The organism is Kribbella sp. WER1 (assembly GCF_054189145.1).
On record NZ_CM135186.1, the window covers coordinates 3,996,240 to 4,222,517 of the forward strand.

Consider the following 226,278-nt stretch of genomic DNA (forward strand, 5'->3'; position numbering starts at 1 on the left):
GTACGGCGACCCCCGACGGGTTCTGCGGCGTCGCCAGGTTCACCAGCTTCGTCTCCGGCGTGAGCAACGCCCGGACGTCCTCCGCCCGCACCTGATACCCGTCGTCGAACCCCACCGGGACCACCCGCACGGACGCCCCCACCGTCTCGAACGCGCTGCGCGTCATCGGGAACTCCGCCGCGGTCGTCACCACCTCGCCGCGTTCCGCCAGCAGGTACGCGAGCAGGAAGATCCCGTGCATCCCGCCGACCGTGACGACGACGTCATCGGCCCGGACGCCGTGCCGCTCCGCGATCGCGGTCCGCAGCCGTACGTCGCCGGCCGCCGTACCGTAGCCGAGCTCCAGCTCGGCCAGCTCGGGTGTCAGCAGCTCCGCGAGCCGGAGGCCCGGGCCATAGCTCTCGCCGAGCTCGTGGCGGGCCTGCTCGCCGGTCAGGGACATGATCTGGTGGCGCGGGAACTTCGGCATACCGCCATCGTTCTGCGGATCCGCTCGCCACTGCAGAGCCAATCCGGCAGAATTGGTTCGCAGATGAGACCAATCGAGGTGGCTGACCGGTTGGGCCGCTGGTCGTCCGGCCGCGGCCCGCTCTACCTGCTACTCGCGGCCCGTCTGCGGCAGCTGATCGACGACGGCGAGCTCCCGCCCGGCGTACTGCTGCCACCGGACCGCGGGCTCGCGGCTGCGCTGGCGGTCGGCCGTACGACGGTGGTCGCGGCGTACGACCTGCTCCGGGCCGAAGGACGGATTACCCGGCGCCAGGGCAGCGGTACGCGGGTGGCCGGCGTACCCAACGGTGTTGCGGCTGAGGACGCACCGGTCGACCCGCTGTTATCGTGCCGGAACTGGCTCACGTCGACAACGACATCGGGTATTACCCGTACGGTCACCCGACACTGCGGCAGGCGTTGGCGGATCGGTACACGGCTCGCGGGGTGCCTACGCGGCCGGAGCAGGTCCTGGTCACTAATGGGGGCCAGCAGGCTCTCTCGTTGCTGGCACACGCGTTGGTGTCACCCGGCGACCAGGTGATCGTGGAGGCACCGACGTACCCGGGAGCATTGGAGGTGTTCCGGGAGGAAGGCGCCGTACTGCGTGGGTTGCCGGTCGGGCTGGACGGGTTGGAGGCGGCGGTCCGGGAGCGGCGCCCGACCCTGGCGTACCAGAACCCGACTGGCTCGGTGCTGTCCGCGCTGGGTCGGCAGCGGCTGGCGGGTGTAAGCGTGCCCTTGATCGAGGACGAGGTACCGGCCGACCTCGCGTTCCCCGGTGAGCCCGCGGTCACGCCGATGGCGGCGTACGGCGACGCTGTGATCTCGATCGGCTCACTCAGCAAGAGCGTCTGGGGCGGCCTCCGAATCGGCTGGGGCCGCGCGACACCACCGTTGATCAACCGCCTGGCCCGCCTACGCGCCGTCCACGACCACCTGCACTCGCAACTGACCGAGGCTCTCCCCACCTGGCACGTCCCACCAGTAACCGGCGGCCAATGCCTCTGGGTCCGCCTCCCCTACGGCGACGGCAACTCCTTCGCCCAGACCGCCCTAAGACACGGCCTGGCCGTCCTCCCCGGCGCCGGCCTCGACATCACCGGCGCCAGCAACTCCCACCTCCGCCTACACTTCCGAGCCCGCCCAGCAGACCTCACAGAAGCAGTCCGCCGCCTGACCACCGCCTGGCACACCTACCGCCCACCAGCAGTCCCAACCCACAGACGTCCATCCATCGCCATCTGAGTTGGCAGGTGTAGAACACAACGTTCTACACTCGATTCATGGACAGCATTCCGGTACGTGAGCTCAATCAGCACACGAGCGCCGTTCTGGCACGCGTGGCCAACGGCGAGACGCTCGAGATCACCGTCAGCGGACATCCGGCAGCACGACTGGTGCCGATCGACGACAACACCAACCTCCGCACGGACCTGATTCGTCGTGGCCGGCTGATCCCGGCCAGCAATCCCGGCCCGCTGGTTCTGCCGCCGGGCGAGCCGGACCTGACGACCGACTCCACCGAGGTCATCTCGGACCTGCGGGAGGAGCGGCTGTGATCTTCCTCGACTCGGCCGCGATCGTGAAGATGATCCGACGGGAAGCGGAGAGTGCGGCACTCGAATCCTGGCTCGCACAGCAGCCGGACAAGGAACTCGTCGCGTCGTCGTTGGTACTGACCGAGGTCCCGCGCGCGCTACGTCGATCAGATCCCAGCCGGCTCGCGGCCGTGCCTACGGTCCTCGCCAGGCTCGCCAGGGTCCCGATCGACGACACGGTTCTCTCGACCGCGGCGGCGTACGCGGATCCGATGCTGCGAACGCTCGACGCGATCCACCTGGCATCCGCCCAGTCCATGGTTCTCGAAGGCATGGAGCTCACGGCTTTGGTCACCTACGACAAGCGTCTGCTGACCGCGGCCGCCGACATCGGTCTGCCGACGGCCGCACCTGGCGCCTAGTGAACTGACCTACCCCGCCGCGCCCTGAGGAGGGGTAGGGGGCGCGGCGGGGTGGGGTCAGTGGGTGGTGAAGCGGAGGGTGAGGGTGGCCGGGGCCGTCTTCAGTTTGTCGCGGTCGGGGAGGGCGGGGCCGCAGGCGGCGGTGCCTACTCCGGTTTGGGCGATGTCGAGGGTGACGTGGGTGGTATCACCGGGGACCAGGTCCGCCGCGTGGTGGGCGGATTCCAGGTCGTGGGTGGTCCAGTCGCGGACGGTCAGGCCGAAGAGTTCGCCGATCGCCTCGACGCGGAGGGTGTCGATCGTGGCCCAGCGGGTGTCGATGCGCTGGCCGTTCTCCTGCGGGCGGACGTACGGCGTCTGCAGTTCCGCGACCGTGGCGGAGTACCGGCCGACCGCAGCGGCCTCGCGGGTGTCGACGTACGCCTCGTTCGGGCCGGTGCCGAACCACTCGACCCGCTCGGCCTTCGGCAGGTCGAACGTGATCCCGAGCCGCGGCAGTACCTCCGGGATCAGGCCTTCCGGTACGACGCTCAGTTCGAGCACGGTCGCACCGTCGACAGCGGTCCAGCGCCAGGTACTGCGCAGACCCCACTGGAGCTGCGGCGGCGCCGTCCGGGTGACGACCTCCCAGGCCCCGTCGCGCTCCCCCTGCGACACGATCCGGTGCTGCACCCGATGCAGCCCTTCCTCGCGCCACTTGTCCGCGACCCCCGGGTTGGTGTCGTTGTCGATCGGCGCCCGCCAGACGTCGAGCCGAACGTTCCGCAGCCCCGCCACGGAAATCCCGTCCACACCAGCAACACCTTCGGCCGGCGCACCGGGGGCGATCGGGGCTGCAGGTGCCGGCTCGTCCAGACGGATCTGCCCCCAGGCGATCCGATGCCCCGCGTCGGCCCACGCAGTATCAGCAGCCAACGACGCCGTGATCGTCACCCAGGTCTCGGGCTTCGACGGATCAACCGACGGCAGGTCGACCGTCGCACTCTCACCCGCAGCGATCACCGGCACCGACAAGCTCCCGGCATCCACCTGTACACCCTCGACCTCGACCACATAGCCGAACGTCAGGTGGCTCGTGTCCAGTACCTCGTACAGGTTCGCGATCGACACGCGGTTGCCGTCAGCAACGATACGGAGCGGCTCGATCACCTTCGCGTACTCGTGCATGCCCGGCGACGGCGTCCGGTCCGGGAACAGCAGGCCGTCGCAGACGAAGTTCCCGTCGTGGATGGTCTCGCCGAAGTCGCCGCCGTACGCGTACACCTCGCGGCCGTCGATCGTCGTCCGGATGCCGTGGTCGATGAACTCCCAGATGAACCCGCCCTGGCAGCGCGGGTACTTCTCGAACACCTCGCGGTAGTCCAGCAGCCCACCCGGGCCGTTACCCATCGCGTGCCCGTACTCGCAGAGGATGAACGGCAGGTTCCGGTAGAGGTTGCTGTCGGCACCGATCTCCGCGCACCCCTCCGGCGAGGTGTACATCCGCGAGTAGATGTCGACGAACTCGGCCTCGGTGTCGCGTTCGTAGTGCACCGGCCGCGACGGGTCCAGCTCCTTCGCCGCGTCGTACATTTCCTTCAGGTTCGAGCCCATCCCGCACTCGTTGCCGAGCGACCAGATCACGATCGACGGGTGGTTCTTGTCCCGGTGCACGGTACGCCGCATCCGGTCGACGAGGTCGTCGCGGAACCGCGGGTCCATCACCGGGTTCGGCAGCTTCGGCGGCTGCGGCTCGTACCCGAACCCGTGCGACTCCAGGTCGCACTCGTCGATCACGTACAGCCCGTACTCGTCGCACAGCGACAGGAAGTGCGGGTGCGGCGGGTAGTGGCTGGTGCGGACCGCGTTGATCCCGGCGCGCTTCATGATCAGTACGTCGTCGAGCATGTCCTGCTCGGTCAGCGTGCGGCCGCGGTCCGGGTGGAACTCGTGCCGGTTGACGCCCTTGAACAGCACGCGGTTGCCGTTGACGGTGAAGATCCCGTCGACGATCGCGACCGTCCGGAACCCGATCCGGAGCCGGACGTCGCCGCCGGCGGTCCGCAGGACGGCGTCGTACAGCCGCGGCGACTCGGCGCTCCACGGCTGCGCACCTTCGACCCGCGCGTGCTCACCGGTCGCCAGCTCCAGCCCGAGCTCCGGGACCGAAACGGTGCCCGGTACGTCGGACTCGACGAGCAGCGTGCCGACGCCGTCCACGTGGTCCCAGGCGGCCTTCACGAACACGTCGGTCGGCGCGTCCGGGCGCAGCGCGAGCAGGTTCACCTCGCGGAAGATGCCGGACAGCCACCACATGTCCTGGTCCTCGACGTAGCTGCCGGTCGACCACTGGTGCACCCGGACCGCGATCCGCGCTTCCTTGCCCGGGGCAACCAGCTCGGTGAGGTCGAACTCGCTCACCAGCCGGGAGCCCGACGACCAGCCGACCCACTCGCCGTTCACGTACACCGCGAACCGCGAGTCCACGCCCTCGAACCGGAGCACGATCCGCGCCCCCGCGAAGTCGGCCGGCACCGTGACCGTGCGGACGTAGTCGCCGGTCGGGTTGTCGGTCGGCACGTACGGCGGCTCCAGCGGGAACGGGTACACGACGTTGGTGTACGCCGGCTTGCCGTAGCCGCTCAGCTGCCAGTGGCCCGGGACCGCGATGGTGTCCCAGCCGGAGGTGTCCGGATCCTTCAGGTCGTCCGGCGCGTCCGCGACGCTCGGGGACAGCCGGAAGCTCCAGTCCCCGCTGAGCGGCAGCCGCCCGGAGTCGTCATCCAGCCACGAACGCGGGGGCAGCACGTTCGCCCCGGAGGCAAAGTCCTCGACGTAATGAGTCACGAAAGTCGACCCTAAGGCCTAACTGTTCACAACTCCACACCTATCAACAGATATGGACAGCCATGACTGTCGTCGGCAGTCTCAGTCCTCGATGTCGAGCCCGCGGCCGCGCAGCGCCCGCAGCGTCTCGGCATCGGGAGTGAGGGAGACGAAGTCGATCTGCTCGAGATTCGGCAGCAGGGCGAGGTCGTCCCACGAGCCGATGTCGAAGGTGTCGTCCTCGCCGTCCCACTGCGGCGCGATCTGCCCGTAGATCTCGTTCCCGGCGTCCACCACGAGGTTGCGGACCCGGCCGGCCAGCGTCGCGTCGATCTCCAGCCGCTCGAACCAGGCCAACGCCTCGGGGACGGGGGCCCCGCCCTCGGCCGCCAGGTCGATCTCGCGGCCCTCGTACCAGCGCAAGAACTCGGCCAGTGAGAACTTCGGCTCGACGACCTCCTGCTGGTACATCAACTCGTCGATGACCGCGAGCTTGAGGTTGAGGTCGGTGAAGACCAGCGGTGCGCCCGCAGCCGGCCGGACGGCGTACTTGTCATCCCGCACCGGCTGCGCCGGCTTGCTCACCTCGACGGCCTCCAAGGCGCCGCCGGCGTACGTCACGTAAAGGCGGACGCCGTGCAGGTCCACGGGGCCGTCGGTTCCCGGAAGCTTCTGCTCCGCGGCTGCCCCGTCGATCCGGAACGTCCCGGAGAACAGCCCGGTCGGTAGGTAGCTCGGACCGTCCTCTTCGGCGCGGAACTGCAGACCGAGCGTCTTGACGTGCTCGTCGTCCAGCAGGTGCGCGTAAATCCCGCGGTCGTGCCAAGCCACGACCGCGCCCGCCTTACCGTCCCAGCGGGCCGGTGCGCCCCAATGCCCGGACAGTACGTCGATCGGAAGCGGCAACTGTCCCGCGGCGACGCCGTCCACGGAGAAGCCGGCAGCGGACAGGTCGATCACGGGCGCGGTCACGCGGGGATCCTAACCCGGTGGTGCGATCAGGGCGCGCCGCAGTTCTTGCAGACCCCGACCAGGGCGACCTGCTCGGGGGCGAGATGAAATCCCAGATCGCGGGCGAGCTTCTTCCGGGCGGACTCGAGGATGTCGCCGGGAGCGTCGTACACGGTGCCGCACTCCGAGCACCGCAGATGCAGGTGCTTCGGCGCCAGGTCGCCGGCCAGGTGGTACGTCGTACCGGCCCGCCCGAGGTGCACATGCGTCACCAGGCCGAACTCACCGAGCGCGTCGAGCGCCCGGTACACGGTCGCCCGATGGATCCCCGGCCGCAACTGCTCGGCCCGCTCGCCGATCTGCTCCGCGCTCAGATGCTCCTCGGTCCCCGCCAGCACCTCCACCACCGCCAGCCGCGCAGGCGTGACCCGCTCACCGCGCTCCCGCAACCGCTGCGCGCTGACCTCGACAGCACTCGTCATCCGCGCTCCTCGCAAATCCCTCGGTCCCGACGCAACCCAATGTACGTTCCTACCACGTCCTACACCCGGGAGAACTCCCATGAGTGATCAGCCGAACGCACTGGCCCGAAGCGGCTCGGCGCAGTTGCGCGGTGTCGCGCGGAACGTCCAGTACCGCTCCGAGGCCCGCTCGGACAACGGCGCGATCCAGGTACTGACGTTCCGGCTCGAGCAACCCGGGCAGCAGCCCGTCCAGGTCGAACTGCGGACGCTCGCTCTCACGGGGCAGGTCGTGGACGGCGAGGACGTGACCGTGTCCGGCAAGTGGCGCGGGGGACGGCTGGTCGCGCGGGAGATCCTCAGCACGAGCACCGGGGTCGCGGTCCGCGGCCAGAGGCCACCGTGGTGGCTGGTGGCTCCGATCGGGATCGCGATCCTGGTGGTCTTCGCGCTCGTGCTCTACTTCATCATCCACAGCTTCAGCAGCTTCGGCGGCTGAGCTCAGGACTTCTTCGTGGTCGTCTTCTTGGCGGCGGCCTTCTTGGTGGTCGCCTTCTTGGCGGCCGTCTTCTTCGTCGCGGTCTTCTTCGCGGCGGTCTTCTTGGCAGCTGTCTTCTTCGCGGGCCGTTTCACCGGACCCCGGGCGCGCTTCTCGGCCAGCAGTTCGGCCGCGCGGAGCAGCGAGATGGTGTCGACCGAGTCGTCCTTGCGGAGCGTCGCGTTGGTCTCCCCGTCGGTGACGTACGGACCGAAGCGGCCCTCCTTCACCACCACGGGCTTCTTGGACTCCGGGTCCTCGCCCAGCTCCTTCAACGGCGGCGCCGCCGCGCGACGCCCACGCTGCTTCGGCTCCGAGTAGATCTTCAGAGCCTCCTCCAACGTGATGTCGAACATCTGCTCCTCGGTCGACAGCGACCGCGAGTCCGTGCCCTTCTTCAGGTACGGCCCGTAGCGCCCGTTCTGCGCGGTGATCTCGTCGCCGGACTCCGGGTCCTTGCCGACCACCCGCGGCAGCGACAGCAACTTCATCGCGTCGTCGAGGCCGATCGAGTCGAGCGTCATCGACTTCAGCAGCGACCCGGTCCGCGGCTTGGCGCCCTTCGGCGCGTCCTCCGGCAGCACCTCGGTCACGTACGGCCCGAACCGCCCGGCCTTGGCCACCACGCGCAGCCCGGTGTCCGGCGCGTTGCCGAGCTCGTGCTCGACGCCCGACGGCTGCTCCAGCAGCTCGCGGGCCTTGTCGACGGTGAGCTCGTCCGGCGGCAGGTCCTCGGGTACGTTCGCCCGCCGCTCGTCCTTGTCCTCGACGTACGGCCCGTAGCGCCCGACCCGGACGACGATCCCGCTGTCGTCCCCGCCGACGCCGAACGTGGACATCTCCCGCGCGTCGATGTCGCCGAGGTCGGTGACCATCGACTGCAGGCCCTCGAGCTGGTCGTCGCCGAAGTAGAACCGCGACAGCACGCCCTCGCGCTGCAGGTCCCCGGCCGCGACCTCGTCGAGCACGTCCTCCATGGTCGCGGTGAACGCGTAGTCCACCAGCCGGGTGAAGTGCTCCTCGAGCAGCCGCACCACCGCGAACGCCAGCCAGGCCGGAACCAGGGCCTGGCCCTTCTTGTAGATGTACTTCCGCGCCTGGATCGTGCCGATGATCGAGGCGTACGTCGACGGCCGCCCGATCTCCCGCTCTTCCAGCTCCCGGATCAGCGTGGCTTCGGTGTACCGCGCCGGCGGCTTCGTCTCGTGCCCCGAGGCCAGCACCTCGGTCGCGGGCAGTACGTCGCCCTCGGCCACGTCCGGCAGCCGGGTCTCCTGGTCGTCCGTCCCGGCGGACGGGTCGTCCGCGCCCTCGACGTACGCCTTCAGGAACCCGTGGAACGTGATCACCCGGCCGGACGAGGTGAACTCGCACTGCTCGCCGGTCCCGGCGGTGGCGTCGATCTTGATCGAGACGCTGTTCCCGACCGCGTCCCGCATCTGCGAGGCGATGGTCCGCATCCAGATCAGCTCGTACAGCCGGAACTCGGCGCCGCTCAGCCCGGTCTGCGCCGGCGTCTGGAACGTCTCGCCCGCGGGCCGGATGGCCTCGTGCGCCTCCTGCGCGTTCTTCACCTTGGAGGTGTAGACGCGTGGCTTGTCCGGCAGGTACGACGCGCCGTACAGCTCCCGGACCTGCGCCCGGGCGGCGGTGATCGCGGTCTCCGACAGCGTGACGCTGTCGGTACGCATATAGGTGATGTTGCCGTTCTCGTACAGCCGCTGGGCGACCTGCATGGTCTGCGACGCGGACATGCCGAGCTTGCGGCCGGCCTCCTGCTGCAGCGTGGTCGTCCGGAACGGCGCATACGGCTTGCGGGTGTACGGCTTGGACTCGATCGACCGGACCGTGAACTGCGAGTCCCGCAGCGCGGTGGCCAGCGCGGTCGCGGTCTGCTCGTTCAGGTGGACGGTGTTCGCGCCCTTGAGCTCACCGGTCGAGCTGAAGTCGCGGCCCTGCGCCACCCGCTTGCTGTCCACCGAGACCAGGCGAGTGGGGAAGTACTGCGGGTTGCGGCTCTCGCCGGCGTCCAGCGTGGCGTCCAGGTCCCAGTACGACGCGCTCCGGAACGCGATCCGCTCACGCTCGCGGTCGACCACCATCCGGATCGCGACCGACTGCACCCGGCCCGCCGACAGCCGCGGCATGACCTTCTTCCAGAGCACCGGGGAGACCTCGTAGCCGTACAGCCGGTCCAGGATCCGGCGCGCCTCCTGGGCGTCGACCAGCGCCTCGTCGATCTGCCGGGCGTTGCCGACCGCGTCCTGGATCGCCTTCGGGGTGATCTCGTGGAAGACCATCCGCTTGACCGGGACCTTCGGCTTCAGCTCCTCGAGCAGGTGCCAGGCGATCGCCTCGCCCTCGCGGTCCTCATCGGTGGCGAGGAAGAGTTCGTCGGCGCCCTTGAGCAGGTCCTTGAGCTTGCGGATCTGCGCCTTCTTGTCGGCCGGTACGACGTACAGCGGGTCGAAGTGGTCCTCGACGTTGACGCCGAGCCGGGCCCAGGGCAGGCCTTTGTACTTGGCGGGGATCTCGTCCGCCCCGCTCGGCAGGTCCCGGATGTGGCCGAAGCTGGACTCCACCACGTACCCGGACCCGAGGAAACCGGCGATCATCCGCGCCTTCTTCGGCGACTCGACGATCACCAAACGGGTCCCTGCCGCTGTCTTCGTCCCTGCTGCCCCTGCCACTGCGCTCCCTACTCTCGCTCCTACAACGCCCCTCGTCCGAGGCCTGTTCCCCCGAGCACAGACCGACCCTGCCCGCAGACAGAGTACGGCCGACGGCAATGCAATTTCTCAACGCACGGTAACCGCTGACGGCCGGTGTATGCCTCCGAGGGTGCCAGACTGTGGCGAACACCCCACCGTTACGGCGCGTCGCGACAACACCACAGTGTGCCCCCGCCGACCTTCCCGAGCGTACGCCGTCTCAGCGGACGAACCGGACCTCGGGGAACTTCGGGGAGTCGCCGCGGAGCAGCAGCGCGGGCCGCCGGCGCAGTGTCAGATCGAAGTACGCGGCCAGGTACTCGCGCTGCGCGAGCACGCTCCGGGCCGGCTTCGCGCTGCCGACCAGCGCCTTGATCACCGACGAGACGATCGGGTCCTCGCCGTAGATCGCGTGGAACAACTGCGAGAAGACGAACTGGTAGTCGGTGAACGCCTTCTGCTTCGACCTGTTCAGCGTCAGGTTCAGCCGGCCACCGCGCTGGGCGGTCCAGAACGCGGCCCAGGACTTGTCGTAGTAGTCCTTGCCCGGCTCCGTGCGCTGCGTCTCGGCCGACCCGAAGAGCAGGAACGGGCGGTCCAGCCCGTGCTCGGCGACGTCGCCGAGCGGGCCCTTCAGCCGGTCGTCCTGGAGCGTGCCGTCCAGGTTCGCGCCGGCCAGGATCCGCTCGTCGGCGAGCATCGCGTTCCCCGTCGCGTACCCGCCGAGCGCGTGCCCGAACATGCCGATCTTGCGGACGTCGAGCCCGTCCGCGAACCCGTCCGGCAGCGCTTTCCCGTCCGCGTCGACGTTCTCGCCGTCGGCGATCCGCTGCAGCTGGTCGAGGACGAACCGTACGTCGGCGGTCCGGGTGCCGACGGCCGTCCGGGTGGCGCCGGGCTGCGGCGGGTCCTGCGTCGTACCGGGCAGGAAGCGCCCGCCCGGGAACTCCACCGGCGTCTCGTGCGAGTGGTCGATCGTCACCACGACGTATCCGCGGCTGGCCAGGTCCTCCACCTGCGCGGTGTTCACGAACCGGCTGGTCTGGTACCCGGGCGAGAACAGGATCACCGGGTGCCGCAGCGGCTGCATCGGTACGCCGACCCGCGAGTGCGTCACGGTGTTCCCGAAGTCGAACGACCCGGCCGGCAGGGCCAGGCCGTCCTCGCCGGTCCACAGCGCGTCCACCTCTACCGCGGTCCGGGCCGGCATGTACTTCGCGACCGGCGCCGTCGCACCCATCCCGGCCGGGTACCAGAAGCTGACCATCAACTCCCGCTGCCCACTCGGCATCGCCGGATCGATCCGCCCTCTGTCGACCAGATGAACGGCTGTCGTCCCGAGCGCCTTCCGCCCAGTCGGCGCCGGCAAGCTGAACCGCACCGGATGAAAGTCGGGATCTCCCGCTGCCCCGGAGGGGCGGGGGGTTCCTGGGTTGAAAGGTGAGGCGTGCGCGGTACCCGCTCCCGCCGCCAGCCCGCCGGCCGCCAGGCCGGCCAGCAGCAGGGCGCGCCTGGTGAGGTTGGGGCTGCTGGGGCCGGTGGGACGCGAGTTCGCCATGCGACTCATCGTCATCGCCCCGTTTCACCCCGTGATGGCGACATCATCTCAACTTGATGAAGCTGATCTGATGACAATCCGCGATCGATGAGCTTCACTGTGCACATCTTGTTCATTGATGCGTGAAGTGAGGCAGTCATGAGCATCTTTGTCCGCATGAAACGTTCAGTAGTCGCGCTGGCATTACTCGCCGGTGCACTCGTGTACACCGCCGGTCCCGCCCGGGCCGCCGGCACCACGCTCAGTGACGTCACCGCGTTCTCCACCGATCAGGAGACGTACACCCTCACTGCCGGCCCCGCGAAGGTCCGCGTCGTGTTCCTCAAGGACGACGTGTTCCGGCTCTGGATGGCCCCCGACGGGAACTTCACCGACCCGGCGAGCACCGGCGACGGCTCGACCATCGTCACCAAGACCGACTACGGGACCCCGCGGACGACCTGGCGGGACCGCGGCACGTACTACTCGCTCAGCACCGGGAAGATCGAAGTACGGGCGCAGAAGCAGCCGCTCAAGTTCTCGGTCTACCGGTCGAACGGCCAGCTCGTCTGGTCCGAGGCCGCGCCGCTGTCATGGACCGACACGTCCACCACGCAGACGCTGGCCCGCGGCGCCGACGAGCAGTTCTTCGGCGGCGGCATGCAGAACGGCCGGTTCTCGCACCGCGACACGACGATCAAGATCACCAAGGACTTCAACTGGGAGGACGGCGGCAACCCGAACGCATCGCCGTACTACATGAGCACCGCCGGGTACGGCGTACTCCGGAACACGTTCAGCCCCGGCAGCTACAGCTTCACCGACCCGGTCGCGACCACGCACGACGAGAAGCGCTTCGACGCGTACTACTTCGTCGGCGACCTGAAGACCTCCCTCGACCGCTACACCGAGCTCACCGGCCGGCCGTTCATGCCACCGGTCTACGGGCTCGAGTACGGCGACTCGGACTGCTACAACCGCGGCCACTACGCGACCGACCCGGACCCGAGCAACGACTGGAAGGTCAACCCGGACAAGGTCACCACACTCGACGCGGTCAAGGTCGCACAGAAGTTCCACGACCAGGACATGCCCGGCGGCTGGATGCTCGTCAACGACGACTACGGCTGCGGGTACTCCACCACCACAGACTCCGAGCTCGTCGACGGCACGTGGTGGGGAAAGCGCGACATCCCCGCGCTCAAGCAGACCGGCGACGAACTGCGCGCCCGCAACCTCCAGATGGGCCTGTGGACGCAGTCATCGCTGGACCGCCAGCCGGCCGAGATCGGTGACGCGGGAGTGCGTGTCCGGAAGCTCGACGTCGCGTGGGTCGGCCCGGGGTACCGGTACGCACTGAGCGCCTGCGACACGGCGCACGACGGCATCGAGCAGTACAGCAACGCCCGCGGGTTCGCGTGGATGGTCGAGGGCTGGGCCGGCGCGCAGCGGTGCGCCGTGCAGTGGACCGGCGACCACAGCGGTTCGCTCGACGCGATCAAGTGGCAGATCCCCGCGATCACCGGCTCCGGGAACTCCGGGATCGCCTACAGCGCGGGCGACGTGGACGGCATCTTCGGCGGCAGCGCGACGTCGTACGTGCGCGACCTGCAGTGGAAGGTGTTCAACCCGGCGTTGATGAGCATGTCCGGCTGGTCGACGCCGGCGTACAAGCAGCCCTGGGCGTACGGCGAGCCGTACACCGCGATCAACCGGAAGTACCTGAAGCTCCGCGAGCGGCTGCTGCCGTACTTCTACACATACGCCGCCGAGGCGCATCGGACCGGCGCGCCGCTGGACCGGTCGCTGGTGCTCGAGTACCCGAACGACCCTCGCGCTTGGGACGACACGACGAAGTACGAGTTCCTGGCCGGCAAGGAGTTCCTGGTCGCGCCGATGTACGACGCCGACGAGGTGAAGAACGGGATCTACCTGCCCGCCGGCCGCTGGATCGACTACTGGACCGGGCGCGTGTACCAGGGACCGACGACGGTGAACGGGTACCACGCGGCGCTGGACACGCTCCCGCTGTTCGTGAAGGCCGGCGCGGTCGTACCGATGTGGAAGCCCGGCATCAACAACGCCGTCGAGCAGAAGCCCGGCGACCCGATCAGCGTCGACATCTATCCGTCCGGCAAGTCGTCGTTCGCCCTGTACGAGGACGACCGCGTCACCCGCGCCACGAACTCGGCCACCCAGACGTTCACCGTCAACGCCCCCACCCAGGGCCGCGGCGACATCACGGTCAACATCGGCCCGAGCGTCGGCACCTACACCGGCAAGCCGACCACCAGGCCCTACGAACTGACGGTCCACACAGGCAGCGCACCCCATCGTGTCTCGCTTGATGGCAAGGCCATCAACTGGTCGTACTCGAACGGAGTCGTCCGCATCCCGACCGGATCGATCCCCACCACCCGCAACGCCGCCGTACTGATCACCGGCTCGTCGGCCGTCGGCGGACCCGATGTCACCAACACCTTCGGCACCCCCGACCTCACCACGCCGCCGCTCTGGAACGCGCCGGGCCAGCCGACCGAGGTGACTGCCTCGTTCCGCAACGGCACCGGTACGACGGTCCGCAACGTCCGGCTCGACGTCCAGGTCCCGTCCGGGTGGTCCGTCGCCGGCCCGAACACGTTCGCCACCGTCGCACCGGGGCAGAGCGTGACGACCAAGCTCCAGGTCACCCCTGGCGCGGACGTGAAACCGGCGAGCTTCACGCTCACGCTGCAGGCGTCGTACGTTGCCCAGAGCAAGAGTTATACGAACACCGCGAGCGGGACAGCGCAGTTGCCGTACGCATCGTTGTCCCAGGCAGCGAACGTCATCGGGGTCACCGACGCCTCGACGTACAAGCAGGGCAACTTCGATGGCTCCGGCAACAGCTTCAACGGCGAGGCACTCGCGGCCGCCGGATACACGCCGGGAGCAACGGTCTCCGTGCAGGGCGCGAACTTCACCTGGCCGACGGGCGCCCCCGGTTCGCCGAACCTCGTCAAGAACCAGTCCGCGCCGATCCTCGTGTCCGGCACCGGCTCGCACCTGGCGCTCCTCGGCGCCGGGGCCAGCCTGAACGCCCGCGGCACGGTCACGATCATCTACACCGACGGGTCGACCTCCGAAGGCACCTTCCAGCTCCCGAACTGGTGCTGCCAGGACCCGACCACCGGCGGCGCCAAACTCGCCGTCTCGGTGAAGGGCCGCTACACGGCGGCCGGCCTCAGCAACACGACCACGGACTACCGGGTCTTCTACACCGCCGTACCACTGGATCCCGGAAAGACCGTGAAGGCGATCAAGCTCCCCGGCGGCGGCCTCGGCTTCTTCGCCGCCGCCCTCGCCGACAAACCGTTGCCCCCAGCACCGACCGGTGAGAACTGGGTCAGCGACCTGGAGTTCCTCGACTCCACCAACGGCTGGGGCCCGGTCGAACGCGACCACAGCAACGGCGAGGACGCCGCAGGAGACGGCGGCCCGATCACCCTCGACGGCGTCCAGTACACCAAGGGCCTCGGCACCCACGCCCCGTCCTCGGTCTCGATCCGCCTCGGCGGCAACTGCACGACGTTCACCAGCAAACTCGGCATCGACGACGAAATGGAGGACCGTGGAAAGGTCACCTTCAAGGTCCTCACCGACGGCACCGCCAAGTACACCTCCGACCAACTGACCGGCACATCCCCCACGGCCACGACAACGGTCGACGTCACCAACGCCCAGACCCTCACCCTCCAGGTGACCGACGGCGGCGACGGCAACACCAGCGACCACGCCGACTGGGCCAACCCCAAACTCACCTGCAACCCGTAAGCGCGACAACCCGCCAGCCTGGGGGGCAACCCCTGAACTGGAGGGTTGCCCCCTGGAAATCTGAGGGGGCAACCCTCCAACTGAGTGGGCAACCCCTCCGGTGGGAGGATGGCGACATGTTGACGGGGATTGTGGTGGAGGGCCTGCGTACGGCGTTCGCCGGGGCGGGGTACACCGTGGACGGGGTGGCCGACCGGCTCGGGTCGCAGGCTCATGCGGCGCTCGCGCGGAACGAGACGGCTCCGGCGGTACGGCGTACCGCGTCGGGGGATGCGCTCGACACGATGGTGCGGTTGTTCTTGTTGCAGCGGGCCGTTCCGGAAACGCTGGTGGACAAGGCGTTTCCCGGGGTCGATCTGGTTGCTCTGGGCATCGTTGAGCGGAGTGGTGGGGAAATCCGGGCGCTGCTGGACGTCCGGCCGTTCGTGGAGGACGGGCGGGAGTGGTGGGTGGTTGCCGACCTGACGCCGGGGCTGGACGGGCGGCGGGAGGCGATGCGGTCCGCCTACGTGCTGGGGATCGCGCCGGCCAGTCTGAGTCTGATGCAGCTCACCGTGCCGGTGAAGGTGGAGCGGGCGTTGGACATCGGGACGGGGTGTGGGATCCAGTCGCTGCATCTTGCGGGCCGGGCGGCGAGCGTCACGGCGACGGACGTCAACCCGAGAGCGCTGCAGCTGGCGCGGGCGACGGCGGCGCTCAACCATGTCGAGCTAGACGTGCGGGACGGCAGTCTGTACGAGCCGGTGCGCGACGAGCGGTTCGACCTGATCGTGAGCAACCCGCCGTACGTGATCTCGCCACCCGGCGGCGACCTGACCTACCGGGAGACCGGGTTCACCGGGGACGCCGTCGTCGAGCAGCTCGTCCGGCAAGCGCCGGATCATCTGGCCGACGGCGGCTGGTGCCAGCTGCTGGCGAACTGGACCTGCGTACGCGGCGAGGACTGGCAGGACCGGCTCGCCGGCTGGACCGCGGACCGGGAGGCCTGGGCCGTGCAGCGCGAGCAGCTCGACACCGCGGAGTACGTCGAACTCTGGCTCCGCGACGCCGGCCTGCACGGCAGCCCGCAGTACACGACCAGGTACGACGAATGGATGCGCTACCTCGACCAGCACGACGTCGAGGCGATCGGGATGGGCTGGATCACCCTGCACAACGTCCCGGGCACGCTCGACGCGGAGGCCTGGCCGTACGAGATCGAGCGCCCGATCGGCCCGCACGTCCTGCACCGGTTCGAGCGGCGTGAAGGGCTGCCGAAGGACCTGACCGGACTCCACCTGCGGGTCGCCGACGACGTGATCCAGGAGACCACCGGCCGACCGGGCGCGGAGGATCCGGCGACGATCGTGGTGCGCAGGCAGCGCGGGATGCGCCGGGCGGAGCAGGTCGACACGGTCCTGGCCGGTTTCGTCGGCGCCTGCGACGGCGACCTGAGTACCGGGCAGATCCTCGCGGCGCTCGCCGACCTCACCGAGCGCCCGGTGGTCGACGTGCTGTCGGAGTACCTCCCGCAGGTCAGAAACCTTGTCGTGGAAGGGTTCCTGGACTACTGACGGCGACGGCGGCGCTTCTCGGCGTACATCCGGCGGTCCGCCTCGGTGAGCAGGTCCGCGACCAGCGTGCCGTCCGTACTGCTCGCCTGCCCGACGCTGAGCCGGAGCAGCGCGAACCACGGCGCCTCGGCCCGCTCGGCCTCCCGGTCCGCGGCGCTCCGGATCCGCTCGACCAGCTCCGGCGCGCCGCGCTCGTCCGGGTTGTCCAGGACCACGACGAACTCGTCGCCGCCGGCCCGGGCGACCACGTCCTCGGCGCGGCACTGTTCGGTCAGCAGCGCGCCGACCCGCCGCAGGACCTCGTCGCCGCCGGCGTGCCCGAAGCTGTCGTTGATCACCTTGAGGTTGTCGACATCGATCGCGACCACCGCGACCGAGCGGCCGGAATCCTGCGCGACCGACATCCGCTCGTCGAGCGCGCGCCGGTTCCCGACGCCGGTCAGCGGATCCTCGCGGGCGGCCCGCCATTCGGCGTCGTGCCGGATCGACAGTTCGTGGTTCGCGAGCGCGCTGCGGACGGCGTACAGACCGCGGAGCCGCTCCGCCCACCAGCCGCGGCTGATCGCCCGCGCGTACTGCAGGCCGGTCGTCGCGCCGACGTCACCGGACGCCGCGATCACCTGGACGACGGTGTGCCGGACCAGCGCCTCGACGGGCGGGTCCGACATTAACGGCAGGTCGGTTTCGGCCCGGTCCGCGGCCTCCAGCGCGTCACCGCTCCGGCCGAGCGTCAGGTACGCCTTGGCCAGGTAGGTGCCCGCGATCGCCGCCAGCTCCAGGTCGCCGAGCTTCGCGAGCTGGTCGCGGCAGTCCTTGAGGATCACCGCCGCCTCGGCCGCGTCCGCGTCGTCGTTGCTGGCCGCGAGCCACATCCGCCCGGCCATCGGCCAGTACCCGAGCAGGTCTGCCGCGAGGATCGCCTCGACCGCCTCGCCGGCCCAGCGGTGCGCGGCGCGCCGCCGTTCCAGGATCTCTTCGTCGTACGACGTGTCGCCGAGCCGCTCGAGCTCGTGCGCCCAGCGCAGGTTCGACTCGGCCAGGTTCAGCCGGGTGATGGCCGGCGACTCGGGCAGGCCGAGCGGGTCGTGGTTGCCGTCGGCGGCGACCTCGAAGTGCGGGATGCACAGCTCGTACAGCCGGAGCAGGTCGTAGGCGTACCCGAGGCCGGTGTGCCCCCAGCTCGCCAGCCCGAGGTCGCGGGTCCGGGACAGCGCGTTCTCCGCGGCGACCAGGTCGGCGACCGAGTCACCGCCCTCGCCGGTGCGGATCAGCGTGACGATCCGGAGCGCGATCGCGTTCGCCTCCCAGCCGGGCTCGTCGATCGCCCGGGCGACCCGGATACAGCCGTCGACCGCGTCCAGGGCCTCGACCGAGTCGGTGGCGTGGTGCGCCGCGACGGCCCGCACGTACTCGGCGGCGGCCCGCTCGGGGCTCGGGGCCGGGTCGAGCTCGGCGAGCAGGTCGTTGATCTCGGCCATCGCGTCGACCGCGTTGCCGGACTGTGCCCTGGTCATCGCCGCCGCGATCCGTGCCGTCACCCCCGACGTCTCCCGCACCACACCCCCCGATCTCACGCGTTCCGGTGTTTGTCCTCGTACAGCCGTTGGTCCGCCCGGCGGATCAGCTGTTCGACGCCGAGCCCTTCGGCGGTCGCCGCGTATCCGAGGCTCAGCCCGAGCCGGCGCAACCACGGCTTCTCCGTAGTGGCCGCGATCGCCCGGACCGCGACCCGGATCCGCTCGGCCAGCTGCGCGCCGCCCTTGGCGTCGGGCTGGTCGAGCACCACGAAAAACTCGTCGCCTCCCGATCGAATCACGGCATCGGTCGCGCGCGCCTGTTCTACCAGCAGATTTGCAACAACCTGCAGCAATTCGTCGCCGCTGGCGTGCCCGAAGCTGTCGTTCACGACCTTCAGGTCGTCGACGTCGATGGCCAGCAGCGTGACCGCCCGGCCGGAGTCCCGGGCCGCGGTCAGCCGTTCGTCGAGCGCCCGCCGGTTTCCCACGCCGGTCAGCGGATCCTGCCGCGCCGCGTGCCACTCGGCATCGTGCCGGGCCGGCAGATCGTGCGCGGCCAGGGCATGCCGTACGGCGTTCAGCGCCCGCTGCCGCTCCTTCCACCAGCCGCGCGCGACCGATCGCGCGTAGGCCAGCCCCGCAACGGATCCCGGCGTACCGTCGAGCGCGTCGATCTCCGAACGGGTCTGCAGGACCAGGATGTGAGTCGCTGGGTCGGCCAACGGAATCAGGTCCGCGGCGGCCCGGTCCGCGGCCGCTTTCGCCTCCTCGGCCTGGCCGTTCGCGCGCAACGCCCTGGCCAGATAGGCGCCGGCGATCGCCAGCCGCTCGGTCTCGCCGAGCTTGCTGATCTCGTCGCGGAGCTCGGTCAGCTCGGCGACCGCCTGCGCCGGGTCCTGCGCGGTGGCGGCCGCGGCCAGCCACAACCGGGCGCTGAGCTTCCAGAACTCCTGGCTCTCGTCGTCGACGATCACCCGCTCGGCCTCGCGGGCCCAGTAGGCCGCGGACGCCAGCCGCTCCGCGATCTCCGTTGTGTACAAGGGATCGCCGAGCCGCTCGAGTTCGTGTGCCCAGCGCAGATAGGTTTCCGCGAGGTTCAGCCGGTCGATCGCCAGCGACTCGGCCAGCTCGAACACGTCGTCGTCCAGCTGGGTCGCGAGCTCGTAGTGCGGGATACACAGCTCGAACAGCCGCAGTACGTCGTACGCGTACCCGAGGCCGGTGTGCGCCCAGGCGATCAGCCCGGCGTCCCTGGTCCGGGACAGCGCCGCCTCGGCCGCGACCAGGTCGTTCACGGTGTCGCCGCCGCGGCCGCTGCGGGCCAGGTTGATGATCCGGATCGGGAGCGCGTTCGCCTCCCACCCGGGCTCGTCGATCGCGCGGGCCACCTCGATCAGCGCGTCCACCGCCCGCAGCGCCTCGTCGGCGTCGCTCGCGTGGTGTGCGGTCACGCCGCGGACGTACTCCGCGGCCGCCAGCGGGTAGCTCGGCACCCCGCCCAGCTCGGCCCGGATCGCCTCGATCTCGGCCGCGGCGCTGGCCTGCCCACCGGACTGAGCCGCGGTCATCGCGGCGGCGATCCGGACGGTCAGCGGATCCCCCGCCGCCATCTCGCCATTCCCCATACCCGCCGACGGCCCTTCCCTGATCCGACACCCGCCTCTCGGGCCGGACCGCCCATTGTGACCACGCCATCGACGTCCTGTCACGGCCCGAACCCGCCAACGGCCACTTAGTGCCACACCCACCGTACTGCGTGTCGCGGCACCACCGGGTCGCGGCGAGCCGGATCAGCTGTCCATCGACCGGCCGATGGGGAGCTGGAACGCCGACGGCAGGCTGCTCGACGACGCGATCCCCGGGACCGCCACCGCGCAGCTCAGGGACTCGACCGAGCAGGTCAGGAGGTCTACCGGGTCACTCTCGGCCGAGCGGTAACCGACCGCATAGAAGACGTTGTCGCTGGACCACTGCGTCGGCACGATCAGCGTGTACCCCGGGAACTTCAACGGCAGCTGCTTGCCCGGGCCGACGTCGAACATGCGGACCTCGTCCGCTTTGTCGGTCAGCAGGTACCGGCCAGCCGGCGACAGGTTCGCACTCCAGCCGAGGAAGGTACGGGGCGCCGAGGCGTTCACGTTCGGGTCAACAGCCAGGTCGATGCCGGCCACAGCGGCCGGGTGCTCCCAGACGAGCTGGCCCCCGGCCGCGGCCTGCAGGAAGCTCGTCCGCGCGCCGGGTTTGATCAGCTCGTCGTGCCCGGTGCCGACTTCCAGCCTGCGGAGACCGTCCGAGGCCGCGAGGTACGCCGTACCGCCGTCGATCGCGACCACGTGCAGCGGCTCGGAGTTGATCGCGCCCTTGCCGGGCTTGTCAGCGGTACGGATCAGCTCGCGGCCGGCGGCCACGTCGTACAGCACGAACTCGGCCGTCGGAGCGTGCTGGTCGACCCACCCCACGATCGAACCGCCCGCGGCCAGCCGCTGAGCCTTGTCGCCACGGCCGATCGCCTTCGCCGGCTCGTGCGCACGGATCGCGTACACCACCCCGTCCGCCCCGGTCACCACGAAGCCGGCAGTGGTCTGTACGAAGGACACGATCGCGACCGGTGACTCGTACGTCGTGCCGCCGTAGTGGATGACTTTCCCGACGGCCCAGGTCGCGCGGATCTCCGCGAACGCGCCGGCCGGCTGCACCACTGGTTCCGAACTGGTGAGTTGCCGGACTGCGGTTGCTCCGCCGGCGACAGCCGCCACCGCGAGCACCGCGGCGACCGCGGTCGTGATCCGGCGCCGCCGTACCCGCCGGCGACCGTTGCCGACGATCGCGCCGAGATCCAGGTTCGGCTCGCCCGCCTCCGCGGCTTCCTCGGTGAAAGCGTCCTTGAGCAGGGTGTTCATCACAGCACCACCTCTTCGATGATCAGCGTCTGTTCCGGCCCGAGGGTGGTGCGCAGCCGGGCGAGTGCCCGGGCGCCCTGGCTCTTCACGGTGCCCTCGCTGCACCCGAGGATCCGCGCGGTCTCGGCGAGACTGAGGTCCTCGAAGTACCGCAGCACGAGCACGGCACGCTGCCGCGGCGGCAGCTTCCGGAGCTCGGCGCGCAGCCACAGCCGGGTCGTGGTGTCGTCGGTGTGCGGCAGCGGCGGTACGTCGTCCCGCGGCTTCTCGGCCCAGCCCTTCCGGCGGAACCAGCTGAACGCCGTGTTGGTGATCACCCGGCGCGTGTAGGCCTCGGCGTTCGCGGAGTCCCGCAGCCGGTGCCAGCGCATGAACGTCTTGGTCAGCGCCTCCTGCAGCAGATCCTCGGCGTACCCGCGGTCGCCGACGAGCAGGTACGCGTAGCGGAACAAAGCCCCCTGCCGCGCCACGGCGAACGCCTCGAACTCCGATTCCATGCCGAATCCCTTCGCAGCCCCGTCCCGACGCCCACCGAGACGCAGTGGGACCGCCGAAACGTTGTCAGGAGATTCGTACGCCGTCCTCGCAGAGCACGACCGAACCCTCACGGACGGCCGCGAGCGCCGCCGTCAGGCGCTCCGCGAGCATCGGTTTGCCGAGCCCATGGGCCTGCTCGAGCGTGTACAGCCCGGCGGACAGGATCTCCCCGTCGCGGAACACGAACCCGGCCACGTCGGCGTCCGCCAGCACCCCGCCGTCGAAGACGAAGATCATCCCGTCCGGCCGGCCGTCGTACCCGCGCACGTGGTCGACGACCAGCAGCCGCCCCACCGGCCGGTCCGTCCTGAGCTCCTCGTCCAGCTCCCGGACGGCCCCGGCCCACGGCGCCTCGTCGGCCTCGACGACCCCGCCCGGGATCTCCCAGTTCGGCTTGTACGACGGCTCGACCAGGAGCACCCGTCCGTCCGCGGACCGGAACAGCACCCCGGCCACCGCACGTTTGCGCGGCAGCCCCGCGGCGTATCCCCCGCTCGTCACCGGCTACCCGGCGGCTTGTTCGGTACCGGCCGCGGCGTGCAGCTGGACCGGCAGCGTGTCGACGCCGTACACCAGCGAGAAGTCCCGGAACCGGAGCTGCTCTTCCGGTACGGCGAGCGCGAGGTCGGGGAACCGGTGCGCGAGCGCGGTGAACGCGGCGCGCAGCTCCATCCGGGCCAGCTCGGCGCCGACGCAGCGGTGCATGCCGTGCCCGAACGCGAGATGCGCGGACGACACCGTGCGCTTGGGGTAGAAGTCCTCGGCGTCGTCCCCGAAGATGCCCTTGTCCCGGTCCGCGCCGGACAGCGACACCGCGACCAGGTCGCCCTTCTTCACCTGGTGCCCGAACAGCTCGTGGTCGTGCCGCGCGAACCGCGGGAACGCCACCTGGACCACGGTCAGGTACCGCAGCAGCTCCTCGACGATCACGTCGACCGCGCCCGGCTCGTTCCGGATCCGCTCGAAGTTCCGCGGGTCGCGGAGCAGCACCAGCGTGCCGAGCGCAAGCATGCTGGCCGACGTCTCGTACCCGCCGAGGAACACCCCGTCCGCGAGCCCGCCCAGCTCGACGTCGTCGATGTTGTCGCCCTTGTCGCGGATGATCGACCCGATCAGCCCGTCGCCAGGGTTCGCGCGCTGCTTGCGGACGATCTCGAACAGGAACTCGCGCGACTCCGACGCCGACCCGAACAGCCCGATCCCACCACCGGACATGTCGAACCGGGCCGGACCGAGGGCCCGAAACCGGTCCCGGTCCTGCTCCTCGACCCCGAGCAGGTCCGCGATCAGCAGGAACGGCACGTTGAACGCGAAGTCCGCGACGATGTCGGCGACCGGGCCCTTGGCGTCCATCTGGTCCAGCTGGTCGTTGACGATCTTCTCGATCGCCGGCTCCAGCCGGGCCAGCTTGCGCTTGGTGAACTCGGGAGTCAGCAGCTTGCGCAGCCGGGTGTGGTCCGGCGGGTCGGTGAACCCGAGGCCGCCGATCCCCTCGGACGGCTTGTTCGGATCGGATCCGACCAGCGGGCGGATGTCGTGGCTGTAGTCCTCCTCGTTGGAGAGCACGTACTTCGCCTCGGCATGTCCGCTCACGACCCAGATGTTCAGCCCGAACAGATGGGCCAGCTTGTGCACCGGCTCGGTCTCCCGGACGGCGGCCAGCTCGGGCACCGGATCCAGGCCGTGCCGGCGCAGCGGCATCGAGACCGAGTCGGGGAACATCCGCATCTTCGACAGGTCCAGACCGCCCTTCCGGGTGGCCCTGTTGAGGATCCGGTTGCCGACCCAACGCTTCAGGTATGTCGCAACCATGACTTCTACGCGCCCTCTCTCGACTGCGCCCCCGAACGGCTTTGTGGCTCAAAGTTAACGTCGTCAGGGACCAGATCTGATGGTGTTGGCACTACTCCGGTAGTGGCGTTGGCACCACCACGGGAGGGGGCCGTGGCGTACCAGCAGAGAACCTTGTCATGGACCGAGGTTCCACTGCCACCTGACACCACCTGTACGCCGCCCTGGACGGCGACATGCCGTGTCTCGGGGAGGATTCAGGGAAAAACCAGCCGAAAGTCGGATGCCTCAGAGCCAGTACGGCGTGAGGATCCGCAGGACGTCGGCGAGCCGGGCCTTGAGCTGCTCGCGCTGCGGGATCGGTGTGAGTTTCTTCGCATCGCCGATCCGGAGTCCGTGATCCGCGAACACGTACAGCACCCGCAAGGTCCGGACCACGTTCGTCACCTCGGGGGTGATCCCCTCGACCGGCGGGTTCGACAGCACCCGCGCCGCCGGGTCCAGCCAGTCGGTCACGTCGTTCCCGGTGAGGTCCGCCCGGGTCAGCGTCGCGGCAAGCGCGTACCCGAGCCGGTCGTCCTCCATGTCCCGGAACACGTACGACGTCGGCGTCAACAGCCGCCCGATCCCGAGCCGCAGCATCTGCACCGGCTCCACCGCCGGATGCTGCCCGAGCGCCCCGAGCAGGTCCGCCCCGTGCGCCACCGCATGCAGCCAGCCGAGCTTCTCGTCGTACCCCCGCAGGTCCCGCTCCCCGACGTACCACCGCTCGAACGGCGGCACCCACCCAGGCTCGAAGACGCCGGCCGACACGATCGAGTCCAGAATCAACGGTACGAACGTCCGCGCCTGGATCTCCGGATCCCCGAACCGCGGCACCAGCTCGTCCCCGAGCGCGCGCAACTCCGGCTCGGACAGCACCCCACGGCCGATCCAGGTCGCCAGCGTCGAGTACGCCTGCCGGTCCCGGACGACGGGATCCGGCGACCGCAACATCGCCACCAGCTCGGCCACCAACTCCGGCACCGCCCGCCCTTCGGGTACGGCGAACCCGTCCTCGCGCACCTGCGCCCAATCGGTCATGCGCGGCACGCTATGCGGTCGCCGGGGGCAAGGGAAACGGCCCGTGGTGCACCCGGTTTCCCGGATGTACCACGGGCCGTTCGCGGCCAGGACCCCTCAGCCCGGCCGGGCCCCGCGCCCCGGTCAGGGCCCCTCAACCTCCGACCGGGGTGGACTTGTCACGCGTCGCGCTTGCTGGCCGTGAAGAGGGCGATCGCCATCAGCAGCACCGCCCAGCCGGCGAAGTACAGCAGCGACATCCATGGTCCGAGCGCATAGTTGCTGGCTTCCCCGACACTGCCGGCCAGGCCACCGTCGTTGCCCTGGGCGATGAAGCTGCTGGCGTTCTGGAACGGCGACCACTTGGTCATGTCGTCGCCGACCTTCGGGATCAGGCTGAACAGCTGCTCGACCGCCAGCGGCCACAGGATCAGCAGCGCGATCGCACCGGCGGTGTGCCGGAGCAGGATCGCCACCGCGACCGCGATCACCGCGGACAGGAAGAACTCGAGCCCGCGCCCGGCGAGCATCCGCCACTCGGCGCCGGTGTTGATCGACAGGTCGGCGCCGCTGGCCAGCAGCTTGCCGATCCCCCAGCCGCCGAAGGCCGCGATCTCGCCGATCAGGCCGGCCAGGGTGGCGACCACGAGGGTCTTGCCGAGCAGCAGCTGCGCGCGCTGCGGGACGGCCTGGAAGCTGGTCCGGATGGTGCCGAAGCGGTACTCCGTGGTGACCGCGAGGGCTGCCATCACCATCATCACCATCTGGCTGATCGACGTACCGCCCTGGGTGATGAAGATCGTCGCCCGCGCCTCGTCGGCCCCCTTGAGGAACCCGGTCGCCAGCGCGGAGAGCCCGAGCGTCACCGCGGCCGCGACCACCATGCACCACCACGGCGAGCGGGTGGAGAAGAGCTTGATCCGCTCTACGTTGATGACCGACATGTCAGTTGTCCTCCTTCGGACCCGCGGCCACCTCGGCGCCGGACGGCGCGTCCAGGTGCGTGACGGCGGCGATGTCCTCCGACGCGTGGTACTCGACGGAATCGCCCGTCATCCGCATGAAGGCCTGCTCCAGCGAACCGCGCTGCAGGCTCAGCTCGTGCAGCACGATGCCGTGCACGGCGGCCGTCTCGCCGATCTGGTCGGTCTTCAGGTCGCCCTCGACGAAGAGCACCTTGCCCTCGTTCTCGACGTCCTCGATCCGGGTCTTCAGCTGCTGATCGTTCAGGATGCCGGCCAGCTGATCGAGCTGCGGCGTCCGGACCTTCACCGTCGTACCGCTGGCGCGGTCGACGAACTCCTGGGTGCTGCTCTGCGCGATCAGCTTGCCGCGGCCGATGACGACCAGTTCCTCGGCGGTCAGCGCCATCTCGGACAGCAGGTGGCTGGAGACCAGCACGGTCCGGCCCTCGTCGGCCAGCCGGTGCATGAAGGTCCGGATCCAGACGATGCCCTCCGGGTCGAGGCCGTTCACCGGCTCGTCGAAGAGCAGCACCTCCGGGTCGCCGAGCAGCGCGCCGGCGATCCCGAGCCGCTGCGACATACCCAGCGAGAAGGTACCGGCCCGCTTGTTCGCGACGCCGGCCAGGCCGACCAGGTCGACGGCCTTGTCCACCGAGGACTTCGGCAGCTTGTTCGACGCCGCCATCCAGGCCAGGTGGGCGCGCGCCGAGCGGTTCGGGTGCACCCACTTCGCGTCCAGCAGCGCGCCGACCTTGGTCAGCGGCCGCTTCAGGTCGCGGTACCGCTGGCCGTCGATCGTGACCACGCCGGACGTCGGGGTGTCGAGTCCGAGGATCATCCGCATCGTGGTGGACTTGCCGGCACCGTTCGGACCGAGGAAGCCGGTCACCTTACCGGACTTGATCTCGAAAGACAGGTTGTCAACGGCAACTGTCTCGCCGTATCGCTTGGTGAGGCCTTTTGCCTCGATCATCGCCGTACTCCTCGTTCGGTGGCGTGCGTACCGTTCCCGGGCGGTCGGGACGTGTCGTGATGACATCAGTATCGAGGTCCAGGCGGTGCAAGGCATCGGACCCCGGGCGGATCCGGTGTGTCCACCCGTGGGTTGATTCTGCCGTCACCCCGGCGGCGCCTGCCATCGGTTGAAACCCTGACCACGACCCCGACGATCCCCCATCCCGGGGGTGAACGCATCAGCCGAAAGTCGACGGCCGGGCGTACTTCAGTCCATCGGTACGCCGTACAGCACCAGGTTGTCGCTGTACCGCCGCGCCTTGTGGTCGTACGCGCCGGTACAGGTCACCAGCGCCAGCCGCGGCTTCACGGCGCCGCGGAACAGGTCGGACGGCAGCGCATCCTGCTTGTACGTCCGGCGCGCCACGATCCGGTACCAGTGCACGTCGCCGTCCCCGGCCGTCACCGCCACCTTCGCGCCGACCGGTACCCCGGACAGCGGCGCGAACACCCCGAGCCCCTGCGCCGTGTCGACGTGCCCAGCGAGCAGTACGGTGCCACCGGCAGCACCGGGCGCCGCGCCCGCGGCCCACCAGCCGACGTCGGCCGTCTTCGGCACCTGGAGCTGCCCGTCCCCACCGGTCGCGACCGGCCGGACCGTGGCCTCCAGGTACCCGGGCAGCTTGAGCTTGACCGGCGGTACGGCGGCCTCCCGCTCGGACAGCGTGGCGCTCGCGTCCGGGACCTTGCCGCTGTTCGCGGGCTGCCCGCCGAACATCATCACCAGCCCGGCGCCGAGCGCGGCGATGCCGGCCAACCGCCGGCGGAACGAGATCGACTTACCGATCAGCAGCAGCACCGCACCGAGACCGATCAGGATCAGCGCGCGCCGGGTCCGTACCTGCTGCGCGTCGGCGTGCTGCCCGCCGTCGCCGGTCGGGACCACCGGGCGCCCGGTCGCGGCCTTGCACGGCCCCGCCACCATCCGCAGGTTCATCTCGATCACGGGCTTGGCCGCGTTGGCCACGGACTCCACAGCCGGCGACGCGTTCTTCGGCAGATCGCCGTTCACCAGCGCCAGGTACTTCTGCAGCTGCTGGCGCTGCAACGCCATCCACGCGGCGTCGTACCCCGGCTTGCCGGCCTTCGCGGCGAGCGCGTCGAGCTGCTGGCGCTGGGCCAGCGACGGCACCGTCAGCAGCACGATGCTGAGCCGGGTGGCGACGTCGAGCTCCTGCGCCGCGAGCTTGCGGTGGTCGCTCTCCAGCTGCGCGCCGGCCTTCCGGACACACGACGTCTTCGCGGACGTGGTCGCCGCGTGCGCGGCCTCGATGATGGTCAGGTTGAGCTGATGCGCGGTGTTCAGGTACGTCGGATCCGGCTGCGCCGTCGCCGCGGTCGCCGGCTGCGTGGTGACCAGCAGCCCGACCAGTACGAGCAGCAGCACGGCCGGCAGTCGTCGCACCCCTACCTCCCGCAATCCGTCGTACGACGACAGTAATCGGGGCGGGTGTGCCGGGTCCAGAGAAACGGAACGGCCCGCCGGTACTGGACCGGCGGGCCGTTGCGCGGAGTTGCCTACGTCAGGCGGCTGCCTTCGCCTCCGCGGGCGTGTCGGAGATGACCGACTCGCGACGCTTGGAGACGTACACCGCGGCGGCCAGGATGATCACCGCGACGACCGCGATGACGATCCGCAGCGCGGTGTTCGGGTTGTCGCCGATCTTCGACATCCCGACGATCGCCGGGGCGATCAGCACCGAGACCAGGTTCATCACCTTGATCAGCGGGTTGATGGCCGGGCCGGCGGTGTCCTTGAACGGGTCACCGACGGTGTCACCGATGATTGTGGCCTCGTGCGCGGGCGAACCCTTGCCACCGTGGTTGCCGTCCTCGACCAGCTTCTTGGCGTTGTCCCAGGCACCACCGGAGTTGGCCAGGAAGACCGCCATCAGGGTGCCGGCGCCGATCGCACCGGCCAGGTAGCCGGCCAGCGCCGGGGCGCCGAGACCGAAGCCGACCGCGATCGGTGCGGTGAGCGCGAGCAGACCCGGAGTGGCCAGCTCCCGCAGCGAGTCCCGGGTGCAGATGTCGACGACCTTGCCGTACTCCGGCTTGCCCGTCCCCTCCATGATCCCGGGGATGTCGCGGAACTGCCGGCGGACCTCGTAGACGACCGCACCGGCGGCGCGGCCGACGGCGTTGATCGCCAGACCGGAGAACATGAACACGACCGCGGCACCGAGGATCAGGCCGACCAGCGTGCCCGGGTTGAACACCAGGGCGTCCGCCTCGAACTTCGCGTAGTTGTCGGCCAGCGCGGACCGGATCGCGTCCGTGAACGACCCGAACAGCGCGGTCGCGGCCAGTACGGCGGTCGCGATCGCGATGCCCTTGGTGATCGCCTTCGTGGTGTTGCCGACGGCGTCCAGCTCGGTCAGGATCTGGGCCGCCTCGCCGTCCACGTCACCGGACATCTCGGCGATGCCCTGCGCGTTGTCGGAGACCGGACCGAAGGTGTCCATCGCGACGATCACGCCGACCGTGGTCAGCAGACCGCAACCGGCCAGCGCGATCGCGAACAGCGCCACGATGCCGGAACCGCCGACCAGGAACGCGCCGTACACGGCCGCCGCGATCACCACGGCGGTGTAGACGGCGGACTCGAAGCCGACCGAGATACCGGACAGGATCACGGTCGCGGCACCGGTCAGCGAGGTCTTGCCGACGTCCTTGACCGGCTTGTCCTCGGTGCCGGTGAAGTAACCGGTCAGCGCCAGGATGACCGCCGCCAGCACGATGCCGATGATCACCGAGACGGTCGCGATCAGCCGCGGGTCGCCGCTGTTGTTCGCGATCGACGTACCGGCCGCGCCGGTCAGGTCCTTGAAGCTGGCCGGCAGGTAGACGAACGCCGCCACCGCACAGAGCACGGCGGAGATGACCGCGGAGATGTAGAACGCGCGGTTGATCGTGCGCAGCCCGTTCTCACCGGTCCGCGGACGGGTCAGGAAGACACCGACGACCGCGGTGACGGCGCCGATGGCCGGCACGATCAGCGGGAAGATCAGGCCCTGCTCGCCGAACGCGGCCTTGCCCAGGATCAGCGAGGCCACCAGCATCACGGCGTACGACTCGAACAGGTCGGCCGCCATACCGGCGCAGTCGCCGACGTTGTCACCGACGTTGTCGGCGATCGTCGCGGCGTTCCGCGGGTCGTCCTCGGGAATGTTCTGCTCGACCTTGCCGACCAGGTCGGCGCCGACGTCGGCAGCCTTGGTGAAGATACCGCCGCCGACCCGCATGAACATCGCGAGCATCGCGGCGCCGAAGCCGAAGCCCTCGAGCACCGTCGGGGCGTCACCTTTGAAGATCAGTACGACGAGCGCGGCGCCGAACAGGCCGAGGCCCACGGTCGCCATACCCACGGTGCCACCGGTCCGGAACGCGACCCGCATCGCCGGGTCCCGGCCCTCGTCCCGGGCGGCCGCGGCGACCCGGACGTTGGCGCGCGTCGCGAGCCACATGCCCAGGTAGCCGATCAGGGCCGAGAAGCCCGCACCGACGAGGAAGAAGACCGATCGGAAGATCTTCAGCGTGGTCTGGTTCCCGCCGTCGGTGTGCGCCGGCAGCAGGAACAGCAGCAGGAACGCGACCACGGCGAAGATCGACAGCGTCCGGAACTGCCGGTTCAGGTAGGCGGATGCGCCTTCCTGGACCGCGGCGGCGATCGTCTTCATGTTCTCGGTGCCATCGTTCGCGGCAAGCACCTGGCCCCGGAAGACCATCGCAATGGCGACCGCGAGGATCGCGATCACTCCGACGACGATCACCAGTGTGGTGTTGCTCGACGAAAGATCCACCGCTTGTGCAGCAAGCAGCGCGGACATCCGTCCTCCTTGTAGGCAACCCATCCGGGCTTGACGGCCCCCGTCTGCCGCAACCGAAGGGTTGGGGAAATACGACACAGCGCCAGGGGACTGGCGCGGTGGGTTACTCTAACGGGTTCCGAACCAGACCTGGTGACAGGGTGGTCTACGCCATACCGGGCCGAAACGGCAAGCCCCGTGCCGAAACCCGAGCGTGACCGTCACACAACGTAGTACCGGAGTTACGTTTTCGCTTGATCAGATCGCCGAGGCGACGTCCGGGTGGATGTCGAAGACCTTGGTCAGGCCGGTGATCCGGAAGATCTTCAGCAACCGTTCCTGGGTACAGACCAGGGACAGGGATCCGTCGTGGGTGCGCACCCGTTTCAGTCCGCCGACGAGCACCCCGAGACCCGTGGAGTCCAAGAACTCCACGCGTTCCAGGTCGATGACGAGATCCACGATCCCTTCGTCGACGAGCGCTGCGATCTTCTCGCGGAGCTTCGGTGCGGTGTAGACGTCGATCTCCCCCGCGACCTCGATGACGGTCCGCCCGCCCTCGGCGCGCGCGGTCAGCGACAGATCCACTTCGGCCTCCGATCCCGTGAACTGCTGCATTCAACCATGTACGGACCGTGAGTAGACCCGTTGCCGAAAACTCTTTCATCTCGGCCCGGGGAAGTCGATTCCCCTCCGGAAAAAGCCGCGTGCATCGGAACGTGCATTCTCAGCTCACACTCAGCGAGCAGCTGTCCGTGGCGGCGACTAGTCTCCCTGTATGCGTGCAGGTGGTGAGGCGGCGGTTGTCCTGAAACGGCTGGCCGCCGGGCGCGACGACCGGTTGACCCACGTCGAATCCGTCCCGCCTCGGCTCGGGCAGACCTGCGACTGGCCGCGCTGGGTCCCGGACGAGGTCCTGACCCAGCTACGCGACGCCGGCATCACGGCGCCGTGGACGCACCAGGTCGCGACGGCCGAGGCGGCGTACGCCGGGAAGCACGTGGTGGTGGCGACCGGGACGGCCTCGGGCAAGTCCCTCGGGTACCTGCTGCCCGCCTTTGCCACGTTGAGCATCGCGCAGGCCGCGTCACCGCACCGCCGGACGGCCTCGGTGCTGTACCTGTCGCCGACCAAGGCCCTGGCGCACGACCAGCTCCGGGCGGTCTCGTCGTACACCGTGCCCGGGCTGCGCGCCACGACGCTGGACGGCGACTCCGAGCGGACCGAGCGGGACTGGGCGCGCGACCACGCGACGTACGTGCTCAGTAATCCGGACATGCTGCACCGTTCGGTCCTGCCGAACCACCAACGCTGGGCGCGGTTCCTCGGCTGCCTGCAGTACGTCGTCGTCGACGAGTGCCACCACTACCGCGGGGTCTTCGGCGCTCACGTGGCCGGCGTACTGCGTCGACTGCGACGGGTGTGTGCGCAGTACGGCGCGCACCCGATCTTCATCTGCGCGTCCGCGACCGTGGCCGAGCCCGCGCTCTCCGGAGAACGCCTGACGGGGCTCCCGATGCAGGAGGTCGTTGCGGACGGCTCTCCCCGCGGCGGGGTCGCCTTTGGTCTCTGGGAGCCGCCACTGACGTCTTTACACGGTGAGAACGGTGCGCCGGTACGACGGTCCGCAACAGCCGAGGTGGCCGACCTGTTGACGGACCTGGTCGTCACAGGCGTCCGTACTGTCGCCTTTGTCCGTTCACGTCGCGGAGCCGAGGCGGTGGCGATGACGGCCCGGGAGAACCTGGCCGAGGTCGATCCTGCGCTGACCGAACAGGTGTCGGCGTACCGGGCCGGATACCTGCCGGAGGAACGCCGTCGGCTCGAGGGGATGCTGCAGAGCGGGGAGCTCACCGGTGTCGCCGCGACGAACGCTCTTGAGCTGGGCATCGACATTGCCGGTCTGGACGCAGTACTGCTGTCCGGCTGGCCCGGGACGCGCGCGTCGCTCTGGCAACAGGCAGGACGTGCCGGGCGGGCCGGTGGGGACGCGGTGGCGTTGCTGATCGCGCGGGACGACCCGCTGGACACGTACCTCGTGCGGCACCCGGCCGCGATCTTCGGACGCCCTGTCGAGGCCACGGTGTTCAACCCGGAGAACCCGTACGTCCTGGGTCCGCAGCTGTGCGCGGCAGCCCAGGAGATCCCGCTGACGACGGACGACTACGAGGTCTTCGGCAGTACTACGGAGTCCGTCATCGCCCAACTGGTCCGGCAGGGGGCACTGCGCGAGCGGCCGCACGGGTGGTTCTGGACCCGGCGGGAGCGGGCCGTCGACGCGATCGACATCCGTTCGGCCGGCGGCAAGACCGTGCAGATCGTCGAGGACCGGACCGGCCGGCTGCTCGGGACCGTCGACGGCGGCTCGGCGCACTCCTCGGTCCACGAGGGCGCCGTCTACGTCCACGCCGGCGAGTCGTACCTGGTGCGCTCGCTGGACCTCGAAGGGCACGCCGCGATCGTCGAGCAGGCATCACCGGACTACACGACCTTCGCCCGCGACGTCACCGAGATCGGCATCCTCGCCTCCGAGGAGACCTGCCACTGGGGTACGGCGGAACTGTCCCGCGGCTGGGTCCAGGTGACCAGCCAGGTGATCTCGTACCAGCGCAAGCTGATCGCGACCGGCGACGTACTCGACGAACAGCCGCTGGACCTGCCGGAGCGGACGCTGCGGACCAAGGCGGTCTGGTGGACGGTGCCCGACGGCGTCGTCGAGTCGCTCGGGCTGGCCGACGTACCGGGCGCGGCGCACGCGGCCGAGCACGCGTCGATCGGGCTGCTCCCGCTGTTCGCCACCTGCGACCGCTGGGACATCGGCGGCGTCTCCACCGCCAAGCACGCCGACACCGGCCGGCTGACGGTCTTCGTGTACGACGGCCACCCGGGCGGCGCCGGCTTCGCCGAACACGGGTACGCCGCGGCGCGCGAGTGGTTGACCGCGACACGCGATGCGATTGCACACTGTGAGTGCACGGATGGATGCCCGTCCTGCGTACAGTCGCCCAAGTGTGGGAACCAGAACAACCCACTCGACAAGAGCGGCGCGGTGGCGTTGCTCTCGGCATTACTGAGCAGTGAGCCGGCGTAGACCGGCAGAGAGGCGGGTCGCCATGGCCGTTCTCGGAATCGTCCTGATCGCGCTCGCGGTGCTGTTCGGACTCGGCGTCTCGGTGTCGTCCGGCACCGCGACCAAGCTGGAGGTCTTCGGCGTCCACTTCGGGATGTCGGTGACCACCGTCTTCTTCCTCGGCGCGATCGCCGGCGCCGCGCTGATGGCCGGGCTGTGGTTGCTGAAGAAGGGCCTCGGCCGGGATCTACGCCGTCGCAAGGAGATGCGCGACCTCCGCGCCCAGGTCACCCACGGTGACGACGCTCCGGAGCTGCCCACGGAGCGCGACGACGACGTCCCACCGGAGCTCGAGGAGAAGCCTGCCGCGGACCAGCAGCCGCAGGATCCCAGTTCGTTGCCGAAGGCATGAAGAGTAACGGGAAAGCGCTTGTATTGCTGTAACATCTCAGCAGGCTCTCGATGGCCGCTCGGCGACCCACCGAATCGATTCCGATGCCTTATGCAACGACTTTCCCTTGGCAGTTAGTTGCCATTGGCATCAAGTTTCCGGAAATCGGCATAACCTCCACGCCCGGTCCTGTGCATTACTTGTTGTGGCGTCAACGTCGCGCTGAGTCACTGCCGGCATACCGGCTCGCGCCACGGGGTCCCGACGACCTGACGCCGTGAGATAGCACGACCTCTGGAGGTTGTCTTGATCATCCGAAAGCTGTTCAGCCGCACCGGCGTTGTGGTGCTCGCGGTCAGCGTCGCCATCGCCACGGCCATACCAGCCCAGGCCGCGAACCCGGCACCCCGCGGTTCCACGGCTCCGGGCGTCACGGTGGGCGTGGCCCAGCAGATCGCCACCCGGTCCGACACCCGCTACTGCCTGACGTTCGTCGCGGCCGACAAGGTCCCGATGGCGGTCATGATGGCGTGTGCCCCGGGCAAGGAGGGCAAGACCCAGGAGTGGATCTACACCGAGTCCGGCCAGCTGCAGGTCGCGATGAGCAAGAGCGTCGGTGGCGCCCTTGCTACGACCGGAGCCTGCCTGGACAGCGGAGCGGACCTGGCGAAGGTGCCGGCCGCAGCGCCACTGCTGGTCCTGCCCTGCCGTAGCGGCGACGGGCAGAAGTGGAACTACGACGAGGGCTCCGGCACGTTCGTGAACGCGGCCAGCGGCCTCGCCCTGACCTCGCTGCTTGGCAAGGGGAAGGCCAAGCAGGCACAACCGACCGGCAGCATGAGCGTCGCAGGCACTCCGATCGAGGCCTGGGCGGGTCTCCCGGTCCCGAGCCTGGACATCCTGGGCGCCGTCCTGGCGCTGGTGAACGCGCTGCTCGCGTCACTGGGCCTGGCGCTGCCGCTGCCGATCGCAGGCGCAGCCGCCAGCCTCTTGTCGCTGTTGCGGCCACAGGTACCGATCCCGGCGCAGATGACCACGCTACCGAAGCAGATGATGCAACTGGCCCAGAGCTGATCGCACTGGCCCCCGAGCCAACGAGAAGACGGCCGGCCCCGGCAATCGTCGGGGCCGGCCGTTTCTTTTGTGTGTTCGGGCGATGCTCGGGGATCGAGTCCGGATACCCCGCTGCTTGCGCGTCAGCGGGAGCCCGGTGTCGTCACCGCCCCGGTCGTCACCACCAGCAGTAGCAACCCAGCAGTTCATCGACCAGGCAAGCAACTCCGTGGAGAAGTCTCACGTCTTTCACCTCCGATCCACTGAAGCGAACGGCAAGAATGTAGCTCCCTCGATCACCCTGTGTATCTAGGCAACTACCGGTTGCCACAGAACCTTGAGTCATCTTTAACTCTTCCGCAATCCGTGCCGTGGGATCCCGGCTTGACAGTTCGCTGTTGGTTGCGCTTGGCAAACGTTCGCCACGGGGTTGGGAAAAAGTCTTCACATAGTCGCCCGATGATGCCAATGTTTGACCGGCACGCCCCGCTGGACCACTTTGCAAGGAGCCCTGATGCGATCACTCTCGCGGTTCACGACCGCCGGCGTCCTCGGCGCCGCGGCCCTCGCCCTGCTCACCGGATGCCTGGGGTCCTCCGGCTCCGGCAGCAGCGGCGGCCAGGACGCGAACCGGAACGCCGACGCCAAGAAGGTCGAGCTGACCTTCGGCTCGAACTCGGTCAAGGGCGGCAAGAGCAGCGCCGGCGCCACCTTCATCTCCGACGTACTGATCCCGAAGTTCGTCGCCGAGCAGAAGGGCAAGGGCGTCGACGTCACCGTCAAGTTCCAGGGTGACGGCTCCGACGACGAGGTCTACAAGCAGAAGCTGTCCCTCGACCTGTCGAACAAGTCCGGACCGGACCTGTTCCAGATCGACGGCATCTGGGTCGGCGAGTTCGCCCAGGCCAACTACATCAAGCCCCTCACCGACACCGTCGGCGACGCCGCCAAGGTCAACGACTGGGACGGCTGGCAGCAGATCCCGGAAGCGGTCCAGGCCCTCGGCAGCTACAACGGCCAGCGGTACGGCGTACCCGGCGGCACCGACGGCCGGGTGCTGTACTTCAACAAGAAGCTGTTCCAGCAGGCCGGGCTGCCCGCCGACTGGCAGCCGAAGTCGTGGGACGACATCATCTCCGCGGGCCAGGCGCTGAAGAAGATCGCCGGCGTCACGCCGATCCAGATCAACGGCGGCACCGCGATGGGCGAGGCGACCACCATGCAGGGCGTGCTGCCGCTGCTGGTCGGCACCGGCACCTCGGTGAACGCCGACGGCAAGTGGCTCGGCAACACCTCGCAGCTGCGGCAGGTGCTCGACTTCTACCACCAGGTCTACTCCACGGGTCTCGGCGACCCGGTGCTGCAGAAGGAGGCCAAGGGCCGGGACAAGTCGTTCGCCGAGTTCGCCGCGAACAAGATCGGCATCCTGCTGGAGAGCGACTACTTCTGGCGCAGCGTGGTCGAACCCAAGGAGGGCGTCGCCAAGATGGCCGACCGGGACAGCGCGGTCGGCTGGGCGATGATCCCGGCGATGAAGCCGGGCGCCGGCGTGAAGGGCCAGGACTTCGTCTCGATGTCCGGCGGCGGCGCGACCGTGATCAACCCGAACACGAAATACCCGCAGCAGGCGTGGGAGTTCCTGCAGTTCATGAACTCCGCCGACATGGTGAAGGAGTCGCTGGACGGCGCGGCCAAGATCACGCAGCGGTCCGACGTGAACAGCGAAGTACTGAAGAGCGACCCGATGCTGAGCTACATCGCCGACAAGGTGCTGCCGGTCACGCAGTACCGTCCGGGCCGCGCGGAGTACCCGAAGGTCTCGGCCGCGCTGCAGCAGGCGACCGCGGACGTGATCAGCGGCAAGAGCACCGCCGACGCGGCCGCGGCGTACCAGAAGGCCGTCGAAGCGGCGGCCGGCGGCAAGGACAAGGTCACCAGTAACTGATGACTTCCGTTACCGCACCCGCGCGGGGCCGAGGCCCTGCGCGGGACGTCGCGGGGCTCGGGGTCGGCCGCGCGCTCGGGTTCATCGCACCGGCGTTGCTGCTGATCGGCGCGTTCCTGATCTTCCCCGCGCTCTGGACGATCTACATCGGCGTCACGAACTACCGGCTGACCGGCGTCGAGGCCGTGTCACCGTCGATGGTCGGGCTGTCGAACTACACCCGCGCGCTGGACGACGCGCTGTTCCACAACGCGCTGTGGCTGACGATGCTGTTCGTTCTCGGCTCCGCGATCATCGGGCAGAACGTCCTCGGCTTCACGCTGGCCTGGGTACTGCGGCGCGCCCGGCCGGCGGTCCGGCGTACCGTCGAGGCCCTGACGCTGCTCGCGTGGATCCTGCCGTCGACGGTGGTCGCGTACCTGTGGGTCGCGTTCTACGACCGCGACGGTGGGACGTTGAACAGCCTGCTGGGTACGCCGGGGACCGCCTGGCTGATCGACTACCCGATGGCGTGTCTCGTGGTCTTCAACACTTGGCGCGGTACGGCGTTCTCGATGATGCTCTACTCGTCCGCGTTGCAGGCCGTACCGCCGTCGCAGCTCGAGTCGGCGCGGATGGTCGGCGCATCGGGCTGGCAGACGCTGCGGGACGTGGTATTCCCGCACATCCGCGGGCACGTCCTCACGAACACGCTGCTGATCTCGCTGTGGACGGCGAACGACTTCTCGCCCTTCCTGCTCACCAAGGGCGGGCCGAACCACGCGTCCGAGACGGTGCCGGTCTACATCTACAACGTGGCGCTGCAGGGCGGTGAGCTCGGGTACTCGTCGGCGATCTCGTTCCTGCTGCTGCTCGCGAACCTCCTGGTCTCATTGGTCTACCTGCGGTTGCTGAGGAGGCGGTCATGACGGCTTTCGTCCTGCGCCGGATCGGCTTCTACGTCCTCATCTGCGCGATCACGCTGTTCTTCGCCGTACCGATGCTGTGGATCGCGTCGGCGCCGTTCGACGCGTCGCCCGGTCTCGGGGTGCACTGGCCGGACTGGACGCTGGAGAACTTCCGGAAGACGCTCGCGCATCCGTACGCGATGCACTCGATGGTCAACTCGCTGCTGATCTGCATCACGACCGCGGTGGCCGTCACGGCCTTCGCCGCGCTGGCGTCGTACGCGCTGTCCCGGGTACGGATCCCTGGGCGGGACGCGTTGCTGTACGGGTTGCTGCTGCTGTCGTCGGTCGTCACCGGCACGGCGGCGATGGTGCCGATCTTCGTGATGATGTTCCAGCTCGGGCTGATCGACTCCCGGTTCGGCGTCGCGCTGGTGATGACCGGCGGGTTGCTGCCGGCGGCGATCTTCATCCTGAAGGACTTCGTCGACGCGGTACCGAAGTCGTACGAGGAGTCGGCCCGGGTGTTCGGCGCGTCCACGCTGCAGATCCTGCGGGACGTCGTACTCCCGGTCGCGCGGCCCGGGCTGGCGACCATCATGGTCTGGGCGTTCGTGAACTCCTGGGGCAACTTCCTGGTGCCCTTCCTGCTCATCCGGTCGATCGACAAGCAGCCCGGTGCGGTGCTGATGCAGACCCTCACCGACGAAGGCGGCAGCGTGAACCTGCAGGTGCTGCCGGTGTTCTCGCTGCTCTTCTCGATTCCGGTCGTCGTGCTGTACCTGCTGGTGAACTCGCGTTACGGGTTCCGTTTCCATGGAGGGATCAAGAGCTGATGGCGGGCATCGACATCGAAGGCCTCGCAACCGTCTACCCGAACGGCGTCCGCGCCGTCGACGGGCTCGACCTGCAGGTTGCCGACGGCGAGTTCTTCGCCCTGCTCGGCCCGTCCGGGTGCGGCAAGACGACCTTGCTCCGGACGATCGCCGGCCTGGAGACCGCGAGCGAGGGCACGGTCCGGATCGACGCGGCCGACGTGACCCGGACGGAGCCCGGCAAGCGCGGCGTCGCGATGGTCTTCCAGGACTACGCGCTGTTCCCCCACATGAGCGTCTCCGAAAACATCACGTACCCGTTGAAGGTACGCCGGGTCGCCGCGGCCACCCGCGCGTCCGTCGCTTCTCGTACCGCCGGTGAGCTGTCCCTCGACGGGCTGCTGGAACGCAAACCCGGCCAGCTGTCCGGCGGGCAGCAGCAGCGGGTCGCGCTGGCTCGCGCGATCGCGTCCGAGGGCAAGGTGCTGCTCCTCGACGAACCGCTGTCGAACCTCGACGCGCGGTTACGGTTGGAGGCTCGGACGTTCCTGAAGAAGCTGCAGCGTGATCTGGGCATTACTACTGTGTTCGTCACGCATGACCAGGCCGAGGCTTTGGCGCTGGCCGACCGGATCGCCGTGATGGAGTCGGGGAAGCTCCGGCAACTCGGTTCGCCCCGGGAGGTGTTCGCCCGGCCGGCCAATACCTTCGTGGCCAACTTCATCGGTTCCACTCCGATGAACCTGCTGCCGGGGAAGGTGACGGCAGGCAGTTCTGCTGCTTCTGTTGCGGACGGGGTTGTCGCGGTCGCGGGCGGCTCGTTGCCTGCGACAACCTTCTCGACACCGGCGGACGCCGAGGTGACGGTCGGCATCCGGCCCGAGTACCTCACGCTCACGACCGGTGACGTCAGCGGCCCCGCCCTCCGCGGTACCGTCGTGGTCGCCGAGAACCTCGGCACCCAGTCCCTTGTCACGGTCGACTGCGACGGCACGCTCGTCGGCGTCACGGTCCCCGAAGAGGATGAGCCCGCCGCCGGCGCCGCCGTCACACTCACAGCTCCCGTCTCACGGGTGCTGCTGTACGACCGCGAATCCGGCGAACTCCTCGCCCGTCAACCCGCCACCGTCGCGTGACCTGTATCTGGAGAACTAGCTGATGGCCGTCACGTCGTACCGCCGACGCTGGACCCTCGACGACCGCGCCGAATCCGTCTGGCACTCGCTGCCCGTCGACATCCCGCCGGGCTGCCCGGGTCTGCTCGTCACGCTCACGGTCCCGCCGGTCGACGGCGCCGTCATCGACATCGGCTGCGAAGGCGCCGCCGGGTGGCGCGGTTGGTCCGGCGGCGCGCGCCGTACGTTCGCGATCACCCCCGATGCCGCCACGCCCGGCTACATCCCGGGTGAGCTCGAGCCCGGTACGTGGTCGGTCGTCCTCGGCCTGCACCGGCTGCCCGTCGAAGGCGTCGAGCTCCTCGTCGAGGCCGTCACTGGTCCCGTCGACGAGATCCCCGGCCTGGCCGAGTATGCCGAGGCTTCGGCCGCGATCGCAGTACCGCCGCGTCCACCGCGCCGTACGCTGCCCGCCTCCTCCGGGTTGAAGTGGATCGCCGGCGACTTCCACGCGCATTCGCTGCACTCCGACGGCTCCACCCCGATCGCGAACCTCGCGGCGCTCGGGGTCGCGGCCGGTCTCGACGTACTCGCCGTCACCGACCACAACACGGTCGCCCATCACGCCGAACTCCCCGCCCTCAGCGACCGCTTCGGCATCGGTCTGATCCCCGGCCAGGAAGTCACCACCGACACCGGCCACGCCAACGCGTTCGGCGACATCGGCTTCATCGACTTCCGCCGTCCCGCCGCCACCTGGGTCTCCGAGGTCGCCGCCCGCGGCGGCCTGCTCTCGATCAACCACCCCCTCGGCGGCGACTGCTCCTGGCGCCACCCGCTCCCCGAGCACCCACCGCTCGCCGAAATCTGGCACTCGTCCTGGCTCGACCACACCTGGGGCGGCCCCTTCGCCTGGTGGCAAGCCTGGGGCCTGCAGTCCACGACCCCGATCGGCGGCAGCGACTGGCACAACCCCACGTCCTTCACCCCACCCGGCACCCCTACCACCTGGATCGCCGTGGACGCCTCCGCCGAATCCCCTACCGACCTCCCCACCGCCACCCTGGAAGCCCTCCGAGCAGGCCGAACCGCGCTCTCCTGGTCTTACAACGCCCCCGTCCTCGTCCGAGCCGACGACGAACTGATCGCCCTGGGCGCCCCCAACACGCTCGTCATCTCCCCCGACGGCACCCGCCGCCCCATCGACTCGCCGGAAACCCACCTGAAAGCCACCCCCGGCCCCCACCTCCTGATCACCCACACCGGCGAACTCCTCTCCGCCTGCAGCTAACTGTTGTCAGGAGAGGGCATCCAGTTGAGACAGGAGCCAGTTGGGCCCGACGGCGGTTGCACCGGTTGGGGTCAGCCGAGCGCGAAGACCTCGGTCGGCCGTAACGACAGTGATGGTGGGGCGGGCCTCCTGCGCAGCAACTTCCTCGGTGACCGTGACGATGGTGTCGTCACCGGACCCGGACGCCAGCACCACGCGGAGGTCACCGGTATCGGGCGCGTCATCGCCTGAAGCGGCTCGCCGTGCAGCACCTTCCAGCACAACGATCACGGCAGTCTCGGGAGACTGCGCCTGGAACGCGGACAGACGAGTCAGCAGACGCCGAGCAGCACCAGCACGATCCCGCCACCACCCGTCCGGCCGCGCCCCGATCACGTTCGCGGCGTCAACGACGATGACCTGCCCCGGCTCGCTCTTCATCACCCCAGTCTGCACGCGAGTACCTGCACCCCGCGATCGGGATCAGTCGAGCAACCACCCGTTCTGCTCGGCCACCTGCACAGCATCCGATCGAGTACGAGCACCCGTCTTCCCGATCGCCGACCACAACCGCGTACGCACCACTCGCTCCGACACGTCCAGCTTCCGCGCCATCAACGACACCGATCCACCGTCCCGCGCCGCACGCAACGTGTCCGTCTCGTCCTCGTTCAACGGTGTCTCCGAGTACCGCAGGTTCTCCGCCGCGAGATTCGCGTCAACCACCCGCAATCCCAGGTGCACCCGCCGTACCGCATCAGCCAACTGCGGCGCCGGACTCCCCTTCAACGCGAACCCTTTCGCCCCGGCATCCAGCCCGCGCCGCATATGCACGGGACGCCCGTACGTGGTCAGCATGACGACCCGGCACTCCGGCATCGAGGTCCGCAGATCCGTGGTGACCGAGATGCTGTCGTTCCCCGGCCCGCCGGCATCGACCAGCGCGACGTTCGCCCGATGCCGCTTCGCGGCACCCACGACATCGTCGGAACGGTTGAGCTCGGCAACGATCTCCAGATCGCGCTCACGCTCCAGACCGCTACGAAGCAGGCCTCGGCTGAGGATCTGGTCATCGACCAGCAGCAGCCGAATCGTGTCGGGCAAAACGAGCCTCCGAGATAACCGTCCGGACGCCGGGGAAGTACGTCCGGAAATGAGCAGTACTCGGTTCCCGATGATGGAACGCTGCCGCATACGCCGTCCACATCAACGCGGCATCTCTACCAGATTGCGACCAGATCGCGACCACACCAGAACCCACTGCAACATTTGCCTGACACCACAACCTCACACCGGCCCCGCCCGCGCCCATCCCACCAGCGTCACCCGCCCCACCCGAAGATCCACCTCCACCGAAACCTGAACGCTGACCACCCCACCAACAACCTCACACCCCACCAACCGAGCCCCATTCCCCCCAGCCACCCGCCCCGCCACTCTGCAGGCCTCACTCCCCGGCGCGACTGCACCTGCCCGTCCTGAGCTACTGAGCAGGTAGCTGCCCCGCCGAGCATCTCCAACGGATGGCGTGGTCAGCACCTGAGCAGCACTGAGAGCAGCCAGATCCGCCGCCGCGCTCACCTTGTGACGCGCAGTCGAGATCGCCGACCAGAGAATCACCGCCGCAAACACCGCGAACAGCAGCACGCCGCAGAACAACACCTGAAGCGTCGCGCTCCCCCGCTCCGACCGCTTCGCACCACAACGAAGCCCACCACCTCGAGCCGCCCTACGCCGCCGGTTGTCTGGGCAAGTCATGGTGTGCCTGGCTCGGATTGAAGGATGGCCGTCGCCGCGAGCTCAGTGGGGGTGATGAACGTGAGGAGCGGCGGACTGTGAGCAGGTTTGACGGCGACAGTCACATGAATGTCAGCCCCCTCGCGAGTAATGGTGACCGTCCCGCTAGGGACCGTACGGTGACCAATCGCCTGTGCAGTCTCAACGGACTCCCCACGGGCAACCGCGCGAGCCACGTCCCGAGCAGCGTCGATGCACCGGATGTTCATCACAACCAACCCAATGGACCAAATCCCCAACAACAACAGGCCCACCAGGACCGGAAGCACCAGCGCCATCTCAGCGGTAACAGCTCCACGCTCCCGCCAACTCGTCCGCAGCCCGCCCCGGGCCACTCTCCTACCGACCACTTTCCGCCCCCTCACCCCGCTCCGCCGCCGACTGCGCCCACCGACGGACAGCAGACTCGTCCCCGGACCGCACGACCGAGACAGCTTGCGGTCGACGGCGTTGGCACGGCCAGCTCGGGACGTTCGCCGCCTGGTAACTCTTCGGGCTGAGGTGGGAGACAACGGAGCGAGGTACGTCTGGAATCTCATAGGACTCCTAACGGAGCGCGGTACGTCTGGCATCTCATAGGACTCCTTAGGTGGCGGCCGACCGCGGAGGGGACGCGGCCAGCCGCCGGTTCAAGGGCGAACTGAACAGCTCGAACAAGGCACGACAAACCCGGCCTCCCGCCACATACCCTCGGGCTTGTGAAGGCCTCTCGGGCTTGTGGAGACTTCCCGGGCTCGTGGAGACCCCTCGGGCTCGTGGAGACCCCTCGGGCTCGTGGAGACCCGCGGACTTGCGGAGACCCATCCGACTTGGGAGCCCCCTCGGACTTGTGGTGGCCCTCGGGCTTTGTGAAGACCACTCGGGCTTGTGGTGGCGCCGATGCAGTAGCTGCGTCTGACGCGGTCGCCGGTGGCGTGACGCTCGCCGCCGCGAGTGTCGCGGGTGCGCCTCCCGATCGGTGGCAGGTGGTGCGCTAGAGGTGGACGCCTTCTACACCAGCGATCTTCAGACCGAAGTTCACGATCGACTTGAGGACGGCCTGCATCGCAGGAGACCTGAGAAGGGCAACCATCGCCCCGCCGAATCCGCAGACGCCGACGATCAGTACGGCGTACTCGGCGGTTATCGCGCCTCGGTCCGGGCACGATCTGCGACGCCGAATCGCCTTGCTCTTAAGGCGAACGAGCATACTCGAAACTAGATCAACGACCGGCGGTCGCATCGCGGGGCGGGTCGGCACAGGGCGGCCAGCAGCCGGGTGAACGGCGGCCGTCCGGGTGGCGGTCGGTAGGGCGACCGCCGGTTGGACAGCCGTTCCGTGACCAGTCATCGGTTGCACAGAAGCCCCGTGAACAACCGTCCGCTGCACGGCAGTCCCGCGAACGGTCATCGGTTGCACAGCTGTCGGTTGCACAGCCGTCGCGGGGACGGCTGCCGGCTGGACGGCGGGCGAGTGGGAGCCGGTCAGAGGGTTGGTGAGCTCGGGCGTCGGAGGGTGGGAGTCGGTGGTAGGTAGTTGTGCGGTTGGCATGCGGGGCTCCTCGGGGGAGGGAGTTTGGTGGGTTGATTGGAGGATGCCGTTGATGAGGTGCCTTGTTTGGAAGGGGTTTGGGGGTTGTGGATAAGTCAGGGGCAGGTGGTTAGGGACGAAGGAGGAAGGGGATCAGTGCGTCGGCGATGGTGGGGACTATGGAGAGGAGGACGAAGGCGGGGAGGAAGCAGAGGCCTAGGGGGAGGGTGGCTCGGGATTCGGCGGCGCGGGCTTGTTGGTCGGCGGTGTGGTGGTTGGCTCGGCGGGTTTCGTCGGAGAGGTGTTCGAGGGTCTTGGAGAGAGGGGCTCCGGAGCGGAGGGAGCGGGAGATGGCTCGGGACATGGGGGCGCAGGAAGGTTCGGAGCTGAGGTGGGACCAGGCGGTTGTTGGGTCGGCACCTAGGGCTAGGTGGTGGGAGATCTTGGTGAAGATGTCCGCTAGGGGTCCGGGGAGGGCTTCGGCTACCAGGGAGAGGGCTTGTTGGGGTGGGCGGCCGGCTCTCAAGGATGCGGTTAGGAGGTCGAGGGCCAGGGGGAGGTCTCGGGAGATTTGGAGGTTGCGTTGTCTAGTGGATGCGGGTTCTAGGCGGGAGAGGGCTTTGGGGATGGCGTAGTAGGCGATGGCGGCTGGGACGAGGCCCCAGGGGAAGCCGACGAGGGTGAGGGCACCTAGGGCGGCGGCGATCGCGGACAGGCGGTGGGTGTGGGGAGGGCGTGGGGTGGTGCTCTGTCGGGGTTTGGTCAGTCGGCGGAGGTCGGGGCGGGGTGGGATGAACAGGTAGGTGCTAAGGGCAACGGTTGCTGCTGCGGCTAGGGCTTGGGGCATGTGGGTCTCGTTGGGCAATTCGGACGCGCTGGTTCTGGTATCTGGGAACGACGGGCGTCGAGTGGTGTGCCGGTGTGGGAGTCGCGGGGGCGGCGAGCGGTGTGCCGGGCATTCGCGCGAGGACACGCGTGGCGGCGCTGGGCGCAAACGAGTGGCCGCTCCGCGGTTCGTAGGTGGATGGATCCGTGGGCCGTGGGTGATCTGAGTGCCGTGGGTGATTTGGCGGCCGGTGACAGGCGGTGATGGGCGCGGTGGTACGGGTACGGGTACGGGTGCGGGGCGCGGGTGCGGGTGCGGGTGCGGGTGCGGGGCACGGTGGCGCGGGGCGCGGGTGCGGGAGGGTGGTGCGGTGGCTGGTGGTTCGATGGTGCGGATGGGTGGGGAGGGTGGTCAGCCGGGGGATCGGCTGGGGACATGGGTGGTCGGCCAGGGCTGGGGTACTTAGGGGGCAGGCTCGGGTGGGTTGGGCCTGGGGGTTAGGGGTTAGGGGTTTGGGGGTTAGGGGTTTGGGGGTTAGGGGTTTGGGGTGGATAGGTGGGTGGTCCAGTGGAGGCCTGTGGTGGTTAGGAGGAGGCCTGTGGCTAGGCAGGCGTAGCCAGGTGGGGTGGTGGTTAGGAAGGTGAGGGGGTGGGCGCCTAGGGCGTAGCCGAGGGCTATGCCGGCGGTGGGGAGGGTGGCCAGGATTCGGGCGGTGGAGCGGGCGGTGGCGAGGCTGGCTTCGGTTTGGCGGTGGATTGCTTCGTCGGCTCGGAGGGAGTTGGCGAGGCGTTCGGTGAGGGTGGCGAAGGTGGCGCCGGATTGTTCGGTGACGCGCCAGGCGGCTGCCAGGGCGCGGAGGCTGGTGGCGCCGGGGGTTGTTGCGGCTTTGGTGAGGGCGGTGGGGACGTCGGCGCCTAGTTGAGCGGCGGCGTGGGCTGGGCGGAAGTCGGGGCTGATGGAAGCGGCGCCTCCGAGGGCGGCTAATGGTGGGCGGCCGGCTGTTAGGTCGGCGGACAGGATGTCGAGGGCTTCGATGATCGTGGCTCGGCGGGTGGCGATGGTCTTTTGGCGGTGGTGGTGGGCTCGTTGGTTGGCGGCCAGGAGGAGGACGGCTGTGATGGCGAGGGTGGAGACGAGGGCTTGGGTGCTGATGAGGGCTGCGGCTGCTGGTGGAAGGGCCAGCCAGGCGCGGGTTGGGCGGCGGCCGAGGTGGCGGCTGAGTGGGATGAGGCGTCGGACGGTGGGGTGAGGGCTGTTGGACGGGTGTTGGTTGGTGGGTTGAGGAGGGGCGGGGTGGGGGTCTAGGAGTTGGTGTCGTAGGTGGTGGAGAGGGGTGGGTCTGGGGTGGGTGGGGGTTAGGCGGTGGAGGCCGGGGCTGCGGGGTGGGAGGGCGAGGGTGGTGGTGAGGAGGGTTAGGAGGGCGGGGAGGAGGGGGGTCGTCATGGGGTGGTGAAGAGGTGGGCGGCGGGGTGGAGGGTGTGGGTGTTGTCGGGGTGGAAGGTGATGGCCGGCTGGGTGGTGAGGGGGTGGTTGAGGGGCTTGGTGAGGGTGTGGATCTCGGCTATTCGGCGGTGGCCGGTGGGGGAGCGGGTCAGGTGGATGACGGCGTGGAGGGCTGAGGCGGCTTGGCTGTGGATGGCTGGTTGGGTGAGGCCGGCGAGGGCGCCCAGGGCTTCGAGGCGGGCGGGGACGTCGGCGGCGGAGTTGGCGTGGATGGTGCCGCAGCCGCCTTCGTGGCCGGTGTTGAGGGCGGTCAGGAGGTCTACGACTTCGGGGCCGCGGACCTCGCCGACGACCAGGCGGTCGGGGCGCATGCGGAGGGCTTGGCGGACCAGGTCGCGGAGGGAGATCTCGCCGGCGCCTTCGACGTTCGGTGGGCGGGCTTCGAGGCGCACGACGTGCGGATGGTCCGGGCGGAGCTCGTTGGCGTCCTCGACGAGGACGATGCGTTCGGCGGGATTCGTCAACGACAGCAGGGAATTGAGGAGCGTGGTCTTGCCTGTGCCGGTACCGCCGCTGATCAGGAACGCGACGCGGGAGTCGAGCAGGTCGTGGAGAATCGCGGCGCCGGCTGGGGGTAGGGCACCGGCGGCGATCAGGTCGTCGAGGGTGAAGACCTTGCGGGACGGGATGCGCAGGGACAGGCAGGTGCCGGGGGCGGCGATCGGGGCGAGGACCGCGTGGAAGCGGGTGCCGTCGGCCAGGCGGACGTCGACGTACGGCGTGGAGTCGTCGAGGCGACGGCCGGCCGCGGCGGCCAGGCGGGTGGCCAGGCGGCGGAGGGCCTGTTCGTCGCCGGTGCGGATCGCGACGAACTCGAGGCCGCGGCCGCGGTCGATGTAGACCTCGTCGGGGCCGTTCACCAGGATGTCGGTGACGCCGGGCTCGGCGAGCAGGCTGTCGAGCGGGCCGGCGCCGAGGGCCTCGCGGCGGAGGGCAGTGACGACCGCGAGGACCATCGCGTCGCCGCAGATCGTGCCGTCGGCGCGGAGCGCTGCCGCGACGTGGACGGGTGTCGGTGCGGCCCCGGTGATCGCAAGGGTGCCGCGAACGCGGTCGAGTAGTCCGTCGGGGACGGCGGTGACGGTCATCGGGGCTCCAGGGAGACGAGGTCGAAGAGGTCGAGGATCTCGGTGGCGGCGCGGCTCAGCGGGCTTCGGCGGTGCGGAGCGAAGCGGCCTTCGTCCATCGCCGCGGGGACCTTCGGGTCGATGCCGACTCTGGTTGCCAAGGGCAAGCAGAGGTGGGCGGCGACGTCGGCGGGCGCGAGGCCGGGCCGGGAGTCGCGGGCGACGACGCGGAGGTCTCCGGCGACGGATCGGAGCGGGCCGGACAGGCGTTTGGCGGCTGCCACCGAGCGGACGTCGCACGGGACCACGAGCAGGGTCGCGGTCGAGCGGATGAAGCCTTCTTCGACGGCTGGATCGGCGCGCCGGGGCAGGTCGAGAACGACCAGGTCGGTGCTGCGCTGGGCGGCGCCGATCACCGAACCCATCGTGTCCGGCGGCAGGACCGTGACGTCGGACTGGTCCCAGGACAGCACCGTCAGGCGGTCGACCGACGGCAGGGCGGAACGGAGCGCGGCGGCACTCACCCGGCCGGAGGCGTTCAGCAGCTTGGGCCAGCGGTCGCCGGGATCGCGCTCGATGCCGAGGGCAAGCTCGATACCGCCGCCGAGCGGATCGCCGTCGATCAGCATGGTCCGGAACCCGCGCCGGTTGCCGAGCACCGCGACCGCCGCGGCGAGCGTCGTCGAGCCCGCTCCCCCGCAGCCGCCGACGAAGGCGAGCGTCATTGCGGCGCAGGTGGTGCCGTCGAGGGCGTCAGCGAGTTTGCCGGCCAGCAGTGGCTCGTCGGCAGGTAGTCGGCAGACCAGGTCGGCGCCGATGTCGAAGGCGGAACGGTAGAGGTCGTCGCCGTCCGCGGCCGAGCCGACCACGATCACACCCGCGCGGTGGGCGGGTTGGAGACGCGCGAGCGGCTCGGCGAGGTCGCGGCCGATCACGACCAGCGAACCCGACTGCCAGTCACGGCGGAGGTCAGAGAGATTGTGCTCGAGCTGAGGCGTGACGGAGGCGGCCGCGGCGAGCCGCAGGAAGTCCTCGAGCAGGGCCTCGTCGGTAGTTGCCATTAGCACCGAATGGGGTGGTGGGTTGGTGTCCATGCCTAGAACATGCCGTTGTTCGGGGGTGTGCGGACACGGCATCGGATCCCTGTGGACAAAGGGTTGTCGGGTTTCCGTCAGCAGCGGGAACCCGCCACGACGAGGCGGAGACCAACCCGCCCCGAACGGTTACCGTTCCTTTCGAAGCGTCTTTAACTAAATTTCACCGGACCGCTTCCGTCCCCATCGCTCCGGAGGAACCAGATGAGTCGATTGCGCACGCTCGCAGCCACCGCCGCCGTCGCGGCCACCGCCCTGATCACCGCCGCCGGCGTCTCTCTCGCGACCCCGGACGCCACCGCGGCCAACGCGGCCACCGCAGCGCCCCAGGCGACCAGCGGTGGCATCAAGACGGCGTACTTCACCCAGTGGGGGATCTACGCCAACGCCTTCTACCCGAAGAACCTGGTCACCACCGGTGCCGCAGGCAAGCTGGACATCCTGAACTACGCCTTCGCGAACATCGACCCGACCAGCCACACCTGCTTCATGGCCAACAAGGCCGCGTCCCAGGACGAGAGCAACCCGAACGCCGGCGACGGCGCGGGTGACGCGTTCGCCGACTACGGCAAGTCGTACGGCGCGGACATCAGCGTCGACGGCGTCGGCGACGTCTGGAACCAGCCGATCCAGGGGAACTTCAACCAGCTCAAGAAGCTCAAGGCGAAGTACCCGAACCTGAAGATCCTGATCTCGATCGGCGGCTGGACGTACTCGAAGTACTTCTCCGACGCGGCCGCCACCGACGCCTCGCGCAAGGCCTTCGTCAGCTCGTGCGTGAACATGTTTCTCAAGGGCGACCTGCCGGTCATCGACGGCTTCGGCGGCGCGGGCTCCGCGGCCGGCATCTTCGACGGTGTCGACCTCGACTGGGAGTACCCGGGCTCGCCGAACGGCCATGTCGGCAACCACTACAGCGCCGCCGACAAGCAGAACTTCACGCTGCTTCTGGCCGAGTTCCGCGCGCAGCTCGACGCGTACGGCGGTCAGACCGGGAAGAAGTACTACCTGACCGCCGCCACCCCGGCCGGTCAGGACAAGATCGCGAACATCGAGACGAACAAGGTCGGGCAGTACCTCGACTACAACAACGTGATGACGTACGACATGCACGGCGGCTGGGAGGCCACCGGGCCGACGAACTTCCAGGACCCGTTGTACACGGCGCCGAACGACCCGAGCAGTCCGATCCCGCCGGGGCAGGGCAAGTACTCCGTCGACTCGGCGGTGAAGGCGTGGACGACCGGCGACTCGGCGTACGGCATCCCGGGCGGGTTCCCGGCGAACAAGCTGAGCATCGGATATCCCTTCTACTACAGGGGATGGAAGGGCGTTCCGGCGACCGACAACGGCAAGTACCAGACGGCGACCGGGCCGGCCGACGGGCATGCGCTGAGCGGTAACGTGCCAGGCGTCTCGTTCTACAAGGAGCTGACCGGCTTCGTCGACAACCCGTCCGCGACGCACTTCGACGACGCCACGCAGTCGAGCTGGTTCTTCAGCAACGGCACGTTCTGGTCCGGAGACAACGCCCAGTCGATCAAGGCGAAGGCCGACTACCAGCACTGCAACGGGCTGGCCGGCGCGATGATGTACTCGCTCGAGGCGCTGGACTCGGGCGTCACGCTCTTCAACAACGTGGTCGACTCCGTCAACGCGAGCACCGCAGGATGCAGTGGCCCGCCGACGACGACTCCCCCGACGACACCGCCGACCACCCCGCCCACAACACCGCCCGCTACCCCGCCGACCACGCCGCCCACCACTCCTCCGGGCCAGGCGTCGCCGTGGGCGCCGAACACGGCGTACGCGGCCGGTGCGCTCGTCACCTACAACGGTGTCACCTACAAGTGCATCCAGAGTCACACCTCCCTGACCGGCTGGGAGCCGCCGAACGTCCCCGCTCTCTGGGGCCGGGTCTGATCACGCACCGCCCACTGATCGGAGCATCATGAAACGCATCTCTCTGGCGATAGCAGCCATCACCGCGGTAGTAGTCGCACTGCTGACCGCACAGGCGGCCAGTGCGGCAGGAATCACTGCCAGCTTCACGAAAGTGTCCGACTGGGGCAGTGGCTTCGAGGGGAAGGTAACGGTCACCAACGGCACCACCAGCTCACTCAGCACCTGGTCGGTCGCGTTGGACTTCCCATCCGGCTACAGCGTCACCAGCACCTGGGACGCCAACCACAGCAGCAGCGGCCAGACGCACACGTTCACCCCGCCGAGCTGGGCCGGTCCGCTCGCCCCTGGCGCGACCGTCTCGTTCGGCTTCAACGGCAGCCCCGGCAACTTCGCCGGCATCGCCTCCTGCCGGTTGAACAGCGGCTCCTGCTCAGGAGGCGGTGGCGGTACGGCCCCCGGCGCACCCAGTGGCCTGTCCGGTACGGCGTCCGCGTCGTCGGTCAGCCTGACGTGGTCCGCCGCGTCCGGTGCCACCAGCTACAACGTCTACCGCAACGGTACGAAGGTCGGCAGCCCCGCCGGTACGTCGTACACCGACTCCGGCCTGTCCGCGAGCACCGCGTACAGCTACCAGGTCAGTGCGTCGAACAGCGCCGGTGAAGGACCGAAGAGCAGCAGCATCTCCGTCACGACCGGCACCAGCGGCGGCAACACCGGCACCAAGCAGGCCGCGCCGTACCTGTACGTCGGCTGGGGCGACCCGCCGAACCCGGCGACCGTAATGAACGCGACCGGCATCAAGTGGTTCACCATGGCGTTCGTGAACTCGTCCGGCGGCTGTAACCCGGCCTGGGACGGCAGCCGTCCGCTGCAGGGCGGCGCGGACGCCAGCACGATCGCCGCGATCCGGGCGGCCGGCGGGGACGTCGTACCGTCGTTCGGCGGCTGGAGTGGCAACAAGCTCGGCCCGAACTGCGGTACGCCGGAAGCGCTCGCCGGCGCGTACCAGCAGGTGATCAACGCGTACGGCCTGAAGGCGATCGACATCGACATCGAGAACTCCGACGAGTTCGAGAACGAGGCAGTGCAGGACCGGATCCTGAACGCGCTGAAGATCGTCAAGCAGAACAATCCGGGTATCGAGACGATCGTCACCTTCGGTACGTCGACGACCGGGCCGAACTACTACGGCAACCGGCTGATCGACCGCTCGAAGGAGCTCGGCGCGAACATCGACGTGTTCACGCTGATGCCGTTCGACTTCGGCAGCTCGAACATCTACAACGACACGGTCGGCGCGTCCCAGGGCCTGAACAACAAGCTGAAGGCGACCTTCGGCTGGTCCACCGCGGAGGCGTACGCGCACCAGGGCATCTCCGGGATGAACGGTCTGTCCGACCAGCAGGAGATGACCAGTACGGCGACCTGGCAGAACATCACCAACTGGGCGAAGAGCAACGGGCTCGGGCGGTTGGCGTTCTGGTCGGTGAACCGGGACCGCGGGTGTGCCGGTGGCGGGGTCGTGTCGAACTGCAGTGGCATTGCCCAGGGTGACTGGGACTTCACGCGGATTACTGCGGGCTTCTAAAAGAGCAGATGGGTCTGGTCGTCTCAGCCGGATTTGATGGCTGAGACGATCAGGCCGTTGCGGGCGTTCTGGCCGAGCGGCCTCGACGGGTGCAGGCCGTCGCGGAGCAGCCGGGACAGCCGGTTCGGGCTGGAGGCCAGGTGCTCGGCCCAGTGCACGATCCGCAGGTTGTCGTGCCGCCGGGCGCCCTCGGCGAGCTGCAGGTTGATCCAGGCGCTGTTGCGTTGGTCGGCGACCTTGACGTCGGGGCCGAGCGCCGTACGGGCCGCCTGGATGTTCACCCAGTACACGGTCCGCTCGTCGCCGACGATCTGCATGGTCCGCTCGATCTGGGCGGCGACCGCGGGCGGCACGAAGATGTCGTTGGAGCCGACCGACATCACGATCCGGTGCGGCAGGCCGTACTGCTCCGACCAGGCCTCGAGCGCGTCCACGGCGGGCGTGACCGGGCGCCCGGCCCAACTGTGGACGGCCATGTTGATCCCGAGCTGCGCCAGTTGCCGGGCCAGTGCCGGGCCGTCCTGCACACCGATGCTGTCGCCGAACATGAAGACGCCGTCGGTCTCCCGCGTCCGGCGGATCTGGGCCTCGTTCGAGATCGCCTTGGCGAAGCCCTCCCAGGCGCTGAGCACGCCGGAGCCGTACGCTCCCGGAGAGAAGTTCGCAGTGGCCTCGGCCGTGCTCGCCGCAACCGTCGACGCAGCCGCCGCGGTCCCCGCGGCGAACAGCATCCGGCGACTTGGCCGGAACCCACTCAGGCGCTTCCTCACGCAGGCAAGGGTGCGGCGGAAAGCCCTCTCTCTGCAAGTCGACACCGGGAAAATCGGACGAACGCTACGGAAGTCGCTGTTCCGGCAGTCAACTGGTCGTCACCGGCCGGGACCGCACGAACGCGCGGAACCGCTCCGCCGCCGGCGTCAGCGGCGTACTCAGCCGCCACGACATCCCGATCTCGCGCTGCGCCCGGACCCCGGCCAGCGGAACGGGTACGGCGCCACTGTCGTTCCCGCGGACCGCGCCGGCCGGGAGGATCGCCACGCCGAGGCCGGCGCCGACCAGGCTGTCGATCGTCGCGAGGTCGGTCGCCTCGAACGCGAGCTGCGGGCTGAACCCGGCCTCCCGGCACAACCGGTCCGTCACCCGCCGGAACCCGAACCCGGGCTGCAACCCGACGAACGCCTCGTCACGCGCCGCCTCCAGCTCGACGCGGCGCCGGGAGGCGAGCGTGTGACCGGGTGGTACGTGCAGCAGCAGCCGCTGCCGCTCCAGGAGATGCCAGCCGAACCGCGACGGATCCGGCCGCGGCGCGATGATCGCAATCTCGGCCTCCCCGCTCTCCAGGTCCTGCACGATGTCGTGCGCCGGCTCCTGCCGCAGCTCGAACTCGACATGCGGCGCCGCCGCCCGGAACGCCTTGAGCAGGTCCGGCATCAGGCTGGTCGCCACCGAGTGCAGGAACGCCAGCCGGACCGTCCCCGACTCCGGGTCGAGCAGCGCGTCGATCCGGCGCCGCGCGGTGTCGACGGCCAGCACCCCGGCCCGCGCCGCCTCCAGCACCAGCCGCCCGTACGGATTCAGCCGTACGCCGCGGCGCTCCCGCTCGAACAGCGGCACCCCGAACGCCCGCTCGACGCGCTGCAGCGACCGGCTCAGATTCGGCTGGCTGGTACCGAGTGCGGCCGCCGCCTCGGTGAGGTGCTCGGTCTCCGCGAGCACCACGAACCACCGCAGATCCTCGACATGCATACCGAAAGCGTATCGACTCTCGCCGATATCGACATTTTACGTATCGCTCGAACAGTGCGACCGTCGAAGACATGCACCAGTCCGTCGCACCCCAGACCGGGTATCTGCCTGGCGACCCGGAGTACCGCAAGCTCTCGGTCGCGCTGTTCGCGGCAGGTCTCGCGACGTTCGCACTGCTCTACAGCACCCAGCCGCTGCTGCCCGAGCTCGTGACGGCGTTCCACGTCTCCCCGAGCCAGAGCGCGTTCAGCGTGTCGTTCGCCACGTTCGGTCTCGGGCTGGCGCTGCTGGTCGCCGGCCCGGCGTCGGAGGTCCTGGGCCGCACCAACCTGATGCGCTGGTCGGTCGCCGCCACGTCCGTGTTCGCCCTGCTCAGCGCCTTCGCCCCGAGCTGGCACCTTCTCCTGGCCCTTCGCGCTCTCCAGGGGATCGCAATGGCCGGCCTCCCGGCGGTAGCCATGGCCTACCTGCGCGAGGAGGTGCACAAGGACAGCCACGCCCGTGCCAGCGGCCTCTACATAGCCGGTACGGCGGTTGGCGGTATGGCGGGTCGCCTGATCGCAGGCGGGTTGTCGGACATCGGCGGGTGGCGCTTCGCGACCGGCGGGATCGCCCTGGTCGGCGTACTGTGCGCGGCCGTCGTATGGCTGCTGCTACCTGCATCACGCAACTTCCACCCCAGCCCGGCTCGCTTGTTCTCCGGCAAGGTCTTCCGGGACCCCGCGCTGCTCGCGCTGTACGGGATCGCCGCGACGGCTGTAGGCGCGTTCGTAGCGGTCTACAACGGCGCAGTCTTCCGGCTGTCCGGTTCGCCCTACCTGTTGAGTGCTGGCGCAGCGGGGCTGGTGTTCTGTGTGTATCTGCTCGGGTCGGCCGGATCGGCAACCGCAGGGACATTGGCCGACCGCTATGGTCGGCGCAAAGTGGTTCCGATCGGCTGTCTGATCACGCTGGCCGGTGTCGCGATCACTCTGGCCGCCCCGCTGCCGTTCATCGTGCTGGGGCTGGCCGTGATGACGGCAGGGTTCTTCGCGGTGCACGGGGTCGCCAGCGGCTGGGTACCGGCGCGTGCGCACGCCAGCGGCGTCGGAACGGGTCAGGCATCGAGCATGTACCTGTTCTCGTTCTACCTGGGCTCCTCCGTCTTCGGAGGACTTGCCGGTACGGCGTGGAGCCGGGCGCAGTGGACCGGGGTCGCGGCCGAGGCCGGTGCGCTGTTCGTGGTCACGCTGATCCTCGCGCTGCTGCTGAAGAACGTTCCCAGCCGGGTGCAAAACTAGCCGGGTGACGAAGGCGACGGATGCTGCAGACCAACTGGGACTCAGCTACGAGGTGACCAGGCACGGCCGTGTGAACTCGCTGGAGGAGGCCGCTGCCGCCCGTGGCATCGAGCCGGCCCGGCTGATCAAGACGATCGTCGTACGGCTCTCGGACGACGACTACCGGTTCGTCCTGGTGCCGGGCGACCGCGAGATCGCGTGGCCGAAGCTGCGCGCGCTGCTCGGGGTCAACCGGATCTCGATGCCGGACAAGGACACGGCGTACGACGTCACCGGGTATGTCCGCGGGACGATCACGCCGCTGGGCAGCACGCACGACTGGCCAGTGATCGCGGACGAGCGGATCACCGGCACGATCTCGATCGGCGGCGGCGACCACGGCGTAGGCATCACAGTGGACACCCAGGCGCTCACGAAGGCCCTGGGCGCCACCGTGGCCGACGTTACCGACTAGACGAGCAGACCCTGCTGGCCGGCGCGTAGGCCGGCCTGGAAACGGGTCGTGGCGTCCAAAGCCCTCAGGATGCGCTGCATACGGCGTTCCACTGTTCGCTGAGCCACACCGAGCCGACGGGCGATGGCTTGGTCCGTGAGACCGGCAGCCGCCAACGACAAGAGCTGCTGGTCGTCCGACGTCAGCGGGCCCTCGGACACCGTTGGAGTCAAAGGACTGGCCTGCTGCCACAAGAGGTCGAAGAGACGGAGCAGTGCGTCCAAGAGACTCGACGGGCCGAGCTCCACGACCATGTCCGCACCGGTCGGCAGCAGGGCGAGACGGCGGTCCACAACGACCAGCTTGAGCGGGACGTCCCGCAGCATCCGGCAGCACCCGGACGACCGCGCCGCGGCCAGATCCCCCGGCTGGGACAGCGAGTCCATGTCGTAGATCGTCCGGTACGTCACCCCGTGACGCGGCGACACCAACAGCTGATCCAGCACGAGTACTTCGTCCTGCGCGCACTGGTGTGCCTGGTAGAACCGCTGCGCAATCGCCTCGGTGCCGCGGATCACCGTGAACGCATCCGGCTGCCGGAACTCGGCCGACAGCATCGCAGCGCCCAGCCGGGCCTCTACGATCGCGGCCTGCTTCCGCAGCGCCAACAGCTCGACAGCCGCATCCGGTACGGCGGGAACGTACCTGGCCGGGCGGCCCGGCGTACGGGACGCCAGACCGAGCGACAAGAGCGACCGTAGGTGCCGGCTGACCCGGTTGGCGGGCCAGTCGACGGACGACGCCAGATCGGTGGCAGTGGACTCCGGGCGGGCCAGAAGCACCCGGTAGAGCTGCTCGTCCTCCGAGCAGACACCGAGCGCCTCCAGCACCGGAGCCGGTCGAAAGCTGTGCATGATCAGGGCAGACCGTGCACGTGGCCGCCGACCTGAGAAGCGAACTGGTTGCCGTTCGAGGCGTCCCAGTTCGTCGACCAGGTCATCGCCCCACGCAGCGAGGGCCACGGGGAGCTCGGCTTGTAGGCGCCGCAGCCGGTGCCCTTGGTGAGGCAGTCCAGCGCGTTGTTGACGACCGTCGGGTCGACGTACCCGCTGCCGGCTGCCCGGGACGACGCCGGCAGTCCCAGACCGACCTGGTCCGGACGCAGGCCGCCCTGCAGCATGATGCAGGCCTGTGCGGTGATGAAGTCCACCGTGCCCTGCGAGTACACCTGGCCGTTGCAGCCGTTCATCGAGCCCGAGTTGTAGTACTGCACGTTGACGATGGTCAGGATGTCCTTGATCGCCAGCGCCAGCTTGAAGTACTCGGTCGAGGTGCTCTGCATGTCGATCGTCTGCGGCGCCATGGTGATCACCAGCCCGCTGCCGAACTGGCTCTGCAGGCTCTTCAGCGCCTGACCCATGTACTGCGCGTTGACGCCGTTCTCCAGGTCGATGTCGATCCCGTCGAACCCGTACGTCCGCAGCACCGACAGCGCGCTGGACGCGAAGTTCGCGGCGGCTGTCGAGTCGCCGACGGAGATGCTGCCGTTCTGGCCGCCGACGGACAGGATGACCTTCTTACCGGCGGCCTGCTTCGCCTTGATGTCCGCCTTGAACTGGTCGACCGTGTATCCGCCGAGCCCCGCACTGTCCAGGTTGAACGTGATCCCGCCCGGCTTGGACGCGTCGGCGTCCGCGAACGCCACCGCGATCACGTCGTACGCGGCCGGGACGTCGGAGATCTTCTGCACAGTCGCGCCGTTGTTGAAGTTCTGCCAGTACCCCGTCAGCGCGTGCGCGGGCAAGGTCCCGGTGTTCGACCCACCTTCGGAGGTGGTGCCCGACACGGCAGCGCCGTACGGCGAGCAGTTGCCGCTCGGGTCGCACGCCCGCACCTTGAAGGAGTAGGTGGTCGCCGCAGCCAAGCCCGTAGCGGTCCAGCTGGTCACGTTGCCCACGCTCTGCGCGGCGCCGGTCCCTTGGACGACGTCGTAGTGGTCGATCCCGTTCGCGTCGGACGCGGCCGACCAGGTCAGCTTGAGCGAGCTGGAGGTCGGGCTGCCGACGGCCAGGCCACCCGGCGTCGACGGGGGCGTCGTGTCCGCAGCGCCGCCGGGGCCGTCGAGTACGACGTCGTCGACCTGGTACGCCGGGAGCGCGTACCAACTGTGGACGTAGATCGTCACCGACGTCACATTGCCGGTGGTGAACGGAACGGTCAGCTGAGACCAACCTGAGCTGGTCGTCCACGTCGAGGCACCACCGTCCACTCCGAGGTAGACGTTCGACCCCTTGACCCACGCGGACAAGGTGTACGCCGTATTGGGCTGGACCGCTATCGACTGCGTGCACTGGGCGATGTCACTCGAGCTCGGCGTTGCCGAGAGCGCGTACGAGCCGGCGTGCGGGTCGGACGTCGTGACGCCGCCGGCCGGGCAGTTCCAGCCGGAGAGCGTGCCGGACTCGAACCCGGCGTTCGTGACGAGATTGGTGGCCGCGGACGCGGTACCGGGGACCAGGAAGGCCATGACTACGGCGATCAGGCTGATGACGACCGCTGCCTGGGGGCGGTGTGCAGGCGGTTTCATGCCTTACAACCTGTGACCAGTCAATTACATTGTCAAGACCCTGCATAAAGTGAGAACGCTCCCACGCGCAGAAAAGCGAGAATCTTTACGGGTTCTTGGCTGTCCCGAGAAAGGCGACGGCCCCCGGCGGGGGGGTGACCGGGGGCCGTCTTCGGCCACGGGCTCGGGGGGAGGAGCCGGGGGCCGTTCAGGAGGCGACAGTCTGCCACTGTCAGGGGGTATGTACCCCCCAAGACCGGGCTTCACACATCTCAGTTCGGTTTCGACCGATTGTGTGTCACCCAGGCGCTGAACCCACCCGATCGGGTGGTTCCGGCCAGTGCCACTGTCACACTGCCCACCAGTCTAACGGGATACCGGCCCACGCAAAAGCCCGGGTCCCCCGGGCGTTTCGTCCGACTGCCTATCCTCGTCTGCATGACGGCTCGATCGGCAGCTTTCTTCGATCTGGACAAGACCATTCTGGCCCGCTCCAGCACGCTGGCCTTCTCACGCCCGTTCTACGCCGGCGGGCTGATCAACCGCCGGACCGTGCTGCGCAGCGCCTACGCCCAGTTCGTCTACCTGCTCGGCGGCGCCGACCACGACCAGATGGAGCGGATGCGCGAGTACATCTCGGCGATGTGCGCCGGCTGGGACGTCTCGACCGTGAAGGCGATCGTCGCCGACACCCTCGACCACATCGTCCGGCCGATGATCCACGCCGAGGCGGTCGAGCTGATCGAGCAGCACCACCGCGACGGCCGGGACGTGGTGATCGTGTCCTCGTCCGGCGCCGAGGTGGTGGAGCCGATCGGCGCGATGCTCGGCGCCGACAAGGTGATCGCCACCCGGATGGTCGTTGCTGACGGCAAGTACACCGGCGAGATCGCCGAGTACGCGTACGGTCCGCACAAGGTGACCGCGATCGAGGCGCTGGCCGCCACCGAGGGCTACGACCTCGCGACCTCCTACGGGTACTCCGACTCGATCACCGACGAGCCGTTGCTGGCCGCCGTCGGGCACCCGTTCGCGGTCAACCCGGACAAGGCGTTGCGGCGGGTCGCGACCGAGCGCGGCTGGCCGATCCTGGAATTCGCGGAGCCCTCGGAGCACACTGGCTTCCAGGGCGTACGACGACCAGCGGTAGCGGCCGGCGTGATCGCCGCGGTGGCCGCGGGAGCACTTCTGATGGCTTCCCGGCGGCGTGCCCGAAGCCGCTGAAAGCTGAAGACAGCTTCATGTTCTCAACTCCATGAACACGCCGGATCCCCTTCCCAGAAAGGCGTTTCAGGAGTACAAAGGAATCAACAAAGGGCCTTCGGGTCCGGTAGAGATTGCACGACAACCCAGGAACCCACGCGGCGACCAGCCCATCCCAAAGGGGCAGCGCGACCCAGGCATCGTCCTGAGGCGGCAAACCGGTGCACGCATGGTAACCAGGGTGACGTGTCAGCGACGGCGCTCTCCCCGTGAGAGCGCCGCTCGCATGTCCGGCGCAGCTCAGGAGGACGTGGCCAACGGCGAGAGTTCGGCACCTTTTGTCACGACCTCGCAGGACCGCAGCAACCAGTCACGAACGCCGGTCAGGCCTCGCGCTGCGTAGTCGGTGAGCCCCGACGCATAGGTTGCCTGCAACACATAGTGACCGCCCTCCGGCACCGTGACCGCGACCGGGTCGATGCCACGGGCAACCAACAGGCAGCGCTCGGCGGCCCGGGCAACGAGTCCGTTCGCGGCCGGGAACGGGCGCAGTACGGCGAGTTCGGCGTGCACGATCGCGGCGACCACCAGACCGGGCGCCTTGGTCGGGCGGGTGAGGTTCTGCGCGAGGGCGCTGAGCCGCTCCCACATCTCGTCGGCGCCGGGCGCGGGCGGCAGTCCCGGGATGTCGTCGGGCACGGGTTCCGCACTGGTCCGCAGATGTCCCAACTGGTCCTCTCCGACCAGGTCGGCCGCGGCCAGCTGGTGCAGTCTGGTCCAGACCTGCACCGGTGCCTTGTCCACCTGCGGCGCCAGCGTCATCAGTTCGCCGGTCATCCGGACGGCCCCGGCGGCGAGTCCGTCGGCCGCGCCACGCCGTACGTCGTCGACCGCCGCCGTACTGCCGGCCAGCGCGGCGGAGGCGTGCGCGCCGCGGAGCAGCGCCTCGGCGGTCATGTCCGCTCCGACCCGCCGCAGACCGCGGTCCCGGAGCAGTACGTCGACCGCGTCCCGAGCCGCCTGCGCCGCCGATCCGACCCCTTCCAGGCCCGCCAGCGGCTCGAACACATCAACACTCATGCCCTGACCTTAGAGACCCGATGGGTAGGTGGCACCTGCTGAGCCCCGCCTACCCATCGGATCTCTTAAGATGACGAGGCATGGCCCCCAAGTTCAGCATCGTGGTCCCCTGTCATGCCTCGCGGGCATGGTTGCGGCCATGCCTGGACTCGGTGCTCGGGCAGTCGTTCACCGACTTCGAGGTGATCGCGGTCGACGACGCGGACCCGGGCGGGTCGGGCCGGATCCTGGACGAGTACGCCGCGGTCGACCCGCGGGTGCGGGTGCTGCACCTGGACGAGAACGTCGGGCTCGGGCCGACCCGGAACGCCGGGCTGAAGGAGTGCCGCGGCGAGTACGTGCTGTTCCTGGACGCCGACGACACCTACTCGGCCGGGTCGCTCGCGGCGATCGCGGACCGGATCGACGACACCGACCGGCCGGACATCGTGATGTTCGACTACGAGCGGAACTTCTGGGACGGCCGGGTGCTCGGCAGCCAGCGGCACGAGGCGTTCGCGCGCGAGGGCGCCGGCGTCTTCACGGCGGCCGAGCGGCCGATCTTCCTGACCTTCCTCGAGGTGGTCTGGAACAAGGCGTACCGGCGGACGTTCCTCAGCCGGCACGGCTTCGCGTTCACGTCCGGCTTCTACGAGGACGCGCCCTGGACGTACTCGACGATGCTGACCGCCGAGCGGATCGCGACCCTCGACCGGATCGTCGTGCACTACCGGCAGCACCGCACCGGCGGCAACATCCACGCGACCAGCGGCCACCGGCAGTGGGACATCTTCGACCAGTACGACCGGGTGCACGCGTTCATCCAGTCCGACCCGGAGCTGACCGGCTGGCGGCGGTTCGCGTTCGACCGGTCGCTCGACCACATCCTGGCCGTGCTCGCGAAGCCCGAGCGGATCGACACCGAGGACCGGGCCGACTTCTTCCACGCCGCGCACGCGTTCGCGAAGCGCTGGAAACCCGAGGGCTACACCACCGATCGGACGGCCCGCGGGTTCAAGCGCTGGCTGGTGATCCACGACGACTACGCGACCTACTCGACGCTCAAACTGAGCGCCCGGATGCTGCAGGTCCCGAGCCCGCGGAAGACGGTCGGCAAGCTGCTGCGCCGCGGCAAGCTCGACCGGAACCTGGTCGCCTACGGCTCCTATTCGTTCACTCAGTACGCCGGGAATCCGCGCGCGATCTACGAGGAGGCCGCCGTGCTCGCGCCGCACCTGCGCGGCGTCTGGGTCGTCGACGGTGACCACCTGAGCGCGATCCCGGAGGGCGTCGAGTACGTCGTCGCGGGCTCGCCGGCGTACGAGAAGCTGCTCGGCCGGGCGACGTACTTCGTCAGCAACACCAACTGGCCGAAGGACCTGGACAAGCGCGAGGGGCAGATCCACCTGCAGACCCAGCACGGTACGCCGCTGACGACGGTGCGGCTGCCGGCCGAGGGCCAGGAGGAGCTGATGCGCGAGGTCGACCGCTGGGACTTCAACCTGTCCTCGAACCGGTACTCGTCGGAGATCTGGGAGCGCACGTACCCGTCGTACTTCGAGGAGCTCGAATACGGGTACCCGCGCAACGACCGGCTGCTGACCGCGACCCTCGACCAGGTCCGCGCGATCCGGGCCGGCCTCGGGTACGACGACTCGCACCTGGTGATCCTGTACGCGCCGTCCGGGGACGGTCTCGACCCGGGCCAGCTGGCGCTCGCGGCCGGGCCGCACGCCCGCGTGCTGTTGCCGAAGGCACCGGTCGAGGACCTGATGCTGGCCGCCGACGTGCTGGTCTCGGACCACTCGTCGATCACCTTCGACTACGCGAACCTGGACCGGCCGATCGTGCTGCACGTGGACGACGAGGACCGGCGGAGCACGTACTTCGACGTCACGGAGTTCTCGCCGGGCGTGGTCGCGCGGTCCGCGGAGGAACTGTTCGGCGTCCTCCGCAGCGGGGCGTTCGCGGCGCCCGAGGCGGCCAAGCACCGGCAGCTGTTCCGGGAGAAGTTCTGCGAGTTCGACGACGGGCACGCGGCCGAGCGGGTGGTCCGGCGGGTGCTGCTCGGCGAGCCCGACGTACCGCCGATCGTGCCGCTGCAGGACCGGACCCCGGCACCGTCGGCGTACTTCGTGCATAATGGCTGACATGTCGATCAGCCTGAAGCCCTCCCACGCCCTTCGCGTGCGCTTCAGCCTGCGACGACGACGCACTGTCTGAACACCTCAGCCTGTTCCAGTCGCGTCTCTCCCTTGAAGGACTCTGTCATGTCCGCACTGCTGCCTGTCCTGTCCGCAAGAATCCAAGCCGCCGCGGCCGCGTTCGGTAGGTACGATCCCGAGCTGCGGTCGAGCACCAAACCCGAGTTCGGCCACTACCAGACCAATCTCGCGCTGCGGATCGGCAACGAACTCAAGCAACCACCGCGGGAGATTGCCGCACGCCTCATCTCCGAGATGCAGCTCGACGACCTCTGCGAGCCACCGACGATCGCCGGGCCGGGTTTCGTCAACCTGACGCTGCTGCCCCAAACGCTGGCCGCGGCCGTCAACCACCCGCAGACGTTCGAGAGCAAGAACCAGAAGGTCGTCGTCGACTACTCGCAGCCGAACGTCGCGAAGCAGATGCACGTCGGCCATCTTCGGTCGACGGTGATCGGCGACGCGCTGTGCAACGTACTGGCGTTCGCCGGGTACGACGTGATCCGGCAGAACCACGTCGGCGACTGGGGCACGCAGTACGGGATGATGATCGAGCAGCTGCTCGAGGAGGACACGGCCGCGAAATCCCTTGATCTGGTGGGGTTGCAGCACCTGTACGAGCGGAGCCGGAAACACTTCGATGCCGACAGCAACTTCGCGGACAAGGCCCGGCGGCGGGTGGTCGCGCTGCAGTCGGGCGATCCGGAGACGCGGACGATGTGGCGGCACATGGTCGAGGTGTCGCTGGACGAGTTCGACAAGGTGTACGCGCTGCTGGGGACGGGCCTGCAGCGGACGGACGTGGTGGGCGAGAGTGCGTACAACGACGACCTTCCGCGGGTCGTGGAAGAGCTGGACGAGCAGGGGCTGCTGACGGAGTCCGAGGGGGCGCTGTGCGCTTTCCTGCCGGGGTTCAAGGGTCGCGACGGCAGTCCGCTTCCTGTGATCGTGCGGAAGTCCGATGGTGGTTTCGGCTACAGCGCAACGGATCTGGCCGCCGTCCGGCATCGGGTGAGCACGTTGCACGCCGACCGGATCGTGTACGTGGTCGACCACCGGCAGGCGTTGCACTTCGACATGATCTTCACGCTCGCAAGAACGGCCGGCTGGTTGGACGTGCCGGCAGAACATGTGTCGTTCGGCACCGTGCTAGGACCGAACGGAAAGCCCTTCAAAACAAGAGAGGGTGGCACGGTCAAGCTGGTCGACCTGCTGAACAGTGCCGTGCAACGGGCGCCAGACCGGGAGTCAACCGCGCGGGCGGTGGGGATCGGCGCCGTGAAGTACGCCGACCTGTCCAGCGACCGGGGCAACGACTACGTGTTCGACCTGGACCGCATGGTCGCGATGACCGGCAACACCGGGCCGTACCTGCAGTACGCGCACGCCCGGCTGACCCGGCTGCTCTCCAAGGCCGGCCCGTCCACGGAGGTCACCGCGCTCGCCGACCCCGCGGAGCAACGGCTCGCACTCCTGCTCACCGGCTTCGCGGCGACCGTCGAGCAGGTCGCCGAGACGCTCCAGCCGCACCGGCTCTGTACTTATCTGTACGACGTGGCCTCCGCGCTGTCGGTCTTCTACGAGCAGTGCCCGGTGCTGAGCAGCGAGGGCGAGACCCGCGCCAGCCGGATCGCCCTCTGCACGGCAACCCGGCAGGTGTTGCAGGATGGACTCGGCCTGCTGGGGATCGAGGCCCCCGACGCGATGTAGGAGGTACCGGATGCTGCCGTGGTCGGCGGAGTACAAGGGACGGCTGGACCAGACGACGCACACGAGCGAGTTGCTGCGCGGGAACCCGCTCGGCGATCCGCACGAGCGCCCGGTGCTGGTCTACGTGCCACCGGGGTATGACGACTCCGACGAGCGGTACCCGTCGATCTACGTGACGATGGGCTACACCGGCCACCTCGGCATGTGGTTCAACCGGACCCCGTTCCGGCAGCCGTACCCGGAGCTGCTGGACGCGATGTTCGCCGAGGAGGGCGCGCCGAAGGCGGTCGTGGTGTTCGTCGACTCGTGGACGAAGTACGGCGGCAGCCAATGCCTCGACTCGCCCGGGACCGGGCAGTACCAGTCGTACCTGTGCGACGAGATCGTGCCGTGGGTCGACGCGACGTACCGGACGATCCCGGACCGGGACCACCGCGCGATCACCGGCAAGTCGAGCGGCGGGTACACCGCGATGGTGACGCCGCTGATGCGGCCGGACGTGTTCGGCGCGCTCGCGACGCACGCGGGTGATGCGCTGTTCGACGTCTGCTACCGCCCGGAGTTCCCGGAGCGGGCGCGGACGCTGCGGGACAAGTACGACGGCAGCTTCGAGAAGTACTTCGAGGTCCTCGCGACCCGGACCGGGCGGACCACGATGGAGGACCTGCACCTGCTGGAGATGTACGGGTACGCGTCGGCGTACTCGGCCGAGCCGGACGGGACCGTACTGCTGCCGTTCGACGACCTCGGCGCGATCGTGCCCGCGGTCTGGTCGCGCTGGATGTCCTTCGACCCGGTCGAGATGGCGGGTCAGGAACGGTACGCCGACGCGCTCCGCTCGCTGCGGGCGGTGTGGATCGACGCGGGCCGCCAGGACGAGTACTACCTGGACCTCGGCGCGACCGCGTTCCACCGGGCCGCGCAGCGGGGCGGCGTACCGGACGGGCGGATGCACTTCGAGCTGTTCGAGGGCACCCACGGCGGGATCGAGTACCGGTACCCGATGGCGGTCCGGTGGCTCGCCGAACAGCTGGCCTAAATGGCGTGCCGCGGGCGGTACGACGCCGTACCTTCGACCCATGGACTTGCCTGACGGGATCATGGCCCGCCCGCTGACGCTGAACGACGCCGCGGCGATGGCGGTGCTGGTGGCCGCCAAGGTGGTGGTCGACCAGGACGGGGAGAACTTCGACGCGGAGGATCTCGCCGAGGAGCTGAGCCGGCCGGGCCTGGTCCTGGAGCGGGACACGCTCTCGCTCTGGGCCGGCGACCAGCTGGCCGGCTACGGGCTCGCGATGGCCTCGCAGTCCGTGACCGACATCGACCGGGTGCGGACCGACGCCGTCGTGCACCCCGGCTGGCGCGGGCGCGGCCTCGGGACCGAGCTGACGCTGTGGATCATCGACCGGGCCCGGGAGCTGCACGAGGCGACGTTCCCGGAGGTTCCCGGGTATGTCGCGGCCGGCGCGGTGATCACCAACGCCGGCGCGACCGAGCTGCTGACCGGCCTCGGCTTCGAGCCGGTGCGGTACTACTTCGACATGCGGCGCCCGCTCGACGAGCCGGTCCCCGACGTACCGCTGCCGGACGGGTTGGAGCTCGGCCCGTTCGACCCGGCGCGGGAGGACGCGCTGCGCGAGGCGCACTTCGAGGCGTTCTCCGACCACTGGGGCTGGACCCGGCCCACGCCCGAGGTCTGGCGGTCGCGCACGATCGCCTCACGGGCGTTCCGCGGCGCGCAGTCGTACGTGGTGACCGACGGCGACACGGTGGCGGCGTACGTGAACTGCTACGAGTACCCGGCCGATACCGCGGCGACCGGGATCCGGGAGCTGTACATCGGCCAGGTCGGGACCCGGCGCGCGTACCGGGGCCGCGGCCTGGCTCGCGCCGCGCTGGCCAAGGTGCTGGCCGAGGCCGCACGCGCCGGATACCAGCGCGGCGCCCTCGGCGTCGACGCCGAGAACCCGACCGGCGCACTCGGCCTGTACGAGAAGCTCGGCTTCGGCACCCACCAGAAGTACGTCAACTACCAACTCGCGCTGGCTTGATGTTCGAGTTCAGGTGGAACACGTTGTCCGGGTCGTACGTCGCCTTGATCGCCGCCAGGCGGTCGTACTTCGCGCCGTACGACGCGCGGATCCGGTCGTCGTCGGTGTCGCTCTCCGCGTTGACGTAGCTGCCGATGCCACGGCTCACCGGAACCATCGCGTCCCAGAAGGTCCGCACCCACTCCCGGTCGGGCTCGAACAGGTCCGGCGTCGGCGCCAGCGCGATCAGGAACAGCCCGTACCCGGGAGTCCGGCTGCCGCTGAACGCGGTGGCGTCGTCCGGTACGGCGGAATACGCCCCGTCGAGCCGGTACGACAGCAGCACCGAGCCCGGTGACTTCTTGAGTGGCACGTGCTCGGTGATCACCTGGATCACGTCATCGGTGAAGTCGTCGATGTACACGCCCTTGTCGTACGCGAGGAAGCCCCACGCGTTCGCCTCGTCGAGCAGTTGCTGCAACGCGACGTACGGCATCGGGCTCGAGAACTCGACCAGCGGCGGCACCGTCGAGGTGATCTCGCGCATCACCGCGGCGTGCTCCTCGGCCGCCCCGAAGCCGTTCACGATCAGCGCGTAGCCGGGCCGGAAGTGGTACTCCACCGGCACGAACGGCGCGGGCGGAGCGCTCACCGCGCCGACCACGATGTTCACGTCGTCCGGCAGCTTCGCGATCACCTCGCGGGCCATCCGCAGTACCTCGGCGCCGCGGTCCAGGTCCCAGAACGCCAGCCCGAACTGGATCATCGGCTGCTGTTCGTGCAGCCGGAACTCGAACTCGGTGACCACGCCGAAGTTGCCGCCGCCGCCACGGACCGCCCAGAACAGGTCCGGATGCTCGTCGTCCGAGGCGCGCAGGATCCGGCCGTCCGCGGTGACGATCTCGACCGAGGCCAGGTTGTCGATGCTGAGCCCGTGCTTTCGGGTCAGCCAGCCCATGCCACCGCCGAGCGTCAGTCCGCCGACGCCGGTGTGGCTGACCATCCCGGCCGGCGTCGCCAGGCCGTGTTCCTGCGCCGCGGCGTCGAGCTGCCCGAGCAGCGCGCCCCCGGCTGCCCGGGCCCGCCGGGTCTCCGGATCGACCGTCACCTGGTTCAGCAGGCTGAGGTCGATCATCAGTCCGCCGTCCGTTACGCATTTCCCGCCGGTGCTGTGCGCACCGCCGCGGACCGAGATCTCCAGTCCGTGGGCACGGGCGAACAGCACCGACCGGCCGACGTCGGCCGCGCTCCGGCACCGGGCGATCACGGCCGGCTGCCGGTCGATCCCCCCGTTCCAGACCCGCCGGGCCTCGTCGTACCCCTTGTCACCGGGCGCGAGGACGAATCCCCGAAGGTTCGTCCGCAGGCCGTCGAGTCCTTCCGCTAGTTGAGTCATGAGTGGTCCTCCCCCCTTCTCGTCTCACAGGATTCAGAAACAACGGGTTGTCCACAAGGGATCGGGATCCCGGTTGAGCGGGAAACACTCGCGGTGCCAGACTCTGCGGCGTGAGTGACGAGGAAGTCCTGCGATTGTTACCGATCGCGGCAGCGAGCATCGCCCGGCGTGACGACCGGGCGGACGGGCAGCTGGCGCGGCTCGGGGCGTTCGACGAGCGCGACCGGGCGCAGGTGGATCGTTGCCTGCAAGGGTTTCTCACCGGTCTGGTCCGCGCGGCGTGGGAGCGCGGCTGGTCCCCGGCCGACGTCGTGCAGTACGGGCGTCGTGAGCTGGATCCGGCGATCGAGTCGCTGCTGCTCGCGGCGATCTCCGCCGAACACCAGGCGTACCGCGCCGACACGATCGATCCGCGCTGGCTCGACCAGCTGACCGACATCGGCGTCGGCGGGCCGTTCGCGGAGCTGAGCTTCACGTCGTGGGCGGCCGAGGCGCGGGTCGGGCGGTTCCTCGTTCTCCATCACGCGCTGTCGCTCGCGGGCTTCCTGCAGACGTTGCCGATCATGGCCCGGCTGTTTCCGTTGCCCGGTGCGCCGGCCCGCGCGGGGCGCGCCGCCGTACCGGCGAACGGGAAGATGCTCGCGCGGATCCGGGCGCTGCTCGCGAAGGCGGAGGCGACCGAGTTCCCGGACGAAGCGGAAGCCCTGTCGGGCAAGGCGCAGGAGCTGATGGCGAAGTTCTCGCTGGACAGTGCGCTGGTGGAGGCGGAGCAGGAGCTGCCGGACGACTCGGCGGCCCGCCGGTTGTGGGTGGAGACGCCGTACGTGTCGGCGAAGGCGCAGCTCGTCGGCGCGGTCGCGGCGGCGAACCGGTGCCGGACGGTCGTGATCGACTCGCTGGCCGTCGTCACGGTCGTCGGCGCGGAGCTGGATCTGCAGCACACCGAGATCCTCAGTACCTCCCTGCTGGTGCAGGCGAATCGCGCGATGCTTGCCGCGGGCAAGCAGGCTGGGCGGACGCGGTCGTTCCGGCAGTCGTTCCTGATGGCGTATGCGATGCGGATCGGCGAGCGGCTGCAGGCGACCGCGGCCGCCGCGGAGGCCGCCGTACCGCAGACCGAGGCGGAGCGGCTGCTGCCGGCCCTGAGCCAACGCGAGGAGCGGGTGGAGGCGTTGTTCACCACGCTGTTCCCGAACACGACGACTCGGCGGACCCGGATCACCAACGGCGCCGGCTGGGAGGCCGGGCTGACCGCCGCGGACCAGGCCACCCTCGACGCGCGTCGGCAGGTGCGCCGATGAAGGTGCACGAGACGTCGATCGATGGCGTGCTGCGGATCGAGCTGGAGCTGCAGCCGAACCCGGACGGCTGGTTCAAGGAGAACTTCCACCGCGCGAAGCTCGCCGAGCTCGGGATGGACGTCGTCCAGCACAACGTCGCGTACTTCGAGGACGCCGGGGTCGTGCGCGGGATCCACGCCGAGCCGTGGGACAAGTACCTGTCGCCGACGTCCGGCCGGGTGTTCGCCGCGATCGTCGAACTGCGGCCCGGTGCCGCGTTCGGCCGGGTGCAGACGTTCGAGCTCGGGACGGCCGACGCGCTCTACGTACCGCGCGGCGTGGGGAACTCGTTCTGCACGCTGACGCCGCACACGACATACAACTTCCTGGTGAACGAACACTGGTCGCCGGAGCGGGTCGCGGTCGACCTGTTCGACCCGGAGCTCGCGATCGCCTGGCCGGACCTGCCGCTCAAGTACACCGAGCGGGACGCGGCTAACCCTGCGCTGGCTGCGCTACGGGCCTGAGCCCGCACAATACGATGTCGAGCAGCCGATGCGCCTGCTCGGGCGGCGTCTCCGGTGAATGCGTGATACCGCCGACCAACCGCAGCAGGTCCATCAGCTCCACGTCGGACCGGACCTCGCCGGCCGCTTTCGCCTTGTCCAGCAGGAGATTCCCGGCCGCCTGGACGTTCGTCTTGCAGGCCTGGAAGAACGGCGACTGCGCGCCGATCGCCAGCGTCAGCTCGTGCGACAGGCTCTTCTTCGACAGTCCGTACCCGACGAAGCTGCGCAGCCAGGCCTCCAGCGCCTCGAACGGGCCGAGCTCCTTGTCGAAGTCGTACGCCCGGTCCACGACGGACTGGATCTCGTCGACGTAGACCGCTTCGAGCAGCGCGGTCCGGTTCGGGAAACGGCGGTAGAGCGTGCCGATCCCGACGCCGGCGCGTCGGGCGATCTCCTCCAGCGAGGTGTCGGTGCCGTGCTCGGCGAAGGTCTCCCGGGCGGCCGTCACCAGGCGGTCGTAGTTCCGGGCCGCGTCCGCGCGGGTCGGCCGCGTACAGGGCAGTGGTTCCGGCACCATCCAGCCTCCTCCCGAGGTGTCGCCAACAAACAGTACTTGACTGCTTTGCTCCGCAAATGGCTTGCAAAGCGGAGGATGCCTCCGTATTGTATCCGGAGGAAGTCTCCGCTTTCTCTCACAACTGTAGCCCCACTGGGGTAAGGAGCAATATGTCGGCAACAACCGCGGCGCCGGCGGGCGCCGATCCCGGCACGCCCACGCGGCGCCCCGGGGTAGTTCTCGCAGTCATCCTGGTCACGCAGCTGATGGTGATCCTCGACGGCACCGTGGTGAACATCGCGATGCCGCACATCCAGCAGGCCCTGCACTTCACCCCGTCCAGCCTGTCCTGGGTGCAGAACGCCTACGCGCTCGCATTCGGCGGTCTGCTGCTGCTCGGCGCCCGGGCCGGCGACCTGCTCGGCCGCCGCCGGGTGTTCGTCACCGGCGTCAGCATCTTCACGCTCGCCTCACTGCTCGGCGGTCTTGCGCCGAACGCCGAACTGCTGCTCGCCGCCCGCGTCCTGCAGGGCATCGGCGGCGCGATCGCAGCCCCGGCGGCGCTGACGCTGCTGATGCTCACCTACCGCGAAGGTCCCGAGCGGATGAAGGCGCTCGGCTACTACAGCCTGATCTCGTCCGGCGGCGGTAGCGTCGGCCTGGTGCTCGGCGGCATGCTGACCGACTGGGTGTCGTGGCGCTGGGGGCTGTTCATCAACGTCCCGATCGGGATCGCGCTGGTGATCGCGGCCCGCCGGGTGCTGACCGAGACCGAGCGGGAGACCGGCCGCTTCGACATCGCCGGTGCGCTGACGTCGACGCTCGGCATCACCTCGCTGGTGTTCGGGTTCATCCGGGTCGCCGAGAAGGGCTGGTCGTCGCCGGAGGTGCTGGTCGCGTTCGCTGCCGGCGTCGTACTGCTGGTGACGTTCGTGCTCGTCGAGCGGCGGGTCAGCCACCCGATCGTGCCGCTGCGGCTGTTCCGTTCGCCGGTCCGGTCGGCGTCGTACCTGACGATGCTGCTCGTGGTCGGGACGATGTTCGGGATGTTCTTCTTCCTGACGCAGTACCTGCAGGGGGTGCTCGCGCTGAATCCGCTGGCGGCCGGGCTGGCCTTCCTGCCGATGACGGGTCTGCTGTTCACCGCGTCGCGCGTCGTACCGAAGCTGGTCCAGCGGATCGACGGCGGCAAGCTGCTGCTGGCCGGGTCGACGCTGGTCACCCTCGGCACGGTCTGGCTGACGCAGCTGAACGCGAGCAGCACGTACCTGCACGACGTGGTCGGTCCGCTGCTGCTGTTCGGCGCGGGCGCCGGGATGATCTTCATCCCGCTCGTCGGCCGGGCGATCTCCGGTGTCGCACCGGAGGACTCCGGCGCAGCCTCGGGCATGCTGAACGTCGTCCAGCAGGTCGGCGGCGCCCTCGGGCTCGGCATCCTGGTGACGATCTTCGGTACGGCGAGCCGCAACTCGACGTCCCGGATCCCCCGCGAGGTGCTGGTCGACGGCGTACACGCGGCCTTCATCGGCTCGCTGGTGTACGCCGCCCTCAGCCTGACGATGATCATCCTCACCGTCCGCCCGTGGAAGTGGTTCCGGACCGAGGTCGACGCGGCCTAATCCGCTGGCGGACGGCGGCGCGGCGTGAAACGGTGCCGGACATGGAACCTGCGGACTTCTACTCCGGCATCGTGGTCGACGCGTACGCGAAGTTGAAGTCGGAGGCCTTCGCCCCGGAGCCGTATCTGGAGTTCGTCAAGGCGCACGGTGAACCCGGGCTGGAGATCGGCTGCGGCGACGGCGAACCGCTGCTCGAGCTGTGTGCCGCGGGGCTGGAGGTCGACGGCGTCGACTCGTCCGGCGACATGGTCGAACGATGCCGCGCCAACGCGGCGAAGCGTGGTGTCACGACTCAGGTCTTCCAGCAGCGCATGGAAGACCTGAGTCTGGACCGGCAGTACGCGTCGATCTACCTGGCCGGTCCGACCTTCAACCTGCTGGCCGACGACGAGACCGCACTGCGGGCGCTGGTCGCGATCCGCGCGGCGCTGACCGACGACGGTACGGCGTTGATCCCGCTCTGGGTGCCGGACCCGACGCCCGCCGACGAGCTCGGGGTCAGCCGGTCGACGAACGACGCGGGCGTCGAGCTCAGGTACACGCCGCTGTCCGAGACCTACGACCGCGAACGGCGCACCCGGATCACCACCGCGCGGTACGAACGCATCGATGCCGACGGCACCGAGATCGCGGACCGCGAGTGGATCATCCACTGGCACACGCCGGCCTCGTTCCGCGGCCTCTGTGTCGAAGCCGGCCTGCAGGTGGTCGCACTCCTCGACGAGGACACCGAGGAACCCGCGGCCGACGACGCCACCAGCTTCATCGTCACCGTACGGCGCTAGATCGAGGCTGCGCCGTCGACGACCAGGACCTGGCCGTTGATGTTGGTGTTTTCCAGCAGGAGCATCCTGACCAGGGGGAGGACGTCGGCCGGTTCGGTCAGTTGGCCGGTGGGGGTGCGGCGGACGATCTGGTCGAGTTGGGTCTGGCCGAGGACCGCGGACATCTCGGAGGCGAAGAAGCCGGGGGCGATCGCGTTCGCGAGGATGCGGCCGCCGAGTTCGCGGGCCAGCGAGCGTGTGGCCGCGTCCATCCCGCCCTTGGTGGCGGAGTACGCGACCAGGCCGGGGTAGCCACGCTGGGCGCAGATCGAGGTGATGTTGACGATCCGGCCCTTCAGGCCCTTCGCGAGCATCCGGCGGAGGACGAAGCGGGTCAGCACCAGTGGCGACGTCAGGTTGGTCTGGATGATCTCGGCCAGGTGGTCGGCGGACGTGTGGACGTGCAGCGAGTCCTGGCCGATCGCGGCATTGTTGACCAGGGCATCGATCGGGCCGAGCTTTTCCTCCACGGCCCGGACGAACGTCTGCCCGGCGGCGCCGTCGTTCACGTCGACGGAGCCGTAGTGCAGCTGGTCCGGGTACTGCCCGCCCAGTGCGGTCAGCTCGGGCGTGACCGTGCGGGCGAACGCGGCGACCTTGACACCCGCGGCGAGCAGGTCGCCGACGATTGCCAGGCCGAGGCCCCGGGACCCGCCGGAGACCAGGACGACCGAGGCCGGCGGGACGGTGGTTTCAGACATCACTCTTCAGGGTTTCCTTCTGCGGGATCTCGTCGAGGAACCTGATCCGCCGCGGTACGCCGTAGTCCGGCAGCCGGCTTGAGCACCACTGGACCAGGTCGGCGTCGGTGATCGGGCCGAGCGAACCGTTCGTGACCACCTCGGCCGCGACCATCCGGCCGACCAGCGGCGCCTTGCGCGCGAACACCCGCGCCCAGGAGACGCCCGGGTGGCCCATCAGCACGTTCCGGACCACGCCGGCCGACACCTTGGAACCGCCGACATTGATCTCGTCGGTGTCCAGCCGGCCGGTGATCAGCACCCGGTCGCCGTCGTACTCGACCCGGTCGCCGGTGTGCACCGCGCCGACCAGCCCGGCACCGTGGTGCGGCGAACGGATCACCAGCTCGTCGCCCTCGACGCTCAGCACCGGCCGCTCCGGGTCCGGGTCGCGGTCCAGCCAGGACTTCGGGAAGCCGGCCTTGCCGTCGTGCACCACGATCGACGCACCGACCTCGGAGGAGGCGTAGATCCAGGAGATCCGGGCCTTCGGGAAGATCTCCCGGAGCTGGTCGAGGATCGCCTGGTCGACGGGCTCGCCGCCGAGCGTGATCTGCTCCAGCGGTACGGCGGCCAGCGCGTCGGCGTCGCGGTAGATCGCCTGCCGCCAGAAGGTCGGCGTACCGGAGGCTGCCGTGACGCCGTGTTCGGCGGCGATCGCGGGCCAGTCCTCCAGCTCGTGCGGCTCGATGACGACCAGGCCCTGGTCGGCCTGGGTCAGCGAGAGCGTGACCACCTGCCACCAGGCGTAGGTGCCGGGTGAGTACGGCAGCAGCCAGGTCCGCGGCGGCTGGTCGGCGGTGACCGTGGTCAGCGACTCGAGGGTGTGGCCGATCCGCTTCGGGCGGCCGGTGGAACCGGAGGTCAGCAGCCAGGCGCGGCCGGACTCCTCGACGCGCTTCAGCCGGGCCGGGGTGACTTCCCCATCGGGCAGAACGACGGCGAAACCGGACTCGCCCAGCTCTTCGCGCATCAGCTCGTCGACGCGGGACTCGGTCGCGACCAGCAGCTCGGTGCCGTGCACCGCGTGGTGCCGCAGGGCCGCCAGCGCGTCGCCGCCGTTCGCGACCAGCACGGCCGCCGGTGACGGCAGCTGCGGGAGCTTGTGCAGCGTCCGCCAGGTCAGCCGCTTGCCGGCGACGACGACGGTGTTGTCGTCGCCGATCAGCGCGGTGGTGCGGCGCCGCGTGTTCACGCGGACTGGAGTTGCTCGATGAAGTCCAGTACGTCGCCGACCGTCGCGATCCGGCGCAGCCCGGGGGCATCGAAGTTCAGCTCGTCGCCGAGCTCGTCCTCCACCCGGAGGGCCAGCTCGGAGAAGTCCAGCGACCGGAACCCGATCTCGCGGAGGTCCGCCGTGTCGTCGGCCGGCAACGTACGGCCCTGAGCCGCCAGCACCGCGCCCATCAACTCCCTGACCCGACTCCGATCCACCGAACTCATAGTCCAGAAGCCTAGCGTCGGACCTCCCGGAGTCACCAACGGTTCGCGCGCCGGACCGGTCACATTCCGTCGGACCGGCCAGGGCGTGGACAGGTCGGCCCCCTAGAATCGCCCGATGATCAGAGCGGCCGGACGGGGCAAGCTGACCGCGGCGATGGTGACGCTGCCCGTGCTGCCGATCGCGTGGTTCGTGGCGCTGCAGGAGCACCCGGTGTGGATGCCGGCGGCGTACCTCGGCTATCTGCTGGTCGTGATCGTGATCCCGGGCACGATGTTCTGGCGGCGGCTGACCGGCGGGGTCGGCTGGCGGTCCGCGGACGTCGTGTTCGGTACGGCGTTCGGGATGGCCGCCGAGGCGCTGCTGTATCCGCTCGGGATGCTGTTCAAGATGCCGTTCGCGGCGCTGCTGATGCCGGCGCTGGCGTTCGGGATGTGGCGGGCGCTGCCGCGGAACAAGCTCGCCGAGCGGCCGACGCCGTGGTGGTCCGTGGCCGGCGTGATGGTCGCGGTGGGTGTCGCGGCCGCGTGGTTCGTCCGGGTCGGGTCGCACCTCGTCCCGCTGACCGGCGCCGATGCGCTGCGGTCGAACTCGGACGCGCCGCACAACCTCGCCGTCGCGGCCGAGCTGACCCATCACTTCCCGCCGCGGATCCCGTACGCCGACGGCGGCTGGCTGACCGGTCACTGGGCGGCGTACGAGCACATCGCGTCGGCGCACTGGATCACGACCGTGCCGCTCGACGTCCTGACGCACCGGATGGTGCCGTTCGCGTGGATGTTGCTGACCGTGCTCGGCGCGGCCGCCGTCGGGATGCTGCTGACCGGTCGCGCGGTCGCGGCGCCGATCGGCGCCGGTCTCGTGGTCGCAGGCGGTGACCTGGTCGCGTGGCCGTGGGCGGTGTCGGACCGGGTGTTCGCGGACGGCCCGTTCTCGCTGGGCGGGCTGACGAACCCGCCGCAGGCGTTCTCGACGGTGTTGCTGCTGCCGCTGATCGCGGTGACAGCCGTGCTGTTGCGGCGGAAGCCGGGGACGACCCGCGCGCAGTTGTTCCGGCTGTACGTCGCGGCCGGAGTGCTGGTCGCGGCGCTGGCATTGACCAAGGCGACGACGCTGCCCGTGTACGCCACCGGGCTCGCGGTCGCCTGGATCTACCTGACGGTACGCCGCGGCCGGCTGAACCTGCGCGGGCTGGTCCTCGGCGTCGGCGTCGCGGCGGCGTACGCGCTCACGTTCTTCTTCGTACTGCGCGGCGCGGCGTCGACGGTGCGGTTCGATCCCGGGGCGACGTTCCACAGCCTGGCGGAACGGACGGGCGGCGGCGCCGCGGTGACCGTGATCGCGGCGGTGGTCCTGATCGGCTGGGTGATGCCGCTGGCCGGGGCGCTGCTGATCAAGCGCGGCGACGTGATGGTCGTGTTCCTGCTGGCCGGGTTCGTGGCCGCGATTCTCGGCGCGGTTCTGCTCGCGGATCGTGGGGACACCCAACTGTTCTTCGTCCGGACCGGGTTCCTGTTCGGGGTGCTGCTCGCGACCTGGGGGCTCGGGTCGCTGGAACGGCGGCAGTACTGGATCGCCGCGGTCGCGGTCGCGATCGGCGTCGCGGCGATCTACTGGGGCCGACACCAGTCGCCGCGCTCGTGCACCTCGGCGAACTGTTTCGGGCAGACGCTCGCGGTCGCGCTGGTGATCGCGGCGCTCGGGATCGGCGTGTTCGGGCTGGTACTGCGCGGTTCCCGGCGGACCTGGGCGGTGATCGCGGTCGCGGTGCTGGTCGGTACCACGGCGTCGCCGACGGTCGCGTCCGTACGGCGGTTCGCGAACCCGCCGCTGACGTCGTACGACTCGATCGCGCCGGGCGGGATCGAGGCAGCCCGGTTCATCCGGCGCAACTCCGGGTCCGACGACCGGATCGCGACCAACCTGCACTGCCACCAGGCGCGGGCGTCGCACTGCGCGACCGGGTCGTACTGGATCGCCGGGTACGCCGAGCGGCGCGTGCTCGTGCAGGGATGGTCGTACCAGGCGCGGGTGGACGACAGCTATCCCGCAGGCGTCCAGGGGCCGTACTGGGACCAGGATCTGCTCGACCTGAACGACGAGGTGTTCAGCAACCCGACCCGGCAGACGATCGAGACACTGCGGTCGAAGTACGACGTGCAGTGGTTGCTGCTGGACGAGCGGGTCACGGCGCCGCCGAAGAACCTGGACAAGCTGACCGAACTGCGGTTCCAGCTCGGGACGGTCCGCGTCTACCAGATCTATCCGCCGCCGCCCGCGAACCCGTACCCGTCGAAGTCGCCCACCCAGAGCCCCACGGACCAGCCGTCGACGCCGTTCCCCAGCTCGTCGACCAGCGGTTCGCCCGGCGACCCGAGCACGCCGTCGAGCCCCTTCCCGACGAGCCCCTTCCCGACGCCGAGCGTCCCGACCGGGACTCAGCCGACCGTGCCGTTCCCGTCGGTCAGCCTCCCGACCGGGAGTTTCCCGACGGGAAGCTTTCCGACGACCATTCCGCCGTACCAGCCGAGCAGCCCGACGATCAGCGGATCGACACCGCCGGGATCGCCACACTCTGGTTAGACAGCCGGTCCAGCGCGGTCACGGAGTACAGGTACGCCGTCCCGGGCGTCGCCGTGCTGTCGACGTACGACTCGGCCGCCCCGGTCGACCGCACCGTCGCGATCAGGTTCCGCGCGTCGTTGTCCGGGCAGTGGTCGCCGCCCTTCAGCTCCCGCCGGTAGATCGCGTACGACGTGGTGTCCGCCGACGTCCGCGACCACTTCAGCTGTACGCCGTCGGCGGTCCGCGCGGCGTGCACCGCATGCGCCGGGAGCGGCGGCCGCGAGTCGAGCGCGGGCATCGCCGGGATCAGCGCGGGCCGTGAGTACCAGTTCGCGTTGACCAGCGAGGTCGCGCCGAGCCGGTCCGCGCGGACGTCCTTCGCGGAGAAGTAGACGTTGCCCTTGACCTCGGGGATCGCGCTGTCGAACGCCAGGTGATTGCTCAGCTCGGTCGGCACTGACCAGCCGGGCGACTGCGTCGAGGTAGCGACCTTGTACGTCGCCTCGCCGATGTAGAGGTGCACGTGGGTCCCGCGGACCTGGTCCGCCCACCACGGCACGATCTTGTTGTAGTCGGCCGGCGCGAACCCCTGCGCCCAGTAGACCTGCGGCACGATGTAGTCGATCCACTCCTCGCGGACCCACTTGCGGGTGTCGGCGGCGAGGTCGTCGTACGTCTGCACGCCGGCCGTGGTGTCGGTCCCCTCGGGATCGGTCGCCTTGTTCCGCCAGACCGCGAACGGCGAGATGCCGAACTTGATCCACGGCTTGATCGCGTGCATCTTCTGGCTGAGCTCGCTGATCAGCAGGTCGATGTTGTGCCGCCGCCAGGCCTGCAGGTCGGTGTAGCCGTCGGCGTACTGCGCGAACGTCGCGGCGTCGTCGAACGTCTGGCCGGCCACCGGGTACGGGTAGAAGTAGTCGTCGAAGTGCACGCCGTCGATGTCGTAGTTCGAGACGGCGTCCATGATCGCGTCCTCGACCAGCTTGCGGGCCGCGGGGATGCCGGGGTTGTAGTACAGCTTCCCGCCGTACGAGACGACCCAGTCCGGGTGCAGCCGCGCCGGGTGCGTCGGGACGAGCGCGTTCAGGTCGGTGCCCATCGAGAGGCGGTACGGGTTGAACCAGGCGTGCAACTCCAGGTTCCGCTTGTGCGCCTCGGCGACCGCGAACTTCAGCGGGTCGTAGCCGGGGTCGCCGCCCTGGTGGCCGGTCAGGTACTGCGACCAGGGCTCCACCTTCGACGGCCAGAACGCGTCGGCGGTCGGGCGGACCTGCAGGACGACCGCGTTGTGGTGCTGCCGGACCGCGTCGTCCAGCCAGCCGATCAGCTCGGCCTGCTGCTGCGCGGCGCTCAGCCCGGTCTTCGACGGCCAGTCGATGTTCACCACCGACGAGATCCAGCTCGCCCGGAACTGCCGGAGCGGGGTGGACGTGCTCGGCGTACACGCCTGCTGATCCGTGGCCGAGGCCGTGCCGGTCAGCCCGCCCAGCAACAGACCCGCGGTCGCACCCAGAACACCCATGGTTCGCCAGACTCTCATGTCACTCTCCGACTATGCATTCCGGTGAAATGGAAAGATGTTTACACACCAGCCGTGTTTAGAGAAGACGCTAGGTTAGGACCATGCTGCGGACCGCGACCGAAGACGACGTCGACACGATCCGCCGATTGCGGAACCAGCAGGCGAACCGGGACGTGAGCATCACCGCGCACGAGATCACCGCCGACGAACACACCGCCTGGTGGGCGAAGACGTCCGTCGACCCGTCGCGACGGGTGCTGATCTACACCCGCGACGGCGCGACCGCCGGGGTGGTGAACTTCTTCGACCTCGCCGGTACGACGGGCGCCTGGGGGTTCTTCCTCGACGCGGACGGGCTCGCCGAGCGCGGGGAGACGCTGCCGGCGTGGATCGAGATCATGCGCGAGGCCACGACGTACGCGTTCGACGAGCTCGGGCTCGACGTACTGACCGGGGAGGTGCTGGAGCACAACGCGGTGGTCCGGCAGATGAACCGGCGCTTCCGGTTCACCGAGGGCACCCCGGAGACTCGGTACGCCGACGGACGCGAGCTCACCGTGATACCGATCAGCCTGCGCAAAGAGGATCGTCGACAGGGGAAAGCATGAACACCACCATCGAAATCGGCGATGTCCCGGTCGGGCCGGAGCACCAGCCGTTCGTCATCGCCGAGATGTCCGGGAACCACAACGGCGACCTGGAGCGGGCGAAGGACATCGTCCGGGCGGTCGCGGAGACCGGGGCGCAGGCGCTCAAGCTGCAGACGTACACCGCGGACACGATGACGCTCGACCTCGACCTGCCGGCCTTCCGGCTGCCGTCCGAGCACGAGCTGTGGAGCGACGCGCGGCTCTACGACCTGTACCGCGAGGCGCATACGCCGTGGGCCTGGCACGAGCCGATCTTCGAACTGGCGGCCGAGCTCGGGATGATCGCGTTCTCGTCCGCGTTCGACCGGACCGCGATCGACTTCCTGGAGAAACTCGGCGTCCCGGCGTACAAGGTCGCGTCGAACGAGATCGGCGACCTGCCGCTGGTCCGCGGGATGGCCGAGACCGGCAAGCCGATCATCATCTCCACCGGCTCCGCGACCCTGACCGACATCGACGCCGCCGTCCGCGCCGCCCGCTCGACCGGCAACGAGCAGATCATCGTGCTCTCCTGTACGGCGAGCTACCCCGCCCCGCCGGAACAGTCCAACCTCCGCGGCATCCCGGTCCTCCGCGACGCCCTCGACGTACAGGTCGGCCTCTCCGACCACACGATGGGCATCGGCGCCGCGGTAGCAGCCGTCGCCCTCGGCGCCACCGTCATCGAGAAACACGTCACGCTCAAGCGCGTCGACGGTGGCGTCGACTCGGCCTTCTCCCTGGAGCCCTGGGAACTCGAGCTCCTCGTCGAAAGCACCCGAGTGGCCCAACTCTCCCTCGGCAAACCCGTCATCGGCCCCAAACAAGCCGAACAGAACGTCCTCCGCTTCCGCCGGTCCCTCTACGTCACCCAGGACGTCCACCCCGGCGACCTCATCACCCCCGACAACGTCCGCTCCATCCGCCCCGCCGGCGGCCTGGCCCCCGACCTCTTCCCCCAAGTCCAAGGCCGCCCCTTCCGCACCCAAGCCCAAGCCGGCACCCCCCTCACCTGGGACCTGCTCTAGCCCTTGAGCGCGGCGGTCAACCGGTCCCGGGTCTTGCGGGCGAAGGCCAAGAAGGCCGAGTCGGGAACGGATTCGCCGTCCCAGCGGACCTCCACCACATAGCGGCTCGTGCGGTAGTTCAGGATGTGCTCGGTCCAGGCCTTGCCCAACGCCGGAAAGCTCCGAGCGATGAACCGCGAGCGCTCCCCGAAGCCGGGAACAGCTCGCTCCACAGCCGACGCGCGCTGCGCTCCGTTCACCGTGACGTGCGCGCACTCGGCGGGGGTCGGCTTGAACATGTCCAGATACTTGTCCGCGAGTGCACCGGTCAGCTCGATGACCGAGACCCGGAGGTTGGGCTCGAGATCGTCCGCCATCCGGGGCCCGAGTTCGGCTGTGGCGCTCGCGGACGGCGTCTCGGGCGCGATGAAATCACCCGGACGGCCAGGGTGTCCGCCGTTCCAGATGATCGCCCGGCATTCGGCGGGGACCACGGTCCACCCGTCCAGCGGATCGGCGCGCAATGTCCAGCCGATACTCACCGGATAGGTATAGATGCTCGACTCGAACCGATGCCGGCCGACGGCCACCGGGAGCGCGGTCTGCAACTGGTTGACGTTGTACCGGAAAGTTGCCGGGCTCGGGCTTGCCGTGCTGGTCGGCGGCACGCTCGGCGAAGGCACTGCGGGGCGCTTCGCGGTCCCGCAGGCGGTCAGCAGCAGGACGACAGCAACCGTCGAAGCACGGCGTAGAAGGCGGTGCATCCCGAGGCCCCTCCTCCTGGGATCATGTGGTGTCGATGGATGGTAGCCCGGTGAAGGGACTGGAATGAGCGAGTACCTGCTGTTTCCTGGGCGGCATCATGTGTTGACGCGGTTTCAGGGGGAGTTTTTGCGGGGGTTCGGGGAGCGGACCGTGGTGTGGGCGGTGACTTCGGCGAATCATCAGACGACCAAGCGGAATCCGGTGGCGTTCGATCGGCGGGAGGCGGCGATCGAGCGGTTCAGTGTGGTGGAGGGGGTTCGGTCGTTGGTGGTGGGGGTCGTGGACACGCCGCCGACGGACGAGTTCGCCGAGGTGACGGTGAAGGCGATCGAGGCGGGGACGGACGATCGGGTGCGGTTGACGCCGGAGAACACGGTGGTGGCGTGTTCGACGCCTGAGGTGAGCAAGATGTACGAGCAGCTCGGGTATCAGGTGATCGGGGTCGAGCCGGACGGTGCGGCGCGGCCGTGGGACGTGCTGCTGATGATTGCTGACGGCAACGACGAGTGGAAGCGGCTCGCGCATCCGGCGACCGTGGACGTGTTCGAGCGGTACGCGCTGGACGCACACGTGGCGCGGTGCGTGAACGACCCGGTGGTCGGCGACGACGGCGGGCTGACCACGACCCGGGACTACAAGACGTACGCCGACGCGTTCGAGACCGCCGCCGACCGGAAATGGGAGCAGATCAAGGGATTCGTCCGGCCGGGGCGGATCCTCGACATCGGCTGCGCGACCGGCGCCACGCTGCAGCTCGTCGACCGGGACTCCCGGTTCCACGAGTCGGACCTGATCGGCGTCGAGGTCGCCCGGCACCTGTACGCGGAATGCGTGCACAAGAAGGAGCAGGGCCTCTTCGGCAACCCGAACGTCTACTTCTACCAGCGCAACATGCTCGGCTCCGCGGTCTTCCCGCCGCGGTCGATCGACACCACGCTGACGCTCGCGCTCACCCACGAGATCTGGTCGTACGCCGACGGGTCGCGACCCGCCACGGTGCAACGGTTCGCCGACGCGGTGTTCGCGCACACGGCCCCGCACGGTGTCTGGATCAACTCCGACGTCTGCGGGCCGGACGAGCCGGACCGTCCCGTCGTACTGCGGCTGGACGACAGCGACGGCGCCAACCAGGACATCGCCGAACTCGAGGCCCTCGACGACCCCGCGGCGTACGTCGGCAGGCTGTCGACGCGGGCGCGGTTCTTCCAGTTCGCGCACGACTTCCGGCGGAACGCCAAGGTCCCGTTCGAGTACGCCGTCCGCGGTGAAGGCATCCAGCTCCGGCTGGCGGACGCGATGGACTTCCTGACCCGCAAGGACTACGTCGACAACTGGCTGAGCGAGACCCACGAACAGTTCTGCGGCCTGAACTTCGCCGGCTGGACCGCCGTCGCCGAACAGGCCGGCTTCACCGTCGACCCCGCGTCGCATGCCTGGCGCAACGACTGGGTGATCACCCACCGGATCGCCCCGGTCGCCGCCATCACCACCCCGGACGGCGACCCGGTCGACTGGCCGGTCACGCACCAGCTGCTCATCGCTCGGCGGTGAGCTGCCCGTTGAGGTGAAGGGTTGCCTGCTCGAATTTCGAGGGGGCAACCCTCCAGTCGAGGGGACACCCCCTCAACTGGAGGGTTCGCGCATTTTACGTGACGTCGAGGTGGAGCGTCCCCGCCAGCGGCCGGACGGTGAGGGTGTGCGCGCCGCGGGTGACGGTCAGCGGGAGCTTGCTGGACAGGAACGGCTCGCACTGCACGGCATGCGCCGTACCGTCCGGAGCCGTCGCGAAGAGGATCCACTCGGCGGGCTCCAGCGCCTCCATGTCCACGACCGCGGCCCACCCGTCGTCGGACACGGTACGCCGGCACTCGACGTCCACGTGGTCGTCGGAGTCCGGCAGGTACCGCCGCCAGCTGAACGCCACGTCGCCCCAGTCCGGACCGCGCACCACCAGCTTGTTGCCCGCAGCAACGGCAGCCGTCGCGGTCATCCGGATCGGCGACTCGTGCAGGTTCACGTATCCGCCGGTCGATCGGGTCAGCATCACGACCCGGCCGCGTTCCGCATGCGACACCAGCCGGTCGCCCGCCGTCCACAGCAGCACCTGCTCGCGCCCGCCTGGCTCCCGCATCCGGAACGCCCGCGTCGTCCGCTGGCTGAACGGGTCGTCCGGGTTGATCTCCTCGAGGATCGGCTGGATCGGCAACCAGGCGGTGAAGTCCCGCCCGTGCAACTCCAGCGGCACCTGCTCCTCACCACCCGACAGCGGCCGGCTCACGAACAGCGACGGCTCGTCGTACGCCGATCGCCCGCGCAGGATCAGCGCGTCCGGGGTCTGCTCGATCGTGGTCAGCCGGCTCGGGTCCGGCAGCCGCCGTACGGCGAACGCGCCTTCCTTGCCCGGGCCCGGCTGGATCCAGTTGGTGTCGTCGATCCACGCACCCGGCGGCCAGCCCGGGCTGCCGGCCTTCTGCCCGCGCAGCCGGTCCCGCCGCCGGACCCCGCCGGCACGCAGCCGGACGACGAAGTGCGACGGCCCGGCCGGGCATTTCGCCAGCAGCGACGGGCTGACCCGGACCTCGAACCCGACCAGGTTCTGCTCGCCGCGCAGGTCCTCCGCGAGGAACCGTCGGACCGGCAGCCGGTGGTTGCGGCCACCGACCATCAGGCCGATGCGGAGGCTGGACGGCTTCGCCTGCAGGTGCCGCAGCTCGGCGGTCCCGCGGACCGCGAGCTCGCCGTCGACCCACGCCACCTCCCGCACACTGGTCGCCAGGGCGTAGTCGGTCTTCACCCGCGGCAGCGCGTCCTGGGCGGTGTCGGGGTCGAGCGCCACCGCGTGCAGGAACTCGAGGTCCCCGGCGCGCAGCGCGTCGAACTGCAACTGGGCGAGCCGCGGCGAGTTCGCCAGTACGGCGTTGTCGAGCCGATCCAGCAGCTGCGTGGTGAGCTCGACCAGGTGCTGCTCCTCCTCGGCCGGCACCGTGCCGAACGCGGACAGGATCGAGTGCAGGTCGATCTGCCGGAAGTGCGCGTGCACCCGGTGCCGGATCGCGGGCAGCGCATCCTCGACCAGGTCCAGCACCTGCCCGGCCGAGACGACCCGGTCGCGGATGTTCGCCAGCTGGAACTTCTGCTGGGTGATCGAGTCACCGGACTCCCGCTCGCGCCAGAAGTACACCGGCGCCGCGATCGTGTCGACGGTGACCGCGTCCAGGTGCGCCTTCAGCGTGACCGGGTAGTCCTCGTACCGGATCGCCGGGAAGCGGTAGTCGTACTCGTCCCAGAACGAGCGCCGGTACACCTTGTTCCACACCATCCGGTCGAGCACCAACTGCTGGGTCTCCGAGATGTGCGTGGCGAGGCGGTCCGCCGTGAACACCTGCGCATGCAGCCAGGACGGCCGTACGCCGTAGCTGTTGTTGAACCGTCGTGCGTTGCCGGCCGCGAAGTCCGACCCGGTCTGGTCGAGCGCCTTGATCAGCAGCCCGAACCCGTGCCGCGTGACGAGATCGTCGCTGTCGACGAACGTGACGTACTCGCCCGTCGCGTGCTCGACGCCGGTGTTACGCGCCGGGCCGAGGCCCGCGTTCGGCTGCTCGACGATCCGGAACCGCGAGTCCCGGCCGCAGAACTCCTTCGCCACCACCGCACTGTCGTCCGGTGATCCGTCGTCGACGAGGATCGCCTCGAAATCCGCGAACGTCTGCCGCGCGATCGAGTCGAGACAGTCCCCGAGGTATGCCCCCACGTTGTAGAACGGAACTACCACGCTCAGGCGTGGCCGGCTCATCGATTCCGGATCTTGCGGGAGATCTTGCGGGCGACCACCTTCGGCTTGCGGACCTGGGCCGCGTGGAAGAACACCCGGGACATCGCGTACGTGCGGGAGCCGCGGATCCGTTCATGCGCGGCGGTCAGCTTCTGGAGCTGGCCGCGGAGTTCGCGGATCCGGTTCTCGCGGGTCTTCATCGCCTTGTTCCGGAAGCCGAGCGTGCGCTCGAGGCCGTAGACGTGACCCTTCAGCTCGAACAGCTCGTGTTTGGCCGACTCAGCCTCGGCGAGGACCGTCCGGACGTCGACCGGCGCGGCGGCGGCGCCGAGAACGCCGCCCAGCGCGGCGGCAATCTCCTTGCCGCGGGCAACCTGTTCGGTGGTCGCCGGCGGGCTGTCCGGTGAGGTCGCCGGCAACTGCTCCGGCGCCTCCACTCCCGACATCGCCAGCCACGCGGACACCAGGTCGTCCCCCACCATCCACGGCGGCCACGGATGCCGCCGCTGCTGCCCGATCAGCCGCTCGTGGAACCGTACCCAAGCAGCGGCCAGCAGATCGTCCTTCGCCACGACGTCCTCGGTCACCCACCCCGAGACCCCGTGCGCGAAGGATTCGCCGTCGTACACGACGTCGTCCCACCGCAGCACGACCCGCGACTCGCTCGCCCACTCGCCGAGCTCGGCCGCCAGCTTCCGGAACCCGGGCACGTCCTCCGCCGAGGCCAGCCGGAACAGCACGCTCTCCACGGAAACCCCCGAGGAGGTGGTGCTGGGAACAACCGCGGGATCGAAGGACAGCAGCTCACCCGGCGAAGGCTCGCCGGTCGTGATCGTGTCCCAGCCCGTCAACGTTTGGTCGGCCGTGAGAACTGCGCCGGCGGTCTCCGTGTAGATGTCGTGCGCCGGCTGCGCTCCGACGATCGCCAGCCACCCGGTGGGGACGGAGCCGAGCAGGCCGGCCCGCGCGGCCGCGTCGAGCCCTTCGTGAGCCGGCGACAGCAGCGGTACGTCGATCTGCTCGACGGCCGCGATCGCCAGCCGGGTCGGGAGCTCGCCCGGGCGGGAGGCCGCGGCGACGTCGGTGCGGAGATACGTGCGGGAGGCGAAGTCGGCGTACACCTCGGCCGGCCACGGGAGCGCCGTACGGAGCTGGTCGACGGAGACCGGGCGGGTCAGGTCGTCGTGCAGCGGGCGCCAATCGTCGTCGCCGTGCCGTTCGTCCGCGGGGCGGCTGTCCAGCACATTCAGCAGCGAGAACTCGTTCTCCAGCCCGAGGACCACGACCGCGTCCGGCACGGCCAGCGCGGCGACCGCCGCCAGCCGGTCGCTCCAGGACAGGTCGGCGCTGTCGTACCCGAGCACCCGGTCGAGACCGTCCGACGCGATGATCACGTCGTACGGCGCCGTCTGCAGCCCGTCGAGTGCGCCCGCGATCACCTGCAGGCACGGGCCGAAGTCCTCGCCGAGCTGCTGCGCGTCGGCCACCGACCGGACGAGGATCGTCACGTCCGCGGAGTGCGCGAGCACCGACTCGATCAGCTGCGGCGCGTGCGGCCCGAGGATCAGCGTCCGCCGGTTGGCGGGCACGACGTCGGTCAGCAACGTGGCCAGCGCCGGCCGCGGCGACGTGCGATCGGTCCACGGCTGCATCTCGCCGCGGACCACCTGAACCTCAGACACGCTCTCTCCAATCGAACAGGGACCGCAGTTCCGCGGCGGGCATCATCCAGGGGCGACCGAGCTCGAGGTCGGTGGTCGCGCGGGCAGCTTCCAGGTCGACGGTCTTGCCGAGCATCTCCGGCCACAGCCGCTCGATCCGGCTCTGCCCGCCGAACAGCGGGTTCTCGCCGTCCATCTCCATCGGGTCGCCGTACACCGCGGGCTCGCAACCGGCCGCGACGCCGTAGAAGATCGCGGTCGACAACCGGTTCGCGGCGACCCGCTTGTGCTTGCGGAGCTCGGCCAGCTGCTTGAACAGGAACCGCCGCTCGGTGCCCTCGTACGAGAACCCGCGGCGCCCGAACGACACCACCCGGAACCCGGCGTCCTCGTAGAACCCGCGCACCTCGGGTCGGTCGAACTCCGTGTAGTACAGGCTGAACGTCACCGGACCGGGCTCGGTCTCGCGGATCTCGTCGATCAGCCGCTGGTGGTCGCCGTGGATCTTGCCGCCCTCCCACCCGTGGAAGAGGAACCACAGCGTGCCCTCGCGCTCGACCGGCTCCTCGGGCTCCGGCTCCAGCTCGGTCAGGTACAGGAACGGCGCGCCGATGCTGTGGTAGTTCCGCCGCCCGAGCGAATGCCCGCGGCGCTTCGGCGCATCGCTCCAGGTGAACCGCCAGGCGCCGTCGTAGAACTCGTGCACCGGGTTCCACCCGCAGCCGATGTTCCAGCCGTGCTGCAGGTAGCCCCGCAGCCGTGGCGGGTGGTCGAAGTCGAACCCGGCGTACCGGGACAGGATGTGCGTCTGACCGTAGTAGTGGTTGTGGTGATGCATCAGCGCACCTCGACGTGCAGAGTGCCGGCATGGGGTCGGACAGCTAGCGCGTGCGTTCCGTGAGTGATTGCCAGCGGCAACCGGCTGCACAGGAACGGCTCGCACTGGACGGCGTGCGCCGTACCGTCTGCGGACGTTGCGAACAGGATCCAGTCGGCCAGCGCGGCCAGTGGATCGACGGAAACCTGGACGGCGGTCACCGGGACCAGTGCGCCCACGTCGGCGGTCACCGTCCAGCCGTCTGCGGTCGTCGTACGACGGCACGCGACGTCCAGGTGGTCGTCGGAGTCGGTCAGGTAGCGCCGCCAGCTGAAGGTGGCGTCGCCGCCCGCGCCGCGGACCACCAGCTCGTTGCCCTCGACCGCGGCGGAGACGGCGGTGGTCCGGATCGGCGACTCGTGCAGGTTCACATACCCGCCGGTCGACCGGGTCAGCGTGACCACGCGGCCATCGACGACCCGCGTCACCGCGGTGTCGCCGGCGGTCCACAACAGCACCCGCTGCTGCTCGTCGGGCCCGTGGACCCGGAACACCCGGGTCGTCCGGCGGCCGAACGGGTCGTCGTGGTTCGCCGCGTCGAGGATGTCGCGGATCGGCAGCCGAGCGGTGAAGGCCCGTCCGTCGACCTCCAGCGGCACCTCTTCCTCGCCGCCGACGACCGGGCGGCTCAGGAACAGCGCGGGCTCGTCGAACGAGGCCTGCCCGTGCAGCACCAGCTCGTCGCCGACCTGCTCGGCCGCGGTCAGCCGGCACGGGTCGGTCAGCCGCCGCAGCGAGAACCAGCCGTACTTCCCCGGGCCGGGCTGGATCCAGTTCGTCGCGTCGATCCACGCGCCGGGCGGCCAGCCCGGGCTGCCCGGCCCCTGCCCGCCGAGCATGCCCTTGCGCTGACGTCGCCCGGACCGCATCCGCACCTCGAAGTGCGCCGGCGCGCCCGTGCACTCCGCGAGGACCTCCGGGTCGAGCAGCACCTCGAACCCGACCGGCGTCCTCGTCCCGTGCAGGTCCAGCGCGGCGTACCGGCGGACGGTCAGCGGGTACTTCGTGTCGCCGACCGCCAGCGCGACCTCGAGGGTCGACGTACCGTCGGTCTCCACATGCCGGATCTCCGCGGTGCCCTTGATCGAGAGCTTGCCGTCCACCCAGGCGACCTCGCGGACACTGGTCGCCAGCGACAGGTCCTGGTCGCGGACGCCGTACAGCCGCCGCGGTACGGCGGACTCGCCGAGGCCCGGGTAGTTGTACTCGAGCCGGCGACCCCGCGACACCGCCCGCGCCCCGCCCCGCAGGCCGCCGGAGTTGCGGAAGTCCGCGAGCCGGCGGAGCAGGTCGACGTCGCCGGAGCGGAGCGCGGCGTGCTGGATCCGGTCGTACCGATGGGTCTTCGCGAGCACGTCCTCGTCGAGCCGGTCGACCAGCTCGCGGGACAGGTCCACCAGCGCCTGCTCGTCGTCGGCCGGCACCGACCCGAACGCGGACATCAGCGTCAGTACATCGATCTGCGCCAGGTGCGCGTGCACCCGCCGACGGACCACCGGGACGGCGTCCTCGACCAGGTCGAGGACCATCCCGGCCGAGGTCACCCGGTCCCGGATGTTGCCGAGCTGGAACTTCTGCTGGGTGATCGACTCGCCGGACTCGCGCTCGCGCCAGTAGTAGACGGCCTGCGTGATCGTGTCCACGGTGACCGCGTCCAGGTGCGCCTTGAGCGCGACCGGGTAGTCCTCGTACCGGATCGGCGGGAACGTGTAGCCGTACTCGGTCCAGAACGAGCGGCGGTACACCTTGTTCCAGAGCATCCGGTCCAGGACCAGGTCGGGGAACTCCGAGACGTGCGTGGCGTGCCGGACCCGGGCGAACGGCGCCTTGTGCAACCAGGACGGCCGGACACCGAAGCTGTTGTTGAACCGGCGCGCGTTGCCGCCGGCGAAGTCCGAACCGGTGCGGTCCAGCGTCCGGACCAGCGCCGCGAACCCGTACCGCGAGACCAGGTCGTCGCCGTCGACGAACGCCAGGTACTCACCCGTCGCCTCCCGGATACCCGCGTCCCGGGCCGGACCGGGACCGGCGTTCTCCTGCTGGATCAGCCGGAACCGCTCGTCCCGGGCACAGAACTCCTTCGCGACGACGGCACTGTCGTCCGGTGATCCGTCGTCGACCAGGATCGCCTCGAAGTCGCTCCACGCCTGCCGGGCGATCGACTCCAGACAGTCCCCGAGATACTCGCCGACCCCGTAGAAGGGCACCACCACGCTCAACCGCGGCGTCACTCCGGTGTGCCCTCCCTCGCCGTAGTCGTTCGTCGAGGGTGTGTCTGCCGATCCAGCGCCGCGCAGTAGGCGTGGGATCGGCAGACACACCCTTTACGTAGCGGCAACGAGATGCACCGTCAGGAGGTTATGCACAGGTTCGAAGCCGTACCGGGACCAGATCCGCTGGATACCGGTCTGGTGGGCCTGGGCGGTGACGACCAGGCGGCGGGTCGCACAGACGTCCTCGACCGCGGCCAGCAGGTGGCCGTACCGCCCGCGGCCCTGCTCGGCCGGGACCACCCCGGCGAGCTGGATCTCGGTCCACGAGTTCTGCTGGTCGAGCGCCGCCAGCGCGAGCACCCGCCGGTCCGGACCCCGCAGTACGACGGCACCGGCCGCGGCGATCCGCCGCCGCGCCCACTCCTGGCGGCCGGCCAGCGCCTTCGCGCGGTCGAACACCGGGTCGGAGCAGTAGTGGTTGCCGGCGTCCCCGAAGACGTCCGCGACCAGGTCGTCCACCTGGTCGTCGTCGACGTCGGCCTCCACCTGGGTACTGAACCCGGCCAACGGCGCCGGCCGCCGCCCCTTCCCGACCGGAAGCGCCCAGCAGACGACCGTATCGGCGAGCAACGCCTGCCGCGGACCACTCGCCAGCGCCGCGAACCACGTCACCTCACGGGCCGGGTACCGCAACACGATCACGTCGGCAGTCGACTTCTCGACCGCTGCCAGCACCTCCGCAAGCGGCGTACCGGCCGATGCGGACACCGACATCCGGTCAATAGAGACCCCGAACCGCTTAGCCGCATCCACCGACGGCCGCACCGTCAACTCACCGGCCTCAAGCGCCTCGTACCAACTCATAGAGAGACGAGCTTAAGGCATCAGCGTTACTAGGCGTGCAGCGGTGCACACTCAGCGGCGTCCAGCCAGTGGTTCCATCAGCACGTACGGTAGTTGGGCGCGATCTGCGCGAACGGAGGGACAAGAATGGCGCCGCAGTGGAACCACGAGCTTCCTGATGGCAATCACGTGATCGTGATCGACACCGAGTCGGCCGCCGGTCATCTGGGCACGATGCTGCAGCGGTTCCGCGATGGCATGACGGAGCCGATGGTCTTCAGCGGCACCGCCGAACCCGAGGCCGTCGTGATCTCCTTCGCCCAGTGGCTCGAATGCCGGGAACTGGTCGAGACCGCCGCCGCTGCCGCGCGAGCGACCCGGCAGCGCCTCGAAAGCACCCCGCCGGAGGCCTACGTCCCTCGCGAACGCTCTCACCTGCGGGTGAGCGGCGAGCAGCGCGACTCCGCCGGCTGACCCAACACCGAGCGCGCGAGCCGGAGTCCGCACTCCGAGTCTCACGCGCAGTGACCCTTCCCGTTCGTGGCGCGACGGATTTCACATTAGTGTTACGACATGCGCGCGAAAGCGAGGCGGCGGGGGCCGCGGACCGCGGGGCCTTCGCTGGCCGGGGTGGGTGCTGGGTTGGCCGTGGGGCTGCTGGCGATCGTGCTGCTCGCGTTGCACTCGACGGTGTTCGAGTTGGTCCGGTTCGTGTTGTTCACGCTGGTGGCGGTGGCCTTGCCGGGGTTCGCGCTGTGGCGGCTGATCGGTGGCTACCGGCGGAACCTGGCCGAGGACCTGTCCGCCGGGTTCGCGGTCGGTACGGCGGGGCAGGTGCTGGTGTACCTCGCCAGCGCGTCGATCGGTCTGCAGGCGTGGTCGTGGGTGTGGGCGCCGGGCGTCCTGGTGGTCGCGCTCGTCGACCGCGACGCGCGGGCGCGGGTCTGGCGGCGGGTCGAGCAGCCGTTGCGGCCGCTGCAGGCGTGGTTGCTCGCGGCGTCGACCGCGGTCGTGCTGCTGATCGTGTACCGGCGCGGCCCGGGGCAGTTCCTGCCGGCGTACACCGATCCGCTGCGAGCGTACCCGGACCTCGCGTTCCAGCAGGCGCTGGCCGCGAGCGCGAAGTACGACGTACCGATCTCGACGCTGTGGCTCGGTGGCGAGCCGATGAAGTACCACACGTTCTTCCACCAGGCGACGGCCGCGACGCAGTGGGGGACGCGGATCGACCTGACCGACCTGATCCACTCGCTGAGCTGGCTGCCGCTGTTCCTGGCCGGGTGCGGGCTGGTGTTCGCGCTCGCCACCCGGCTGACGCCGTCCGCCGAGTCGGGTGCCACCTGGGCCGGGCCGCTGGCGGTGTTCGTCGCCGCGCTCGGCGGGGCGGTGCAGCCGCTGGCCGCGGCCGGGCTGGGCGGGATCTCGACGGCGGTCGCGGCGTACCTGAGCCCGACGCAGAATCTCGGCGTACTGATCGCGCTGGCGATCTGCGTGGTCGCGGTGGACCTGTTGCGGGCCGACGGGAGACCGACGGCGCGGTGGGTGCTGCTGATCCTGCTCGCGCTGCTCGCGGCGGGCGCCAAGTCGACGATTCTGCCGGTGGTCGGGGTGGGGTTCGCGTTCGCGTTCCTGCAGCTGGGGATGATGCGGCGGCGGACGCGGCCCGCGTTCGTCGGCGGGCTGGTGTCGCTGGCGGTGTTCGTGGCGGCGTTGCTCACGATCTTCGGCGGCAGCACGTGGGGGACGCAGATCAAGCCGTTCGAGACGTTCGTGCAGCTGGCGCCGTTCTCGCTGCTGGCGTCGAACCCGCACGCCCAGTTGTTGTCGGGGGCAACGACCTTGCTGAGTTGGGGGCTGGCGGCGTCCGGATTGTTCTTCCTGGGCAAGAAGTGGCGGGACGCCGGGGCGGTGTTCCTGGTCGGGGTCGCGGTCGCGGGGGTGCTCGGGACGGTGCTGACCACCCAGTCGGGGGTCAGCCAGCTGTACTTCCTGCGGACGGCGTTCCCGATGATCGCGGTGCTCGCGGCAGCCGGGCTGGCGAATCTGGTCGGACGGCTCGGCGATCGGAAGGCCGTCGTACTCGTGGGATCGGCGGGGGTGCTCGGGCTGGTCGGGTTCGCGGTCGCGCGGTCGGCGTCCGCGGATCTTCGCGGGATCAAGGGGCCGTGGTTGTGGACGGCCGCCGCGGTCGTCGTCGCGGCCGTGCTGGCGGCGGTGGGGTGGAAGGTCGCGCGGCGGCCGGGGAACTTCTTCGTGGCGCTGCTCGGCGGGGCCGTGGCGGCCTGCATGATCGGAGCGGCGCTGGTGCCGCTGCAGGCGTTCGTGTCGGACTCGGCGTCGAACCTGGTGTTCGCGCATCCGTTCCGTGGCGGGGCGACGGCGGCCGAGGCGGGCGCGGCGCAGTGGCTACGGCGGAACAGCAAGCCCGGCGAGCTGATCGCGACCAACGCGCACTGCATCATCGAGCGCGACGGACTCTGCGACAGCCGGCACTTCTGGCTGGCCGCGCTGTCCGAGCGGCCGGTGCTCGTCGAGGGCTGGTCGTACTCCAACCAGGCGAACCGGATCGCCCTCGCCGAGGACGGCAACCCGAGCCTGATCCCCTACTGGAACCGCGAACAGCTCGCCGCCAACGACATCGTGTTCAAGTCCCCGTCCACCACGACGATCGAACGCCTCCGCTCGGCCGGGGTCCGCTGGCTGTACGCCGACAACCGGGCCGGCACGGTATCGCCCGCACTCCGCAACTTCGTCCGCCTCCGCCACGCCACCCTGGACGCCACGATCTACGAACTCAGATGAGATCCAGCAGCGCGTCTGCTACTCGTTCACGGCCTCGGCCGTCGACCAACTCCCAGCCGGCGCGGGACAACCGACCGCGTTCCGCGGGGTCGGTCAGCAGGCGTTTGAGAATCTGGTCGGCCGACCCCGGGTCGTCCTGCAGCGCTCTCAGCAACCCGAGCCCGGCGGCCGCGCGGGTGTCGACGGCGCGCTCGTACCCCATCACCTGGTTGTCGACCACACACACCAGACCGGCCGTCGCCCCGAGGCACAGCAGCTCCCACGTCGACGTACCGGAAGCGCTGATCGTCAGATCGGCCTCCCGCACCCGCGCCGCCAGCTGATCGGTCGGCCCGATCACCTGCAGCTGCTGATGCGGCTGCACCTCGACGTCCGCGATCCGCGCGGCAAGATCCGGCCCCGGCGCGACCACGGTCGCCTCGAACGGCAGGCCCGTCGCCGCCAGCGCCCGCGCGACGTACGGCCCGGCACCGAAGGCATCCGTCCCGCCGAAGAACGCGAACACCTTCGGTACGACGTTCCGCCGATCGGCCGGCGCGGTCGCCGGGCGGTGCGCGAGGATCTCGTCGCGGATCATCACGTACCGCAGACCGGCCAGCCGTACGGCGTTCCGCGGCAGCACCGGGTGGTCGAGCTCCGCCGCGAGATTCTGGTCGACGAGTACGTCGGCCTCGGCGTCGCGGAAGTCGCCGTCGACGATCGCCAGCGTCGGCAGCCCGCTCGCCCGGACCGCCGGGTAGACGGCGGCGTCCAGGTCGTACGAGTCGAACACCACCGCGTCCAGCCCGAGCCGCTCGAACACCTCGACATGCTCCCCCGGCCCGTGCACCGCCGGGTGGACCTCGATCCCGCGGGCGGCGATCTGCGCGGCGGCCCACGGCACGGTGTGCGCGTCACACACGAACACCACCCCGACCCCGCGCCGCCGCACCTCCTCCGCCAGCGCCAGGCACCGCATCACATGCCCGATCCCCCGGACCGGCCCCACATCACACCGCACCCCGACGCATTTCACGCCCGAACCGTATCGGCTGTATATCCGGTTTTCGTGCTGAGGCGAGCGTGAGAAGAGCCATTGTGGATAGGATGGTGACACGTACGACATGTAATACGTGGGAGGTTACGATGCGACTGAACAGCAAGGGCCAGGTGACGATCCCGGCCGAGCTCCGACGCAAGCACCATCTCCACGAGGGGGACGAAGTGACAGTCATCGACGCAGCCGACGGGCTGCGGATCGTCCGGGCCACGGACGCCGAGAGCCGCGGCCAACGGCTGGTCCGCGAGATGCGCGGCCGGGCGACCAGCGGGATGAGCACCGAGGAGCTGATGGAGCTGCTCCGTGGCGACTGACCTCCCCAGCCGACTCACCGGCCCACGCCGCCGCCCCGGGGAACCCGACACCGGGCCGTCCGGTGGCGGGGCGGGGCCGCAGGTTGCGTTGGTTGACACCTGCGTGTTGCTCGACATCCTCACCGACGACCGCGACTGGGGCGACTGGTCGGCGAACGCGGTCGCGGAGGCCCGCGACCTCGGCGAGCTGGTCATCAACCCGATCGTGTACGCCGAGGTCTCGGCCGGCTTCGACCGGATCGAGGACGTCGACGCCGCGCTGCCGACGACCGACTTCCGCCGCGAGCCACTCCCGTTCCCGGCCGGCTTCCTGGCCGCCCGCGCCTTCGTCACCTACCGCCGCAGCGGCGGCGCGAAGACCTCACCACTCCCCGACTTCTACATCGGCGCCCACGCCGCCGTCCACCGCTACAACGTCATCACCCGAGACCCCCGACCGTTCCGTTTCTACTTCCCCAGCGTGCGTTTGATTACACCGAGTCGAGACGGGGATTGAACAGGTCGTTCACGGGGCAGCTATTGTTTCGAGGTCCGCACCGCGTGTGCGCAGTTCGGAACTGTCCGTCAGAAGGGGTCCCGCTCGCGTGTCAATCCTTACCGGCTCCGACATCCTGGTCACCGGTGGTACCGGGTCGTTCGGCCGGACGTTCGTACGGCATGCGCTCGAGCATCTGGATCCGCGGCGGATCATCGTCTTCAGCCGCGACGAGCTGAAGCAGTGGGAGGTCCGGCAGTCGTTCGGCAACGACCCGCGGCTGCGGTTCTTCCTCGGCGACATCCGCGACCGTTCTCGGCTGCTGCGGGCGATGCACCGCGTCGACTACGTCGTCCACGCGGCCGCGCTGAAGCAGGTCGACAGCGGTGAGTACAACCCGTGGGAGTTCGTGCAGACCAACGTGATCGGGTCGCAGAACGTTATCGAGGCGGCCATCGACTGCGGTGTGAAGCGGGTCGTGGCGCTGTCCACCGACAAGGCGTCCAGCCCGATCAACCTGTACGGCGCGACCAAGCTGACCGCCGACAAGCTGTTCATCAACGGCAACCACTACGCGGCGGCGTACGACACCCGCTTCAGCGTCGTGCGGTACGGCAACGTGATGGGCAGCCGGGGCTCGATCATCCCGAAGTTCCGCGCGCTGCACGCGGCCGGGCAGTCGCTGCCGATCACCGATCTGCGCTGCACCCGGTTCCTGATCACGCTGCCGCAGGCGGTCGAGTTCGTGGTCGACACGTTCAACCTGATGACCGGCGGCGAGTTGTACGTCCCGAGGATCCCGTCGATGAAGGTCACCGACCTGGCCGCGGCGATCGCCCCCGGCGCGGCGATGCACGACGTCGGCCTGCGCCCGGGCGAGAAGCTGCACGAGGAGATGATCAGCCCCGAGGAAGGCCGCCGCGCGGTGTCCCTCGGCAACCGCTTCGTCCTGCAGCCGGACCTCGCCACCTGGGGCTACCAGCCGCCCGCCGACGGCAGCCCGCTCCCGCACGGCTTCCACTACGCGTCCGACACCAACGACCAGTGGTACTCGATCGAGGAGATCCGCAAGATCCTCGAAAGCGACGCGTGACGTGCCTCAGCAAGGGACGTTGGTGCGGCCAGCGGTGGTCCAGTCGTTCGCTGGCAAGGCGGAGGAGGAGAGCGATGCGGAGCATCTCGCGACGACGACAACGCCGCCAGCGGGCGTCTGGGGCGCCGCTGGACGTGCCGAACGTTCCTTGGTGAGGCACTAATGCTGCCGTACGGGCGCCAGTCGATCTCCGAGGAGGACATCGCGGCGGTCACCGCGGTACTGCGCGGCGACTGGCTGACCACCGGACCGGCGGTCACCGCCTTCGAGACCGCGATCTCCGAGCTGTCCGGCGGCCACCGCGCCGTGAGCTGTACGTCGGGCACGGCCGCGCTGCACATCGCGTACGCCGCGCTCGGCCTCGGCCCCGGCGACGAGGTCGTCACCACGCCGCTGACGTTCGTAGCCACCGCGTCCTGCGCCGCGCTCCTGGGCGCGACGGTGGTCTTCGCGGACGTGGACTACGAAACCGGGCTCCTGGACCCGTCCGCCGTCGAGGCAGCGCTCACCGAACGGTCCAGGGTCGTCAGCGCCGTCGACTATGCCGGCCAGCCCGCCGACTACCCGGCTCTGCAGTCCCTGGCCGACCGGGTAGGCGCGAAAACCCTCGCCGACGCGGCTCATTCCGTCGGCGGATCGGCGTACGGCCGCCCCGTCGGCGACCTCGCGGACGTCACCACGATGTCCTTCTTCCCCACCAAGAACCTGACCACCGGCGAAGGCGGCGCCGTCGTCTGCAGGGACCCCGAAGTCGCCCAGCGCGCCCACGAGTTCCACTTCATCGGCCTCGTCCGCGACCCGTCCCGCTTCGAGATCACCGACGAAGGGCCGTGGCACCAGGAGGTCCACGAGTACGGCGTGAACTACCGCTTGACGGATCTCGGCGCGGCGCTCGGGCTGTCCCAGTTGCGGCGGCTCGCGGAGTTCAAGCGCCGCCGGGCGGAGATCACCGCGCGGTACAACGCCGCCTTTGCGGGGGTCGACGGAGTACGTACGCCGGTGCGGCGCGCCGGGGTCGACCCGATGTGGCACTTGTACCCGCTCCGCGTCCTCGGCGGGCGCCGGCGCGAGGTGTTCGAGGCGATGCGGGCGGCCGGGATCGGCGTACAGGTCAATTACATCCCGGTGTACTGGCATCCGGTGTTCGCCCGGCAGGGGTACCGCCGCGGCCTCTGCCCGAACGCCGAACGGTATTACGCCGAAGAACTGTCCCTCCCCCTCTACCCGGACCTCACCGACGGCGACGTGGACCGGGTGATCGAGACCCTTCTGAATTTGGTTGGATAACGTGACGGATGTGACCCGATCGAACCTGGTCGGCGGAGAGATGCTCAACTGGTCGGACCTGCACCCGGGCGACGCCCGCCCCGCGGCCGCCGGACCCGCAGCCACCGCACTCCTGGCCGCCACCCTCACCCCCGACGACTCCGTCCTCGTCGCCGGCCCGCACGCCGCCGACCTGGTCGAGGCGGTCGCGGCCCAGGTCACCTCCGTAGACCTCCTGCTCCGCTCGGCCTCCGACGCCGAAGAACTGGCCGAACTCCTCGACACCACCAAGGGCCAAGTCTTCTGCGGCTCCCTCGACCGCTTCGCCCTCGACGAGAAGTCGGGCGGAGACGGTGGGTATGACGTGGTGGTGGTTTTGGATGGGGTTGAGCGGTTGGTGGGGCCTGATACGGCTGGGTTCGGGTGGGGGGACTGTCTCGCGCGGCTGGTGGGGGTGCTTCGGCCGGGGGGTCGGGTGTTGTTGGGGGCGGCCAACGGGTTCGGGTTCGAGCGGTTGGTGCAGCCGGATATCGCCGCGGGGTTGCCGCGGGACGAGGACTGGGGGCGGCAGGTTGGGGATCGAGCGCCCGCGGGGCTGAAGCGGGTGACCGCGGCTGTTGAGAGCTCCGGGCTGCAGGTCTCGCAGACGTACGCGGTGTTTCCCTCGCTGGTGCAGGCCGATGTCGCGTTGACCGCGGTGGACGGGTTCGCGGCGGTCGTCGCCGCGCGGGCTGTTGCCTCGCGCAACGACGGACCCGTGCTGATGGACCCGTACCGGGTGGTGCTGGACGCGGCCGAGGCCGGTCTGGCGTTCCAGCTGGCGCCGGCCTGGTACTTCGTGGTCGGCGCGGAAGGCCCGGCTGTTCTCCCGGCAGGCGTCGTACCAGAGGGCGACGGGGTGTTGCTGGAAGAGCACCTGATGACGGCCCTGCGGTGTGACGACCAAGCGGCGTTGCGGAGGGTGATTCCGCGGTATGTGGCGTGGTTGGGCGCGGGCGGCGCGGGGTCGGCGGACAACGTGATCCTCGACGGGGACTCCTTCCGGCTCTTCGGGGAGCGCCAGGACCTGGATGTTGTCGAGCATCTCCGGCGGTTCGCGACGCGGGTGCTGGAGAGCGGCTCCAGGCAGCCTTGGCCCGCGGCGGCGGACCCGCACCTGCTGACCGGACGACTGGCGTCGATGGCCGGCATCACCGTCCCGGAGCCGGAGTTCACCCCGGACGAGGTGGTACGCCCCCGGGGCAGCGCCGAGCAGCTCCGAACCGTCGCCCGCTTGGCGGACGAGCTGGCGCACGCGAGCGCCCGCGCGATCCTCTTCGAAGGAACGGTCAGCGGCATCCGCAGGTCCCGCCCATACCGCATCGGTCACGCGGTGATGAACCCGGCGCGGGTGATCCGCCGCCGCCTCAAGCGCGTCCTGAAGAAGGTCCGTCGCTGATGCACCACGCCAACCACTTCTACGGGCACGCCAACATCATGGCGACGTACGCCGGCCTCAGGACACCCCCGCGGATCTGGGGATACCTGCAGCACGGCTGGAACATCCTCGACGGGTTCGCCTACGGCACGAACTTCGCGCCGGGGATGCCGAAGTTCGTCTGGTCGGACAGCGTACGACGCCGTGGGCACGCGCTCGGGCTGCGCAACTACTCGGTGATCGGCTCGGTCTGGCTCTACCTGCTGAAGACCCACCCCGAGCTCGCGACGCCCGACAAACGGGCCAAAGGCACCATCTTCTACCCGTTCCACGGCTGGGAAGGCCAGCACGTACTCGGCGACCACGGCCGGATCGTTGCCTCGATCAACGAGCACGAGACCGGCCCGGTGACCGTCTGCCTGTACTGGAACGAGTACGACAAACCCGCGATCCGCAACGTCTACAAGGACGCCGGATTCCGGGTCATCACGCACGGCTACCGCGGCCTGCACTGGCGGCGGACGAACGCGAAGTTCCTGCTCAACCAGCTCCGCGAACTGCGCCGCCACCAACGGGTCGCGTCGAACCGGCTCAGCTCGGCCGTTCTGTACGGCGGTTCGCTCGGCCTGGCCGCCGGGGTCTACGGTGATCCCATGGTGCTGGAGAACGAGCACCCGTCGTTCGGCGGTCAGGCGCGGATCAAGCGGCTGTGGCCGGAGATGGACCAGCCGTACGTCCCGGCGCAGGTCACCGCCGAGTTCACCGACACCGAACTGGGCGTCGACCACGTCGCCGGACCCGCAGAGATCCGGGAGATGTTCCGATGGAACAGCTGAAGATTGGCATCGTCACGCAGGTCCGGGTGACCAGCACCCGGCTGCCCGCCAAGGTACTGCTGACCGTCGCGGGCCGCTCGTACCTCGAACACCACCTGGACCGGCTGAGCCGCACCGGCCTGCCGGTGGTCGTCGCCACCACCACGAACTTCAACGACAACCTCGTCGTCCAGCTGTGCAACGAGGACGGCTTCCCGGTGTTCCGCGGCAGCGAGGACGACGTCCTCAGCCGGTTCGCGGGGGCTGCCCGCGCGCACGGCCTGGACGCGATCGTCCGGGTCACCTCGGACTGCCCGCTGATCGACCCGGAGATCGTTGCCGCGGGCGTCGATCGGTGGCGCGCCGAGAACGACCCCGACCTGTACATCTCGAACTGCCTGGAGCGGACCTACCCGCGCGGCATGGACTTCGAGATCTTCTCCGCGGCCCGGCTGTACGACGCGGACGCGAAGGCCACGCTCAAGGCGGACCGCGAGCACGTCACGTCGTACCTGCACCAGAACCGGTCCGGCGAGATGCGGCTGCTGAACCTGCCGTGGTCCGGCGGCCCGTCGTCGAACCGCGCGGCGCAGTACCGGCTGACGCTGGACACCGCGGACGACTGGAAGTTGCTCGACGCCCTCATCGAGGACTTCGACGGCACCGGGCTGGGCTGCGCCGAACTGGTCAAGATCCTGGACGAGCACCCGGAGCTGGCCGCGCTGAACGCACACATCGAACAGAAGAAACTCGGCGAGTAGCAGGCCTCAGCCCCGCGGCTACGGCAGAATTGCCGTGATGACCACCAACGATCCGGCCGGCGACCCGCAGAACGGCGTGAACGCCGCGCGCGCCAGGTCCTTCGGCGCCGTCGCGGCCGCGTACGACGCGGGCCGGCCGACGTTCCCGTTCGAGGCGCTGACCTGGATCCTCGGCCCCGGCCGCGGGCTGCAGGTGCTCGACCTGGGCGCGGGCACCGGCAAGCTGGCCGCGGTCGCCGCCGCGCTCGGGCACCACGTGATCGCGGTCGACCCGTCGGCGGAGATGCTCGAGGTCTGCCGCCGGCGTACCTGGATCGACACGATGGTCGGCGCGGCCGAGTCGATCCCGCTGGCGCACGCCTCGGTGGACGCGGTGATCGTCGGACAGGCGTTCCACTGGTTCGACCACGCCCGCGCGCTGCCGGAGATCGCCCGGGTCCTGCGCCCGAACGGCGTCCTCGGCCTGCTCTGGAACAACGCCGACACGGTGGTGCCGTGGGTCCGCCGGATCCATCAGGTCATCCAGGGTGACTGCCACATAGAGTTGCACAGCGGGGGGAGCGACCGGTTCGAGCCGATGCCGATTCTCGAGGGGTCGAACCTGTTCTCGATGATCGAACAGGCCCGGTTCCGGCACTGGCAGGACCTGGACCGCAAGGGTCTGCGGCAGCTGGCGTTGTCGCATTCGGCGGTCGCGATCCTCAAGGAGACCCGGCGCGAGCAGGTGCTGGACCAGATCGACCTGATCTACGACCACACCGCCCGGCCGCCGGAGCCGCTGCGGATGCCGTACTTCACCGACTGCTTCCGGGCGCACCCGAGCGAGTTCGCGAACTACCGGCGGACTCTCGACAGTCCCGTGGCGCCGCACCTCTGAAGCCGCTAACGTGCACCTGTTCAGTCCAGTGAAGGGGAACTCATGGACGAAGAGATGGTGCGCGAGCGGGACGCCCGCGCGTACGAAGCGGTGCACGACGCGGCCGACTTCACCGAGCTGAAACGGCGCTACAAGAACTTCGTCGTGCCGTGGACGATCGCCTTCATGGCGTGGTATCTGGCGTACGTCGCGTGCAACAACTGGGCCCGTGGCTTTATGAGCCACAAGGTGGTCGGCCATGTGAACGTGGCGCTGATCTTCGGGCTGCTGCAGTTCGTGTCGACGTTCGTGATCGCCGCGCTGTACGGCCGGTTCGCGAACCGCAAGCTCGATCCGCTGGCCCACGGGCTGAACGCCAAGTACAAGAGGGAGCGTCGCCGGTGAACCCGCTGCTCGTCCCGCTGGCCATTCCGTTGGCAGCTGAACCGGGCAACCGGGCGCTGACCATCTCGCTGTTCACCGCGGTCGTTGCCGTGACGCTGTACATCACCTGGTGGGCGTCCCGGCAGAACAAGACCGCCGCCGACTACTACGCCGGCGGCCGCTCGTTCAGCGGCGCGCAGAACGGCCTCGCGGTGGCCGGCGACTACATGTCCGCGGCATCGTTCCTCGGCATCTCCGGCCAGATCGCCCTCTACGGGTACGACGGCTTCCTGTACTCGATCGGCTTCCTGGTGGCCTGGCTGGTCGCGCTGCTGCTGGTCGCCGAGCTGCTGCGGAACTCCGGCCGCTTCACAATGGCCGACCAGCTCGCGTTCCGGATGAAGCAGAAGCCGGTCCGGACGGCGGCCGCGACCTCGACGATCGTGGTGTCGATCTTCTACCTGCTGGCCCAGATGGTCGGCGCCGGCTCGCTCGTCGGGCTGCTGCTCGGGGTGAAGAGCGAGGGCGTGAAGGCCGCGGTCATCGTCCTGGTCGGCGCGCTGATGATCATCTACGTGACCATCGGCGGTATGAAGGGCACCACCTGGGTGCAGATCGTGAAGGCCGTGCTGCTGATGGCCGGCACCGTCGTGATCACGTTCCTGGTGCTGCTGAAGTTCCACTTCAACATCTCGTCGCTGCTCGGCTCGGCGGCGGCGAAGTCCGGACACGGCGAGTCGTTCCTGCAGCCCGGTCTGCTGTACGGCAAGGACTTCACCGGCCAGATCGACTTCCTCTCGCTCGGCCTCGCGCTCGTCCTCGGTACGGCGGGTCTCCCGCACATCCTGATCCGGTTCTACACGGTCCCGGACTCCCGCTCGGCGCGGCGCTCGGTGCAGTGGGCGATCGGCCTGATCGGCGTGTTCTACCTGATGACGCTCGCGCTCGGGTTCGGCGCCGCGGCGCTGCTGGACACCGGCAAGGGTTCGGCCGTGGCGACGTCGAAGGGCAATGTCGCGTCGCCGCTGCTGGCCGAGTCGGTCGGCGGTGGCGCCGGGTCGCTCGGCGGGTCGATCCTGCTGGCGCTGATCGCGGCGGTCGCGTTCGCGACGATCCTCGCGGTGGTCGCGGGCCTGACGCTGACGTCGGCGTCGTCGTTCGCCCACGACCTGTACGCGAATGTCATCTCGAAGGAGAAGCCGAGCGAGAAGCAGGAGCTGCGGGTCGCGCGGTTCGCGGCGATCGGGATCGGCGCGGTCGCGATCGCGCTGGCGATCCCGGCGCAGAAGCTGAACATCGCGTTCCTGGTCGCGCTGGCGTTCGCGGTCGCGGCCTCGGCGAACCTGCCGGCGCTGCTGTTCAACCTGTTCTGGAAGCGGTTCAACACCTCGGGCGCGGTGTGGAGCATCTACGGCGGTCTGATCTCCGCCGTGGTCCTGGTGATCTTCTCGCCGGTGGTGTCGGGCGCCGGTGAGAAGTCGATGATCACCGGCGCGGACTTCCACTGGTTCCCGCTGTCGAACCCGGGCATCGTGTCGATCCCGCTGGGCTTCCTGTTCGGCGTCCTCGGGACGTACCTCGGCAAGGACAAGACCAGCGAGAAGCGGTACGCCGAGCTCACCGTCCGGGCGTTCACCGGCGCGGGCGCGGAGGGCGCCGCGAAGCACTGACGCGGTACCTCTCGAAGGGCCGGCTCGCAGTCTGCGAGCCGGCCCTTTTCGTTGGTCACGAGCCGTTGACGCCTGAGTAGCGGTGCCGTAACAATAAGCCACACGCCGCGCAAGAAGTTGGCACGTCGGCGCAAGTTTTGAACTCTTCCCTGTCCGCCCCTTCAGGAGAGGTCTCATGCGCATACCCCGTTGGCGGTTGCTGACCGCCCTGCTGGCCGCGAGTCTCGCGGCCGCACCGCTCGTGTCCCCCGCCCAGGCCGCCGAAGCCGCGGCGAACCTCGCGGCCGGCAAGCCGGCCACAGCCAGCAGCAGTACGCAGAACTACGTCGCGTCCAACGTGACCGACGGCAACCAGAACACGTACTGGGAAAGCGCGAACAACGCTTTCCCGCAGTGGGTGCAGGTCGATCTCGGGTCGTCGGTTCCCACCGACCAGGTCGTCCTCAAGCTTCCGGCCACCGACTGGGGCGCCCGGGACGAGACCCTCACGGTCCAGGGCAGCACCGACGGCCAGAACTTCACCGATCTGTCGGCGTCCGCGGTGCGCTCCTTCGCCCCGCCGGCCAACACCGTGACCGTCGACTACGGTACGGCGACCACCCGGTACGTCCGGGTCCGGATCACCGCGAACACCGGCTGGCCGGCCGGGCAGCTGTCCGAGCTCGAGGTGTACGGGCCGACGACCGGTGACACGCAGGCTCCCACCGCCCCGGGCGGCCTGGCCCTCACCGAACCCGGCGCCGGGCAGATCAAGCTCACCTGGAACGCCTCGACGGACAACGTCGGAGTCACCGGGTACGACGTCTACGCGAACGGTCAGCTGCGTACGAGCGTGACCGGGCTGACGTACACGGACAACCAGCCGGCCAACGTGTCGGTGACGTACTCCGTCCGCGCGAAGGATGCCGCGGGCAACCAGTCGCCGAACAGCAACACCGTGACGCGGAACGGCAGCGGCGGGCCGAGCAGCAACCTCGCGCTGCACAAGCCGATCACGGCCTCTGGTCACACGTTTTCCTACGCTCCGGAAAACGCGAACGACGACGACGTCACGACGTACTGGGAGGGCAACGCCAACCCGGCGACGCTCACGACCCAGCTCGGCGCGAACGCGGACCTCAGCTCGATCGTGGTCCGGCTGAACCCGGATCCGGCGTGGGGAGCGCGGACGCAGACGTTCTCGGTCCTCGGGCGTGAGCAGAGCTCGTCCGACTTCGTCCAGCTTGTTGGATCGGCCAACTACTCGTTCGATCCGGCGAGCGGGAACACGGTGACGATTCCGGTCAGCGCGCGGGTCGCCGACGTACGGCTGAACTTCACCGGGAACACCGGCGCGCCGGCCGGACAGGTCGCCGAGCTGCAGGTCCTCGGCGTACCGGCGCCGAACCCGGATCTCACGCTTTCCGGAGTTTCCTGGACGCCGACGGCACCGGTCGAGACCGACGCGATCACAGTGCGCGCGACGGTGAACAACGGCGGTACTGCCGGCTCAGGCGCGACCGACGTGAACTTCTACCTCGGCACCACCAAGGTCGGTACCGCCCCGGTCGGCGCGCTGGCCGCGGGTGCCTCGACGACCGTCAGCGCGTCGATCGGGACCCGCGACGCGGGCTCGTACGCGCTCAGCGCGAAGGTCGACGAGGCCAACACGGTGATCGAGCAGAACGACGGGAACAACACCGCCAACGCTTCGGGTCCGCTCGTCGTGACGCCAGTGGCCAGCTCGGACCTGGTCGCCGGCGCGGTGAACTGGACGCCGGGCAATCCGACCGCAGGAAACTCGGTTTCCTTCTCGGTTTCCTTGAAGAACCAGGGCAGTGTCGCGTCGGCGTCCGGTGCGCACGGGATCACGCTGACGGTACTGAACGGATCGTCGGTGGTGACGACACTGACCGGTTCGTACAGCGGTTCGATCGCGGCCGGCGCCACCACGCCTGCCGTTGCTTTGGGCAACTGGACGGCCGCGAACGGCCGCTACACGGTGCGCGTCGTACTCGCGGACGACGCCAACGAGCTGCCGGTGAAGCGGTCCAACAACACCAGCGAGCGGCCGTTCTTCGTCGGGCGCGGCGCGAACATGCCGTACGACCACCTCGAGGCCGAGGACGCCACGGTCGGCGGCGGCGCGGCCGTGATCGGCCCGAACCGGACGATCGGCGATCTGGCCGGCGAGGCGTCCGGGCGGCGGGCGGTGACGCTGAACACCAACGGCGCGTACGTCGAGTTCACCACCCGGGCAGCCACGAACACGTTGGTCACCCGGTTCTCGATCCCCGACTCCGCGGGCGGCGGCGGGCAGTCGTCGACGCTCAGCGTCTACGTCGACGGCACGTTCGCGAAGACGTTGCCGCTCACCTCGAAGTACGCCTGGCTGTACGGCGCGGAGGCGTCGCCGAACAACTCGCCCGGCTCCGGACCGGCGCGGCACATCTACGACGAGGCGAACCTGATGCTCGACCGGACGTACCCGGCCGGGACGAAGATCCGGCTGCAGAAGGACCCGGCGAACGGTACGACGTACTCGATCGACTTCGTCGACACCGAAGCGGCCTCGGCTATCGGGAACCCGGGGGCCGGGTTCGTGACGCCGGCCGGGTTCACGCAGCAGGACGTGCAGAACGCGCTCGACCAGGTACGGCAGGACAGCTCGCTGCAGGGCGTGTACCTGCCGCCGGGCGACTACCAGACGTCGTCGAAGTTCCAGGTGTACGGGAAGGCGGTGAAGGTGGTCGGGGCCGGGCCGTGGTTCACCCGGTTCCATGCGCCGGACACGCAGGACAACACCGACATCGGTTTCCGCTCCGAGGCCTCGGCGAACGGGTCGACGTTCAGCGGGTTCGCGTACTTCGGCAACTACACGTCCCGGATCGACGGACCTGGGAAGGTGTTCGACTTCTCGAACACCGCAAACATGACCATCGACAACGTCTGGGTCGAACACATGGTCTGCCTGTACTGGGGTTCGAACACCGACACGTCGACGATCAAGAACTCCCGCATCCGGGACACGTTTGCCGACGGCATCAACATGACGAACGGGTCGGCCGGCAACACGGTCAGCAACAACGAGGCCCGCTCCACCGGCGACGACAGCTTCGCGTTGTTCAACGCCACCGACAACGGCGGCGGCGAGGTCCGGGACAACGTTTTCGAGAACCTTTCCGCGATGCTCACCTGGCGGGCCGCCGGCTTCGCCGTGTACGGCGGCACGAACAACGTTTTCCGAAACCTGTACGCGGCGGACATGCTGACCTACCCCGGCATCACGATCAGCTCACTGGACTTCGGCATCCCGATGAACGGCTTCGGCGCGACCCCGCCGACCCAGTTCCAGAACGCCTCGATCGTCCGCTCCGGCGGCCACTTCTGGGGCAACCAGGCATTCCCCGCGGTCTGGGTGTTCTCGGCCTCGAAGATCTTCCAGGGCATCCGCGTCACCGACCTGGACATCGTCGACCCGACGTACTCCGGAATCATGTTCCAAACCAACTACTCCGGCGGCAGCCCCCAGTTCCCGGTCGCCGACACCATCTTCACCAACACCACCATCACCGGCGCCCACAAATCCGGCGACACCTTCGACCCCAAGTCCGGCTACGCCATCTGGGCCAACGAACTCCCCGAACCCGGCCAAGGCCCCGCCGTAGGCGAAGTCACCTTCACCAACCTGACCCTCACCAACAACACCACCGACATCCAAAACACCACCACCACCTTCACCATCCACCGCAACTAACCGCAAAGGGGCCGCGAGCAACCACCTCGCGGCCCCATCCCAATCTGCCCCACCCTGCCCCGACCTGCCCGGTGTCCCACCGGGGCAGCCGTCGTCCCACGTGTGAAGCTCGAACCTTGCCACTCACCAGGCGGGGAAATGCCAATCCACGTGTTCGTCGACGAGACCAAGTCCCGAGGCCTCCTGATGGCGGCCGCACGCTGCCCAGCAGGAGACGTCGCCGTCAACCGCAAGGCCCTCAGAGCCCTCCTACTACCCGGCCAAGAACGCCTGCACTTCAACCACGAGAAGCCGGCGAGGCGGAAGCAGATCCTCGACGTCATCTCGGGTTTTCACCTGTTCGTGGACCTCTACCGAACAGCGCGCGACTCACACGCGGATCGTCGGCGGTGTTTGGAGGCGATCGTTCGAGACTGTGCACCGGCAGGTGAACGACTCGTCGTGGAGATGGAGGAATCGACCTACGAGCACGATCGTCGGTGCCTGCGTGAGGCGACCCGGCGCTACGGGTGTCACGAGACGCTCCGGTGGGACGTGATGCCGGCCAAGTCGGACCCGTTGCTCTGGATCCCGGATGCCGTCGCGTGGAGCTGGATGCGTGGCGGCGACTGGAGGTGTGCCGTGGCGCCGTTCTGCGACGTACATGACCTCTGAACAGCGCGAAACCCGGCTCGTCCACCGTCCGGTGAGCTGCCGGGTCCACTTCCGGGGGACTCGTGTCCCTCAGCAAGCTCAACTGTAGCCCGAAACGTCAGGTATTCGGAGCGGTTCTTACTAGTGCCCCCGGCTGCCCCAGGATTCCCCGCCCGGAGCGGTTAGAGGTCGTCGGTTACCCGGGAGAGGACGGCGCCGGCTTGGAGTACCAGGGTTCGGTCGGCGTCGTCCAGGCGGCTGAGGAGTTTGGCCAGTTCTTCGGCTGCCTGGCGGCCGGAGGCTTCGACGGTTTCGGCGCCGGTGTCGGTGAGGACGACGGCGGTTGCGCGGCCGTCGACCGGGTCCGGTTCGCGGCGGACCAGGCCGGCCTCCTCGAGGCCGGCGACCGTGGTGGTCGCGGTCGGCTGCGAACACGGGACCCGGGCGGCGATCTCGCCGATCCGGATCGGCTGCTCGTCCGCGATCAGCATCAGTGCCAGGAACTGGGTCGGATGCATCAGCGTGGTGGTCCGGCTCCGGCGCAGATGCCGGACGATCCGGTGCATGCTGACCAGCAGTTGCAAGGCTTCCTGCGCCATCGCGATCACCTCCGTCGGGAAGCGCCATCCTGGCACAGTCATCCAAATTTCTCCTACCGCGGCAACTTGATCTCCGGTCGGTAGAGGTCCATCCAGGTCGCCAGCGACAACGTCTGCTCGAGCTGCCGGCGCGCCGCGCCGTCGGCCGAGGCGGCCAGTTGGAGCGCGACGTCGCGGTCCACCAGGTCGAACACGGCGTGCCGTTCGGCGAGGAGTTCGCGGACCTGGCCGGCCAGCGTCTCGACGTACGCCGGGTCCTGGGTCTGCGGGTACGGCGACTTGCGCCGGTCCACCACCGACTGCGGCAGCACGTCCTGGGTGGCCGCCCGGAGCAGGCTCTTCTCGTGCCCGTCGAACGTCTTCAGCGACCACGGCGTGTTGTATACGTATTCAACGAGCCGGTGGTCGCAGAACGGGACCCGGACCTCGAGCCCGACGGCCATGCTCATCCGGTCCTTGCGGTCCAGCAGGATCCGCACCATCCGGGTCAGGTGCAGGTAGCAGACCTTGCGCATCGCCCACTCGTCGTCGGACTCGCCGTCGAGCCGCTCGACCTCACGGACCGCCTCGGCGTACCGATCGCGCAGGTGCCCGCCCAGATCGAGCTGCTTCAGGATCTCCTTCCGCAGCACGTGTATCTGGTTCCCGCTGCGCCGCGACGCCATGTAGGCGATCCACGGGAACATCGGCTTCGTCCGTACGTCGGGGTCGTGGAACCACAGGTACCCGCCGAACACCTCGTCGGCCGACTCGCCCGACAGCGCGACCGTCGACTGCTCGCGGATCGCCGAGAAGAGCAGGTACAGCGACCCGAAGATGTCGCCGCCGAGCGGGGCGTCGTTGGCGCGGACCACCTTCCGCCGGATCTCCGGATCGGTCAGCGCGGCGTTGTCCAGCACGATGTCGGAGTGCTGCGAGTGCACGAGATCCGCGACGTCGTGCACGTACGGCGTGTCCGGCGTACCGCGGAGCTCGTCCGGCTGGAAGTTCTCCTCCTGCCCGACGAAGTCGACCGCGAAGCTGCGGACCTTCCGCCCCTCCTCGGCCAGCTGGCCGGCCGCGAGCGCCGTGATCGCGCTGGAGTCGAGCCCACCGGACAGCAGCACACATTCCGGTACGTCGGCGACGAGCTGGCGGCGGGTGATGTCGTCGAGGAGTTCGCGGACGTGGGCGACCGAGGTGTCCTGGTCGTCGACGTGCTGCCTGGTCTCGAGCCGCCAGTACACGCTGGCGTGGACGCCGTTGCGGTCCACCGTGACGACCGTCCCCGGCTCGACCTCGCGCATCCCGGACCACAGCGCGGCGCCGGGCGTCTTCGACATTGTCAGCATCTCGCGCAGCCCGCCGGCCTCGACCACGGCCGGTACAGCAGGGTTCGCGAGGATCGCCTTCGGCTCGGAGCCGAACAGTACGCCGTCGGCGGTCGGGTAGTAGAAGAACGGCTTGATGCCCATCCGGTCGCGGACCATCACCAGGGTCTCGGTCCGCGGGTCCCAGATCGCGAGCGCGTACATGCCGTTCAGCCGTTCCGCGAACGCGGTGCCCCATTCGGCGTACGCCCGCAGTACCACCTCGGTGTCCGAGTCGGTCGTGAACGGATGCCCACGGCGGCGCAGCTCGTCGCGGAGCTCGGTGTAGTTGTAGACCTCACCGCTGTAGACCATCCCGAGCGTGACGCCGCCGACGTCGCTGCTCATCGGCTGCTCGCCGCCCGGCAGGTCGATCACCGCGAGCCTGCGATGCCCGAGCGCCACGTGCCGCGCATACCAGGTGCCCCGCGCGTCCGGCCCGCGACAGGACATCGTCTCGGTCATCGCGTCGACGACCGCCCGCTCCGCCTCGAGGTCCTGCCGGTACGCCACCCATCCGGTGATGCCACACATCCGGTTCGCTCCTCTCCGCCAGAAATACATTCCACTCCAATGTATTTCTGGCGGAGAGTGACAACAACGCTCGGCTGAGTGATCAAACTCTCAGAGCTGCGTCGCGACAACCCCGAGCGCGAACGCCAGTCCCGCGAGCCCGAGCATCGCGGTCGCCAGTCGAACCAGCCTCCGCTGCAGCACCGGCAGCTCGGCCGCGGTCGCGAACACCCGCTGCGGCCAGTGCCGCCAGGAGACGTACCAGAAGATCCCGCTCGCGATCAGCAACAGCAGGCCCTTGACCGCATGCAGCTGCCAGTTGTCGTGCCGGATCAGCAGCATCCCCACCCCGGTGACGGCGATCGCCGCAACCAGGCCTATGACCTTCCAACGGTTGCCCGAGGCAATAACCGCGGTGAGCATCTCCCGCCCCTCGCGATCCTCCCCGAAGTACCTCTTCAGCTTCGGCTGCACCACGAACAACGAGTAGGCCATCCCACCCACCCAGGCCGCCGCCAGCCCCGCATGCACCACCGCCAGGATCGCGAGCGTCATTGCGCGAACGCCTGGAACGGCAGCAGCCCGACCAGCTGCCCGAGCTTGCCCAGGGTCTCCACGATCTCGTCGGGTTTCGTCCGGCCGAAGATCGGGTGCTCCATGAACAACAGGTCGTCACCGACGACCGCCCAGGTGTGCAGCTTCGCGCTGCGCATCAACTGCATCAGTTGTGGGTGGAGGTAGTAGGCGGCGACGTTCGGGTCGGTACCGACCAGCTTGTACCAGCGGTTGAACTTGGAGTCCGGCGTCAGCGGCTCCGGAAACGGGTCGACGTCGAACGCCGGATCGATGCTGGAGGCAATCTGGAAGAACGGCAACGGCCGCGGCAGCTTCACCACCCAGACCGAGTCGATCGTGACGGTGTCCCGCGAGCTCAGCTCCCGATCGGTCCAGGCGTCGTGGTAGTGCGTCACCTTCGGCCGTCGGTGGAAGTCGAAGGTGAGGAACGGCATGCCGTTGAACTGCCCGTTGACCACCCCGAACACGATCCGCTGGTCCCCGCGCTCGGTGAACGGCAACACCTGCCAGGCATCCGCGAACTCCGGTGCCTCAGGCCGGAACTGCCATCCCCACTGCTGAGCCAGCTCGCTCCGCTCCCGGTTGGTCTTCTCGATCCGCTTGGCCTCGATCGTCACCCCACGACAGTAGGCCCGACCAGGTGCACCCCGGGGTAGCCTCGCGGCCATGGACCCGTGGCAGACCCTGACCACCGACTACGAACACCGCCGGTCCCGGGAGGACTCGCTCGACCGGTTGATGGAGTGGGACGCGCAGCGCTCGATGATCGGATCGGTCGAGGGCAAGACGATCCTCGACGTCGGCTGCGGCAACGGCGGCAAGGCGATCGAGCTTGCGACACGGTACGGCGCTGCGTCGGTCGTCGGCGTGGATATCGGCGCCGAGTTCCGCACCCCGCCCAGCCAGGTCTCGTTCCACTCCGGGGATCTCTCCACGCTGGACGAACTCGACGTGCTGCACGGTTCGCGGTTCGACGTGGTGCTGTTCCTCCAGACCCTCGCCTACGCCCGCGACCGCGCCCGTACGCTCCGCGCGGTCCGCTCGCTGATGACCGACGACGGCGTACTGGTGGTTTCGATGGCGCACCCGATCCGGTACGCCGTCGAGCGGTCCGAGCGCGACGGGGTCGGGATCGGGGACGCGTACCACGCGGTCGGCCCGTACTCGTATCCGTCCCGGTGGAATCCGGAAATCACCCTCACCCACACCACCGACACGTTCTCGACCATCCACAACTCGCTGACCGGCAACGGCTTCCGGGTCGAGGAAGTGCTCGAACCGCAGCTGTCCGACGAGAACAAGCGGCGTTACCCGCACAAGCAGGAGTGGCTCTCGCGGTACGTCGGGATCATCATCCTCCGGGCGCGGCCGGCGTGAGTGGGGTTCGGGTGTTGCATCGGACCGGGCAGTGGTGCCGGGGGTGGCGGATCGGGGAGGTGGTCGGGTACGACGTGCCGATTCTGCCGGAGTACCGGGTGGAGGGGCGCGGGACTGTTGATCGGTGGGCTGGTCGTGCATGACCTGTACGTCGACTTCCTGATTCCGCCGGGCGTGGAGCGGTATCAGGTGCTGGATCTCGACGAGCTGGCTGGAGCGTTGGAGGGCGGCGAGATCACGCCGGCTCAGTGCGCGCGTGTTCTCGCCGACACCCAACGGTTCGTCGACAAGTATCTGCGGCGTGCGGAGGAAGGACCGAACGGCCCTTCCTCCGCGTTCCCGCCGGCGGAAGTTGTCGAACTCGAAGGACTTCCGTCGTTCTTGTGAAGGATCCGGTCAGTCCTCGTCGGACTTGCCGGACTCCAGGTTGGTCTTGATCAGGTCCATCACGGTCGAGTCGGCCAGCGTGGTGACGTCGCCGACCTCGCGGTTCTCGGCGACGTCGCGGAGCAGCCGGCGCATGATCTTGCCGGAGCGCGTCTTCGGCAGCTCCGAGACGACCATGATCTGCCGCGGCTTCGCGATCGGGCCGATCTCCTTCGCGACGTGGTTGCGCAGCTCCTGGACGACGTCCGGTCCGCCGTCGCCGGCCTCCGAGCGGAGGATCACGAACGCCGCGATCGCCTGGCCGGTGGTCGGGTCGGACGCGCCGACGACGGCCGCCTCGGCGACCTTCGGGTGCGAGACCAGCGCGGACTCGATCTCGGTCGTCGACAGCCGGTGGCCGGAGACGTTCATCACGTCGTCGACCCGGCCGAGCAGCCAGAGGTCGCCGTCCTCGTCCTTCTTCGCGCCGTCGCCCGCGAAGTACACGCCCGGCCAGCGCGACCAGTACGTGTCGACGAACCGTTGGTCGTCACCCCACAGCGTGCGCAGCATCGCCGGCCACGGCTTGGTGATCACGAGGTACCCGCCGGAGCCGTCCGGCACCGACTTGCCGGCGTCGTCGACCACGTCGACGGACACACCCGGGATCGCCTTCATCGCGGCGCCCGGCTTGCCGGCGGTGACGCCCGGCAGCGGGGAGATCATGTGCATCCCGGTCTCGGTCTGCCACCAGGTGTCGACGACCGGCGCCTTGTCCCCGCCGATGTGCTCGCGGTACCAGACGTACGCCTCCGGGTTGATCGGCTCACCGACCGACCCGATCACGCGCAGCGAGGACAGGTCGAACTTCGCCGGGATGTCGGCGCCCCACTTCATGAACGTCCGGATCGCGGTCGGCGCGCAGTACAGGATCGACACCTTGTACTTCTGCACGATCTCCCACCAGCGACCCTGGTGCGGGGTGTCCGGCGTGCCTTCGTACATCACGGAGGTGGTCGCGTTCGCGAGCGCGCCGTACACGATGTAGCTGTGCCCGGTGACCCAGCCGATGTCGGCCGCGGTCCAGTACACGTCGGTGTCCGGCTTGAGGTCGAACACACCCCACTGCGTGTACGACGTACCGACCAGATAGCCACCCGTGGTGTGCAGGATGCCCTTCGGCTTGCCCGTGCTGCCCGACGTGTACATCACGTACAGCGGGTGCTCGGCGTCGAAGGCCTCCGGCGTGTGCTCGGTCGACTGCTTGCCGACGACGTCGTCCCACCACAGGTCGCGCCCCTCGACCATGGCGGTCTCCTGCCCGGTGCGCTTCACCACGACCACGTTGCGCACCTTGGGGTAGTCCACCAGCGCGGCGTCCACGGCGGGCTTCAACGCCGACGGGGCGCCCCGCCGGTACCCGCCGTCGGAGGTGATCACCACGCGCGCGTCGCAGTCCTCGATCCGGCCCTTCAACGCGTCCGACGAGAACCCGCCGAAGATCACCGTGTGCGGGGCACCGATCCGGGCGCAGGCGAGCATCGCCACGACCGTCTCGGGGATCATCGGCATGTAGATCGCGACGATCTCGCCGGCCTTGACGCCGAGCTCGAGCAGCGCGTTCGCGGCCTTGCAGACCTCGTCCTTGAGCTGCGCGTAGGTGATCTCGCGGGTGTCACCGGGCTCACCCTCGAAGTAGTACGCGACCTTGTCGCCGAGACCGTTCTCGACGTGCCGGTCGACACAGTTGTACGCCGCGTTCAGCTTGCCGTCGGCGTACCACTTGGCGAACGGCGGGTTGCTCCAGTCCAGCGTCTGGGTCGGCTCGGTCGCCCAGGTCAGCCGCTTGGCCTGCTCCGCCCAGAACCCCTCGAAGTCCGCGTCCGCCTTCTCGTAGGCGTCCGCTTTCAGGTTCGCGTTGGCGGCGAGCTCGGCCGGCGGCTCGAACCGACGCTCCTCGTGCATCAGGTTCGACAGTGCCTCGGACTGCGGTGGTTCTTGATTCGTCACGTCGACGACTCCTCCTCGCTGGCTTCGGCGCGGCCGCGCGCCCGGTTACCTTTCTACCAATGCAAACCCTTGCAAGGAACCGGGGTATCGCTCAGCCGCGCCGAATCTGCGCCGAACAGGACCGTTCCGGGGCCGGACGGGGCCGGCCGCGGGCTCAGCGGCCGAGCAATGTCCGGTCCGCGGCGGTCGCGGCCGCGAGCAGCAGCTTCCGCCGGTTCGCGGCCTGCATCTGGGTCTCCTGGGTCTTGTCGGCGCAGCAGTCGGTGCCCCAGAGTTCGACCTCGACCAGCGCGTTCGACCGCCGGAACCACAGCCGCGACGTGGCCATACCGTGGAAGACCTCCGTCGCCAGGAACGCCGACTCTCCGATCCCCGGCACGTCCCCGACCGTTGCGTGGTTTGCAACCTGACTGCTCCGCTGGTCGTCGTACTCCCCGGCCGCCCCGTCCGCGCCGTGCCGTTTCGCGGGGTACACGCTGACGTGGATCGTCAGCCGCCGCTCGATCGGGCCCTTCGCGTACGCCGAGTACCAGTGCGCGCGGGGCTGCTTGAACGACCAGAGGCAGTACTTGTACGGCAGCAGGACGTGCGACTCCTTCTCCTGCGCCGTACCGAGCCTGGCACCGACGTCCGTCACCCGGACCGCCTGCTCCCGCGGCAGCAGCTCGCAGGCGCTCAGGCTCTCCGGGTACTTCGCGTCCACCTTCGACTGGCAGCCGCTCAGGACGGCCAGCACCAGCACGATCGCGACCAGCCTCGGCGTCGGCATGGGCGGAGAGTAGAGCGGCGGCCGGGTCAATTCGGCGTACGACGGAACCAACCGGCCGGATCCTGCATCAGACTTGATGTGAACCCGACCCAGCCGACCCCGCCGATACCCGCCGCCACCGACGAACACCGGAAGATCTCCCGCGCCGCGCGGCGTCGGGTGCACGCCCGTGAGCTGCGCGTCCGCCGGACCCAGGCGGCGCTCCGCGCCCAGCTGCCGGCGGCCTGACCGCCGCTACTCCTGGTGGTACTTGAGGAGCTTGCCGAGGATCGTGCTCAGCTTGTTCCGGTCGGTGGCCGACAGCGGGGCGAAGATCTCCTCCTGCGCCTTGCCGACCAGGTTGTTCAGCCGCCGCTGGTGCCGCTTGCCGGCGGTGGTGATCGTGATGACGTTCCGGCGGCCGTCGGCCGGGTCCGGGCTGCGCTCGACGTACCCCTCCGCCTCCAGCTCGTTGAGCGCGGCAACCACATCGCTACGGTCGATCGAACTGCGTCGCCCGAGCTCCGCCTGACTGGCGGGGCCGAACTCCACCAGCGTCGCGAGCAGGCGGAAGTGGTACGCCCGCGCACCTCCGGCGGCGAACGACTCGGTGACGATCCGGTGTGCCTGGGCCGCACTCTGCGTCAGCAACCAGCTCGGCAATTGGGTCAGGGCGCTCGGCGTCTGCTCATCCACCCGCGCAGTCTAGGTCGTCAACGGTTCGCCATCGGCGATTTATTGGCCGGGCCTACGATTTGACGCGACGGCCGGAGTCGGCTCCGGTGCTGGATCCTGTGCGTCGAGGAGCTCGTCCCAGTGGTCCTCGGCCCACTCGCACAGCGCCCGCAACGGTTCCAGCAGGCTGCGGCCGAGGGCGGTCAGCTCGTACGTGACCCGGCGCGCGTCCTGCACCCGGTCGACGAACCCGTCGCGCTCGAGGGCACGGAGCGACTGCGTGAGCATCTTCGGGCTGATCCGGGCGAGCGGGATCCGGAGCTCGGAGTACCGGCGCGGCCCGTCCTCCAGACAGCGGAGCACCATCCCTGACCATTTGTCCGTCCCGACCCGGAACGGCAGCACGGTCGACGGGCAGATCTCCTCGAACATGTCCGCACGCAGCGCCTGCATGCCGTCCAAGGTATCCAATCGGTAACCACCTCCTCTTCTACGGTCGCCGTACCCATTCGTCGAGGAGGTTGCGGTGAGCAAGATTCTGGTGATCGGAGCCCAAGGCCGGGCCGGCTCCGCGGCAGTCACGGAGGCCCGAGCACGAGGCCACGAGGTCCTCAGCGTCGCCCGCAACCTCCCCACCACAACCGCCCCCACCCCGGCAACCCCCGGCACAGCGGACTCCGGTACGGCGGACTCCGGCACAGCGGACTCCCGCACGGCAGACTCCGGTACGGCGAACTCCGGCGCGGCCGGCCCCGGCACCGCGGATTCGCGCACTGTCGACTCCCGCACAGCCAGCCCCAGCACAGCGGACTCCCGCACGGTGGACTCCCGCACAGCGGACTCCCGCACGGCGGGCTCCGGCACGGCGGGCTCCGGCACAGCCGGCTCTGGCATGGCGGACCGCAGGGTGGAACGCTCGGCCGATCATTCGGCGCGCGGGGTGGGGGCTGGCGGCGCCGCGGACGGCGGGGTGGTGGTTGGGAATGTGTTGGACGTGGGGCGCATTGCGGAGTTGGCGCGTGGGCGGGATGCGGTGATCGCGGGGGTGTACGACGGCTCGGCCAACCCCGGCGACTTCTTCCCGCGGGCGGCGCGGGCGCTGGTGGAGGGGCTGGCGCAGGCCGGCGTACGGCGGCTCGTGTGGGTCGGGCTGGCGTCGATCCTGCCGACCGCGGACGGGACGTTGCTGATGGACACCGACGGATATCCCCGCGAGTACCGCCCATTCTTCCTCGCACACCAGGCGGCGCTGGACGTGTTCGCCGCGTCCGACCTCGACTGGGTCTCCCTCGCCCCCGCCGGCGACTTCAGCCACCCGGACCCGTCCCCCAAACGCGGGCACCACACCGACCCGGCGGCCGACCTCAACCACGCCGACCAGCCCACGGACGACGGACACCACATCGACCCAACAGCCGACCCCGACTACGCCGACCGGTCCACGAACGGCCGGCACCACGTCGACCCAACGGCCGACCTCAACCACGCGGACCCGTCCATGGACGACGGGCAGCGCGTTGGCCCAGCGGGTGGCCTCGACCACGCGGAGCAGCGCAGGGAGGGCAGGTATCGGGTCGGGGCGGCGGATGGGCGGGCGCGGATCTCGTACGCCGAATTCGCGGTCGCGCTTGTCGACGAAGCAGACCACCCGACGCGGCACCGGGCGGCGTACGGCGTACTGGTCTAGACGGGGGTCTCGCGGGGTCCGGCGTACGGACGATAGGTTCGGGGCATGGCTGGGGCCGAGGAGTACTTGGACAAGGCGTTGGCGATCGCGCACCGCGCGGCCGAGACCCAACTGGGCGCGATCCGGGTCGCCGCCGGGCTGATCGCCGACGCGCTCGCCGCCGGTCGCACGTTCTGGGTCTTCGGTACCGGCCACAGCCACACCCTCGCCGAAGAGCTGTACGGCCGCGCCGGCGGCCTGGCCGACGTCCGCGCCATCCTCGAACCCGGCCTGATGCTCCACGAGGGCCTCCAGAAAAGCTCCCTCCTGGAACGCCTCCCCGGGCTGGCCGAGGTACTCCTCGAGATCAACCCGCTCGAGCAGGGCGACGTCCTGCTGATCGCCTCGAACTCCGGCCGCAACGCCGTACCCGTCGAATTCGCCCTCGGCGCGCGCGAACGGGGCGTCAGGGTGATCGCCCTGACGTCCCTCGCCCACTCCAACGCCGTTGCTTCTCGCGCGCCCACCGGCGAACGCCTCTTCGAAACCGCGGACGTCGTACTCGACAACTGCGGCATCCCCGGCGACGCGCTCATAACCGTCCCCGGCACCCCCGAACCCACCGGCGCCACCTCCACCGTCGTCGGCGCGCTCCTCCTCCAGGCCCTCACCGTCGAGGTCGTAACCCACCTCACCGACCGCGGCCAACCACCCAATGTCCTGCGCAGCCTGAACGTCTAGCTCACCCAGGCGCACCACGCCGCCGGCGCCGCGAGCCGCGCCTGCACAGACGATCGAGCATTGACCGGCGCGGTGACCGGCGCGCCGGTCAGAAGGGTGGAGGGTCGTCCGATGTGGGTTTGCCTGTTGGGGGTGGTTGTTGGGTGATGGGTCCGCGGGCGGGTGGGACGGTGGTGTAGCGGTGGCCGGTGGGTGTGGTGAGGGTGATTGAGCCGTTGGGGTGGTTGGTGGTGGTCCAGCCCCAGGCTTTGGTGTCTTTGATGACGTGGTGGTATTCGCAGAACGGTGCGAGGCCGGTCAGGCTGGTGGTCCCGGTTTGTGCGAAGGGTCTGCCGTGGTCGCGGTCGCATTCGCGGGAGGTGCGGTTGCAGCCGGGCCAGGCGCAGGTGGGGTGTCTGGCGAGGAGGGTTTCGGTGACGAGTGTGCCGGGGTCGTGGCGGGTGGTGGAGGCTTCGAGGACGGTGCCGTTGGCGGGGTCGGTGAGGAGGCGGCGCCAGGTGCCGTCGGTGGCGATGCGGCGGGCCAGTTCGGCGGGGATGGGGCCGTAGCCGGTGAGTTCGCACACCTCATCGGGCACCTCGTCGCACACCTCATCGGGAATCTCGGCGGGCATCTCGTCGGACAGCTCGTGGTCGGGCTGGTTGGTGCCGAGCAGGGTGGTGATCGGGATGGTGATTTCGATGTGGGGTCGTCGGCGGTGCTGGTCGGGGAGTCGGCGCCCGAGCCAGTCCAGTCCGTTGTGGAGCATGTGTTCGAACAGGTCTGCGACGACGTCGGCGCGCCGTTGCGGCGCGATCCGTTCGTCTCGTGCCGGACGTGCGACCTCAGCGGGATCGGCCGGGTCGGCCACGGTGTCCGGCTCGGCCAGGTCGGGAAGGTCAGCCAGGTCGGCCGGGGAGTCCGGGTCGGCCGGGGTGTTCGGGTCGGCCGCGGTGTTCGGGGCCGGGGTGGTCGAGGTGGCCGGGGCGGAAGGTTGTGGTCGGGGTGCCTCGGCGGTGGGTGGGGTTGGGGTCTGGGCGGCGGCGGGCGGGGTGGCGGCTTCGGTGGGTGTCATGCGGTCGGGGGTGCTGGTGTTTGTCCGGGGGCGCTGAGCGGGTGCGGCGCCCCAGAGTCCGGATGCGCTGCCAGGCGCACGGTCGGGCGTGGTGTCTGCGGCACTGACCGCGGTGGTGTCCGGGGTGTTGGGTTCGCTGGAGGCGCTGGAGGCGCTGGAGGCGCTGGACGTGCTGGACGTGCTGGACGTGCTGGTGGGGGTGGCGCGTTTGGCGAGGTCGGCCATGGCTTGGATGACGATCCACATTTGCTGGATTTTGTCGGCGGTGTGGACGACCCAGAGGCCGGCCATGCCGTCGGCCAGGGGGACGATTTTGCAGGTGCGGTCACGGATCGCGTCGCGGTGGCGGTCGGTGTCTTCGCGGGTGGTGTGTTTGGCGACCTGGCGGCGCAGGGACTGGTTGAGGTTTCGGTGGGTTTGGCCGGGGGCGCGTTTCAGGATGTGGGCTTCGACGGATTGGGCGGCGGTGGCGGGTAGGGCGCGGGTGGCTTCGGAGATGGCGAGGGCTTTGGAGAGCGAGATCGCGCCGCAGCGTAGTGCGGTGTGGGTGGCGGTCAGGGTGCCGGTGAGGTGCAGGGCGGTGTCGATGTGCCGGGCCGCGGTCTCTTTGGACAGGTGGAGGGCGGCGCCGATTTCGGCGGTCCAGGACCGTTCGGGGTCGATCGGGCGGCCCGAGGTGTCGATGTGGGTGGGGTGGGGGATCCCGGACGGACCGGTGGTTTGGGCTTTGCGTTGCCGCCAGAACGAGGCGATCGAGGCGGTCTTGACGGAGGCGGCCCAGGCCTCCAGCCGGGCGGCCGCTTTCATGGCCTCGATCAGCGCGATCGGTGACTCGCACTGGGGGCGCAGTGTCTCCAGGGCGGCGGCCAGCTCGGCGCCGGGTGGCAGGAACACCCAGGCCGGTGCCTTCAGCCGCAGCATGGCCCGTTCGGCCTCGTCCTGGTCGACGCCGGCCCACTCTTGCCAGTCGAACTGCTCGACACGGGACATCGGCGGCAGGTCGTCGTACAGGTCTTCCTCGCCCACGTACCGCGGTGGACACGAGCCGTCGACGTCGTACAGACCATCCAGGAAGTCGGTGTCGTACGCATCGTCAGGCGGCTGCTCGGGTGGCCACCGATCCGGCGGCAACGGGTCAGCCAGCAGATCTGTGGGCGGCGGAACTACAGACACCACAGCGGCTTGGCCGCGACCAGGACAGGACCGCGGTGCGACGGTCTCCGGTCGGGCGGCGCGGGGGCCGAGCAGCGCTATAGTCATGTGACTATATTAGAACAAATGTTCGATCACGCAACTCGAGAATCTGGGCGCCTCGGGCCGGTGCCGACGTAGGTCACTCCGGTGCGGGGCAGGCGATTCTCGGATGAGCAATCGCGCCAGCTCTGCTACCAACAGACGATGATCGTCAATGACATGCCAACCCTCTGGCGCGTTCAACTGGCGCTGGAGTGCAAGGCATTCGACAGCGACCGCCGGTTAGTACCAGTGCCGTGCCCAGCCCCGGATCCCCTGCCTACCGGCTACGTGGTGCGGTACCACGACGGCTCGAGTGAGCTCGCGTTCGCCGCGGCCGCGCCCGCATGGTTCGTGGACCAGATCGGCCGATACAGCACCGACGAACTGATCGACCGACCCGAGGTGCTGGCGAGGCGACTCCAGACCGACGGCCAGACCATCGGCCTGGGTCATTTCCACACCTATCGCTTCGACGACAACGCGGCAGTTCAGCAGCAAGCAGTCACTAGCAAGCAGTCACTCGTGACGGCCCTGAGGCCTATTCGATCGTCAGGGACGGGCAACCCGTTGCCTCCGCATCGTCGAGCCGCAGCAATGACTCTGCTGCCGAACTGTGGATCGAGACAGACCCCGCGCATCGACGCCACGGTTACGCGGCCACCCTTGCCCGTGCCTGGGCAGCCGGCGTTCAGCAAAACGCGAAGATCGCCTTCTACAGCCACCTGCACGAGAATGCGGCTTCGGCAGCCTTGGCAAGACACCTCGGGGTATCGCCGCTGTTCGAGATCATCGCCATCGACCTCAAGTAACCAGGCGACCGCTCCGCACCGCCGGTGCGAGGTTCCGCCCACCGCGGACCGTCGCCGGCACATCATCGGGCAACGCCTTCGGGAACGCAGGCCCTTCTGCCCAGCCGTCGACACATCGCCCCTCGATCGAACCCGTGCAGTAAGCGGCGACCTCAGCTCAGGTGGCGCGGTAGGCGACGGTTATGTCGTAGCGGTCGGAGCGGTAGATGGAGATGCCGAATTCGATCACCTGGTCGGTGGCGGTGCGGGGGGCCGAGGTGATGATCAGGCAGGGGGTGGTGCTGTCGATTTCGAGGAGTTCGGCGTCGGAGGGTTCGGGTGGGGCGGCGACGATGGATGCGCTGACCATGCCGAGGGTGACGCCGTACCGGGTGGAGAGCTCGGTGTAGAGGGACTTCTCGGTGAAGTCGATCTCGTCCAGGCCGGGGTAGCGGTGCAGGGACAGGGTGGTGCGTTCGATCGCCATCGGGTCGCCGTCGGCGGTGCGGAGGCGGACGAGGTGCAGGACGGGGGTGCCGACGGGTTCTTCGAGCTCGCGGGCGAGGTGTTCGTCGGCGGCGCCGACGCGGTGTTCGAGGACCTTGGCGCCGGGGCGGATGCCGCGGTTGACCATGTCCTGGCTGAACGAGGAGGCGAGCATCCGGGACGGGCGCGGCTCGGCGACGAAGGTGCCGCCGCCGGGGCGGCGGTTGGCGAGGCCTTCGGCCACGACCCGGTCGACCTCCTGGCGGACGGTCATCCGGGCGACACCGAACCGCTCGGCGAGGACGCGCTCGGACGGCAGCACGGTGCCGACGGCCAGCGAGCGGGTGAGGTTCTCCAGAATCTCGCGAATCTGGTCACCCTTCGGGCGATCCGTCCGCAGCTCGGTAGGGAGCTCGGCGAGGTCGCCTGGGTTGTTCCGTGGGCGGGCCATGAGGTCAAGTATCCCTGAGACTCTGCCCGGCAAACCGGTTGCCGGGGTACGCGGGCCGCGGTGTGTCGTACCGCGCAGGCCGTCCGGTACGAAGGTGCCCCGGCAGACCATGTCAGTCCGACTGTAACGTCCGCTGCCACTTCACGGCCAGTGACCTTCCACAGCCTCAGCCAATTGCCAGCGAGGGTAGTTTTAGCGTTATGACCCCGGCACAGTTCGCACAGGAGACGTCGTCGACCGGCGAGTGGAAGCGGCAGGGCAACAGGTTCACCGGCCGGATCAGCCGGGAATCGACGTCCGCGCCCGGCGCGGGACCGGACGACCAGGGTCGCTGGCCGGTCGAGCCGGGGCGGTACCGGCTGGTCGTCAGCCTGGCCTGCCCGTGGGCGCACCGTTCGGTGATCGTCCGCCGGCTGCTCGGGCTGGAGGACGCGATCAGCCTGGCGATCGTCGACCCGATCCGCGACGAGCGTGGCTGGCGGTTCGCCCTGGACGCGGACGGTCGGGACCCGGTGCTCGGGATCGCGTTCCTGTCCGAGGCGTACCTGCGGACCGATCCGGCGTACGACGGCCGCGTGACGGTGCCCGCGATCGTCGACACGGTGACCGGCGAGGTGGTGACGAACGACTACCCGCAGATCACGCTCGACCTCTCCACGGAGTGGGTCGACCATCACCGGGCCGGCGCCCCGCAGCTGATCCCGGACGACCGGGCCGAGATGGATCAGCTGATCGACGAGATCTACCGGGACGTGAACAACGGCGTCTACCGGTGCGGCTTCGCAACCGGGCAGGAGGCGTACGAGACGGCGTACGACGCCCTGTTCGCGCGGCTCGACGTACTCGAGGAGCGGCTCCGGGACCGTCCGTACCTGCTCGGCGACTCGTTGCGCGAGGTGGACGTCCGGCTGTTCACGACGCTGGTGCGCTTCGACGCGGTGTACCACGGGCACTTCAAGTGCAACCGGCAGAAGCTCACCGAGTTCCCGAACCTGTGGGCGTACGCGCGCCGCCTGTACCAGCTGCCGGGCTTCGGCGAGACCGTCGACTTCGACCAGATCAAGCGGCACTACTACGTCACCCACGACACCATCAACCCGACCGGGATCGTCCCGAAGGGCCCGGACCCGCGGGTCTGGACGGCCTAGGCAGCGCCGGGAGCCCTTCAGGAGAAGGCGAAGTAGCGCAGCCACAGGTACGGCGCCGCGACCAGGATCGTGATCGCGGTCATCACGATGCCCTTCCGGGTGAACGCCCAGAAGCTGATCGGGTGCCCGGCCCGGAGCGCGAGTCCGATCACCACCACGTTCGCGCTGGCGCCGATCGCTGTCGCGTTGCCGCCGAGGTCGGCGCCGATCGCCAGCGCCCACCAGAGCGCGTGCGCCTGCGCCGGGTCCGCGATGCCGTGGGTCAGATCGAGGACCACGGGACTCATCGTGGCGACGTACGGGATGTTGTCGATGACTCCGGACAGCAGGGCCGACACGAACAGCACCAGCATCGTCGCGAAGAGCGTGTGCCCACCGGTCAGCGAGCCGACCCAACCAGCGAGGTGCTCGATCACGCCGGTCTTCACCAGCGACCCGACCATCACGAACAGCCCGGCGAAGAACAGCAGCGTCTGCCACTCCACGCCGGCCATGTAGTCCCGGGTCGGAACCTTCGAGATCAGGACCAGTACGCCGGCACCGAGCAGTGCGACCACCGACGGCGCGATGTGGAACGCGGCATGTCCGACGAAGCCCGTGAACACCAGCAACAGCACAACGCCGCACTTGACCAGCAGCCGCCGGTCCTGGATCGCCTCCTTCTCGTTCAGACGGAGTACGTCGTCGACACGGTCCGGATCGGCCGTGAACGAGCCCTTGAACAACCTCGGCAGCACAAGCGTGAACACCAGGAGTTCGAGCGCGACGAGCGGCGTCAGGTGGATCAGGAAGTCGTTGAAGGTGAGGCCCGAGCGGCTGGCGATAATGATGTTCGGCGGGTCACCGATCAGGGTCGCGGCGCCGCCGATGTTCGACGCCATCACCTCCGCGATCAGGAACGGCACCGGGTCGATCCCGAGCCGGTCGCAGACCAGCAGCGTGACCGGGGCGATGAGCAGCACCGTGGTGACGTTGTCGAGGAACGCCGAGGCGGTCGCGGTGATCAGCGTCAGCAGGATCATCACCCGCAACGGTGATCCCTTGGCCCGCTTCGCCGCCCAGATCGCGACGTACTCGAAGACGCCGGTCCGCCGGAGCACGCCGACGATCACCATCATCCCGAACAGCAGGAACACGACGTCCCAGTCGATCCCGGTGTCCGGCGAGTAGAACGCGTGCTCGGCGTCGGTCACGCCGAGGGCGAGCAGGACGCCGGCTCCGCCGAGCGCGGCGAGCAGCTTGTGGGTCCACTCGGTCGCGATCAGCACATACGCGATGACGAACACCACGACGGCGACGACCGTCATGCAGGCTGCCCTAGTGCGCGGCGACCGCCACTTCCAGCAGCCGGGACGCGGTGATCGCACCGAGCACGCGCCCGTCCCGGACGACGACCACCAGCGGGCTGCGCAGCCGGGCCATGATGGCGGCGATCTCCAGGATCGTGTCGTCGTGGTTGACGACCGGGATCTCGCGAGGCTCGGCCGGCAGCAGCTTGCGGACCGTGAGGCCGGCCAGCTTGTCCGCGACCCGATCGGCGAGCGACTCGTCGATCACCCGGGCCAGCGACGGATCGTCCTGGACATAGCTCGGCACCAGGAACCGCACCACCTGCGAGGCCGGCAGCACACAGCACGGACTGCCGTCCGCCTGCGTGACGATCAGCCCCGGCAACCGGCGGGACGCCAGCAGGTGCACCGCCTGCCGGGCGTCGTCGTCCAGCCCGACCACCGGGAATTCCTCGGCCATCTGCTCTCCGTGCACGCCTGCAGAGTACGACGGAACGAGCCGGCTCGGTGACGTCTCTCACAGGGCTCTGACAGTGCACGGCACCTCCTGGGAACGGCTGACCACCCCGCAACCCCAACCGGGGCACGGGTCCTGCCGACCAGACTTCCCGGCGCACCGCGCCCAACCCTGCCGCAAACCCGACCCCCAGGCAAACACAAGCCGTTACAATGGAGGCGGTGCGCCGGGAAGTCTGGTCGGCATTCGCCCGACCGACCCCGAAACGAAGGGCCGACCCATGAGCCAGCACCCACGGATCCGCCAGAAGAAGCGCGCCTTCCCCCGTGTCCTCGGCCGCGAACGCGCGTTCCTCGCCGACGTACTGCGGGCCGAGACGACCGGTGGCCTGCTGCTGATCGCGGCCGCCGCCATCGCGCTGGCCTGGGCGAACTCCCCGTGGCAGGACTCGTATCACCACCTCCGCGCCCTGCAGCTCGGTCCGTTGACCGTCGAAGGGTGGGCGTCCGACGGTGCGTTGACGCTGTTCTTCTATCTGGCCGGTGTCGAGCTGAAGCGGGAGCTCGTGGTCGGGTCGTTGTCCAAGCTCAGCGAGGCGGTCGTCCCGGTGGTCGCGGCCGCCTGCGGAATGGTGCTTCCGGCAATCATCTACGTGGTGGTCAACGTCAGTGCCGGCGGCAACCCGCACGGCTGGGCGGTGCCGACCGCGACCGACATCGCGTTCGCGCTGGCCGTCCTCGCGATCGTCGGCTCGTCGCTGCCGAGTGCGCTGCGGGCGTTCCTGCTGACGCTTGCGGTGGTGGACGACTTCGGCGCGATCCTGATCATCGCGGTGTTCTTCTCGCACGGCTTCCACCTGCTGTCGCTGCTCGCCGCCGTCGCATTGATCGCGCTCTGGTACGTCCTGCAGCGGTTCCGCGTCCGTACGCCGTTTCTCTACATCCCGATCGCCATCGGCGCCTGGTGGTTCATGCACGAGTCCGGGATCCACGCCACGATCGCGGGCGTCGCGCTCGGGCTGGTCACCCGGGTGGTCGCGGACCCGGACGAGAAGGACGCGCCGGCCGAGCGGATCGAGCACCGGCTGCGGCCGTGGTCCGCGGGCGTCGCGGTACCGCTGTTCGCGCTTTTCGCGGCAGGCGTGACGTTGAGCGGCAGCGCCGTACGCCAGATGCTGACCGACCCGGTCGCGATCGGGGTGGCTGCCGGGCTGTTGTTCGGGAAGGCGATCGGGGTGTTCGGCGGGTCCTGGCTGACCGCGCGGTTCACCCGGGCCGAGCTGAACTCGGACCTGGCCTGGCGGGACGTCGCCGCGGTGTCGGTGCTGGCCGGGATCGGGTTCACGGTCGCGCTGCTGATCGCCCAGCTGGCGTTCGGGTCGGACACCGCTCAGATCGAGCGCGCGAAGGCTGCCGTACTGATCGCGTCGGTGCTTGCGGCGCTGATCGCGAGTCTGCTGCTGGCTCGCCGTAACCGCGCGTACGCCGATTGAGGGCGGGCACTGACGGTAGTGTCAGGCCTGTCCGGAAGGAGTTGCGATGTCGATGAACGGGGACGACGAGCCCACGGTCGGCCAACTGGTCGCGAACGTCAGCAAGGAACTGTCCAGCCTGATCCGCAGCGAGGTCGAGCTCGCGAAGACCGAGCTGAAGAAGACCGCGGTCGCGGCCGGTACCGGGGCGGGAATGTTCGCGGCGGCTGCCTTCCTGGCACTGCTCGCGGTGATCCTGCTGTGCATCTCCGCGGCGTACGGTCTGGTCGCGGCAGGGCTGCATCCGGCGATCGCGTTCCTGATCGTGGCCGGCGCGTTCCTGCTGATCGGCGCGATCCTGGTGCTGATCGGGCTCCGGGCGCTGAAGAGCGCGAAGGGCCCGACGCGGACGATCGAGACCTCGAAGGAGTCGGTCGAGGCGCTGAAGGCGATCGGCAAGGGCCACGACGAGGAGACCGCCGTCGCGCTGCCAGAGCCGGGCGTAGGGCGCTGAGCCCGGCAGGAGTCGTCGACCTGCTGGTCGACGGCCCCTGGTCGCACTCGCTGGTCGCGGCCAACGGGGCCCGGTTCCACGTCGCGGAGTGTGGCTCGCCGGACGATCCACTCGTCCTGTTCCTGCACGGCTTCCCGGAGTTCTGGTGGGCCTGGCGACACCAGCTGCCGGTGGTCGCCGCGGCCGGGTACCGCGCGGTCGCGATGGACCTGCGCGGGTACGGCGCCAGCGACAAGACGCCGCGCGGATACGACCCGTACACCGCGGCCGCGGACGTGTCCGGCGTGGTCCGCTCCCTCGGGGCCGCGGACGCCGTCGTCGTCGGGCACGGATGGGGCGGCTTCATCGGGTGGTCGGCCGCCGTACTGGCGCCCCGTCAGGTCCGCGCGCTGGCCGCCGTCTCCGCGCCGCACCCGTTGCTGCTCACGCGCTCCGGGCAGACGCGGGCGGTCACCCGGACCGCCTGGTTCCAGCTGCCGATCCTGCCCGAACGCCGGCTGCTCGCCCAGGACGGCGTCCACATCGAGCGCCTGCTCCGCGCCTGGGCCGCGCCGGGCGGCGCCTTCCCGGACGCCGAGGCCTCCCGCCGGTACCGCGCCGCGCTCCAGGTCTGGCCGGCGCCACACTGCGCGCTGGAGTACCACCGCTGGTTCGCCCGCTCGCGTCTACGCCCGGACGGCCGGAAGTACTCGAACCTGATGCGTACGCCGGTCGCCGTACCCGTCCTGCAACTCCAGGGCGCCCTCGACCCGGCGGTCTCCCCCACCGCGACCACACCCCCGGACCTGGTCGCGGCACCGCTGCGGCACGAGATCATCGCCACGGCCGGCCATTTCCCGCACGAGGAAACGCCGGCCGCGTTCAACACCCTCCTCCTGGACTGGCTGGCCGCTATCCGGTGATCAGCGGTTCCAGACGCCCAGGGTCTGCGTGATGACCCAGTGCGCGCCCCTGGGCTCCACCCGATACCTGAGCGAGGTCGCCGTCCCACGGCACCCGAGCGACGTCGACAGCGCCACGCCGACTTCGAGATGGTCGCCCTTGTCGAGCACCTCGCTGACCACGATCATCGCCGTCTTGGGGTACTTCGCGCAGTTCGCGTCGGCCGGCAGCGGCGGGTCGAGAAACGTCACGGGCAGGATCCGCAGCGTGTGCGAGACGATGACCGCACGCTGGGCCACGGAGAACCGCTGCGCGAGCTGCATCCGACTTGCCGCGGCGGCCGGGCGGTCCAGCACGATGGCCCGGGTGAAAGGGCCGGAGCTTGTCGGCTTCGCCGGGAGCTGGAAGCGTCGGAGCATCACTCCGATCGCCAGGCCCCAGATCTCGGCGTCCCTGGTCGTGTAGTCGGCAGGTGCCGCGGTCACCGTGGCCGCCGGTTGGACCGTGTCGGCCGGGCGCACGCGCTGGACGCCGTACAGGACGCCCCCGAGCACCACCAGGACCATCGCCGCTGCCAGCAGAACAGGCGTCAGACCGCGGCGCTTTGTTGCCGTCGGCACGTAGTGGTCGTCCAGGACGGCGTGTCCGACCCTGGCCTCGCGGTCCGCGAAAGTCTCCCGGAGCAGCGTGCCGAGCTCGTCGTCGGTCAGATCGGGCATGTCAGCTCGCCTCCTCGGCGGTCAGGTGTTCGCGCAGGGTCGCCAGCCCGCGGGCGGCGTTCGACCGAACCGTCGCAGCGGCGACGCCGAGCAACTCGGCGATCTCTGCGTCCGAAAGATCCTCGTAGTACCGGAGCACCAGGACCGCGCGCTGTTTGCGCGGCAGCTTGGCGAGCAGCCGCCACGCCGCGTCCCGCTGCGCCTGCCGCAGACCGAGGTCGTCGTGGACCGGCAGCTCGATCGGCTCGGCCAGCAATACCTCGTTGTTCTTCAGCAACCGTCGCCAGCTGAGGAACTCGTTGACGACCATCGTCCGCAGATAGGCCTCCGGATGGTCGACGCCGCGGATCCGTTCCCACTTGCGATGGGCCCGAGCCAGCACCGTCTGGACCAGGTCCTCCGCGGTGTGGTTGTTCCCGGTCAGCATCACGCCCAGCCGCAGTAGCCGACGCTCGTTCGCACGCACAACTTCGACGTACGAGAGCGCCGGCCCCGTATCACTCATCATCAGCACCGTCACACCACCTCAACGCGGCGGCTACGGGACTCTGCTGCATCAGGTGCAGGATTGCGTTGAGACGTCCTGGGTGGCGGTGGTGCCGGTGCGGGCGTCGGCGGCGACCTGTTGGGCGGTCAGGACGTAACCGGTGCGGTTGTCCTCGACCGAGGCGGCGAAGACGACGCCGTACACCGTGCCCTTGTTCGACAGCAGCGGGCCGCCGGAGTTGCCGGGGCGGACCGAGGCCCAGATCGAGAACGCGTCGCGGGTGACGGTCTTGTCGCCGTAGATGTCCGGGCCGCGGAGGCGTTCCTCGGAGCGGATCCGGGCCGGCTCGGCGTCGAACGGGCCGTTCTCCGGGTACCCGAGGACGACCGCCGACGCGTCCGCCTTACCGGTCAGGTCGAAGGACAGCGGCGTGGCGTTCAGGTTCTTCACGTAGAGCACCGCGATGTCGGTCTCCGGGTCGAAGACCACAACCTTCGCGTCGTACTTCTTCCCGTTCACCTCGACCTGCGGGGAGCTGACGCCGGCGACCACGTGCGCGTTCGTCATCACCCGCTGCGGGGCGTACACGAAACCGCTGCCCTCGAGACCGCGCGAGCAGTTCGCGACACCGGTGACCTTCGCGATCCGGCTGTACGCGTCCCGGACCGGCTGCTGCCGGGCGATCGCCGCGTCCGGCGGCTGCGTCTCCCGGATCCGCTCCGGCACGAACGGGTCCAGGAACCGCGGGAACAGGTCCGTGTTCACCACGTTGTTGAACGACGCCAGCGCCCGGTCCGCGCTGGCCGGCAGCACCTCGTCGACCTTCGCCAGGACGTGCGAGCCGCGAACCGCCGACGTCACGCTCGGGATCCGCGCCCCGCTGACCGCGACGCCGAGCACCCAGGCGACGATCAGCACCGACGCGGCCGCCAGCGCCGCGCCGCCGAGCGCGTCCAGGAACCGGATCGGCTTCCAGGACAGCCGGTTGCGGACCCGGGTACCAATCATCGCGCCGACCGTCCGCCCGGCCGCGCCGAGCAGTACGACGAGCACCAGCGCGACGAACGACACCGTCACGCTCGGTGAGAAGTTGTCCAGGATCTTCGGCACGCCCCAGACCCCGAGCCCGGCACCGACCAGCAGGCCGACGGTCGCGCAGGCACCCAGCACGAAGCCCTCGACATACCCCGAGATCGCCACCAGCGCGGTGACGATCAGCAACGCCCAGTCGAGGTGGCTCACTCCACACCTTTCGGATCAGGCCTCTGCCCGTGGCCGAGGTCGTGCTCGATCGCCGTCATCCGGCGAGTGTCCTCCGACCGGCGTCCTTCGCTGCGCCAGGCCGCCTCGACCAGCCGGTCGGGCAACGGTACGACGTTCGAGGGGTCCCAGTCTCGGTACCAGCCGCCGAGCAGCAGCAATTTGTCCAGCAGGCCGGCCGTGAACCCCCAGATGTAGAGGTCACCGACGGTGAACGCCGGGCCGGTGAAGCCGCTCGGGTGCAGGCAGCTGATCCGGTTCGCCGGGTCGGCCAGCGCGCTCAGCGGTACCTCGTGCACCGAGGCCACCTCGGCCGGATCGACGACCGCGACCGGGGACGGCGTACGCCACCAGGCCAGCACCGGCGACACGCCGAAGTTGCTCACCGGCACCCAGAGCGCCGGCCAGATTGCGAACGGGTCCACGCCGGCCGGGTCCAGCCCGGTCTCCTCCTCGGCCTCGCGCAACGCCGTCCGGACCAGACCGGTGTCGCCGGTACCGTCCTCCGGGTCCGCGCCGCCGCCCGGGAACGCCATCTGGCCGGCATGCTTGCGCAGCGTCCAGGCGCGCTCGGTGAGCAGCACCTCGGGACCGTCGTCGTTGCCGTCAGCAAGCAAGATCAGGACGGCGGACTTCCGCACCGACGGGTCGTCCGGCGGGAGGAAACGGGAGAGCAGGTTCGGGTCGACGTTCTCGGACGCCTTCGCGAGCGGGTGCAGCCAGTCGGGGATGTCGGTCATGGCGTTACCCCGAGCTTGTCCTTGACCAGTTGGTCGAGCTGCTGCTGGGAGGTCAGTACGCCGCGGTGCACGTACGCGATCGAGCCGTCCTTGGCGACGAACACGGTCAGCGGCGGACCGCCGACCTTCAGCGCGCGCTGGATCGCCTTGTCCTGGTCCTTCAGGTGCGGGTACGCGAGCCCCTCCGAGCCGGCGAACTTGACCGCCAGCTCCGGGCGCGGATCGTCGTAGTCGATGCCGAGCATGCCGACCTTCCCGGACTTCGCCAGCTTCGCCAGGTACGGCGCTTCCTCGCGGCAGGGGCCGCACCACTGGGCCCACACGTTCAGCACGAGCGGACCGCGCAGGTCGGCCAGCCGGACGTCCGGCCCATGACCCAGACACGGCAGGCTGACATCCGGCAGCCCGTTGCTGACCGCGGGCTTCGAGGGCGTCGCCGGGCATGCTGCCAACTGATCCGCGCCAGACACCCCGGCGGACGGCGTCGCCGCCCCGTCGGCCTGCTGAGACCCGCACCCCGCCAGCACCCCAACCATCAGCGGCACCCACCACACAGCGCCCATCCGGAGCCGGCGACCCGCACCAGCACCGAGCCACACCCGGAGCGCTCGCGCGCCGCGTTGCGGCGTACCCACACCTGCTCCGCGGAGCGGTCGCCGGGTGCGGGGCTGCGGGCCGTTGCGAGGAGTCATGCCGGGGTTTTCACCAGCTTGGCGGCGGCCTCGGGGTCGGTGGGGCCGGCGCCGTACGACGGGCACCACTGGGCGATCGGGCAGGCCCCGCAGGCCGGCTTCTTCGCGTGACAGCGGCGGCGACCGTGGAAGATCAGGCGGTGCGAGAGCATCGTCCAGTCCTTCTTCGGGAACAGCTCGCCGATGATGTGCTCGACCTTGACCGGGTCCTCCTCGGCCGTCCACCCGAACCGGCGGACCAGCCGCCCGAAATGCGTGTCGACGGTGATCCCGGGGACGCCGAACGCGTTCCCGAGGACCACGTTCGCGGTCTTCCGCCCCGTCCCGGGCAGCTTCACGAGCTCCTCGAGCTTGCCCGGTACGACGCCGTCGTAGTCGTCCACCAGCGCCTGGCCGAGCTTGATCACGCTGTTCGTCTTCGCCCGGAAGAACCCGGTCGGCTTGAGGATCGCCTCCATCTCGTCCCGGTCGGCCTCGGCGTACGCCTGCGCGGTCGGGTACTTCGTGAACAGCGTCGGGGTCACCTTGTTCACCGTGACGTCGGTGGTCTGCGCCGACAGGATGGTGGCCACCAGCAACTCGAGCGGGGTGGTGAAGTCGAGCTCGCAGTGCGCGTCCGGATACGTCTCGGTGAGCACCTTGTGCATCTTCCGGGCCCGGCGGACCAGCTGGGTATGGGTCTCGTCGACGTACACAGGGGCCTTGCGGGGGAGCTTCAGCGGGACCGCCGCAAGCGGCTCCGCGACACGCGGGGATGGCATGGAGGCAAGCCTACGTGGCGGTGCCGACACCCGAGGAGCTACGGTTTTGTGGCGACCGGGTGTACACATATCGGTCGACGGACGTGGCGGATCCCACGTCCGGAGTCGTGGTCGAAGGTCCTAGGAGGCCAAAAGTGGATGCCGCAGTGCTCCGACAGGCACCGCTGTTCAGTCAGCTCGACGACGAGGCCGCCGACGCTCTGGCTGCTTCGATGACCGAGAGCCGGCTGCGCCGCGGTCAGGTGCTGTTCCACGAGGGCGACTCCGGTGATCGGCTCTTCGTCGTCGTGGAGGGCAAGGTCAAGCTCGGCCGGACCTCCGCCGACGGCCGGGAGAACCTGATCGCCGTCCTCGGGCCGGGCCAGATGTTCGGTGAGCTGTCGCTGTTCGACCCGGGCCCGCGGTCCGCGACCGTCACCGCGGTCACCGACGCCTCGCTGATGTCGCTGACCCACGACGAGCTGCTCCGCTGGCTGGACGGCCGCCCCGCGGTCGCCCGCGGCCTGCTGCTGCAGCTGGCCGGCCGGCTCCGCAAGGTGTCCGACGTGGTCGCCGACCTGGTCTTCTCCGACGTACCGGGCCGCGTCGCCAAGGCGCTCCTGGACCTGGCCAGCCGCTTCGGCCGCACCGCCGACGACGGCGTCCACGTCCACCACGACCTCACCCAGGAGGAGCTCGCCCAGCTCGTCGGCGCCTCCCGCGAGACCGTCAACAAGGCCCTCGCCGACTTCGCCTCCCGCGGCTGGGTCCGCCTCGAGCCCCGCTCCGTCGTACTCCTGGACGTCGACCGCCTCCAACGCCGCGCCCGCTGACGCCCAGCCGGCGAACCCTCCAACTCGACGGGCATCTCCTGAGTTGGAGGGTTGCCTCCTGAAATTATGAGGGGGCAACTCTCCAGGCCAGTGGGCAACCATGGTGCGGGCTTCAGGCTCGGGCGAAGGCCTTGCGGATCTGCGCGATCACTCGCTCGGGGTGAGCGAGATCCGCCCAGGTGATGCGGACGACCTGGAGACCGAGGCCGCGGAGGCGGTCCTCCCGGAGCTTCTCCCGGATCAGCGTCTCCCGCCCGCCGTCGCCGTACTTGAGCAAGCCGTCGAACTCCACCACGGTCCGCTCGGCAGCGAAGAAGAAGTCGACCCGGCCGATGAAACCGGCGGCGTCGGCGAACCTCACCTGGAGCTTCGGCGCCGGTAGACCGTGGGTGTGGATCAGCACTCGCAGTCGCGACTCACCGACCGACGCCGACAACGGGTCGCTGAAGTCGAGAGCTGCGCGGGCGGTCGCGCTTCCCGGCCAGAACTCGGTGGCCACCCGGAGTCGCTCCAGGTCGGGCGCGACGCTCGGGTGCTCCCGGCGTACGGCGTCCGCGCTGACGACAGCCGCCTCGAAGGGCGAGATGCACGCCATCTCGTACAACGCCCGCGGCACTGTGGTCACGGCCAGGCCGCCAACGACGGTCAGGTCGGCGTCGGCGAGCTTGCCGCGATGGTGCCGTACGCCGGCAATCCGGCCTCCGCGACGGCGATCGAGGCGGCTGAGGTGGACCTCCTCGAGGTCCGATCCCCACAGCGGTACGCCGTGCATCGTCAGGGCCGACTGGTGGCTCACAGCAACGGTGCCTGATCGCATGGAGTTCATGACCGCGTGGATCAGGCGACGATGCCTCAGCACGTGCTGGTCCCACGGCGGTAGGTGGCTCAGCTCAACCGCCTCGGCGTACTGCCCGTGGCGGAGCCGCTCCCAGCGTCCGTCCTGGATCCGATCGTGGATCTGGCCTGGCGTGTACCCGCATTCCTCCGCCTGGCGACGCGTGTACACCCCGCCTTGCTCGCCTGCTAGCAGCTTCAGCTTCGGGTTCACTCCTCAAGCATCAGCCGAACCACCCACGCCGTGCAGCCGTCACCCCTGCACCTGTGGATAACCCGCCACCACCGCGAACCCTCCAGTTGAGTGGATATCCCCTGAACTGGAGGGTTGCCCGCTAAAAACCTGAGGAGGCGACCCTCCAACTGAGGGGGCCAGCACCTACAGCAGGTAGTCGAGTTGGGCGCGGACCGAGAGTTCGGCGGCGGGCCAGAGGGATTTGTCGACGTCGGCGTAGACGTGTTCCACGACCGCCTCGGGGGTGGTGTGGCCTTCGGCGACGGCGGCTCGGACTTGGGCCAGGCGGTCCTGGCGGTGTTTGACGTAGTACGTCAGGACGTCGGCGGGGGCGTCTACGACGGGGCCGTGGCCGGGGAGGAGGCGGAGTACGTCGGCGGCGGAGTTCGCGAAGGCGCGGAGGCGGTCGAGGGAGTCGAGGTACGGGCCGAGGGCGCCGTCCGGGTACGCGACCACCGACGTACCGCGGCCGAGGACGGTGTCGCCGGTGAGCAGCGAGCCGTCCTGCGGGAGCCAGAAGCAGACCGAGTCGAGCGTGTGGCCGGGGGTCGGGAGTACCTCGATCCGGAGGTCGCCGGCGGTGATCACGTCGCCCTCGGACAGGCCGTGCGCGTGGTCGGTCGGGATCCGGAACTCCGGGTCCACCGCGCGTACCCCGCAGCCCGCCCGGTTCGCGAACCAGGCGGCGCCCTCGGAGTGGTCGAGGTGTTTGTGGGTGAGCAGGACGACCGCGACGTCGCCGGCCTCGTCGAGGACCGCGCGGAGGTGGTCCTCCAGCAGCGGGCCGGGGTCGACGACCACCGACTGCTCGGAGCCCGGGGCGCGCAGGACCCAGGTGTTGGTGCCGTCCAGGGTCATCGGGCCGGGGTTCGCGGCGCGGATCAGGGTGGCGTGGTCGGTGACTTTCATGAGGTCTCCAGATAGGCCTGGTCGCCGTCGACGCGCACCGTGGGCATGATCGCCCGGATCTCACGCTCGCCGGCCGCGGCCAGGATCGCCGGTACGTCGCCGTACCGCGAGAGGTCGTGGCAGCAAACGTACGTCGGGGGCAGCATCAGCATCTCGCCCGCGTCGACCGCCGTCACCGCGTCCGCCGGGCGGATCCAGGTGACCTGGTCGGACTCGCTCGTCACGTCCCGGGTGACCTGCCCGGCCGGGAGCGCGGCGACGAAGAACGCGGTGTCGTACCGCTTGGGCTCGAACTCCGGGGTGATCCAGTGCGCCCACGGGCCGAGCAGATCCGCCCGCAGCAGCAGCCGGCGCCGGTGCAGGAACTCCGAGAACCCGAGCTCCCGGCTCTCCAGCGCGACCCGGTCGGCCTCCAAGTCGGCGCCGGTGGTGTCCTCCACCACGGCGTCCGGTGCCGGGCCGGCCAGCAGTACGCCGGACTCCTCGAACGTCTCCCGCACCGCCGCCGCGACGTACGCCGCCGCCGTCTCCGCGGAACAGCCCAACCGCTCCGCGAACCAGCCCGGCGCGGGCCCGAACCACGAGTCCGCCACCGTCGAGTCGGTCGGATCGACCCGCCCACCCGGGAACACCGTCATCCCCGCCGCGAACGCCATCGTCCGCTGCCTACGCAGCAGGTACACCTGCACGCTGCGGTCGGACGGTACGTCGCGGAGGAGGATGACGGTGGAGGCTGGGCGGGCGGGGGTCGCCGTACGGGAGCCTTGGGCGTACTCGAGGGCGACCTCCGCCATCCGGCCGGTCATCAACTGCGAGGTGAGATCCCGCACGAGCGGTCAGCTGACCTCGACGATCAGTTCGACCTCGACCGGGGCGTCGAGCGGCAGGACCGGTACGCCGACCGCACTGCGGGCGTGGGCGCCGGCCGTCTCGAAGACCTGGCCGAACAGCTCGGACGCGCCGTTCGCGACCTGCGGCTGACCGGTGAAGTCCGGCGTGGAGGCGATGAACGCGACCGCCTTGACGATCCGCTTCACGTTCGCCAGGTCACCGATCTCCGCCTTGACCGCGGCGAGCGCGTTCAGCGCGCACTGCTGGGCGCACTCGCTGGCGATCTCGGGCGTGACGGCGTCGCCGACCTTGCCGGTGGCGATCAGGGTGCCGTCGCGCAGCGGCAGCTGGCCGGACGTGTAGACCAGGTTTCCGGTCCGGACCGCCGGGACGTACGCGGCGACCGGCTTGGCCACCTCGGGCAGCTTCAGGCCGAGCTCGGCCAGCTTCTCTTCCGGGTGGCTCACTTGTCCTCGATCTCCCGCTTGAAGTAGGCGACCAGGTTCTCCGGGTTCATGCCCGGGACGACCTGGACCAGCTCCCAGCCGTCCTGGCCGAAGTTGTCCAGGATCTCCTTGGTCGAGTGGACCAGCAACGGCGCGGTGAAGTACTCGAACTTCTTCATAACAGGGGACTCTAGGGCATGCCTTCCGACCCCACGCCGTCGCGAGCAGGTGCTCGGTGCGGTGCATCGGCGTGCGGGAGCGAAGGTCTCGATGCGGAGCATCGTGGGCTTTGCTCCCGTGCGGCGAGGTGCCGTGCCGAGTGCCGCGCAGTAGGCGTGGGGTCGGGAGGCATGCCCCGGCGGTGTGTTGCGGGACACGTCCTACCCTGGGACCTATGGCGCGACTGCACGTGGTCACCGGTAAGGGGGGCACCGGGAAGACAACCGTTGCGGCCGCCATGGCCCTGGCCCTGGCGGATCAGGGCAAGCGGGTGCTGCTCTGCGAGGTGGAGGGCCGGCAGGGGCTCGCCCAGCTCTTCGACGTACCACCCCTGCCGTACGTCGAGCGCCGCATCGCGCACGGCCCGGGCGGCGGCGAGGTGTACGCGCTGGCCGTGGACGCCGAGGCCGCGCTGCTCGAGTACCTCGACATGTATTACCACCTCGGCCGCGCCGGGAAGGCGCTGGAGAAGGTCGGCGCGATCGACTTCGTCACCACGATCGCCCCGGGGCTGCGCGACGTACTGCTGACCGGGAAGGTGTACGAGGCGACCCGCCGGAAGGCGCACGGGAAGCTCGCGTACGACGCCGTGGTCCTGGACGCGCCGCCGACCGGGCGGATCGCGCCGTTCCTGAACGTGAACCACGAGGTCGCCGGACTCGCCAAGGTCGGCCCGATCCGGAACCAGGCGGACGCGATCATGGGCATGCTGCGCTCCGACGTGACCCGGATCCACCTGGTCACGCTGCTCGAGGAGATGCCGGTGCAGGAGACCCTGGACGCGGTCGAGCAGCTGGAGAAGCTGGATCTGCGGATCGGCTCGATCGTGGTGAACATGGTCCGGAACAGCCCGCTCGACGACGACGCGCTGGCCCTTGCGGTGAAGGAGAAGCTGCCCGCCGCCGAGCTGACCCGCGGACTCAAGGCGGCCGGGCTGACGATCGGCGACGACCTGGTCGAGACGCTCGCGGCCGAGGCCCACGACCACGCCATCCGGGTCGGGCTGGAGCGCGAGAACCGCGACCGGATCGATGCCCTGGGCAAGCAGGTGACGGAGTTGCCGCTCCAGCCCGAGGGCATCGACCAGGGCGCCCTGCTCGACCTCGCCGAGGAACTACGCGGATGAGAAAGCAGAGCCGCGGAGCGGCGCGGGAGTGGGTGGGTGGCTGGTGACTGCTCTTGATTTGGATGTGTTGATCGATGATCCGAAGACGCGGATCGTCGTGACCTGTGGTGCCGGTGGGGTTGGGAAGACCACGACGGCGGCGGCGCTCGGGCTGCGGGCGGCTGAGCGGGGGCGGAAGGTCGTCGTGCTGACGATCGACCCGGCGCGGCGGCTGGCGCAGTCGCTCGGGCTGACCGAGCTGGACAACGTCCCGCGTGCGGTGGCCGGGGCGAACCCGAAGAACGGCGGCCGGCTGGACGCGATGATGCTGGACATGAAGCGGACGTTCGACGACGTCGTACTGCAGCATGCGACGCCGGAGAAGGCCGAGCAGATCCTCGCGAACCCGTTCTACCAGGCGCTGTCGTCGTCGTTCGCGGGGACGCAGGAGTACATGGCGATGGAGAAGCTCGGGCAGCTGCACCACCAGGCCGAGCGGACCGGCGACTGGGACCTGATCATCGTCGACACGCCGCCGTCGCGGTCGGCGCTGGACTTCCTGGACGCTCCGGAGCGGCTCGCCTCACTGCTGGAAGGGCGCTTCCTCCGACTGCTGCTGGCGCCCGCGCGGGGGCCGTTCAAGCTGATGTCGGCGGGCGTGAACATGGCGATGTCGGTGCTGAACAAGGTGCTCGGCGCTCAGGTGCTGACCGACGTACAGACGTTTGTTGCCGCGTTCGACACGCTGTTCGGCGGGTTCCGGCAGCGGGCCGAGCAGACCGTGGCGTTGCTCCGGGAGCCGCACACCGCGTTCCTCGTGGTGGCCGCGCCGCAGAACGACGCGCTGCGGGAGGCGTCGTACTTCGCGGAGCGGCTCCGGGCCGAGGGAATGCCGCTGGCCGGCGTCGTGCTGAACCGGGTGACGACCACGCAGGCCGCGGAACTGTCCGCTGAACGGTCACTCGCCGCGGCCGAGAAGCTCGAGGAAGCGGACAAGTCGCCGCTGACGGCCGCCGTACTGCGTTTGCACGCCGACAAGATGCAGCAGGTCGTCGGCGACCACAAACGGGCCGAACGCTTCCGCCGCGGCCACCGGGCGATCAGGACCATCGAGGTCCCGGCCCTCGCCGACGACGTCCACGACCTGAGCGGGCTGCGCCAGATCGGCGACCTGCTGCACGGTTAGGGCGTGTCTCCTAATCCCGCGCCGTCGCGAGGAGGTGCCCGGTGCGGTAGCTCGCCGCACCGGGTGCCCCGCAGTAGGCGGGGGATTAGGAGACACGCCCTAGCCGTCACCAGACCTGCCGGACCTCCTGCGGCCAGCCGCACGCCTCGGCGACCTTCCCCGCCCAGACCTTCGCCGCGTCGGCGTCGGGAACATCGATGACGGTCAGGCCGCCCAGGTACTCCTTGGTCGGGCCGAACGGCCCGTCGCTGATCTCGAGCCTGCCGCTGGTCGCGTCGGCGCTGAAGGCCTTGCTGAGGTCCTCTTCCAGCCCACCGGCGAACAGGTAGACCCCGGCCTCCTTCATCTCCTCCACGACGGCGTTGGCGAGCGGACCGCGCGACTTGAACCATTCCTCGCTGTGATCGCCCACCCACTGCTGGTTGAAGTAGATGATGTATTGGCTCATGGCTGCTCCGTAAGTCGTCTCGGTAGCGGACTCGTTGCCCGCCTCGACATCTCCACGAACTGAACCCGGCGGATCCGACAGTTCGGATCCGGCAAAGTTCGCTCACGGTGAAATCGGCTGGGGAATTACTTGCTTACACCTGTGGTTGAGCCTGTCAGACTCAATCTTGAAAAGGGTGTGACAGCGTGACCGATACGTTGAATCTTCCTGTACTGCCGCTGGACGACGTCGTGGTCCTGCCGGGGATGGTCGTGCCGGTCCGACTCGCCGACAGCGAGGCTCGGGCGGCGATCGATGCCGCGCAGGCCTCGGGTCAGGACCAGGTGCTCCTGGTGCCGCGGCTCGACGGGAAATATGCGAAGGCCGGCGTGCTCGGCGAGATCGAGCAGATCGGCCGGCTGCCGGGCGGTGCCCAGGCGGCCGTGATCCGGGGTGCCCAGCGGGTCCGGATCGGCGCCGGGACCACCGGTCCGGGTGCGGCGCTCTGGGTGGGCGCGACGGTGATGCACGAGATCACCGACGACCGCTCCGCGGAGCTGGCCCGCGAGTACAAGACCCTCACGACCTCCGTGCTGCAGCGCCGCGGCGCGTACCAGGTCATCGACTCGATCAAGCAGGTCGACGACCCGGCGGAGCTGTCCGACCTGGCCGGCTACGCGTCGTACCTGACGAACGAGCAGAAGTCGTTCCTGGTCGAGAACGCGAACGTGTCCGAGCGGCTGGAGAAGCTGATCGGCTGGGTGAAGGACCACCTCGCCGAGCTCGAGGTCTCCGAGACGATCCAGAAGGACGTCCAGGAGGGCATGGAGAAGCAGCAGCGGGAGTTCCTGCTGCGCCAGCAGATGGCGGCGATCCGCAAGGAGCTGGCCGAGCTGGACGGCAAGGCCGAGTCCGAGGAAGAGGACTACCGGGCCCGCGTCGAGGCCGCCGACCTGCCGGAGCACGTCCGCAAGGCCGCGCTCGCCGAGGTCGACAAGCTCGAGCGGACGTCGGACCAGTCCCCCGAGGTCGGCTGGATCCGGACCTGGCTGGACACCGTCCTCGAGCTGCCGTGGAACGAGCGGACCGAGGACAGCTACGACATCCGCGAGGCGCGGGCCGTGCTGGACGCGGACCACGCCGGTCTGGACGACGTGAAGCAGCGCATCACGGAGTACCTGGCCGTACGGCGTCGCCGCGCGGACCGTGGTCTCGGTGTCGTCGGCGGTCGCCGCAGTGGCGCCGTACTGGCGCTGGTCGGTCCGCCTGGTGTGGGTAAGACCTCGCTCGGTGAGTCCGTGGCGCGGGCGATGGGCCGCAAGTTCGTCCGGGTCGCGCTGGGTGGCGTCCGGGACGAGGCCGAGATCCGCGGTCACCGGCGGACGTACGTCGGTGCGCTGCCGGGGCGGATCGTCCGGGCGATCACCGAGGCGGGTTCGATGAACCCCGTCGTACTGCTGGACGAGATCGACAAGGTCGGCGCGGACTACCGGGGCGACCCGACCGCGGCGCTCCTGGAGGTCCTCGACCCGGCGCAGAACCACACCTTCCGGGACCACTACCTGGAGGTCGAACTGGACCTGTCCGACGTGGTCTTCCTGGCCACGGCGAACGTGCTGGACTCCATCCCGGCGCCGCTGCTGGACCGGATGGAACTGGTGCAGCTGGACGGGTACACCGAGGACGAGAAGGTCACGATCGCCCGTGATCACCTGCTCCCGCGACAGCTGGAGCGGGCGGGCCTGACGGCGGACGAAGTGACGGTCGAGGACTCGGCGCTGCGGGTGCTCGCGGGTGAGTACACCCGGGAGGCCGGCGTGCGGCAGCTCGAGCGGTCGATCTCCCGCGTACTGCGGAAGGTGACGGCGCGGCTGGCCCTGGGCGAGGAGCTCGGTGCGCTGACCGTCGGCGCCGACACCCTGAAGGAGTACCTGGGGTCGCCGAAGTTCACACCGGAGTCGGCGGAGCGTACGGCGCTGCCGGGGGTGGCGACCGGGCTCGCGGTGACCGGTGCGGGTGGTGACGTGCTCTTCGTCGAGGCGTCGCTGGCCGACAAGGAGACCGGGCCGACCGGCGTCACGTTGACCGGCCAGCTGGGTGACGTGATGAAGGAGTCGGCGCAGATCGCCCTGTCGTACCTGCGCTCGCACGGCGCGGAGCTGGGGCTGCCCGTCGGCGACCTGGCCGAGCGGAACGCCCACATCCACGTACCGGCCGGTGCCGTCCCGAAGGATGGACCGTCGGCGGGTGTGACGATGACAACGGCGCTCGCGTCGCTGCTGTCCGGGCGGCCGGTCCGTTCCGAGGTCGCGATGACCGGCGAGGTGTCCTTGACCGGACGGGTGCTCCCGATCGGTGGCGTGAAGCAGAAGCTGCTCGCCGCACACCGGGCCGGGCTCACCACGATCCTGATCCCGAAGCGGAACGAGCCCGACCTCGAGGACGTGCCCGCGTCCGTGCTCGCGGAGCTGACGGTGCACCCGGTCAGCGACGTCCGCGAAGTACTGGAGCTGGCGCTCGAGCCGGCCGAAGTACAGGCGCACCAGTACGCGGCATAACGCAGTACAGAGAGGGGGCCCGGGCGTGTCGCCCGGGCCCTTTTCCTCCTTTTGGATGAACTTTGTCCAGCGGCTGTGACTGAACTCATACGCTTCGTCGTAACCCAAATGGCCGATCCCGTAGTCTTTACAACCATGCGCGTGAGGGAGAAGGGCGACCGGGGAGTCGTCCAATCTGTGGTTCTGTTCCTTGGGGTGAGCGTGCTGTCGGGGGCTCTGGCTGCCGGTCTCGCCATCCCGTTCGCCGGCCTCGCCGGCTTCACCACGGAGAAGACCTCCGCGACGCTGCAGGACCTCCCGCAGCAGTTCGACGAAGTACCGCTCAAACAGAAGAGCACGATCCTGGCCGCGGACGGTTCGCTGATCGCCACCCTGGCCGAGCAGAACCGGGTGCCCGTCCAGCTGAAGGACGTCGCGCCGATCATGCAGAAGGCGATCGTCGCGATCGAGGACGACCGGTTCTACGAACACGGCGCGCTCGACCTCAAGGGCACCCTGCGCGCGCTGCTGCAGAACCAGTCGTCCGGCGGCATCCAGCAGGGTGGTTCGAGCATCACCCAGCAGTACGTGAAGGTCAGCCTGGTCGAGAAGGCGAAGACCCCCGAGGAGGTCGCCGCCGCGACCGCCGACACGTACCAGCGCAAGGTCGCCGAGCTCCGGTACGCGATCGCCGTCGAGAAGCAGTACTCGAAGAACGAGATCCTCGAGAAGTACCTCAACCTCGCGAACTTCGGCGACGGCGCCTGGGGCATCCAGGCCGCCGCCCAGCACTACTTCTCGGTCAACGCCAAGGACCTCACCCTCCCGCAAGCCGCCATGCTCGCCGGCCTGGTGAAGAACCCCACCGGCTACGACCCCACCAACAACCCGAAACGCGCCAAGGAACGCCGCGACGTCGTCATCCGCCGGATGCTCCAGCTGAACGTCATCTCGGTCTCCCAGGCCAACTCGGCCCTCAAAACCCCGGTCATCGACCCCAACAAGGTCCGCCCGAACAAACTCGGCTGCGCGAACGGCCCGTACCCGTTCTACTGCGAGTACGTCGTCGGCGAGCTCGAGAACAACCCGGCCTTCGGCAAGACGAAGACCGACCGGTCCAACTACATCAAGACCGCCGGCCTGACGATCAAGACCTCACTGGACCCGAAGATCCAGGCCGACGCCCAGCGCTCCATCGACACCCACTCGAAGCCGACCGACGACGCGATCGCGGCGATCACGATGGTCGAGCCGGGCACCGGCCTGGTGAAGGCGATGGCGCAGAGCGTGAAGTACGGCAGCGGACGAGGCCAGACCGCCTACAACTACAACGCTCCCAAGACGTACCAGGGCGGCTACGGCGGCTTCCAGAACGGCTCGACGATGAAGGCCTTCACGATCGCCGCCGCGATCCAGAAGGGCATTCCGCTCAACTACAAGATCAACTCGCCGAGCCCGCTGGACATGGGCGGGATGAAGTACACGACCTGTGCGGGCTCGCAGAAGATCCCAGCCGGTTACTCGCCGAAGAACTCGACGCAGAACGTGCCTGACCCGACGATGATCCAGGCCGCTCAGAAGTCCACGAACACCTACTTCCTGCAGCTTTCGCTCCGGGTCGGCATCTGCCCGATCGCCACGCTGGCCAAGGACCTGGGGATGTACAACGCCCAGACCCTCGAGCCCCTCCAGCAGGTTGCTTCGATGACCCTGGGCGTCGACCTGGTCACGCCGCTGCAGCTCGCGAACGCGTACGCCGCGTTCGCCGCGCGCGGCATGTACTGCACCCCGTGGGCCATCACCTCCGTCAAGGACTCGGCCGGCAAGCCGGTCAACATCCCGGGCGCGAACTGCAAGCAGGTGCTGGAGCCTGGGGTCGCCGACGGTGTCAACGCCGTGCTGCACCAGGTGATGGAGACAGGCGGCACAGGTAGCAAGCTGAAGTTCGGGACGAGCGACCTCGCTGGCAAGACCGGAACGATCAACGACGCCAAGGCGGTCTGGTACGCCGGCTACTCGACCAAGCTCGCAGCGGCCGCGACCGTGGCGGATGCGTCCCTGCCCTACCGGAAGCTGATCGGCCAGACCCTCAACGGCCAGACGATGGGCGATGCCTCCGGTTCCGGGACCGCCGGGCCGATCTGGGAGGCGGCGATGAAGGCTGCGCTGCAGGGGACCCCGACGACGCACTTTGTGGCGCCGTCGGACAAGACGCAGCGGGGTGACGTCACGGATCTGCCGTTCGTGAACGGGATGAACCCGCAGGACGCGTCCAACAAGCTGAAGCAGATGGGCTTCCAGGTCACCATTGCGTCCGGGACGGTGAACTCTGAGGAGACTGCCGGCACGGTCGCCTACACGGACCCCCGGCAGCGTGACGGGGCTCCCGCCGGCTCGCTCGTCACGATCTACGTCTCCAACGGCAGCAAGAAGAACCAGCCGAGCTCCCAGAACACCCCGAAGCCCCCGACCAGCACCACCACCATCAACCCCAACTGCCCACCGTGGAACCCGAAGTACCCCAACTGTGGTGGTGGCGGAGGCGGCGGTGGTGGCGGCCGCGGGCACGGCTAACAACGTGGAGGGCCTCGTCCGGCAACGGACGAGGCCCTCTGTTCGTTTCAGGCGCTTCGCTTCAGACGCCGAGCTGGCGCTTTACTTCGGCGGAGACGATGGCGCCGTCGGCCTTGCCCTTGACCTTGGGTTGGAGGGCGCCCATGACCTTGCCGATGCCGCGGGGGCCCAGTTCGGCGGCGCCGGTGACGGCGATGGTCTCGGTGACCAGGGTCTTGATCTCGTCTTCGGTGAGCTGCTCGGGCAGGTACTCGGCGAGGATGTCCGCCTCGGCCTGTTCCTTGTCGGCGAGTTCGGCGCGGCCGGCGTCGCGGTAGGCGGTGACGGATTCGCGGCGCTTCTTCGCCTCGGAGCTGAGTACGTCGACGATCTCGGCGTCGCTGAGCTCGCGGGCCTCCTTGCCGGACACCTCCGCCTTGGTGATCGCGGTGAGCGCCATCCGCAGCGTCGACTTGCGGATCTCGTCGCGCGCCTTGAGGGCGGCGGTCATGTCGTCGTGCAGGCGCTGCTTCATTCCGGAGTTGGACATACCAGAGATTGTGGCAGGCTGGAGGAATGAGTTTCGCGAGGACCGCCCTGAAGACCACCGCGGCGGTCACGGCGCTGGGAGCCGCTTGTGTCGCGTATGCGGCCGGTGTCGAGGTGCGGTGGTACACGCTGCGGCGGTTCACGGTGCCGGTGTTGCCGGAGGGCACGGCGCCGTTGAAGGTGCTGCACCTGTCCGATCTGCATCTGATGCCGACGCAGGAGCGGAAGATCCGCTGGGTGAACGATCTCGCCGCGCTCGAGCCGGATCTGGTCGTGAACACCGGCGACAACATCTCCAACGAGGAGTCGGTCCGCCCGCTGCTTCGGGCGTACGGCGATCTGCTCGATCTGCCGGGGGTGTTCGTGTTCGGGTCGAACGACTACTGGAAGCCGCACTTCAAGAACCCGGGAAAGTACCTGCTGCCCGCGAACAAGCAGCGGCACAAGCCGCACGGGCCGAACCTGCCGTTCGAGGAGATGCGCCGCTCGTTCACCGGCGCCGGCTGGACCGACCTGAACAACGCGAAGGCGTCGCTGAAGGTCAACGGCCTGCGGCTGGACTTCGCCGGCACCGACGACCCGCACATCAAGCGCGACCGGTACGACGAGGTCGCGGGCGCGATCGATCCGTCGGCGGACCTGTCGATCGGTGTCACGCACGCGCCGTACCAGCGGGTGCTGAACGGATTCGTCGGCGACGGGTACCCGTTGATCCTCGCCGGGCACACGCACGGCGGGCAGTTGGCGGTGCCGTTGTACGGCGCCCTGGTGACGAACTGCGACCTCGACACGTCCCGCGTGAAGGGGCTGTCGACCTGGGGACACGGCGGCCGCCAGGCGGCTCTGCACGTCTCCGCGGGGCTCGGGACGTCGCCGTACGCGCCGGTCAGATTCGCCTGCCGGCCGGAGGCGACGCTGCTCACTTTGGTGCCCCGGATAAACCCGATTTCGTCCGGACGCTGAGCCCATGTAAGCTACTCGCGACTTCGGGCTGTGGCGCAGCTTGGTAGCGCGCTTCGTTCGGGACGAAGAGGTCGCAGGTTCAAATCCTGTCAGCCCGACCACCATTGAGGGTCAGTCACTGCGGTGACTGGCCCTCAGTGCGTTCGGAAGCGTCTCGGAGGTGCAGGGGTTGAGCGGGGCCGATCACTACGAGGTGCTGAACGTCGAGCGCACGGCCAGCGCGGCGGAGATCAAGTCGGCGTACCGGAAGATGGCCCTGAAGGTGCACCCGGACCAGGGCGGCAACGCGGCGCTGTTCCGGCTGGTGCAGGACGCGTGGAACACGCTCTCGGACCCGGCGAAGCGAGCCGCGTACGACCGCTCCCTCGACGGCCACCCGACCCCGCCACCGCCCCGGCCGGCGCCGGAACCACCACGGCAACCTGACCCGCAGTGGACCTGGTCGACCGATCAACCGTGGTCCAGCGAGCCGTCCGGCCCGGACCCGGTGCGGCCGGGCGGCGTCGGCCCGGTGCTGATCTACCCGACGTTCGGCCAGTGGCGGATCCCGGGGATGGTCGCGCTGGGCGTCTACGTGGTGCTGGTCGGCATCGTGCTCGTGTCCACGCACTACACCGGGTTCATGGCGTATGTCCTCGCCGTCGCCACGGCTTCGATGGTCGTGGTCGTGCTGCCGCCGCACTGGAGCCGCCGGGTGCCGCTCCGTGGTCTGTTCAAGGTGCTGGGCGTGCTGATGGGGATCGTCTACCTGGTCACGCTGCTGCCGTTCGCGCACGTCGCGATGGCCGGGGCGGACAAGGCGCTGATCGTCGCCCTGGTCGCAGGGCTGTTCGTGGTGCGGTTCGTCACCGGGCGTTGGTCGAGGTACCACGATCTGGACCGCGTCATCGACCGGGAGGCGGCGTTCGAGTTCAACCTGTGGGGCAAGCCCGGTGAGCCGCTCGTCAGCGACACGCTGGCGGCGCCGATCTCGCCGTACGACGGCCTGCTCCAGCGGCGTACTGCGAACCTGCTGGACCCGGTGCTGACGGCGTTGCCCGGCGCGAAGCTCGTCAACGGGGCGCAGCTCGGAGCCATGGTGGTCGATCACCTGCTGCTGAACGGCCACCGTGCGGCGTTGATCGTTTCGATCGTCGGCCCGGGCGGGACGTACTCGTTGGACCCCTACGGTGGCCTACAGCTGGACGGGCAGCCCTTACAGAGCCCTGCGCCCGCTCTTGAGGCGGCTGTCGAGTCCTGGCGCGGTCGGCTGCGTGAGGTCGACGTACGCGGCTTCCTGGTCATTCACCCGGACACGGGCGGCACGGTCCGCACTCAGGACCGTGCAGACGCGAAGGTCACGTGTCTGTCGGCACAGTCAGCCGCACGCGAGCTGCACGCGTGGCTGCAGCCGGAAGGCAGCAAGGTCTACCGCAAGGTGCTGTACGACATCCTGCACCGGGCACCGTACGGCCTAGTGTGAACGTATGCAGCGGGTTGATCTCGGTGAGGTGGAGTACGACGTCGCGGCGAAGGACATGCGCCGCTGGGTCGAGGAACGCGTCGAGGGGAAGGCCGAGGACCGGCTGTTCCTGCTGAGTCACCCGCCGGGGATCACGTACGGCCCGCGGACGGTCCTCGACGACCTGCCCGCGGAGGCGGCCGGGATTCCGACCGTGCAGGTCGACCGCGGCGGCTTCGCGACGTACCACGGCCCTGGCCAGCTGGTGGGGTACCTGGTCGTCGACCTGCATCAGCGCGGCCCGGTCGACATCGTCCGCTGGGTCGAGAACGGGCTGATCGACGCGCTCGGCTCGCTCGGGTTCCCGCTGGTCCGCCGGGACACCCCGCAGGGCGCGAGCAGCCTGGTCGGGGTCTGGACCGCGGACGGGCGGAAGCTGTGCTCGATCGGGATGCGGATCCGGCGCGGCGTGACCAGTCACGGGTTCTCGGTGAACGTCGCCCCGGACATGACTGTCTTTCACACGTTCACGAGCTGTGGGCTGCACGACGTGACGATGGTCTCGCTCGCCGAGCTGGCGGCCGAGCAAGGGACGGCGGTACCGAGCGAAACCGACGTGCGCGATGCCGTCGCGAACTCTCTGGGAGCCCGATAACCTGCCGCAATGAGCCAGGAGGAGGACGGCGACGAGTCCGAGCAGGAGCGTCCGGGGCGGAACGGCGTCCCGCCGTTGCCGCCGGCCCTGATTCTGGCCGTGGTCGGGCTGCTGTCCGGGTTCGCGACCGTCGCCGGGGTGTGGCTGAGCGAGCGCGGCTGCGAGCGGTTCCGGGACACCACGAACTGCGGTGCGCTCGGCCTGCCGCTGCTGGTGCTGATCGTGGTCGTCACGATGGTGCTCGGCGGGCTCGCGCTGAGCCGGCTGGCGATGCCGCACCCGAAGCTGATCCCGTTCCTCGGCGTGGCCTTCATGGTCGCGCTGGTCGTCGCGTTCCTCACCGGCCACCTCGATTCACCGTGGATCATCGCCGCCGTACCGGTGCTGACCGCGATCACCTTCCTGCTCGCCAATCTCGTCGCCCGACTGCTGGAGCGTGCCGATGCCTGACCTGCCCGTCTACGAGTGCCGCCGGACCGCCACCGCGCCGAACCTCGACGGCACCCTGACCGACCCGGCCTGGGCGTCCGCCGCCTGGACCACCGACTTCGTCCCGATCGCCGACGGCCCCACGCCGCGGTTCCGGACCCGATCCAAGCTGATGTACGACGACCAGTACCTGTACGTCGGCGGCGAACTCGAGGAGCCGCACGTCTGGTCGACGATGTCCGAGCACAACAGCCGGCTGTACTTCGAGAACAACTTCGAGCTGTTCCTCGATCCGGACGGTGACGGCCAGAACTACTACGAGTTCGAGATCAACCCGCTCGGCACGATCTGGGAGCTCACGCTGCCGAAGCCGTACATCGACGGCGGCGTACCGATCGACCCGTCGAATCTGCCCGGTCTGCGGACCGCGGTGCACGTCGACGGCACGCTGAACGACCCGTCGGACACCGACACCGGCTGGACGGTGGAGCTCGCCGTACCGTGGGCGGACCTCGCGCCGTATAACCAGGGCCGGGCGACGCCGCCGAATCCGGGTGACGAGTGGCGGATGAACCTGATGCGCTGCCAGTGGCCGCACGAGGTGGTCGACGGCGCGTACGTGAAGGGCGAACAGATCGAGTTCTGGGTCTGGTCGCCGCAGGGCATCGAAGACATGCACCAGCCGTCCACTTGGGGCGTCCTCCGTTTCTAGGGGCCCGTGACACGGCGTTAACACGACCGGGAGACAATGAAGCACGTGAACTTGGGGGGCTCCGGCGAACCACACGGGCTGGAGGCGGACCAGGTCGTCAGCGCGATCGAACGTGCGTGCGAGAGCGACCTACGGACCGCCCTCCGGCTGGTCGCGCGTTATTCGGCGTACTGGTGGTCGCACGGGCTCCAGGACGAGGCTGCGGCGGCGGCCGAGCGAGTGCTCAGCATGCTCGGCCGGACCGTCCCGGTCGGCCTGGACGAGGAGTACCTGCTGGCCGTCATCCACGGCGCCGCGTCCGCGGAGCAGGAGCAGGTCGAGCTCGCCCAGCAGATCGTCCTGACGGCCACGGCACCATTCCAGTACTCCATCACCGTGCTGTTGTGGTCGCTGGTCTTCGGGCCGTTCGAACCGGCCGAGGTGGTCGACGAGGTGCTCGAGCGGAACGAGAGCGGCGACGCGTGGACCCGGGCAGCCGTTGAGCTCTGCCGCGGGTACCCGGGCCTAACTACGCCAGGGCCTCCCGGTGAGGCCGCTCAGGCGCTCCGTACGGCGCTGGGGCGCTTCCGGATGCTAGAGGACCGCTGGGGCATGTTCCTGGCGCTCAGTGCGCTCCGGCAGGTCGTCGACGAGCCCCTGGACGCCACAACCGAGGCCCTGGAGCTGGCCGAGCACCTATGCCTCACCGAGGAGACCGCCCTGCTGCTGTGCGAGCGGGCTGACCTCTACCGGCGGCTAGGAAAGCTGGAAGACGCTCACGAGGACTACAGCCGGGCCCTGGCGATCGGGGAGCACGCAGACCTCCCCGAGACCGTGGCAGCCGCCAGGATCGGGCTAGGGCGTGCAGCACGCGGTTCAGGGAACCTCCCGGCGGCGCGGGCGCACCTGTCCGCCGTACTGACGATCCCTGAGCTGCCTGACGCGCACTACGAGGCATTGCACGAGCTGGCGGCCCTGAAGGCGTCCGAAGCGTCGGCGTAGTCCGCCGCGGCATATCCCCCCGGCGCGCATGTGGGGTCAGCCACATCGCGGCGAGCTGTGCCGCTGGTTAGAGTCGGGAGCTAATCGGGACCGACACTGCAACGGAGCAGCTGATGGACAAGACGTACGGGTCGCCGCAGGAAGCGGTGGCGGACATCGAGGACGGCGCGAGCCTCGCGGTCGGCGGGTTCGGGTTGTCCGGCAACCCGATGGAGCTGATCAGGGCGCTGCACGACAAGGGGGTCTCCGGACTCAGCGTCGTGTCGAACAACTGCGGCGTCGACGGCTGGGGGCTCGGCATCCTGCTCGGCGACAAGCGGATCGCCAAGATGACCTCGTCGTACGTCGGGGAGAACAAGGAGTTCGCCCGGCAGTTCCTGTCCGGCGAGCTCGAGGTCGAGCTGACGCCGCAAGGCACGCTGGCCGAGAAGCTCCGCGCGGGCGGCTGCGGGATCGCGGCGTTCTACACGCTGGCCGGCGTCGGTACCCAGGTGGCCGAGGGCGGGCTGCCGCAGAAGTACAACACCGACGGGTCGGTCGCGAAGGCCTCGGAGCCGAAGGAGACCCGGGAGATCAACGGCACGACGTACGTGCTGGAGGAGTCGATCACCACCGACTTCGGGCTCGTGCACGCGCTCAAGGGCGACACCCACGGGAACCTGGTGTTCGACCGCAGCGCGCGGAACTTCAACCCGCTGGCCGCGATGGCCGGCCGGGTGACGATCGCGCAGGTCGAGGAGCTGGTCCAGCCTGGTGAGCTGGACCCGGACTCGATCCACCTGCCGGGCGTCTACGTCCAGCGCGTCGTTGCCGTTGGCAAGGACATCGAGAAGCCGATCGAGAAGCGTACGGTCCAGCCGCGGAAGGATGCCTGAGATGCCGTTGACGCGTGAGCAGATGGCGGCCCGGGCCGCGGCCGAGCTCGAGGACGGGCAGTACGTGAACCTCGGCATCGGGCTGCCGACGATGGTGCCGAACTACATCCCGGACGGCGTCACGGTCGTCCTGCAGTCCGAGAACGGCATCCTCGGCGTCGGGCCGTATCCGGTCGAGGGCGAGGAGGACCCGGACCTGATCAACGCCGGCAAGGAGACCGTCACGACGTTGCCCGGGGCATCGTTCTTCGACTCGGCGCTGTCCTTCGGGATGATCCGCGGCGGCGCGATCGACGCCGCGATCCTCGGCGCGATGCAGGTGTCCGCGACCGGCGACCTGTCGAACTGGATGATCCCCGGCAAGATGGTCAAGGGGATGGGCGGCGCGATGGACCTGGTGCACGGTGCCAAGAAGGTGATCGTGCTGATGGAACACGTCGCGAAGGACGGGTCGCACAAGATCCTCGCGGAGTGCGACCTGCCGTACACCGGCCGCGGCGTGGTCAACCGGATCATCACCGACCTCGCGGTGCTCGACGTGACCGACGACGGGCTGCAGCTGGTGGAGCTCGCCGAGGGCGTCACGTTCGACGAGCTCCAGGAGAAGACCGGGGCGCCGATCAAGCGATGAACGCCGTCTCCGGCAGCGCCCGGCGCCAGATCGCGGGTGCCGGGCGGCGCCGGAGGTGCTGGTCGAAGAACGCCGGGATGTAGGTGCGGAGGGCGCGGAGTACCTTGCCCGCGTCCGCCGTACCGACGGTGTTCTCGACGAGGTCCGGTGGGACCGGGAAGAAGCGCTGGAACCACGGGATCAGGGCCTGGTGGTCGATGAAGCTGTAGTGCCGGCCGTTGGGAAGGTTCAGGTCGCGCTGCCAGCCGGTCGAGTTGCGCCAGAAGAGGTTCCAGGACGGGTCGGTGTGGTGGTCGTGCGGTCCGGGGCCGATCGCGCCGGAGCCCATCAGGAGGAACGGGCGGTCGGTGCCAGCCGCGACGGTCGGGCAGTCGGCGGGGTCGTCGTACCCGTAGCCGAGTTCGCCGTCGAGGTCGATCGCGGCGCGGATCCGCGGGTCGCCGACGAGCAGGTCGATCGTGCTGAGCCCGCCGGCGGAGTGCCCGTACGCGCCGATCCGGTCGAGGTCGAGCAGTCCGCCCAGGCCCGGTGGGAGATTTCGGTGGTCGGCGTCGGGGTTGCGGCCGTGGGCGAGGTGTTCGAGGGAGTCGAGGACGAAGCGGAGATCGTCGTACCGGGTGGTGCGGGCGCGGAGGGCGTGCGGCGCCGGCGGGAGGGTCTGGAGTTCGACCCGGTTCCCGGGGAACTGGACGGCGGCGGCCTCGTACGTGTGGTCGACGGCGACGACGACGTACCCACGACTGGCCAGCTCGGCGACGCCGATCGACGCGAGCCCCCGCGGTACGCCGAACCCCGGCGAGAACAGCACCACCGGCCGCTTCCCGGGATGCACCGGCGCCATCAGACCCGCATGCGTTCGCGCTCCCACCCAGTCCACAGTCCCCACGGGTTGCTCGAGCGCGACCGCCGCGCCCTCGGCGTACACCTCAGCCGTCAACGGCGGGAGATAGACGGCAGGCGCCGTACGCCGCGCGGCCGGATACCAGACGCTGACCATCAGCTCCCGCACCCGCCCACCCACGAACGGATCCTCCCGCCCCGAATCCACCAGATGCAGCTCAGTAGTCCCCACAGCAAACGCCCCCGTAGGCCGAGGCAGCCGAATCGGCACCACGGCAGGCCCCGCCACCCCGCCTGAGGCGTGCACACCACCCGCACCCGCAGCACCCGCCACGGGTGCACCACCCATCGTGGGTGCGGCGGCGCCCCCACCTGCGTGCATCGCAGCCGCAGCACCCGCGCCCCCCGCAGCACCTGCGCCACCCGCGCCGCGCGCGGCGCCAGCAGCACCCCTTGCGGCGGCGGGGGTGCCGGCTCCGAGCGCAGCTGTTCCTCCTCTCTCCGGCGAGGCGCCGAAGGCGCCGAGTGGGGTGAGGAGGGTTGTGGTGATGAGCGTTCGGCGACTGAGCATGGACTGAGTGTGTGCGGATACCGACTCTGCGTTCAGCTGGCGAAAGGCACCTGTGATCCTTGGCGAAAGTCGGGTATGACGGGACCCGTGGAGTTGGATGTGCTGGTGATCGGCGGAGTGGGCATCGACACGATCGTGCGGGTGCCGGGCCTGCCGTTGGCGGATGTGGACACGGTTCCGGTGGAGCCGATCGAGACGTACCTGGCGCACACCGGGCACGGTGTCGCGCTCGGGTGTCACCTGCTCGGGCTGAACGCGGGGCTGGTGGACGTGATCGGCGACGATCCGGAGGGGGCGCGGATCCGGCGGGCGTACGAGGATCTCGGGATCCCGTTGCGGGTCGTGCTGCACCCGAGCGGCACCCGCCGTTCGGTCAACCTGGTCGCCCCGGACGGCCGCCGGCTGTCGATGTACGACGCCCGGCACCCGGCCGGCCTCCGCGTCGACCCGAACCTGTGGCGGCCGCTGATCCGCCGCGCCGAACACGTGCACGTGTCGATCATGGACTTCGCCCGGGACGCGCTCGGTGACGCGATCGCCGCCGACCGCTCGATCTCGACCGACCTGCACGACTGGGACGGCCGCAACGACCACCACAAGGATTTCGCGACGGCGTCCGACATCGTGTTCGTGTCGAAGGCCGCGCTGCCCGACGACGGCGTCGACTGGATCCTCGCGAACGGCCGCGCGGACGTGGTGGTCGCGATGGCCGGCGCCGACGGCAGCTACCTGCATCTCCGCGGCGAGAAGCCCCGGCACTTCCCGGCGATCGACCTCCCGGACCGCCCGGTCGTCGACACCAACGGCGCCGGCGACGCCTACGTGGCCGCGTTCCTGGCCCGCTACCTGGACGGCGCGTCCTGGCACGAGGCGGCCCAGTCCGCGACGCTGGCCGCCTCCTGGGCCTGCACCTCCCCCGGCACCCACACCAACCTGATCACCGCGGAAGAGCTAGCTGTTCGAACGCGAAAGCTCGGATGAAACAGTCTCGCGGCTGACCCACCGCGAACAGCACACACTCGACGACCGAGTCCGCTGTCAGCGGTGCGCCCGCTTCGCGTGGCCCGTCCTGCGCGAAGTCGGGCGGGAACAGCGAGATGACGCGGATTCCCTCGGGACGGAGCCGTTCGGAGAGGATCTCGGCGTACCCGGCCTGCGCGTGTTTGGCGGCATAGAAGGCGGGGTGCGCGGCTGAGCGGTGGTGCCCGGGCTCGCCGGCGGCCGAGATCAGGTTGACGATGTCCGCGGCCGGAGAGGCCCTGAGCAGCGGCAGCAGCCGCTCGGTGAGCAGCACGGTACCGATCGCCGCACCGCCGATCGTGTCGCCGATGGCGTCGGCGTCCGCCGTACCTTCGAGGTAGCGGGCGCCGCTGTTCACGAGTACGTCGAGCCGGTCGACGTCCAGGCGCTCGATCGACGCGGGATCGGCGAGGTCGAGTACGGCGGGAGTCGCGTGGCCGCCCGCGGCCCGGATCAGCTCGGCCGTCTCCTCGGCGGCGGCTCCGGTCCGGGCGGTGGCCAGGACGTACGCGCCGCGGGCGGCGAAGGCGAGCGCGAGCTTGCGGCCGGTGTCGCGGCCGGCTCCGGTGACGAGGACGTGGCGTCCGGCGAAGGTCATGGGTGCCAGGCAACCACCTCCAGTGGACTGGAGGTCAACGGGTCATCGGCGGATGCAGCACGGTTGCCGTACCGCGCTGGAACAGCTGGGCCGGACGGCCGCCGTCCCGGGTCGTGGTGGCGCCCACCGGGGTGACGAAGTCGGCGGTCTTGGTGACCTTGCGGTGGAAGTTGCGCGGGTCGAGCGGGATGCCCCACACGGCCTCGTAGACGCCACGGAGCTCGGAGATCGTGAACTCCGGCGGGCAGAACGCGGTCGCCAACGGCGAGTACTCGAGCTTCGCCCGCGCCCGCTCCACCGCGTCGGCCAGGATCCGCCCGTGGTCGAACGCCAGCTCGCCCGCCTCCCGTACGTCGATCCACCCGGCCGACGCCGCGTCCGAGCCGGCCACCGGTGCGGGCAGATCCGGGACGAGCGCCAGGTACGCGACGCTCACGACCCGCCCGCGCGGGTCCCGGTCCGGGGCGCCGTACGTCGCGACCTGTTCGAGGTGCAGCCGGTCCGCGGACAGGCCGGTCTCCTCCGCCAGCTCCCGGCGCGCCGCCGCCTCGAGGTCCTCGTCCGGCCGGACGAACCCGCCGGGCAGCGCCCATCTCCCCTGGTACGGCGGGATGCCGCGGCGGATCAGCAGCACCTGCAGGCGCCCGTCGCGGACGGTCAGGATGACCAGGTCGGTGGCCAGTCCGAGCGGTACGAAGTCCATCCGCCCACCTTAATCGTCACCTTGACGAGAAGCCATTCCGACCCTTATCGTCATAGTGACGACAAGGAGAGCAAGAGATGGCAGACATCACCCGGTTCGGCTTCATCAGTCACCTGCGGGCCAACCCGACCACCCACGTGCGGCACCTGCGCAACGGCAAGCTCGCGCACGACGGCGCCGGCCAGGCGTTCTGGTTCCGGGCGCTGAACTCGTCGCTGAGCGAGGTCCCGATCGACGACCGCGAGCAGCCGCTGCTGTTCCACGGACGGACCCAGGACTTCCAGGACGTCGCGGTGCAGGCGACCGTCACGTACCGCGTGACCGACCCGGCGCTGGCCGCGAGCCGCCTGGACTTCGGCATCGACCCGAACAGCGGCCAGTGGCGCTCGACGCCGCTCGAGCAGCTCGGCGGTCTGCTGACCGAGCTGGCCCAGCAGACCGCGCTCGACCTGCTCGCCCGGATGTCGCTCACCGAGGCGCTGTCCGAAGGCATGACCGCGCTGCGTACGGCGGTCGGTACCGGCCTGCGCGAGGACGAGCGGCTGACCGGGCTCGGTATCGGCGTCGAGGACGTCCGCGTGGTCGCCGTCCGGGCCGAGCGGGACGTGGAGAAGGCGCTGCAGACGCCCACCCGCGAGATGGTGCAGCAGGCGGCGGACAAGGCGACGTACGAACGGCGTGCGCTCGCCGTCGAGCGCGAGCGGTCAATCGCGGAGAACGAGCTGCAGAACCAGATCGAGCTGGCCCGCCGCGAGGAGCAGCTGGTCAACCAGCACGGTCAGAACGAGCGCACCCGTGCGACCGAGGCCGCGGCGGCCGGTCAGATCGAGACGCAAGCCGCGGCGGGGCGGCAGCGCGCGCTGGCCGAAGCCGAGGCGGACGCGAAGCGGGTGATCGGTGCGGCGGAGGCGGCGGCCGAGAAGGCGTTGCTGGACGCGTACGCCGAGCTCGACCAGGGCACGATTCTCGCGATGGCGATCAAGCAGGGCGCACTGCCGGAGATCGGCACGCTGAACCTGACCCCGGACCTGATCACCCCGCTGCTCACCAAGCTCACCGCCGGGGAGCGGTCGTGAACCGCGCGGCGTGCGCGCCGACGGGAGGCGCGGCGTGAGCCTGCCACCTCGGGCGGTGATCGTGCACCGGGCCACCGAGCTCACCGAGCTGATCGCCCGGCACGGGACGCGCCAGCAGGCCGGGTTCTTCCTGGCCGGGCGCGGCCGGGACCTCGGCGAGCTCGACGCCCGGCATCAGGCGCAGCAGGACGCCCTGGCCACGGTCTCGGCCGCGATCCCGCTCGACTGGCGGCGCGCGGTTGCCGAGCGCAACGACCTCGACCGGTTCGGGTTCGGCCCGGAGGACGTGGTGATCGCGGTCGGCCAGGACGGGCTGGTCGCGAACGTCGCGAAGTACCTGGACGGGCAGCCGGTGATCGGCATCAACCCCGAGCCGCTGCGCAACCCCGGCGTACTCGTCCCGCACGAGCCCGCCGCGATCGCGGACCTGTTGCGCACCACAACAGTTGCCGAGCACACGATGGTTGCTGCGAGCACCGACGACGGCCAGCAACTGCTGGCGCTGAACGAGGTGTACGTCGGCCACCACAGCCACCAGTCCGCCCGCTACAAGCTCGCATCACCGGACGGCCTACCCGAACGGCAGTCGTCGTCTGGGATCCTCGTCGGCACCGGCACCGGATCGACCGGCTGGTGCCGGTCCGCCTGGCAGGAACGCCGGAGTCCAATGGCGCTGCCAACACCGACGGATCCGGTGCTGTGCTGGTTCGTCCGCGAGGCGTGGCCGTCACCGGCGACCGGTACGGACAACACCGAAGGGTTGCTCAAGGCACCGGACTCGCTGACGATCACCGCCGAGTCGGACCTGGTGGTGTTCGGCGACGGGATGGAGTCCGACACCTTGAGCATCGGCTGGGGTCAGCGGATCGAGGTCGGCGCCGCGGCGGTCAAGTTGCACCTGGTGCGCTGAATCGTCGCGTGCCACGCGGAGTACAGCCGCCGCGCCGAGCCACCGATCGGCCCGACCGCGTCGAACACCGCGCCACGACTGGCCGGCCTGGCGTTCGCGATCGCGGCGACGGCCTGCTCCGGCGCGTCGATCGTCGACGAGCAGACACTCAGGATGTAGTCCGGCACCTGCAGCTTCGGATCCACACACCCGACCAGCGATACGCCGACCGCGGCGACGATCGGGAAAACCGTTCCGGGGATTCCGACAGCGCATTCCGCGCTCGCCGACTCCGGGACCGAGCCGAGCGCACTGATCTCGTACTGGTCCCAGAGGGTCCGGTCCTCGCGCGGGTGCAGGCCGACGACGATGTGCTTGCCCGCCGCCTGCAGCTTCGCGGCCGCGTCGAGCAGGAGCTGGGTACCTGGCGCGGCGTTGCCGGTCTGGTCGGGGTGCGTGACGCTGGTCAGCACGAGAACGCGATTCTTCTGCGGCGCGTACTTCGGCAGGTCGTCGGTCTGCGCCGATCCGACCATCCGGACGTGGCGTTTCCACCCGAGGTACTTCGCGAACACGTCCGACTCCGCCGGCGACGCCGCCGTCACCAGCTCGAGCCGAGACCGGAACTCCTTGGCACGCAGGGCTTCCACCGGCTTCAGATACGCCAACGAACTAGCTGCCATCGGCAACCGCTTGAGCGCCTTGGCGACGTCAGCCGGCCACGGCTCGGCTCCATTCACCACAAGCAGATCAGCCTGCGGTACGTCGCTCAACGTCGCGACCTGCACCGGATCCCCCGGCTTGACCTGCGTCAGGTCCGGCACCAGCTGCACCAGCTCCCACCCACGCCGCTTGGCCTCGGCCAGCAGCGGTTGCGCGTGGTAAGTCCCCCAGGGCTCGTTGGTTGCCAACAGCACCCGCGTCCGCCGCGGCCGCGCCGCCAACGCCAACCCAGGCGTCGCCGCCAGCCCGATCCCCAGAGCCCCAGCCTTCAAAACCGTCCGTCGCGTCGTGATCATGCGCGCGACGCTACGAACCCCGGGTGAACACACGCTAGCCCTCGCCCGACAGCTGGATGATCACCCGCGAGAGGTTCACATCATGCGGACCGGATACCGCCAGCCCCCGGCCCCGCCCGCGGCTTACGTCGAACGCGGCCCACCGGCGGCTTACGCCGGACACCCGACCCACCGGCGACTCACGTCGCACACCCGCCCCACCAGCAGCTCACGTCAGACACCCCGCCCACCGGCGACTCACGTCGGACGTCCGGCCTCGCCGGACACCTTCGCCCGGCGCAGACCTCCGGCAACAAGACAGCCACGCCGAAGGCGTGACCATTCCACCAGCCACGGTTGAGCACCCGCCCCGCCGCACACGCCCGCCCGGCATACACCTCCCGCGCGCCGACGAAGTCGGCCAACAAACAGCCGCGCCGGAGGCGTGTCCTTTCTGCCAGCCGCCCATGCGTGTCCTTTAGCCGCCGTTCAACGGGTTGTACGCGGGGGTGAAGGGGAAGTAGTCCCAGTCGGCGAAGGTTGTGGGGACTTTGCCGAGGGATTTGATGACGGTCTTGCTACCGGCTGCGTGGCCGACGGCGTACAGGTAGCCGGTGTCGGTGTCCTTGTCGATCCCCAGCAGGAGCGACCCGTCCCGACCGCACGGCGCCGACACCAACTGCTCGAAGATCTGCCAGCTCGACGTCCGCACCGGCGTGATGACCGGCTTCAGCGGCACCGTCACCGGTACCTTCACCGTATACAGCCCACCCGCCCGGTTGTTTGCCAGGAACATGTCGTACGTCGGCGTCGTCGCGATCAGCGTGAACGACTTCATCGAGCTCATCCCGCTGACGTACCCGGTGTTCCGCAGCCCCGTCCCCACATCCGTCCACCGCCCGAACAGCCCGTACTGATCCTGCTGGTACAGCATCGTCCGCGTCGGCTTGCTCCCCGCCGACGCCTTGTACTGCGACTGGATCAGGAACCGTCCACCCCACCCGTTCCCGATCCGCTGGAACGCGGGCGTCCCGACCAGCTTCCCGTCCGGCCCGATCGTGTACGTGCTCTGCATCAGGTACCCGCTGCCCCACACCACCTTGCCGCTGCGCGTGGTCCGCCCGTTCCCGGCCGGTACGGCGGTGAACGCGGTCGGCTGGCCGACGTTGTACGGCGTGTCGTACACCTTCGGCGTACTCACGACAGTGCCCGCGCCGGCCGCCGTCAGCACCCGGCTGTTCACGCCGCGGATGTTGATGTCCATCGACCCGAGCCCGAGCGCGCATGCCGCGGTCACGGCGTCCGGGGCGGCGACGGCCGGTGGGACCGCCGTACCCAACGAGAGCGCGAGTGCGCCGATACCGATTGCCGTGCGAATCATCGGGCTGTTCTCCGTTCGCCGTAGGACCTCTCGGAACACTTGATACCGGGCGGAGACGGAAAGTTGCGCGCGAAGTATTACCCCTGCAGAACACGGGAAGTGAGCGCGCGAGTGAGTTCTGTGCACAGAATAGTCGTTCACCTACCGCCCATAGGGGGATACCCGAATGCGCACAACTCGGTTACGAGCTGGGCTCACGCTGCTGGTCGCCGCCGTACTGGCGCCGGCCGCCGCCCTCACCGCCACCGCAGGCCCGACCGCCACCGCGGGCCCCAAACCCTTCGTCCAAGGCAACCAGACAGTCGCGGCGTACGACTACGCCAAGGCGATCCACGAGCGGGTACAGGTCGACGTACCCCAGCTCGACGGGGACGCGAACGGCATCACCGACCAGGTCACGGTCGACATCATCCGGCCGGGCGAGGCGGCCGCGGCCGGGATCGACGTACCGGTGATCATCCAGGCCTCGCCGTACTACGCGAGCGACCCGGCGAGCTACTTCGACGGCGCCGGCGTCCGGCAGGTGTACGGGAGCTGGCTGGACAACTACTTCGTGCCGCGCGGGTACGCCGTCGCGTTCGTCGACATGCCCGGGACGTTCCGGTCCACCGGCTGCAGCGACGTCGGCGCGCAGCTCGAGGTCCTCGGCACGAAGGCCGTCATCGACTGGCTGAACAACCGGACCACCGGCCACACGCCGGACGGCGGCGCCGCGAAGGCGGACTGGTCGACCGGGAAGGCCGGCATGATCGGCGTGTCCTGGAACGGGACGATCGCGAACTCGGTCGCGAGTACGGGCGTCCGCGGACTGGAGACGATCGTGCCGATCGCGGCGATCTCCAGCTGGTACGACTACACCCGCGGGTTCGGCGTGCCGTTCTACGACGAGTACATGGGGTTCCTGCACGACTACGTCAGCAACGACGCGTCGCCGCGATGCGTGGCGATGACCGACGAGATCGAGACGGCGTCCGACACGCCGACCGGGTCGTACAGCAAGTGGTGGGACCCGCGGAACTACCGGCTGGACGCGTCGAAGGTGCGGGCCAGCGTGTACGTCGTGCACGGGCTCGGCGACGAGAACGTCAAGACCCGGCAGTTCGGCGAGTGGTGGGACGAGCTCGCGAAGCGGAACGTGCCGCGGAAGATCTTCCTGCACCAGGGCGTGCACCTGGACGGATTCAGCTTCCGCGACGAGTGGGTCGACAAGCTGCACCCGTGGTTCGACTACTGGCTGCAGGGGTTGCAGAACCACGTGATGGACACCCCGCAGGCGACGATCCAGCGCGAGGACGGGTCGTTCGTGGACGAGCCGCGGTGGCCGGCGGCCGGTGCCCGGCAGACGACACTCAAGCTGAGCAAGGCGGGCGCGAAGGCCGGTGGGCTGTCGATCGCGGGCGCGTCGAGCGAGCCGGTCAGCTTCACCGGGACGAGCAACGAGTCCGAGGACACCGTCGTACTGGATCCGACTGCGGCGCGGACGGATCGGGCGGTGTTCCTGAGTGATCCGCTGTCGAAGGCGGTCCGGGTGAGCGGGACCGGGAAGGTGTCGGTACGGGTCAAGGTCGACAAGCCTGCCGCGGGCATCAAGGCACGGCTGGTCGACTACGGTACGGCGAACCGGTACGTGAACGTGACGAACGTGCCTGATACCCGCGTGTGCTGGGGCGGCGGGAACGCGCTCGACACCGGGTGTTACGCCAAGACGCAGATCAACACCGCGGTGTCCGACACGTCGGTGGTGGTGCGAACCCTTGCTGACGTCGGGCACTACAAGTCCTTGTACACCAAGGAATCGCTGCGGTCCGATCGTTGGTACAACCTATCGTTCGAGCTGAACGCGGACGACGTGGTGTTCGCGGCCGGCCACCGCCTCGGCCTGGTGCTGACGGTCGAGCCGGACAACCCGTCGGTGCCGTTCGCCGGGGCGACCATCACGCTCGACCCGACCCGTTCCGCGCTCACCCTTCCGCTGACGGGCTACACCCAGGCCCTTCAAACAGCACAAGCTCCCCAGTCGCGCGTAGCCGCGAACAAGCTCGCCCAGCCGGAGCCGGAGAAGAACCCGGTCGAACTCATGCGGCAGATGGTAGAAGCCTCCCGCTGACAGGTGGGGTTGGCCTTTGAACTGGTGGGTTGGCGTCTTGCATGACGGGGGACAAACCCACCAGCTCAGAGGCCAACCCCGGATCGTCCAGCTCGGCCAGGGTGGGCGGGGTCAGGGCGCGAGCGGTTCTTGGGACGGCACTAGTGGGCCAGCTCGGCGTATGCGTCCAGCAGGGTGGTGGTGTCGTGTTCCCAGTTCAGGGTCTTGGCGGCGGTGCGGACACCCTCGGTGTACGTCGGGTAGTTCTCGATGAGGGTCCGGACGGCCGTCGTCAGGGAATGCGCGTTGCCGGGTTCGTACAGCGTGCCGAGGGTGTTTTCGGTGACCACGGCGCGCAGTTCCGGCAGGTCTGCGGCCACGACCGGAACCCCGGCGCGGACCGCATGGAAGAGTTTGTTGGGGAGGGCCAGGCGGTGGTTCTCGCACGTGTTCGTCAGGGTGACCAACGAAATGCCGTACGTCCGCAGCGTGTCGTCGACCTCGTCGATCGAGCGCTCCGGCACGGTCTCCACCGGCCCCAGATCCAAGCGATAGTTGGGATCCACCGACCCCATCAGGACCGTCCGGAAAGGCGCCAGCTCACGAGCAGCCGCCACCACCGTGGACAGGTCCCGCCCAGCGCCCACTCGTCCGGCGTACAGCAATCCCTCCGGCTTCGAAGGTGCCGGCGGTACATCGTCCGCGCGCGGGAACGTGTTCCGTACGACGCGCACGTCGGACAGCCCGCGTGACCGCAGCCGTGCCGCGATCCCGTCCGACACGGTGAACACGACCCGCGCCTGCGACGCCAGCGACAGCTCGTACTTCCGCCCGCGTGCCCGCCACAGCGGCGTCGGACGCCCCGGCAGCGCCCGGTCGAACCACAGCTCGTGGCTGTCGTAGACCAGCGCCGCCGACCACCTTGCGGCGTACTCCGCGGCGAGCTCCAACGTGTTGAAGTCATGAGCATGCACCACATCAACCGGCCCCACGGCAGCCACCCGCGGCGCCGCGGCGACCCGCCACTGCTTCTCGGTGCGCGCACGGTGTTCCGGCAGCAACAGCCACCGGCCGAACCGCTTGGCGAGCACCTTCGGCCCGGAATGCCCGTGCCCGACGGTCAACCCGCCGCTCCCGGCCCGTAGACCGGAAGAGCGGGAGACGGACTCCACCGTGACGCCCGGCCCGACCTCGCTCTGTTGATCAGCTAGCCAGGCCTCCGGAACGTCCCGGCCGATCACATGCAGCGTGTGACCGGCCGCGGCGAGCGCCGTCGCCTCCCGCAGGATCCGCGAGTCCCCGGCGATCGGGGACTGCGCGATCATCAGAATCCGCACTTACTCGCTCTCGTCCTCGCGTACCCACTCGTTCCGGACGAACGGCAGCAGGACCTCGACCGACTTCCGGCCGTCGTGCAGGTCCCGGACGAACGACGGGCCGGCGTCGGCGAGCTTCCGGGCGGTGTCGCGCTCCGCGACGAGCCGCTCGATCACCTCCGCCAGGTCGTCCGGTGTCGCCTCGGCGATCGGCAGGTCGGTCGGCAGCAGTTCCCGGACCGGGTCCGCGATGTGCCCGACGGTGACCCGGCCGGCCGCCATCGCCTCGCACGCGAACACGCCGTACGAGCCGAGCAGCATCTGGTCGACGACGATGTCGGCGCTCTTGACCATCTCGGCCAGTTCCTTGTGCGGCACGTCCTGCACCCGCTGGTACTTGATCAGCCCGCGCGCGTCCAGGTCCTTCAGCACCGGGTCGACGTACACCGAGCCCTTCAGGGCGCTCGCCGACGGCGCGTGCAGCACCACCGGGATCTCCCGCTCCAGCACCGGCTGGGTCGAGGCGAACGTGTCGATGTCGACGGTCAGCGGCAACCAGATGCCGTTGTCCACGAACTCCAGCAGGTCCGGCGTGGTCACGAAGATCGGACCGGCGCCGTTGTACCGGCCGAGGTGCCGTCGGACGTTGTTGTTCGCCGACTGCAGCCGCTGGGTCAGCTCGTCCTCCGGGTCCCGGAACGGCGAGAACCGGTACTGGTCGCGGTGCTGCGCCGGGTCCCGGATCTCGGACCCGTGGAACACCAGGCCGTGCTTGATCCCGGCCTGGTCGAGCACCGGTACGTCGGCCGTCCACATGTCGCCGGGCAGCTGCCCGAACATCGGCCGGCCCGCCTCGAACAGGACGTGCGTCACCTCGCGCAACGCGTACGCCGTCAGCTCCAGCTGCCAGCGCAGGTCCGTCCGGTACTGCTTGTACGTCCCGGTCCGGTGCACGCGGAAGTCGAACGCGCCGCTGCCCGTGGTGAGCGACTCGGCCTTGACGTCCGGGTGTGCCCGCTCGAGCGCGGTCGCCCACAGCCAGGCCTGGCCGGCGCTGTTGACCGGACCGAGCAGCAGGTGCGTCCCGGTCTTCTCGATCTTGCCGCCCGGCCGCCGGATCTCCAGCTGCTTGCCGGTGAGTTCGCCGTACAGCTCACGCAGCTTGGCGGCCTGCCCGGCCCAGGAGACTTCCTGCTGGTACGCCGGGTCGGCGACGCGCTCGCGGTAGTCGTCCAGGTCCGTGAGTACGGTCCGGACCTTCGACGCCAGGTCGTGCGCGTCCTCCGCGACGAAGACCTCTCCGATCCGCGTACGCCCGACGAAGTCCTTCATGCTCGGCATGTCGCTGACCACCACCGGCAGCCCGGCGAAGGCGTACTCGAACAGCTTGTTCGGCAGCGCCATCTCGTGGCTCGGGTACCGCAGGATCGGGATCAGCCCGACGTCGGCGGTGCGCAGGAACGCCACCACCTCGTCCGGCTTCACCGGGTCCACGCAGTGCAGCCGGTCCTCGACCCCGAGTTGCGCGGCCTCCGTCTGCAGCGCCCGGACCGCGTCGTTCGCGACCGCGGGCACGCACACGACGGCCAGGTGCACGTCCGGCAGATCCACCAGCGCCTGCACGGCGGTGTGGATGCCACGCGCCCGGGTGACACCGCCGCTGTAGACGAGCAGCGGTACGTCGGACGCGAGCCCGATCACGCTGCGGATGTCGGACACCTCGACCGACACGTCAGCGGGGTTCGGCGTGTTCATCACCACGGCCGGCAGGTGGTCGAGCTTGTGCTCGGCCTTGAGCCGGGTGGCGATCGCCGGGCTGACCGTGATCACCCGGTCGGCGTCGCCGATGTACTCGCGCTCGTGGTTCGCCCAGGCCGCGATCGAGCGCCGCGTCCGGGCGCCGTACTGCGACAGTCCGGCGACGTACTCGTGCGCGTCGTACACGACCTTGAGCTGACGGCCGCGCAGGCTCGCGCGACCTGCGGCGCGGGCGGCGACACCGATCACGTGCATGTCGTGGGCGTGCACGACGTCCGGCTCGATCCGGTCGATCAGGTCGCCGAACGCGATCTCCAGGTCCAGCGCCTCCGGGTGCAGCTTGCGCCACGGAGCCGGCCAGGGCAGCCGGTGCAGGACACCGTCGTACGCCCGCCAGCTGAACTTGAACGGCGCGTCCGCCTTGTTGCCGACGCCCTTGCGCACCCAGGCGGCCCGCTCGGCCGCCTTCCAACGCGCGCGGCGGAGCAGTCGGGTGGCGACGCCGACCTTGTACTTGATCGGGTTTCCTTGGCCCGCCTTGGCCCGTGCGACCGCGTGCCCGGAGTCGGCCTTGAGCTCCTTGAGCTCGGCCGCGATCCGCTGGCTACGCGCCACATAGGTCGCGCGGTACCGATATCCCACCAACGGCGGCCGCCAGTTGCGGTGCGCCGTACGGCTTCGTTTCCGTTCCTCACGCAGTGCGTAGGGCACCGCCACCCGGACGATCAGCGCGCCGTCGAGCATCTCTCTCGACGGGAGGCCGTTGGCCGAGACCCCGAGCACAGTCACCTCTGCTCCGGTCTCGGCCAGTGCTGCGGCCTCCTTGCGGACCCGGCTGTCGTTGGTGACGTCGTTGGCGACCATCATCACGACCCGCAGGCCGGCATCTGTCACTGGCTGACCGACCTTCCGATCACAATCCGCCGCACGCCGGCCCACTTGGCCGGGTCGGTGCGGTCACGACCGTCGACGAGCACCTTCACGCCCGGCAGGTCCGCCGGGCTCAGCTGCGCGTACTCCGCGTGGTCCGCCTGCAGCACGGCCGCGTCCACCGGCGAGCCCAGCGTGTACGGCGTGAAGCCGAGCCCCTGGAGCTCCTCGTCGGTGTACATCGGGTCGTGCACGAAGACCTCCGCGCCGCGCGCCTTGAGCGCCTCCACGGCCGGGAACACGCCGGAGAAGGCGGTCTCCTTCACACCACCACGGTACGACGCACCGAGCACCACGACCTTGGCGCCCTTGAGCTCGCCGAACGCGCCCTCGAGCAGCCCGATCGTGTAGTCCGGCATCCCGGCGTTCGCCTCGCGGGCGGCCCGGACGACAGTGGCCTCGGGGTCGGTGTACAGGTACAGCCGCGGGTACACCGGGATGCAGTGCCCGCCGACCGCAATACCCGGCCGGTGGATGTGGCTGTATGGCTGCGAGTTCGACGCCTCGATGACGGCGTGGACGTCGATGCCGTTCTGGCCGGCGAACCGGGCGAACTGGTTCGCCAGCCCGATGTTCACGTCCCGGTACGTCGTCTCCGCCAGCTTCGCGAGCTCCGCCGCCTCGGCCGAACCCAGGTCCCAGACGCCGTTCGCGCGCTCCAGGTCCGGGCGCTCGTCGAAGTCCAGCACGGCCTCGTAGAACGCGGTGGCGCGCTTCGCGCCCTCCTCGGACAGTCCGCCGACCAGTTTCGGGTACTTGCGCAGGTCCGCGAACACGCGGCCGGTGAGCACCCGCTCCGGCGAGAACACCAGGTGGAAGTCGGTGCCCTCGGTGAGACCGGAGATCTCCTCGATCATCGGCTTCCACCGGTTCCGGGTGGTCCCGACCGGCAGGGTGGTCTCGTAGCTGACCAGGGTGCCCGGGGTCAGGTGCTCGGCCAGCGAACGGGTCGCGTTCTCCATCCAGCCGAACTCGGGCTGCCCGGTCTTCTCGTCCACGAACAGCGGCACCACCACGACGACGGCGTCGCTGTTCGGGATGGCGTCCGCGTAGTCCGTGGTCGCCCGCAGGCGGCCGTCGGCCACGGTCTCGGCGAGCAGCTCCTGCAGGTGGGCCTCACCCGGGAACGGCTCCTGACCGGCGTTCACCAGCTCGACGAACTTCTCGTTGATGTCGACGCCGACGACCTGATGGCCCTTGGCCGCGAACTGGACCGCCAATGGCAGTCCGATCTTGCCTAAGGCAACAACACTGACACGCACAGCAACTCCACTAGGTTGTGATTCTTCATCGTTTGCCTCGGAGCAGCCGCTCCATCGGGTGCTCGACGAACTTGTAGAGCACCGCCGAGGCGAAGATCGAAAGGGCGAGTACGCCGGCGTACCAGGTCAGGTTCGACCAGCCGATCGGGCCGGCGATGCCGTGGTACTCCTTGATCGCGTACATGATGGTCGCGTGGACCAGGTAGAAGGCGTACGACCACTGGCCGAGCGCGACCAGCGGCTTGCTGCGCAGCAGTGACCGGCCGCCGCGCATGTCGCGGGCCGCGACCGCGAGGATCAGGAAGCCGTACAGCAGCGTGAGAATTTCCTTCTGGCACAGTCCCATCGTGACCGCGCCCGGGAACTGCGTCGGGTGCGCGCCGGAGTACCAGAGCACGTACAGGCCACCGCCGGTGACCAGGAACGCGAACCACACCGGGATCCGCGGCTTCCACCCGGACCGGAGCGCGATCGCCAGGCCGATACCGAACAGGAACGCCACCGAGTGCAGCACCGGTTGCGGCAGGATCGGTACTTCGGTCTTGTAGTGGAACAGCGCCAGCCGGTAGGCGCCGCTGAGGACGACCACCGCGACACACAGGATCAGGCCGCCCGCGGTCTTCAGCCGCCGTGTCAGCCGCCACACGAACGGGAAGTACGCGTAGAAGAACGCCTCCACCGACAGCGTCCACCCCGCCGGGTTGCCGCCGTACAGGATGGTCGGGTTGTTCGACCAGCCGTGCACGAGCAGCGCGGACAGCGCCAGAACGGTGAGCGAGACCGGCTTGATCCAGGGCATCCCGGCCGGCGGGTCGACCCGGTAGAAGACGAAGAACGCCGCCACCAGCGTCAAGATGTAGAGCGGGAAGATCCTTGCGAACCGGCGCCGGTAGAAGGTCCGGATCTTCGTTCCCGGCTGCGCCGACCACGTCAGCACGAACCCGGACAGCACGAAGAAGAACGTGACGCCGGATACGCCGTACTTCAGGAAGTCGTAGATCGGCAGCGGCGCCAGCTGGGTCATGTGATGGCAGAACACGAAGAAGGCCGCCCACCAGCGAAGACCGGTGAGCGACTCGACACGTGGCAAACGTCCGCTGGGACGCGGAGGACCCGCGTCCCCTTCGGAAGGACTGACAGGCGCGCCGGGAGACGGGGTCGGGACAGCAGTCGACCCGGGGGCGTCCTGGGTCGACTCTGTCTGGTTCTCTTCGGCGGCCTTCGTCATATGGTTACTCCGCGAGAGTGGCGACAACACGCTCTGCAGCGTGACCGTCGCCGTACGGCATTGGGCGTCCCCCCGTGGGAGCCGGCCGTGCAGCCAACTCGGGCAGCTTACTCACGTCGGATGTCAACACGTTCCATCCGTCCGCCAGCGTCTCCACCCACTCGGTCTCGGTGCGCAGCGTGGTGCACACCCGGCCGAGCAGGAAGGCCTCCTTCTGGAGACCGCCGGAGTCGGTCACCACACCGGCCGAGCCGAGCACGGCCTGGACCATCTCCGGGTAGGCCAGCGGCTCCCGGACGTGCAGCGAACCGTCCGGACGCTCCAGCTTGATGCCGTGCTCCGCGCACTTCGCGACCAGTCGCGGGTGGGCGAGCAGCAGCACCGGCGTACCGGCCGCGGCCAGACCGTCGACGATCGCGGCCAGCCGGTCCGGGTCGTCGGTGTTCTCGGCCCGGTGGATCGTCGAGACGACGTACTCGCCCTGCGCCAGCGGACCGTCCAGCGGCTTGTCCTTGACCGCGTCGCGGACCCGGAAGCACACGTCGGTCATCACGTCGCCGACCAGCCGGGACTTGTCCTTCAGGCCCTCGTTCGCCAGGTGGTCCATCGCCACCTGGGTGGGAGCCAGCAGCAGGTCCGCCGCGTGGTCGGTGAGCACCCGGTTGTGCTCCTCCGGCATCAGCCGGTTGAAGGACCGCAGCCCGGCCTCGAGGTGCGCGACCGGCAGGTGCATCTTCACCGCGGACAGCGCACCGGCGAGCGTCGAGTTGGTGTCGCCGTAGACCAGCACCCAGTCCGGCTTGTGCTCGTCCAGGACGGCGTCCATCGCGGCCAGCATCGCACCGGTCTGGACACCGTGGCTCCCCGACCCGACGCCCAGGTGGACGTCCGGGTCCGGGATCCGCAGGTCGGCGAAGAACACGTCGGACATGTTCTTGTCGTAGTGCTGTCCGGTGTGCACGATCACGTGCTGGTGCTCGGTCGCGGCAAATGCCTCCGCGATCGGCGCCAGCTTGACGAACTGCGGGCGTGCACCGACAACGCTCAGGACCTTCATCAGTCCTACTGCTCCCCGGCCACGGCGACGGTCCGGTCCTCGGAGGCCGACTGCAGAACGGCCTCGGCCACCTTCACGGTGGTCAGACCCTGCTGCAGCGTGACAATGTCCGCCTCCTTGCCGAGCACCGCGTCCCGGAAGGCCTCGTGCTCGGTCTTCAGCGGCTCGGGCTTGCTGATCGCGTACCGGATCATGTCGCCCTCGCTGACACCGCGGAAGTGCGCGACGTCGTCCCAGGCGGTCTGCACGGTGCCGTTCGCGTGGAACGACAGGTCCGCGGTCAGGGTGTCGGCGATGAACGCGCCCTTCTCACCGGTGACGACGGTGAGCCGCTCCTTCATCGGGGACAGCCAGTTGACCAGGTGGCTGGTCACGGTGCCGTTGGCCAGCTTGCCGGTCACCGCGATCAGGTCCTCGTACTGCCGGCCGGACTTGTGGGCGCTCTGCGCGGCCACCGTGACGAACGGCGACTGCGTCACCCACGCGGTCAGGTCGATGTCGTGGGTGGCCAGGTCGAGCACCACGCCGACGTCCGCGATCCGGGCCGGGAACGGGCCCTGGCGGCGGGTCGTGATCTGGTAGATGTCGCCGAGCTCGCCGGCCTCCAGCCGGACCCGGAGCGCCTGCAGCGCCGGGTTGTACCGCTCGATGTGACCGACCGCGCCGACCAGGCCGGCCGCCTCGAACGCCTTCGCGATCTCGGTCGCCTCGGCCGACGAACCGGCCAGCGGCTTCTCGATCATCGCGTGCACGCCGGCCTCGGCCAGCGCCTTCGCGATCTCGGCGTGGTACTGCGTCGGCACCGCGACCATGCAGTAGTCGAGCTTCTCCGCGATCAGCTGCTCGATGTTCTCGTGCACCGGACGACCGCCGGCGACACCGAACTTGTCACCACCCGGGTCGGCCACCGCGACCAGGTCGACGCCCTCGAGGGACGCCAGGACGCGGGCGTGGTGCCGGCCCATCATGCCCAGGCCGATCAGGCCCGCACGCAGGTTCGCCATGCTCACGCACCCGCCTTCGCCACGGTGTTCACCGCGGAGACGATCCGGTTCAGGTCGTCCTCGGACAGCGACGGGTGGACCGGCAGCGACAGCACCTCGGCAGCGGCCTTCTCGGTCTGCGGCAGGTCCAGCTCGCGCTGGAACGACGGCAGCCGGTGGTTCGGGATCGGGTAGTAGACGCCGCAGCCGACGCCGTACTCGGTGCGCAGCGCGTTCGCGAAACCGTCACGGTCCTCGGTCACCCGGATCGTGTACTGGTGGTACACGTGGCTCGCCTCGGCGGCCACCGCGGGGATGCCGACACCGGCGAGGTTCGCGTCCAGGAAGGCCGCGTTCTCCTGCCGCTGCTTCGTCCAGCCGCCGACCTTGGTCAGCTGCACCCGGCCGATGGCGGCGTGCAGGTCGGTCATCCGGTTGTTCAGGCCGACGACCTCGTTCTCGTACTGCTTGAGCATGCCCTGGTTGCGGAACAGCCGCATCCGGCGCTCGATGTCGGCGTTCGCGACCGAGTTCATGCCGCCCTCACCGGACGTCATGTTCTTGGTCGGGTACAGGCTGAACATCGCGAACTCGCCGAAGGTACCGACGGGGGCGCCGTTCCAGGTCGCGCCGTGCGCCTGCGCGGCGTCCTCGAAGATCTTGATGCCGTGCTTGTCGGCGATCGCCTGCAGCGCGGTCATGTTCGCCGGGTGACCGAACAGGTGCACCGGCATGACGGCCTTGGTCTTCTCGGTGATCGCGGCCTCGACCGCCACCGGGTCCAGGCAGAAGTACGTCGGCTCGATGTCGACGAACACCGGGGTCGCGCCGGTCAGCGCGACGCTGTTCGCGGTCGCGGCGAAGGTGAACGACGGGACGATGACCTCGTCGCCCGGGCCGACACCGGCGGCCAGCAGGCCGAGGTGCAGACCCGACGTGCCCGAGTTCGTCGCGACGCACGCCCGGCCGGAGACCAGCGCTGCGCCGAACTCCTGCTCGAACGCCGCCACCTCGGGGCCCTGCGCGAGCATGCCGGACTGCATGACACGGTCGACGGCCTCGCGCTCCTCCTTACCGATGATCGGCTTCGCGGCCGGAATCGGCTGCACCATCAGTTCTCCTCCTGTGTTTCGTCGGCCGGCCGCAGCCGCCCGTCGGTTTCGATGTACATCTCGCCCGTGTTCGGGCACTTCCACTCGCCGTCCCCGACGGAGAGCAGCGGAACACCGGCCTTGCCGACCCACTTGAGGCGGCGAGCCGGGACCCCGGCGACCAGCGCGAAGTCTGGCACGTCCTTGGTGACCACCGCACCCGCGGCGACCGTCGCCCAGCGGCCGATCGTGACCGGGGCCACGCACACGCTGCGCGCGCCCAGCGAGCAGCCTTCCTTCATCGTCACCCCGACCGGTTCCCAGTCGTGCCCGCTCTTCGGCGACCCGTCCGGGTTCACCGCGCGCGGGAAGTAGTCGTTGGTGAGCACCACCGCCGGGCCGATGAACACGCCGTCCTCGAGGGACGCCGGCTCGTACACCAGCGCGTAGTTCTGTATCTTGCAGTTGTCGCCCATCCGGACCCCGGTCCCGACGTAGGCACCGCGGCCGACGATGCAGTTCTTGCCGAGGACCGCGTTCTCGCGGATCTGGGCCAGGTGCCAGACCGACGAACCGTCGCCGATCTGGGCGCTGTCGTCGACGTCGGCGGATGGCGCGATGCGGGACGTCACAGGGTCTCCTTCGTGATGAGCCAACTTCTCAGTACTTCGGCCGAGCGGCGTCCGTCGTGCAGCTCGGTCACGAAACCGGGGCCGGCGGCGGCCCGCTCGGCAGCGGTGTCACGGTCGGCGATCAGGCCGCCGAGGACATCACCCAGGGTGTCGGGATCCGCCTCGACGATCGGTACCTCTCGCCCAGTCAGACTACGCACCCTCCGGCGCACCTCGTCACCGACGTACGAAACCACGATCCGCCCGGCGGCCAGGGCCTCGGCGGCCGCCACGCCGTACAGGCCGATGTGCAGTTGGTCGACAACGATGTCGGCGTCGCCGATCACCTTCGGCATGTCCTGGTGCTGGACGCCGGTGATCCGGCGGTACTCGACCACGCCGCGGTCCTGGAGGTCGGTGAGGACCTCGTCGATCTCCTGCGTGCCCTTGAGTTTCGCGTTCGACGGGACGTGCGCGACGACCGGTTTCGGCGTACTGAACAAGGGCCGGGCGGCCTGCTGCCACGGGACCGGGTCGATCGCGACCGGCAGCCACTGCGCGGACGGTACGTCGTCCAGCAGGTCGACCGTCGAGACGAAGACGGGGAGGCCCAACGATTCGACCAGCTCGGCGTGCCGGCGGGCCTGCGGCTCGAGCCGCTCGGTCAGGTCGTCGCCCGGGGCGAACGGGGACCACCGCTCGCGCTTCGCGTGCCGGCTCGGCAACCGGATGTCCGAGCCGTGGAAGAGCAGCGAGACGTTGACGCCCTTGCCGAGCAGCTCCTCGATGTCGGGCTGCGCGTCGGCGTACCCGCGGGCGCCGAACAGCGGGCGGAGCGACTCCACCATCACGTGCGAGTACTGCGCGACGTACTGCTGCTGGGCGCGCTGCCAGCGCGGCTGCCCGAACCAGGCCAGCGGTACGCCGTAGTCGTCGGCGAACTGGAAGCGGCCCTTGCGGTGAAAGGCGAACGAGACGGCGGCGACGTCCGGCAGGGTGTTCGCGGCCTGTGCCCAGGCGTGCCCCTGCCCGGCGGAGTTGGTCGGTCCGACCAGCATCCGCACCGGCGTCGTCGGTACCGGCGGGAACGCCGGCAGCTGCGCGAACGAGTACCGCACGCCCCGCAGGCGCCGCCGGACCGCTCCCGCGGTCCGGGCCAGTGGCGCCGGCAGGTGCTCGCGGATCGCGCGCGTCACCGTCACTGTGTCATCCATTACCTACTGGGGCCTTCATCATGTCGAGCTCGCGCCGCGCAGCCGGCAGACCGAGCACCACCGGGGTGCTGGCCTTGCGCTGACCGAGGTTCCACCCCGCCCAGATCGCACCGGCGTCCAGCGCGATCACCACGTCTGCCTGGTCGATCGTCGTCAACACGTCACGCCGGCTGAGCACGCGCTCCCAGTAGTTCTTCCCGAGGTCGCTCGTCGCCCGCTGCCCCCGCAGGAACTTCACCGGCGCCGACCCCTTGATTGCCGGCGGCAACATCCGCCCCGCAACCTTCCGAGCCTTCCGAGCCCGCCACTCCACAGCCTTAACCACGCGCTTCGCGCCGGTCGGCCGCGGCTTCGCCGCGGAGCCGGAGGAACCAGCCGAAGCCCCACCCGAACCACTGGACGAGGCCGCCGCACCCGCGCTGGAGGCACCGGTCGACACTGCGGGCGGCGCAGCCGCCACCCCCTCGGCGCCCGCTTTTCCGGCGTCGCCGTCGGGGGCTGCCGCGCCGTCCGCCGGCTCTTCGGCCGAGCCGGCTGCAGCTACCTGCGCGGCTGCCGGGGCGACCTTTGCTTCGTCTTCGACGACCGACTCCGGGGCGGCTACTGCCTCGGGGGCGATGACCGCGTCGGGGGCCTCGTCGGTTGGTTCGGTGGTGGGTTCCGGCTCGGGGGCGGACGGCATCCGGCCGGGGCCGATCAGGGTGAAGGTGTTGACCTTGTCGGCGACCCACGCCGACGGGGCGACCCAGCCGACCACGTCGATCGTGATGTTCTGGTCGCCCAGATCCTCGCGGACCTGGTCGAAGTACGTCGGCGGCAGCCGCCGCGTCGACAGCAGTACGACGTTACTCATGCGGCCACTCCCTTCACACTCGCGGCCAGCGACTCGATCCGCGGATCCAGCTGCAGGTCCCGCCGGTACGACGCGCCGAACTCGCGCGCCTTCGCCCGGATCCCCTCGTCCGCGGTCCGGGCCGCGTGCGCCGCCTCGATCAGCGCCGCCGCGATCGCCTCCGGCGTCACGTCACTCACCGGGAACCACAACGGATGCCCCCGCAGTACGTCGGACGCCGCGTTCTCCGGGTCGTGCACCGACACCACCGGCAACCCGGTCGCGAGGTACTCGAACACCTTCCCGCTGGTCACGTACCGACCCTTGCCCAGCATCAGCAGCTGCGCGTCGAACTCGTCGTACGCCTTCGCGATCTCGGCCTTGCCGACCGGGCCCTCGTAGCTGACCCCGGCGTCCGCGGCGGCGTTGATGGTCGCGAGCATGTCCGCCCGCGGCTGCGCGTAGTACCCCAGGTACCCGTGGATCTTGGCCTTCGCGCCGGCCAGTTCCTCGGACTGCTCCTTCGCGAGCTGCCAGCCCTCGACGAACTCCTTCAGCGGCACCTTCGGCGACACGGTCCCGACGTACCCGAAGACCAGCGGGCGGTCCGTCACGGCGCCGCGGTCCTGCGTGTCCGGCACCAGGTCCGGGTCGAACCCGTTCGCGACCGTGTGCATCCTCGACGCCTGCGCCGGGTAGAGCTTCTCGTGCCACTCCTTGATCGGGTCGTTCACGAACCAGACCTCGCGAGCGGACTCGACCAGCTTCCTCTCCCAGCGGGCGGCGCGGCTGTTCGGCTCGTGCAGCCGGTCGCCGGTGAACACGTCCAGCAGCCACGCGTCGCGGTAGTCCATCACGTACGGCACCTGGAACTTCTTGTGCAGGTGGTACGCCGCCGTGAACGCGACGTGCGGGTTGGCGGTGGCGACCGTGAGGTCGACCTTGTGCGCCCGGTGGATCCGCTCCGCGGCCTTCTCGATCACCGAACGCCAGGGCCCGTACCCGCTCTCCGGGAACGGGATCTGGTCCTGCTTGGTACGCCACTTGGCCCAGAGCTTCGGGTTCGAGGCGCGGCGCTTGGACCAGCGGCGCAGGTCGGCCTCCAGGATCGGCCACTCGAACGGGACCCGGACGACCTCGACGGACGGGTCGACCCGCTCCTCGAGGGTCAGGTCCGCACCGGTGAACCGGAAGAACGTGTCGCGGTCGGCCGTCAGCACGGTCACCTTCCAGCCGAGCGCGGCGAACCGGTTGGCCGTGGCCAGTGCCCGGTAGACACCGCCGCCCCGGCAGGGCGGGAAGCCCCAGGCGACGTACAACAGGTGTGGGCGGTCGGTCATGCAGGTCCTCTTAGCAGGTTGAGAATCGCGTCGGCCAGGTTGTCGTACGGCGTGTTCGTGGGCAGGTGTTCGCCCGCCCACTGCAGCGCGTGGTCACGCAGCTTCTCCAGCTCACCGGGGTCCGCGGACCAGCGCCGCAGGGTCTCGGACGCCTCCGCCACCGAGTCCACCAGGACTCCGCCACCGGACTCCTCGATCACCTTCGACTGCCGGGGCAGCCGGGTGGACAGCACGGGAAGGCCGCTGGCGAGGTACTCGTAGATCTTCGACGGCATCGCTTCGATGAACGCCGGGGTCGGCTGCAGCATGGCAAGGCTCGCCCAGGCGCCGTGCGCGATCCGCCAGGCGTCGGCGGGTGGCTGGCGTCCGTGCAACCGGACCCGGCCGCCCAGGTCGGGCTGCGCGATCCGGGCCTCGATCCGGTCCCGGTCCGAGGGTGCGACCGGGCCGACCAGGTCGAGAGACCACTCCGGCGCCGCGGCGACGGTCTCGACCATGTCGAACAGGCCACGGCTGGTACGCAGGTCCCCGACGTACACCGCGCGCGGTGTACCGGTCGGCGGGGACGGGGCCAGGAAGCCGTGGTCGGGCAGGTTCTGCACCACCAGGCGGTGCTTGGCCTGGTGCGGTGCGAGATGCGTGTCGGCGACGACGGTCAGGTCGGCGCCCGCGGCCAGCTTCGACCCGGCGCGGACGATCAGCCGGGCGGGCAGTCCCGCCGGGCCCTTCGCCCAGGCACGGTCGGCCAGCAGCCGCTCGTAGTCCTCGTGGACGTCGACGACGAGCTTGCGCCGCCGGAGCGTGGTGACCAGCCGGGTGACCGGGATCATGTCCGGGTCGACCGTCATCACCACCTTGGCGCTGGTCCGCCACGGCAGGACGGCGGTGCGGGCCAGCCGCTGCACCAGGTTGCCGCGCGGACCGGCGTGCACGGTGGCACCGGCCGGACCGCCCTCCGCATCACCGAGGCCCCACAGCTCGACCCGGAGGTCGCGGTGCTGCAGGGCCGCGGTGATCTTGTGCAGGCGCGCATCGGCCACGTCGTGGCCGGTCGTGATGATCCCGACGTCCGGCGCCGTGCTGCGTGACATCGGCTCAGAGGTCCTCGAGTGAGACGGCTTCTTCTTCCCCGACCTGCAGGAACTTGGTGTAGGCCTGGATGACCTCGTTGGGCTCGCCGCGCATCATCAGCTTGCCCTTGTGCAGCCAGATGCAGTCGTTGCACATCTCGCGCACACTGCTCATCGCGTGGCTGACCAGGAACATCGTGCGGCTGTTCGAGACCAGCTCGGCCATCTTCGCCGCGGCCTTGGTCTTGAACGACGCGTCGCCGGCGGACAGCGCCTCGTCGATCATCAGGATGTCGGGGTCCATGTGCACCGCGACCGAGAACGCCAACCGGCTGAACATGCCGGACGAGTACGTCCGCATCGGCATCTCCATGAAGTCGCCGAGCTCGGCGAACTCGGCGATCTCCTCGTACCGCGCCTCGATCTCCTTGCGGCTCAGGCCGGCCGCGAGACCACCGAGGACGACGTTCTCCTTGCCGGACAGCGCGGCGTTGAAGCCGACGCCCAGCGAGAGCAGCGTGGAGACCCGGCCGTGCACCTCGATCCGGCCCGAGGTCGGCGGCAGGATGCCGGCGATCGACCGCATCAGCGTCGACTTGCCGGCGCCGTTCGCGCCGATGATGCCGATCGTGGTGCCGTGGTTCACGTCGAACGAGACGTTCTGGACGGCCTTGACCTCGCGGACCGCACGCTCGCCGCGGCCGAGCCGGACGATCGCGCTCTTGAAGGTCGGCACCCGCTCGAACGTCGTGCGGTACGTGATGGACACGTCCTGCACCTTGACGGCCGGAACCGTGGACTGAGTCTTCTGCATCGGCTTCTTCTCGGTCTCAGAGACGGACAACGAAATCACGCTCCCTCGACATGAAGAACAACGCCCCGACGGCAAAGGCCAGGACCGCCCAGAACGCGCCGGCGATCCACAGCTTCATATCCGGCACGTGCCCCTTGACGAGCAGGTCGGTCCAGCCGCCGAGCAGCGGATAGAGCGGGTTGTACTGGATGAAGCCCTTCAACCTCGCCGGAGCCTGCTCGGCGAACCACAGCACCGGGGACATGTACAGCCAGATGCGCACGAAGTACGGCAGGAAGCTCGCGGTGTCCCGGAAGTACACCTGGAGGGCCGCGAAGATCATCCCCATACCGGAGGCGAAGACCGTCAGCATGACCAGGAAGATCGGCGCCAGCAGCATCTGCCAGTGCAGCTTCTGCCGCATCAGCACGTGGATGATGAGGTACACCACCAGGGTCGGCACGAACCGGAAGAACGCGGTCCGCACCGCCGACAGCGGCAGCAACATCCGCGGGAACGACTGGTTCAGCAGCAGCTTGCCGCCGCCGACGACGCTGGCCGCACCGGCCGTCATCGCACCCGAGAAGTAGTAGAAGGCGAACAGGCCGCCGCACATGTGGGCGAACCGCAGGCCCGCATCGACCTTGGCGCTGCCACCGGCGATGATGTCGGTCAGCAGGTAGTACACGAGTGCGAGGAGCAGCGGGTTCAGCACCAGCCAAACCTGGCCGAAGAAGGTGTTCGTGTGCGCACCCCGGATGTTCGTCCGGGACATCTCCGCCGCGAACTCCCGTCGCTGCCACAGCGCCTTGAAGTACGGGCGCAGGGCCGGCAGTCCGACCTTGTGCGGTTCGTACACGTGCACCGACGGGTTGAACTCCTCGTCGACGCTAGTCGCGTTCATGCAGGCGATGCCTCTCTCTGCCGGAAATTGGATCCACGATGGCCGATCACCTGGGTTTCGGCGGATACCGCCCGGGGTAAGGCGGCGGGCCTCGCAGACCGGGAAGCAGAGTAGCGGATCCGCTCGGACGCCGACGACACAGCGGTCCTCCTTAGTGAGCAACGACGTACGGACGGCTACCGAACGTCGTTCCCCGCTGCATCCACAACACCTGCGTCGTCCTTCGCCGATCGTTATCCGGAATATACATTTGACAGCCAGTGGCGGCCAAAACGCCTTCCAGGCAAGTCAAATCGCGGTCAAATCATCAGGTACGACGCTACGCTCCGGCGCGAAGTTGGCGTGACGCGGCACACCAGTTCAGCGGCAGGACCCCGAGAGCCGCGGACGCGGTACGGACGTGTCACGCAACAGCACGTCCGTCCTCCCCGTGAACAGCCTCACCATCCACGGAGCGCCGGCCGGCAGCTCCCGGGGTTCCACCATCGATCCGGGCGCGCATCCGCGATGGGCGGTAGCGGACGGCGGCACCGGATCCGTCGAGGCGATGACCAGGGCGGCGGTCATCGGCCTCCCGAGGCCGACGGCGGAGGACAGCGCTACGCGGGATCCCTGCAAAGATGCCTTCGCGCTGGGGACGGCACACCGGACACGACGGGCGGCGGCACACGGCGGAACCGGTCGCATCGGGCACTCCTCCTCAATCGGCCTCACGATTGGAGATGCCACAGTTTGTACACCCTCCGGCACAGCCGGTGATGGCACGGAAGTGCGAGGGCACCGATACGCCGGATCGAGATCCAACCGAAACCGGCTCCGCTGACGCGGCAGCCGACACGGGCCAGAATTGGAACAGCAGCCCGGCGGCGCTCAGGTGGTCCGTCGCCGGGCTGCTGGACCTCAATTCTCGCTCAGGACCGCGAAGAAGTGGTGGCCAGATGGTGACACGGCACAAGAATGCTGACAGGACAACAAATATCGCTGCACGCAGCCACCTCGACACGGACAGTGCCTTCGGTGCTGGATCGGCCCCTCTAACCTGGAGGGACGGTAGCGGGAGGTGACGGCAATCGGCAGGGAGGGAAGGGTCGTGAGCACAACGGATACGGAGCGTGCCGACCATTTGAAGGTGCTCGGACTCAACGAGGACGAGATCAAGGTCTACCAGCATCTGCTGCGGACCGGTCCGTCGTCGATCGTCGAACTCGACGACGCCGTCCCGGACCGGGCCGGTTCGATCGACAGCACCCTCAGCGGATTGGTCCAGGCCGGTCTCGCCCGCCGCTCCGGCTCGGACCATTCCCGCTATCTGCCGGTCCCGCCGGACGCCGGCCTCGAGGCGATGACGCTGCGCCGCGAGTCCGAGCTCAAGCAGGCCCGGATCGAGGTGCTGAACGCGTACGACGAGTTCCGCCGGACCGTGCACAGCGAGTCGACCACGCACCTGATCGAGGTCGTCACCGGCAACGCGATCGTCGAGCGGATCCACCAGATCAAGAACAGCGTGCAGCGCGAGATCCTGGCGATCGACTCCCCGCCGTACTACATCGGCGGCCCGAACCAGGAGGAGATCGACCACCTCAAGCGCGGCGTCGCGTACCGGGTCGTGTACTCGCCGGAGTCCGTCGAGGTACCGGGGTACCTGACCGAGAACATCCTTCCGTGCGTGGAGGCGGGTGAGCAGGCTCGCGTGCTGCCCGACGTACCGGCGAAGCTGACGATCATCGACGCGTCGATCGCCTACGTCTCGATGTCGGTGCGCGACACCGAGGTGAACCGTTCGCTGCTGATCATCCGGCCGAGCAGCCTGCTGACCGCGCTGATCGGGATGTTCGAGCTGTGCTGGCGCAACGCGTTGCCGCTGCACGCGTCGGTCGGCGCGGAGGACGACCGACTCGAGCCGATCGAACGCCGCCTGCTGGCCCTGCTCGCAACCGGCGCTGCTGACGACACCATCGCCCGCACACTCGGCATCAGCCGCCGGACGTTCTTCCGCTACCTGGAGCGCCTGATGAACCGCACAGGCGCCAGCACGCGGTTCCAACTGGCCCTACACGCCGCCCGCGAGAACTGGCTCTAAGTTGATTGAGGGGCCCGGCGCGGGCCCCTCGTACGTCACGCTTCGGCTGGGATGAACTCCTTGGCGACGACCTCGGCGATCTGCGCGGTGTTCAGCGCGGCGCCCTTGCGCAGGTTGTCGCCGCAGACGAACAGCTCCAGTGCGTTCGGGTCGTCCAGCGACTTGCGGATCCGGCCGACCCAGGTCGGGTCGGTGCCGACCACGTCCGCCGGCGTCGGGAACTCGCCCTCCGCGGGGTTGTCGAACAGCAGCACGCCCGGCGCGTCCCGCAGTACCTCACGGGCTCCGTCGGCGTCGACCTCCTGCACGAACCGCGCGTGCACCGACAACGAGTGCGTCGTGACCACCGGAACCCGCACACACGTCGCGGACACCTTCAGATCCGGCAGCCCGAGGATCTTGCGCGACTCGTTCCGGACCTTGAGCTCCTCCGATGACCACCCGTCGTCCTTCAACGACCCGGCCCACGGTACGACGTTCAACGCCAGCGGCGCCGCGAACGGCCCGAGGTCGTTCCCGACCACCCGCCGGACGTCGCCCGGCGAACTCCCGAGCTCGCGATTCCCCGCGACCTTCGCCAACTGGTCGTACAGCGCGTCGATCCCGACCTGCCCGGCCCCGGACGCCGCCTGGTACGACGCGACCACCAGCTGCTCGAGCTCGTACCGGTGATGCAGCGCGCCCATCGCGACGATCATCGACAGCGTCGTGCAGTTCGGGTTCGAGATGATGCCCTTCGGCCGGTTCCGGGCGGCCTCGGCGTTCACCTCCGGAACCACCAGCGGTACGTCGGGATCCATCCGGAACGCGCCGGAGTTGTCGACCACGACCGCGCCCTTGGCGGCCGCGATCGGCGCCCAGTGCGCGGACACCTCGTCCGGTACGTCGAACATCGCCACGTCGATGCCGTCGAAGGCGTCCTCGCTGAGCGCGATCACCTCGACGGTCTCGCCGCGGACCACGAGCTGCTTGCCCGCGGAGCGCTCGGAGGCGATCAGCCGGATCTCGCCCCAGACGTTCTGCCTGGTGGAGAGCAGGGTCAGCATCACCGTCCCGACGGCGCCGGTCGCACCGACCACCGCCAGCGAGGGCAGACCCGTCCGGTCCTCGATCGTGTTCTCCACAGCGCTCACAGGGGTCACCGTCCAGTTCCTCCGTACACGACAGCCTGGGTGTGCTCGTCGTCCAGGTCGAATGCGGTGTGCGCCGCGGTCACGGCGGCGTTCACCAGGTTCTCGTCCACGACCACCGAGATCCGGATCTCCGAGGTGGAGATCATCTCGATGTTCACGCCGGCGTCGGCGAGCGCGGAGAAGAACTTCGCGGAAACGCCCGGGTGCGAGCGCATTCCGACCCCGACGACCGAGACCTTTCCGATCTGGTCGTCGTACAGCAACTGCTCGTAGCCGACCTCGTCCTTCATCCGGGCCAGCGCGGACATCGCGCGGGCGCCGTCGGCGCGCGGCAGCGTGAACGAGATGTCGGTCCGGTTGGTGGCCACCGCCGACACGTTCTGCACGATCATGTCGATGTTGGTGTCGGCACCGGCGACCGTCTCGAAGATCCGGGCCGCCTCACCCGGCTTGTCGGGAACCCCGACCACCGTGATCTTGGCCTCTTTGGTGTCCTGCACCACGCCGGAGATGATCGCCTGTTCCATCGTTTGATCCAGTTCCTTCGCATCGACGACCCAGGTGCCTTCCTTCTGCGAGAAGGAGGAACGCACATGGACGGGGACGTTGTAACGGCGGGCGTACTCGACACACCGCAGGTGCAGCACCTTCGCGCCGCAGGCCGCCATCTCGAGCATCTCCTCGTAGGAGATCTTCGGGACGTGCCGCGCGGCCGGCACGATCCGCGGGTCCGCGGTGAAGATGCCGTCCACGTCGGTGTAGATCTCGCAGTAGTCGGCCTCCAGCGCCGCGGCCAGCGCGACCGCGGTGGTGTCCGAGGCGCCGCGGCCCATCGTGGTGATGTCCTTGGTGTCCTGGGCGACCCCCTGGAACCCGGCCACGATCGCGACGTGCCCCTCGCCCAGCGACTCCTCGATCCGGCCCGGCGTGATGTCGATGATCCGGGCATTGCCGTGCGCGGAGGTGGTGATCACCCCCGCCTGCGAGCCGGTGAAGCTGCGTGCTTCGTACCCCAGGTTGGCGATCGCCATCGCGAGCAGCGCGGCCGAGATCCGCTCACCCGAGGTGAGCAGCATGTCGAGCTCGCGCGGCGGCGGCAGCGGAGAGACCTGCTGGGCCAGGTCCATCAGTTCGTCGGTGGTGTCTCCCATCGCGGAGATGACGACCACCACGTCGTTCCCGGCCTTCTTCGTCGCGACGATCCGTTGGGCCACGCGCTTGATGCCATCGGCGTCGGCGACCGAAGAACCGCCGTACTTGTGTACGACGCGTCCCACAGTGTTGTCTCCTCAAACCACTGGTTGCGGTACGCCGTGCGGCGTTGCACCAGGCGTAGTCTCGGGGGTCATTCTAGCCGTGACCTGACCGTTGCCTACCGGCTGACCAGCACCCGGTCCGGCAGATCACCGTCCGCACCGAAGGTTCCCCGACCCGGTGTGGTTCACGCGGGAAATGGTCCTTGTTCGTATAAGCCATCGCTGAAATAATTGGCGGGTGCATGCGTTCGACATCCTCGGCGACCCGGTGCGGCGCCGGATCCTGGAGCTGCTCGCCGACGGCGAGCTGCCGGCCGGCCGGATCGCCGGCACCATCGGCCAGGAGTTCGGCATCAGTCAGCCGGCCGTGTCCCAGCACCTGAAAGTGCTGCGGGACAACGGGTTCGCGACCGTCACCGTCGACGGCACCCGGCGGCTGTACGCCGTCGCCCCCGAGCCGCTGCGGGAGATCGATACCTGGCTGGACCGGTACCGCAAGTTCTGGACCAACCGGCTGGACGCGCTGGAGACCGAGCTGCACCGCGGCCGCCGCTCATAACCTTTGCGTCGACGCCTGCATCTGGGTTGGTATGCGGAACATAGTGGCCAGGCTGTGCATGTCCGAAGACGGCATCGTGGAGCGCCCGGAGCAGTGGTTGCCGCGCGGCGCGCTGGGACAGCTGATGCCCGCGACCGGCACCGTACTGTTCGGCCGCCAGACGTTCGAGCGGTACGCCGGCTCGCTCGGCGTCCGGGCCGGCACCCGGAACCTCGTGATCGGCTCCCGCCCCGTCGTGGCCCGCCCGGGGACCGAGATGCTGCAGGGCGAGACCCGCCGGGTCCTGACCGCACTGAAGTCCGTACCGGGCGAGGACCTGCACGTGATCGGCAGCCTCACGCTGATCCGCTCGCTGCTCAAGTGGCGGCTGGTCGACGAGGTGTCGCTGCTGATCCACCCGGTCGCCGCCGGCCGCGGGACGTTGCTGGACCGCCGGCAGCTCCGGCTGATCTCGATGTGCGCGCGCGACCGCGGCGTCCTCGAGGCGAACTACCGGGTCCGTTACGCGGCGACCGCCGTACCGTCGACGACGCTGATGTCCGACGGCCGATGGGGCGGCACGCGCAGCAGGGACAGGGTCGCCAGTACGGCGAGGCCCGCCGCCAGGACCCACGCGTAGCGGACGCCGAACGCCTCGACCACCGCACCGGCCACGGCGGACCCGACCGCGGACCCGACCATGCCGCCGCTCTGCGCCCACCCGAAGATCTCGGTGTGCGCGGAGTACGGCGTCAGCTCGCCGATCCGCTCGTACACCGCCGCGATCGTCGGCGCGATCAGGCAGCCGGCCGCGAACATCATCACCGCCAGCGCGACCACCGACGAGGTCACGAAGACGCAGCCCGAGACCAGGACCGCGAGCGCCAGCATCCGCCGCCAGACATACGAGTTCCGCCGGCCGGGCAGTGCGCCGTTGATCACACCGCCGCTGACGCTGCCGATCGCCGCGACCATCTCGAGGACGCCCGCGATCAGCCGGTTCCCGTGCTGGTCGGCGACCGCGACCATGCCCAGCGACATCGCCGCGAAGCCCATCACGAGACACGCCCAGGCGATGAGCAGCGGCGCACGATGCTGATGGAACAGCAACTGGCGGGCGGTCGGCCGCGGACCGGAGTTCTCGTCGTGGTGCGATCCGGACTGCTGGCTCAGGCCGAACCACCAGATGGTCGCCGCCGCCGTCACCGCGCAGGCCAGCAGCCCGGCGCGCGGGCTGGCGAAGCTCACGATGACAGCGCCGGACATCGGGCCGATGACGAACAGCAGCTCCTGCGCGGTCGCGTCCAGCGAGTAGACGGCACGCAGCCGCGACCCGTGCACGATCCGCGGCCAGTTCGCCCGGAGCGCCGAGGTGACCGGGGCCACGCAGACGCCGGCGATCGCGGCCGCCACCGGGAGCAGCCGGTACCAGCTGTACGGCAGCAGCGCGACGACGGCCATCGACGCACCCCACGCCATACCGGTGCCGATGACGACCTTGCGGGCGCCCTTCCGGTCGGCCATCCGGGACCAGACCACGCTGGCGACCGCCGTACCGACCGAGTACGCACCGGCCACCACGCCGGCCCAGCCGAAGTTGCCGGCCGCGTCCTTGGCGAGGAACGCCAGCGGGACCATCGTCGCCAGCACCGGCAGCCGGGCGATCAGCGCCGAGGCGAGCAACGACATCACGCCACGGGTCTTCCAGAGGTCGCGGTACGCCGACAGGTCCATAACGTGCATTGTTTCCTGACATCGATGTCGGCCGCTTCGGGAATTCTCCCTATCTCACGTTTTGTCCGGTGATTATGCGAACATATGTTCGTGTCCTTGTCCGGTGCGGCGACGATCCTGCATGCCGATCTGGACGCGTTCTACGCGTCGGTCGAGCAGCGCGACGACCCACGCCTGCGCGGGCGGCCGGTGATCGTCGGCGCGGGCGTCGTGCTCGCCTGCAGCTACGAGGCGAAGGCGTACGGCGTGCGCACCGCGATGAACGGTGGCCAGGCGCTCCGCCGGTGCCCCGGCGCGATCGTCGTCGAGCCGCGGATGTCGGCGTACACCGAGGCCAGCCGGGCGGTCTTCAAGGTCTTCGACGACACCACGCCACTGGTCGAGGGGCTGTCCATCGACGAGGCGTTCCTGGATGTCGGCGGCCTGCGGAAGATCCGCGGTACGCCGGTGGAGATCGCGGTCCGGCTGCGCGCCGAGGTGCTGTCCCGGGTCGGGCTGCCGATCACCGTCGGGGTGGCGCGGACGAAGTTCCTGGCGAAGGTCGCGAGCGGCGTCGCGAAGCCGAACGGACTGCTCGAGGTGACGCCGGAGGGCGAGCTGGACTTCCTGCATCCGCTGGACGTCTCGCGGCTGTGGGGCGTCGGCGAGGTGACCGCGGAGAAGCTCCGCAGCCGCGGGCTGACCAAGGTCGGCGACGTCGCGATGCTGCCCGAGGCGGCGCTGGTCGCGATGCTCGGCCGCGCCTCCGGCCGGCACCTGCACGCGCTCGCCCACAACCGCGACCCACGACCGATCGAGGTCGGGCGCCGTCGCCGCTCGATCGGATCCCAACGGGCGCTGGGCCGGTCGCCGAAGTCGCCGGCAACGCTGGACGCCGTGCTCGCCGGCCTGGTCGACCGCGTCACCCGCCGGATGCGCTCCGCGGGCCGCTCCGGCCGGACCGTCACGCTGCGCCTGCGGTTCGACGACTTCACCCGCGCGACCCGCTCCCACACGTTGCCGCAGGCAACCGATCAGACGCGCGCCCTGCTGGTGACGGCCCGCGCCCTGCTCCGCGGCGCCCAACCCCTGATTGCCGCCCAGGGCCTCACGATGATCGGCATCTCGGTCGGCAACCTGGAGAACGACGCCGCCCTGCAGCTCGCCCTCCCCTTCGACAAGGCCGCGAACAACGAGCTCGACAGCGCCCTCGACCAGGTCAAGGACAAGTTCGGCACCACCGCCATCACCCGCGGCATCCTCCTCGGCAAATCCCAGGGCCTGGAGATGCCGATGCTGCCGGACTAGGGCGTGTCTCCTCATCCCACGCCGTAGCGAGGAGGTGCCCGGCGAGGTGCCGCGCCGGGTGCCCCGCAGTAGGCGTGGGATGAGGAGACACGCCCTAGCTCCGCGGGTAGCCGATTTCGGCGATGTCGTCGGTGAGGTCTGCGAGGCGACGTTGGCGGTTGAGGGACGTGACGACGTACTCCGTCAACGGCATCAGCGCGTACACGTGCCGGATCGCCTCGAGATCCAGCGCCACCTCGTAGTACTCCTCCGCGAACGTCAGGTACGCCTCGGGCCGGCCGTCCGCGATCAGCCCGAACAGCCCGTCCGCCCCGTCCGCGCCACCGTCGACCGGTCCACACCGCCACGCCGTGTCGTCCGTCGTACGCCAGAAACACACCGTCGCCCGCGGAACCCCGTCGTCGCAGAACGCCTTCTCGTCGCGCTGCTCGTGGAACACCTCCGGCACACCGTCGACCAGCCCGCGCCGGTCCCCGCGCGCAGCCGGCGACTCGTGGTCGAACCCGTACCCGAACACCCCGTCCGGCGAGAACACGATCGAGTACTCGTTCCCGGACCCGTCCCGCATCAACGCGGCTTCTTCGGTCGCGGACCAGCGCGCGTCGAACTCGTAGTACCGCGTCTGCTGGTCCTCGTTCAGCACCACATCGAGAACGGCGAGCGCCCGGCTCACGCGCCGGACGACCGCCGGCTCGGGCAACCGCCGGACCAGCTCGAGAACAGACACGACTACCGGCGCTGAACGGCTTCCTCGGCGACCTCGACGAGCTCCCGGTCGGTGGCCTCGGTCTCCGCGTCGTGCGCCGGCTCCAGGCGATCGTGGGCGATCAGCGACTGGATGGCCCGCAGTACGGCGCTCGCGGCCGCGCCCCACGTGGAGACGTACGAGAACTGCCACCACCACAGGGCCTCGACAACCCGGCCGTCCTCGTAGTGCGCGAGGCCGTGCACCAGGTCGGTCGCGATCGCGGTCAGGTCGTCGGAGAGCCGGTTCACGGTGATCTCCGGCGGCGCGGCGTACGGGTCGAAGACCTCGGCGTACTCGTCCAGGCCTTCGAACAGCACCGCGAGCCGGTCCCGCATCGCGTCCAGGTCCGGGTCCGGGCCGGCATCGCTCTCGAAACGCTCCTCCGGAACGAAGTCCTCGAACGCGCCCAGCCGGCCGCCGGCCAGCAGCAACTGGCTCACCTCGAGCAGCAGGTACGGCAGCGAGGCGAGGCCCTCGTCGACCCCGTCCTCGTCCGGCTGCGCCGCGATGTCGCGCACCGAGATCAGGAAGCTCCGGACCTGGTCGGCGATCTGCTCGGCGAACTCGGTCAGGTCCTCGTTGTCGGTGGCCAGTGCCCGTGCCGCAATATCTGTTGGTTCAGTCATCGATCGATCGTCGCCCTTCAAACGCCCGTCCGAGTGTGACCTCGTCGGCATACTCGAGGTCACCGCCTACAGGAAGTCCACTAGCCAATCGGGTGACGCGCAAGCCCATGGGCCGCAGCAGGCGGCTCAGGTACGTCGCGGTCGCCTCCCCCTCCAGGTTCGGGTCGGTGGCCAGGATGATCTCGGTCACCTCACCGCTGGCCAGCCGTTGCATGAGCTCCTTGATGCGCAGCTCGTCCGGCCCGATGCCCTCGATCGGCGAGATCGCGCCGCCGAGCACGTGGTACCGGCCACGGAACTCGCGGGTGCGCTCGATCGCCACCACGTCCTTGGCCTCTTCGACCACGCAGATCAGGCTCAGGTCGCGGCGCGGGTCCCGGCAGATCCGGCACTGCACATCCTCCGCGACGTTGCCGCAGATCTCGCAGAACTTGACCTTCTCCTTCACCTGCACCAGCACATGCGCGAGCCGCCGTACGTCGGTCTCGTCCGCCGCGAGCAGGTGGAACGCGATCCGCTGCGCGGACTTCGGCCCCACACCGGGCAACCGCCCCAGCTCGTCGATGAGATCCTGAACGGCCCCCTCGTACACGTCAGCCCGGGTTCTGACCGGACTCGCCGGCCGCGCTCCCCGGGTTCACGAACCCGACTCCACCAGCACCCTGCGCGCCACCCGGCTGCTGTGCTCCCGCACCGTCCCGCCCGGCGCCGCTCGCCTGCTGCCCGCCGCCCGGCTGCTCGCCTTCCGGCTGAGTGTCCGGCCGCGCGGCGACCTGCCCGCTCTCGCCGGTGGTCTCGTCGCCCGCAGCTCCGCCACCCTGCTCGACCGCCGGAGTCGTCGCACCCGGCAACCCGAACCCGGCCGGCGCCGACGGCGCTCCGCCACCGAACCCAGGAATGCCCCCGCCGTCGCCACCGAACGCCCCACCCAGCCCACCGGCCAGCGGTCCCATCGCGGCGGCCGCGGCCTGCTTCGCGTTCTCCGAGGCGTCCCGGACCGCGGCGACGACCAGATCGGCCAGCGTCTCGATGTCGTCCGGGTCGACGGCCTCCTTCTTGATGTCCAGGCTGAGCAGCTCACCCGTACCGGACACCAGAGCGGTCACCAGTCCACCACCGGCCGACCCCTCGATCTCCTGACCTTCCAGGTCGGCCTGCGCCTCCATCAACTGGTTCTGCATCGCCTGCGCCTGCGCGAGCAGGTTGGACATGTCGAAGCCCCCAGCACCGCCACCGTCGAACACTGCGATCTCCTCGTCCGAACCGCTTCCTTGACCCCGGCCCTCAACACTCCGACAGCCGGAGCCTCAACACTAGCCGGTCGCCCTAACAACGCCCGCCGACGCCCGGAAACCACCCGTTGTCCCCACACTTATCCACAACCTTGTGGACATCTTTATCCACAGACCTGCGGATTGTGTGGATATTCACCGCGCCGCCGCCGCGATTCCTGTGGACGAACCTGTTGGCCACCAAGGGGCCCCCAGGTGAACTCAGTTCGGCTCTTCGGTGATGATCTGGGCCCCGAGCGTGTCCCGCAACAGGTCGGTATGCGACCGCGAGTCCTCCTCGAGCACCACATCGTCCTCCCCGATCGAGTCCGCCTCTTCCTCCGGCGTCAACGGCACATCCGGAACCGCCGCAGCCGCCGCCTGCCGAGCCTGCTCAGCAGCCACCGCCGCCTCCGCAGCCCGCCGCTTACTGGCAGCCTGCTCCCGCCGATCCGCACCCGCCGTCTGCTGCCCACCCTGCTGCGCGGCCCCCGACTCCCAAGGATCCTCAGGCGGTACGTCGTACTCAGAATCCGGCGGCTCCTCCAAAGCCACCGCCCCGCTCCACTCCCCCGACCGCCCCCCACCGTCGACGCCCCCACCAGCAGAAGCCCCACCTACCTGAGCCCCACCCCCAACCCCCCCGCCCTGCCCACCAGCGCCACCAGCACCACCGCCGGCAGCACCGCCGGCAGCACCAACCGCCGCCCCACCACCAGCGCCCCCACCACCAGATCCGCCGGCACCAGAGCCACCCACGCCAGAACCACCCGCAGCCCCACCCACGGCCGATCCACCAGCCCCCGGCCGACCAACTACTGCCCGCTCAGCCGCCGAGCCACCACCCCCCGAACCACCTACACCGACTCCACCCACACCAGTCCCCGCAGCACCGGGCCCACCAGCACCAGCCCCACCACCCTCAGCCCCACCAGCAGCCGGCCCACCACCAACCGAGCCGCCCCCACCAGGCCCACCTACACCCGCCCCACCTACGCCACCAACACCCGGCGCACCCCCTGCCCCACCAACCGAACCACCAGCACCACCAGGCCCACCCGCCTGCGGCCCAGGACGCCCAACCGACCCGCCACCCCCACCAGCCCCCGGATCAGTCGACGGATCCACAACAGCCTCAACCCGCCGGTTGACCCCGATCGTGTCGATCATCGCCTGCCGCAAAATCTCATCACTGCCAGACCGCGCAAAACTCTCGCGAGCCCCCGCATTCACCAACCCAAGCGTCAAAGTCTGCTCATCAATAGCAATCACCTGAGCGTTCTGACTCAACATGATCCAAGCGAACCGCCGCTTAGCCTTGACAGCCTCCAACACCTCAGGCCACAAGCGCCGAACATCCCCCAACCCCACACTCCCCGCCCCCGGCCCCCCAACCCCAGGACCAGCCACGCCACCCGCAGCACCACCCACCGCAGATGCACCTCCTGCAGCCCCACCCGCCGCAGACGAACCGGCAGCGGACGCACTCGCGCCAGGAGCACCACCCCCCACCGCAGCAACACTGCCGCCAGCACCCGCCGCAGAATCACCACCGCCCACGGGAGCACTTCCGCCCACCGGCCCGCTGCCACCCGCGGACCCACCAGCAGCTCCCCCGTGCCCACCAGAAGCACCCTCTACTTCATCACCCCAGGCACCAGTCCGAGCCCCACCCGAGCCACCTCCCCCAGGCCCACCAGCAGAAGCCCCAGCCACTGCCGCACCCGCTGACCCGCCGGCCGCAGCCACATCAGCGTGCGGCGCCGCCGCCACAGCCCCTCCGCCACCTCCCGCGCTACCGCCCGCGGAAACGCCCCCGCCATCGCCCGCAACACCAGCCGCAGAAGCAGCACCCGGAGCGGCGTCGCCCGCAGCCGAACCCCCACCAGACGACGGCCGGCTGCCAGCACTCGCGGCAGCTCTGGCCGCAGCTCGGCTGGAGGCAGCATCCGCCGCCGTACCCGCGCCTCCTGCCGCACCACCAGCTCCCACACCAGGTGCACCCGCGACGCCCACGCCCGGCGCACCCGTACCGCCAGCTCCAGCGCCCGGCCCACCAGCGGATCCGGGACCCGCCGTACCCGCCGCTCCTGCGACCGGCGCCATCGTGCCCGGCGCTCCTCCAGCGCCCGCCCCATCCCCAGGCACTCCAATAGCGAGCCGGCGCTCCATCCGGTCCAGCCGTGCCTGAATACCGTTCGTGGAGTCATCCGCCCCAGGCAGCAGCACCTTCGCGCAGATCAGCTCCAGCTGAAGCCGCGGCGCCGTAGCCCCCCGCATCTCCAACAACCCAGCCGCAACAATGTCAGCCGCCCGAGTAAGCTCCGCCGGCCCGATCCCCGCGGCCTGAGTCTGCAGCCGCTCCCCCTGATCCTCAGCAGCCTCGATCAACCCAGACATCACCGCGGTCGGCACCGCGGAAAGCACGACCAGATCCCGCAACCGCCGCAACAGATCCTCAGCGAACCGCTTCGGATCCTGCCCAGTCTCAATAACCTTCTCAACAGTCTCGAACACCGCCGCACTGTCATGCGCCGCGAACCCGTCCACACACGCATCGAGCAGCGAATCCGGCGTGAACCCGAGCAGCGCAACCGCCAGCTCGTACGTCACACCCTCAGGCCCAGCCCCACCGATCAACTGATCGAGAACGCTCAACGAATCCCGCACCGACCCAGCCCCAGCCCGTACGACCAGCGGCAACGCGGCCGCCTCGATCGACACGCCCTCGGCCTCGCACAACGTCGCCATGTAGTCGGCCAGCGCCTTCGGCGGCACCAACCGGAACGGGTAGTGATGCGTACGCGACCGAATCGTCCCGATCACCTTGTCGGGCTCGGTCGTCGCAAAGATGAACTTGAGGTGCGGCGGCGGCTCCTCGACCAGCTTCAGCAGGGCGTTGAAGCCCTGCGTGGTCACCATGTGCGCCTCGTCGATGATGTAGATCTTGTAGCGACTCTCGACCGGCGCGAAGAACGCCCGCTCCCGCAGGTCACGCGCGTCGTCCACACCACCGTGCGAGGCGGCGTCGATCTCGATCACGTCGATACTGCCGGGCCCGCCGCGCGCGAGGTCGGTGCAGGACTTGCACACCCCGCACGGCTCGGCGATCGGGCCCTTCTCGCAGTTGATCGCGCGAGCGAGGATCCGCGCACTGGTGGTTTTTCCACAGCCGCGAGGTCCGGAGAACAGGTAGGCATGATTCACCCGGTTGTTGCTCAACGCGTTCCGCAGCGGCGCGGTGACATGGTCCTGCCCGATCACCTCCGCGAACGTTTCCGGGCGGTACCGGCGATACAAGGCAAGGGGCGCTTCCACGCCGCAACCCTAGCGCCGCCCCCAGACATTTCCCCGCCCCACACCCGCCACGCCCTCGCCCTCGCCCTCGCCCTCGCCCTCGCCCTCGCCCTCGCCCTCGCCCTCGCCCTCGCCCACGCCCACGCCCTCGCCCTCGCCCACAGCAGTACACGCCCCACCCACCAGCTGTAACAGCCCACCCGCGACCCGGACCCCGCACCACCCACCCACAAACCACACGACCGTCCGCCCGCCGCGCCCACCAACCACCACCCGGGTGGGGAGGTGTGGCGCAGTTGCGTCCAGCAGAGTGGTGTACGGCGAGATCCCGGTGGGTCGCGGGAACGTGAACGCGGTCATCGGGTGATCCTTCGAGTGATCTCTCACAACCGACTCGAAGAAGGAAACCGATGACCGCTGGGCCAAGTATCGACCCTGCCGAGTTCTTGCACGAGCATCTCGAGCAGGCCAGTCCGGATCTGTTGCGTGAGTTGATGGAAGGGTTCATCAACACGTTGCTGTCCGCGGATGCCGACAGCGTGTGCGGCGCCTCCTACGGGGTTCGTGACCCGGGCAGGGTGAACTCGCGCAACGGATATCGCCACCGCGAGCTCGACACCCGGGTCGGGACGTTGGATGTCGCGGTCCCGAAGCTGCGTGAGGGTTCGTACTTCCCGGACTGGCTGCTGGAGCGGCGCCGGCGCGCCGAGGCGGCACTGACCAGTGTGGTGGCGACGTGTTATCTGCTCGGGGTGTCGACGCGGCGGATGGACCGGCTGGTGCAGTCGCTGGGCGTCACCGGGCTCTCGCGGTCGCAGGTGTCGGTGATGGCCCGGGATCTCGACGAGCTGGTCCGGGATTTCCGGGAACGGCCGCTGGACGAGGGCCCGTACACGTTCCTGGCCGCTGACGCGTTGACGATGAAGGTCCGCGAGGGTGGGCGGGTGATCAAGATCGCGGTCATGGTCGCCACCGGCGTGAACGTCGACGGGTTCCGCGAGATCCTCGGCGTCGCCACCTCCACGGCCGAGTCCGGAGCCGGCTGGAACAGCTTCTTCAAAGACCTCGTCGCCCGCGGCCTGAACGGCGTCGCGTTAGTGACCTCCGACGCGCACGCCGGGCTGGTCGACGCGATCGGCGCCAACCTGCCCGGCGCGTCCTGGCAACGCTGCCGCACCCACTACACCGCCAACCTGATGGCCACCTGTCCCAAACACGCCTGGGGCGGGGTGAAGGCGATGCTGCACCCTCAATGACTCGGTGTTCGACCAGATCGACGCCGCAGCCGTGCACACGCAGTACGACAAACTCCTCGACCAGGTCGAGCAGACCCTGCCCGACGTACATGCGCACCTCGACGCGGCCCGGGACGAGATCCTCGCGTTCACGACGTTCCCCAAGGACGTGTGGCGGCAGATCTGGTCGAACAACCCCAACGAACGCCTCAACCGCGAAATCCGCCGCCGCACCGACGTCGTCGGCATCTTCCCCGACCGGCCCTCGATCATCCGCCTCGTCGGCGCCGTCCTGGCCGAACAACACGACGAATGGGCCGACGGACGCCGCTACCTCGGCCTCGACTCACTCCACCGCAGCCGGCTCACCCTCATCACCAACACCGAGGAGAACGCCACCACCGGCGCGATCAGCGCCTAACCAGCCAACGACGAAGGACCAAACGTCGTACACCACCTCATAGGACTTGACCAGGTGGCGCACGAGTTGGCAAGTGGTGCACGTGCGGTGAGCGAGCACCTGGGGTGCATCCGCGGGTGAGGTGCGCGCACACGGGGCGGCGCGCGCGGGGCGCGCACGTAGAGCGGGCGCGTATGCCGGGGGCGCGCACGGGCGGGGCGCGCGCGTGGGGGTGGGGCGCGCGTGGGGTGGGGCGCGCGTGGGGTGGCGCGCGCGTGGGGTGGCGCGCGCGTGGGGTGGCGCGCGCGTGGGGTGGCGCGCGCGTGGAGCGCGCACGCGGAGCGGGCGCGTATGCCGGGGTGGGCGTGGTCGTGCGGGAGTGGGGGTACGCACGTGGGGCGGGCGAGCGGGAGGCGCGCGCGTTGGTGGGTGCGCACGGGGCTGAGCGCGCACGTGCGGCGGATGCGAACGTGGGGTGCGCGCGTGGGGCGGCGCACGCGTGCGGGGGAGGCTAGTGAGGGTTGCACGCGTGTTAGGTGCGCGTGGGTGGGGTGGCGCACGTATGGGTTGCGTGCGCGTGGGGCGGCGTGCGTGCGTGCTTGGGCGCGGGCTGGAGGTGGCGGACGTGTGGGAGGTACGTGCGGGATGGGAGGTGCGCGCGCGGTTGGCGCGGGGTGGGAGGAGCGCGCGGGTGGGAGGAGCGCGCGGGTGGGCGCGGGGGTGGGTGCGCGCGTGGGGGTGCGCGTCGGTGGTGGGGTGGGTGGGCTTGGGGGCGCCTAGGGTGGGTTGGGTGACGGCTGGGGATGAGCGGCAGCGGGGTGTGATCGAGCGGGCGGCGGAGGTTTTGCCGGCGGATGGGCGGGTGCTGGGGGTTTACCTGATCGGCAGTTACGGCACCGGTGCGGCCGATCGATTCAGCGACGTCGACGTACATCTGGTGATCGCGGACGACAGCGTCGACTGGTTCACCGAGCACTGGGACGACGTACTGCGCGATCTCACCGGGCCGACCGTGCTCGCGGACCGGCTGCCGGGACTGATCGGAGGGCTCGGGATTACCCCGGACTGGCTGCATGTCGACCTGATCGCGCATCCGCTGGCCAAGTTCGATCGGTTCCAGTACGACGGGGTGAAGGTGCTGTTCGACCGGGACGGAACATTGTTCCCGGAGGGCGACATCGAGCCCAAGGGCGGCCGCCCCGACGAGCCGTATTGGCCGTCCGGCGCCGTGAATCTCTTCTTCTACTTTCTCGGCAACCTGGTCACGGTGCTCGGGCGGGACGAGCGGGTCGTCGCGAACCAGGGCGTCGGCGCGGCCCGCGACCAACTGATCGCGCTGATGCTCGCCGAACGCGGCGTCCGCCGGACCAGCGGAGCGAAGCGCCTCAACGCCCTACTCTCCGACGAGCAGCGCGCCGCCCTCGAGGCCATCCCGGCGGCGGGCACCAACCCGTCCGACATCATCGCGGCGAACCAGTACATGTGTCGCGACTTCATCGCCCGCGGCACCGCACTGGCCGAGCTCACCGCCAGCCCCTGGCCGGCCGAGTTCGTCGACGCGACGCTCAAGCACGTCCGCAATCACTTCGGCGTCGACTTCGCCTGACCCGCCGCGCTACTCCGGCGGAGTCGTACTGCCGTCAGCTTCGTCGCGCTTCGGCAAGTGTTCGGCAGCTTTCTGACCGGCTGGGCCGAGCTTGTTCAGGACCTTGCGTACGCCGCCCACCACCGCGTCGCCGACCGGGTTGTCGTTGTTGTCGTCCGGGTCGCCGATCGCACCGCTCGAGCTGGAATCCATCGGTCCTCCTCGGATTGGTTGCCGCAGGCACGGATGCTGACGGCAACCAACCTACGCCCGCCGAGTATCACTTCAGGTGGTAGTTGGCGAACCGCGTCCGAAGGTCCTTCTTCGAGAACTTGCCGACCGATGTCTTCGGGACCTCGTCGATGAACTCGACCGCGTCCGGCAACCACCACTTCGCGACCAGCGGCCGGAGGTAGTCGAGGATCTCCTCACCGGTCACGGTCACGCCCTCCTGTACGACGATGCAGGCCAACGGCCGCTCGTCCCACTTCGGATGCGGTACGCCGATGACCGCAGCCTCCTTCACCGCGGGATGCGCCATCAAGAGGTTCTCCAGCTCGACGGAGCTGATCCACTCGCCGCCGGACTTCACCAGGTCCTTGGTCCGGTCAACGATCCGCACCGACCCGTATGCGTCGATCGCCGCGACGTCGCCGGTCTTCATCCAGCCGTCCTCGGTGTTCAGCTGCACGCCGTCGTCGGGCCGGTAGTACTCCGCGGCGATCCAGGGACCGCGGACCTGCAGCTCGCCGGTGGCCTCGTCGTCCCAGGGCAGCGGCGTGACCGACCCGGGCTCGACGATCCGTACTTCGACACCCGGCAGCGGCAGCCCGGCCCGGGCGCGCAGGTGCGCCTGCTCCTCCTCGGGAAGGTCCTTGTTCCGCGCGGGCACGTGGGACGCGGTCGCGACCGGGCTCGTCTCGGTCATCCCCCACGCCTGCAGGATCGGCCGGCCGAGCTTCTTCCGGAACGCCTCGGACAGCGCCTCCGGTACGGCGGACCCGCCGCACGGGATCCGTCGCAGCTTCGGCAACTCGACCCCGTCCAGCAGTGGCAACAGCCCCTGCCAGATCGTCGGTACGCCGGCTGACAGCGTCACCTCCTGCTCCACCAGCAGCTTGAGGATCCCCTGCGGACTCATGTCCGGCCCCGGGAACACCAGCGACGCGCCGGCCATCGGCGCCGCGTGCGCGAGACCCCAGGCGTTCGCGTGGAACATCGGCACCACCGGCATCACGGTGTCGGTCTCGGCGAGCCCGATCCCGGCGTTGGTCAGTACGCCGATCGAGTGCAGCCAGGTGGAGCGATGCGAATACACCACGCCCTTCGGGTTGCCGGTCGTACCGCTCGTGTAACACATCGCAGCGGCCTGGTTCTCGTCCTCGACGTGGAACTCCACCGGTGACGCGGCGGCCAGCAGCTCCTCGTAGTCGTGGAACCGCGGGTCGTCAGGGATCTCCACCGCGGAGGGAGCACCGGCCGGCAGGTCGTCCATCACGACGACATGCCGCAGCTGCGGCATCCGCTCGAGCAACGGCAGAAACAACCCGAGCAACGAGCGGTCGACGAACACGACCTCGTCCTCGGCGTGATTCGCGATGTACACGACCTGGTCGGGGAAGAGTCTGATGTTCAGCGTGTGCAGCACCCGCCCGGTGCACGGCGCCGCGAAGTACAGCTCGAGGTGGCGCCCCGAGTTCCACGCGAACGTCGCGACGCGGCCGTCGGCGCTGATCCCGAGCGTGTCCAGTACTCCACCCAGGCGTCTGCTCCGGTCGGCCCACTCGCCGTACGTCAGCTTGGTCGGCGCCGGACCGCCCGTGTAGACGGTCTTGTCCGGGTAGAACTGCTCGGCCCGGCGGAAGATCGTGTCCAGCGACAGCTGGTAACTCTGCATCAGACCCTTCATGAAGACACTGTGCCAGCCGCGGCATGCCCTTGACCATGACCTCAACCGGACTTTCTCCGGAACTCATCCGGAACTGGAGCCGCAGGCAACAACAAACCGGCGACACTCTTGGCCGATAGATGACACGACATACGTGTCGTGTAATATGTCGGTCATGAAGGTTGTCGAGGAGTTTCGCTATCTCGTGCTGGTGATTCAGCGTGAGGGCAATCGGCTGCTCGCCGCCGAGTTGCGCCCGCTGGGCATCACGCCTTCACAGGCAGAGGTTCTGCGGGTGCTCCGCGACCACGGGCCGATGACGCTGAATGCGCTCGGCGGGTTACTGGTCTGCGAGACCGGCAACAGCCCGAGCCGGCTCGTCGATCGTTTGGTCGCCCAAGGACTGGTGAAACGCGGCATCGACCAGGTCGACCGGCGCTACCTCACGCTCAGCCTGACACCGCAGGGCCGGGCGCTGCACCGCCGGATCGTCACCGCGGAGAACCGGCTGCATCGCACCATGCACGACCGTCTCGCCGGCCAGGCGCTCGACGAGACCATCACCACGCTCCGCTCGCTCGCCGACGCCTTCCCGACCGGGGCCGCCCTGGCCCGCCGCCGGGGTCCCGAACTCGCCCATCAGGAGAACTAGTCATGGAAAAGGCCACCGAGACCATCCACGCCGGCCAGGCGGCGATCCGGCAGGTGCTGCTGGACGCCCTCGGCCTGCCGGAGTGGAACGAGGCGTTCCTCGCCATCGAGGGCCCCCGCGAGACCAATCCAGGCACTCGGTACGCGCTGCGCGTCCGGCCCGGGTTCACGGGCGACCTGCAGTACACGGTCGTCGAGGCCGACCGGGTCGAGATCGTCTGGCAGGTCCCGGGCTTCCGCGAGGTCGGCACCTGGACGATCGGCGACGACAGCCGGGTCACCCACACGTTCGAGCAGTCCGGGCCGCTCGCGACCGTCCTGCGCCCGGCATACCGGAACATCGCCACCATCCGGCTGGCCCGCCTCGCGAACCGCATCCGTCAGGTGCAGCTGGCACACACCGCCTGAGACCGGCCCGGCAGCCGGACGTGTTCGCCCGGCTGCCGGCAGAGTTCTTCAGCTGAAGGCGAGCGGGACGGCCCGCTTGTGCGCGGTCCGGCGGTGGGTCGCGATGATCGTGCTCGCGGCCTTCTCGTCGATGTCGAGGCCTTCGAGAAAGTCGTCGATCTCGTCGTACGTCACGCCCAGCACTGCCTCGTCCGGGACGCCCGGGTTGTTGGTCTCGAGGTCCGCGGTCGGGATCTTCCCGGTGATCTCGGGTGCCGCGCCGAGGCCTTCGCCGACCGCGCGGACGCGGCGCTTGTTCAGACCGGACAGCGGCGTCAGGTCGCACGCGCCGTCGCCGTACTTGGTGAAGAACCCCATCACGGCCTCCGCCGCGTGGTCCGTACCGATCACGAGCAGGCCGCGGGCGCCAGCCACGAGGTACTGCGCGACCATCCGCTGACGGGCCTTCACGTTGCCGATGTGGAAGTCCTCACGGTCGCCCAGCCCCGCGTGCCGGACCTCCTCCACCATCGCGTCGGTGGACGGCTTCACGTTCACCTCGAGCGTCTCGTCCGGCTTGATGAACGCCAGCGACCGCTGCGCGTCGTCCTCGTCGGCCTGCACGCCGTACGGCAGCCGCATCGCGACGAACGTCGCCTGACCGCCCTCGGCCCGGATCCGCTCGACCGCCAACTGCCCCAGCCGGCCGCCGACCGCGGAGTCGACGCCACCGCTGATCGCGAGCACGTAGCCCGCCACCCCGGTCTGCCGCAGCCGGTCGGCCAGGAACTCGATCCTGCGCTCAATCTCCCCGTCCACGTCGAACGCCGCCGGGACGCCGAGCTCGGCGATGATCAGTTCCTGCAGGTAACGGCTCTCGGGATTCATCAGGCTCCTCTTCGATCTGGGGAGCACCAGCCTAGACATGAGGATTCCCCGCGCACCCGGAAGAGCTCACTTACCCTTGCTGCCTTCCGGCCCTGGGGGGATTGGGCGAGATACCGCCACGCGGGGAACCAGCAATGAGTGTACGGGATGCGCCTCGCCAACCGAGAATCGGCGTACTGCGCTCGCTCTGAGCGAACAGGGGTGCCGGATCGGCCGGCGACGGTTCAAGCTGGTTACGTGACGGATCATCAATTCGGGCGGTTCGGGATCACCACAGGACTGGACGGCAGCGCAGAGGCGGTGGCCGCGGCGCGGGCGGCCGAGGAGCTGGGGTGGCCGGTGATCTGGCTGTCCGGCGGCCCGCTGCCCGGGCTGCAGGCGATCCGCGACCTGGTGGACGCGACGTCGACGATCAAGTTCGTGAGCGGGATCTTGGCGGTGGTGAAGTACAGCGCCGCCGACGTGAGCGTGACGTACGCCGCCTTGGAAGCAGCTGCCCCCGGCCGGTTCACCGTCGGCCTTGGCGGTGCACACGGCCCCAAGCCGATCGCGACGCTCAACAGCTACCTGGACGAGCTTGACGTACCTGTAGAACGCACCGTGCTGGCCGCACTCGGCCCACGGATGCTCAAGCTCGCCGGAGACCGTACCGCCGGCGCGTACCCGTTCCTGACGCGTGCGTCGTACTCCGCCGACGCCCGGCGGATTCTCGGCCCGGACAAGCTCCTGGCGGTCAGCCACCTCGCCGTACTCGAAACGGACCCGGACAAAGCCCGGACCATCGCCAGGAACACCATCAGCTTCTTCACGACGATCCCCGGGTACGTCGCCTCGCTACAGCGCCAGGGCTTCTCCCAGAGCGACCTAACCGAGCTCCCCGACCACATGGTCGACGCCTTGGCCGCCTGGGGCAGCCCTGCCGACATCAAGAGCAAGCTGACCGAACACTTGGACGCCGGCGCCGACCACGTCGCCGTCAACGTCATCACAGGCGTAACCGGCCCCCAACCGATCGAGCAATGGCAAGCGCTGGCGCCGGTATTACTCGCCTAGCTGCTTCTCATACAGCCGTGCGGTCGACTCAAGCTTGTCGTACCGGTACGGCCGCGCTTCACCGGTAGCCACAAACCCCTGCCGCTCCCAGAACCCGGCAGCAACCTCCGCGTTGGTGTCGACCACAGCCAGCCGCATCGTCCGCACCTCGACCCACGCGCTCCCGACGTACTCCTCCACCAGCCGGTACGTCGCACCGCCGTACCCGCGCCCCTGTCGCTCCCCGTGAATCTGGAGCAGCCCGAGGAACGCCGTACCGCTCCTCGGATACCCCCGAAGCAGATCAACCACCGCCACGAGCTCCCGCCCGCGGAACGCCCCCAACACCACCTTCGCGTCCTCCGCCAGCCCCTCCGGCCGCATCATCAACAAACTCTGCGCATCCGCCGCCCCCGGCGGATACCCAGTGATCCGCTCCGTGTACCCCGGGTCCGACTCGATCAGCCCCTGCACCGCCGCCACGTCGCCGACCCCCACCACCCGCACCACCAACTCGTCCACACCCGCGACCCTAGCCCCGCCCCGATTTCGGATTCCCCACCACCGCCCGGTATCCTCTCCGCTTGGAGGATTCGCCTAGAGGCCTAGGGCGCACGCTTGGAAAGCGTGTTGGGGGCAACCCCTCACGAGTTCGAATCTCGTATCCTCCGCCACTCCGATGGGCGGGCCGGTTGCGATGCGACCGGCCCGCCTGCTTTGTCCGGCCCGGTCCGGGCGTGAGGGTGGTTGACCGGGTCTGCGGTGTCGGAGAGGATTGGGGTCGGCGCGGCCCGCGCCTCACCTCCGGTGATCGGCTCCGGCCCGGTCTCGTCGTAGGGGGCAAAGGGACTTCTGGTCTCGGGTCGCTCGTCCTGGTCAACTGGTGCGGACGGGATCGCCGGAGGGTCGGGTTCGCGCATGCGGAAGGCCAGATGACAGCGCACCGGAATCTCAAACGGCGGGTTCGCGCCCGCGCCGCCAAGACGGGTGAGTCCTACACGTCTGCTCTCCGGCACTTCCGTCCGACTCCCACAGGAGAAGACCTGCCGGAAACGCTCAAGCTCGCCGTCGCCCAGTCGACGGTGCACCGGGACCCCACTGACCCCGACCTGCTGCGCGCCGGCGGGGCCGAAGTTCGCTCCCTGCTGAAGCAGGGGGCCGCTGCCGGCGCCCGCCTCGTGCATTTCACCGAGGGGGCGCTGAGCTTTCCCGGCAAGATGCTCATGTCCGAGCTTGGACCTGATGAGGTCGGCCCGTCCGACTGGACCAAGGCCGAATGGACGGTCCTGCAGGAGCAGCTCGACAGCATCGCCGGACTGTCCGGCGAGCTGGGGGTCTGGACGGTGCTCCCGAGCATCCACCAGCTTCCCGACGCGCGACCGTACAACAGCATGTACGTCATCTCCGATCAGGGGACGGTGGTTGCCCGGTACGACGAACGCACGATGTCGACGTCGAAGATCACCTGGATGTACACCCCGGGCAAGGACCCGGTGACCTTCGACGTGGACGGATTCCGGTTCGGGCTCGCGCTCGGACTGGATGTGCTGTTCCCTGAGTTGTTCTCGGAGTACGACGGCCTCGGCGCGGACGGCGTACTGGTGTCGTACTCGACCGCGGGCGTCACGCACCACGAGCACATCGCGGTGCAGGCACGGGGAAATGCGGTGAACAACACCTGCTGGATCAGCCTCGCGGTTCCGGCCAACCCGGACGGCGGGCTCCAGTCCGGCGTGATCGACCCGCGTGGCGGCTGGGCGGTGCACGCGCCGGCTGACGGTTCACCGGCGGTGGTCAGCACCGACGTACAGCATGAGGACGACACGAAGGTTGGGCGTGAGTTCCGGCAGCGGACGCGGGAGCGCCTAGGAAAGGACGGTTGATGGTCAGGTCGCAGGTTGTGGCGTTGGGTGGCGGTGGGTTCTCGATGGAGCCGGACAACCCGCTGTTGGATGACTATGTGCTGTCATTGGTGCCGGCGGGGCGTAAGCCGCGGGTCTGCTTTGTTCCGACAGCTAGCGGCGACTCTGAGGGGTACGCCGAGCGGTTTCTCGCGGCCTTTGCGCCGGAGCGTGCGGAGGCGAGCGTGTTGTCGCTGTTCAAGCGCTCGGTGGCCGACCTGAACGCCTTTGTCATGGAACAGGACGTTGTGTATGTCGGTGGCGGGAACACGGCGAACCTACTTGCCGTCTGGCGGTTACACGGACTCGATACGGCGCTCGAGAAGGCGTACCGGGCCGGTGTGGTGATGGCCGGGATCAGTGCCGGGATGAACTGCTGATTCGAGGCGTCTGTGACGGACTCGTTCGACACGAACGGGTGCGGTCCGCTCGACGACGGGCTCGGGTTCCTCTCGGGCAGTGCATGCCCGCATTACGACGGCGAGGCGCTGCGGCGGGGCACTTACCTGGAGTTGGTCGGGTCCGGCTTCCCGGCCGGGTACGCCGCTGAGGACGGCGTCGGGCTGCACTTCGTCGACGGCGAGCTGGCGAACGTCGTCGGCTCGCGTCCAGGAGCTGGCGCGTACGCCGTCCGCCGGGAGGACACCGGCGTGTCGGAAGAGCGCTTGGCGGCCAAGTACCTGGGCAAGTCGGTCACGCCAGGTGTCTGATGGCCTCGCGGAGGAAGGTGTCGCGGCGGGTGGTGGCTTGGGGTGAGTAGAGGCTGGTTGGGGTGTTGAGGGCGGCTACTGCGTCCCAGTAGGGAACGTGGAGGGCTTCGCGGTCGGTGGCTTGTTGCCAGCCGGTCAGGGCGTGGTCGGGGGCTTCGGGGCCGAACGTTATGGCTGTTTGTTTGCGGAGTTCGGAGAGGTCTACGCCGGGGGCGCCGACGCCGGCGGTCTTCCAGTCGATGAAGGCTGCGACCTTGTTGGCGGACCAGAGCATGTTGCCGGGCCAGACGTCGCCGTGGAGGAAGACGGTCGGTTCGGATGGACGGCCGTAGGCCCGGATCAGGGCGTCGGCTTCGTCCAGCAGGGGCGTGGTGGGCATGCGGCCGATGCGGCGGTCGGTGGCGAAGTCGTCGACGGCGGTGGGGCGGGGGCGGACCGGGAGGTGGTCCATAGCCTCTAGCTCGATCGCATGCAGGCGAGTGAGGGCGGCGCCGGCGGCTTGAAGGGATTCGGGGGTGCCGACGGGCCAGGTGGTGGTGCCGGGGGCGACAGTTTCGAGCGAGGCGGGGAGGGTGGGCAGGTAGGCGATGAGGCGGGGCGCGGGGAGGCGGTGGCGCTCGGCCAGTTGGAGGGCGGCCGCGCCGGTGGCGATCATGGCGGGGCCGATACGCGGGGTCGGGGCGCGGAGTACGACGGAGCGCTCGCAGGTGACGAGGCGCCAGGGGCCCTGGTCGTCGTGGAGTGGATGGACTTCGCGGACGGAGCCGACCGTGGCGGTGGCCCAGGCGAGCAGTTCTTCCCTCATATCAGAGACTAGCGCTAGGAGGAGATTCATGTCGCCGGACAGAGTCCTGGAACTGTTGGACGCGCTCGCCTCGCTGGACGTCTGGGTGGACGGCGGATGGGGCGTGGATGCCCTGGTCGGCGAGCAGACCCGGGAGCACGGAGATCTGGATCTTGGGGTGGCGAGGCCGCGGCTGGATGCGGTGCTGGACGTGTTGCGCGGGCTCGGGTACGAGGTGTCGGACGATCGATACGCACAGGTCACGGTGCAGCTGACGCATGCGCTGGAAGGGCATCGGGTGGATCTGCATCCGAGTACGCCGGTGGATGGTGGCGGGACCGAGCAGCTCGACTTCGACGGGAATGTCTACTTCATCCCGCCCGCGGTCGAAGGGCGGATCGGTGGGCGCACCGTGCGGTGTATGCCGTTGATCGCGCAGCTCAGGGCACACCAGGGATACCAGCTGAGGCCCGTGGACCGGCACGATATGCGGTTGCTGGAAGGGCTGAGATCCGGCTGACTTGTACTTATGGTCAATCGGGCGATCTGGGAGCAGGCTTCCGCCAAGCATGTGCGGGAGTACGACGAGTTGCTCGAGGCGGCCCGTGGTGATGGGCTGTTGGTGGAGCGGGAGCTGGCGTTGCTGGCCGGCGTACTCGCGGATCAGCCGTTCGTGGTGCATCTGCAGAGCGGGCACGGGCTCGACGACGTCGGGCTGGTGAAGGCGGGTGCCCGTGGTGTCGTTGGCGTTGACTACAGCTCGACGGCGGCGGGCGCGGCGCAGCGGCGGGCGTGGGACGTGGGGGTTGCCTGTCGGTACGTCGTGGCGGAACTGCCCGGCGTACCGGTCAAGGACGGCGCCGCGGACCTCGTGTACACCGGCAAGGGCGCGCTGGTCTGGATGCGGGACATCGACGCGTGGGCACGCGACGTGGCGCGGGTACTACGACCGGGTGGGCACCTGTTCGTGTACGAGGGCCACCCGGCCGTACCACTGTGGACGTGGGACGAGGACGAAGCACGCATCCGCCCCGACCGGAGCTACTTCGCCAAGACGCACATCAACGACACGTTCCCGGGCAACGGTGCGCAGGAGTGGCAGTGGACGCTCGGCCAGATCGTCACCGCGATCATCACGGCCGGCCTGCACCTCCAGGTCCTCGAGGAGTACGCCGAACCGTTCTGGCGACCCCAGGACGGTACGAACGCCGCCGCCTGGTCCGGCCGGCTCCCCAACGCCTACGCGCTGCTGGCCCGGAAACCCTTATAGATAAGGAAGCAGCGCCTCCTCCTCGCGGTCCAGGTGGGCGTTGAGCTGGACGATCAGCTCGTCCACCTGCTCCAGGGTGACGGCCTGCTCCAGCCGCCCGAGCAGTACGGCGATCTGCTCGTGTTCCTGTTGCAGTACGGCGATCACGTCGGTGAGCTCCGGGTGTTGCTCCGCCAACCCGGGGAACAGCATCGTCGACTCGCCGGTGTGGTGGTAGTGCAGGCCCTGGCAGACCGTCAGGCAGTTGATCCGGAGTTGGGCGCCCAGCCCGGCGGTGCCGGACGTCGCGATCTCGTGCCGGATCAGGTCCAGTTCGCGCCGGAACGCGGCGTGGATGTTCTTCAACGCCTCGGCGAACGAGCCGGTACGCCCGCCGGGCGGTCCGCCGGGGACGAGCGCGACGACCGGGATCGTGCGGGTCACGCCGGCCTGGTAGTCGCCCCACCCGGCGTCCGCCTCGACCAGCCGGGCGAAGACCTCGTCGCGTTCGGCGCCCCGCAGTACGACGGCCGTTGCCGGGTAGCTGAACAGGCCGGTGTCCACGTCGACCTGCGGATTCGCCAGCAGGTTGTGGTACCAGGACGGGTGTTTCGGGCTGCCGCCGGCCGAGCCGACGACCAGCACCCGGTCGCCGTCCGGGTAGTAGCCGAGGATCGCGGTGCGCGGCGTACCGGTCCGGGCGCCGGTGGTTGTCAGGAGCAACAACCTGGCGTTCTCGAAGGGGCCACTGACGCGGCCGGAGGTCGCCTTGAACTCGGCGATGAGTTGCGCGGTGAAATCGTTCAGGATTCGCTTCTTTCTCTGGTGTCGTGAAAAGGGAACGCAGACATCAGAGAAAGCGGGCGGGGCCCGCGCGGCGCTCAGAACGCAGCCGGGGACCCAACTCGGTAATGGCTCGAAGCCGACCCGGCAGTCACGTCGGTGATCGTACCCCAGGATCGGCAGGAGACAATGGCGACGTGTCCCTGCCCGATCGGCTCGTTCAGGCCGGGGTCGATCTCCTCGAGGAGGAAGGCCTCGCCGGTCTCACGCTGCGCGCCATCGCCCGCCGGACCGGCGTCTCGCACGGCGCGCCGCGGCGGTACTTCCCGACGCACAACGCGCTGCTGGCCGCGATCGCGGCGACGGGGCTGCAGGACCTCGCCGGCCGGTTGCGACCGCCGGACGGCGAACCACCCGAGGAGCAGCTGGTCGTCAGCGCGCGGCGGTACCTGGAGTTCGCCGCCGAGCGGCCGGGGATGTTCGACCTGATCTTCCGGCACGACCTGCTGGCCGGTGCCGGGGGCAACCTCCGGGCGACGTCGTTGCCGCTGTTCGGGACGTTCGTGGAGGTGATCGGCCGGCTGCATCCGGACGACGCCGAACTCCGCGCCACCGCTCTCTGGACGAACCTGCACGGGATCGCCACGCTCCGTGCCACGAACGCGCTCGAGTTGCTCGGTACGACGGACCTCGAGCCGATCGTGCGGCACGTTGTCCACAGCCACGTGCGCTGATCCGGTACCGAACGTCGCCGGACGCGTGCGAACCGTCGTACCGCGGACAGGTCGGCGAAAAATCCTCACAAATGCTGTAACGAGTCACACATCACGCCGATAAGACGAGTGAGCGACCCAGCGGGGGGCCGAGGGGAAGCTCCGGTGTTTCTTCGGGACCACCGCATTTGGAGGGGGGCCTCGCAGGTGCTCACCCGGGGCGGGGTGAGCACCTGTTCGAGGAGCCTCAGCGCTGCAGAGCGTCGTACAGATCGCGCACGAAGTACGTATCCGCCAGCGCGTCGTGGATCGCGTACGACGATTGGTCGATCCCGATAGCCGCAGCCATCGCACCGACCTCGGCAGTCGGCGCGGCCTTCGTCCGGCCGAGCAGCTGGCTGATCACGCACACCAGACGGAAGTCCCACGGTACGTCGGGGGCGGCGCCTACCAGGTCGTGCTGGTGCATCAGGTGGAGTACGTCGGTCGCGTCCATCCACGGGGCCGCGCCGACCCAGACCGGCTCGTCCGCGGTCAGCTCGACCATCAGCTCCGCCGCCTCCCGCCCGCTGCAGACGTCCTCGACGGAGCCGTTCAGCGACGGGTGGCGGTGGAACCGGCTGATCTCCAGCGCCCGTTCGGTCGACGTCGACAGGTCCAGCTCGTCCAGGTGGATGAAGCGGTTGTACGCCGTCTCCCGGCCGTCGTCCTCGCGCCTGATCACCGCCAGCTGCCAGATCTGGCGGCCGTCCGGGAGCCAGGGCTCCCGGACGCTGGTGGTTTCCAGGTCGACGAAGACGATCGGCATCAGCCCTTGATCCCCACGTTCGCCATGCCTTCGACGAAGCGTTTCTGCGCGAACACGAACAGCACGATCATCGGCAGCGTCGCGAGCGCCGTACCGGCCATCAGGTACGGCCATTGGATCTCGGCCGGGTTCTGGGAGAAGATCGCCAGCCCGAGCTGCAGCGGGCGCATCTCGTCCGAGGTGGTGATCATCAGCGGCCAGAGGAACCCGTTCCACGCGGCCTCGATCTGGAACACCGCGATCGTGATCAGCGCCGGCTTGATCAACGGCGTCATGATCCGCCAGAAGATCCCGAACTCGCCCAGCCCGTCCACCCGCGCCGCCTGCGCCAGCTGGTCCGGCAGCGAGACGTAGAACTGCCGCGCCAGGAACGTGAACAACGGCGCCGCGCCGAGCGGGATGATCAGGCCCCACCACGAGTTCAGCCAGCCGATACCGCCCTGGCCGAGGATGTTGTTGCCGCCGAACAGCGGGATCGACTTCACGATCAGGAACAGCGGCACCAGGATGATCTGGAACGGCACCATGAGCAGCACGATGAAGTAGTTCAGCAGCGTCTTCGCGCCGCGCAACGGCAGCTTGGCCAGCGCGTACCCGGCCGTCGTACAGACCGCCAGCGTGAACAGGGTCTCGCCGATCGCGATGAACAGGCTGTTCCGGAAGTACCGCAGGAACGGCGCGGTCTGCATCGCCTCGACGAAGTTCCGCCAGCGCAGCTCGGACGGCAGCCAGCTGAACTTCGCGATCTCCCCGTTGCTCTTGAACGCGGTCAGCACCATCCACACGAACGGCACGATCATCAGCAGCGCGCCGACGGTGAGTACGACGTACAGCAGGATCCGTCCTGCCCGGAACGCCGGCGGCTTCGCGGAACCGACGGCCGGCAACGAAACACTAGTCATTGGTATCCGCCTTCTGGAGCCGGCGCCCGGCCGCGATGAAGATCGCGATCACGATCATCATGATCACGGTCTCCGCGGACGCGTAACCGAGCTTCAAGTTCTGGAACGCGTTCTGGTAGATGTCCATCACCAGCACCCGGGTCGCCGAACCCGGGCCGCCCTGCGTCATCACGTACACCAGGTCGAACACCTGGAACGTGCCGACGATCGAGGTGATCAGGACGAAGAACTGGACCGGGCCGATCGCCGGCCAGGTGACGTTCACGAACCGCTGCCAGCGGCCCGCACCGTCCAGCTGGGCGGACTCGACCAGGTCGCGGGACACGCCCTGCAACGCCGCCAGATAGATGATGATCTTGGTACCGAGGCCCTGCCAGATGCCGACCAGCATCAGCGACGGGAGCGCCGTACCCGGGTCGGCCAGCCACTGGTTCGGCGCGAAGCCGAACAGGCTGAGGAACCCGTTTGCCAGGCCGGAGCCCGGGTTGTAGATCCACAGCCAGATCGTCGCCACCGCGACCGTCGCGGTCACGGTCGGGATGTAGAACGCGGTCCGGAAGAACCCGAGGCCGCGGATCTTCTGGTTCAGCCCGATCGCGACCGCGAGCGAGATCGCCATCGAGATCGGGATCACCACGATCGCGTAGAGCACGGTGTGCCACAGCGACGCCAGGAAGTTCGCGTCCCGGAAAAGGTCGGTGTAGTTGGTGAAACCGACCCAGTCGAACGAGTCGCCGAAGCTGTAGTCGGTCAGGCTGAGCACCACGACCGCGATCACCGGGATCACGATGAAGATGCCGGAGTGCAGCAGCGCGGGAGTCAGCAGTGTCCAGCCGGCCCGGACCTGGCTGCGGACCAGGGTCCGGTCGCCCTTCGACGACCCGGTCTTGCCGGCGGACGTGAGCGCGGGACGTTCAAGAGTTGTACTCATCGGGACTGTCCTGCCAGGTTGTGCAGCACCTTCGCCGGATCCTTCTGACCGAGGACGGCCTGGGTGAGCTGGATGTCGAAGTTCCCGCGCATCTCGAGCCAGTTGCCCGGGACCTCGTTCTCGTTGACCGCGTACACCAGCCCGTCGGCGACGAACTGGCTGAGCGGGTTCGACTTCGCCTGCGGGGAGTTGCTCGCGTCCTTGTACGCCGGGACCTTCTTGTTCAGCTTCGCGATCATGTCGAGGTTCGCGGTCGACGTCATCGCCTGGATGAACGCCCACGCCGCGTCCTTGTGCCGGCTCCGGGACCCGATCGACGCCAGGTCACCACCGACGTACTCGATCTCCTTGCCGCTGTCGAAGCGGAAGAACTTCAGGTCGTCGCAGTTCTTCTGGCCGATCCCGTCCGCGGAACAGTCGACGCCGCCGTTCACGATCCCCATCGCGGCCTCACCGGTCAGCACCAGCGGCTGCTGCGCGGCGTTCGTCTGCCCGTACGGCTGCACGTGGTTGATCATCGACTTGATCCAGAGCAGCGTGTCGAGGCCTTCCTTGTTGTCGAAGTTCGGCTCGCCCTTCACGTACAGCGGCGTACCGGTCGAGGCCAGGAAGGTGGTGAACGACTGCCGGAACCCGGTCGCGGACGCGAGGTCGAACCCGCTGCGGGTGATGTTGCCGTTCTTGTCCCGCTTGGTCAGCTTCTCCGCGTCGGCCTTGATCTCCGCGAGCGACGTCGGCGGTTTGTTCGGGTCCAGGCCGGCCTCGACGAACGCGCTCTTCCGGAGCGCGACCGCCCGCGCGTCGGCGACCAGCGGATACCCGTACAACTTGCCGTCGTACGTCACGGCCGGGATCAGCGCCGGGGTGCTCTTCTGCTTGATGAAGTCGGGCGTCACGCCGTACTTCCCGAGGTCCTCGAAGATCCGCTTCGACGCGAACGGCTGGATCCAGCCGACACCAGTCACCATCACGTCGTACGGAATGCCGGCCGCGATCGAGGTCGACATCTTCTCGTTCAGGTTCTTGTACGTCGCGAAGTCCGGCTCGACCTTCATCTTCGGATAGGTCTTGTGGAAGTCGTCGACAACCTTCTGGAACGCGTCCCGGCCCTTGGTACTCGGCGGAAACGACGGAATCAGCACCCGCAACGTCCCGGTCGCCTCGGCCGGAGGCACCCCGTCCGTACTCTTGTCGATCACCCCGTTGCCACACCCACTGACCACGACGCTGAGCGCAGCGACCAGCAGAGTCAGTCCCACTCCACGTCTCACAGGACAACTCCTCTTCAGCCGGACCCAAGTGCAGCGAAAGTATGGGTAAGGGCTTTCCCAGTCAAGACCTCAGCGCTCGAACGATCACATTCGATCAAGACCGGAACCGAGCCGATCGCAGTTCCGCCCAACGGCCAACCGGCCGCCACTGACAGCCGCTCAGCGCTGCGTCTCAGGCCCTTGCCGCTGCTGGCCGACGGCCTGAGTCGCGGCACCACGCGAGCCCTGCCGATCCTCCGACAGGCGCGACGCCGAAGCGAGCGGCCTCGAACCAGTCAGCCCGGCACGCGCCGCGGCGGCGAGGTCCGGCGGCAAACGCCGATGCAGTCGGCTCCTGAGGCGCCTGCATCTGCTGGGGTGCCTGCCATTGCTGCCCCCGCGGACCTGTCGACCGCTCCGGAGACTGAGTCTGCTGCGGGTTACGAGTCTGCTCCGCCGCGCTCCCTCGCTGCACCTGCTGCTCTGGAGCCGGCATACTCCACTGCTGCTTCAGCGCCCGCACCTCGTTGTAGCCAGCCTGGGCTGCTTGGGCACCCGCGATGGCCGACTCTCGCCGGAGCTTCTGGTCGTCGGTCTTGTCGATTGCGTCGACGTCCGCAAATGCAGGCTTCATCGCCGCCTCGATCCGCCCGAGGGCCGCAGCACGCTCCTGATCGGGCACCAGTCCGGGCAGGTCACTGTTGTCATAGATGAGCTCAGCCGCAACTCGAAATTTCTGTTCGGCGTTGACGACAGCCAGCCGATTCACGACGTCGTCCGACTCCAGGCCGGTCCGGCGACCGATCGCCTCGGCGAACCTCCCGGCCGCAGGCGTGAACTGCTTGTACGACGGATTCGCATCCGCCGTGCTGATGCCGGGTGCGATCTCCTCAAGCCCGAGGTCGTCGATGTACCGGTCCAGTTCGGTGTAGCTGTAGACCTCGGTGATGCCCTCTTCCAATGCGCGAACCGAAGGGTTTTGGAAGGCCTGCTGTGCATCTCCGTGGTCGCTGCCCTCAGCTGCGAGCAGGTGCGTGTTCTCATGCAACACCGTCTTTACCGCTTCACGGTACGACTGCAGGGTCTCCGGATCCTGGTTGTACACCCTGGCATTGGCGAACATGTCCTTCAGCGGAGTGTTCACCGTGTCATCGGCGTACTCGATGGTGTGGTCCCACCGCGCCACACCCTTGACTTTGCGTTCGGGGCGGCGACTGCGAGCCGGCCGTTCCAGGACGAATGATGCGCGCCAGATACCCGGACGGCGGCACGGTGCTGCTCCGCCATCAGCTCCCGGTAGCTGGAAACGCTCACCTGCTCTCCGACTGCAGTGACAGGACAAGCATGTAAAGGGACTCGTTCAGCCCGAGAAGCGGCGCCCGCTCCGTGGGCGGCGCGGTGTCGGAGATCCGGCCGATCTCGGCCATCCCGACCTCGAGGCGGGCGATGCGCTCCGCAGGCGTCCCGTGATTCGCCGCTGCATCGGAGTACACCCGCATCGCGGCCATCATCGCCGGCGAACTCGGCTCACCGGTCGAGTCCTCCGCGGCGATGCTCTCGATATCGGCGATGTCGAACTCGGCGGACCGCCGGTCAGCAGGGTCGTCGATGGTGGCCGCAAGCTCCTTCAGATGCGCGATGGCGGCAGGGAGCCAGTCCGGCAACGCCTTGGCGCCGAGAACATCGAACACCGGCTCGTACTCCGCCCTGAACGCTTCGTAGTCCACTGCTCGCCCCTCGCTCCGTTCTCAGATTCCTCTCACGTTACCTGGAGGTATGGGTGTCTGCTGTTCCGCAGGAGGTTCGGGTGTTGAGGGTGGGGAGGAGGCTTAGGTGCTGGATGGGGGTTTGGGGGGTGTGGATTCGGCGGAGGAGGAGGTCGCAGGCGGATTCGCCGAGGGAGCGGCGGGGTGGGCAGACGGCGGTAAGGGGGACTACTGCCAGGGAGGCGGTGACGTCGTTGTAGGCAATGACGGCGAGGTCTTCGGGGACTCGGAGGCCTAGTTCCATGGCGCGTTCGACGAGGCTGGCGCCGTGTTCGTCGGAGTGGACGAGGACGGCGTGGCTGCCGAAGGACTCGCATTCGGCGAGGAAGGCGTCGAGTTGGGCGACGGCGCCGGGGTCGTCGCCGCGGGCGGGGAGGTCGACGGGTGAGAGGAAGACCTCGACGCCGAGGGCTTTGGCGGCGGCCTCGATGCCGAGGCGGAGCCAGTACGCGGTGACCGTGGCTTGCAGGTTGATCGCGATCCGCCGGTGGCCGAGGGCGACGAACTGGCGGAGGGCGAGCATCGCGCCGTACGCGTGGTCGGTGCGGACGTGGTCGTACTCGCGGCCCAGCTGCGGGAACCCGAACGCCCGCTCCATCAGCACCACGGGTACGTCGATGTCGTCGAGCCGGGAGTCCATCCGGTCCGCGTCGCCGTCGCCGAGGGCGGTGCTGATCAGCAGGCCGGCGACGCCGATGCCGAGGACCTTGTCGAGCCGTTCACGCTCGGTGGTCACGTCGTACCCGGAGACGCCGAGGACGAGGCGGGCGCCGTACCGGTCGGCGACGGCCTCGGCGCCGCGGATCACGTCGGAGTAGTACGAGGCCGCGCTCGGCACGACGATGCCGATCGTGAGCCGGTTGCCGGGGCTCGTCCGGTCGGCCGCGGAGGTTCCGATGGCGCCGCCGTGGACGCGGCGGAGCAGGCCGGCGGAGTCCAGTTCGGCCAGGTCCCGGCGTACTGTGATCGCGGAGACGCCGAGCTCGTCGACCAGATCGGCGACCCGGAGCCGTCCGTGCTGCCGCAGGCTGCGCAGGATCAGCTCATGGCGCTCCTGTGCAAGCATGCAGCCCCCTGATCTGTCAGTGATTGTTCGTGATCATACGATCAGGACCCGCCCGGATGGAACGAGGAGACGATCGGTGCAGAAGGCGAACCGGACGGCGACCGTGCTGACGAAGCTGTCGGTGGTCGGCGATCTGCTCATGCTGCAGCTGGCGTTCCTGGTGCTCAGCATCGGCATCCTGACGCTGTTCCCGGCCGCGTTCGCGATGCAGCGGGTGCTGCCGGACGCGATCAGCCAGGAGCGGCCGAAGCTGCTGCGGCGGTTCTTCGCCGAGTTCAAGCAGATGATGAAGCAGCACTGGCTGCCCGGATTCGGTCTGTGGACCGGTGGGCTGATGCTCGCGTTCGGCATCTCCTTCTGGGCGTACGCCGCGGGTCCGGTGCGGATCGTCGCGCTGGCGATCCTGATTCCACTCACCGGGATGATCCTCGGGCTCTACCTGAGCGGTCTGGCGATCCTGCCGGAAGCACCTGCGACTGCCACGATGAAGACGCTGTTCAAGTCGGCCAACCTGTTCCTGTTGCGCCGTCCGCTGCCTGCGGCCGGCAGTGTGGTCATTCTGCTCACCTGGTTCGCCCTGGCGTCGCAGGTGCCGACCCTGCTCCTTGTCGGGAGCGGCCTGGTGCCGGCGCTCACGGCGTACTGGCTATCTCGCCCGCGGCGGCAGAAAACTTCTGAAGACGTGTCAATCTGAGCTCTCCCGGTTCGACGTAGAGGTGTAAGGCCACTACGACGAACTGCAAGGAGAACCGGAATGTACGCGACGACCGAGACCCTGGCGACGACGCCGGCCGCGCAGGGCGGCCGCTCGCGCTGGCTGGCCCTCTACACACTCTGCGCGGGCATGTTGATGATCGTGCTCGACGTGACCGTGGTGAACGTGGCCCTGCCCGCCATTCAGGACGACCTGGGCTTTACGAGCTCCTCGCTCGCGTGGGTGGTCAACGCGTACCTGATCGCGTTCGGCGGGCTCCTGCTGCTGGCTGGCCGGCTAGGCGACCTCCTGGGCCGGCGGAACGTGTTTACGGCCGGGCTGGTCGTTTTCACCGTCGCGTCCGTGCTGTGCGGCCTCGCACGCTCGCAGGAGGTCCTGGTGATCGCACGCTTCATCCAGGGCGTTGGCGGCGCCCTGACGTCCGCAGTGATCCTGGGCATGATCGTGACGCTCTTCCCCGAGCCGCGGGAGCAGGCGAAGGCGATCGGCATGTACGCGTTCGTCGCGTCCGCCGGTGGGTCCATCGGTCTGCTGGCCGGCGGGGTACTGACGCAGGCGATCAGCTGGCACTGGATCTTCTTCGTGAACCTGCCCATCGGCGTACTGACGACCGCCCTGGCCGTCAAGCTCATCGAGAAGGACAAGGGCCTCGGGCTGGGACGCGGTACCGACGTACCGGGCGCTGTGCTGATCACCGGTGCGCTCATGGTCGGCGTGTTCACGATCGTCAAGCCCGCGGCCGAGCTCGGCTGGACCGCCCCGCGGACCCTGGTGCTGGCTGCCGTCACGCTGGTGCTCCTGGCCGGCTTCATCGTCCGTGAGGCGACAGCCGCGAACCCGTTGGTGCCGCTGCGGATCTTCCGTTCCCGCACACTGACCGGTGCGAACCTGATCCAGGCACTGTCGAGCTCCGGGATGTTCGGGATCTTCTTCCTGGGTTCGCTGTACCTGCAGCGGGTGCTCGGGTACGACGCTCTCGAGATCGGACTGGCGTTCCTGCCGACCACCCTGGTGATGGGGCTCCTGTCGGTGAAGTACTCCGAGAAACTGGTCATGCGCTTCGGCCCGCGCCGCCCGCTGATCGCCGGCCTGTCGCTGATCGTCGTAGGCCTGGCCCTGTTCACGCAGGCACCGGTCGGCGGCAACTACTTCGTCCACGTCCTCCCGGTCCTGGCCCTGCTAGGCCTCGGCGGCGGCATCTGCTTCCCGGCCCTGATGGGCCTGTCGATGTCCGACGTCAAGCCCGAAGACGCCGGCCTGGCCTCCGGCCTCATCGGCACCATGGGCGAAGTAGGCGCCGCCCTCGGCCTCGCCATCCTGGCAACCCTCTCCGCCACCCACACCGCCACCAGCACCAAGTCCCCACTGGAGGCCCTGACCGCCGGCTACCACTTCTCCTTCGCCGTAGCCGCCGCCATCGTCGCCACCTCGGTCGCCATCGCCGTCACCGTCATGCGCCCAGCCAAGCAGGCAGCCGCAACGGAAGACCCAGAGCCAGAACTCCTCTGCGAAGCCGCCTGACCTGCCGGTACGCCGAACTCCCCGTGCGCGATCACGGGGAGTTCGTCGTACCTGGGGAGTACCACTTCCACCAGGCGAGCCCACGACGGCGCGCGCCGATGGTCAGCAGGACGAACGCGCTCAACACGCCGAGCACCCCACCGACGAGCATTGCGCCGTACGTGCGCCAGCGATCGCGTTGCGCGAGCCAACGCTGTGTGTCGACGTTTGCGAGCACAACGGAGGGATCCGACGTGCGATAGACGATCCGGAGCGGCGCCGCGTACCGAGTGCCGGCCCGTGGAGCTTGAGAGCCCTCAGGCATGCCTTGCGGGTTGTCCTCCCAGCTGTACAGCTCAGCTCGCACCGGCCGACCGCCCGGGGCGACGAACTCGACATGCACGTTCTCGAGGTACGGATCGCGCGTGCCGACGACGTCCACCTGCACGCCCCGGGCAACCGTAGCGTTCCCGGAGCTGAGCAACTCCCGGCTCAGGTCCTGCCGCTCGCTGATCTCGGCGAACCCGAGCCCTCCCACCACCGCAACCACCAGCGCCGGCACTCCGAGCCAGGTGGGTCCACGGCCCGGCCAGTCGACGTTGTTGGTCATTTGCCGCGCCTGTGCAGCTTGGCGGTGGTAAGGAGTACGAGCGTCACGGCGAGGGCGATGAAGATGCTGTGCGGGCGGTCCAGGAACCACCTGAGGATCAGATAAGAGCCGCAGATCATCGTCAGCAGGCTGAACGCGCCGAACTGGATGGGGTGATTGCGCTCCCAACGCATCGTTCGGTTCTTGGTTGCGTCCGGGGCAATCGCGGGCAGGAGCATGATGACCGCGAGGAGGATTGCCCACAGGATGCTCTCGAAGGTGTGGAGAACCGCTGCGCGCACGATGAAGGCCACCGGCACCACCACGCCGAGGATTCGGTCGAGGAGTGCTGGGTGGTAGCTCTCGACGTACCTGGTGAATTGCCCCATTCGGCTCCTTTAAGGGGACGACGGTCGTTTGGTGCGGGCTGCCAGGCTTCTGGCGATCGCCAGGCCGACGAGGATCACAAAGATGGTCAGGCCGAACTGCCAGTCGTCTGCGATCCCTGAGATCACCAGGAAGCCTGCGAGGCCGAGGAACACCATCATCAATAGCCAGGAGACGACCTGGTGCCGTTTCGACCACGCGTCGGCGCGGCCGTCGTACAGGCCTCGTGGTGCGATGGCGAGCAGGCTTGTCCACAGGCAGACTCCAGCCGCCGACAGCCCGTCGTGCCAGGTCCTTGCGCCGGTCAGGCTGTAGAGGTTGAACAGAAGGATCGCCAACGCGAACAACCGCAAGGTACGGCCGGGTCGCCTCGTAGCTCGGCGGGTTAGGCGTTGGTCGAAGGCCAGCAGGGTGTCGGCGAGGCGTTGGGCGGCGGCTCTCATGACGGCATTGCTCGTAGGCGCCGGTAGCGGAGGACGGCGGATGCTGTTGTGAGGGTGAGGGCTGTTGGAACCGCTAGATAGAGGCTGGTCGTCCGGCTGAGGGTCTGGGAGAGCATCACGAAGAACCAGCAGGTGCCCACCGTCCAGAGGGTCGCGAACTTGAGGACCGGACGTCGGTCCAGTGCGTCGAGAGCTGCGCGGTGTCGCCTCGGGGTGATGCCGGCCGGGAGGCACTGCACCGCGAGCAGGACGGCAATCAGAATGTCGTCGAGCTGCCTGTTGAAGATCGCGTTCACGATGGCGGCGCACGACCCGATGATCAAGATCGCGCGCCACAGCGACGGCGGTGGTTCGCCGCTCTCGAGGTATCCGTTGAATTGGCCCATGTGGCTCCTCCCCAGCGGGATGATCGCATGGGGTTGTCCACAGGGGGAATGGGACGGGTTTCGGGGTGGGGGGTGGGATGGGGAAGGATATGGGGCCTGGCCGGGGCAGAATGCTCGGTGGTTGTCGGGCGTGAAGGGGAACGGACGTGGTGGTGCAGTCGATCGAGCAGCGGATCGCCGACGAATTGGAGGTCGGGGAGAACCAGGTGCGGGCAGCGGTGACGCTGCTGGACGAGGGCTCGACGGTCCCGTTCATCGCGCGGTACCGCAAAGAGGTCACCGGGATGCTGGACGACGCCCAGCTGCGGACCCTCGAGGAGCGGTTGCGGTATCTGCGGGAGCTGGAGGAGCGCCGGCAGACCGTGCTGGAGTCCATCGACAGCCAGGGCAAGCTGGACGACGCGCTGAAGGAGCAGATCCTCGCCGCGGACACCAAGTCCCGGCTGGAGGACATCTACCTGCCGTTCAAGCCGAAGCGCCGGACGAAGGCGATGATCGCCCGGGAGAACGGGCTCGAGCCGCTCGCCGACGGGCTGATGGCCGACCCGGACGTGGAGCCGATCGCGGCCGCGGCCGTGTTCGTGAACGCCGAGGTCCCGGACCCGCAGGCGGCGCTGGACGGGGCCCGGGCGATCCTGGTCGAGCGGTTCGCCGAGGACGCCGACCTGATCGGTGAGCTCCGCGAGCGGCTGTGGGAGCAGGGCCGGCTGGCGTCGGCGGTGCGGGAGGGCAAGGAGGCCGACGGCGCGAAGTTCTCGGACTACTTCGAGTTCGACGAGCCGTTCACGAAGATGCCGTCGCACCGGATCCTGGCGCTGTTCCGCGGCGAGAAGGAGGACGTACTCACGGTCACCGTCGAGCCGCTGCCCGCGGGCGTCGAGGTGGACGGGCCGACGGAGTACGAGACGACCATCGCCCGCAAGGTCGGCATCGAGAACCAGGGCCGCCCGGCCGACAAGTGGCTGGTCGAGACGGTGCGTTGGGCGTGGCGGACGAAGATCCTGGTGCACCTCGGGATCGATCTGCGGATGCGGTTGCGGCAGGTCGCCGAGGACGAGGCGATCCGGGTGTTCGCGGCCAACCTGCGCGACCTGCTGCTGGCCGCGCCGGCCGGCACCCGCGCGACGATGGGCCTGGACCCGGGCTTCCGGACGGGCGTGAAGGTCGCGGTCGTGGACGCCACCGGCAAGGTCGTCAACACCGGCGTCATCTACCCGCACGTCCCGCAGAACCAGTGGGACAAGTCGATCGCCACGCTGGCCGCGCTGGCCGCCGCGCACGACGTCGACCTGATTGCTATCGGCAACGGTACGGCGTCCCGCGAGACCGACAAGCTGGCCGCGGAGCTGATCGCGAAGCATCCCGAGCTGAAGCTCACCAAGGCGGTCGTGTCCGAGGCGGGCGCGTCGGTGTACTCGGCGTCCGCGTTCGCCTCCCAGGAGCTGCCCGGGATGGACGTGTCGCTGCGCGGCGCGGTCTCGATCGCGCGGCGCCTGCAGGATCCGCTGGCCGAGCTGGTGAAGATCGACCCGAAGTCGATCGGCGTCGGGCAGTACCAGCACGACCTCCCGGAGAACTCGCTGTCCCGTTCGCTGGACGCGGTCGTCGAGGACTGTGTGAACGCGGTCGGCGTCGACCTGAACACGGCGTCCGCGCCACTGCTCACCCGGGTCTCCGGCATCACCCCGGGCCTGGCCGACAACATCGTCCAGCACCGCGACGTCAACGGCCCGTTCACGTCCCGTACGGCGCTGCGCGAGGTGGCCCGGCTCGGCCCGAAGGCGTTCGAGCAGGCGGCCGGGTTCCTCCGGATCCCCGACGGCGACGACCCGCTCGACGCGTCCAGCGTGCACCCGGAGGCCTACCCCGTCGTACGGCGGATCCTGGACGCGACCGGGTCGGACGTGAAGGCGCTGATCGGGTCCGCGGAGCTGAAGCGGCTGAAGGCGGCGGACTTCGTCGACGACATGTTCGGGCTGCCGACCGTGACCGACATCCTGGCCGAACTGGAGAAGCCGGGGCGCGACCCGCGGCCGGCGTTCAAGACCGCGGTGTTCGCCGAGGGTGTGGACAAGATCGCCGACCTGAAGCCGGGGATGCGGCTCGAAGGCCAGGTCACGAACGTGGCCGCCTTCGGTGCGTTCATCGACGTCGGCGTACACCAGGACGGGCTGGCCCACGTGTCGGCGCTGTCCAAGAACTTCGTGAAGGACCCGAGCGAGGTCGTCAAGGTCGGCGACATCGTCATGGTCAAGGTCCTCGAGGTCGACATCCCACGGCAGCGGATCTCGCTGACCCTGCGGCTGGACGACGAGGTCGGCGGCTCAGGTGGTCGCGCGGGTCAGAACCGCGGAAGTCAAGGCGGGGGTCAAGGCGGCAACCGCGGCGGCCAGGGGCAGGGGCGCGGCCAGGGACGCGGTCCGGGCGGAGGCGGTCAAGGCGGCCGGGGCCCGGGCGGTGGCGGTCAGGGTCGTGGTCAAGGCGGTCAAAGCCGCGGCGGCTCCGGCAACCAAGGCAACCGCGGCGGCCGCCAGTCCGACACCCCAATGGACGAAACCTCTCTCGCCGACGCCTTCCGCAAAGCAGGCTTCACCGTCCGCTGACCACCGCGGCAGGCGCCCGCGGTCACCGGCTTCACCGTCCGCTGATGGTGAAGCCGGACGTCGGCGGGTGAAGCGCCTGCCAGAAACGGCATCGGTGCTCGCCGGCGAGGTCTGTCGGCGTGATGCCGGACGGGCCGCTCGCCAGTGAGAGAACTGTGTTATTCCGGTACGCCGGCCAGCGTGGCAAGCCCGGTCCGTTCGGGTTGCCGGAGGCGGCGAAGCGGGCGAGGTACGCGACCATAGTCCGGGCGAGCGCCTGCTGCTCCGGAGTCGTCGGGTGCGTCGGCGAGAACGTCCCGTCGAACAAGTACTGCGTATCGCTGCCGTGCGGAGCCCCCAGCGGGAACGGCATCCCCTGCGCCGGGCCGCTGTCCTCTGCGAACTCGTACCCGTACACCGGGCCGATGCGCGCCATCCCGTCGTCCGCGGGCAGCATGGAGCACGACCCGAGCTTCCCGCCCCAGTCGCTGAGCACCCGGTACAGCGCCTCGCCCGGGCTCGGGTAGTGCCCCACCGGGTACCTTCGCAGTACTTCGGTCCCGGCAGGCCCGAACAGGTCGCGTACTGCGGCGGCGTACTGATCCGCTGTGAGTGGGCGGTCGGTGCCGTGGTTCAACGCCACGAAGATCGACATCTCGTCGCGCGTGCCGCCGTGGATGAACGGTACGTGGGCCGCCGTGCCGTGCTGGATCGCGGCGAGCGGCTGCTCCGGCAGCAGGGCGGTCCCGGTCACCGGCAACCACGGCAGCCCGCTGATCGGAGCCGTGTCGGTGAACACCTTGTCGGCAGCGAGTCGGACGAGATCGGCAACAGGCTTCGAGCGCAGGCATACGAGGTCGCCGGGCGTACAGCCGAGTGTGGTGGCCGCATCCGTACCGCGACGGTCCGCCTCGGGACGCGTGAGCAGCGGATTCCCGCACGGGCCGCTCTGCGCGACGGCCTTGTCGAACAGGCCGCGGGAGGCGGGTGCGGCGAGGTGTGCGCAGACGCTGAATCCACCGGCCGACTGTCCGACGACCGTGACGTTGTGCGGGTCGCCGCCGAACGCGGCGATGTCACGGCGTACCCATCTCAGCGCTGATTGCTGGTCGGTGAGCCCGTAGTTGCCGGCGGAGGGGTCCTCGGCGGCGAGTGCCGGTGAGCGGAGGAAGCCGAGGGCTCCCAGGCGGTAGTTCACCGTGACCACGACGACGCCGCCCTGAGTGACGAGCCGGGTCGGGTCGTACTGGCTGCCCGCGCCGGACACGAACCCTCCGCCGGGGATCCACACGACGACGGGCAATCGGCCACGACCGGAGGCAGGCGTCCAGACGTTGAGGGTCAGACAGTCCTCCTGTCCCATCACGCCGCCGCCGTCCGGGGCGAACTGCGGGCAGCTCGGACCGAACCGGGTCGCGTCCCGGACCCCGGACCACGGCGCTGCCGGTCGCGGTGATCGCCAGCGCAGCCGGCCGATCGGCGGTGCCGCATACGGGATGCCGAGGTACTCCCGACGGCCGTCGGTGGCCGTCCCACGGACGAGCCCGGCGTCCGTATGCACGACCGCGGCAGGTCTGTCGGAGGTGGCGGCTCCGGCGGACGCTGCGGTGAGGGAGGAGATGGCGACGGCCAGGCCGCAGGCGGCGGCGAAGAAGCGAGGAAGGTCCATGATGAGAGCCTGTCGCCCGAGGGACGGGCCGGGCATCCGCTCCCGGGCGGCTTCGGAGATCCCCGCTCCGGAGCATCGAGGGTTCCCCACCTACGTCCCACGGCGTACGTCGTTACGTCGCGACCTCGTAGCCCGCGGACTCGGCTAACCTTGACAAGGTGTCAGAGAACAAGCCGGTACGCCGCCGCCGCGCGGACGCCGACCGCAGCCGTACGGCGATCCTGGCCGCGGCGCTCGAGCTGCTCGACGAGCACCCGGACGCCAGCCTGGAACGGATCGCCGAGGCCGCGCACGTCACCCGGCAGACCGTGTACGCGCACTTCCCGTCCCGCGACGCGCTGCTGAACGCCGTCCTCGACGAGCTCACCGCGGAGACGCTGCGCGCGATCGACGACCTGGACCTCGACCACGGATCGGCGTTCGGGAACGCGCTCGGGCTGATCGACCTGGCCTGGCGGATGTTCGAGCGGCACCCGCTGCTACTGCACGTACCGCAGACCAGCGGCCCGGACGCGCGGCACGACCCGGTGACGGAACGGCTTGAGAGCCTGATCCGCCGCGGTCAGCGTGAGGGCGAGATCACCCGCGAACTGCCGGTGCACTGGCTGGTCAGCACGCTGATCTCACTCGGCCACGCGGCCGGCGACTCGGTCGCCGCCGGACGCCTCACCGCCCGGACCGCCTACAAGACGCTCCACACCACACTGACCCGGATCCTGCAGCCTTAGGGAGCGACGACCTTGAGCACCTTCCCGCTCTTGTCGTACGCGGTCAGCTTCGCGTCCGGTCGCCCCTGCCGATCCCCGTTCAGCCAGGCCACCGCGTACCAGCCGTCCGTGACCGTGACGTCGTGCTTGCCACCGGCCACCGGCTCGATCCGGATCCGGGCGATGTTCGACGCCACCCGGCCGCTGCGCAGATAGGCCCACCCAGGGCACGGCCTGATGGTCGCGCACAGCTCCCCGCCGGACATCAGGAAGTCCCGGTCGAGCGGATCCCGGCCACGCGTCGCGATCTTGTAGATCCCCAGCCCGGATCCGAGCGGCGCCGCGGGATCTCTCTTCGGTGACAGCCCACACTGCACCGCCAGCCGGCCCGACGGCGACAGGGCGACCAGGTTCGCTCCCGCCCTCGGCGCGGTCTCGCGGGCGACGACCTTCCACTTGGTGAGGTCGGTCCAGAACTGCACCGAACAGTTGCGCAGTTGCCCGGCCTCCGTCGCCGGCATCGGGTCCTTCTGCGCAGCGGCCACGAGCGCCGCGGACGGCCGGTCACCACCGGGGATCGTGCAGAAGCCCGCGACGACGGGGTCGCCGTTCTTCCGCTGCCGCATCACGGTCATCCCGGTCCGGTACACGACCTGCTTGTCGACGGGCCGCGGGTACTTCGGATAGCGCAGCGAACACAGCCGGTTCGCCTCCGCGTACGAGAGCTCCATGCCGGCTCCCGCCTCGCCGCGTGGGATCCCAGGGACGGCGGTGAAGTCCGGGGCCGACTTGGTCGGACCGCTCACCGCCGGCTGCTTCGATGTCGTCGTACCGGCGTGCGGCAGCAGGCTCGCCGCGACGGCGACCACCGCGACGCCCGCGATGCCGCCGCCGGCGGACAGCAATCTGCGCCGGCGACGGCTGCGCCGGCCGCGGGCCAGCAGGTCGTGCCCGTCGATCGGGTCCAATGGGTCGGTGTTCGCCAGTCGCCGGAGTTCGGCGCCGAGGTCGTCCATCTCGTTCTCCTTCATCGGGCCTGGCCGATCTGCCGAGCCCGATCGATGGCGTTCCGGAGAGTTTCGAGGCCGCGGGCCGACTGGCTGCGCACCGTGCCCTCCGAGCACCCGAGGATCGCGGCGGCCTGCTCGACCGACAGGTCCTCGTAGTACCGGAGCACGACGCAGGCGCGCTGCCGGGGCGCGAGCGCGCCGAGCGCGGTCAGCAGCTCGTCACGCGCGGCCTGATCGCCGGCGAGGTCGGCGTGATCGCCCGGCCGGACCCGGTCGGTCGGCAGGTCAGCGGTCGGCACTTCCCGGCGCCAGGAGCGCCGGCCGCTGTCCAAGGCCGTGTTGACGACGATCCGCCGCGCGTACGCCAGCGGATTACCGTGCCGGTCCACCTTCGTCCACGACCGGTAGAGCTTGACCAGCGATTCCTGTACGACGTCGTCGGCCCGATGCCAGTCCCCGCACACCAGGAAGGCTGTACGGCGTAACGCACCGCCGGCCGCTGCGACGAACTCGACGTACTCCTGGTCCCTGTCCACCCGTCGTCCTCCCGCTCTCCGCTTGTCCCCCTCGATACGAGCCGAGGTGGCCGCGGCGTTGCATCGGGCGGGGTCAACGCAGGTCGGCGAGGTGGCCGCCCGGGTCGCCGAGGTGTACGGCCGTTGCCTTGGGCGCGTAGCCGAGCCGGCGGTACACCCGGTCCGCGCCGTCGTCGCCCGGGGTCAGCCAGGCCAGGGTGGCGCCGCCGAGTTCGAAGGCCTTCACGGTCGCGTACGCCGTTGCGATACCGCCGTACCCGCGGCGTCGGTGGCTGTGGATCGTGCCGACTCCGGCGACCTCGGACACGGCGTCCGCGACCGCGGTCCACGCGGCGGTCGCGACCGGTACGTCGTCGGCGTACACGAGGACCGCTCCGCCGTCGACGGGGTCGGGCTTGAACGCGAAGCCGGACTCGGGCATCTCGTACGCCTCCGACGACACCGCGTCGGCGATCTTCTGGTCGGCCTCGGATTCGACGACGCGCACCGTGACGCCGTCCGGGAGGTCCGGGATGAGCAGGTCGGCGGGTTCGGCGACGAGGAGCGGCAGCCGGGACACGATCGTCATGCCGTGGGCGGCGAGCGCTTCGGCGAGGCCCGGGCTCGCTTCCTCGACGAGTTCGGCGCTGAGCCAGCGGTCCTCGGCGGCGAACGCCTGGCGGATCGTCTCGAGCGCCCACGGGAGGTCGTCCGCGCCGTACGGCCGGCCGGGTTCGGCCGCGACCATCGTCGAGAGGTACCAGTCGTCCCGGTCGTGCAGCATCCCCGCCAGCGGCCCGGCGACGATCTGCCGTCGCGACCGCCCCAGTCCCTCCACCTGCGCCCGCGCGATCCGCGCCCCGATCTCCATGCCGCGGACCCTACGCGACGCCCACCCGCACGTCAGTCAGATAGTTGGAGCAGGTCCAGGAGGCGGTTGAGGTCTGCGGGGTCGGGTGGGCGGCCGAGGACGGACTGGAGGGCGTCGAGCGTCGTGATCAGATCGCGGCGGACGGCGGCGCGCGAGCGGCCCTCGGCGAGGGCGGCCAGGACCTTGTCGGCTCGAGGCGACTCGGCGAGCAGCTCGCTTGCGGCGGAGGCAGCCGGTTCGGGGGTCTCGTCCCCGATCCGGACCTCGAGGCGGGCACCCAGGGCCGTGGCGAGGCGGTCGAGCGCGGCGACGGTCGGGTTGCCGCGGCCGTTTTCCAGGTTCGCGATGTAGGGCACCGACAGCCCCGCGTCGACGGCCACGGACGCGATGGTCCGGCCGGCCGCCTTCCGACGATCCCGCAGTACGTCGCCAAGCTCCATGCAGCCTATTCTCACAAAACAGTCTTGCCGATGTCTATCTTCTCAAGATAGATTCCCGAGCCGTGAGGAACCCAGACTTCCGACGGCTCTGGCTCAGCGGCGCCGTCTCCGGCATCGGATCGTGGCTGCTCGTGGTCGCGATCCCGGTGTACGTCTTCACGCTCACCGGCTCGACCGTCGCCACCGGGCTGACCCTGGCGCTCGAGGCGCTGCCCGCGCTGATCATCGGTCCGTGGGCCGGCATACTCCTGGACCGCTGGGACCTCGCCCGCGCGATGTGGATCGCCGACCTGGTGAGCGCCGCCACCGTCGCGCTGATCCTGTTCGCGGACCGCGACCACGTCTGGCTGATCTATCTCGCGATCCTGCTCGAGAATACCGCGACCACCGCCTTCCGCCCGGCCGCCCGCGCGCTGCTCCCGGCCGTCGTCGGCACCGGCGACGAACTGGCTTCCGCGAACGCACTGAACGCCGTCACCGGCAGCGTCCTCCGCCTGGCCGCCCCACCGCTCGGCGCGCTCCTCCTCGCCGGCCCGGGCATCGAGTTCGTCCTGGCCGTCGACATCGTCAGCTACCTGCTGTCCGCCGCCGCGATCGCCACGGTCCGTACCCGACGGCACGCGACCACCGCCGTACCGCCGCGCCCGCTCGAAGGTCTCCGCG

General features: G+C 69.2%; 210 protein-coding genes, 2 tRNA genes, 1 other RNA gene and 4 pseudogenes (2 of these 217 running past the window's edge). 95 read left to right on the plus strand and 122 right to left on the minus strand.

Annotation, left to right across the window (positions count from 1 at the left end):
• Positions 1 to 469, minus strand: the beginning of a protein-coding gene (locus ACXJJ3_RS19215; protein ID WP_458171573.1) for a pyridoxal phosphate-dependent aminotransferase. The gene continues 626 nt to the left of window position 1, outside the view; 469 of the gene's 1,095 nt are visible here — the first part of the coding sequence; it begins with the start codon at positions 467 to 469; its stop codon lies beyond the left edge, outside the window.
• A gap of 63 nt (positions 470 to 532) precedes the next feature.
• On the opposite strand from ACXJJ3_RS19215, the pseudogene ACXJJ3_RS19220 reads away from it, so the two are divergent.
• The 4 genes and pseudogenes from ACXJJ3_RS19220 to ACXJJ3_RS19235 all read left to right on the plus strand — a co-directional run.
• A pseudogene (locus ACXJJ3_RS19220) lies at positions 533 to 769 on the plus strand (GntR family transcriptional regulator); the annotation flags it as partial.
• Positions 770 to 837: 68 nt separating this feature from the next.
• Entirely contained in the window at positions 838 to 1,737 is a 900-nt protein-coding gene (locus ACXJJ3_RS19225) for an aminotransferase-like domain-containing protein (RefSeq protein ID WP_458171575.1), read from the plus strand.
• 38 nt (positions 1,738 to 1,775) lie between these two features.
• On the plus strand, positions 1,776 to 2,051 hold the full coding sequence (locus tag ACXJJ3_RS19230) for a type II toxin-antitoxin system Phd/YefM family antitoxin (RefSeq protein WP_458171576.1): 276 nt from the start codon (positions 1,776 to 1,778) through the stop codon (positions 2,049 to 2,051).
• Positions 2,048 to 2,452, plus strand: a complete 405-nt coding sequence (locus ACXJJ3_RS19235) for a type II toxin-antitoxin system VapC family toxin (protein WP_458171577.1) — start codon at positions 2,048 to 2,050, stop codon at positions 2,450 to 2,452. Before ACXJJ3_RS19230 ends, ACXJJ3_RS19235 begins: the two co-directional genes overlap by 4 nt.
• Before the next feature lie 57 nt (positions 2,453 to 2,509).
• Here ACXJJ3_RS19235 and ACXJJ3_RS19240 read toward each other — a convergent pair whose 3' ends face one another.
• From ACXJJ3_RS19240 to ACXJJ3_RS19250, 3 genes are all read right to left on the minus strand, one after another.
• Positions 2,510 to 5,278 carry a glycoside hydrolase family 2 TIM barrel-domain containing protein gene (locus ACXJJ3_RS19240; RefSeq protein WP_458171578.1) on the minus strand — a complete coding sequence of 923 codons (2,769 nt, stop codon included), beginning with the start codon at positions 5,276 to 5,278 and terminating at the stop codon, positions 2,510 to 2,512.
• 81 nt (positions 5,279 to 5,359) lie between these two features.
• The gene (locus ACXJJ3_RS19245; protein ID WP_458171579.1) at positions 5,360 to 6,229 is read right to left on the minus strand and encodes a DUF6892 domain-containing protein; all 870 of its coding nucleotides are present in this window, start codon (positions 6,227 to 6,229) and stop codon (positions 5,360 to 5,362) included.
• Positions 6,230 to 6,255: 26 nt separating this feature from the next.
• Entirely contained in the window at positions 6,256 to 6,690 is a 435-nt protein-coding gene (locus ACXJJ3_RS19250) for a Fur family transcriptional regulator (protein ID WP_458171580.1), read from the minus strand.
• A 79-nt stretch (positions 6,691 to 6,769) separates the two neighbouring features.
• On the opposite strand from ACXJJ3_RS19250, the gene ACXJJ3_RS19255 reads away from it, so the two are divergent.
• Positions 6,770 to 7,168 (plus strand): hypothetical protein, encoded by a 399-nt coding sequence (locus tag ACXJJ3_RS19255; protein ID WP_458171581.1) that lies wholly within the window; start codon positions 6,770 to 6,772, stop codon positions 7,166 to 7,168.
• Between the two features lie 2 nt (positions 7,169 to 7,170).
• On the opposite strand, the gene topA is transcribed toward ACXJJ3_RS19255, so the two are convergent.
• Both topA and ACXJJ3_RS19265 read right to left on the minus strand, forming a co-directional pair.
• A complete protein-coding gene (gene topA / locus ACXJJ3_RS19260) occupies positions 7,171 to 9,852 on the minus strand; it encodes a type I DNA topoisomerase (RefSeq protein ID WP_458171582.1) in 2,682 nt (893 codons plus the stop codon).
• A 286-nt stretch (positions 9,853 to 10,138) separates the two neighbouring features.
• Positions 10,139 to 11,299 carry an alpha/beta hydrolase family protein gene (locus ACXJJ3_RS19265; protein ID WP_458171583.1) on the minus strand — a complete coding sequence of 387 codons (1,161 nt, stop codon included), beginning with the start codon at positions 11,297 to 11,299 and terminating at the stop codon, positions 10,139 to 10,141.
• Positions 11,300 to 11,632: 333 nt separating this feature from the next.
• On the opposite strand from ACXJJ3_RS19265, the gene ACXJJ3_RS19270 reads away from it, so the two are divergent.
• Both ACXJJ3_RS19270 and ACXJJ3_RS19275 read left to right on the plus strand, forming a co-directional pair.
• Positions 11,633 to 15,268, plus strand: coding sequence for an NPCBM/NEW2 domain-containing protein (locus tag ACXJJ3_RS19270; RefSeq protein WP_458171584.1), 3,636 nt, complete (start codon positions 11,633 to 11,635; stop codon positions 15,266 to 15,268).
• A 116-nt stretch (positions 15,269 to 15,384) separates the two neighbouring features.
• Positions 15,385 to 16,821 (plus strand): DUF7059 domain-containing protein, encoded by a 1,437-nt coding sequence (locus ACXJJ3_RS19275; RefSeq protein WP_458171585.1) that lies wholly within the window; start codon positions 15,385 to 15,387, stop codon positions 16,819 to 16,821.
• Here the strand turns inward: ACXJJ3_RS19275 and ACXJJ3_RS19280 are convergent.
• From ACXJJ3_RS19280 to ACXJJ3_RS19335, 12 genes are all read right to left on the minus strand, one after another.
• Positions 16,815 to 18,359, minus strand: coding sequence for a diguanylate cyclase (locus ACXJJ3_RS19280; protein ID WP_458171586.1), 1,545 nt, complete (start codon positions 18,357 to 18,359; stop codon positions 16,815 to 16,817). The genes ACXJJ3_RS19275 and ACXJJ3_RS19280 overlap by 7 nt on opposite strands.
• A gap of 32 nt (positions 18,360 to 18,391) precedes the next feature.
• A complete protein-coding gene (locus ACXJJ3_RS19285) occupies positions 18,392 to 19,963 on the minus strand; it encodes a diguanylate cyclase domain-containing protein (RefSeq protein WP_458171588.1) in 1,572 nt (523 codons plus the stop codon).
• A gap of 165 nt (positions 19,964 to 20,128) precedes the next feature.
• A complete protein-coding gene (locus ACXJJ3_RS19290; protein ID WP_458171589.1) occupies positions 20,129 to 21,238 on the minus strand; it encodes a hypothetical protein in 1,110 nt (369 codons plus the stop codon).
• On the minus strand, positions 21,238 to 21,735 hold the full coding sequence (locus tag ACXJJ3_RS19295; RefSeq protein WP_458171590.1) for a SigE family RNA polymerase sigma factor: 498 nt from the start codon (positions 21,733 to 21,735) through the stop codon (positions 21,238 to 21,240). The genes ACXJJ3_RS19290 and ACXJJ3_RS19295 overlap by 1 nt, the downstream gene beginning before the upstream one ends.
• A gap of 64 nt (positions 21,736 to 21,799) precedes the next feature.
• On the minus strand, positions 21,800 to 22,276 hold the full coding sequence (locus tag ACXJJ3_RS19300) for an NUDIX domain-containing protein (protein WP_458171591.1): 477 nt from the start codon (positions 22,274 to 22,276) through the stop codon (positions 21,800 to 21,802).
• Positions 22,277 to 22,279: 3 nt separating this feature from the next.
• Positions 22,280 to 23,587 carry a cytochrome P450 gene (locus ACXJJ3_RS19305; protein WP_458171592.1) on the minus strand — a complete coding sequence of 436 codons (1,308 nt, stop codon included), beginning with the start codon at positions 23,585 to 23,587 and terminating at the stop codon, positions 22,280 to 22,282.
• Positions 23,588 to 23,854: 267 nt separating this feature from the next.
• A complete protein-coding gene (locus ACXJJ3_RS19310; RefSeq protein WP_458171593.1) occupies positions 23,855 to 24,649 on the minus strand; it encodes a DUF2785 domain-containing protein in 795 nt (264 codons plus the stop codon).
• 158 nt (positions 24,650 to 24,807) lie between these two features.
• The gene (locus ACXJJ3_RS19315) at positions 24,808 to 25,572 is read right to left on the minus strand and encodes a hypothetical protein (protein ID WP_458171594.1); all 765 of its coding nucleotides are present in this window, start codon (positions 25,570 to 25,572) and stop codon (positions 24,808 to 24,810) included.
• Position 25,573: 1 nt separating this feature from the next.
• Positions 25,574 to 26,566 carry an ABC transporter ATP-binding protein gene (locus ACXJJ3_RS19320; protein WP_458171595.1) on the minus strand — a complete coding sequence of 331 codons (993 nt, stop codon included), beginning with the start codon at positions 26,564 to 26,566 and terminating at the stop codon, positions 25,574 to 25,576.
• 249 nt (positions 26,567 to 26,815) lie between these two features.
• A complete protein-coding gene (locus ACXJJ3_RS19325; protein WP_458171596.1) occupies positions 26,816 to 28,012 on the minus strand; it encodes a DUF4142 domain-containing protein in 1,197 nt (398 codons plus the stop codon).
• 118 nt (positions 28,013 to 28,130) lie between these two features.
• The gene (locus ACXJJ3_RS19330) at positions 28,131 to 30,437 is read right to left on the minus strand and encodes a sodium-translocating pyrophosphatase (protein ID WP_458171597.1); all 2,307 of its coding nucleotides are present in this window, start codon (positions 30,435 to 30,437) and stop codon (positions 28,131 to 28,133) included.
• A gap of 237 nt (positions 30,438 to 30,674) precedes the next feature.
• Positions 30,675 to 31,034: an STAS domain-containing protein gene (locus tag ACXJJ3_RS19335; protein ID WP_458171598.1), complete on the minus strand. Its 360-nt coding sequence runs from the start codon at positions 31,032 to 31,034 to the stop codon at positions 30,675 to 30,677.
• A gap of 160 nt (positions 31,035 to 31,194) precedes the next feature.
• Here ACXJJ3_RS19335 and ACXJJ3_RS19340 point away from each other — a divergent pair, with 160 nt between their 5' ends.
• The 8 genes from ACXJJ3_RS19340 (at position 31,195) to ACXJJ3_RS19375 (ending at position 40,983) form a co-directional block, all read left to right on the plus strand.
• Positions 31,195 to 33,507: a DEAD/DEAH box helicase gene (locus ACXJJ3_RS19340; protein ID WP_458171599.1), complete on the plus strand. Its 2,313-nt coding sequence runs from the start codon at positions 31,195 to 31,197 to the stop codon at positions 33,505 to 33,507.
• A gap of 22 nt (positions 33,508 to 33,529) precedes the next feature.
• Positions 33,530 to 33,898 (plus strand): hypothetical protein, encoded by a 369-nt coding sequence (locus tag ACXJJ3_RS19345; RefSeq protein ID WP_458171600.1) that lies wholly within the window; start codon positions 33,530 to 33,532, stop codon positions 33,896 to 33,898.
• 285 nt (positions 33,899 to 34,183) lie between these two features.
• A complete protein-coding gene (locus tag ACXJJ3_RS19350; protein ID WP_458171601.1) occupies positions 34,184 to 34,951 on the plus strand; it encodes a hypothetical protein in 768 nt (255 codons plus the stop codon).
• A 493-nt stretch (positions 34,952 to 35,444) separates the two neighbouring features.
• Positions 35,445 to 36,875 (plus strand): extracellular solute-binding protein, encoded by a 1,431-nt coding sequence (locus ACXJJ3_RS19355; RefSeq protein WP_458171602.1) that lies wholly within the window; start codon positions 35,445 to 35,447, stop codon positions 36,873 to 36,875.
• On the plus strand, positions 36,875 to 37,783 hold the full coding sequence (locus ACXJJ3_RS19360; protein ID WP_458171603.1) for a carbohydrate ABC transporter permease: 909 nt from the start codon (positions 36,875 to 36,877) through the stop codon (positions 37,781 to 37,783). Before ACXJJ3_RS19355 ends, ACXJJ3_RS19360 begins: the two co-directional genes overlap by 1 nt.
• Positions 37,780 to 38,598, plus strand: coding sequence for a carbohydrate ABC transporter permease (locus ACXJJ3_RS19365; protein ID WP_458171604.1), 819 nt, complete (start codon positions 37,780 to 37,782; stop codon positions 38,596 to 38,598). The genes ACXJJ3_RS19360 and ACXJJ3_RS19365 overlap by 4 nt, the downstream gene beginning before the upstream one ends.
• Positions 38,598 to 39,713 carry an ABC transporter ATP-binding protein gene (locus tag ACXJJ3_RS19370; protein WP_458171605.1) on the plus strand — a complete coding sequence of 372 codons (1,116 nt, stop codon included), beginning with the start codon at positions 38,598 to 38,600 and terminating at the stop codon, positions 39,711 to 39,713. Before ACXJJ3_RS19365 ends, ACXJJ3_RS19370 begins: the two co-directional genes overlap by 1 nt.
• 22 nt (positions 39,714 to 39,735) lie before the next feature.
• Positions 39,736 to 40,983, plus strand: a complete 1,248-nt coding sequence (locus ACXJJ3_RS19375; protein ID WP_458171606.1) for a CehA/McbA family metallohydrolase — start codon at positions 39,736 to 39,738, stop codon at positions 40,981 to 40,983.
• Positions 40,984 to 40,989: 6 nt separating this feature from the next.
• Here the strand turns inward: ACXJJ3_RS19375 and ACXJJ3_RS19380 are convergent, their stop codons facing one another.
• The 8 genes from ACXJJ3_RS19380 to ssd all read right to left on the minus strand — a co-directional run bounded on the left by ACXJJ3_RS19380 (position 40,990) and on the right by ssd (position 48,726).
• Positions 40,990 to 41,403 carry an NYN domain-containing protein gene (locus ACXJJ3_RS19380; RefSeq protein ID WP_458171607.1) on the minus strand — a complete coding sequence of 138 codons (414 nt, stop codon included), beginning with the start codon at positions 41,401 to 41,403 and terminating at the stop codon, positions 40,990 to 40,992.
• Between the two features lie 42 nt (positions 41,404 to 41,445).
• The gene (locus tag ACXJJ3_RS19385) at positions 41,446 to 42,066 is read right to left on the minus strand and encodes a response regulator (RefSeq protein ID WP_458171608.1); all 621 of its coding nucleotides are present in this window, start codon (positions 42,064 to 42,066) and stop codon (positions 41,446 to 41,448) included.
• 183 nt (positions 42,067 to 42,249) lie between these two features.
• Positions 42,250 to 42,720, minus strand: a complete 471-nt coding sequence (locus ACXJJ3_RS19390) for a pilus assembly protein TadG-related protein (protein WP_458171609.1) — start codon at positions 42,718 to 42,720, stop codon at positions 42,250 to 42,252.
• On the minus strand, positions 42,717 to 43,331 hold the full coding sequence (locus tag ACXJJ3_RS19395) for a TadE family type IV pilus minor pilin (RefSeq protein ID WP_458171610.1): 615 nt from the start codon (positions 43,329 to 43,331) through the stop codon (positions 42,717 to 42,719). The genes ACXJJ3_RS19390 and ACXJJ3_RS19395 overlap by 4 nt, the downstream gene beginning before the upstream one ends.
• A 401-nt stretch (positions 43,332 to 43,732) precedes the next feature.
• The gene (locus ACXJJ3_RS19400) at positions 43,733 to 43,948 is read right to left on the minus strand and encodes a DUF4244 domain-containing protein (protein ID WP_458171611.1); all 216 of its coding nucleotides are present in this window, start codon (positions 43,946 to 43,948) and stop codon (positions 43,733 to 43,735) included.
• A gap of 451 nt (positions 43,949 to 44,399) precedes the next feature.
• On the minus strand, positions 44,400 to 45,116 hold the full coding sequence (locus ACXJJ3_RS19405) for a type II secretion system F family protein (protein ID WP_458171612.1): 717 nt from the start codon (positions 45,114 to 45,116) through the stop codon (positions 44,400 to 44,402).
• A gap of 1,418 nt (positions 45,117 to 46,534) precedes the next feature.
• Complete coding sequence (locus ACXJJ3_RS19410; RefSeq protein ID WP_458171613.1) at positions 46,535 to 47,686, minus strand: TadA family conjugal transfer-associated ATPase; 1,152 nt, start codon at positions 47,684 to 47,686, stop codon at positions 46,535 to 46,537.
• Complete coding sequence (ssd, locus tag ACXJJ3_RS19415) at positions 47,683 to 48,726, minus strand: septum site-determining protein Ssd (protein ID WP_458171614.1); 1,044 nt, start codon at positions 48,724 to 48,726, stop codon at positions 47,683 to 47,685. The genes ACXJJ3_RS19410 and ssd overlap by 4 nt, the downstream gene beginning before the upstream one ends.
• Before the next feature lie 237 nt (positions 48,727 to 48,963).
• On the opposite strand from ssd, the gene ACXJJ3_RS19420 reads away from it, so the two are divergent.
• Together ACXJJ3_RS19420 and ACXJJ3_RS19425 are read left to right on the plus strand one after the other, a co-directional pair.
• Positions 48,964 to 50,682: a glycosyl hydrolase family 18 protein gene (locus ACXJJ3_RS19420; RefSeq protein WP_458171615.1), complete on the plus strand. Its 1,719-nt coding sequence runs from the start codon at positions 48,964 to 48,966 to the stop codon at positions 50,680 to 50,682.
• A 28-nt stretch (positions 50,683 to 50,710) separates the two neighbouring features.
• Entirely contained in the window at positions 50,711 to 52,252 is a 1,542-nt protein-coding gene (locus ACXJJ3_RS19425) for a cellulose binding domain-containing protein (RefSeq protein WP_458171616.1), read from the plus strand.
• A gap of 23 nt (positions 52,253 to 52,275) precedes the next feature.
• Here ACXJJ3_RS19425 and ACXJJ3_RS19430 read toward each other — a convergent pair whose 3' ends face one another.
• Positions 52,276 to 53,022 carry a hypothetical protein gene (locus tag ACXJJ3_RS19430; RefSeq protein WP_458171617.1) on the minus strand — a complete coding sequence of 249 codons (747 nt, stop codon included), beginning with the start codon at positions 53,020 to 53,022 and terminating at the stop codon, positions 52,276 to 52,278.
• A gap of 88 nt (positions 53,023 to 53,110) precedes the next feature.
• Positions 53,111 to 53,998 (minus strand): LysR family transcriptional regulator, encoded by an 888-nt coding sequence (locus tag ACXJJ3_RS19435; RefSeq protein WP_458171618.1) that lies wholly within the window; start codon positions 53,996 to 53,998, stop codon positions 53,111 to 53,113.
• A 71-nt stretch (positions 53,999 to 54,069) separates the two neighbouring features.
• Here ACXJJ3_RS19435 and ACXJJ3_RS19440 point away from each other — a divergent pair, with 71 nt between their 5' ends.
• Together ACXJJ3_RS19440 and ACXJJ3_RS19445 are read left to right on the plus strand one after the other, a co-directional pair.
• Complete coding sequence (locus tag ACXJJ3_RS19440; protein WP_458171619.1) at positions 54,070 to 55,278, plus strand: MFS transporter; 1,209 nt, start codon at positions 54,070 to 54,072, stop codon at positions 55,276 to 55,278.
• A gap of 4 nt (positions 55,279 to 55,282) precedes the next feature.
• Positions 55,283 to 55,732: an aminoacyl-tRNA deacylase gene (locus ACXJJ3_RS19445; RefSeq protein WP_458171620.1), complete on the plus strand. Its 450-nt coding sequence runs from the start codon at positions 55,283 to 55,285 to the stop codon at positions 55,730 to 55,732.
• On the opposite strand, the gene ACXJJ3_RS19450 is transcribed toward ACXJJ3_RS19445, so the two are convergent.
• Both ACXJJ3_RS19450 and ACXJJ3_RS19455 read right to left on the minus strand, forming a co-directional pair.
• Complete coding sequence (locus tag ACXJJ3_RS19450) at positions 55,729 to 56,625, minus strand: helix-turn-helix domain-containing protein (RefSeq protein WP_458171621.1); 897 nt, start codon at positions 56,623 to 56,625, stop codon at positions 55,729 to 55,731. The two genes, ACXJJ3_RS19445 and ACXJJ3_RS19450, sit on opposite strands and share 4 nt — an antisense overlap.
• A 2-nt stretch (positions 56,626 to 56,627) precedes the next feature.
• On the minus strand, positions 56,628 to 58,298 hold the full coding sequence (locus tag ACXJJ3_RS19455; RefSeq protein WP_458171622.1) for a chitinase: 1,671 nt from the start codon (positions 58,296 to 58,298) through the stop codon (positions 56,628 to 56,630).
• A gap of 417 nt (positions 58,299 to 58,715) precedes the next feature.
• Here ACXJJ3_RS19455 and ACXJJ3_RS19460 point away from each other — a divergent pair, with 417 nt between their 5' ends.
• Positions 58,716 to 59,501: an HAD family hydrolase gene (locus tag ACXJJ3_RS19460; protein WP_458171623.1), complete on the plus strand. Its 786-nt coding sequence runs from the start codon at positions 58,716 to 58,718 to the stop codon at positions 59,499 to 59,501.
• 279 nt (positions 59,502 to 59,780) lie between these two features.
• On the opposite strand, the gene ACXJJ3_RS19465 is transcribed toward ACXJJ3_RS19460, so the two are convergent.
• Entirely contained in the window at positions 59,781 to 60,560 is a 780-nt protein-coding gene (locus ACXJJ3_RS19465; protein WP_458171624.1) for a cell filamentation protein Fic, read from the minus strand.
• A gap of 80 nt (positions 60,561 to 60,640) precedes the next feature.
• Between ACXJJ3_RS19465 and ACXJJ3_RS19470 the strand changes: the two genes are divergently transcribed.
• The 4 genes from ACXJJ3_RS19470 (at position 60,641) to ACXJJ3_RS19485 (ending at position 66,504) form a co-directional block, all read left to right on the plus strand.
• Positions 60,641 to 62,689, plus strand: coding sequence for a bifunctional glycosyltransferase/CDP-glycerol:glycerophosphate glycerophosphotransferase (locus ACXJJ3_RS19470; RefSeq protein WP_458171625.1), 2,049 nt, complete (start codon positions 60,641 to 60,643; stop codon positions 62,687 to 62,689).
• 120 nt (positions 62,690 to 62,809) lie between these two features.
• Positions 62,810 to 64,453 (plus strand): arginine--tRNA ligase, encoded by a 1,644-nt coding sequence (argS, locus tag ACXJJ3_RS19475; RefSeq protein WP_458171626.1) that lies wholly within the window; start codon positions 62,810 to 62,812, stop codon positions 64,451 to 64,453.
• Positions 64,454 to 64,463: 10 nt separating this feature from the next.
• Positions 64,464 to 65,492 carry an alpha/beta hydrolase gene (locus ACXJJ3_RS19480; protein WP_458171627.1) on the plus strand — a complete coding sequence of 343 codons (1,029 nt, stop codon included), beginning with the start codon at positions 64,464 to 64,466 and terminating at the stop codon, positions 65,490 to 65,492.
• A gap of 40 nt (positions 65,493 to 65,532) precedes the next feature.
• Positions 65,533 to 66,504: an N-acetyltransferase family protein gene (locus tag ACXJJ3_RS19485; RefSeq protein ID WP_458171628.1), complete on the plus strand. Its 972-nt coding sequence runs from the start codon at positions 65,533 to 65,535 to the stop codon at positions 66,502 to 66,504.
• Here ACXJJ3_RS19485 and ACXJJ3_RS19490 read toward each other — a convergent pair.
• On the minus strand, positions 66,479 to 67,879 hold the full coding sequence (locus ACXJJ3_RS19490) for an FAD-binding oxidoreductase (protein WP_458171629.1): 1,401 nt from the start codon (positions 67,877 to 67,879) through the stop codon (positions 66,479 to 66,481). The two genes, ACXJJ3_RS19485 and ACXJJ3_RS19490, sit on opposite strands and share 26 nt — an antisense overlap.
• 110 nt (positions 67,880 to 67,989) lie before the next feature.
• Here ACXJJ3_RS19490 and ACXJJ3_RS19495 point away from each other — a divergent pair, with 110 nt between their 5' ends.
• Both ACXJJ3_RS19495 and ACXJJ3_RS19500 read left to right on the plus strand, forming a co-directional pair.
• A complete protein-coding gene (locus ACXJJ3_RS19495; protein ID WP_458171630.1) occupies positions 67,990 to 69,180 on the plus strand; it encodes a DUF2786 domain-containing protein in 1,191 nt (396 codons plus the stop codon).
• A complete protein-coding gene (locus ACXJJ3_RS19500; protein ID WP_458171631.1) occupies positions 69,177 to 69,686 on the plus strand; it encodes a dTDP-4-dehydrorhamnose 3,5-epimerase family protein in 510 nt (169 codons plus the stop codon). The genes ACXJJ3_RS19495 and ACXJJ3_RS19500 overlap by 4 nt, the downstream gene beginning before the upstream one ends.
• Here the strand turns inward: ACXJJ3_RS19500 and ACXJJ3_RS19505 are convergent.
• The gene (locus ACXJJ3_RS19505; RefSeq protein WP_458171632.1) at positions 69,655 to 70,245 is read right to left on the minus strand and encodes a TetR/AcrR family transcriptional regulator; all 591 of its coding nucleotides are present in this window, start codon (positions 70,243 to 70,245) and stop codon (positions 69,655 to 69,657) included. The two genes, ACXJJ3_RS19500 and ACXJJ3_RS19505, sit on opposite strands and share 32 nt — an antisense overlap.
• A 149-nt stretch (positions 70,246 to 70,394) precedes the next feature.
• Between ACXJJ3_RS19505 and ACXJJ3_RS19510 the strand changes: the two genes are divergently transcribed.
• Entirely contained in the window at positions 70,395 to 71,843 is a 1,449-nt protein-coding gene (locus tag ACXJJ3_RS19510) for an MFS transporter (protein ID WP_458171633.1), read from the plus strand.
• A 41-nt stretch (positions 71,844 to 71,884) separates the two neighbouring features.
• Positions 71,885 to 72,628: a class I SAM-dependent methyltransferase gene (locus ACXJJ3_RS19515; RefSeq protein WP_458171634.1), complete on the plus strand. Its 744-nt coding sequence runs from the start codon at positions 71,885 to 71,887 to the stop codon at positions 72,626 to 72,628.
• Here the strand turns inward: ACXJJ3_RS19515 and ACXJJ3_RS19520 are convergent.
• The 3 genes from ACXJJ3_RS19520 to ACXJJ3_RS19530 are packed head-to-tail and all read right to left on the minus strand — an operon-like array spanning position 72,625 to position 74,850.
• Positions 72,625 to 73,368, minus strand: coding sequence for an SDR family NAD(P)-dependent oxidoreductase (locus ACXJJ3_RS19520; protein ID WP_458171635.1), 744 nt, complete (start codon positions 73,366 to 73,368; stop codon positions 72,625 to 72,627). The genes ACXJJ3_RS19515 and ACXJJ3_RS19520 overlap by 4 nt on opposite strands.
• Positions 73,361 to 74,602, minus strand: a complete 1,242-nt coding sequence (locus tag ACXJJ3_RS19525) for an AMP-binding protein (protein ID WP_458171636.1) — start codon at positions 74,600 to 74,602, stop codon at positions 73,361 to 73,363. The genes ACXJJ3_RS19520 and ACXJJ3_RS19525 overlap by 8 nt, the downstream gene beginning before the upstream one ends.
• On the minus strand, positions 74,599 to 74,850 hold the full coding sequence (locus ACXJJ3_RS19530) for a phosphopantetheine-binding protein (RefSeq protein WP_458171637.1): 252 nt from the start codon (positions 74,848 to 74,850) through the stop codon (positions 74,599 to 74,601). The genes ACXJJ3_RS19525 and ACXJJ3_RS19530 overlap by 4 nt, the downstream gene beginning before the upstream one ends.
• Positions 74,851 to 74,965: 115 nt before the next feature.
• On the opposite strand from ACXJJ3_RS19530, the gene ACXJJ3_RS19535 reads away from it, so the two are divergent.
• Positions 74,966 to 77,431, plus strand: a complete 2,466-nt coding sequence (locus tag ACXJJ3_RS19535) for a hypothetical protein (protein WP_458171638.1) — start codon at positions 74,966 to 74,968, stop codon at positions 77,429 to 77,431.
• On the opposite strand, the gene ACXJJ3_RS19540 is transcribed toward ACXJJ3_RS19535, so the two are convergent.
• Complete coding sequence (locus tag ACXJJ3_RS19540) at positions 77,391 to 78,938, minus strand: glycoside hydrolase family 10 protein (RefSeq protein ID WP_458171639.1); 1,548 nt, start codon at positions 78,936 to 78,938, stop codon at positions 77,391 to 77,393. The genes ACXJJ3_RS19535 and ACXJJ3_RS19540 overlap by 41 nt on opposite strands.
• Before the next feature lie 101 nt (positions 78,939 to 79,039).
• Here ACXJJ3_RS19540 and ACXJJ3_RS19545 point away from each other — a divergent pair, with 101 nt between their 5' ends.
• Positions 79,040 to 79,546: a GNAT family N-acetyltransferase gene (locus ACXJJ3_RS19545; protein ID WP_458171640.1), complete on the plus strand. Its 507-nt coding sequence runs from the start codon at positions 79,040 to 79,042 to the stop codon at positions 79,544 to 79,546.
• Positions 79,543 to 80,595: a pseudaminic acid synthase gene (pseI, locus tag ACXJJ3_RS19550; protein WP_458171641.1), complete on the plus strand. Its 1,053-nt coding sequence runs from the start codon at positions 79,543 to 79,545 to the stop codon at positions 80,593 to 80,595. Before ACXJJ3_RS19545 ends, pseI begins: the two co-directional genes overlap by 4 nt.
• Here pseI and ACXJJ3_RS19555 read toward each other — a convergent pair.
• Complete coding sequence (locus ACXJJ3_RS19555; protein WP_458171642.1) at positions 80,592 to 81,338, minus strand: hypothetical protein; 747 nt, start codon at positions 81,336 to 81,338, stop codon at positions 80,592 to 80,594. The genes pseI and ACXJJ3_RS19555 overlap by 4 nt on opposite strands.
• Positions 81,339 to 81,501: 163 nt before the next feature.
• On the opposite strand from ACXJJ3_RS19555, the gene ACXJJ3_RS19560 reads away from it, so the two are divergent.
• Complete coding sequence (locus tag ACXJJ3_RS19560; RefSeq protein ID WP_458171643.1) at positions 81,502 to 82,890, plus strand: class I SAM-dependent methyltransferase; 1,389 nt, start codon at positions 81,502 to 81,504, stop codon at positions 82,888 to 82,890.
• A 94-nt stretch (positions 82,891 to 82,984) separates the two neighbouring features.
• Here the strand turns inward: ACXJJ3_RS19560 and ACXJJ3_RS19565 are convergent, their stop codons facing one another.
• The 5 genes from ACXJJ3_RS19565 to ACXJJ3_RS19585 form a co-directional block, all read right to left on the minus strand.
• Positions 82,985 to 85,132: a glycosyltransferase family 2 protein gene (locus ACXJJ3_RS19565; protein WP_458171644.1), complete on the minus strand. Its 2,148-nt coding sequence runs from the start codon at positions 85,130 to 85,132 to the stop codon at positions 82,985 to 82,987.
• Positions 85,129 to 86,793 (minus strand): hypothetical protein, encoded by a 1,665-nt coding sequence (locus ACXJJ3_RS19570; RefSeq protein ID WP_458171645.1) that lies wholly within the window; start codon positions 86,791 to 86,793, stop codon positions 85,129 to 85,131. Before ACXJJ3_RS19570 ends, ACXJJ3_RS19565 begins: the two co-directional genes overlap by 4 nt.
• Positions 86,786 to 87,610, minus strand: coding sequence for a hypothetical protein (locus tag ACXJJ3_RS19575; RefSeq protein ID WP_458171646.1), 825 nt, complete (start codon positions 87,608 to 87,610; stop codon positions 86,786 to 86,788). Before ACXJJ3_RS19575 ends, ACXJJ3_RS19570 begins: the two co-directional genes overlap by 8 nt.
• Positions 87,610 to 89,880: a glycosyltransferase family 2 protein gene (locus ACXJJ3_RS19580; protein WP_458171647.1), complete on the minus strand. Its 2,271-nt coding sequence runs from the start codon at positions 89,878 to 89,880 to the stop codon at positions 87,610 to 87,612. Before ACXJJ3_RS19580 ends, ACXJJ3_RS19575 begins: the two co-directional genes overlap by 1 nt.
• A 93-nt stretch (positions 89,881 to 89,973) precedes the next feature.
• Positions 89,974 to 90,726, minus strand: coding sequence for an N-acetyltransferase (locus ACXJJ3_RS19585; protein WP_458171648.1), 753 nt, complete (start codon positions 90,724 to 90,726; stop codon positions 89,974 to 89,976).
• 126 nt (positions 90,727 to 90,852) lie between these two features.
• On the opposite strand from ACXJJ3_RS19585, the gene ACXJJ3_RS19590 reads away from it, so the two are divergent.
• Positions 90,853 to 91,179 carry a hypothetical protein gene (locus ACXJJ3_RS19590; RefSeq protein WP_458171649.1) on the plus strand — a complete coding sequence of 109 codons (327 nt, stop codon included), beginning with the start codon at positions 90,853 to 90,855 and terminating at the stop codon, positions 91,177 to 91,179.
• 99 nt (positions 91,180 to 91,278) lie between these two features.
• Positions 91,279 to 93,507: a hypothetical protein gene (locus tag ACXJJ3_RS19595; protein WP_458171650.1), complete on the plus strand. Its 2,229-nt coding sequence runs from the start codon at positions 91,279 to 91,281 to the stop codon at positions 93,505 to 93,507.
• Here the strand turns inward: ACXJJ3_RS19595 and ACXJJ3_RS19600 are convergent.
• The gene (locus tag ACXJJ3_RS19600; RefSeq protein ID WP_458171651.1) at positions 93,500 to 94,522 is read right to left on the minus strand and encodes a PseG/SpsG family protein; all 1,023 of its coding nucleotides are present in this window, start codon (positions 94,520 to 94,522) and stop codon (positions 93,500 to 93,502) included. The genes ACXJJ3_RS19595 and ACXJJ3_RS19600 overlap by 8 nt on opposite strands.
• 110 nt (positions 94,523 to 94,632) lie before the next feature.
• On the opposite strand from ACXJJ3_RS19600, the gene ACXJJ3_RS19605 reads away from it, so the two are divergent.
• The 12 genes from ACXJJ3_RS19605 (at position 94,633) to ACXJJ3_RS19660 (ending at position 107,987) form a co-directional block, all read left to right on the plus strand.
• The gene (locus tag ACXJJ3_RS19605; protein ID WP_458171652.1) at positions 94,633 to 94,860 is read left to right on the plus strand and encodes an AbrB/MazE/SpoVT family DNA-binding domain-containing protein; all 228 of its coding nucleotides are present in this window, start codon (positions 94,633 to 94,635) and stop codon (positions 94,858 to 94,860) included.
• Positions 94,850 to 95,356, plus strand: a complete 507-nt coding sequence (locus ACXJJ3_RS19610) for a type II toxin-antitoxin system VapC family toxin (RefSeq protein ID WP_458171653.1) — start codon at positions 94,850 to 94,852, stop codon at positions 95,354 to 95,356. Before ACXJJ3_RS19605 ends, ACXJJ3_RS19610 begins: the two co-directional genes overlap by 11 nt.
• An 88-nt stretch (positions 95,357 to 95,444) precedes the next feature.
• Positions 95,445 to 96,428, plus strand: coding sequence for a UDP-N-acetylglucosamine 4,6-dehydratase (inverting) (gene pseB / locus ACXJJ3_RS19615; RefSeq protein WP_458171654.1), 984 nt, complete (start codon positions 95,445 to 95,447; stop codon positions 96,426 to 96,428).
• Between the two features lie 162 nt (positions 96,429 to 96,590).
• Complete coding sequence (locus tag ACXJJ3_RS19620) at positions 96,591 to 97,715, plus strand: DegT/DnrJ/EryC1/StrS family aminotransferase (RefSeq protein ID WP_458171655.1); 1,125 nt, start codon at positions 96,591 to 96,593, stop codon at positions 97,713 to 97,715.
• Between the two features lie 10 nt (positions 97,716 to 97,725).
• A complete protein-coding gene (locus ACXJJ3_RS19625; RefSeq protein ID WP_458171656.1) occupies positions 97,726 to 99,132 on the plus strand; it encodes a hypothetical protein in 1,407 nt (468 codons plus the stop codon).
• Positions 99,132 to 99,947, plus strand: coding sequence for a hypothetical protein (locus tag ACXJJ3_RS19630; protein ID WP_458171657.1), 816 nt, complete (start codon positions 99,132 to 99,134; stop codon positions 99,945 to 99,947). The genes ACXJJ3_RS19625 and ACXJJ3_RS19630 overlap by 1 nt, the downstream gene beginning before the upstream one ends.
• Complete coding sequence (locus tag ACXJJ3_RS19635) at positions 99,935 to 100,687, plus strand: cytidylyltransferase domain-containing protein (protein WP_458171658.1); 753 nt, start codon at positions 99,935 to 99,937, stop codon at positions 100,685 to 100,687. The genes ACXJJ3_RS19630 and ACXJJ3_RS19635 overlap by 13 nt, the downstream gene beginning before the upstream one ends.
• Before the next feature lie 37 nt (positions 100,688 to 100,724).
• Positions 100,725 to 101,564: a class I SAM-dependent methyltransferase gene (locus ACXJJ3_RS19640; protein ID WP_458171659.1), complete on the plus strand. Its 840-nt coding sequence runs from the start codon at positions 100,725 to 100,727 to the stop codon at positions 101,562 to 101,564.
• A gap of 42 nt (positions 101,565 to 101,606) precedes the next feature.
• Entirely contained in the window at positions 101,607 to 101,948 is a 342-nt protein-coding gene (locus ACXJJ3_RS19645; RefSeq protein ID WP_307863702.1) for a DUF485 domain-containing protein, read from the plus strand.
• Positions 101,949 to 101,953: 5 nt separating this feature from the next.
• Complete coding sequence (locus tag ACXJJ3_RS19650) at positions 101,954 to 103,597, plus strand: solute symporter family protein (RefSeq protein WP_458171917.1); 1,644 nt, start codon at positions 101,954 to 101,956, stop codon at positions 103,595 to 103,597.
• A gap of 175 nt (positions 103,598 to 103,772) precedes the next feature.
• Positions 103,773 to 107,333 carry a discoidin domain-containing protein gene (locus ACXJJ3_RS19655; protein ID WP_458171660.1) on the plus strand — a complete coding sequence of 1,187 codons (3,561 nt, stop codon included), beginning with the start codon at positions 103,773 to 103,775 and terminating at the stop codon, positions 107,331 to 107,333.
• A 150-nt stretch (positions 107,334 to 107,483) separates the two neighbouring features.
• Entirely contained in the window at positions 107,484 to 107,987 is a 504-nt protein-coding gene (locus tag ACXJJ3_RS19660) for a hypothetical protein (RefSeq protein ID WP_458171661.1), read from the plus strand.
• Between the two features lie 161 nt (positions 107,988 to 108,148).
• On the opposite strand, the gene ACXJJ3_RS19665 is transcribed toward ACXJJ3_RS19660, so the two are convergent.
• The 4 genes from ACXJJ3_RS19665 to ACXJJ3_RS19680 form a co-directional block, all read right to left on the minus strand.
• Positions 108,149 to 108,607, minus strand: a complete 459-nt coding sequence (locus tag ACXJJ3_RS19665) for a MarR family winged helix-turn-helix transcriptional regulator (RefSeq protein ID WP_458171662.1) — start codon at positions 108,605 to 108,607, stop codon at positions 108,149 to 108,151.
• 11 nt (positions 108,608 to 108,618) lie between these two features.
• Positions 108,619 to 110,448: an asparagine synthase (glutamine-hydrolyzing) gene (gene asnB, locus ACXJJ3_RS19670; RefSeq protein WP_458171663.1), complete on the minus strand. Its 1,830-nt coding sequence runs from the start codon at positions 110,446 to 110,448 to the stop codon at positions 108,619 to 108,621.
• A gap of 90 nt (positions 110,449 to 110,538) precedes the next feature.
• Positions 110,539 to 110,982, minus strand: coding sequence for a hypothetical protein (locus ACXJJ3_RS19675; protein ID WP_458171664.1), 444 nt, complete (start codon positions 110,980 to 110,982; stop codon positions 110,539 to 110,541).
• Positions 110,979 to 111,620 (minus strand): hypothetical protein, encoded by a 642-nt coding sequence (locus ACXJJ3_RS19680; protein ID WP_458171665.1) that lies wholly within the window; start codon positions 111,618 to 111,620, stop codon positions 110,979 to 110,981. Before ACXJJ3_RS19680 ends, ACXJJ3_RS19675 begins: the two co-directional genes overlap by 4 nt.
• 49 nt (positions 111,621 to 111,669) lie before the next feature.
• On the opposite strand from ACXJJ3_RS19680, the gene ACXJJ3_RS19685 reads away from it, so the two are divergent.
• A complete protein-coding gene (locus ACXJJ3_RS19685; RefSeq protein WP_458171666.1) occupies positions 111,670 to 112,380 on the plus strand; it encodes a class I SAM-dependent methyltransferase in 711 nt (236 codons plus the stop codon).
• A 117-nt stretch (positions 112,381 to 112,497) separates the two neighbouring features.
• Positions 112,498 to 112,767 (plus strand): hypothetical protein, encoded by a 270-nt coding sequence (locus ACXJJ3_RS19690; RefSeq protein WP_458171667.1) that lies wholly within the window; start codon positions 112,498 to 112,500, stop codon positions 112,765 to 112,767.
• Positions 112,768 to 112,776: 9 nt separating this feature from the next.
• Here the strand turns inward: ACXJJ3_RS19690 and acs are convergent, their stop codons facing one another.
• Both acs and ACXJJ3_RS19700 read right to left on the minus strand, forming a co-directional pair.
• Positions 112,777 to 114,711: an acetate--CoA ligase gene (gene acs / locus ACXJJ3_RS19695; RefSeq protein ID WP_458171918.1), complete on the minus strand. Its 1,935-nt coding sequence runs from the start codon at positions 114,709 to 114,711 to the stop codon at positions 112,777 to 112,779.
• Between the two features lie 199 nt (positions 114,712 to 114,910).
• Positions 114,911 to 115,525: a hypothetical protein gene (locus ACXJJ3_RS19700; protein ID WP_458171668.1), complete on the minus strand. Its 615-nt coding sequence runs from the start codon at positions 115,523 to 115,525 to the stop codon at positions 114,911 to 114,913.
• 78 nt (positions 115,526 to 115,603) lie between these two features.
• On the opposite strand from ACXJJ3_RS19700, the gene ACXJJ3_RS19705 reads away from it, so the two are divergent.
• Positions 115,604 to 115,753, plus strand: coding sequence for a hypothetical protein (locus tag ACXJJ3_RS19705; protein WP_458171669.1), 150 nt, complete (start codon positions 115,604 to 115,606; stop codon positions 115,751 to 115,753).
• Between the two features lie 6 nt (positions 115,754 to 115,759).
• On the opposite strand, the gene ACXJJ3_RS19710 is transcribed toward ACXJJ3_RS19705, so the two are convergent.
• Both ACXJJ3_RS19710 and ACXJJ3_RS19715 read right to left on the minus strand, forming a co-directional pair.
• Complete coding sequence (locus tag ACXJJ3_RS19710; RefSeq protein ID WP_458171670.1) at positions 115,760 to 116,200, minus strand: MarR family winged helix-turn-helix transcriptional regulator; 441 nt, start codon at positions 116,198 to 116,200, stop codon at positions 115,760 to 115,762.
• 39 nt (positions 116,201 to 116,239) lie between these two features.
• Complete coding sequence (locus ACXJJ3_RS19715) at positions 116,240 to 116,632, minus strand: winged helix-turn-helix transcriptional regulator (RefSeq protein ID WP_458171671.1); 393 nt, start codon at positions 116,630 to 116,632, stop codon at positions 116,240 to 116,242.
• Between the two features lie 73 nt (positions 116,633 to 116,705).
• Between ACXJJ3_RS19715 and ACXJJ3_RS19720 the strand changes: the two genes are divergently transcribed.
• Complete coding sequence (locus tag ACXJJ3_RS19720; RefSeq protein ID WP_458171672.1) at positions 116,706 to 117,866, plus strand: NAD(P)H-binding protein; 1,161 nt, start codon at positions 116,706 to 116,708, stop codon at positions 117,864 to 117,866.
• A gap of 45 nt (positions 117,867 to 117,911) precedes the next feature.
• On the plus strand, positions 117,912 to 118,586 hold the full coding sequence (locus ACXJJ3_RS19725; RefSeq protein WP_458171673.1) for a sugar isomerase domain-containing protein: 675 nt from the start codon (positions 117,912 to 117,914) through the stop codon (positions 118,584 to 118,586).
• A gap of 88 nt (positions 118,587 to 118,674) precedes the next feature.
• Here ACXJJ3_RS19725 and ACXJJ3_RS19730 read toward each other — a convergent pair whose 3' ends face one another.
• Positions 118,675 to 120,813, minus strand: a complete 2,139-nt coding sequence (locus ACXJJ3_RS19730) for a DUF222 domain-containing protein (protein WP_458171674.1) — start codon at positions 120,811 to 120,813, stop codon at positions 118,675 to 118,677.
• A 599-nt stretch (positions 120,814 to 121,412) separates the two neighbouring features.
• On the opposite strand from ACXJJ3_RS19730, the pseudogene ACXJJ3_RS19735 reads away from it, so the two are divergent.
• Positions 121,413 to 121,685 (plus strand): annotated as a pseudogene (locus ACXJJ3_RS19735) (GNAT family N-acetyltransferase); the annotation flags it as partial.
• Positions 121,686 to 121,842: 157 nt separating this feature from the next.
• Here the strand turns inward: ACXJJ3_RS19735 and ACXJJ3_RS19740 are convergent.
• A complete protein-coding gene (locus ACXJJ3_RS19740) occupies positions 121,843 to 122,601 on the minus strand; it encodes a GntR family transcriptional regulator (protein ID WP_458171675.1) in 759 nt (252 codons plus the stop codon).
• 200 nt (positions 122,602 to 122,801) lie between these two features.
• Between ACXJJ3_RS19740 and ACXJJ3_RS19745 the strand changes: the two genes are divergently transcribed.
• Positions 122,802 to 123,749 (plus strand): glutathione S-transferase family protein, encoded by a 948-nt coding sequence (locus ACXJJ3_RS19745; RefSeq protein ID WP_458171676.1) that lies wholly within the window; start codon positions 122,802 to 122,804, stop codon positions 123,747 to 123,749.
• A gap of 17 nt (positions 123,750 to 123,766) precedes the next feature.
• Here the strand turns inward: ACXJJ3_RS19745 and ACXJJ3_RS19750 are convergent, their stop codons facing one another.
• Complete coding sequence (locus ACXJJ3_RS19750; RefSeq protein ID WP_458171677.1) at positions 123,767 to 125,056, minus strand: SLC13 family permease; 1,290 nt, start codon at positions 125,054 to 125,056, stop codon at positions 123,767 to 123,769.
• 10 nt (positions 125,057 to 125,066) lie between these two features.
• Positions 125,067 to 125,513 (minus strand): CBS domain-containing protein, encoded by a 447-nt coding sequence (locus ACXJJ3_RS19755; protein WP_458171678.1) that lies wholly within the window; start codon positions 125,511 to 125,513, stop codon positions 125,067 to 125,069.
• 262 nt (positions 125,514 to 125,775) lie between these two features.
• Between ACXJJ3_RS19755 and nhaA the strand changes: the two genes are divergently transcribed.
• Genes nhaA through ACXJJ3_RS19770 form a run of 3 tightly spaced genes read left to right on the plus strand, consistent with a single transcriptional unit; the run spans position 125,776 to position 128,382 of the window.
• Positions 125,776 to 126,987, plus strand: a complete 1,212-nt coding sequence (nhaA, locus tag ACXJJ3_RS19760) for a Na+/H+ antiporter NhaA (protein WP_458171679.1) — start codon at positions 125,776 to 125,778, stop codon at positions 126,985 to 126,987.
• A 46-nt stretch (positions 126,988 to 127,033) separates the two neighbouring features.
• A complete protein-coding gene (locus ACXJJ3_RS19765; protein ID WP_458171680.1) occupies positions 127,034 to 127,480 on the plus strand; it encodes a phage holin family protein in 447 nt (148 codons plus the stop codon).
• 50 nt (positions 127,481 to 127,530) lie between these two features.
• On the plus strand, positions 127,531 to 128,382 hold the full coding sequence (locus ACXJJ3_RS19770; protein WP_458171919.1) for an alpha/beta fold hydrolase: 852 nt from the start codon (positions 127,531 to 127,533) through the stop codon (positions 128,380 to 128,382).
• Here the strand turns inward: ACXJJ3_RS19770 and ACXJJ3_RS19775 are convergent, their stop codons facing one another.
• From ACXJJ3_RS19775 to nth, 6 genes are read right to left on the minus strand one after another with little or no spacing between them, the layout of a single operon-like run.
• On the minus strand, positions 128,383 to 129,081 hold the full coding sequence (locus ACXJJ3_RS19775; protein WP_458171681.1) for a hypothetical protein: 699 nt from the start codon (positions 129,079 to 129,081) through the stop codon (positions 128,383 to 128,385). It abuts the gene before it with no gap.
• Between the two features lies 1 nt (position 129,082).
• Positions 129,083 to 129,586: a SigE family RNA polymerase sigma factor gene (locus ACXJJ3_RS19780; RefSeq protein ID WP_458171682.1), complete on the minus strand. Its 504-nt coding sequence runs from the start codon at positions 129,584 to 129,586 to the stop codon at positions 129,083 to 129,085.
• A gap of 51 nt (positions 129,587 to 129,637) precedes the next feature.
• Positions 129,638 to 130,810 (minus strand): MarP family serine protease, encoded by a 1,173-nt coding sequence (locus ACXJJ3_RS19785; protein WP_458171683.1) that lies wholly within the window; start codon positions 130,808 to 130,810, stop codon positions 129,638 to 129,640.
• On the minus strand, positions 130,807 to 131,568 hold the full coding sequence (locus tag ACXJJ3_RS19790) for an NUDIX hydrolase (protein ID WP_458171684.1): 762 nt from the start codon (positions 131,566 to 131,568) through the stop codon (positions 130,807 to 130,809). The genes ACXJJ3_RS19785 and ACXJJ3_RS19790 overlap by 4 nt, the downstream gene beginning before the upstream one ends.
• Positions 131,565 to 132,260: a TlpA family protein disulfide reductase gene (locus tag ACXJJ3_RS19795; RefSeq protein WP_458171685.1), complete on the minus strand. Its 696-nt coding sequence runs from the start codon at positions 132,258 to 132,260 to the stop codon at positions 131,565 to 131,567. Before ACXJJ3_RS19795 ends, ACXJJ3_RS19790 begins: the two co-directional genes overlap by 4 nt.
• Entirely contained in the window at positions 132,257 to 133,021 is a 765-nt protein-coding gene (gene nth / locus ACXJJ3_RS19800; protein ID WP_458171686.1) for an endonuclease III, read from the minus strand. The genes ACXJJ3_RS19795 and nth overlap by 4 nt, the downstream gene beginning before the upstream one ends.
• A 134-nt stretch (positions 133,022 to 133,155) precedes the next feature.
• On the opposite strand from nth, the gene ACXJJ3_RS19805 reads away from it, so the two are divergent.
• On the plus strand, positions 133,156 to 133,833 hold the full coding sequence (locus tag ACXJJ3_RS19805) for a Crp/Fnr family transcriptional regulator (protein WP_141857382.1): 678 nt from the start codon (positions 133,156 to 133,158) through the stop codon (positions 133,831 to 133,833).
• Positions 133,834 to 133,945: 112 nt separating this feature from the next.
• On the opposite strand, the gene ACXJJ3_RS19810 is transcribed toward ACXJJ3_RS19805, so the two are convergent.
• From ACXJJ3_RS19810 to ACXJJ3_RS19830, 5 genes are all read right to left on the minus strand, one after another.
• Positions 133,946 to 134,881, minus strand: coding sequence for a type IV toxin-antitoxin system AbiEi family antitoxin domain-containing protein (locus tag ACXJJ3_RS19810; protein WP_458171687.1), 936 nt, complete (start codon positions 134,879 to 134,881; stop codon positions 133,946 to 133,948).
• Positions 134,882 to 135,046: 165 nt separating this feature from the next.
• Positions 135,047 to 135,811, minus strand: coding sequence for an MBL fold metallo-hydrolase (locus ACXJJ3_RS19815; protein WP_458171688.1), 765 nt, complete (start codon positions 135,809 to 135,811; stop codon positions 135,047 to 135,049).
• Complete coding sequence (locus ACXJJ3_RS19820) at positions 135,808 to 136,641, minus strand: NUDIX hydrolase (protein WP_458171689.1); 834 nt, start codon at positions 136,639 to 136,641, stop codon at positions 135,808 to 135,810. Before ACXJJ3_RS19820 ends, ACXJJ3_RS19815 begins: the two co-directional genes overlap by 4 nt.
• A 6-nt stretch (positions 136,642 to 136,647) precedes the next feature.
• Entirely contained in the window at positions 136,648 to 137,109 is a 462-nt protein-coding gene (locus ACXJJ3_RS19825) for a RidA family protein (RefSeq protein WP_458171690.1), read from the minus strand.
• Positions 137,106 to 137,267: a DUF4177 domain-containing protein gene (locus ACXJJ3_RS19830; protein WP_130386959.1), complete on the minus strand. Its 162-nt coding sequence runs from the start codon at positions 137,265 to 137,267 to the stop codon at positions 137,106 to 137,108. Before ACXJJ3_RS19830 ends, ACXJJ3_RS19825 begins: the two co-directional genes overlap by 4 nt.
• Before the next feature lie 215 nt (positions 137,268 to 137,482).
• On the opposite strand from ACXJJ3_RS19830, the gene ACXJJ3_RS19835 reads away from it, so the two are divergent.
• Positions 137,483 to 138,433, plus strand: coding sequence for an ArsA-related P-loop ATPase (locus ACXJJ3_RS19835; RefSeq protein ID WP_458171691.1), 951 nt, complete (start codon positions 137,483 to 137,485; stop codon positions 138,431 to 138,433).
• Between the two features lie 43 nt (positions 138,434 to 138,476).
• On the plus strand, positions 138,477 to 139,598 hold the full coding sequence (locus tag ACXJJ3_RS19840; protein ID WP_458171692.1) for an ArsA family ATPase: 1,122 nt from the start codon (positions 138,477 to 138,479) through the stop codon (positions 139,596 to 139,598).
• A 106-nt stretch (positions 139,599 to 139,704) separates the two neighbouring features.
• Here ACXJJ3_RS19840 and ACXJJ3_RS19845 read toward each other — a convergent pair whose 3' ends face one another.
• Positions 139,705 to 140,046 (minus strand): YciI family protein, encoded by a 342-nt coding sequence (locus ACXJJ3_RS19845; RefSeq protein ID WP_458171693.1) that lies wholly within the window; start codon positions 140,044 to 140,046, stop codon positions 139,705 to 139,707.
• Positions 140,047 to 140,231: 185 nt separating this feature from the next.
• Here ACXJJ3_RS19845 and lon point away from each other — a divergent pair, with 185 nt between their 5' ends.
• Positions 140,232 to 142,583 (plus strand): endopeptidase La, encoded by a 2,352-nt coding sequence (lon, locus tag ACXJJ3_RS19850; protein WP_458171694.1) that lies wholly within the window; start codon positions 140,232 to 140,234, stop codon positions 142,581 to 142,583.
• Positions 142,584 to 142,778: 195 nt separating this feature from the next.
• Entirely contained in the window at positions 142,779 to 145,136 is a 2,358-nt protein-coding gene (locus ACXJJ3_RS19855) for a transglycosylase domain-containing protein (RefSeq protein WP_458171695.1), read from the plus strand.
• 61 nt (positions 145,137 to 145,197) lie between these two features.
• On the opposite strand, the gene ACXJJ3_RS19860 is transcribed toward ACXJJ3_RS19855, so the two are convergent.
• Positions 145,198 to 145,665 (minus strand): GatB/YqeY domain-containing protein, encoded by a 468-nt coding sequence (locus tag ACXJJ3_RS19860; protein WP_458171696.1) that lies wholly within the window; start codon positions 145,663 to 145,665, stop codon positions 145,198 to 145,200.
• A gap of 26 nt (positions 145,666 to 145,691) precedes the next feature.
• Here ACXJJ3_RS19860 and ACXJJ3_RS19865 point away from each other — a divergent pair, with 26 nt between their 5' ends.
• The 9 genes from ACXJJ3_RS19865 (at position 145,692) to ACXJJ3_RS19905 (ending at position 152,351) form a co-directional block, all read left to right on the plus strand.
• Complete coding sequence (locus ACXJJ3_RS19865; protein WP_458171697.1) at positions 145,692 to 146,627, plus strand: metallophosphoesterase; 936 nt, start codon at positions 145,692 to 145,694, stop codon at positions 146,625 to 146,627.
• 24 nt (positions 146,628 to 146,651) lie between these two features.
• Positions 146,652 to 146,728, plus strand: a tRNA-Pro gene (locus ACXJJ3_RS19870).
• 68 nt (positions 146,729 to 146,796) lie between these two features.
• Entirely contained in the window at positions 146,797 to 148,089 is a 1,293-nt protein-coding gene (locus ACXJJ3_RS19875) for a J domain-containing protein (protein WP_458171698.1), read from the plus strand.
• 4 nt (positions 148,090 to 148,093) lie between these two features.
• Positions 148,094 to 148,723 carry a lipoyl(octanoyl) transferase LipB gene (gene lipB, locus ACXJJ3_RS19880; protein ID WP_458171699.1) on the plus strand — a complete coding sequence of 210 codons (630 nt, stop codon included), beginning with the start codon at positions 148,094 to 148,096 and terminating at the stop codon, positions 148,721 to 148,723.
• 9 nt (positions 148,724 to 148,732) lie between these two features.
• A complete protein-coding gene (locus tag ACXJJ3_RS19885) occupies positions 148,733 to 149,173 on the plus strand; it encodes a hypothetical protein (protein ID WP_458171700.1) in 441 nt (146 codons plus the stop codon).
• Positions 149,166 to 149,864, plus strand: a complete 699-nt coding sequence (locus tag ACXJJ3_RS19890; protein WP_458171701.1) for a carbohydrate-binding family 9-like protein — start codon at positions 149,166 to 149,168, stop codon at positions 149,862 to 149,864. Before ACXJJ3_RS19885 ends, ACXJJ3_RS19890 begins: the two co-directional genes overlap by 8 nt.
• A gap of 45 nt (positions 149,865 to 149,909) precedes the next feature.
• Entirely contained in the window at positions 149,910 to 150,845 is a 936-nt protein-coding gene (locus ACXJJ3_RS19895) for a tetratricopeptide repeat protein (protein ID WP_458171702.1), read from the plus strand.
• A 113-nt stretch (positions 150,846 to 150,958) separates the two neighbouring features.
• Positions 150,959 to 151,720, plus strand: a complete 762-nt coding sequence (locus ACXJJ3_RS19900) for a CoA transferase subunit A (RefSeq protein WP_458171703.1) — start codon at positions 150,959 to 150,961, stop codon at positions 151,718 to 151,720.
• A gap of 1 nt (position 151,721) precedes the next feature.
• On the plus strand, positions 151,722 to 152,351 hold the full coding sequence (locus tag ACXJJ3_RS19905; protein ID WP_458171704.1) for a CoA transferase subunit B: 630 nt from the start codon (positions 151,722 to 151,724) through the stop codon (positions 152,349 to 152,351).
• Here ACXJJ3_RS19905 and ACXJJ3_RS19910 read toward each other — a convergent pair.
• Complete coding sequence (locus tag ACXJJ3_RS19910; RefSeq protein WP_458171705.1) at positions 152,341 to 153,762, minus strand: alpha/beta hydrolase family protein; 1,422 nt, start codon at positions 153,760 to 153,762, stop codon at positions 152,341 to 152,343. The two genes, ACXJJ3_RS19905 and ACXJJ3_RS19910, sit on opposite strands and share 11 nt — an antisense overlap.
• An 87-nt stretch (positions 153,763 to 153,849) precedes the next feature.
• On the opposite strand from ACXJJ3_RS19910, the gene ACXJJ3_RS19915 reads away from it, so the two are divergent.
• Positions 153,850 to 154,743, plus strand: coding sequence for a carbohydrate kinase family protein (locus tag ACXJJ3_RS19915; protein WP_458171706.1), 894 nt, complete (start codon positions 153,850 to 153,852; stop codon positions 154,741 to 154,743).
• Here ACXJJ3_RS19915 and ACXJJ3_RS19920 read toward each other — a convergent pair.
• Both ACXJJ3_RS19920 and ACXJJ3_RS19925 read right to left on the minus strand, forming a co-directional pair.
• Positions 154,700 to 155,380, minus strand: coding sequence for an SDR family NAD(P)-dependent oxidoreductase (locus ACXJJ3_RS19920; RefSeq protein WP_458171707.1), 681 nt, complete (start codon positions 155,378 to 155,380; stop codon positions 154,700 to 154,702). The two genes, ACXJJ3_RS19915 and ACXJJ3_RS19920, sit on opposite strands and share 44 nt — an antisense overlap.
• Before the next feature lie 34 nt (positions 155,381 to 155,414).
• Complete coding sequence (locus ACXJJ3_RS19925) at positions 155,415 to 156,083, minus strand: NUDIX hydrolase (protein ID WP_458171708.1); 669 nt, start codon at positions 156,081 to 156,083, stop codon at positions 155,415 to 155,417.
• Positions 156,084 to 156,160: 77 nt separating this feature from the next.
• Here ACXJJ3_RS19925 and ACXJJ3_RS19930 point away from each other — a divergent pair, with 77 nt between their 5' ends.
• Positions 156,161 to 157,159 carry an SPFH domain-containing protein gene (locus ACXJJ3_RS19930; RefSeq protein ID WP_458171709.1) on the plus strand — a complete coding sequence of 333 codons (999 nt, stop codon included), beginning with the start codon at positions 156,161 to 156,163 and terminating at the stop codon, positions 157,157 to 157,159.
• Between the two features lie 34 nt (positions 157,160 to 157,193).
• A complete protein-coding gene (locus tag ACXJJ3_RS19935; protein WP_458171710.1) occupies positions 157,194 to 158,069 on the plus strand; it encodes a hypothetical protein in 876 nt (291 codons plus the stop codon).
• Here the strand turns inward: ACXJJ3_RS19935 and ACXJJ3_RS19940 are convergent.
• Both ACXJJ3_RS19940 and ACXJJ3_RS19945 read right to left on the minus strand, forming a co-directional pair.
• The gene (locus tag ACXJJ3_RS19940) at positions 158,018 to 159,067 is read right to left on the minus strand and encodes a hypothetical protein (RefSeq protein WP_458171711.1); all 1,050 of its coding nucleotides are present in this window, start codon (positions 159,065 to 159,067) and stop codon (positions 158,018 to 158,020) included. The genes ACXJJ3_RS19935 and ACXJJ3_RS19940 overlap by 52 nt on opposite strands.
• Before the next feature lie 457 nt (positions 159,068 to 159,524).
• Positions 159,525 to 160,427 carry a hypothetical protein gene (locus ACXJJ3_RS19945; RefSeq protein ID WP_458171712.1) on the minus strand — a complete coding sequence of 301 codons (903 nt, stop codon included), beginning with the start codon at positions 160,425 to 160,427 and terminating at the stop codon, positions 159,525 to 159,527.
• A gap of 166 nt (positions 160,428 to 160,593) precedes the next feature.
• Here ACXJJ3_RS19945 and ACXJJ3_RS19950 point away from each other — a divergent pair, with 166 nt between their 5' ends.
• Positions 160,594 to 162,534 (plus strand): CocE/NonD family hydrolase, encoded by a 1,941-nt coding sequence (locus ACXJJ3_RS19950; protein ID WP_458171713.1) that lies wholly within the window; start codon positions 160,594 to 160,596, stop codon positions 162,532 to 162,534.
• A gap of 140 nt (positions 162,535 to 162,674) precedes the next feature.
• Here the strand turns inward: ACXJJ3_RS19950 and ACXJJ3_RS19955 are convergent, their stop codons facing one another.
• Genes ACXJJ3_RS19955 through ACXJJ3_RS20020 form a run of 14 tightly spaced genes read right to left on the minus strand, consistent with a single transcriptional unit; the run spans position 162,675 to position 178,902 of the window.
• Entirely contained in the window at positions 162,675 to 163,850 is a 1,176-nt protein-coding gene (locus ACXJJ3_RS19955) for a glycosyltransferase (RefSeq protein WP_458171714.1), read from the minus strand.
• The gene (locus tag ACXJJ3_RS19960; protein ID WP_458171715.1) at positions 163,851 to 166,481 is read right to left on the minus strand and encodes a glycosyltransferase family 4 protein; all 2,631 of its coding nucleotides are present in this window, start codon (positions 166,479 to 166,481) and stop codon (positions 163,851 to 163,853) included.
• Entirely contained in the window at positions 166,478 to 167,779 is a 1,302-nt protein-coding gene (locus tag ACXJJ3_RS19965; RefSeq protein WP_458171716.1) for a nucleotide sugar dehydrogenase, read from the minus strand. Before ACXJJ3_RS19965 ends, ACXJJ3_RS19960 begins: the two co-directional genes overlap by 4 nt.
• 25 nt (positions 167,780 to 167,804) lie before the next feature.
• A complete protein-coding gene (locus ACXJJ3_RS19970; RefSeq protein WP_458171717.1) occupies positions 167,805 to 169,007 on the minus strand; it encodes an acyltransferase family protein in 1,203 nt (400 codons plus the stop codon).
• Positions 169,008 to 169,011: 4 nt separating this feature from the next.
• A complete protein-coding gene (gene wecB / locus ACXJJ3_RS19975; RefSeq protein ID WP_458171718.1) occupies positions 169,012 to 170,064 on the minus strand; it encodes a non-hydrolyzing UDP-N-acetylglucosamine 2-epimerase in 1,053 nt (350 codons plus the stop codon).
• Positions 170,065 to 170,069: 5 nt separating this feature from the next.
• Positions 170,070 to 171,068: a Gfo/Idh/MocA family protein gene (locus ACXJJ3_RS19980; RefSeq protein WP_458171719.1), complete on the minus strand. Its 999-nt coding sequence runs from the start codon at positions 171,066 to 171,068 to the stop codon at positions 170,070 to 170,072.
• Positions 171,069 to 171,070: 2 nt separating this feature from the next.
• Entirely contained in the window at positions 171,071 to 172,162 is a 1,092-nt protein-coding gene (locus tag ACXJJ3_RS19985) for a DegT/DnrJ/EryC1/StrS family aminotransferase (RefSeq protein WP_458171920.1), read from the minus strand.
• Entirely contained in the window at positions 172,159 to 172,770 is a 612-nt protein-coding gene (locus ACXJJ3_RS19990; protein WP_458171720.1) for an acyltransferase, read from the minus strand. Before ACXJJ3_RS19990 ends, ACXJJ3_RS19985 begins: the two co-directional genes overlap by 4 nt.
• Positions 172,767 to 173,951 (minus strand): hypothetical protein, encoded by a 1,185-nt coding sequence (locus tag ACXJJ3_RS19995; protein WP_458171721.1) that lies wholly within the window; start codon positions 173,949 to 173,951, stop codon positions 172,767 to 172,769. The genes ACXJJ3_RS19990 and ACXJJ3_RS19995 overlap by 4 nt, the downstream gene beginning before the upstream one ends.
• A gap of 4 nt (positions 173,952 to 173,955) precedes the next feature.
• Positions 173,956 to 174,816: a hypothetical protein gene (locus ACXJJ3_RS20000; RefSeq protein WP_458171722.1), complete on the minus strand. Its 861-nt coding sequence runs from the start codon at positions 174,814 to 174,816 to the stop codon at positions 173,956 to 173,958.
• Complete coding sequence (locus tag ACXJJ3_RS20005; protein WP_458171723.1) at positions 174,813 to 176,135, minus strand: glycosyltransferase; 1,323 nt, start codon at positions 176,133 to 176,135, stop codon at positions 174,813 to 174,815. Before ACXJJ3_RS20005 ends, ACXJJ3_RS20000 begins: the two co-directional genes overlap by 4 nt.
• Positions 176,132 to 177,226, minus strand: coding sequence for a glycosyltransferase (locus tag ACXJJ3_RS20010; RefSeq protein ID WP_458171724.1), 1,095 nt, complete (start codon positions 177,224 to 177,226; stop codon positions 176,132 to 176,134). The genes ACXJJ3_RS20005 and ACXJJ3_RS20010 overlap by 4 nt, the downstream gene beginning before the upstream one ends.
• Positions 177,227 to 177,230: 4 nt before the next feature.
• Complete coding sequence (locus ACXJJ3_RS20015) at positions 177,231 to 178,019, minus strand: ABC transporter ATP-binding protein (protein ID WP_458171725.1); 789 nt, start codon at positions 178,017 to 178,019, stop codon at positions 177,231 to 177,233.
• Between the two features lie 16 nt (positions 178,020 to 178,035).
• A complete protein-coding gene (locus tag ACXJJ3_RS20020; RefSeq protein WP_458171726.1) occupies positions 178,036 to 178,902 on the minus strand; it encodes an ABC transporter permease in 867 nt (288 codons plus the stop codon).
• Between the two features lie 1,090 nt (positions 178,903 to 179,992).
• On the opposite strand from ACXJJ3_RS20020, the gene ACXJJ3_RS20025 reads away from it, so the two are divergent.
• Entirely contained in the window at positions 179,993 to 180,982 is a 990-nt protein-coding gene (locus tag ACXJJ3_RS20025) for a helix-turn-helix domain-containing protein (RefSeq protein WP_458171727.1), read from the plus strand.
• Positions 180,983 to 181,017: 35 nt separating this feature from the next.
• Here the strand turns inward: ACXJJ3_RS20025 and ACXJJ3_RS20030 are convergent, their stop codons facing one another.
• Together ACXJJ3_RS20030 and ACXJJ3_RS20035 are read right to left on the minus strand one after the other, a co-directional pair.
• Positions 181,018 to 182,115, minus strand: coding sequence for an aspartate-semialdehyde dehydrogenase (locus ACXJJ3_RS20030; protein ID WP_458171728.1), 1,098 nt, complete (start codon positions 182,113 to 182,115; stop codon positions 181,018 to 181,020).
• Between the two features lie 5 nt (positions 182,116 to 182,120).
• The gene (locus ACXJJ3_RS20035; RefSeq protein ID WP_458171729.1) at positions 182,121 to 183,392 is read right to left on the minus strand and encodes an aspartate kinase; all 1,272 of its coding nucleotides are present in this window, start codon (positions 183,390 to 183,392) and stop codon (positions 182,121 to 182,123) included.
• A 217-nt stretch (positions 183,393 to 183,609) separates the two neighbouring features.
• On the opposite strand from ACXJJ3_RS20035, the gene ACXJJ3_RS20040 reads away from it, so the two are divergent.
• Both ACXJJ3_RS20040 and ACXJJ3_RS20045 read left to right on the plus strand, forming a co-directional pair.
• On the plus strand, positions 183,610 to 183,930 hold the full coding sequence (locus tag ACXJJ3_RS20040) for an ArsR/SmtB family transcription factor (RefSeq protein ID WP_458171730.1): 321 nt from the start codon (positions 183,610 to 183,612) through the stop codon (positions 183,928 to 183,930).
• A 58-nt stretch (positions 183,931 to 183,988) separates the two neighbouring features.
• A complete protein-coding gene (locus ACXJJ3_RS20045) occupies positions 183,989 to 184,549 on the plus strand; it encodes a dihydrofolate reductase family protein (protein WP_458171731.1) in 561 nt (186 codons plus the stop codon).
• Here ACXJJ3_RS20045 and ACXJJ3_RS20050 read toward each other — a convergent pair.
• Positions 184,432 to 185,643 carry an MFS transporter gene (locus tag ACXJJ3_RS20050; RefSeq protein ID WP_458171732.1) on the minus strand — a complete coding sequence of 404 codons (1,212 nt, stop codon included), beginning with the start codon at positions 185,641 to 185,643 and terminating at the stop codon, positions 184,432 to 184,434. The genes ACXJJ3_RS20045 and ACXJJ3_RS20050 overlap by 118 nt on opposite strands.
• A gap of 84 nt (positions 185,644 to 185,727) precedes the next feature.
• On the opposite strand from ACXJJ3_RS20050, the gene dinB reads away from it, so the two are divergent.
• The gene (gene dinB, locus ACXJJ3_RS20055) at positions 185,728 to 186,930 is read left to right on the plus strand and encodes a DNA polymerase IV (RefSeq protein ID WP_458171733.1); all 1,203 of its coding nucleotides are present in this window, start codon (positions 185,728 to 185,730) and stop codon (positions 186,928 to 186,930) included.
• 94 nt (positions 186,931 to 187,024) lie between these two features.
• Here dinB and ACXJJ3_RS20060 read toward each other — a convergent pair whose 3' ends face one another.
• From ACXJJ3_RS20060 to ACXJJ3_RS20095, 8 genes and pseudogenes are all read right to left on the minus strand, one after another.
• The gene (locus tag ACXJJ3_RS20060; protein WP_458171734.1) at positions 187,025 to 187,657 is read right to left on the minus strand and encodes a hypothetical protein; all 633 of its coding nucleotides are present in this window, start codon (positions 187,655 to 187,657) and stop codon (positions 187,025 to 187,027) included.
• 2 nt (positions 187,658 to 187,659) lie between these two features.
• Positions 187,660 to 188,304 carry a DUF5063 domain-containing protein gene (locus ACXJJ3_RS20065; protein ID WP_458171735.1) on the minus strand — a complete coding sequence of 215 codons (645 nt, stop codon included), beginning with the start codon at positions 188,302 to 188,304 and terminating at the stop codon, positions 187,660 to 187,662.
• Positions 188,297 to 188,896, minus strand: a complete 600-nt coding sequence (recR, locus tag ACXJJ3_RS20070) for a recombination mediator RecR (RefSeq protein WP_355700982.1) — start codon at positions 188,894 to 188,896, stop codon at positions 188,297 to 188,299. Before recR ends, ACXJJ3_RS20065 begins: the two co-directional genes overlap by 8 nt.
• A gap of 1 nt (position 188,897) precedes the next feature.
• Positions 188,898 to 189,548: a YbaB/EbfC family nucleoid-associated protein gene (locus tag ACXJJ3_RS20075; protein ID WP_458171736.1), complete on the minus strand. Its 651-nt coding sequence runs from the start codon at positions 189,546 to 189,548 to the stop codon at positions 188,898 to 188,900.
• 249 nt (positions 189,549 to 189,797) lie between these two features.
• Complete coding sequence (locus ACXJJ3_RS20080; protein ID WP_458172035.1) at positions 189,798 to 190,130, minus strand: hypothetical protein; 333 nt, start codon at positions 190,128 to 190,130, stop codon at positions 189,798 to 189,800.
• A 62-nt stretch (positions 190,131 to 190,192) separates the two neighbouring features.
• Positions 190,193 to 190,357 carry a hypothetical protein gene (locus ACXJJ3_RS20085; RefSeq protein ID WP_458172037.1) on the minus strand — a complete coding sequence of 55 codons (165 nt, stop codon included), beginning with the start codon at positions 190,355 to 190,357 and terminating at the stop codon, positions 190,193 to 190,195.
• 913 nt (positions 190,358 to 191,270) lie between these two features.
• Positions 191,271 to 192,893 (minus strand): annotated as a pseudogene (locus tag ACXJJ3_RS20090) (DNA polymerase III subunit gamma and tau); the annotation flags it as partial.
• 9 nt (positions 192,894 to 192,902) lie between these two features.
• Entirely contained in the window at positions 192,903 to 193,232 is a 330-nt protein-coding gene (locus tag ACXJJ3_RS20095) for a hypothetical protein (RefSeq protein ID WP_458171737.1), read from the minus strand.
• A gap of 50 nt (positions 193,233 to 193,282) precedes the next feature.
• Between ACXJJ3_RS20095 and ACXJJ3_RS20100 the strand changes: the two are divergent.
• Both ACXJJ3_RS20100 and ACXJJ3_RS20105 read left to right on the plus strand, forming a co-directional pair.
• Positions 193,283 to 194,528 (plus strand): annotated as a pseudogene (locus tag ACXJJ3_RS20100) (IS256 family transposase).
• Positions 194,529 to 195,297: 769 nt separating this feature from the next.
• Complete coding sequence (locus ACXJJ3_RS20105; RefSeq protein WP_458171738.1) at positions 195,298 to 196,113, plus strand: nucleotidyltransferase domain-containing protein; 816 nt, start codon at positions 195,298 to 195,300, stop codon at positions 196,111 to 196,113.
• A gap of 9 nt (positions 196,114 to 196,122) precedes the next feature.
• Here the strand turns inward: ACXJJ3_RS20105 and ACXJJ3_RS20110 are convergent, their stop codons facing one another.
• On the minus strand, positions 196,123 to 196,305 hold the full coding sequence (locus ACXJJ3_RS20110; RefSeq protein ID WP_458171739.1) for a hypothetical protein: 183 nt from the start codon (positions 196,303 to 196,305) through the stop codon (positions 196,123 to 196,125).
• Between the two features lie 67 nt (positions 196,306 to 196,372).
• Positions 196,373 to 198,001: a long-chain fatty acid--CoA ligase gene (locus ACXJJ3_RS20115; RefSeq protein WP_458171740.1), complete on the minus strand. Its 1,629-nt coding sequence runs from the start codon at positions 197,999 to 198,001 to the stop codon at positions 196,373 to 196,375.
• Positions 198,002 to 198,155: 154 nt separating this feature from the next.
• Between ACXJJ3_RS20115 and ACXJJ3_RS20120 the strand changes: the two genes are divergently transcribed.
• Both ACXJJ3_RS20120 and ACXJJ3_RS20125 read left to right on the plus strand, forming a co-directional pair.
• Positions 198,156 to 198,632, plus strand: coding sequence for a MarR family winged helix-turn-helix transcriptional regulator (locus tag ACXJJ3_RS20120; RefSeq protein WP_458171741.1), 477 nt, complete (start codon positions 198,156 to 198,158; stop codon positions 198,630 to 198,632).
• Between the two features lie 2 nt (positions 198,633 to 198,634).
• Positions 198,635 to 199,039 carry an SRPBCC family protein gene (locus ACXJJ3_RS20125; RefSeq protein ID WP_458171742.1) on the plus strand — a complete coding sequence of 135 codons (405 nt, stop codon included), beginning with the start codon at positions 198,635 to 198,637 and terminating at the stop codon, positions 199,037 to 199,039.
• 48 nt (positions 199,040 to 199,087) lie between these two features.
• Here ACXJJ3_RS20125 and nadE read toward each other — a convergent pair whose 3' ends face one another.
• Positions 199,088 to 199,906, minus strand: coding sequence for an ammonia-dependent NAD(+) synthetase (gene nadE, locus ACXJJ3_RS20130; protein ID WP_458171743.1), 819 nt, complete (start codon positions 199,904 to 199,906; stop codon positions 199,088 to 199,090).
• Between the two features lie 36 nt (positions 199,907 to 199,942).
• Positions 199,943 to 200,039: signal recognition particle sRNA small type (gene ffs, locus ACXJJ3_RS20135), an RNA gene on the minus strand.
• A 104-nt stretch (positions 200,040 to 200,143) separates the two neighbouring features.
• Between ffs and ACXJJ3_RS20140 the strand changes: the two genes are divergently transcribed.
• Positions 200,144 to 200,959, plus strand: coding sequence for a TIGR03620 family F420-dependent LLM class oxidoreductase (locus tag ACXJJ3_RS20140; RefSeq protein ID WP_458171744.1), 816 nt, complete (start codon positions 200,144 to 200,146; stop codon positions 200,957 to 200,959).
• Here ACXJJ3_RS20140 and ACXJJ3_RS20145 read toward each other — a convergent pair.
• Entirely contained in the window at positions 200,948 to 201,460 is a 513-nt protein-coding gene (locus tag ACXJJ3_RS20145; RefSeq protein ID WP_458171745.1) for a GNAT family N-acetyltransferase, read from the minus strand. The genes ACXJJ3_RS20140 and ACXJJ3_RS20145 overlap by 12 nt on opposite strands.
• A 64-nt stretch (positions 201,461 to 201,524) precedes the next feature.
• Here ACXJJ3_RS20145 and ACXJJ3_RS20150 point away from each other — a divergent pair.
• The 4 genes from ACXJJ3_RS20150 to ACXJJ3_RS20165 all read left to right on the plus strand — a co-directional run bounded on the left by ACXJJ3_RS20150 (position 201,525) and on the right by ACXJJ3_RS20165 (position 203,549).
• Positions 201,525 to 201,612: transfer RNA gene (locus ACXJJ3_RS20150), tRNA-Ser, on the plus strand.
• Positions 201,613 to 201,870: 258 nt separating this feature from the next.
• On the plus strand, positions 201,871 to 202,821 hold the full coding sequence (locus ACXJJ3_RS20155) for a carbon-nitrogen hydrolase family protein (protein WP_458171746.1): 951 nt from the start codon (positions 201,871 to 201,873) through the stop codon (positions 202,819 to 202,821).
• Positions 202,821 to 203,219: a Type 1 glutamine amidotransferase-like domain-containing protein gene (locus tag ACXJJ3_RS20160; RefSeq protein WP_458171747.1), complete on the plus strand. Its 399-nt coding sequence runs from the start codon at positions 202,821 to 202,823 to the stop codon at positions 203,217 to 203,219. The genes ACXJJ3_RS20155 and ACXJJ3_RS20160 overlap by 1 nt, the downstream gene beginning before the upstream one ends.
• A 12-nt stretch (positions 203,220 to 203,231) precedes the next feature.
• Positions 203,232 to 203,549 carry a hypothetical protein gene (locus ACXJJ3_RS20165; protein ID WP_458171748.1) on the plus strand — a complete coding sequence of 106 codons (318 nt, stop codon included), beginning with the start codon at positions 203,232 to 203,234 and terminating at the stop codon, positions 203,547 to 203,549.
• Here the strand turns inward: ACXJJ3_RS20165 and ACXJJ3_RS20170 are convergent.
• Positions 203,533 to 204,354 carry a phosphotransferase gene (locus ACXJJ3_RS20170; RefSeq protein WP_458171749.1) on the minus strand — a complete coding sequence of 274 codons (822 nt, stop codon included), beginning with the start codon at positions 204,352 to 204,354 and terminating at the stop codon, positions 203,533 to 203,535. The two genes, ACXJJ3_RS20165 and ACXJJ3_RS20170, sit on opposite strands and share 17 nt — an antisense overlap.
• A 28-nt stretch (positions 204,355 to 204,382) precedes the next feature.
• Here ACXJJ3_RS20170 and ACXJJ3_RS20175 point away from each other — a divergent pair, with 28 nt between their 5' ends.
• A complete protein-coding gene (locus tag ACXJJ3_RS20175; RefSeq protein WP_458171750.1) occupies positions 204,383 to 204,853 on the plus strand; it encodes a nucleotidyltransferase domain-containing protein in 471 nt (156 codons plus the stop codon).
• Between the two features lie 9 nt (positions 204,854 to 204,862).
• Positions 204,863 to 205,603 carry a class I SAM-dependent methyltransferase gene (locus ACXJJ3_RS20180; protein WP_458171751.1) on the plus strand — a complete coding sequence of 247 codons (741 nt, stop codon included), beginning with the start codon at positions 204,863 to 204,865 and terminating at the stop codon, positions 205,601 to 205,603.
• Here ACXJJ3_RS20180 and ACXJJ3_RS20185 read toward each other — a convergent pair.
• Entirely contained in the window at positions 205,598 to 206,392 is a 795-nt protein-coding gene (locus ACXJJ3_RS20185; RefSeq protein ID WP_458171921.1) for a nitroreductase/quinone reductase family protein, read from the minus strand. The two genes, ACXJJ3_RS20180 and ACXJJ3_RS20185, sit on opposite strands and share 6 nt — an antisense overlap.
• Positions 206,393 to 206,562: 170 nt before the next feature.
• Between ACXJJ3_RS20185 and ACXJJ3_RS20190 the strand changes: the two genes are divergently transcribed.
• Positions 206,563 to 207,099 carry a TetR/AcrR family transcriptional regulator gene (locus ACXJJ3_RS20190; protein ID WP_458171752.1) on the plus strand — a complete coding sequence of 179 codons (537 nt, stop codon included), beginning with the start codon at positions 206,563 to 206,565 and terminating at the stop codon, positions 207,097 to 207,099.
• Between the two features lie 226 nt (positions 207,100 to 207,325).
• Here the strand turns inward: ACXJJ3_RS20190 and ACXJJ3_RS20195 are convergent, their stop codons facing one another.
• The 7 genes from ACXJJ3_RS20195 to ACXJJ3_RS20225 all read right to left on the minus strand — a co-directional run bounded on the left by ACXJJ3_RS20195 (position 207,326) and on the right by ACXJJ3_RS20225 (position 213,801).
• Entirely contained in the window at positions 207,326 to 207,886 is a 561-nt protein-coding gene (locus ACXJJ3_RS20195) for a hypothetical protein (protein ID WP_458171753.1), read from the minus strand.
• Positions 207,886 to 208,788, minus strand: a complete 903-nt coding sequence (locus ACXJJ3_RS20200; RefSeq protein WP_458171754.1) for a carbohydrate ABC transporter permease — start codon at positions 208,786 to 208,788, stop codon at positions 207,886 to 207,888. Before ACXJJ3_RS20200 ends, ACXJJ3_RS20195 begins: the two co-directional genes overlap by 1 nt.
• Positions 208,781 to 209,719 carry a carbohydrate ABC transporter permease gene (locus ACXJJ3_RS20205; RefSeq protein WP_458171755.1) on the minus strand — a complete coding sequence of 313 codons (939 nt, stop codon included), beginning with the start codon at positions 209,717 to 209,719 and terminating at the stop codon, positions 208,781 to 208,783. Before ACXJJ3_RS20205 ends, ACXJJ3_RS20200 begins: the two co-directional genes overlap by 8 nt.
• On the minus strand, positions 209,716 to 210,990 hold the full coding sequence (locus ACXJJ3_RS20210; RefSeq protein ID WP_458171756.1) for an extracellular solute-binding protein: 1,275 nt from the start codon (positions 210,988 to 210,990) through the stop codon (positions 209,716 to 209,718). Before ACXJJ3_RS20210 ends, ACXJJ3_RS20205 begins: the two co-directional genes overlap by 4 nt.
• A 172-nt stretch (positions 210,991 to 211,162) precedes the next feature.
• On the minus strand, positions 211,163 to 212,155 hold the full coding sequence (locus ACXJJ3_RS20215) for a hypothetical protein (RefSeq protein ID WP_458171757.1): 993 nt from the start codon (positions 212,153 to 212,155) through the stop codon (positions 211,163 to 211,165).
• A 124-nt stretch (positions 212,156 to 212,279) separates the two neighbouring features.
• Positions 212,280 to 212,696 (minus strand): hypothetical protein, encoded by a 417-nt coding sequence (locus ACXJJ3_RS20220; protein ID WP_458171758.1) that lies wholly within the window; start codon positions 212,694 to 212,696, stop codon positions 212,280 to 212,282.
• 37 nt (positions 212,697 to 212,733) lie between these two features.
• Positions 212,734 to 213,801, minus strand: coding sequence for a substrate-binding domain-containing protein (locus ACXJJ3_RS20225; RefSeq protein ID WP_458171759.1), 1,068 nt, complete (start codon positions 213,799 to 213,801; stop codon positions 212,734 to 212,736).
• Positions 213,802 to 213,877: 76 nt separating this feature from the next.
• Between ACXJJ3_RS20225 and ACXJJ3_RS20230 the strand changes: the two genes are divergently transcribed.
• Both ACXJJ3_RS20230 and ACXJJ3_RS20235 read left to right on the plus strand, forming a co-directional pair.
• Complete coding sequence (locus tag ACXJJ3_RS20230; protein WP_458171760.1) at positions 213,878 to 214,495, plus strand: DUF624 domain-containing protein; 618 nt, start codon at positions 213,878 to 213,880, stop codon at positions 214,493 to 214,495.
• 60 nt (positions 214,496 to 214,555) lie between these two features.
• The gene (locus ACXJJ3_RS20235) at positions 214,556 to 216,037 is read left to right on the plus strand and encodes a DHA2 family efflux MFS transporter permease subunit (protein ID WP_458171761.1); all 1,482 of its coding nucleotides are present in this window, start codon (positions 214,556 to 214,558) and stop codon (positions 216,035 to 216,037) included.
• A gap of 31 nt (positions 216,038 to 216,068) precedes the next feature.
• Here the strand turns inward: ACXJJ3_RS20235 and ACXJJ3_RS20240 are convergent, their stop codons facing one another.
• From ACXJJ3_RS20240 to ACXJJ3_RS20255, 4 genes are read right to left on the minus strand one after another with little or no spacing between them, the layout of a single operon-like run.
• Entirely contained in the window at positions 216,069 to 216,626 is a 558-nt protein-coding gene (locus tag ACXJJ3_RS20240) for a hypothetical protein (RefSeq protein ID WP_458171762.1), read from the minus strand.
• Positions 216,623 to 216,994 (minus strand): hypothetical protein, encoded by a 372-nt coding sequence (locus ACXJJ3_RS20245; protein ID WP_458171763.1) that lies wholly within the window; start codon positions 216,992 to 216,994, stop codon positions 216,623 to 216,625. Before ACXJJ3_RS20245 ends, ACXJJ3_RS20240 begins: the two co-directional genes overlap by 4 nt.
• A gap of 9 nt (positions 216,995 to 217,003) precedes the next feature.
• Positions 217,004 to 217,435, minus strand: coding sequence for a hypothetical protein (locus ACXJJ3_RS20250; RefSeq protein WP_458171764.1), 432 nt, complete (start codon positions 217,433 to 217,435; stop codon positions 217,004 to 217,006).
• Positions 217,432 to 217,821 (minus strand): hypothetical protein, encoded by a 390-nt coding sequence (locus tag ACXJJ3_RS20255; protein WP_458171765.1) that lies wholly within the window; start codon positions 217,819 to 217,821, stop codon positions 217,432 to 217,434. Before ACXJJ3_RS20255 ends, ACXJJ3_RS20250 begins: the two co-directional genes overlap by 4 nt.
• Positions 217,822 to 217,967: 146 nt before the next feature.
• Here ACXJJ3_RS20255 and ACXJJ3_RS20260 point away from each other — a divergent pair, with 146 nt between their 5' ends.
• Complete coding sequence (locus tag ACXJJ3_RS20260; RefSeq protein WP_458171766.1) at positions 217,968 to 220,424, plus strand: Tex family protein; 2,457 nt, start codon at positions 217,968 to 217,970, stop codon at positions 220,422 to 220,424.
• A 31-nt stretch (positions 220,425 to 220,455) separates the two neighbouring features.
• Here the strand turns inward: ACXJJ3_RS20260 and ACXJJ3_RS20265 are convergent, their stop codons facing one another.
• On the minus strand, positions 220,456 to 222,072 hold the full coding sequence (locus ACXJJ3_RS20265) for a carboxylesterase/lipase family protein (RefSeq protein ID WP_458171767.1): 1,617 nt from the start codon (positions 222,070 to 222,072) through the stop codon (positions 220,456 to 220,458).
• Positions 222,073 to 222,230: 158 nt separating this feature from the next.
• On the opposite strand from ACXJJ3_RS20265, the gene ACXJJ3_RS20270 reads away from it, so the two are divergent.
• Complete coding sequence (locus ACXJJ3_RS20270) at positions 222,231 to 222,800, plus strand: TetR/AcrR family transcriptional regulator (protein ID WP_458171768.1); 570 nt, start codon at positions 222,231 to 222,233, stop codon at positions 222,798 to 222,800.
• Here ACXJJ3_RS20270 and ACXJJ3_RS20275 read toward each other — a convergent pair.
• The 4 genes from ACXJJ3_RS20275 to ACXJJ3_RS20290 form a co-directional block, all read right to left on the minus strand.
• The gene (locus tag ACXJJ3_RS20275; RefSeq protein ID WP_458171769.1) at positions 222,797 to 223,795 is read right to left on the minus strand and encodes a hypothetical protein; all 999 of its coding nucleotides are present in this window, start codon (positions 223,793 to 223,795) and stop codon (positions 222,797 to 222,799) included. The two genes, ACXJJ3_RS20270 and ACXJJ3_RS20275, sit on opposite strands and share 4 nt — an antisense overlap.
• Before the next feature lie 11 nt (positions 223,796 to 223,806).
• Entirely contained in the window at positions 223,807 to 224,325 is a 519-nt protein-coding gene (locus ACXJJ3_RS20280; RefSeq protein ID WP_458171770.1) for a SigE family RNA polymerase sigma factor, read from the minus strand.
• A 73-nt stretch (positions 224,326 to 224,398) separates the two neighbouring features.
• Complete coding sequence (locus tag ACXJJ3_RS20285; RefSeq protein ID WP_458171771.1) at positions 224,399 to 225,175, minus strand: GNAT family N-acetyltransferase; 777 nt, start codon at positions 225,173 to 225,175, stop codon at positions 224,399 to 224,401.
• 32 nt (positions 225,176 to 225,207) lie between these two features.
• On the minus strand, positions 225,208 to 225,615 hold the full coding sequence (locus ACXJJ3_RS20290; protein ID WP_458171772.1) for a helix-turn-helix domain-containing protein: 408 nt from the start codon (positions 225,613 to 225,615) through the stop codon (positions 225,208 to 225,210).
• 62 nt (positions 225,616 to 225,677) lie between these two features.
• On the opposite strand from ACXJJ3_RS20290, the gene ACXJJ3_RS20295 reads away from it, so the two are divergent.
• Positions 225,678 to 226,278: the 5' portion of an MFS transporter gene (locus ACXJJ3_RS20295; protein ID WP_458171773.1), read on the plus strand. It continues 602 nt past the right edge of the window; 601 of the gene's 1,203 nt are visible here — the first part of the coding sequence; the start codon lies at positions 225,678 to 225,680; the stop codon falls past the right edge of the window.

What these genes read in the sequence shown, in the direction of transcription:
- ACXJJ3_RS20125 (WP_458171742.1), top strand. Translation starts at nt 198,635, where the DNA reads ATGGAAAAGGCCACCGAGACCATCCACGCCGGCCAGGCGGCGATCCGG.
- ACXJJ3_RS19890 (WP_458171701.1), top strand. Translation starts at nt 149,166, where the DNA reads ATGCCTGACCTGCCCGTCTACGAGTGCCGCCGGACCGCCACCGCGCCG.
- ACXJJ3_RS19685 (WP_458171666.1), top strand. Translation starts at nt 111,670, where the DNA reads ATGGACCCGTGGCAGACCCTGACCACCGACTACGAACACCGCCGGTCC.
- ACXJJ3_RS20200 (WP_458171754.1), bottom strand. Translation starts at nt 208,788, where the DNA reads ATGACTAGTGTTTCGTTGCCGGCCGTCGGTTCCGCGAAGCCGCCGGCG.
- ACXJJ3_RS19515 (WP_458171634.1), top strand. Translation starts at nt 71,885, where the DNA reads ATGGAACCTGCGGACTTCTACTCCGGCATCGTGGTCGACGCGTACGCG.
- ACXJJ3_RS19320 (WP_458171595.1), bottom strand. Translation starts at nt 26,566, where the DNA reads ATGATCGAGGCAAAAGGCCTCACCAAGCGATACGGCGAGACAGTTGCC.
- ACXJJ3_RS19910 (WP_458171705.1), bottom strand. Translation starts at nt 153,762, where the DNA reads ATGCTCAGTCGCCGAACGCTCATCACCACAACCCTCCTCACCCCACTC.
- ACXJJ3_RS19745 (WP_458171676.1), top strand. Translation starts at nt 122,802, where the DNA reads ATGACCCCGGCACAGTTCGCACAGGAGACGTCGTCGACCGGCGAGTGG.
- ACXJJ3_RS19455 (WP_458171622.1), bottom strand. Translation starts at nt 58,298, where the DNA reads ATGAAACCGCCTGCACACCGCCCCCAGGCAGCGGTCGTCATCAGCCTG.
- ACXJJ3_RS19655 (WP_458171660.1), top strand. Translation starts at nt 103,773, where the DNA reads ATGCGCATACCCCGTTGGCGGTTGCTGACCGCCCTGCTGGCCGCGAGT.
- ACXJJ3_RS20265 (WP_458171767.1), bottom strand. Translation starts at nt 222,072, where the DNA reads ATGGACCTTCCTCGCTTCTTCGCCGCCGCCTGCGGCCTGGCCGTCGCC.
- ACXJJ3_RS19520 (WP_458171635.1), bottom strand. Translation starts at nt 73,368, where the DNA reads ATGTCTGAAACCACCGTCCCGCCGGCCTCGGTCGTCCTGGTCTCCGGC.
- ACXJJ3_RS20255 (WP_458171765.1), bottom strand. Translation starts at nt 217,821, where the DNA reads ATGGGCCAATTCAACGGATACCTCGAGAGCGGCGAACCACCGCCGTCG.
- ACXJJ3_RS19765 (WP_458171680.1), top strand. Translation starts at nt 127,034, where the DNA reads ATGTCGATGAACGGGGACGACGAGCCCACGGTCGGCCAACTGGTCGCG.
- ACXJJ3_RS20155 (WP_458171746.1), top strand. Translation starts at nt 201,871, where the DNA reads ATGACAGCGCACCGGAATCTCAAACGGCGGGTTCGCGCCCGCGCCGCC.
- ACXJJ3_RS19355 (WP_458171602.1), top strand. Translation starts at nt 35,445, where the DNA reads ATGCGATCACTCTCGCGGTTCACGACCGCCGGCGTCCTCGGCGCCGCG.
- ACXJJ3_RS19575 (WP_458171646.1), bottom strand. Translation starts at nt 87,610, where the DNA reads ATGCATCACCACAACCACTACTACGGTCAGACGCACATCCTGTCCCGG.
- ACXJJ3_RS19860 (WP_458171696.1), bottom strand. Translation starts at nt 145,665, where the DNA reads ATGTCCAACTCCGGAATGAAGCAGCGCCTGCACGACGACATGACCGCC.
- ACXJJ3_RS19425 (WP_458171616.1), top strand. Translation starts at nt 50,711, where the DNA reads ATGAAACGCATCTCTCTGGCGATAGCAGCCATCACCGCGGTAGTAGTC.
- ACXJJ3_RS19410 (WP_458171613.1), bottom strand. Translation starts at nt 47,686, where the DNA reads ATGACCGTCACCGCCGTCCCCGACGGACTACTCGACCGCGTTCGCGGC.
- ACXJJ3_RS19980 (WP_458171719.1), bottom strand. Translation starts at nt 171,068, where the DNA reads ATGGCGAACCTGCGTGCGGGCCTGATCGGCCTGGGCATGATGGGCCGG.
- nadE (WP_458171743.1), bottom strand. Translation starts at nt 199,906, where the DNA reads ATGAATCCCGAGAGCCGTTACCTGCAGGAACTGATCATCGCCGAGCTC.
- ACXJJ3_RS19635 (WP_458171658.1), top strand. Translation starts at nt 99,935, where the DNA reads ATGGAACAGCTGAAGATTGGCATCGTCACGCAGGTCCGGGTGACCAGC.
- pseI (WP_458171641.1), top strand. Translation starts at nt 79,543, where the DNA reads ATGAACACCACCATCGAAATCGGCGATGTCCCGGTCGGGCCGGAGCAC.
- ACXJJ3_RS19830 (WP_130386959.1), bottom strand. Translation starts at nt 137,267, where the DNA reads ATGAAGAAGTTCGAGTACTTCACCGCGCCGTTGCTGGTCCACTCGACC.
- ACXJJ3_RS20005 (WP_458171723.1), bottom strand. Translation starts at nt 176,135, where the DNA reads ATGACCGACCGCCCACACCTGTTGTACGTCGCCTGGGGCTTCCCGCCC.
- ACXJJ3_RS19535 (WP_458171638.1), top strand. Translation starts at nt 74,966, where the DNA reads ATGATCAGAGCGGCCGGACGGGGCAAGCTGACCGCGGCGATGGTGACG.
- ACXJJ3_RS20250 (WP_458171764.1), bottom strand. Translation starts at nt 217,435, where the DNA reads ATGAGAGCCGCCGCCCAACGCCTCGCCGACACCCTGCTGGCCTTCGAC.
- ACXJJ3_RS19465 (WP_458171624.1), bottom strand. Translation starts at nt 60,560, where the DNA reads ATGAGTGTTGATGTGTTCGAGCCGCTGGCGGGCCTGGAAGGGGTCGGA.
- ACXJJ3_RS19470 (WP_458171625.1), top strand. Translation starts at nt 60,641, where the DNA reads ATGGCCCCCAAGTTCAGCATCGTGGTCCCCTGTCATGCCTCGCGGGCA.
- nhaA (WP_458171679.1), top strand. Translation starts at nt 125,776, where the DNA reads ATGAGCCAGCACCCACGGATCCGCCAGAAGAAGCGCGCCTTCCCCCGT.
- ACXJJ3_RS20180 (WP_458171751.1), top strand. Translation starts at nt 204,863, where the DNA reads ATGGTCAATCGGGCGATCTGGGAGCAGGCTTCCGCCAAGCATGTGCGG.
- ACXJJ3_RS19440 (WP_458171619.1), top strand. Translation starts at nt 54,070, where the DNA reads ATGCACCAGTCCGTCGCACCCCAGACCGGGTATCTGCCTGGCGACCCG.
- ACXJJ3_RS19925 (WP_458171708.1), bottom strand. Translation starts at nt 156,083, where the DNA reads ATGGACTTCGTACCGCTCGGACTGGCCACCGACCTGGTCATCCTGACC.
- ACXJJ3_RS19250 (WP_458171580.1), bottom strand. Translation starts at nt 6,690, where the DNA reads ATGACGAGTGCTGTCGAGGTCAGCGCGCAGCGGTTGCGGGAGCGCGGT.
- ACXJJ3_RS20240 (WP_458171762.1), bottom strand. Translation starts at nt 216,626, where the DNA reads ATGACCAACAACGTCGACTGGCCGGGCCGTGGACCCACCTGGCTCGGA.
- ACXJJ3_RS19815 (WP_458171688.1), bottom strand. Translation starts at nt 135,811, where the DNA reads ATGAAAGTCACCGACCACGCCACCCTGATCCGCGCCGCGAACCCCGGC.
- ACXJJ3_RS19930 (WP_458171709.1), top strand. Translation starts at nt 156,161, where the DNA reads ATGGCAGACATCACCCGGTTCGGCTTCATCAGTCACCTGCGGGCCAAC.
- ACXJJ3_RS20175 (WP_458171750.1), top strand. Translation starts at nt 204,383, where the DNA reads ATGTCGCCGGACAGAGTCCTGGAACTGTTGGACGCGCTCGCCTCGCTG.
- ACXJJ3_RS19365 (WP_458171604.1), top strand. Translation starts at nt 37,780, where the DNA reads ATGACGGCTTTCGTCCTGCGCCGGATCGGCTTCTACGTCCTCATCTGC.
- ACXJJ3_RS19835 (WP_458171691.1), top strand. Translation starts at nt 137,483, where the DNA reads ATGGCGCGACTGCACGTGGTCACCGGTAAGGGGGGCACCGGGAAGACA.
- ACXJJ3_RS19460 (WP_458171623.1), top strand. Translation starts at nt 58,716, where the DNA reads ATGACGGCTCGATCGGCAGCTTTCTTCGATCTGGACAAGACCATTCTG.
- ACXJJ3_RS19790 (WP_458171684.1), bottom strand. Translation starts at nt 131,568, where the DNA reads ATGACCGACATCCCCGACTGGCTGCACCCGCTCGCGAAGGCGTCCGAG.
- ACXJJ3_RS19500 (WP_458171631.1), top strand. Translation starts at nt 69,177, where the DNA reads ATGAAGGTGCACGAGACGTCGATCGATGGCGTGCTGCGGATCGAGCTG.
- ACXJJ3_RS19885 (WP_458171700.1), top strand. Translation starts at nt 148,733, where the DNA reads ATGAGCCAGGAGGAGGACGGCGACGAGTCCGAGCAGGAGCGTCCGGGG.
- ACXJJ3_RS19940 (WP_458171711.1), bottom strand. Translation starts at nt 159,067, where the DNA reads ATGATCACGACGCGACGGACGGTTTTGAAGGCTGGGGCTCTGGGGATC.
- ACXJJ3_RS20205 (WP_458171755.1), bottom strand. Translation starts at nt 209,719, where the DNA reads ATGAGTACAACTCTTGAACGTCCCGCGCTCACGTCCGCCGGCAAGACC.
- ACXJJ3_RS19645 (WP_307863702.1), top strand. Translation starts at nt 101,607, where the DNA reads ATGGACGAAGAGATGGTGCGCGAGCGGGACGCCCGCGCGTACGAAGCG.
- ACXJJ3_RS19285 (WP_458171588.1), bottom strand. Translation starts at nt 19,963, where the DNA reads ATGGGGAATGGCGAGATGGCGGCGGGGGATCCGCTGACCGTCCGGATC.
- ACXJJ3_RS19740 (WP_458171675.1), bottom strand. Translation starts at nt 122,601, where the DNA reads ATGGCCCGCCCACGGAACAACCCAGGCGACCTCGCCGAGCTCCCTACC.
- ACXJJ3_RS19595 (WP_458171650.1), top strand. Translation starts at nt 91,279, where the DNA reads ATGCGCGCGAAAGCGAGGCGGCGGGGGCCGCGGACCGCGGGGCCTTCG.
- ACXJJ3_RS19865 (WP_458171697.1), top strand. Translation starts at nt 145,692, where the DNA reads ATGAGTTTCGCGAGGACCGCCCTGAAGACCACCGCGGCGGTCACGGCG.
- ACXJJ3_RS19480 (WP_458171627.1), top strand. Translation starts at nt 64,464, where the DNA reads ATGCTGCCGTGGTCGGCGGAGTACAAGGGACGGCTGGACCAGACGACG.
- ACXJJ3_RS19505 (WP_458171632.1), bottom strand. Translation starts at nt 70,245, where the DNA reads ATGGTGCCGGAACCACTGCCCTGTACGCGGCCGACCCGCGCGGACGCG.
- ACXJJ3_RS19510 (WP_458171633.1), top strand. Translation starts at nt 70,395, where the DNA reads ATGTCGGCAACAACCGCGGCGCCGGCGGGCGCCGATCCCGGCACGCCC.
- ACXJJ3_RS20225 (WP_458171759.1), bottom strand. Translation starts at nt 213,801, where the DNA reads ATGCTTGCACAGGAGCGCCATGAGCTGATCCTGCGCAGCCTGCGGCAG.
- ACXJJ3_RS19360 (WP_458171603.1), top strand. Translation starts at nt 36,875, where the DNA reads ATGACTTCCGTTACCGCACCCGCGCGGGGCCGAGGCCCTGCGCGGGAC.
- ACXJJ3_RS19775 (WP_458171681.1), bottom strand. Translation starts at nt 129,081, where the DNA reads ATGCCCGATCTGACCGACGACGAGCTCGGCACGCTGCTCCGGGAGACT.
- ACXJJ3_RS20010 (WP_458171724.1), bottom strand. Translation starts at nt 177,226, where the DNA reads ATGTCACGCAGCACGGCGCCGGACGTCGGGATCATCACGACCGGCCAC.
- ACXJJ3_RS19555 (WP_458171642.1), bottom strand. Translation starts at nt 81,338, where the DNA reads ATGCACCGCCTTCTACGCCGTGCTTCGACGGTTGCTGTCGTCCTGCTG.
- ACXJJ3_RS19630 (WP_458171657.1), top strand. Translation starts at nt 99,132, where the DNA reads ATGCACCACGCCAACCACTTCTACGGGCACGCCAACATCATGGCGACG.
- ACXJJ3_RS20285 (WP_458171771.1), bottom strand. Translation starts at nt 225,175, where the DNA reads ATGGAGATCGGGGCGCGGATCGCGCGGGCGCAGGTGGAGGGACTGGGG.
- ACXJJ3_RS20160 (WP_458171747.1), top strand. Translation starts at nt 202,821, where the DNA reads ATGGTCAGGTCGCAGGTTGTGGCGTTGGGTGGCGGTGGGTTCTCGATG.
- ACXJJ3_RS20115 (WP_458171740.1), bottom strand. Translation starts at nt 198,001, where the DNA reads ATGAAGGGTCTGATGCAGAGTTACCAGCTGTCGCTGGACACGATCTTC.
- ACXJJ3_RS19335 (WP_458171598.1), bottom strand. Translation starts at nt 31,034, where the DNA reads ATGCAGCAGTTCACGGGATCGGAGGCCGAAGTGGATCTGTCGCTGACC.
- ACXJJ3_RS19330 (WP_458171597.1), bottom strand. Translation starts at nt 30,437, where the DNA reads ATGTCCGCGCTGCTTGCTGCACAAGCGGTGGATCTTTCGTCGAGCAAC.
- ACXJJ3_RS19905 (WP_458171704.1), top strand. Translation starts at nt 151,722, where the DNA reads ATGCCGTTGACGCGTGAGCAGATGGCGGCCCGGGCCGCGGCCGAGCTC.
- ACXJJ3_RS19370 (WP_458171605.1), top strand. Translation starts at nt 38,598, where the DNA reads ATGGCGGGCATCGACATCGAAGGCCTCGCAACCGTCTACCCGAACGGC.
- ACXJJ3_RS20045 (WP_458171731.1), top strand. Translation starts at nt 183,989, where the DNA reads ATGTCCGAAGACGGCATCGTGGAGCGCCCGGAGCAGTGGTTGCCGCGC.
- ACXJJ3_RS19405 (WP_458171612.1), bottom strand. Translation starts at nt 45,116, where the DNA reads ATGCCCCAAGCCCTAGCCGCAGCAGCAACCGTTGCCCTTAGCACCTAC.
- ACXJJ3_RS19490 (WP_458171629.1), bottom strand. Translation starts at nt 67,879, where the DNA reads ATGACTCAACTAGCGGAAGGACTCGACGGCCTGCGGACGAACCTTCGG.
- ssd (WP_458171614.1), bottom strand. Translation starts at nt 48,726, where the DNA reads ATGGCAACTACCGACGAGGCCCTGCTCGAGGACTTCCTGCGGCTCGCC.
- ACXJJ3_RS19700 (WP_458171668.1), bottom strand. Translation starts at nt 115,525, where the DNA reads ATGCCGACGCCGAGGCTGGTCGCGATCGTGCTGGTGCTGGCCGTCCTG.
- ACXJJ3_RS20290 (WP_458171772.1), bottom strand. Translation starts at nt 225,615, where the DNA reads ATGGAGCTTGGCGACGTACTGCGGGATCGTCGGAAGGCGGCCGGCCGG.
- ACXJJ3_RS19725 (WP_458171673.1), top strand. Translation starts at nt 117,912, where the DNA reads ATGGCTGGGGCCGAGGAGTACTTGGACAAGGCGTTGGCGATCGCGCAC.
- ACXJJ3_RS19305 (WP_458171592.1), bottom strand. Translation starts at nt 23,587, where the DNA reads ATGGTTGCGACATACCTGAAGCGTTGGGTCGGCAACCGGATCCTCAAC.
- ACXJJ3_RS20015 (WP_458171725.1), bottom strand. Translation starts at nt 178,019, where the DNA reads ATGCAGAAGACTCAGTCCACGGTTCCGGCCGTCAAGGTGCAGGACGTG.
- ACXJJ3_RS20275 (WP_458171769.1), bottom strand. Translation starts at nt 223,795, where the DNA reads ATGGACGACCTCGGCGCCGAACTCCGGCGACTGGCGAACACCGACCCA.
- ACXJJ3_RS19340 (WP_458171599.1), top strand. Translation starts at nt 31,195, where the DNA reads ATGCGTGCAGGTGGTGAGGCGGCGGTTGTCCTGAAACGGCTGGCCGCC.
- ACXJJ3_RS19715 (WP_458171671.1), bottom strand. Translation starts at nt 116,632, where the DNA reads ATGCAGGCGCTGCGTGCGGACATGTTCGAGGAGATCTGCCCGTCGACC.
- ACXJJ3_RS19395 (WP_458171610.1), bottom strand. Translation starts at nt 43,331, where the DNA reads ATGCCAGACGTACCGCGCTCCGTTAGGAGTCCTATGAGATTCCAGACG.
- ACXJJ3_RS19950 (WP_458171713.1), top strand. Translation starts at nt 160,594, where the DNA reads ATGCGCACAACTCGGTTACGAGCTGGGCTCACGCTGCTGGTCGCCGCC.
- asnB (WP_458171663.1), bottom strand. Translation starts at nt 110,448, where the DNA reads ATGTGTGGCATCACCGGATGGGTGGCGTACCGGCAGGACCTCGAGGCG.
- ACXJJ3_RS20170 (WP_458171749.1), bottom strand. Translation starts at nt 204,354, where the DNA reads ATGAGGGAAGAACTGCTCGCCTGGGCCACCGCCACGGTCGGCTCCGTC.
- ACXJJ3_RS19420 (WP_458171615.1), top strand. Translation starts at nt 48,964, where the DNA reads ATGAGTCGATTGCGCACGCTCGCAGCCACCGCCGCCGTCGCGGCCACC.
- ACXJJ3_RS19920 (WP_458171707.1), bottom strand. Translation starts at nt 155,380, where the DNA reads ATGACCTTCGCCGGACGCCACGTCCTCGTCACCGGAGCCGGCCGCGAC.
- ACXJJ3_RS19845 (WP_458171693.1), bottom strand. Translation starts at nt 140,046, where the DNA reads ATGAGCCAATACATCATCTACTTCAACCAGCAGTGGGTGGGCGATCAC.
- lipB (WP_458171699.1), top strand. Translation starts at nt 148,094, where the DNA reads ATGCAGCGGGTTGATCTCGGTGAGGTGGAGTACGACGTCGCGGCGAAG.
- ACXJJ3_RS19780 (WP_458171682.1), bottom strand. Translation starts at nt 129,586, where the DNA reads ATGAGTGATACGGGGCCGGCGCTCTCGTACGTCGAAGTTGTGCGTGCG.
- ACXJJ3_RS20095 (WP_458171737.1), bottom strand. Translation starts at nt 193,232, where the DNA reads ATGACCGCGTTCACGTTCCCGCGACCCACCGGGATCTCGCCGTACACC.
- ACXJJ3_RS20245 (WP_458171763.1), bottom strand. Translation starts at nt 216,994, where the DNA reads ATGGGGCAATTCACCAGGTACGTCGAGAGCTACCACCCAGCACTCCTC.
- ACXJJ3_RS19590 (WP_458171649.1), top strand. Translation starts at nt 90,853, where the DNA reads ATGGCGCCGCAGTGGAACCACGAGCTTCCTGATGGCAATCACGTGATC.
- ACXJJ3_RS19255 (WP_458171581.1), top strand. Translation starts at nt 6,770, where the DNA reads ATGAGTGATCAGCCGAACGCACTGGCCCGAAGCGGCTCGGCGCAGTTG.
- ACXJJ3_RS20120 (WP_458171741.1), top strand. Translation starts at nt 198,156, where the DNA reads ATGAAGGTTGTCGAGGAGTTTCGCTATCTCGTGCTGGTGATTCAGCGT.
- ACXJJ3_RS19565 (WP_458171644.1), bottom strand. Translation starts at nt 85,132, where the DNA reads ATGAGCCGGCCACGCCTGAGCGTGGTAGTTCCGTTCTACAACGTGGGG.
- ACXJJ3_RS19310 (WP_458171593.1), bottom strand. Translation starts at nt 24,649, where the DNA reads ATGACCGATTGGGCGCAGGTGCGCGAGGACGGGTTCGCCGTACCCGAA.
- ACXJJ3_RS19290 (WP_458171589.1), bottom strand. Translation starts at nt 21,238, where the DNA reads ATGAACACCCTGCTCAAGGACGCTTTCACCGAGGAAGCCGCGGAGGCG.
- ACXJJ3_RS19585 (WP_458171648.1), bottom strand. Translation starts at nt 90,726, where the DNA reads ATGAGTTGGTACGAGGCGCTTGAGGCCGGTGAGTTGACGGTGCGGCCG.
- ACXJJ3_RS19795 (WP_458171685.1), bottom strand. Translation starts at nt 132,260, where the DNA reads ATGACTCCTCGCAACGGCCCGCAGCCCCGCACCCGGCGACCGCTCCGC.
- acs (WP_458171918.1), bottom strand. Translation starts at nt 114,711, where the DNA reads ATGCACGAGGAGCGTCGGTTCGAGCCGCCGGCCGAGCTCGCCGCCAAC.
- ACXJJ3_RS19485 (WP_458171628.1), top strand. Translation starts at nt 65,533, where the DNA reads ATGGACTTGCCTGACGGGATCATGGCCCGCCCGCTGACGCTGAACGAC.
- dinB (WP_458171733.1), top strand. Translation starts at nt 185,728, where the DNA reads ATGTTCGTGTCCTTGTCCGGTGCGGCGACGATCCTGCATGCCGATCTG.
- ACXJJ3_RS19400 (WP_458171611.1), bottom strand. Translation starts at nt 43,948, where the DNA reads ATGCTCGTTCGCCTTAAGAGCAAGGCGATTCGGCGTCGCAGATCGTGC.
- ACXJJ3_RS19380 (WP_458171607.1), bottom strand. Translation starts at nt 41,403, where the DNA reads ATGAAGAGCGAGCCGGGGCAGGTCATCGTCGTTGACGCCGCGAACGTG.
- wecB (WP_458171718.1), bottom strand. Translation starts at nt 170,064, where the DNA reads ATGAAGGTCCTGAGCGTTGTCGGTGCACGCCCGCAGTTCGTCAAGCTG.
- ACXJJ3_RS19435 (WP_458171618.1), bottom strand. Translation starts at nt 53,998, where the DNA reads ATGCATGTCGAGGATCTGCGGTGGTTCGTGGTGCTCGCGGAGACCGAG.
- argS (WP_458171626.1), top strand. Translation starts at nt 62,810, where the DNA reads ATGTCCGCACTGCTGCCTGTCCTGTCCGCAAGAATCCAAGCCGCCGCG.
- ACXJJ3_RS19540 (WP_458171639.1), bottom strand. Translation starts at nt 78,938, where the DNA reads ATGGGTGTTCTGGGTGCGACCGCGGGTCTGTTGCTGGGCGGGCTGACC.
- ACXJJ3_RS20195 (WP_458171753.1), bottom strand. Translation starts at nt 207,886, where the DNA reads ATGCCGATCGTCTTCGTCGACCTGGAAACCACCAGCGTCCGGGAGCCC.
- ACXJJ3_RS19390 (WP_458171609.1), bottom strand. Translation starts at nt 42,720, where the DNA reads ATGACTTGCCCAGACAACCGGCGGCGTAGGGCGGCTCGAGGTGGTGGG.
- ACXJJ3_RS19945 (WP_458171712.1), bottom strand. Translation starts at nt 160,427, where the DNA reads ATGATTCGCACGGCAATCGGTATCGGCGCACTCGCGCTCTCGTTGGGT.
- nth (WP_458171686.1), bottom strand. Translation starts at nt 133,021, where the DNA reads ATGCCATCCCCGCGTGTCGCGGAGCCGCTTGCGGCGGTCCCGCTGAAG.
- ACXJJ3_RS19345 (WP_458171600.1), top strand. Translation starts at nt 33,530, where the DNA reads ATGGCCGTTCTCGGAATCGTCCTGATCGCGCTCGCGGTGCTGTTCGGA.
- ACXJJ3_RS19530 (WP_458171637.1), bottom strand. Translation starts at nt 74,850, where the DNA reads ATGAGTTCGGTGGATCGGAGTCGGGTCAGGGAGTTGATGGGCGCGGTG.
- ACXJJ3_RS19675 (WP_458171664.1), bottom strand. Translation starts at nt 110,982, where the DNA reads ATGACGCTCGCGATCCTGGCGGTGGTGCATGCGGGGCTGGCGGCGGCC.
- ACXJJ3_RS19375 (WP_458171606.1), top strand. Translation starts at nt 39,736, where the DNA reads ATGGCCGTCACGTCGTACCGCCGACGCTGGACCCTCGACGACCGCGCC.
- ACXJJ3_RS19750 (WP_458171677.1), bottom strand. Translation starts at nt 125,056, where the DNA reads ATGACGGTCGTCGCCGTCGTGGTGTTCGTCATCGCGTATGTGCTGATC.
- ACXJJ3_RS20110 (WP_458171739.1), bottom strand. Translation starts at nt 196,305, where the DNA reads ATGGATTCCAGCTCGAGCGGTGCGATCGGCGACCCGGACGACAACAAC.
- ACXJJ3_RS20050 (WP_458171732.1), bottom strand. Translation starts at nt 185,643, where the DNA reads ATGGACCTGTCGGCGTACCGCGACCTCTGGAAGACCCGTGGCGTGATG.
- ACXJJ3_RS19640 (WP_458171659.1), top strand. Translation starts at nt 100,725, where the DNA reads ATGACCACCAACGATCCGGCCGGCGACCCGCAGAACGGCGTGAACGCC.
- ACXJJ3_RS19450 (WP_458171621.1), bottom strand. Translation starts at nt 56,625, where the DNA reads ATGCACAGCTTTCGACCGGCTCCGGTGCTGGAGGCGCTCGGTGTCTGC.
- ACXJJ3_RS19275 (WP_458171585.1), top strand. Translation starts at nt 15,385, where the DNA reads ATGTTGACGGGGATTGTGGTGGAGGGCCTGCGTACGGCGTTCGCCGGG.
- ACXJJ3_RS19270 (WP_458171584.1), top strand. Translation starts at nt 11,633, where the DNA reads ATGAAACGTTCAGTAGTCGCGCTGGCATTACTCGCCGGTGCACTCGTG.
- ACXJJ3_RS19900 (WP_458171703.1), top strand. Translation starts at nt 150,959, where the DNA reads ATGGACAAGACGTACGGGTCGCCGCAGGAAGCGGTGGCGGACATCGAG.
- ACXJJ3_RS19295 (WP_458171590.1), bottom strand. Translation starts at nt 21,735, where the DNA reads ATGGAATCGGAGTTCGAGGCGTTCGCCGTGGCGCGGCAGGGGGCTTTG.
- ACXJJ3_RS19620 (WP_458171655.1), top strand. Translation starts at nt 96,591, where the DNA reads ATGCTGCCGTACGGGCGCCAGTCGATCTCCGAGGAGGACATCGCGGCG.
- ACXJJ3_RS20000 (WP_458171722.1), bottom strand. Translation starts at nt 174,816, where the DNA reads ATGAGTAACGTCGTACTGCTGTCGACGCGGCGGCTGCCGCCGACGTAC.
- ACXJJ3_RS20235 (WP_458171761.1), top strand. Translation starts at nt 214,556, where the DNA reads ATGTACGCGACGACCGAGACCCTGGCGACGACGCCGGCCGCGCAGGGC.
- ACXJJ3_RS19230 (WP_458171576.1), top strand. Translation starts at nt 1,776, where the DNA reads ATGGACAGCATTCCGGTACGTGAGCTCAATCAGCACACGAGCGCCGTT.
- ACXJJ3_RS19315 (WP_458171594.1), bottom strand. Translation starts at nt 25,572, where the DNA reads ATGTCGGTCATCAACGTAGAGCGGATCAAGCTCTTCTCCACCCGCTCG.
- ACXJJ3_RS19665 (WP_458171662.1), bottom strand. Translation starts at nt 108,607, where the DNA reads ATGACTGTGCCAGGATGGCGCTTCCCGACGGAGGTGATCGCGATGGCG.
- ACXJJ3_RS19605 (WP_458171652.1), top strand. Translation starts at nt 94,633, where the DNA reads ATGCGACTGAACAGCAAGGGCCAGGTGACGATCCCGGCCGAGCTCCGA.
- ACXJJ3_RS19545 (WP_458171640.1), top strand. Translation starts at nt 79,040, where the DNA reads ATGCTGCGGACCGCGACCGAAGACGACGTCGACACGATCCGCCGATTG.
- ACXJJ3_RS19970 (WP_458171717.1), bottom strand. Translation starts at nt 169,007, where the DNA reads ATGACGAAGGCCGCCGAAGAGAACCAGACAGAGTCGACCCAGGACGCC.
- ACXJJ3_RS20020 (WP_458171726.1), bottom strand. Translation starts at nt 178,902, where the DNA reads ATGAACGCGACTAGCGTCGACGAGGAGTTCAACCCGTCGGTGCACGTG.
- ACXJJ3_RS20065 (WP_458171735.1), bottom strand. Translation starts at nt 188,304, where the DNA reads ATGACTGAACCAACAGATATTGCGGCACGGGCACTGGCCACCGACAAC.